Raw genomic sequence first — 221638 nt, 5'->3', positions numbered from 1 at the left:
CGGTCGCGCCCTGCGCCACCGGGAGCCGCACCACTTCCTGCGGGGCTGCCGGGTCGTACTCTGGGCGCCTCACACTGACTCCTCGAACGTTGCTTCTTCTTCACGGGTGACAACAGCGCGGTACTGCGTGTTGCTGTGCAGCAGCTCCTGGTGCGTACCGACAGCGGCCACCCGGCCGTCCGGCACGAACACCACTCGCTCCGCGCGGTCCAGCATCAGCGGGCTGGACGTGAACACCACGGTGGTCCGGCCGGACCGCAGCAGCCGCAGGCCGTCAGCGATCCGCGCCTCGGTGTGCGCGTCGACCGCACTGGTCGGCTCGTCGAGCACCAGCACCTGCGGGTCGACGTACAGCGAACGCGCCAGCGCCACGCGCTGCCGCTGACCACCGGACAGCGACCTGCCACGCTCGGTCAGCACGGCGTTCATGGCGTCGGTCTGACCAGCGGGCAGCGTCTGTCGCAGTACGTCGAGGATGTCCCCGCACTGTGCTGCGTCCAGCGCCGTCTCCGGTGAGACCGCACCGCTGGCCGGCACGTCGAACAGGTCGCGCACCGTCCCGGACAACAGCACCGGGTCCTTGTCCTGCACCAGCGCCACCGTCCGTGCCGAGTCCAGCGGGAGGTCGTCCAGCGCGACACCGTCGAGCAGCACGGAGGCCTCGTCGGTAGCCGACGGGCTGTGACCACCCAACCGGTCGGCCAGCAGACCCCCGGCGTCCGGGTTGCCGCTGACGACCGCGGTGAAGCTCCCGGCCGGGACGTGCAGCCCGGTGACCGGGTCCAGCAGGTCGCCCTCCGGCAGCTGGGCCTCGGCGGTGCCCTTGGTCTCGTCGGTCCGCTGCAGCGCCAGCACCCGCGCGGCCCGGCGTGCGGACACCTTCGAGAAGATGAACGCGCTCGCCGTCTCCTCGAACGTGTGCAGCGGCACGAGCATGAACGTGATGAACCCGTACGTCGTGACGAGCTCACCGACCGAGATGTGGCCGGAGGTCACCAGCCGGATGCCCATCCAGACCACGAGCACCAGGAACAGGCCGAACAGGAGCACCTGCAGGGCCGCGATCAGCGACCACATCCGGGCACTGCGCACCGCACTGCTCCGGTACTCCTGAGAGGCGTCGCGGTAGCGCTCCAGGAACAGCTGCTCACCGCCGATGCCGCGCAGCACGCGCAGACCGGCGACGGTGTCGGCGGCGAGCTCGGTGGCCCGGCCGCCCTTGGCCCGCTGCTCGTCCGCGCGGCGCTCCGCGGGACCCATCAGCGGGACGATCGAGAACGCCAGCACCGGGACGGCGACGGCGACCACGAGACCGAGCCGCGGCTCGTACAGCAGCAGGCCGATGACGACCGCGAAGCAGGTCAGCAGCGCGGCCACGAACCGGCCCAGCACCTCGACGAACCAGCCGATCTTCTCGACGTCGCCGCTGCTCACCTGCACGACCTCACCGGCGGCGATCCGGCGGGTCAGCAGCGAGCCAAGCTCCGCGGCCTTACGGAACAGCAGCTGCTGCAGGCGCGCCGCAGTACTGATCCAGTTGGTCACGACGGCCTGGTGGAAGAACGAGTCGGCGGCGGCCTTGGCCGCACCGAAGGCGAGCAGCAGCGCACCGCTCAGGATGAGCTTGGGCCACGACAGATCGATGGCCGCCTGCACGGCGAGCCCGACCGCGACCGGGGCCGCGGCGATACCGCCGAAGTACACGAGACCCCAGAACACCGCGAGCGCCTGCCCGCGGAGCTGCTGGTGCTCCAGCCAGAGAATGAGTCGGAGGCCGGAACGGGTGTCTGGCACACCCGGATCGGCGAACGGAATGAGGCGCAACGACATGACGTCTCACAAAGAGGCATAGAGGGATTGAAAAGGGAGCCTGACCAGGCGAATACAACAAGCGTAGGCGGCCCCGCCGACAGTCCGTCAAACCGTTTTCCTGGACACCTCGGAAGGGTCGCCGGATCGACTAGTACAGTCTTCAACTGATGGAGGGATCCGGGTGCAGGAGTTGACGCGCAGGCGGCGGCTGCTGGTGCTGGCGATCTGCTGTTCCAGCCTGTTCATCGTCGGCCTGGACTCGACGATCGTGAACCTGGCGCTCCCGACGATCAGGTCCGAGTTCGGGGCCTCGGTCGCGAAGCTGCAGTGGACGATCGACGCGTACACGCTGGTGCTCGCCAGCCTGCTGATGGTGTCCGGATCGACGGCGGACCGGGTCGGCCGGCGGCGGACGTTCCAGGCCGGGCTGGTGCTCTTCGGCATCGGGTCGTTGCTGTGCGGAGTCGCGCCGACCATCGACCTGCTGATCGTGTTCCGGGCGCTGCAGGCGGTCGGCGGCTCGATGCTGAACCCGGTAGCGATGTCGATCATCACCAACACCTTCACGAACCCGCGCGAGCGGGCGCAGGCGATCGGCGTCTGGGGTGGTGTGGTCGGGCTCAGCATGGCGGTCGGCCCGGTCGTCGGCGGCACGCTCGTGGACGCAGCAGGGTGGCGGTTCATCTTCTGGATCAACGTGCCGGTCGCGGTGGCCGCCGTACTGATGACCGCGTTCTTCGTACCGGAGTCGCGGGCGGCCGTGGCGCGGCGGATCGACCCGGTCGGGCAGGTGCTCGTCGTACTGCTGCTCGGAGGGCTGACGTACGGGATCATCGAGGGCCGGTCCGCGGGTTGGGGGTCGCCGCTGATCATCGGGTGCTTCGTCGTGTTCGTCGCGGCGTTGGTGTCGCTCGTGTACTACGAGCGTCGCCGGGAGGAGCCGTTGCTGGACCCGCGGTTCTTCCGGAGCGCACCGTTCTCGGGAGCCACACTGATCGCGGTGTGCGGGTTCTCGGCGTTGTCGGCGTTCCTGTTCCTGAACTCGCTCTATCTGCAGTCGGTACGTGGCTTTACTGCACTGCATGCCGGTCTGCTGACGCTCCCGATGGCTGCGATGACCGTGGTGTTCGCACCGATCTCTGGGTGGCTGGTCGGCCACCGTGGTCCACGTGTACCCCTCGTGGTCGCGGGAGCGATGCTGGCCGTGTCCGGGTTGGTCCTGTCTCAGTTGACCGCCAGTACTGCCACTGTGCACTTGCTGGCCGCCTACCTGGTCTTCGGACTCGGCTTCGGCATGCTGAACGCACCTATTACCAACGCCGCCGTCTCCGGGATGCCACGTGCGCAGGCCGGTGTGGCTGCAGCTATCGCGTCCACCAGCCGCCAGGTTGGTGCGTCACTGGGCGTCGCGGTGGCCGGGACCGTGCTGACCGCCCGTCTGGTCGGTCCGTTCGAGACAGGTTTCGTCAGCGCCGCTCAGCTCTGCTGGTTCATCATCGCGGGCAGTGGGGTGCTGGTGCTCGCCCTGGGTGTCGTGACCACGAGTGCATGGGCACGGCGTACGGCAGAGGACCTCGTCAAGGCCGGATGAGGCCGGCGCGGGTCAAGGCCTTGAGCCGGCCGCGGAGGATCTTCTGGCGGCGCTCCTCTTCGGGGAACAGTTCTAAGTAGGCAGGTCCCTTGGCCGCGAGCAGGTCGTCGTCCAAGCGCCGTACCGTACCGGCCGGGGCACGGTGGGTCATGGCTGCCTGTACTGCGCTGCTGTCGATACCTGTGAGCAGCTCGGTGAGCTCCTCCTCGGTGGTGACGCCGAGCCGGTGCAGGATGCCCAGGATCCACGCGTAGTGCGTCGTCTTCGCATGCGGTGCATCCGGATAGCGGCGGTTCAGGTACGTCGTGAGCGTCGGCGTGGTGAGGTCCAGCGGGGCCTTGTCCTCCGCGGTCGCGGCCAGCTCGCGGTAGAGCCGGTCGATCTCGGTGAACTCGTTGTCGGCCAGCTCCATCAGCGCCGCGGCGAGCAGGAACCGCCGGTCGAACTCCGGCTTGCGGCCCGTCGGGATGTCCAGCTTGTACCGGATGTCGTGCTCGAACTCCGCCCACGCGTGCTGGACCGCGGTCCGGACCTGGATCTCCATCACCAGGTTCTTGAGTACGGCGTACTCGGGCAGCTCGCGACGGTGCTCGTTCAGCCGTACCAGGTAGTGCTTGCTGGCGTACCCGAAGACGCCCTGCGCCCGGGTGTGCGCGCCCATGTCGGTGTGCTCGACGATCTCGAACTCTTCCTCGATCACCTCGCAGACCCGGTCCACCGCCTCGACCAGGAACGTGATCACCCGGGCCGCGACCAGGTCGGTGATCTGGTTCAGCGGGTCGTCGTACTTCGGCCGGGCCGGATCGTCCGGGTGCGGCTTCGACGCCTTCGCCAGGAACGACTCCGGATCCTTGGCCCGGGCCGTCGCGGTCAGGTAATTGATGCCCTCTTCTTCGCCGATCAGCTCGTTGATCAGCGCCTCGAGCTTGCGCGCGCCGCCGACGTACTGCTGATGCACCCGCTCGTACAACGCCCCCGCCTGCGGGGCCCACTCCACCATGGCCGCACCTTAATGGTCTTCCGCTTGATCGTGGTGTCTATCGCTTTCTAGTCATTTCACTAGAGAGTTGTAGACACCGCGAGCGACACGCTCTGCTCGTTGATCGGTCAATCTACGGAAAACGCTAGACGGGCCCATACAGTGAAAGCATGGATCCGATCCGGAATCCCTATGCGCCCGGCGCCGGTCAGCGGCCGCCTGAGCTGGCCGGACGCGACACCGAGGTGCGGCAGTTCGAGGTGGTGCTCGAGCGGGTCGCGGCAGGCAGACCGGAGCGGAGTCTGGTGCTCAGCGGACTCCGGGGCGTGGGCAAGACGGTGCTGCTCAACACACTGCGTTCGCAGGCGATCAAGCGCGCCTGGGGCACCGGGAAAATCGAGGCGCGACCGGACCAGAGCATCCGGCTGCCGATCGCGCAGGCGCTGCACACCGCGATGCGGGAGCTCGGGCACCGGCACCGCGACGACGAGAAGGTCGACCAGTTCAGCGCCGTACTGAAGGCGTTCGCGCTCCGTACGGCGGCGAACGACCGCAAGGGCATCCGCTGGCATCCACCGGTCGACGTGGCCGCGGCGAAGGGGCGGGCCGACTCCGGTGACCTGGAGATGGACCTGATCGAGCTGTTCACCGACGCCGCGGACCTGGCCGGCGACCTGACCGTCGGGGTCGGGCTGTTCATCGACGAGATGCAGGACATCAGCTCGGACGACCTGTCCGCGCTGTGCGCCGCCTGCCACGAGATCTCGCAGCAGAGTGCGCCGCTGGTCGTCGTCGGCGCGGGCCTGCCGCACCTGCCGGCCGTACTGTCCGCAAGCAAGTCCTACTCGGAGCGGTTGTTCCGCTACATCCGCGTCGACCGCCTCGCGCGTGACGCATGCGACCGGGCGCTGATGATCCCCGCGGAGAGCGAAGGCGTGCAGTACGAAGAGGAAGCGCTGGACGAGCTGTACGCGCAGACAGACGGCTACCCGTACTTCGTACAGGCGTTCGCGCACTCCACCTGGGACCACGCACCGACCTCACCGATCACCATCAAGGACGTGGCCGTCGCAGGCCCCGAGGCCTCGGCCGAGCTGACCGTCGGCTTCTTCGGCTCCCGGTACGAGCGCGCCACCCCCGCCGAACGCGAGTACATGCGCGCCATGGCCGAGCTCGGCATCGGCGTCGACGACGGCTCCGTCCCGACCTCCGAGGTCGCCGGCACCCTGAACCGGAAACCCCAGTCCCTCTCCCCGGCCCGCGACGGCCTGATCAAGAAAGGCCTGGTCTTCTCCGCCGAACGCGGCACCGTAGCCTTCACAGTCCCGCACTTCGGCAAATTCCTCCGCACCCGCACGGCTTAACAGAACCGCACTTTCGTGCGTCGGCAGGTATCGGTAGGGTCAAGTGTCATGACTGTGCTTTTGGCCGGGCCTCCGGCGCCGGCGTGGTCATGGGGCCTTTGCTCCCGGTCTTCCCTCGTCACTCCGGTCGCTTCGCTCCCTCCGCTCCTCAGTCCGGACCGGGAGGCCCCATGACCTCCCCGCGGCGTGGCCAGAAGACCGCGATGCGTGGGCGGCACAGTCGGCGGAAGTCTTACAAGGGGCAATGGCTTGTGGTGACTGCGTTGGCGGTGCTGGGGACTGTGGTGGTGGCGCATCCGGATGTGGCGCACCGCAGCAGTCTGGCGGCGCAGGCTGTCGCTGGGGTCGAGAACGTGGCTGAGAAGACCGTCACGACGCCCACGCCCACGCCGGCCCCGGTTGCGACGCCTACGCAGAAGTTCACCACTCCGTTGCGTCCGGCGCCGACTCTGACGCGTAAGCCCAAGGGCGCGAAGCCGAACGTCATGGTGTCGACCGGGAAGCTCGCCGTGGTGCCGGGGTTCAGCAAGGCGAACGGCCTCCGCGACAAGATGACGTACCGCGTCGAGATCGAGCAGGGCGTGACGGTGAACGGCCCTGCTGTGGCCGCGGCGATCCACAAGACGCTGACGGACCCGCGCGGCTGGCAGGCGCTGCACCCGGTCAGCTTCGAGCGGACCGACAAGGCCGACGCCGACCTGCGCATCATCCTGGCGACGCCGACGCTGACCGACAAGCTGTGTCTCCCGCTCGACACCGGCGGTGAGGTCTCCTGCCGCGTCGAGGACCGCGTGGTGCTGAACGCGAAGCGCTGGATCTACGCGATCCCGGAGTTCAACGGCAACGTCGAGCTGTACCGCAGCTACCTGGTCAACCACGAGGTCGGCCACGCGCTCGGCCACGGGCATTCGACCTGCACCAAGCCGAAGACCCCCGCGCCGGTGATGATGCAGCAGACCAAGGGCCTGGCCGGCTGCCTGCCGAACGCCTGGCCGACGATCAAGGCCACCTGACAGACTGGGTACGACGGGAGGAGCAGCAGATGTCGTCACAGGACTTCCCGACGTACGGACGCGGCGGCGACTCCGACAAGCCGTCGGAGGAGTTCCCGTACGCGTCACCGCAGCCCTACGGATCCCAGCCACCACCCCAGGGCAACCCGGCCTATCACCAGCCCCCGGCGTACCGCCCCGGTGCACCGTACGGGGCTCCCGCGGCCCCGGAGCCGCATCAGCTCCCGACCTACGGACGGCAGGATGCACCGCGTGACCTGCGAGCCGCCCGCGTGGTCGGGCTGGCGACGTTCATCGCCACCATCTACGGCCTGCTCGTCCTGACGGTCCAGCGGGTTGCGCTCCGGGAGATCTCCCAGGCGCCGGGGTCGCCGCTCAACCACCCTCTGCGTACGGACGTGCTGGACGCGATCGGCCAGCTGCTGCTCGTGGTCGTCGGAGTCGCCGCGCTGGCGATGTGGCTCCGCGACGTACTGGCCCGCCGCAAGGTCGGGCGCAACCCGGACGCGGTCGAGCTGGTCGGCCTGCTGCTGGTTGCGGTGTCCGCCGTCCCCATCCTGGTCTGGCTGATCATCGTGCTGTCCACAGGTCTCGGCGGCAACGACGGCGCGGTCCACCGGTTGCCCACGGCTTACGGCTGGGGCGGCTTCGGCCTCCTCGTCCTCGCAGTCGGTTTCTTCCTCGGGTACCGCGAGCTGAAGCCGGACGTGGCGAACCCGGTCGTCACCGCTCCCCCTGCCAAGGCTCCGTGGGAGTGAGCGCACCTGTCGTCCTCGTACCGGGTCTGGGCCTCGGCCCCGAGTCATACGCAAGGACAGTCGAGCATCTGGTCTCGTCGTACCACGTGGTCACTCTCCCCGGGTACGGCGAACCGGCAGGCTCCCGTGAGGACCTGCACCCGCGTGCGCTCGCGGTAGCGCTGGCCGGGAAGATCCGCGAGCGGGCCGTGCTGGTCGGCCACTCGGCGAGCTGCCAGATCGTCGTCGAGACAGCGGTCCGCTACCCCGAGTTGGTGCACGCCCTGGTGCTGGTCGCGCCGGCTGGTGACGCCCGGATGTCCAGCTGGGTCGACAGAGCAGTGCGCTGGCTGGGTTCCGCCGTACCGGACTCACCGAAGCTGATCCGAGCCGTGACACCGCAGTACGCCCGTACGACGTTGCCGAGCATCGCCCGCGCCGGTGAGGCGTCCCGGCACCACGACCTCGCCGAGGTCATCTCACAGGTCAGGGCGCCGGTGCTGATCGTCCGCGGCCGGCACGACCTGCTGTCGACGGCGGAGTGGGTCGAGCGGCTCGCGGAGCTCAGTCACGGGGAGGCACGCACCCTCGAGACCGGCGCGCATGTACCGATCGTCACGAACGGCCCGGAGGTCGCCGCGCTCATAGAACGAGCAGCCGCCCTTCCGGAAACTAGCTGACGCGTTAAACTCGCAGCACCAACCTATGCGGGAGCTCGCACCGAGATGCGCGGGCTGAGAGGGCGACAGCTGGGTCGCCGACCGCCTGAACCTGACCGGGTAATGCCGGCGTAGGGAGTGGGGTCACTCATGACCGATACAGCTGTCCGTCCAGCCTCCGGCACCGAGGCGCCGCTCGTTCTGACCACGGATGCGCCGCGGACGCTCGGATTCTTCGACCAGTTCACGCTCTGGGGCAATTTCGGGATCTCGCTGTTCGGCCCGGTGACCGGTGCGCTCGTCGCGGCGTACACCGGGTCGCTGTGGCAGGGGCTGCTCGCGGTCGTCGTCGGCTGTGGCATCGGGGCGCTGGTGCTCGGCGGCGCGGCCGTGTTCGGGTCGCAGACCGGTGCACCCGCGATGGCGAGTCTGCGGGGGCTGTTCGGCCGGCGCGGCTCGATGGCGCCGACGGTACTGAACATCGCACAGAACGTCGGCTGGGCGACGATGGAGATCATCGTGATCTCGCAGGCCGCGGTCGCCGTCACGAGCGAACGCTGGCGCTGGCTGTTCGTCGTACTCGCGGGGATCATCGCGACGACGATGGCGGTACGTCCGCTGGGCAGCGTCAAGCTCTTGCGGAAGTTCATGGTCTGGCTGGTGCTCGCGGCGTCGGTCTTCCTGTTCGTACAGGTGCTCAGCAAGCCGTCGCACGCACTGCCGCAGGACCAGGTGTTCGGCTTCTGGCCGGCCGTCGACCTGGCCGCGGCCGGTGTCGTTTCCTTCGCACCCCTCGCCGCGGACTACACGCGGCACTCGCGGACCAACAAGGCAGCATTCGGTGGATCCGCACTCGGGTACGGGCTCGCCGCGATCGGGTACTACGCACTCGGAGTGGTCGCCGTCGCGACGCTGCAGACCAACAGCGATGACGTCATCACCGCACTGGTCACCCTGCCGGCCGGCGCGATCGCGCTGCTCGTCCTGCTGGTGGACGAGGTCGACGAGGCGTACGCGAACGTCTACTCGACCACCATGGCCGTACACAACCTCGTCGGGCACATCGACCGCCGGTGGATCTCGGTCGCGATCGGGGTTGTTGCCACCGGCATCGCCCTGTTCATTGACCTGGGCAACTACACCCAGTTCCTGTACCTGATCGGCTCGGTCTTCATCCCGTTGTTCGCGGTCGCGATCGCCGACTTCTTCGTGGTCAGCAAGATGAAGTGGGACGTCTCCAGTACATCGAAGTTCCGCTGGCAACCGACCGTCGCGTGGCTGATCGGCTTCATCGCGTACCAGCTGGTCAACCCAGGCACCGTCGCCGGCTGGTCCCCCTTCTGGACCGACATCCAGCAGGCCCTCTTCGCCCACCATCCCGTCCCCGGCTGGCTAGGCGCCACCTACACCTCGATCCTCGTCTCAATCATCGCCGCCATCGTCCTCGGCCGCCTCCGCCGCCCCACCGCCCAGGTTTGATCGGTGCTGGGTGGTGGACAGCTGACCCGGAGTAGCCGGGATACTGGCGGCATGCTGAATTCCGCACTGCGTAGCCGGGCCGAGTATGCGGAGCTGGGGGCCGACGGGCTTGCGGCCCGGACGACGCCTGAGCGGGACGCGGCGATTGTGACGGCGGTCGAGGAACTGCTGGACGGTCGCGAGACGGTCCTCGACCTGTGCTGTGGGTACGGCAGGATCGCGGTGCCGCTGCGCCGGGCCGGGAAGGTCGTGCGCGGCCTGGACATCTCGCCGAACCTGCTCGAGGCGGGCCGCGCGAAGGCCGCCGAGGAGGAGCTCGCGATCGACTGGGCGATCGGCTCGATGACCGACCTGCCGTACAAGTGGGACTCGTTCGACGCGGTGATCTGCCTGTGGACCGCGTTCCACGAACTGTTTGCCGAGGACGAGCAGCTCTCGACGATCTGCGAGATCTCCCGGGTGCTGAAGCCGGGCGGTATCGCGATCATCGAGGGCCCGTACTGGGGACCCGCGACGGCGGCTGAGATCGCCAACGGGATGCGCCAGGGACCGGAGCACCGGATCGTCACCACCGAGCACGACGACGACCGCAGCAGCGTGCACTTCATCCACGACGAGATCAGCTACGGCCGGCTCTGCGCAGCCGCCGGAATCGACGATTTCAAGGTCTACAAACGCGAATGGGGCGGCCGCCGCAGGTTGATCCTGGAGATCCACAGCCCCGCAAACTAGCTGACGTGTAAAGAAGCAGATCCCCACTCCACACTGGGGATCTGCTCCTTTGTCCAGCGAGTCTAAAACCATTCCGGACGATTCCGGAAACGTCAGCTTTTTGCTTCCAGATTCAGCAAAAAACGCTTCGCGTCGAGGCCGCCGGCATATCCGGTGAGCGCCCCGCTCGCGCCGATCACCCGGTGGCACGGCAGCACGACGCACACCGGGTTCGCGCCCAGTGCGGTACCGACCGCGCGCGCCGCCTTCGGCTTGTCGATGCCGACGGCAACGGCGCCGTACGTCGTCGTACGGCCGTAGCTGGTGTGCTCCGGCAGGTCCTCCAGTACGAGCCGCTGGAACGGCGACGCGAGCACCAGGTCGATGTCCAGGTCGAACGTCTGCCGCTGCCCGTCGAGGTACTCGTCGAGCTGCCGCCGTACGTCGTCCAGCGGTCGAGCCTGCCGCAGCACCCGGGGAGAGACCGCGCGGGCAAGCCGGTTGGTCATCGTCTCCTCGTCGTCGAACGAGCTCGCGACGACCCGCCCGTGCGCGATCGCGAGCAGCATCGTGCCGATCGGGGTGTCGTGCAGTGTGTAAGCGACGTCGGCGTCCGGCAGGACGGGTGGTTTGAAGTCAGTGGTGCCGAGCCGGGTCAGCCGGCTCTCGAGATCAGTCATCGTGTACTCCGAGTTTCGTACGCAGGGCCGCCAACGCGTCGCTGACGAGCCGGCGCGACGCGGCGGGCGTGGTGTCCAGGGCGGCGGCCACGCCGTGGTGGTCCAGGTCGCCGACGTACTTCAGCGTGACCGCGAAGCGTTGCCGCTCCGGCAGTTCGTTCACCGCTCGCCAGAGATCCGGGTCCGGCCACTCCGCGGCCTCCGGGCCTTGGACCGCGACCGGCGGCGCGTCCTCCAGTGGGCGCTGCGGTTTCCGTGCCCGGTGGACGTCGGTCGCGCATCGGGCGGTGATGGTGAGCAGCCAGCTGCGCAGGTTCTTCGCCGACTTCAGCGTCGGGTACGCGGCGTACGCCTTCTCCCAGGCGCGCTGCGCCACGTCGTCGCCGTCCTGCCCGGCCATCGCACGCGCGAGCCTGGCGACGTCTCGCCAGTGCGCGTCGACCAGTGCCTGGAACGGCGGCAACCCGATAGTCATCACGCAAGTAGAACGCATCGGCGTTCCGGCGTGTGAGTCCGGATCACGAGATTGTCTAGTTAGCCGATAGACAATGGTGCGAAGATAGCTGACATGACGACGACCCACCTCACCCGCCGTCGCGTCATCGATCTCCTGCGGACGGCAAGCGCCACCTGTCGCTGACGCGCGGCCCCCTCACTCCGGCGAACTCTCGCCGTACACCCCTTCCTCCCCAAGGGAGAGTCATGTCCGTTCCTGCGTTGCATCGTCCTGCCCTGTCCGTGGTGCCCGACCGCCCAGAACTCCGCACTGTGGAGCGGATCGTGGACGCCGACGTCTACAAGTCCGTGTTCCGTCGCCACGCCGCCGGCGTCGTGGTGATCACCGCGGACGCCGGCCACGGCCCGGCCGGCTTCACCGCGACCTCGCTGGTCTCGGTCAGCCTGCTGCCGCCGCTGGTCTCGTTCGCGATCGCCACCAGCGCGTCCAGTTGGCCGACCGTGAGTACGGCCGAAAGCCTGGTGATCAACTTCCTGTCCGCCGACCAGCACCCGATCGCCGGGCGGTTCGCCACCAGCGGCATCGACCGCTTCGCCGAGCCGACCCGCTGGTCGCGGCTGGCTACCGGCGAACCCGTCCTCGACGAGGCGCCGAGCTTCCTGCACGCCCAGGTCGAGCACCGCTTCGCCGTCGGCGACCACTGCCTGGTCGTCGCCCGCCTGGCCACCCACACCGAACGCCGTGAGCACGAGCCGCTGCTCTACCACGACGGCACCTACGCGAAAGCACACCATGTCCAGTAAACTTCTCCTGCCACTCCTCGCCCTGCTCGCCGTCGTCGCGGGCTGCGGCAGTAACGCCACGGCCGACGGCGACAAGGCCGCCAAGCTCTCGCTCGATGCCGCCCTGCCGACGACCGTTCCGGACGGCACCAAGATCGTCGTCGGAGATCCCGCCACCGAGGTAGCGCTGAAGCTGTCCGGCCAGCTCGGCAAGGTGTCGAAGTTCGTCCAGTTCGCGAACCTGAGCGGCGGTCCGCAGACCACCGAGGCGTTCCGGGCGCACGCGCTCGATCTCGGCTCGGTCGCGGAGATCCCGCCGATCCACGCGACCTGGACCGGCCTGCACGTGAAGATCGTCGCCTCGAAGTTCCGCAAGGATCCGTTGGCGCACCCGATCTACCAGCTCGGTGTCGCGCCGGGCGTCTCGGTGAAGACGCTGGGCGACCTGCGCGGCAAGAAGATCGCGTACAGCCCCGGCCAGGCGCAGGGCGCGCTGATCCTGAAGGTCCTGAAGAAGGCCGGTCTGACCAAGGACGACGTCAAGCTGGTCGAGCTGCCGAGCACCGGTGACGTGTACTCGAACGCTCTGTCCGGCAAGCAGGTCGACGTCGCGCCGATCGGCGGCGTCCAGATCAAGCGCTACCTGACGAAGTACGGCAAGGACGGCGCGTCCGCGATCCCGCACGGCATCCGCGACGACGCCGGCCACCTGTACGTCGTCCAGGAGTCGCTGGAGGATCCGGGCAAGGCCGCCGCGATCCGCGCGTACGTCGCCGCCTGGGCCGTCGCGCAGGACTGGATCGACAAGCACCCCAAGGAATGGATCAAGGGGTACTACGTGGACAACCAGGGCCTGACCGAGGCCGACGGGCAGTGGCTCGTGGACAACGCCGGCCACCCGGACATCCCGGCGGACTGGAGCGACGCGATCCAGCGCCAGCAGGAGACGATCGACCTGCTCGCCAAGGAGACCGGCAACAAGGTCATCCAGGCCAAGGACCTGTACGACCTGCGCTTCCAGACGCTTGCCGCGGACGCGATCAAGGGAGGCGCCAAATGAGCGCGACAACCCTGCCCGGCCTGCGCTCCCGGGCCGCTGCGAGTCCCGTCGTACGCCGTCGGCGGCTCGGGCCCGGGAAGCCGATCAGGTTCGGGGCCGCGATCGGACCCGTACTGCTGCTGGTGATCTGGAGCATCGGCTCGGCCACCGGTTGGATCGACCAACGAGTACTGTCCGCGCCCTGGACGGTGGTGAGCACGGCCGGTGACCTGATCGCCGACGGCCGCCTGCAGTCGAACCTCTGGACGTCCGCCCAGCGTGCGCTGCTCGGCCTCGCTCTCGGCATCGTGCTGGGGGTCGGCCTCGCGCTGGTCTCCGGCCTGTCCCGGCTCGGTGAGGCGCTGCTCGACGGGCCGATCCAGATCAAGCGCGCGATCCCGTCGCTGGCGCTGCTGCCGCTGCTGATCCTGTGGCTCGGGATCGGTGAGTCGATGAAGGTCGTCACCATCCTGCTCGGGGTGTTCGTACCGATCTACATCCACACCCACAACGGCCTGCGCACCATCGACAGCCGGTACGTCGAACTCGCGCAGACCGTCGGCCTGTCGCGCTGGGAGTTCATCCGCCGGGTCGTGCTGCCGGGAGCATTGCCCGGCTTCCTGCTCGGGCTGCGGTTCGCGGTCACCGGCGCGTGGCTGTCGCTGGTCGTCGTCGAGCAGATCAACTCCACCAGCGGCATCGGCTACATGATGGAGCTGGCCCGCACGTACGGACAGACCGACATCATCATCGTCGGCCTGGTCGTGTACGGCATCCTCGGCCTGCTCTCCGACGCAGTCGTCCGCCTGATCCAGAGGAGGACGCTCTCATGGCGACGCACACTGGCTGCATAATGGCCGCGCCTCCGGCCCGGCGCGTAACCGTTCAGGTCCGTGATCTCGTCCGCCGGTACGACGACCGCGCCGTTCTGGACGGGCTCGATCTGGACATTGCGCCGGGTGAATTCGTGGCGCTGCTGGGAAAGAGCGGATCCGGGAAGAGCACGCTGTTGCGGGCGTTGGCGGGGCTCGACCACGACGTCGACGGGACCGGTGGACTCGCCGTACCGCAGAACGTCTCGGTCGTCTTCCAGGATTCAAGGTTGTTGCCCTGGGCAAAGGTGCTCGACAATGTCGTCCTCGGTCTCAACGGTTCCGCGGAACGTGGTCTGCGCAGTCTGGAGGAGGTCGGGCTGGCCGGACGTGAGAACGCCTGGCCCAACGAGCTTTCCGGCGGTGAACAGCAACGGGTCGCGCTGGCGCGGTCGTTGGTACGGGAGCCGGAGCTCCTGCTCGCGGACGAGCCGTTCGGTGCTCTCGATGCGCTGACCCGGTTGAAGATGCACGTGCTGCTGCGGAAGTTGTGCGAGGCGCATCAACCCGCCGTACTGCTCGTCACGCACGACGTCGACGAGGCGATCGTGCTGGCCGACCGGGTGATCGTGCTCGACGCCGGCCGGATCGTCACCGAGGAGACGATCACGTTGACCCCGCCGCGGAGTGCGGCCGATCCAGGATTCGCCGCCGTTCGTGCGCGGCTTCTCGACGCCTTGGGAGTATCGGTATGAGTAGGCAGTTGCACCTGAACGTGTTCCTGATGAGCACCGGTCACCACGAGGCGTCCTGGCGGCTGCCGGAGAGCGACCCGTTCGCGAACACCTCGGTCGCGCACTACCAGAAGCTGGCGCAGCTCGCCGAGCGTGGACTGTTCGACTCGATCTTCTTCGCGGACTCGCCGGTGCTGTTCGGGAACGTTGGGCGGCGGCCGGCCGGTTCGCTGGAGCCGACCGTGTTGCTCACTGCGATCGCAGCCGTGACGTCCCGGATCGGGCTGATCGCGACCGCATCCACGACGTACAACGAGCCGTACAACCTGGCCCGGCGGTTCGCCAGCGTCGACCATGTGAGCGGTGGTCGTGCAGGGTGGAACGTCGTCACCACAGCGGGTCCGGAGGCGGCACGCAACTTCAACCTCGCGGATCAGCCGGCGCACGCGGAGCGGTACGAGCGGGCGGCGGAGTTCCTCGAGGTCGCGTACCGGCTCTGGGACTCCTGGCAGGACGATGCGGCGGTGGCAGACAAGGCCGAGGGCGTTTGGGCGGTCCAGGAGCGCGTGGTGCCGATCGACCACGTCGGGCGGCACTTCCAGGTCCGCGGTCCGCTGAACCTGCCGCGATCGCCGCAGGGGCATCCGCTGATCGTGCAGGCCGGGTCGTCGGAGGACGGCAAGGGACTGGCGGCGCGGTACGCCGAGGCGGTGTTCACCGCGCAGCAGACGCTGGAGGACGCGCAGGACTTCTACCAGGACCTGAAGGCGCGGGCCGTGGCGCTCGGGCGGGACCCGTCGACCGTGAAGATCCTGCCCGGGATCGTTCCGGTGATCGGGTCCACGGTCGCGGAGGCGGAGCGGCTGGAGCATCGGCTGGACTCGCTGATCCGGCCCGAGTACGCGCGGCTGCAGCTGGCGCGGACGCTCCGGGTCTCGCCGGAGGACCTGCCGTTCGACCAGCAGTTGCCGGCCGATCTCCCCGACGAGGACGAGATCGAGGGCGCGAAGAGCCGCTACACGCTGATCGTGACGCTCGCCCGGCGCGAGAAGCTGACCGTCCGCGAGCTGATCGGCCGGCTCGGCGGAGGACGCGGGCACCGGACGTTCACCGGTACGCCCGAGCAGGTCGCGGACGCGATCCAGCACTGGTTCGAGGCCGGCGCGGCGGACGGGTTCAACGTGATGCCGCCGGTACTGCCGTCCGGCCTCGCCACGTTCGTCGACGAGGTGATCCCGATCCTGCAGGCGCGCGGCCTGTTCCGTACGGAGTACACCGGCACGACGCTCCGCGACCACTACGGCCTGCCGCGCCCGTCCGGCCGGACCGCCGAGTTGCAGGAGGTCACCGCCTGAGTCTGCTGGGCCCGTCAGGTGGCGGGCCCAGCATCCGCCCCGGGTGTGAAAGAGTTTGGTCATGCGGAAACTCCCGCGCGTCGTCGCCCATCGCGGAGCCAGTGCGGTCGAGCCCGAGCACACCCTCGCGGCGTACCGGCGTGCCATCGAATTCGGTGCGGACGGACTCGAGTGTGACGTCCGGCTGACCGCGGACGGGCACCTGGTCTGTGTCCACGACCGGACCATCGAGCGCACCTCGAACGGTCAGGGCGTGCTCTCCACGATGAGCCTCGCGCAGCTCGAGTCGTACGACTGGGGCTCGTGGAAGCGCCCGTGGGCGGACCTCGACGAGAACGCCGGGCCGACCGGTGCCGACGGACGGCGGGTGCTCACCCTCGAGACGCTGCTAGCGACGGTCCGGGACGCGGGCCGGCCGATCGAGCTGGCGATCGAGACCAAGCACCCCACCCGGTACGCCGGCCGCGTCGAACGCCGCCTGGTCGAGGCCCTCGACCGGTTCGGCTGGGCGCGTCCGCGGCCCGGAACGGAGTCGCCGGTCCGGGTGATGAGCTTCTCCTGGCTGTCGCTGCGCCGGATGCGTACCGCCGCGCCCGGCCTGCGGACGGTCCTGCTGATGGATCGCATCCCGCTGCGCTTCCGGGACGGCTCGCTGCCGGCCGGCGTTTCGTACGCCGGACCGAGCCTGGAGATCGTCACCACGCAGCCGGATTATGTCGACAAGGCGCAGAAACACGGGCATCAGGTCCATGTCTGGACCGTGAACACCGAGAACGACGTCCGGCACTGCCGCGACCTCGGCGTCGACGCCGTCATCAGCGACCGCCCCGACCTGGCCTTGCAAGTTCTGGCCGAAGACGTCTGACGTCCCACCTGACCTGCAGGTTTGTGACACATCCGGGCTGAATTGTGTGGCTTGTGTCACGCGGTGCGGATACGTAACGACGTGAATGCGGCGGGTTATTGCAACGTTCAATTCCGTCGATTTCGTTACGGTTTTCGCCGGTTTAGGCGGGCCATCGCAGAGGCTATGTAACGGAATAAGCGCGGGTGTTTTCCGGGCCGGGATCGTGGGCAGAAGTCCCTGTGGCTGAACCGATGACCGAGGAGCCCTGCTTGTCCTCTGCGACCCTGCCCGCCGACGTCAGCGTCGTCGACGTCGTACTGCCGCACGAAGTGTCCGCGGTAGCGGACGCCCGGCGCCGTCTGGGCGTCTACCTGAAGCGCTACCGGGTCGCCCGCAACGCCTCCGCCGACGCCCAGCTCGTGCTCTCCGAGCTGCTCTCGAACGCGATCCGCTACGCCCCGCCGCTCCCTGGCGGCGAGGTCCGCGCGGCCTGGTGGATCGACAAGGCCGGCATCCACGTCGAGGTCACCGACGGCCGCGGCGACACCGAACCGGTGCGGATCACCGACCCGCACCCGGAGTCGATCGGCGGCCGCGGCCTGGCGATCGTCGACGTACTCACCTCCACCTGGGACGTTCGGACCGCCGCGACCCACCGCACCGTGCACGCCACCGTCCCGAACTGACGGGCGGCCTGGTTGGCCCCCGGGTGGGCTTGGCTGCAAGACTGCAGGGTTATGGGAAAGAAGTCGCGGCAGCGCGCGAAGAACACCACTCCGACCGTCACGCTCGACCCGGCCGACCTGGAAGACGTCGGGCCCCGGGAACCCTGCCCGTGCGGTTCGGGCAAGCGGTTCAAGCAGTGCCACGGCAAGGAGCGGGCGCAGGCGGCTGACGCGTTCGTCGTCCGGCCGTTCGAGGGTCTGCCGGCCGAGTGCGACCTGATCGCGTTCCGCGAGATCGTGCCGTCCGGGACTGTGCAGGTCGAGCTGGCCGGCGAAAAAGTCGACGCACAGTACGCCGGGAAGACCGTCAACCTGGTCACCCTGTTGCCGATGGCGATGCCCGGCCTGGTGCGTGACGACGACTCGATCTGGATCGGCCTGCAGACGCACGCCTCCTCCGGCGACCCGAGCCGCGACCTCGGGCATGCGATCACCGCCGCACTGCACACCGAGCCGGGGAACCCGATCCAGCTCGGTGACCTGATGAAGGACGGCCCGCGCCTGCAGGACCTGATCGACACCACGAAGCCGCTCGAGGTCAAGGTCCACGAGGGCTTCGACTACTGGGTCGGTGAGAACGTCGAGGACCCGACCGGCGAGGTCGCGGCCGGCCTGGAGCGCGCGAACGCCGCGGCGGCTCCGACGGTGCGCCTGGAGTCGGTCGATGCGGCGTACTGGACGCAGATCGGCGACCGCATCTACCTGCGCTGGGTGCTGCCGCACACCGAGGACACCCTGCTCGACGCGCTCGCCCGGCTGCACGCGGCCGGCTCGTCCGCGCTCGTCGACGGCAGCCGCCTGATCGGCTCGTTCCGCGCCCTCGGCGTTCTCGCGCCGGTCTGGGAGCTGCCCGCCGGCACCCAGGCGGCCGATGTCGAGAAGCCGGCCGCCGAGTTCGCCGCCGCGCTCGAGAAGGCGCTGGCGACCGACGCTCCGCTCACGACCGACGAACGAGCCGCCAAGGCCGGGCTCGCCAGCCGGCAGCTGACCATCCGCTGACTCGGTACCCGAACGCGACAACGCCCACCTCGGCAGGTGCCGGGGTGGGCGTCGTACTGCTTACAGTGGTCTAGGCCATGATCGTTAAAATCGGGCCAAGAAACGTGGACGGCCCAAGTCCTGCTGACGGGGGAGCAACAGGGCCTGGGCCTAGGCATGAAGATTACCCACGATGGCGGTCCGCCACAAGCCCCGATTTCACTCCGCGTGTCGCCAGGCTTACATAGTCGTCGGCGCGCGCAGGATCGGGCAGGACATGCAGCGCGGGCCGCCGCGGCCCGAACCGAGCTCGGAGCCGGAGATCCGGATGACGTCGATCCCGGACTCCTCGAGCCGGGCGTTCGTCTCGACGGTGCGCTCGTACGCGATGCAGACCCGGGGCGCGAGGGCGAGCGTGTTGTTCCCGTCGTCCCACTGCTCGCGCTCGGCCGTCACCGGGTCCAGGCCGGTGTCGATCCGCCGGAGGGTGTCGATGCCGAGCGCCTTGGCCGCCGCGACCAGGAACGGCTCGGGCTCCGCGACGTGCAGCTGCTCGCCGTCGGTGGTGACCGCGAGTGCGCGCATCTCCTCGGCCATGTTCGGGTACATCAGCACGGCGTCCGTGTCGACCATCGTGCAGACCGTGTCGAGGTGCATGGTCGCCCGCTGCTGTGCGATCGGTACGGCGAGCACCGTATGAGCCAGGCCCTTCGTAAAGACCCGTCGCGCGAGGCGCTCCACGCCGGCCGGTGTGGTCCGCTCCCCGACCCCGACGGCGAGTACGCCGGGACCGAGCGCAAGGACGTCGCCGCCTTCCACATGCTCCAGCTGGTGGTCGTACACCTTGTCGACGCCGGCGAACCGTGGGTGGAACGTGTAGATCAGCTCGGTCAGCTGCGTCTCACGCATCCGGGCCGGCATCGCCAGCGAGGTGACGGCGACCGAGTCCCGGATCCAGACGCTCGAGTCGCGGGTGAAGAGCAGGTTCGGCAGGGGGTCGATCAGGAAGTCCTCGTGCGCCAGGAGCGACGTGACCAACCCACCTGCGTGCACCTCGTCGTTGCGGACGCCGGCCATCAGAGCCTCGGCCAGCGCGGCCGGATCCAGCTCACCCAGGGACGTCCGCAGGTAGTCGCGGAGGGTGTCGCCGAGCCGCAGGTCCTCGGTGGCCCCGGCCACCGCCTGCGCGCGGGCCTGCGGGTGGTTGAGGGACTCGGTCAGCAGCTCACCGAGGTAGAGCACCTCGACGTCGCGATCGCGGAGCGCCTGGGCGAACGCGTCGTGCTCGTCCTGCGCGCGGCCGACCCACGGGATGCCGTCGAACAACAGCTTGTCGTTGTTCCGCGGGGTGAGTCGGCGGAGCTCGTTGCCCGGCCGGTGCAGCAGCACCGTCCGCAGCGGGCCGACCTCGCTGTCGACGCCGTACGCCGTACCGTCCTGCCGCGTCTCAGTCATCCGTCCGCCCTTCGGTCCCGGTGTCCCACCACGCTACGACAATCGCCCTAATCTGTCTGATTGTCCGACAATGTTGCGGGAAAGGCGAATCAGCGGACGCGGTCGTAGAGCAGGCAGAGCGCGCCGGACTCGGTCGGGGTCGAGTCGGTCAGCTTCCACGAGGTGGCCGGCAGCCCGTCCTCGAAGAGCCGGCTCCCACCACCGACCAGTTCCGGGTCGAGCGTGATGCTCAGCCGGTCGATCTCGTCGGCCGCCAGCAGCGCGCGAATCACGCTCGAACTGGCGAGCACGATGATGTCGCCACCGTCCTGATCACGCAGCTTCTTGACCACATCGGCCGGCTCGCCGTCCGCGATCGTCGAGTTCGCCCACGGCGCCTCGGTCAGCGTCGAGGAGAACACCACCTTGTCGGTCTCGTTCAGCCAGCGGGAGAACGCGCGGTCCTGCGGAGCGGCGGTCTCGTCGTCGGCGACTGCCGGCCAGAAGCCGCCGAAGCCTTCGTAGTTCTTCCGCCCGAGCAGGGCGGTGGTGGCCGGACCGGTGACCCGGAGCATGTGCTCCCGGGCGCCCTCCGTGATCGCGTGCGGCACGATCCAGCTCATGTCGAAGTCGCCGCCCGGTCCGTTCACCCGTCCGTCGAGGGAGAGCGAGATGTTGGCGGTCACTGTGCGAGTCATTCCGGGTACCTCTTCCGTTCGTGGTTGCCGATACCTGAATCCTGCTGCTCCGGAGCCGGCCGAACATCTGCCACCTGGCCGATATCCACAGACACCTGGCCGACCGTCGTACGAAAGAAGGAGATATCCACAGCGGTCGGCTACCGACGCGGTCGATCGGCTCCCGAGCAACTAGGCTGCGGTGCTGTGCCCGGTCTTGATCAACCCCCCGAACCTCTTGAGCGAGCCGTCGCCTGCGTGATCCCGGCCAAGGACGAGGCCGACCGGATCGCGGCGACGGTCGACGCGGTGCACAAGCTGATCGGCGTCGACCTGGTCGTGGTGGTGGACGACGGTTCCACCGACGGTACGTCGGCCGCCGCCGAGCAGGCCGGCGCAGTCGTCGTACGGCACGAGCGGAACCGTGGGAAGGCCGCCGCGATGGAGACCGGCGCAGCGGCTGTCGCCGAGCGCGACGGCGCCCGCCCACGGCACCTGCTGTTCCTGGATGCCGACCTGACCGACACCGCCGCCGGGGCCGGGCCGTTGATCGAGCCCGTGCAGACCGGTCGTGCGGACATGACGATCGGGACCCTGCCGTCGCAGGTGCGGGCCGACGGGTCCAAGGCGGGCGGGCACGGGTTCGTGGTGCGGCTCGCCCGCGCCGGCATCCAGGAGGCGACCGGCTGGGCGCCCGAGCAGCCGTTGTCCGGGCAGCGTTGTCTCACCCGGGCTGCGTTCGACTCCGCGGTGCCGCTCGCGGCCGGGTTCGGTGTCGAGACGGCGCTCACGATCGATCTGGGGCGCAAGGGCTTCCGGATCGTCGAGGTGCCCATCGACGTACGGCACCGCGCCACCGGGACCGATCTACGCGGCCAGCTGCACCGCGCCAAGCAGTACCTGCACGTCCGGCGCGCGCTGGCCGCCCGCAGCGCGCTGCCCGCGGACGGTGGTGGACCGTCGCTGCGGAGCCTGTTCCCGCGGAAGACAGCTCAATGAGTACTGATCTTCAGCTCGGGCAGAAGTACGGTCGCCGCGCTGTCGCTCTCTATCTGGCATGTACGGCGCTGATCGTCGCGGTCGGCCTGCTGGGGCCGTCGGTGGTCGTGCTGACGCTGACGAACCGGCACGCGTGGCTCCCCTCGTACTGGTTCGACACGACGCCGAACGACTGGCTCGTGTCGGTGATGATCTACGTCGCGATCCTGCTCGGCGGGTACGGCGTCTACCTTGCGACGAAGGCCCTCAAGCACGGCTGGGCGCCGCGCATCGACCGACTGGTTGCCCTGGGCATCGGTACGACGGCGGCCGTCACGCTCGTACCGCCGATGGCGTCGGGCGACGTGCTGATCTACGCGGCGTACGGCCGGATCATGGCGCTCGGCGGCGACCCGTACACGGCCTCGCCGGCGGACACCATCCGGCTCGGGTACGACCCGGTGATCACCGCGACCGAGCGGCCGTGGCAGGGCGCCCGCAGTGTGTACGGCCCGATCGCGACCTGGGTGCAGTGGCTGTCCTCGGTGATCGGCGGCGACTCCGCGCAGCTCACGGTGTGGATGCTGCAGTTGTCGGTCGCGATCAGCCTGGTCGTCACCGGGCTGCTGCTGATGAAGCTCGTCGGCAAGGACCTGCCGGCCCGGCGGCGCGTGATCATGCTCAGCCTGGCGAATCCGCTGCTGCTCTGGGCCGTGCTGGCCGGCGCGCACAACGACGCGATCGCGGTGATGTTCGCGGTGATCGCGCTGATGCTGTTCCGCCGGCACGTGTTCCTGGCCGGTCTGCTGATCGGCGTCGCGGGCTGCACCAAGCTGTCGATCGGCCTGGTCGGGGTGGCGATGCTGTGGGCGCTGCGTGCCGACCGTCGCAAGTGCGCGTGGTTCTGCGGTGGCGGCGTGATCGCGATGGGCGGGCTGTACGCGATCGTCGGCCTGCAGGCGTTCCAGCAGGCGCGGTCGCAGACGTCGTTCATCTCCACCGGTACGCCGCACAAGGTGCTGCTGAGCTTCTTCACGCTCTTCCTGCCCAACGGCCTGGTCCGGACGGTCATCGCGATCCTCGCGTGGGTCGGCCTGATCGTCGTCGCGATCCTGCTCACCCAGGTCTTCCCGAAGTCGCTGGTCCCGCAGACGCATCCCGACGACCCGACCCCGGCCGCCATCCGGTACACCGCGATCTACGCGATCGCCTGGGTGCTCACCGCCATGTACTCCCTGCCCTGGTACGACGTGATCGCCTGGGCCGCCCTCGCAGCAGTTGCCGCGTCCAAGGTCGACGGCCTGATGGTCGTCCGTACGACGATGCTCGCGATCGCGTACGTGCCCGGTCGCGACCCGCACGCGCGCCAGGTCGCGGCGAGCCTCTCGGACTCGCTGGAGTTCTTCAGCGCCCGGCTCCGCGACACGATCTGCCCCGCGGTGGAGCTGGCCGTGCTCGTCGGCCTGATCCTCTGGGCCCGCCGCAACGGGGCCCAGTGGTGGCCGTACGAGTGGCCCCGCCGCAAGCAGAAACCGCTCCCCGAGAAGGTCGCTTCCTGACGCTGACGCTGACGCTGACGCTCAGCTCCAGAGGTCGTGGCCGGCGGCAACTGCCTTCGCCAGTACGGTCTTGACCGGCTTCTTGAGTACGGTGGCGGCCGCGGCCACGTCGTCGTACTCGGGCTGAACGTTGATCACCTGGCCGCCGTACCGGGCGATCTTCACGTGGATACTCTGGCCGTCGACCTCGACCGTCGCGAACTCGCGGTCGGCCGCGTGCTTGCGGATGCCGAACTCGCGCAGCCCGATCGCCGACGTCTCGGCCAGGATCACCGAGCGGACCAGCTCGGCGTTCGCGCTGCCGACCAGGACCGAGAGCGTATGGGCCGGGCGGCCCTTCTTCATCAGGATCGGGGTCAGCCAGGCATCGGCCGCGCCGGCTTCCATCAACCGGGACAGCACCTGCGGCCAGATCCGCGGGTCGAGATCGTCGACGTTCGTCTCGTAGACGAGCTCGGTCGACGACTGCCCGAGCGATTCGCCGAGGACCACGCGGAGGACGTTCGGCACCTCGATCGGGTCCCGTCCGCCGGCACCGACACCGGTCTGCTCGATCCGCATCGCCGGCAGCGCCCCGAACTCGTCCGCCAGTGTGGCCAGCAGCGCGGCGCCGGTCGGCGTGGTCATCTCGTACGGCGCTGCGCCGCCGACCACCGGTGCGCCTGCCTCGGAGACGAGATGCAGAACCGCAGGTCCCGGGATCGGGATGCCGCCGTGCTGACCGCGAACCTGTTTCCCGCTGCCGAGGACGATCGTCGACACGACGACCCGCTCCAGCCCGAGGGATTCGGCGGCCGCCGCGACACCGACGATGTCCGCGATCGCGTCCAGCGCCCCGACCTCGTGGAAGTGCACGGTGTCCGGCTCGACGCCGTGCGCCGAAGCCTCGGCCCGCGCCAGCCGGGCGAAGGTGTCCAGCGCCCGCTCCCGTACCGGCTCGTCCAGGGCAGCCTGCTCGAGCAGACTCCGGACGTCGGCCCAGGCCCGAGTGGGCCCGTCCTGCCCGTGGCCATGTCCATGCGCATGTCCGTGGCCGTGCCCATGTCCGTGTCCGGCGGCGTCTTCGTGCTCGTGATCGTGCCCGGCATCGGCGGCGTTGTCGTGCTCGTGGTTGTGGGCGGCGTCTGGGATGTTTTCCGGGTGCGGGGTGCCGTTCACCTCGACGGTGGCCTTGGTGGCGGCGATCTGGTGCCGGGCGGTCTGGGTGACCGTCACCGACAGGGACGGGTCGACCGCGGCGACGGCCCGGTTGATGTACGCCAGGTCGGCGCCGGCCGAGATGAAGGCGCCGAGGAGCATGTCGCCGGACGCACCGGCGGAGCAGTCGAGCCAGGCTGTGCGCATCAGGCGTCCTTGGTTTCGCGAGGAACGGACTGGCGGGCCACCCGGGCCGCGAACACCCCGGCCCCGAACCCGTTGTCGATGTTCACGACCGTGACGCCCGGGGCGCACGAGTTCAGCATCCCGAGCAGCGCGGCCAGCCCGCCGAACGAGGCGCCGTACCCGACCGAGGTCGGCACCGCCACCAGGGGCACGCCGACCAGCCCGCCGACGACGCTGGGCAGTGCGCCCTCCATCCCGGCGACAACGATGAGGCAGTCCGCATCCGCGAGCCGCTCGCGGACCCCGAGGATCCGGTGCAGCCCCGCTACGCCGACGTCCGTGATGACGTCCACCCCGGCTCCGAACACGCGGGCCGTGGTCGCCGCTTCGGCAGCGACCGGCGCATCCGACGTACCGGCAGCCACGACGGCCACCGTCCCGCGTTGCACCGGCGGCTCACCGAGGACTGCAGTACGTCCGACCGGGTCGACGACCGCCTCGGGCAGCGCCGCGGTCACCGCCTCCTGCGCCTCGTCCGTCAACCGGGTCGCCAGGACGGCGTGCCCGGGATGCGTGGCGTGCAGGGTGCGGAGCAGCTCCACGACCTGGGACGGCGTCTTGCCGGCGCCGTACACCACCTCTGCGTCGCCGGTGCGCTCCAGCCGATCGGTGTCGAGGCGGGCGTACCCGAGGTCGTGAACGCCCGGTTGCGGGCCCTGGTCAGGCAAATGTGTCACGCCGCGAATCTACGTTGCCGCGGCCCCAGGTACCGCATCCGTCCCACGCCGCGCACGCTGTGCGATCACCTGAACACTCAGGCACAACAAGGCATGCTTTAGGCTCTAGTCCTGTGTCTTCGACGTTAGCCGGTGCCTTCGGGGTCGCCGCCCTTTTTGTGGCGGTGCTTGCCCTGGTGTTCGCGATCCAGGCCCTCCGGGCCCGGACGGTCTCGTCGGACGCGCCCAGTACGCTCCCCGAGCCCGAACCGCAGGCGCCCCAGCCGGAGGCCAAGCCCGGCACCGTGAAGTCCGAGCTGCGCAAGCTCGGCAAGGACCTCGAGGTCACCCGCGGTGAGCTGAAGGAGACGCTGCAGCACCTCGTCGTCGTCCGGTACGACGCCTTCGGCGATACCGGCGGCAAGCTCTCCTGGTCGATGGCGCTGCTCGACGACCACGGCGACGGCGTCGTCCTGACCTCGATCAACAGCCGCGCCGACGCCCGCACGTACGCCAAGGAGATCAAGGCCTTCACCAGCGAGTCCAAACTCTCCCCCGAAGAAGAAGAAGCCCTGGAAACCCTCAAAAAAGAGGCCGGCCCCACAGTCACCTGAGCTCTACCGGCGTTTGGGGACCCGGGCGGTCAGGGCGCCCGGTTCTATTTCGGCTACCAGGTAGCGGCCGGGGCCGATGGGGTCGCCGTCCAGTTGGCGTTGGACGTCGACGGCGGCGTGGATCTTGACCTTGTGGCCGGTGAAGCGCTCCAGGTACATGTCGCTGCGGTTCGTACGGGTCAGCAGCCGCCAGACGACGATCGGCCACTGGGTGACCCGCCGCGGCGCGATCACCACGACGTCGAGCAGGCCGTCGTCGGGGCGGGCGTCGGGCAGCAGCGGGATGTTCGCCTGCAGCATGCCGACATTCCCGACCACGACCGTACGGACCCGGCGCTCGATCGGCTCGGCCTCGTCGATGGTGAGCTGCACCCGTACGGACGGGTGGTTCACGTTCTTCGCGGCCGAGACCAGGTACGCCGTCCAGCCGATCTGCTTCTTCAGGTGCGGCGGCGCGTCGGACATGATCGCGGCGTCCAGCCCGAGCCCGGCCATCACGGCGTACCGGTCGTTCTCCAGCTCGTCGCCGTGCACGGCGACCAGGTCGATCCGCCGGTCGCGGCCCTCGAGGATCCGCTCCAGCGCGTCGTCCAGGTCGAGCGGGATGTGCAGGTTGCGGGCGAGCAGGTTCCCGGTACCGGCCGGGATCACGCCGACCGGGATCCCGGTGTGCGCGAGCGCGGAGCAGACCACCCGGACCGTACCGTCGCCACCCGCCACGAGTACCAGGTCCGACTCGTACTCGATCGCGGCCTTGGCCATGGCGCTGCCGGCGTCGTCCTGACGGGTCTCCAGCCAGAGCGGGTCGTCGTATCCGCGAACGGCGAGCGCCCGCGTCACCTTCCGGCGGAACGCCACGCCGTCGCCGACCTTGATCGGGTTCACGATCACCGCCGCCCGCGGCGGAGCGGTCGTACCGTCACCGTCCGACGCGGCCCGCCGCCGGCGCCGCCGCAGCCCGGGCCGGAGGCCGAACCCGATCGACGTCGCGGTCAGGATCGCCAGCCCGAGCGCCCAGCCGCCGAGCACGTCGGACACGTAGTGCACGTTCAGCGCGATCCGGTCCGCGGACACGATCCAGACCACGAGGACGACCGGCAGCAGTACGAGCAGCCGGAACCGCCGCCGCCAGCCACGCACCGACGGCAGGACCACACCGAGCGCCCCGGCCAGCACGAAAGCGGCCGCCGCGTGCCCTGAGACGTAGGAGAAGCCGCCCGTCTCGACCAGCATCCCGGCCGGCCGGTCGCGTTCGAAAACCGCCTTCACGACCTGGACCAGCACCAGCTCGGCGACGGCGGTCGTGAGCAACCAGATCGTCAGCAACCGCGCCCGTCGATGCCAGAGGTATGCCGCCACGATCGCGATCACCCCCCGCGTCGCCCAAGGCAGCGCCACCGCGCCGACGACCTGCCAGAAGTCGACGATGCCTTCGTGCCCGGCGCCGTACGCCGCGGCCCGCGCCGCCACCGACTGGTCCCACCGGGCCAGCGGCCCCCAGTGCTCGAACACGAGCACCGTGAGCACCGCGAACGGCAGCACCCCCAGGACGACCGTGAGCGCACGGCCGACCGCTGTACTGGGTGGGTGGTGATTCATCGGCCCGCTCAGATCCCCCTCGATGGTGACGTGTCGCCACCCCATCATCCCGAATAGACTTCGCCCGCCGAGACACGCCCCGATACCCTCAGGGTGTGATTGACGCGAAACTGCTCCGTGAGACCCCTGACGTCGTGCGCGCCGCCCTGACCAAGCGTGGCGAGAGTGTTGACCTGGTCGACCAGATCCTGGTCGCCGACAGTGAGCGTCGATCGTCCATCTCCGCCTTCGAGGCGCTCCGGGCCGAGCAGAAGTCGCTCGGCAAGCAGGTCGCCCAGGCCAAGGGCGACGAGCGCGCCGCGCTGCTGGAGCGCACCAAGGCGCTGGCCGCCGAGGTGAAGGTCAACGAGGCCGCCGCGAACACGGCCGGCAGCCGGTTCGACGAGCTGGCCGCCGCCCTGCCGAACCTTGTCTCCGACGAGGCCCCGGTCGGCGGCGAGGACGACTTCGTCGTGGTCGAAGAGGTCGGCAAGCCGCGGGACTTCGCCGCCGAGGGCTTCGAGCCCCGCGACCACCTCGAGCTCGGTGAGCTGCTCGGCGCGATCGACATGGAGCGCGGCGCCAAGATCTCGGGCAGCAGGTTCTACTTCCTCAAGGGCGCCGGGATGCTGCTCCAGCTCGGCATGCTTCAGCTGGCGATCCAGCAGGCGGTGGAGAACGGCTTCACCCCGATGATCACGCCGACCCTGGTCAAGCCCGAGGTGATGGGCGGCACCGGCTACCTGTCGGCGCACGACGACGTCTACCGCCTCGAGGACCCCGAGCTGTACCTGACCGGTACGTCGGAGGTCGCGCTGGCCGGCTACCACATGGACGAGATCCTCGACCTGTCGAACGGCCCGGCCCGGTACGCCGGCTGGTCGTCCTGCTACCGCAAGGAAGCCGGCTCGCACGGGAAGGACACCCGCGGGATCATCCGCGTCCACCAGTTCGACAAGGTCGAGATGTTCTCCTACTGCAGGCTGGAGGATGCGGCCGCCGAGCACCTGCGGCTGCTGGCCTGGGAGCGGGAGATGCTCGACAAGATGGAGCTGAGCTACCGGGTGATCGACACCGCGACGGGCGATCTGGGCGTCTCGGCGTACCGGAAGTTCGACTGCGAGGCGTGGGTGCCGACCCAGGGCCGGTACCGCGAGCTGACGTCGACGTCGAACTGCACGGACTTCCAGGCCCGCCGGCTGAACATCCGGCACCGGGACGCGGACGGCAAGACGCAGTACGTTGCGACGCTGAACGGCACGCTGGCCACCACACGCTGGATCGTCGCGATCCTCGAGACCCACCAGCTGGCCGACGGTTCGGTCCGGGTGCCGACCGCGCTGCAGCCGTACCTCGGCGGCCGCGAGGTCCTCGAACCGGTCGCCAAATGACAGGGAAGCCAACAGTAGTTGCCCTGGACATCGACGGGACCCTGCTCGACCACGACGACCTGATGTCTGCCGCGGTGGTCGACGCGGTTCGTCGTACGGCCGCGCAGGTGCCCGTCGTACTGGCGACCGGGCGAGCGTGGTCCACAACGCTGCCGATCGGCGAGCGGCTCGGGCTGCCGACCGGCGGATTCGTTGTCTGTAGCAACGGTGCGCGTACGATGCGTTACCCGGACGGTCTGGTGGTCGACGAGCGGACGTTCGATCCGTCGACGGTGATCGCGTCGGTGCGCAAGTACGCGCCGAACGCCCGGATGGCGGTCGAGGACTCCGACGGCAGCTACCTGGTCACCGCGCCGTTCCCGGACGGCGACCTCGGCGCGAACGCGAAGATCCGCGTGGTCGGCGACGAGGAGCTCGCGCCGCAACCCGTGACCAGGTTGATCATCCGCGACCCGGAGCAGTCCGAGAGCGACTTCGTCCACCTGGCGGAACGCCTCGGCCTGCACGGGGTCAGCTACTTCGTCGGCTGGACCGCATGGCTCGACATCGCACCCGAGGGTGTGGACAAGTCGACAGGCCTGAAGGTCGCGCTCGCGCAGCTCGACCTGGACCCGTCCGGACTGCTGGCGATCGGTGACGGACGCAACGACATCGAGATGCTCACGTACGCCGGTCTCGGCATCGCGATGGACTCCGCCCCGGACGAGGTCAAGGCGGCCGCGGACGAGGTCACCAAGTCGGTCCAGGACGACGGCGTCGCGGCGATCCTCAACCGCTGGTTCTGAGTCAAGCCCTTTCGGTCAGCGCCGAAATCTTGACAGTTGACAAGACAAAGGCCCGGAAACCCCCTAGTTGCAGGGTTTCCGGGCCTTGACCCGATAGTCCGCTGGCGGGCCGAGTATCGGGTCAGGCGACGCGGGTGCTGCCGGTACGGCGCGGCTGGTGCTGCTCGACGACAGTGTCGAACGCATCCAGCACGGCGCTCACCTCGGGCCGCGGCCGCGGCGTCTTGGCCGCCGGGCTCTGGCCGCGACGGGCGCGCCGCAGGTGCCGCTTCACCGTCGACAGCGAGCAGCCGAGGCGCATCGCCAGCGACTCCAGGCTGTCGTTCGGGTACTGGGTGCGCAGCCGCAGGACTTCTTCGTGGCTCACCGGCCGGCGCGTCCCCCGTGCGCCGGCAAGCTGGTCGAAGTCGTCGGCCTGCACCTCGACGTCGAGCAGGTTCCGGATCGAACGCCGTTGTGCAGCGGTGGTTCCGGCGACGAAACCGCTCACGTCGTGCTCCGCGACCGCGCTGTACAGACAGTCCGTGAGCAGCGGGCAGGACGCGCACAGCGCCTTGGCCTCACGCACGAGCTGTTCGTACCGCTCCCGCGTACGGCGGGTTGCGGACGCGGGCGGCGGCTCCTCCATCAGGCGGTGCTGAAAGACATCGGTCCTGGTGATGCAGCCGGTCATGACCCCTTCTCTGTTGGAACATGTGTCGACAGCCGCTCGAGAGCTTCTGCCCCCCGGCCCCGCTAGATTGGCGCTGTTGACGGTCATCAAGGCTCCCCAAGTATCAGGAACCGAATGAACGAACGCTGAACGACGTTCGTACGCACGGCTCCACTAGCTGGTGGACCTGCACTTTGTTGCCTGCCCACCGTGTCGTCCCGGGCGTGGGACGCACCGATCCATAACTCTTGACGTCCCTGCTGCGGTTTTGGTTGCAGCCAGTTCCGCAACAGTTCTTCGACGTTTGTGTGTGTTTCCGGGTGTGGGGCGGCATCAGTCGCGCTGATCCAGAACACGCATACGACGCGGCCGAACAGCCCCCGGTTCCCCGGCCAGACCTCCGCATGAAATCACGCACGAACCGTGCGGCGCAGGGGAACTTGCTGCCTTTGCAGCATCCTGCCGTAACGGTCTGATGACGTTGTCAAAAGCTCAATCAGATAAGTCAAAAAGGTCTCAATCCGACCCTTGACCGCTTGCGCCCGGAGTGCTTGGAAGGGTAATGCAGCATCGGGTCTTGCGGCGATACGGTGGCCCGGTGACGGTTCCGCAGTACCCCCGCCTGATTGCCACCGATCTCGACGGAACGCTCGTCCGCAGTGACGGAACGGTGTCCGATCGAACCCGCGCCGCGGTGCTCGCGGCCCAGTCCGCCGGAAGTGTTTTCGTGATGGTCACCGCTCGGCCACCTCGCTGGCTGCACGACCTGTCGTACCTGGTCGGCGACCACGGTGTCGCAATCGTTGCCAACGGCGCCATTCTGTACGACGTCCTGCACCGTAAGGCGATCCGGACCGCGCTGATCGACCCGACGGTCGCCCTCGAGGTTGCGCAGGCGATCCGGGCGGCGATCCCGGACGTGCAGTTCGCGATCGAGCGACCGGACCGCTACGGACAGGAACCGGTCTACCTGAATCGCTGGCCGATGCCCGACGACAGTCTGATCGCCGCCGTCGAGGAACTGCTCGCGGAACCCGCCGCCAAACTGTTGGTGCGGCATCCGAGTCTGCCGTCCGACGACCTGCTCGCGTTGGTGAATCCGTTGGTCGGCCAACGAGTCACCGCCAGCCACAGCGGCGGGCACGGTCTGGTGGAGATTTCCGCGACCGGCGTCTCGAAGGCCGCGATGCTCGCGGACTTCGCCGGTACCCAAGGAATCTCGGCTGCTGAGACGATTGCGTTCGGCGACTCGGTGAACGATCTTCCGATGCTCGCTTGGGCCGGAACGTCGTACGGCGTCGCGAACGCACATCCCGACGTACTCGCCGTGGTGGACAGAATTGCCCCCACAAATGACGAGGACGGCGTCGCCGCCGTCCTCGAGGAGTTCTTCCAGCCTTTGAAATAAATCCTGTTACAGATACATCCCGCCGCTGCCCGGGCCGTCGGTGTTGCCGGCCTGCGGTGCGCCGGGGAATCCCGGGTGCTCCTCGCCGGGCAGTTGCTGGCCGCCGGGGAGCGCGCGGCGCATCTGCTCGAGCTGCTGCCGCGCGGCCATCTGCTGTGCGAACAACGCCGTCTGGATGCCGTGGAACAGGCCCTCGAGCCAACCCACCAGCTGGGCCTGCGCGATCCGCAGCTCCGAGTCGGTGGGCGTGCTGTCGTCGGTGAAGTCGAGGGTGAGACGCTCCAGCTCCTCGACCAGCTCCGGCGCCAGGCCGCTCTCCAGCTCCTTGATCGACGCCTCGTGGATCGACCGCAGGCGTGCGCGGGAGGCTTCGTCGAGCGGCGCCGACTTCACCTCTTCCAGCAGTTGCCGGATCATGTTCGCGACCCGCATCACCTTGGCCGGCTGCTCCACCAGCTCGGTCACCGAGCGCGGCTCGTCGTCGTGCTCGTCGTCGTTGTCGGAGCGCGGCGGTCCCTCGACGGCCATGCCGTCCGGCCCGACGATCAGCACCTTGCCGTCCTCGGTACGCGCCCCGGCCATCGGAACTTCCTGGCCCTCGCTGCTGCTCTCGCTCATCTCCCCATCCTAGTGCGGGCTGTCCGGGGCCGGTTTGGGCGTGCTCCGGCGGGGATGCAACCATCGGCTCCTTGACCGGAGGAGGCCCAACGATGTCTGGCACCACGCTGTTCTTGATGGTCGGTCTTCCCGGTGCAGGCAAGACCACCAGGGCTCAAGAGCTGGCGAAGTCGCACGATGCGCTGCGGTTGACGCCGGACGAGTGGCACCTCTCCTTCTTTGGTACGTCGCTGCGGGCCAACGGCAAACGCGACCTCCTGGAAGGCTGGATGATCACGGTGGCGCTGCGAACCCTGCGGTTGGGGACGAGCGTGGTCCTCGACTTCGGTCTGTGGAGCCGCGACGAACGCTCGGCGCTGCGCCGGCTGGCCGCCGAAGCGGGGGTGCCGTGCCAGGTCGTCTATCTGCCCATTGAGCTCCACGATCAACTCGCCCGGATCGCGCATCGTGAGGCCACCACGCCCGAGACCTTTCCGATGCCTGCAGCGGACGTGGTCACCTGGCGTACCCGGTTCGAAGCACCCGATGCCGCCGAGCTCGCCGGCTCGGACGAACCGTCTCCGCCCGAACCATGGACGACGTGGCTGGCCTGGGCCACCGATCGATGGCCGACGCTCACCACCGACTACAGCTAAGAAGTGCGGGCGCGGTGGCGGCGTACGGCATCGCGATTGGCGCAGGCCGGAGTGCAGTAGCGCTGGCGGCCGGTACGGGAAAGGTCGGCGTACACGTTGTCGCAACCGGCGGCGGCGCAGCGGCCGAGCCGACTGATGCCACGTCCAGCCAGGTGCAACGCCGTGCCGGTGCTGATCAGCGTCGCAACCAGCCGTCCGACAGGCACGTTGTTGGGCCGGTAGTGCATGTGCCAGCCGTCGCCGGCGTGGTTCGTGAGCCGCGGATGCTCGGTGTACTTCGCGAGCATCGCGTTCACCAGGTCGACACGAGACTGCTCGTCCTGCGCGTCCACCACCTGCAGCCACTCGTCGAGCGCCGTCCGTACGGCGGCCAGGTCGGCCGCGGTCACGCGCCGCTCGCGGACCAGACGGCTTTCGACACCGCTCTCCTCACACCGCACAGCCAGCTCCTCGGGCGTGTGCGCGGGCCGAGTCACCAGATTCACGGCGAGCAGTACGGCATCGGCGCCGTAAGGGTTGAGATGCATAATGCCATTACATCACGATGGACCCATGACAGACATCCACCGGCACCGCTGGACCGCGGTCTCCAGCCACCAGGTCAGTGAAGGACTGGTCGTCTACCAGCAATGCGCCTGCGGCCAATGGCGCATCGCCAGCACACCCCCGTATGCCGCCGCGTATCCAGAACTCGCATCAGTTGATCCGGCTGACCATCGGTAGCCGGGAGCGGGTGAGCAGCCAGGCGAGCAGTCCGGCGAAGAGGGGTACGACAAGCACGATGCCGGCGATCTCCGCCCACGGGACGACGAAGTGCGGCGACCCGAACGCGGCGTGCGCGGTGTAGCCGTACAGTGCGCCGACCCCCACGCCCAGCACACAGCCCAGCTGACCGAGCACCCACGCCTGGGCCGCGGCGAGCGACCGCCGGCGCCGTGGCGGGGCACCGATCGCGGCCAGGGTCGCGAGATCGGCCCGGCCCTCGGCCGCGGACAGTGAGACCGAGATCGCGACCCCGAGCAGCGTCACGACCGTGGCCGCGCCGAGGATCCCGATCAGGAACAGCCGCCCGGGATTCTGGTACCCCTTCTCGACCGTCAACTGGTCGTCCGCGCCGAGCAGTCGGGAGACCGCGGCGAGCTCGGCGTCGGTCGGCTCCCGGGTCAACTCGAAGTGCACCTCGTTGATCTGGGTCGTGCCCAGCGCCCGCGCTGTCTCCGGACTGATCAGCGCGGTGTCGCGGAGGAACTGGACCCGCGGTGGCGGGCCGAACGAGACCGCGTCCAGGTTGCGCAGGTACTTGTCTGAGTTGTCATTGTGCATGGCAACCTTTTGTCCCGGCTGCAGCGGGACGTCCGGAAGCACCACTTTGCCGTCCCGCATCCCGGCCGCGACCCGCGCGCCGTAGTCGCCGAACCGCTCGACGAACGCCGGATCGGCGACCTGCAGCGGCATCCCGGTCATGCCGCCTGCGCTCTCGGGCGTCGCGACCGCCAGGACCGGCGAGTACCCGTACTGGTCGGGCTTGGTCCCGGGCAGTTGTACGTACCCGAGCTCGTACTGCTTACCGACCGGCAGTAGCCCAGCGACCTGTGCCGTGAGCCGCGGCGTGTACGTGAGTGCGCCTGGGAAACCCTGCGTGAAATGGATGACGGCATCGCCGCGGCGCGCGGCTGCGACGTAGGTCGCCGCGTCGGCAGCGATCGAGTTGGAGGCCGCGAAGGCGACCGCCGCGGTGCCGGCAACAGCCATCATGATCGCTGCAGCGGCCGGGGCCGTGCGGTGCCGGTGCCGGGAGGCGTCGCGCAACGCCATCCGGCCGCTCAGCGGCAGTCCTCGCGCCAGACCGGCCACCCTGGCGATCAGGCTCGGCAGCAGCCACACCAGCGCAGCGATCACGGCGGTGATGCCGGTGAGAACGAGCACGATCGGCGCCAGCGGCGTTGCGGTCGCCTCGGCGCCGAGGGATGAGTGTTGCGCGGACCTCAGCGCTGCCCCGATCATCGTGCTGCCTGCGAACACGCAGACGAGCCCGCCGGCCAGCAAGACGACGGCGACGATCCGGATCCGCGCGGCCTTCGCCGTCACTGAGAAGCGCCCGGGCAGCGCAGCGATCGGTGCCTGACGGCCGGCTTGGATCGCGGGTACGACGGCCGCCGCGAGCCCGGCGCCGACGCCGAGTGCAGCGGTTGCGACGATCGTTGCCCAGGGGATCTGCCAGGCGGTGAAGATCGCGTCGGTCATCGCCTCCCAGAGCGGTTTCGCGCTGAACACCGCGATGCCCGCAAGCACGAGCCCGCCGACGACGCCGACCAGTCCGGTGACCAGCCCCTGCATCACGACGATCCGTCGTACGTCGCTTGGTGTACCTCCGGCTGCCATCACCAGCCCGAGCTCCCGGGTCTGGCGTCGGGCGCCGACCGCGAACGCCGTACCGGCGAGCAGCACGATCTCCAGGATGCCGAAGCCGATCACGAGGGCCATCGCCGCGTACGGGCCGATCTCGTCCGCGGTGGTGCCGAACGGGGACGGCGGCGGGTCGACGATGATTGCCCTGGGCAAGAGAAATAGGCCCTGGTCGACGAGCTTGGCACTGAGCTGGGCCGGGTCGGCGGAGTCCGGGAGATCGACCAGGTACTGGACGGTGCGCGTGGGGTCGACCTCGTCGAGCCCGGAGCCAGGCGTGGCGAAGATCGCCCGCGTGCTCTGGGTCGTGAGCAACCTGGCGATGCCGACGACGGCGTACGTCTTGCCGTCCGCGCTGACCACGGTCTCTGTCGAACCGAGCTTGTCGGCAAGCGACGGCGAGATCGCCACCTCGCCGGGCTTCGTGGGCAGCCGGCCCTTGTCGAGTTTCACCGTACCGGCCGTCAACGGACTCGAACCGTCGCCGGTGATCAGAGTGGCCGCGGTCTTCGAGTCCGGCGTCCGGAGCTCGGTGAGGCCGGCGTCGACGAACTGACGGGCCACCTTGCTGCCGGGCGGCAGGAGTTGCAACGGGTCGAACGTCGACGGGGTCCGGACGGCCTTGTCGTGCCCTTCGGCCGGCGCGGGCTCGCCGTACATCATTTCCTGCCCGGGCGGTACGGACAGCTTGTCGTACTGCGTGACCTGGAGCTGGGCGTCCGCGTGGCCGAGCGTGTTGTTCGCAAGGGTCTCGCCGCTCGGCCTTGCGGTCTGCAAGACGATGCCCAGCCAGGTCGCGGCCAGTACCGGCAGGCCGATCAGGGCCGCGACGAGGAGCGTACGGCCGATCGATCGACGCGCCGTACGGCGGGCGATCCGCAGCGGCGGACCCCATTTGCTCATCAGTGACTGTCCTGCAGGAGGGCGTCGGCGTCGGGGAGCGGGGTGGTTTGTCCGACCAGTACGCCGTCGCGCAGGTAGACGACGCGATCGGCCCAGGCGGCGTGGCGGGCGTCGTGGGTGACGAGTACGCCGCCGATGCCGTGCTGGTCGCAGCGATCGCGGAGCAGGCGCAGTACGGCTTCACCGGTCTCGGAGTCGAGCGCGCCGGTCGGCTCGTCTGCGAGCAGCAGGCGGCGTTCGCCGACGATTGCCCGGGCGATCGCGACTCGTTGCCGTTGGCCACCGGACATGTCGTCGGGGAAGCGGTCCGCGAGCTCCTCGATCCCGACCTCCTGCAGCGCCGCGATCGCGTACTTGCGGGCGCTCCGGGTCCGCGTGCCGTCCAGCTCCAGCGGGAGCGAGACGTTCTCGGCCGCGGTCAGTGCCGGGATCAGGTTGAAGTCCTGGAACACGTAGCCGATCCGGCGACGGCGCAAGGCCGCGACGGCGTTCGGGCTGAGCTGCGTGAGGTCGTTGCCGTCGACAAGCACTTCGCCGCTGGTCGGACGGTCCAGGCCTCCGGCGCAGGTCAGCAACGTCGACTTGCCGGATCCGGAGGGCCCCATGACGGCCACCAGTTCGCCGGCGTCGACGGTCAGATCGACGCCCCGCAGGGCATGGACGGCCTGATCGCCTTGACCGTGCGTCCTGGTCAGATTGCGGAGGTCGAGGATCATGAGCGGGCCCCCTGCTCGTCCGGTACGTCGTATTTCTGCGGCACGTCCTTTTGCGGTACGTCTTTTTGCGATACCGCGCGCGGTCTGCCGCGGTGCCGTACGAGCATCGCCTCGCAGTGGTCGAGCCAGCGGATCTCCGCCTCGGCGCCGAAGATCATCGACTCGACGACGAGCTGCCAGGAGATCTCGCCGTCGGTACTGTTCCGCTTCAGCCGGGTCAGCTCCTGCAGTGACTGCATCGTCGACATCCGCTGCCGCTGGACCACTGCGCTGACATCGACGCCCGGTACGGCGAGGGCGAGCGCTAGCTTGATCGCGAGCTCGTCGCGCGGACGCGACTCCCGGGTCACTGGGGTCTCGAACCAGGTCGTCAGCTCGGTCCGCCCGGCGTCGGTGATCTCGTACAGGGACCGGCCGTCGCCCTCGCTGCTCGCCGCACGGGCGGCTGCCGCCTGGACCAGACCGTCGCGCTCGAGGCGCGTCAGGGTCGTGTAGACCTGCCCGATGTTCAGCGGCCAGGTCGCTCCGGTTGCGGCCTCGAACTCACCGCGGAGCTGGTAGCCGTACTTCGGCTCGTCCTGCAGCAGCGCCAGCAATCCATGCTTGATCGACATAGATACCGAGTATGCATACCCGGTATGCGTGCGTCAATTCCCTCCGGCCAATCGGCGCACCAAGCGGCCGGTGATCGCCGTGCCGTGTACTGGGAGCTCGCGATCGTGGAGCGCCGGCATCTCCAGCACTCACCAAGTCGGCCTGGGCGCCGCCGGCGGTCCGCTGGGCGTGGGGGTGCGGCGCCGGCGCGGGTTGGTGAGTGCTGTGGGTCCGCGTCAGGTCGTGAGCAGGACCTTGCCTAGTTGCGTGGACTGCTCGAGGGTCTCGTGGGCCTTGGCGACCTCGGCGAGCGGGAGGGTGGCGTGCACGATCGGGCGGACCTTCTTCGCCGCGATCAGCGGCCAGACGTGGCCGACGACCTCGGCGAGGATCCGGCCCTTGTCCTCGACCGACCGGAACCGCAACCCGGTCGCGATCACCGAACCGCGGCGGCTCATCAACCGGCCGAGGTCCAGCTCGCCCTTGGCGCCGCCCTGCATCCCGATCACCACCAGCCGGCCGTCGAACGCGAGCGACTTCACGTTGTCGGTCAGGTACTTCGCGCCCATGATGTCGAGGATCACGTCGGCGCCCGCGCCCTTGGTGGCCTCCTTGACCACGGACGCCCACTCGGCTTCCTTGTAGTTGATCGCGACGTCGGCGCCGAGCGACGTACAGAACTCCATCTTCTCCTTGCTGCCGACCGTGGTCAGCACCCGCGCGCCGTGCGCGACGCCGAGCTGGATCGCCATCGACCCGATGCCCGACGAACCGCCGTGCACCAGCATCGTCTCGCCGTCCTTGAGATGCGCGGTCATGAAGATGTTGGACCACACGGTCGCGACCACCTCGGGGAGCGCGGCCGCGCTGACCAGGTCCAGGCCGTCCGGCACCGGCATCACCTGCGGCGCGGGGACGACGACCTTCTCGGCGTACCCACCGCCGGCCAGGAGCGCGCAGCACTCGTCGCCGACCGACCAGCCCTCGACCTCGGCACCGACCGCCGAGATCCGGCCGGACACCTCGAGCCCGATCGTGCCGGGGGCGCCGGGCGGCGGCGGGTAGAAGCCCTGCCGTTGCAGGAGATCCGCGCGGTTCACACCGGCGGCGACGACGTCGATGACGACCTCGTCGACGGCAGGTTGCGGGTCCGGGATCTCGCCGATGCCGAGAACGTCGATCCCGCCGGCACCATCACACACGACAGCTCGCATGGTCCCCAACTTACCCTCAGGCCGTGACGAGCTTCGCCAGGTCCAGCGCGATGCTGTCCAGGTAAGTGGTCTGGTCTATCGAGCAGAACCAGTCCCATAGCTCGAGCGAGTGGTAGAGCCGGTAGAGGTCGATCCGATCCTGCGGTACGGCGCCGTACCCGTCGGTGAGACCCGCGAGTTTGTCCGGGTGATCGTGCGCCGAGTACTGGATCGTCTTCGCGAGATCGACGAGCGGATCGGCGGCGATCGCGTTCTCCACGTCGATGAATCCGTTCACCTGCCAGGTCGCCGGATCGACCAGGATGTTGCCCTCGTGGAAGTCGTTGTGGCACAGGACGGCGGCGGTGTTGTCCGCGAACAGGTGCGCGTGCTCGTCGACGTACGCCGCGATCTTGGCGTGCAGTTCGCGGTCACCGCCGAGCTGCTCGAACTCCGCGAGCTTCTTTGCGAACTGACGGCGCATGTACTGGTCGTTGTCCGGGAGCGGGTCGAGGATCTGGTCGGTGAGATAGCCGTACGCCGGTTGCTCGATCCGGTGGATCCGCTGCAGCAGCGCACCAAGCTGTGCGTACGTCGTCCGCCAGTCGGGCGGCTCGATCTCGGACAGCGGGACACCGTGGAGCTTCGAGAGGATCGTGACGCCGTCGCCGACGTGCAGGACCTGCGGGATCTGGGCGCCGAGCTCGGGTGAGAGCAGGCCGTACACGTGGACTTCCTTGGCCTGCTTCCATCGCCACTCCGGCGCGTAGACCTTCACGATCACGGACCGGTCGGTGGTCTGCACTTCGTACACCTGGCTTAGCTGGCCGCCGGTGCGCTCCGTTGTCGTGCCGGCCTTGGTGTGGAGGGCATCCTCGACGAGCTGCGCGACATCCATGCTGTTGAACTTATTTGCGGCGTCCAGCGGTTTTGGCTCGGCTGGCTTGGCTTGGCTTGGCTTGGCTTGGCTGGGTTTGGCTGGGCGTCGGGGGTCTTCAGTCGTCGAGGTCTGCCCAGGTGTCGACGTCGTCGCCGGCTCTGGTCGGGTCGGTCCAGGTCAGGTCGAGTGCGGCGAGCGTGCGGCGCACCGACTTGTCGCGGGGGTCGCCGACCTGGGCGATCGCCGCGGCGAGTGCGGTACGCCGGTACGCGGTGGCGAGCTGCTGTTCCTGGCCGGCGGTGTCGCGCAGGCCGAGGCCGTCGTGCTCGCCGACGCCGTCGACGAGGGCCCGTACGTCGGCCGCGGTGATCCACGGCAGGTCGCAGCTCACCACCACGACGACCGGTGCGGTCCCGTTCGCGAGGCCGGCTGCCAGCCCGGCCACCGGTCCGCCCGACGGCGGGTCCTCCACAGTCCAGTCGACCTTGCGGTACGTCGTACGCACCGGACCGACGACCACGGTTGACGCTGCCTCTGCTGTCGCGGTCAGCACCCGGTCGAGCAGCGTCACGCCGTCCAGGACCAGCATCGCCTTGTCCACCCCACCGAACCGGGTCGACCCACCCCCGGCCAGCACCACCGCGTCAAACTCCACCCGCTCAGTCTGGCATCCCGGTGGCCGGACGTACTGCGCCAACCCGGCCGCAGGGGTTCAAGCCGCGCGTTCTGCGGCACCATGGACAGATGAGGATTGCCGTGGTGCAGACCGCCAGCAGTTACGACAAGGCCGCCAACCGGGAGGCAGTCACGCGTCTGGTCGCGGAGGCTGCGGAGGGCCGCCCCGATCTCGTCGTCCTGCCGGAAGCGATGATGTCTGACTTCGCCGTGGCCGGGGAGTCGGTGGCGGAGGCGGCCGAGTCGCTGGACGGTGAGTTCGTGGCGACGTTGCGGAAGGCGGCTGTCGAGCACGGTGTGGCGATCGTGGCCGGCATGTTCGAGCTCAGTCACGACCAGGATCGCCCGTACAACACCCTGCTCGCGGTCGGCGCGGACGGCGTGCTGCTCGGCGCGTACCGCAAGATCCACCTGTACGACGCGTTCGGGTACCGGGAGTCCGACCAGCTGACCGCGGGCGATGTGGCGCCCGTGGCGATCCAGGTCGGCGAGCACACGCTCGGTCTGATGACCTGCTACGACCTGCGGTTCCCGGAGCTGTCCCGTGCTCTGGTCGACGCCGGTGCGGACGTACTGGTCGTACCGGCCGCGTGGGTCCGTGGACCGCTCAAGGAGCACCACTGGTCCACCCTGCTGACTGCACGTGCTGTGGAGAACACCTGCTACGTCGTGGCGGCTGCGCAGAACGGGAAGAAGTACTGCGGCCTCAGCCAGGTGCTGGACCCACAGGGCGTCGCGCTGGCCTCAGTGGGTGAGGCGGACGGACATGCCGTCGCTGAGATCACCACTGAGCGGCTGGCCGACGTACGGAAACGCAACCCGTCTCTGCAGAACCGCCGCTACTCAGTCACCCCCCGCTGAGCTGTCCAGCTGCTCAGGGTGCGGACCGGGCGGTTCCAGAAACTGGCTGACCCGTTAACCTCCAGAGCGTGCTGGATGGGTTTGATCTGGAGCATCACGGCGATCTCGAGGTCGGTGAGGGGTTGGTCGACCTCGCCGTCAATGTCCGCGCGGGCACACCGCCGCACTGGTTGCTCGACGCGATCATGGGGAGCCTGCGTGATCTGGCGGCTTACCCACGCGCGGACGCAGCGGTTGCGGCGGTCGCGGCGCGGCACAGCGTCCCGACAGACCGGGTCCTGCTGACAGCGGGCGCGGCTGAGGCGTTCGTACTGATCGCGCGGGCGTTCCGGCCGCGGCACCCGGTGGTCGTACATCCGCAGTTCACCGAGCCGGAGGCGGCGCTCCGTTCCGCCGGGCACCTGGTCGACCGGGTGCTTCTGCGGCCCGAGAACGGGTTCACGCTGGACCCGGCCGCCGTACCGAACGATGCGGATCTCGTGGTCGTTGGCAATCCCACCAATCCGACATCGGTCCTGCACCGCGCCGACGAACTGCGTGAACTCGCCCGGCCAGATCGGATCCTGGTCGTCGACGAGGCGTTCATGGATGCCGTACCGGGTGAACCCGAGTCGCTCGCCGGAGCGTCGATCCCCGGGCTGGTGGTGGTGCGGAGCCTGACCAAGACGTGGGGGCTTGCCGGGCTGCGGGTCGGGTACGTCCTCGCGAGCGCGAGCCTGATCGAACAATTGGCGGCGGTACAAGCACACTGGCCGGTGTCCACTCCTGCACTTGCCGCTGCAATTGCCTGCAGCAACGAGCATGCCGTCGCCGAGGCCGCTCAAGCCGCCCTCGATATCGAGCGACAACGTGGCCATTTGATTGACAGCCTCGGTACGGTGAATGGACTTCTCACGTACGGCGTGCCACGGGCCCCGTTCGTACTCATTCACGTGCCCGGGGCCGCCCAGGTGCGGGAATCCCTACGTTTACAAGGGTTTGCGGTCCGGCGCGGAGACACCTTTCCGGGGTTGGGACCCGACTGGTTGCGGATTGCCGTCCGGCCCGAGGACGTCACCGACGGATTTGTGAAGGTGCTGTCCGATCTGTTGCGATGAATGGTTTTTCGGCCTGCCGCGTAATCGAGTTGGCGCTGTAACGCGCCAGGGGGTTTAGCTGAGGTCGACTTTGCGCACAAGATGGCCAAGTGCCCGTTCGTATCTCCGGGCAACTATCTGGCCGTTCGCGAAGGGAGCAGCACGATGGGTCTCAATGACGATGACATGAACACCTCGTCCGGAGGTGGCGAAGGCCTGGCCGACGGTGGCGCCAACCAGGGCGGCCACGACGGCGGCGCCGACGGAGGTGCCGACGGCGGTGCGGGTGGAGGCGGCTACGGCGAGGGCTCGGGCGGCTCCGGCGGCGAGACTGCTTCCCCGGGTGGTGGCGACGGCGGCTACGGATCGGGCGGAGACTCGGGCGACTCGGGTTCTGGCGGCGGCGGGTACGGCTCCGGCGGGGACTCTGGTGACTCCGGAGATTCTGGCTCTGGCGGCGGCGGTGGCTACGGGTCCGGCGGCGACTCAGGTGACTCGGGCGACTCAGGTGACTCGGGCGACTCTGGCTCTGGTGGCGGCGGGTACGGCGGTGGCTCCGAGGGCGGTGCAGGCGGCGGCTCCGAAGGGCCCGCTGACGGTGGCGCGTCGCAGGGCTCGCAGGACGGTGGCGCCGATGGCGGTGCAGGCGGCGGTGGCGGGTACGGCTCCGGTGGCGATTCCGGTGACTCGGGCGACTCTGGCTCCGGTGGCGGCGGATACGGCGGCGGCTCCGAAGGTGGATCCGACGGAGGTGCCGATGGTGGCGCGGACGGCGGCGCCGGCGGGAACTCCGGAAACCTGTGAGTCCGGTGCCGGAGGCCTGGCCGTTCCCGCACGACCCGCAGCCCGGTGGCCGCGGGCTGCAGGACGATCGCCCGGCCCTCCGGCGCTGCGTAGCAGGTGACCTGGACGAGTTCGCCAACTCCTACTGGGGTTCTCGGGCCTTGTTGTCGCCTGGCCCCGAGCTCCCCGCGCCGTACGACGACCTGTTCAGTCTCGAAGCCGTCGACGAGCTGCTGTCCCGCCGCGGTCTACGGACTCCGTTCTTGCGGATCGCCAAGAACGGTTCGGTCGTCGGCGACAGTCAGTTCACCGGCCCGGCCGGTGCCGGGGCGGAGATCGCGGACCAGGTGCGCGACGACAAGGTCGCCGCGCTGTTCGCCGACGGTCACACCGTCGTGCTGCAGGCGCTGCATCGGACGTGGCCGGCGCTGGTCGACTTCTCCAGTCAGCTGTCTGCGGAAGCCGGGCATCCGGTGCAGATCAACGCGTACATCACCCCTGCCGAGTCGCAGGGGTTCTCCGCGCATTACGACGTACACGACGTCTTCGTCCTCCAGGTCGCGGGCGAGAAGCACTGGACGGTGCATGAGCCTGTGCACGTCGACCCACTGCGGAACCAGCCGTGGACAGGTCACGCGCGCGCCATCGAGGCAGCCGCCCGCGACAACAAGCCGGTGATCGACGCGGTACTGCGACCCGGCGATGCGCTGTACGTGCCACGCGGGTTCTTACACTCGGCCAAGGCGCTAGGTGGCGTCAGCGCGCACCTGACGGTGGGGCTGCACACGTTGACGCGGTACTTGCTTGTGCAGGAGCTGGCCGCGCTGGCTGCGGATCGGGCGGCGCTGCGTACTGCCCTGCCGCTTGGCTTCGACCCTGGTGATCCAGAGCAGCTTGCTGAGGTGCTGCCGGAGGTGGTCGAGCTCTTTGCGCAGCAGCTCCAGGCCGCGAGCCCAGACGCGTTGGCCGAGCGGCTGCGGCGTCGTACGTGGTCCGGCAACCGGCCGGCTCCACTCGCCCCGCTCGCTCATGCCGCAGCGATCAAGTCGTTGGCCGTCGGCACGACCGTACGGCTGCGCTCCGGTCTGAAGTGCCGGCTGGTGTCCGGGGATCCGCTCGTGCTGCAGCTCCCGGATCGAACAATCACCTTCCCACCCGTCACAGCCGCGGCCATCGCCGAACTCACCTCCGGCGCCGACTGCAAGGTCGGCAACCTTCCCGGCCTCGACGACGCCGACCAACTGGTCCTCGTCCGCCGCCTCCTGACCGAAGCAGTCCTAGTCACCACAACCCACTAACCCGCAGCCAAGGCAACTCCAGTAGTCGAGGTGGATCTCAGTGGTTGAGGTGTGTCCGAGTGGTTGAAGTTGGCGACCGTATCGTGAGGTGGTGTGGACCGCGGTGACGTCAGGTATCGACCGGAGACCGGCTGCGCAGCGCAGGCCGACCTCCGTCACGACTCCCTGACCGCCACAGCTCCACCCGCCGCCCGCTGGCTCCTCATCGAATCCAACGCACCCTGGCCCCGCCAAGCTCTTGCAGGCTTGACACTCGGGGACGTGCTGGCCCGCCGGTGCCGCGAGCTCGGGATCCGTCCGGTACTCATCCGGCGGTACGGACGCGTGGACCGCACTCGGCCACGCCACTGGGGCATGGTCGACTGCCGGCCGGGCCGCGAAGTCGTCCGCTGGGGCCAACTGCCGACGGACGAACATCTGCTCGATGTTCTGGCCGGCAAGGACCACGGCACCGTAAGCGGTGAGCCGGTGTACCTCGTCTGCACCCACGGGCGTCACGACGCGTGCTGCGCCGTCCGCGGACGCCCGGTCGCAGCGGCACTCGCCTCCGCGCACCCCGAACGGACGTGGGAATGCAGCCACATCGGTGGTGACCGGTTCGCCGCGAACGTTGTCGTCCTGCCACACGGGCTGTTCTACGGGCACGTCCCGCCGACCCGCGCCCTCGAACTCGCGCGCCAGTACGACCAGGGTGTCGTCGTACCCGATCTCCTCCGTGGATCAGGTGCGTTCGTCCCGCCCGTCCAGGCAGCACAGCACTTCGCTCGTGCAGCCGGTCATTCACTTGCCGTTGGCAACCTCCTTCCACAGCAGGTCCAAGCGCTCTCCGACGACCGCTGGCGAATCCTCCTCGCATCCACCAACGGCCCGATCACCGTCGAGGTCTCGGCACACCTCGACACCGTCGACGCCCGCCTGACCTGCGCCGGTCCCGCACCCACCCAAGTCCGAGCCTTCAACCTCCATACTCTGACGTCTACACCCTGACCTGCTCAGGGTTCTGGCGGTTCACGCGGGGTCGACTGGACGGTCCTCGCTGTGTGCGCCGTAGTACGCGGACTGGCGGGCCATCAGGTCGCGCATCGAGGTACCGCGCGGAACGCCGTACACCGTGCCGGGAAAGTCCAGCTCACGTTGGACCTGCCACAGCTCCTCGTGCCGGTCCGGTGCGAAGAGCTGGGCCGGGTCGCCGGCGGCGATCCACCCGATCGGGAGAACCGTGCCTGCTTCCAGGCGTGAGTTCACGTGCAGCACGCTGTTGATCCGGAGCTCCGCGCCAGCGCCGGCGACGGAACCGGGGAACAACGCGGCGCCCGTGGCGATGAAGACCTCGTCCTCGACCGTGGCGCCGTTCACGTGTGCATGGGGACCTACCAGGACCGCGTCGCCGAGCACTGCTGGATGGTCCGCCCGGCCGCGCACCAGAGCGTTCTCCATCACCACACTGTTCTCGCCGAGTCGGATCTCGCCGTTCTCCGCTGTCAGCACCGCACCGTGCAGGACCCTGCTGCCTTCGCCAAGGACGACGGCGCCGCAGAGCACGGCCGATGGGGCGACGTACGCGGATGACGGCACGACCGGTCGGCGGCCGCGGTGTTCGATCAGCATTTTGTCGGTGTCCTCTCCTAGCCTGACCTCCTCGATCGAGTACCCGAAAGTGCGTGCGGACTCTCCACTGCCCGGGTCCTCACAACCCGGGCGGCGGTGTCCTCCGGGCCGTCCACGTCGAGGTGGGAGGCTCGGTCCGGGGACAATCCGGGGTGGAGAACCGAACTGAGCCAACATTAGAACAGGTGTTCGATCGAATGCAAAGCATGCTGACGGGTCAGGAAATCGCCCTCAGATCCGCTCCGCGCTCAGCCGCGGCGCGACCCGCGCCAGCACGTAGATCGTCAGGCTCGCCACCAGCGCGAGCACAGCGAGCGCCAACCACGGCAGCTCGTGATGCACCTCGAACAGCTGCGCGAAGAACGCCGGCGCCAGCACGCTCGAGAACGTGAACGAGTACTGCCAGTACGACAGGTACTTGCCGCGCCCGATCTCCGGCGCGATCACGGCTGACAGCGCATTGTTGGTCGCCGCATGCAGTACGTCGGCGAACGCGTAGCAGGCAGTAGCCAGTACGAGGACCGGCACGACCCACCCGGCGGGGATGTGGATCTGCAGCGCCATCAGTAGCGCCCAGGCGGCGTACGTGATGCCCGCAATCACCATGACGCTCGTACGACGCCGCTGCTCGGTGTGACGTACCACGAGCGTCTGACCGGTCGCCAGCACCACAGAGGTCCCTGCAATCAGTACGCCGACCAGCCACTTGGGCACAGTCAGCGCCTCCGTGACGTACACCGGTACGCCCACGCCGAGCATCATCGTGCACAGTGCGAGCAGCGTGTTCGCACCGATCAGCACCAGGAACGGCCTGTCCTTACGCAGCAGCGGCGCGGGGCCGGTGTCCTGCTGGGTGCGCTCGTGGTGTGACGGGTGGAGCCGCAGGAGCAGCAGACCGGCGAGGTAGAAGGACACGGCGTTCACTGCCATAGCTATCAGGAACGGTCCGTTGCCCCCGATCGCCAGCAGCCAGCCGGCCACCAGCGCACCGAGGGCCAGACCGCCGGCCTGCATCATCCCGCCGAGCCCGAACCACTTGTCCCGCTCGCCCTCGTCGGCCACGTCCGCGAGCAGACTGAAGATCGCGGACCAGAACACCCGCTGCCCGGTCGCCATCACGAGCGAGCACAGGAACAGCAGCCACATTGAGCGTCCGAAGAAGAAGCCGGTGAACGCCACCCCCTGCGCGAACTGCGCCGCCACGACGATGTTCCGTGGGCCGACGCGATCGATCACCACCCCGACCGCGGCCGGAGCGGCGATGGAGAACAGGGTCGCGACGGTCAGCATCACCCCGGCGGTTCCGAGGGGGATGTCGGCGACCTTGTTGAAGTAGAGGAGCATGAGCGGCCCTGCACATCCGCCGCCGAACGAGTCGATCGCCAGACCGGCCAGCAGCGGTACCCGGCCGCGGACGTTCGGGAGGCCGAGTGAGGTGGCTGCGGGCATGGCGGAGCGCTCCTATCTTCATCTCGGCGGCTGGCGAACACTAGCAAGCGCTTGCTGGCCGTTCCAGCCGATATCAGTCCGGTGCGGGCACCCGCCGTACCGCAATGTTGCGGAGTGGGCGCCAGACGACCAGCGTCATCACCACCATTGCGACGAAGGCGATCGCGAACGGTGCCGCCAGACCGAACCGTTGCGCCAGTACGCCCCCGAGCGCAGAGCCGACCGCAGCACCGCCAACGGAGGCCAGCAGGTACACGCTGTTGACCCGGCCCATCAGGTTGGCCGGTGTGACCAGCTGCCGCGTTGTGGTCGACACGATGCCCCACACCACCGCGTGTACGCCGAACACGGCCATGGTCGCGCCGGCGACCCACGGGTTCCTGGTGAGCGCCAGGACGAGGTGGACGACTGTCTCGATGATCAGACCGGCCCGCAGCAGCGTCACCGGGCCGACGCGCGGCTCAAGGAAGTGGTACGTCGGCATACCGGCCACACCACCCACAGCACCGACAGCCACGAGCAGACCGAACTGGGTCTCGCTCAGCCCGAGCCGCTCGCGCGCGAACAGCACCCAGGTCGCGAACGCGGCGCAGAACGTGATGTTCATGACCAGAATCGACAGGGCCAACGTCCGTACGCCGGAGTGCTGCCACAGCCATCGCACGCCTTCACGCACGTCGTGCAACAGCGCTGCCCGCGTAGACGGGTCCGGCAACGGCGGACGTACGGCGACACGGGCGACCAGGGTCGCCGCCGCAGCGAACGTGACCGCATCGAAGACGAGAGGTATGCCGGCGCCCGCGGCGAACAGGAGCGCGCCCAGCGGCGGCCCGCCGAGCTGCTGGAGGACGGTGCCGCTGGCAAACAGCCGGGCGTTCGCTTTGCCGAGGTGTTCCTTCGGTACCGCGCTGACGAGCAGTGCGCCGGACGCGTTGTCGGCAAGGGTCTCCGCAGTACCTAGCAAGAAGAGGGCGGTGTAGACGGCCCAGAGCGGTGCGGTGTCGAGCAGTACGGCGACACCCAGGGCGACCAGCACCAGTGCGCGGAAGGTGTCAGCGGCAACGATCATCAGGCGCCGGTCGAGCCGGTCGACAAGTACGCCGCTGAACAGCGCGAACAGCAGCCAGGGCAACTGCTGAATGAACGCGGCCGCACCCACGGCGGCCGGCTGAGTGGTGATCGACGCAACGAGCAGCGGACCGGCGGCGGCCATCGCACCGTCGCCGAGGTTCGAGATGATCGAAGCCGGGAAGATCCGGCGGAAGTCCGGCCCGAGCTCCGGCGGAGCGACGTACGCGCCAAGCGACGGCATCTGAACTCCTGGCATCACGAACGACGGGACACCGCCCACACCCTCGACGGCGATCCGCCGATGCGCAGACCCTACCGGCCAGTCCCCACCACCGCACTCCGTTTCCACCCACCCCGCCTGCGCTATCCTCAACCTTCGGCGGCTACCGCCAGGAGGGTTCGCATAGTGGCCGAGTGCGCTGGTCTTGAAAACCGGTATGGCGGGTGACCGTCATCGTGGGTTCGAATCCCACACCCTCCGCTCACCACACCCTCCGCTCACATCCTGGGTAATGTGGCGCCGAGCTGCAGAAACACAGCGCTGCGGGTTGTTGCTGATGATGTCCGGCTGTGTCCGGGGCCGATCGGTCAGTTTCGGTTCTCCGTGCAGAGTGCGTGCAATGGATTCCCTATGTTCCAGCCCTCGTGACTGCGGCGCGATGGCGCGCTGTCCGGCATGCCGTTGGCGGTTCCTAGAGCCGGGTTCGACCTCCAGTGCCGCAGTGCACACTGCCCGAACTCTCACCCGCGCATCAGTACGGGCGCAGTACGGGCAGAGCTACGGCAGCGGCGAATCTTATCCTCAGCCGCTGAGGTAGAAAGTTTCCGCGGAGAGGAATTTACATGCGCAAGAAGCTCGCTGGCATTCTGCTCGCCACCGCCGTCCTGTTCGGCGGTTCCGTCGTCGCCGGATCGGCGTCGGCCGCCGCCGCGCCCTGCCGGCAGAACGTATACGGTCCGGGCGGCACCGGCACCTGTGTGAAGGCCATCCAGAGTCTCGCCAACGTGCTGTCCATCAGCAACTCCGGCCGCCGCGAGGCAGGCCCGATCGCCATCGACAGTATCTACGGCGACCAGACGAAGAACGCCATCACCAAGATCCAGCGCGCCGCCCGCGCCGCGAACCACCCGAACACCAAGGTCGACGGCTGGGTCGGCGCCCAGACCTGGACGATCCTCTGCTATTACGGCGCCTTCTGGGGCCACGATACCAAGGCCCGAGACGCCTACCACTGGGCCAAGTCCTACGCCTGCTGACGAACCCGCGCACCGCTGCCGGGCTTGGCGGCGGTCGCAATGCGATCTGTCTCGACACGACTGCCGGCGGGGGTCGCTAGGTTGGCGGGTATGGGGCTTGAGATTCCTGAGCAGGTTCGCAGGACGGTTGTGGCTGACGGGGATGAAGCATGGCTGGATGGGTTGCCGGGGGTGGTCGACTCGTTGGCTCGGGAGTGGGGTCTGGTGATTGGGGCCAGCCTTGAGGGCGGGCATGCTGCGTTGGCGGTTGAGGTGACGCGCGTTGACGGGACTCCGGCGGTGCTGAAGGTTGGTGTGCCGAGTCGGGACGTCGGGCCTGAGGCGGTGGCGTTGCGGCTCGCGAACGGTCGGGGATGCGCTGAGTTGTTGGTCGAGGACCTCGGTCGACAGGCGCTTCTGCTGGAGCGTCTTGGGGCTCCTATGTACGAACTCGTGGCTGACCCGGCTAGCCGTCACGGCTTGTTGTGCGACGTGGCTGCTCGGCTGTGGCGTTCGGTCGGGACTGAGGTCGACCTTCCGACCGGTGCGGATTTGGCTGAGCAGTACGCCGATCGGTTGCCGGGGCTCTGGGAGGAGGCAGGGCGACCGTGTTCGCCGGCCACTGTGGCGGACGCGCTGAGCTGTATGAGTCGTCGGCGCGATGCGTACGACGATCGGTCCGCGGTGCTCGTGCACGGCGATATCCACGAGTTGAACGCCCTGCAGGCGAGTGACGGCAGCTACAAGCTCATCGATCCGGCCGGGCTGCGGGCCGAGCCGGCGTGCGATCTCGGCACCATCGTGCGGTGCAATCCGGGCCTCGGCGATGATCTCCGGGCGCGGACCGAGAGGCTGGCGTCCCGTACGGGCGTGGATCCCACCGCCATCTGGGAATGGGGAACCATCCACCGAGTCTTCAGCGGCGTCTACGCCACCAGCATCGGCTTCCAACCCTTCGGCGAACAACTCCTAACCGAAGCCGACCGCCTGTCGCGGGCCCAAGGCTGAGGTCGGGGTTGGCGCCTGTGGTGGGCTTGAACTGGGGCCGCCGCGAGGGGCTTCGTGGGCATACTGGTTGGGTGAATCGCTATCTGTTGGAGAATCGGCGGCCGGAGGCGGGGGAGCGCTTTGCGGCGTTGGCGGAGTTGTTTGATCCGTGGACGTTTCGGCACCTCGAGGGGGTTGGGCTTGGTGAGGGGTGGCGGTGCTGGGAGGTTGGGGCCGGCGGGGTCTCGGTGGTGCGTGGTTTGGCGGAGCGGGTGGGGAGCACCGGGCGCGTGCTGGCTACGGACATCGACGTGTCGTGGGCCGAGGCTGCGGCGGGAGGTGTGCTCGAGGTACGTCGGCACGACGTGATCAGCGATCCACCGCCGGCGGAGACGTTTGATCTGGTCCATGCGCGGCTCGTGCTGGTCCATCTGAAGGATCGCGCGGCGGCGCTGCGAGTCATGATCGATGCGCTCCGGCCGGGCGGATGGCTGGTGATCGAGGACGGGGATCCGGCCCTGCAACCGCTCGCCTGCCCGGACGAACGCGGGCCCGCGGAGGCGCTGGCGAACCGGCTGCGGAGCCGGATGCGAACGCTGATGGTCGAGCGGGGCGCGGATCTCTCGTACGGTCGTACGCTGCCTCGATTGCTGCGTGAGTCGGACCTCACGGATGTTGCTGCCGAGGCGTACTTCCCCGTGGGGGCACCCGCGTGCGCGGTGCTCGAGGCGGCGACGGTCCTGCACGTACGCGACCAACTGCTTGCTGCGGAGCTGGCGACGCCCGAGGAGATCGAGACGCATCTCTCCAACCTCGCGCACAGCGACCTGGACCTCATGCTCGCACCGATGATCACCGCCTGGGGCCGCAAACCCACCTGAGCCTGGCGGGCAGTTGGCTCGTTTGGGGTGGGGAGAAATGGCAGGCGGTGGGGCGTGGGGAGGTGTCAGGATGCTGGCATGGTTGAGCGGGCGTTGAGCTTTGGGGCGGTGGCGGAGGCTTATGAGCAGTACCGGCCGGGGTATCCGGTGGAGTTGCTCGAGTTGGTGATGGCGTACGCCGGTGGATCGATCGGGACTGCCCTTGAGATTGGCGCCGGGACCGGTAAGGCGACGCGTTTGTTCGCGCAGGCCGGGATCGCGGTGACCGCGACCGAGCCTGACCCGGCCATGCTCGCGGAGTTGCGCAAACAGCTGCCGGACGACGACGCAGGCTCTGCTTCGACGGTGGCAGTCAGCACAGTGCAGGCCGCGTTTGAGGATCTGCCGCTGGATTCGTCGTACGACTTGGTGTACTCGGCCGCCGCGCTCCACTGGACCGACCCTGACGGCCGGTGGGACCGCATGGCCGCGCTCGTCCGACCGGGCGGGGTGTTCGCCTCGTTCGGCGTACCGATCCAGCTGGCCGACCCGGAGCTGCAGGAGGTCGCGCGCGTGGCACGCGCGCCGTACCTGGACGACGACGGCGTCCCGTCGCCCGACGGCACGCCCGCGGATCGCCCGATGCAGTGGCCCGGCACGGAGCTCGAGCAGACCGAGTGGTTCACCGATGTCCGGCAGGCGTTGATCCCGCGGCACCTGATGATGAGCGCCCGCGACTTCGTCGGACATCTGTCGACCGTCTCGGCGTACGTCATGCTGGCGCCCGCCGACCGGGAACAGGTGTTCCGCCGGGCCCTCGAGGCGCTCCCGGAAACCGTGGAGATCGACGCCCAGATCGACGTCCACCTCGCCCGCCGCCGCGACTAGTACGGGCCCCGCAGTACGGGCGAGGTACTCGTGGCCGCCGCGGCGGTCACGTTCTCCGTCCGGTCCGCGCCGGCCGCGGACGCGGCGAGCTGCTCCAGCACCTACCTGAGCCTCGGCAGCCGTTTCAGTTCTCCGTCTGGAACAACCTGAGCCCGACCGCGTACTGGCGAGTGTTCTCGACCAAGCACTACCTGGACGGGGATGCCAAGGGCAACAAGGTCGCGGTCCTCGGCACCATCGACGACTCACCGGAGACCGGTGAGTCGTTCTACGTCTGGCACGCCGACCAGCCGAAGCATTCCACCAAGAACGTCCGCGACTACACCCGCAGCACCCTGCCCACTTGCGGCTAGCCGCGGCTGTCAGTCCGCGGTAAGCGGTTTGTAAGTGGGTGTCCCTACCGTCCTGTTCACAAGGTCACGATGACCGGACGGGAGGGACGACCATGCGTGCAGACAGCAAGGACATCTGAGCATCCGACGCCAGCGGCCGCCGCGAACTCAGCCGGGTTCGCCGGCGGCGATGGTGTCCAGGTCGCGGGTGGCGAACCGGAGGTGCTCCCACTCCTCCCCGAGGATCACGTGCAGGCAGGATCGCGTGGTCTCGGGATGCGGGCCGTGCGGGTTCGTCCGCGGAGTGTCCAGCTCGGCCGGGGTGACCGTGGCGAGGAAGTCGCGGACCATGGCGACGCGATCGGCACGGGCCTGAAGAACCTCGTCGTACGGGGGCTTGCCACTCTGCCCCACGTAGTTGCCGCCCGTGTACCCGAGGCCGAGCGGATGCAGCTCCTCGCGCCCGAGGATCGAGCGGCCGAACCACAGATCCGTGGCGTGTACGAGATGCCGCTGAGTGTCCGCGAACGACCACTCGCCGTCGATCGACACGTCGACGGAGCCTTCGGGCATGCTTGCGGCGCGCTCCTGCGTGGCGGTCCAGGCGCGCTCTGCCGCGGCCCAGGCGGCGCGGAGCCCGTCCGGATCCGCTGCGCGCCGGTCCCCGCGGCCGGGGAACTGCCGATTCAGCTCGGCCTGCACGTACGGCGCCACGTTGATGCCGTTGATCTTCAGGCTGGCGCCCTCCTCGGCGAGCCACGGCGCGTCGATGTCCCCCGCCTGGATGTCGATGCCACGCATCACCACCCCGGAGAGGTCGCACTCGACGAACCGAGCGCCCTTCAGATTCGCCTCCGCGAACTCCGCTCCCTGCAGATCGTCGGACTGACCGAACTTCGCCATCACTTCTCCCTTTGCTGGACGTCGCGCCGAGCCTAACCGTGACCTCGGACACAAAAGTCGTGCATTCGGCACCCGGCCCGTGGTGGGCTCGACGGCATGGATGCGATGAGTGCAGCGAAACAGGTCGGATTCTCCGAGCGGGATCAACTGAGGTTCAAGGGGCTAGGTACGGGGCTGGCGCTGCCCGAGGACGCCGAGGGGCTGCTGGCGTACTGCGGTGTGGAGCCGGCCGATCGCCGCGAGATGCTGGCAGCGCGTCCGGATCCGGAGCGAGATCCGGAATGGTGGGCGATCACCTCTGCGCTGGCTGCGGAGGTTGAGCGTGACCTGGGGCTCCCCGTACCGTCCACAGGCTTTAACAGCTGGCCTGCGGTGCCAGAAGATGTCTCGCCAGTGGGGCTGTTTGCTGGGGCGTGGGCGTTGCTGGCGAACCTGATGCGAGTACGTGAGTTGCACGCGCAGCGCGGCGTACCGGAAGAGGTAACTGTTGCCACGGTGGCTGCGCTGGGCGGAGTGATGGGGACGCACCGGCACGTGTTCGGGCGTGCTGGGGTCGGACTGATTCCGCTGTGGAGTCCACCGCTGCGGTTCCGGGGCGCCGACTACGAGATCGGCAGGCACGCGTTCACTCGTACTGAGCTGGGTCTTGGGGACGATGTCTCGGGACATGTGCTGTCGGTGCACATCCCGCCGACAGGTCGTCTGGACGCGCAGGAGTCGGAGGAGTCCGTGGCTGCGGCTGTGCAGTACTTCGGGTGCTGGTATCCGGAGGAGCCACTGGCCGGGCTCGTCTGCCACTCCTGGCTGCTTGACCCGCAGCTGAACGAATACCTCCGTCCTGAGTCCAACATCATCCGGTTCCAGGACCGGTTCGATCTGCTCCCGTACCTGCCATCGGAGGACCCGACCGAGGGCGACCGTGAGCTGATGCGTCTCGGCCTGCACCTCCCAGTACCACCTGTTCCGTTTACTGAGGAGGACCTCGCGGCTGTTCCTCAAGACACCACACTGCAGCGGGCGTTCGTCGCACACCTTCGTGCGGGCCGCCACTGGCAACTGCGAACAGGCATGCTGAAGACATGGAGCTAACGATCCCGGTAGGACAGGACAGCGTCTGGGCCGAGCACCTGGCCGGGGACGGAGTCCCGATCGTGCTGCTGCCCCCGGGCACCGGCGACTCACGGGTCTGGGACCTCCTAGTACCGGGGCTCGACGGTCGCCGTGTCCTTCGGTACGACGTACGCGGGTACGGGCGCTCGCCGCTACCGACGACTGAGTTCTCGCTGCTCGAAGACCTCGAGACCGTACTGGACCAGCTGGCGCTGGAGAAGGTCCTGCTGGTCGGGTGCTCGATGGGTGGAAGTACGGCGCTCTCCGAAGCGCTGGCCCACCCAGACCGGGTGCACGGCTTGGTCCTGTTGTCGCCGGACGTCCCCGGGTTCCCCATGCCACCAGAGCCCGACCTAGTTGCCCACGACGACGTGATGAGCCAGTACCTGAAGGCGGACGCGCCTGTTTACGAGCGGTTGGGGGAGATTCGAGTACCGGCGGTTGTGATGGTGGGCGACAAGGACCGGCCGATCCTGGCCGCCGTGGCCGGCGCGACTGCTGCGCGTATCCCCGGCTGCGAGTTCACCTGGATGCCGGGCGCGGACCATCTCTCCAGCCTGCGTGACCCGCAGTTGGTCACCGAGACCGTCCTGCGATTCGCCAGTTAGGACGCCAACCAGCGGTCGAGCAGGGCTGCTGCTCGACCACTGTCCACGGCCTCCTGACAACGCTCGAAGGAATCAGCCAGTCGCTCCAGCCCGGTGTCGAGCGTCAACGAGGTCAGTGCGGCAGCGGCGTTGAGCAGTACGACGTCTCGTATCGGCCCGCGTTCTCCGGCAACCAACGCACGGAGCAGCCGCGCGTTGTACGCCGCATCACCACCACCTAGTTCGGCCAGCGAGGACGGTCGGAGCCCCAGCGAACGTGGGTCGAACACCACCTCCGACGCAGACCCGCCGTGCACTACCCAGAGCCGCGAGTACCCAGTGGTGGTCAGTTTGTCGAGACCGTCGTCACCTCTCGCGACCAGTGCTGATCTGCCTTGTTTTGCTAGTGCTTCGGCCAGTACGGGGAGCATCCGGGGGTTGGCAACACCTACGAGCTGGTGCTGCGGGTCAGCCGGGTTGAGGAGCGGGGCGAGCACGTTGAAGGCAGTAGGAACGGCCAGCTCCCGTCGTACGACTGCAACGTGCCGGAGCGCCGGGTTGAACCGCGGCGCGAACAGATACGCCAGCCCGACGTCAGCAGCACGCTGGGCCGCGTCGGCAGGAGACAGGTCGAGCGGGACGCCGAGGTGTTCGACCAGGTCGCCAGAGCCAGCGGCCGACGACGAGGCGGCGCGGCCACCGTGTTTGACGACAGTGACACCGGTGGCAGCGACAACCACGGCGGCCATCGTGGAGATGTTCGCTGCGCCGGTCCGGTCACCACCAGTACCGACGATGTCCACAAAAGGTCCCCTGATCCGCACCGGTGTCGCATGGGAACGCAGTACGGTCGCCAGGCCGTTGAGCTCGTCCGCTGTCTCGCCTTTGGCGCGTAGGGCGATCAGGAACCCGGAGATCTGCGCCGGTGACGCGTCGCCCAGTACCAGTTGGTCCATCGCCCAGCCGGTGTCCGCCGCCGTCAGGTCGGAGCCGGCCAGGAGCGCGGAGATCAGACCGGACCACGTCCGGAGCGTTGTTGCCATCGGCATTCCTCAGGGTGCTGGGCCGCCCACGAGGAGAGCATGACAACGGCCGCCTCGCAGGAGACGGCTGGGTGGGTACGCGCGGATTCAGGCCGTCAGGTCGACGGCCCACCACATACTCGCGCGCTGGAACATGCCCCGACTCTACCCCCTGAAGGACAGGCGTGGAGCGGGCTGTCACATCATGGTGGGCTGATCCGTCAGGGCATCGAGGAGGGCAGCAGTGAACGACCACGAGCAGTTGGCGCGCCGGTTCGAACAGAACCGTGCACACCTGCGGGCAGTCGCCTACCGGATGCTCGGTTCCGTGACGGAGGCCGAGGACGCCGTACAGGAGGGCTGGCTGCGACTGAGCCGTACCGACGTGAGTGACGTCGGCAACCTGGGCGGCTGGCTGACCACGGTGGTGTCGCGGGTGTGTCTGGACATGCTCCGTACCCGCAAGTCGCGGCGCGAGGACGCACTGGACACGTACGTTCCAGACCCTGTCATCGGTGCGCCGGGGCCTGAGGACGAGGCTGTGCAGGCGGATGCGATCGGGCTGGCGCTGCTGGTCGTACTGGAAACGCTGGCGCCGGCGGAGCGGCTGGCGTTCGTGTTACACGACATGTTCGGGGTCGGGTTCGACGAGATCGCGTCGATCGTGGACAAGTCGCCGGCCGCGACGCGTCAGTTGGCGAGCCGAGCGCGGCGGCGGGTGCAGGGAGCGCCGGCGAGCGACGGCGATGTGAATCGGCAGCGAGTGATCGTTGAGGCGTTCCTGGCCGCGTCGCGTGGCGGGGACTTCGAGGCGCTGCTCGAGCTGCTCGATCCGGAGGTGCTGCTGCGTGCGGACGCGGGTACGGCGAGCGCGCAGTACGCCGGACCGGCCGTGTCGAAGCTGGTGCGTGGCGCGCGGGAGGTCGTGGAGCAGGCACTCATGTTCAGCCGGATGGGGCCGTACCTCCAGGTGGCGTTGGTCAACGGCATGCCCGGCGTCATCACCGTCGTCAACGGGCGGCTGATGGGCGTGATGGCGGTGACGGTCACGCACGGGCGGATCAGCGAGATCGACATCCTCGCGGACGTCGATCGGCTGGAGGTCATCCCGCTGCCAGCCTGAGTACGCGCCGGGCCTGCGCCTCTGCGGTTCCTGGTGGGTTGCGGTGCGCGCTGGGGCCACCAGGGCCGATCAGCATCAGCCAGAACCCCGCCCAGAGCAGCCGAGCCGCCTGGTACCGCTCGGGCTCAGGAGCGAACCGCCGTACCAGTGTGGTCGGATCTGTTGCCCGCCACGACAGGTGCTCCACCAGGTTGGCCAGCTCGACAGTACGGTCACCCAGACCGGCGTCCTCGAAGTCGATGACCCGCACACGGCTGCCATCCCACAGGTAGTTGCTGAGGTTCGGGTCGCCGTGGGCGACAACAGGGTCCAGTACCTCCATGAGATCGCGCGGTGGGTTGTCCAGCCACGCCGTGGCGGCTTCCGCGATCACACCGTCTGTTTTGCAGAGCACGGCCAGGCCGCCGTGGGTTCGGGAGAGGACTGCGGCGAGGCCGGTCTGCGCTAAGCCTTCCGGCGGGACTGACCACAGGGTCTCGAGCGCGTCGCTCACGGCTGTGAGTTGGGTGGGGGTGAGCGAGCCGTCCAGTGGCTCGCCTGGCGTACGGGTCATCGTGACGACGGTCGTTGACCTGGTGAGCGGGGTGGGGACCAGGTCCGGGACGGCTTTGGACAGCAGGGTGAGGGCCGTCCACTCGCGGGTGGGCTCGTCGCGGGACCAGGACGTGAAGCGCTTGGTGACGGTGCTGCCGGAGATCTCGATCGTGTGGGTCATCGAGAAAAGTTTGCCGGGTCGTGTCGATCAGCGGGCGTCGCCTTCGACGTACAGGCAGAAGCGGCTACGGCGAGGGAGTTGACCGGATGTCTACGCAGGCAGTGGTGGCGGGTGCGCGTGATGTCGTTGCGGGGCTGTTGGGGGCGGGGTTCAACGGCGCCGTACGGCTGCCGGGCGAGGCGGAGTACGACGAGCAGAGGCGGTCCGTGATCCCGTCGGTGGACTCGCGCCCGCTGCTGATCGCGGAGGCGTACGGGCGGACCGACGTCCAGGCGGCGGTCCGAGCCGCTCGCGAGTACGGCGTGCCGCTGGCTGTGCAGGCGACGGGACATGGGACTCGGGTGCCCGCGGACGGCGGGATCCTGCTCAAGACGACTTCGATGACGACTGTCCTGATCGACCCCGAGCGGCGGATCGCGAAGGTCGCGCCGGGTGCTCGCTGGGGTGCGGTGCTGGATGCCGCACGACAGTTCGGGCTCGCGCCGCTGTCCGGTTCGCATCGGGACGTCGGCGTCACCGGGTACACGCTCGGCGGCGGGGTCGGGTGGCTGGCCCGCAAGTACGGGTTCGCGGCCGACAGCGTGATCCGCGCGGAGGTCGTCACCGCCGACGGCCGCTTCGTCACCGCGAGCGCCGAGCAGCACCCGGACCTGTTCTGGGCGATCCGTGGCGGCACCGGCAACTTCGGCGTCGTGACCTCGCTGGAGTTCCGCCTGTACCCGGTCCGCGAGGTGCACGCCGGCATCGTGTACTACGGCATCGACCGCGCCGCCGCGATCCTCCGCCGCTACCGCGACTGGACCGCGACGATCCCGAACGAACTCAGCACCGCCGTCCTCCTGACCCGCGTCCCCGGCACCGAGCAGCGCGCCGTCGCGATCAAGGTCCTCTACACCGGCCCGTCCGAACTAGGCGAGCACCTGCTGAAACCGCTCTTCGAGGCCGGCGGCCCGCGGCTCGCCGGTGAACTCCGGACGATCGAGTACGCAGACGCCGCGATGGGCGGAACGCCCGCGCGCCACCTCGACTTCCTGGACACGCTGACCGACGAGGTGATCGACATCGTCGCGGAGCTCGAGGATGCGACGGTCGAGGTCCGGCACTGGGGCGGCGCAATGGCGCACCCGGGGCCCGGCGCCGGCCCGGTCGGTCACCGGGCGGCGACGTACTCGCTGATCATCGACCGCGAGGTCGCCGACCTGCCGTGCTCGGGCCGTACGTTCGTGAACTTCCTGGGCGACCCGGGTCGTGCGGACACCGCCTACAGCCCGGAAGACCTCCGCCGGCTGCGTGCGGTGAAGCGCGCCTACGACCCGGCGAACCTGTTCCGCCTCAACGCGAACATCCGGCCCTGAGGATCAGACCGTGCCCGTGTTGCCGTAGACCGTCACGTGGACGTGGTCGTAGTGGTTCGCGGTTGTGCCGCCGCGGTCCTCCATCGCACGCCAGCCCTCGCTGCTGCGCTGGACCGTCCAGATGTGCTGCTGCCAGATCAGCTGGCTGACGCCGAGCTTCTTGTAGTTGGCGTGCAGCCAGTCCGCGACCTCTTGGCCCTCGGAACCGCTGACCATGATGTCGAGGGCGTGCCCCGTCGAGTGCTCGGAGCCGCTGTCGCCGGACCGCAGGCCGCCGTACGAGGTGATGTCGGGGAACTTCGCGCAGATCGCCCGGTGCACCCGGATCGCATCCTGCGTCAGGCCGTCCTCGACGCCGGAGCCCGACTTGCAGGCCGACTGGGAGATCGATCCGGAGACGCTCGCGACCGGCTTGGTGCTCGCCAGGTACTGCGCCTTGACCCAGCGGGACTTGCCGTTGCTGACGACCTCGGCGTAGAGCCCGTCGACCTTGCCGGTGATCGAGACCTTGGTGCCCTTCGGCAGCACGTCCAGCAGGATGCCGGTGAGCGGCAGGGACCACAGGTTCACATCGGTGGTCGTGTACTTCGTGCCGGTGATCTTCGGCGGGGTCGCGCCGGCGCTCACGTCCTGCGAGGCGCGGGTCTTCACCGAGGTCGGCTTCGGGATCGGCGCCTGCTTCTTCAGGTGCTTGGCCGTCGGGGTCGCCTTCGGCTTCGGCGTGGCGCTCGGGGTCGCGGTGGTCGGGTTGATCGGCGGACGCAGGGCGTCCCGGCTGATCGTGGTGTCGCGCGACAGCTGCAGGGACGAGCTGGCGATCGGCTGGTCGAGCTGAACGTGGTGCGTGGGCAGTGCTGCGGCCGAACCGGTGGCCACCATCGCCACCGCGGCGCCGGGGATCGCCACCTTCGCGATACCGGGCTTGATCACCTTCGGGCGCGCTTGCCGGTGCCGCGCCTGTCTGTGCCGTCCTTCAGCCACTTGCCCAACCCAATCTGCCGAGACCAAAACGTTATCGACCGGAGGAGTCAAGCACACATCGCCGCGCCGGTTCGAATCGGCCTCGACTCTTAACGCATTACGAACATGCCCAGGCGCCCGCTCACCGTGATCCGACCGCTATCCGGAAGTTACCGTTCCGACATCAAACGCTTGGTGGGCAGATGGCCGTCGTGATGGCGATCGCCAAGTGGTCGCGGTACCGCTCGGGCGACCAGCCGCGGTGCAGGACGAGCAGTTCGTAGAGCTCGATCGAGATGTACGTCCACAGGACGTCGGCGACCTCGGTGAGCGTGATGCCCGCGCGCAGGCCGCCGCTGTCGAGGAGGTGGCGGCCGAGCATCGTCATGCCGGTCAGTCGCTCGTCGAGCAGGGCCTGCCAGGTCGCGCGGAGCGTCGCGTCGCTGTGCCGGCCGTCGCGGATCAGGAGCTGGACCCGCGCGGATCGGGTCTGCCGGACGAGCAGCCCGTCGACGTACAACTGGATCTTCCGCCGTACGTCGGGCTCGTCGCGGATCGCCTGCGCCTCGGGACGCTCGGCGACCGGGACCGGCTCGTCGTCGCCCGCGATCACGAAATCGAAGACAGCCTTCGCGAGCGCGGCCTTGGTGCCGAACCCCTTGTAGATGCTCTCGGCGGAGACGCCGGCCCGACGTGCGACCGCACTGATCGTGGTCTCCTGGAAGCCGTCTCTGCGGGCCGCGTTCGAGGGACTGTCCTACGACATCGACCATGTAATTGCCGACGGCAACTTTGTGGCGGTGAACTCCACGATGAAGGGGCGGCATGTCGCGCCGTTCGTGACCTATGCCGCCGACGGAACGGTGGACACGGTGTTCCCGCCCACCGGCAGGGTCTTCGCGGCCACTCAGTCGCACTGGTTCCGGATCACGGACGGCAAGGTCATCGACCACTGGGCGAACCGGGACGATCTCGGCCAGGCGAAGCAGCTCGGCTGGGTGCCGCCGACACCGGCGTACCTGTTCCGGATGGCGCGCGCGAAGTCCCACGCCAAGCGCTTAACGGTCGTGTGATCCACGGCGCTGCGGCTCGGCTGTAGCTGCGGTTGACTGCGTGGGTGGGATTTCGGATCGAGAGTGGTGTGGTGGCGCGGCTCGTGATCGATCGGGCCGCGAAGCGGAACGCGTTGACGCGGGCGATGTGGCAGGCGCTTCCTGGCCTGCTCGCCGAGTTGGCGGCGGACGACGAGGTGCAGGTCCTGCTGGTCACCGGTGCGGGGCCGACCTTCTCCGCCGGTGCCGACATCCGGGAGTTGATCTCCGGCGACGACCCGGACGATCCGATGGCGGAGCTGCGGGCGTTCAACCTCCGGGCGCAGGCGGCGCTGCGGGAGTTCCCGAAGCCGACCGTCGCGGTCGTCCGCGGGCACTGCATCGGCGGCGGTCTGGAGATCGCGGTGAACTGCGACTTCCGGTTCGCCGCCACGGATGCGAGCTTCGGCGTGACGCCGGCGCGGATCGGCGTCGTCTACCCGCCGGACGCGATCAAGGTGCTGCTCGATCTGGTCGGCCCGGCGACCACGAAGTACCTGCTCTTCAGCGGGGAACTGCTGACCGCGGGCGAGGCCGAGCTCAAGGGGCTGGTCGATCGGGTGGCCGACGACCCGATGGCGGCGGCCGAGGCGTTCGCGCAGACGCTGGTGTCGCGGTCGCAGCTGACGATCCGCTCGGCCAAGGAGTCCGTGAACGCCTTGCTCGCGGGCCAGGACGCGGATGCGGCGGCGGTACGGCGGTATCGCGAGACGATCGCGTCGGGTGAACTCGCGGAAGGGATCGATGCCTTCACACAGAAGCGGTCACCGCAGTTCGTCTGGCGTCCTTAGCGTCTGGCGTCCTTAGATGACTGTGCCGCGCAACTCCACGCGATCGTCGACCGCGGCCGAGACCCGGCCGGCGATCACCTGGGCCTGGTCGTCGTCGGCGGCGTCGATCAGGTAGAACCCGGCGAGCTGTTCCTTCGACTCACCGAACGGACCGTCGGTCACCACCTGCTGCCCGTCCCGGAGCTGCACGATCCGGCCCTGCTCCGGAGGCAGCAGCCCTTCGGAGCTGATCAGCTCGCCGGACTCGGCCAGCTCCTGCTCGAGCCGGATCAGCCGCCGCAGCGCCGCCTCGTCCTCGGCGGTCCACACCCGGTCGGTGTTCCGGAAGATCATCACGACGTACTTCATGCGATCACCGTAACCAGCCGTACCGACAGAACCCCGCGGACCGTCCGCGGGGTTCTGTCGGTCTCCTGATCAGTACCAGTGCCGTCGTCCGCCGATCGCGCGGCCGGTCGCTCCGAGAATCCAGAACACCGCGCCGACGAGCAGCAGGATGATGCCGATCGTCCACAAGATCGAGATGTTGAGGACGAACCCGAGGATCAACAGGATCAGTCCGAGGATGAGCATTGCGCCTCCTTGTGCGGGGGCCGCCTGGCGGAATTGGCGGCCACGGACGTCCTGTGCCCACCGTTCGCGCTGTGAACCTCCAACAGGTGTTTGACCAGCAGGCATCCGGCGAAGCCGATCGCGATGAACACCCACACGGTCGCGAACGCGATCCGGTAGCCGTGGCTCAGTGCGACCGGTGTGCTGCCGGACGTACTCGCCGTGGCCACTGCCGACACCACGGCGACTCCGACTGCGCCGCCGATCTGGAAGCTGGCGTTCTGCAGTCCGGAGGCGACGCCAGCGTCGTCACCCGCCACGTCGCTGAGCGACGCGATCGAGCCGGCGACCGTACCGGCACCGAGCCCGGCGCCGAAGATCGTCAGGCCCCAGAACGCCAACTCGAAGTACCCAGAGGTGACTGTAAGACGGGCCATGAACGTCGTACCGACTCCTGCGACCAGGAGCGACCAGAAAGCCACTGCGCGTGGGCCGACGCGCGTCACGAGGTGTTGGCCGACCATGGAGCCCCCTACTGCAGTTGCGGCGAGTACGGCGGACATGAGGCCGTAGCGAACTGCTGACGCACCTAGTGCGAGCTGGGCGTACTGCGTGTACACGAAGTTGAGCCCGAACGCCGCCAGCCCCCAGCTGATCGTGATGAGGTTCCCGCCGACAAGTGTGCGCGAGTGGAAGATCCTGAGCGGTACGAGCGGCGAGGCCGACCGCTTCTCGACAGCAACGAACAGCGCGAACAGGAGCGCCGACAACACCACCAAGAGAACAGTGCGCGGCGCAGACGACTCAGGTGCCTCGATGACTGCGTACACCAGCACGATGAGCGCGGCCGTGACCGTCACCGCACCAGCAACGTCAAAGCCGCGCCGTCCGGGTCCACGGCTGTCCATAAGCAGTAGGGGTGCCAGTACGACGACCAGTACGCACACGGGTACGTTGATGAAGAAGATCCACTGCCAGCCGAGCCCGTCCGTGACAGGACCTCCGATGAGCGAGCCGGCCGTACCGCCCACACCACTGGTCGCGCCCCAGATCCCCAGAGCCTTGTTGCGGTCAGGGCCCGACGGGAACGTGGTCATCACGATCGACAAGGCACTCGGTGCCAGTACGGCGGCTGCAGCGCCCTGGAGTCCACGGGCCAGCACCAGCGCGTCCCCACTCCATGCGAACCCGCACAGCAGCGAGGAGCCGGCGAACAACACCAGTCCGGTCATGAACACACGCCTCCGCCCCAGCAGGTCGGAGATCCGCCCACCGAGCAGGAGGAGGCCGCCGAACATCAGGGCGTACCCACTCGGCACCCACTGCACGCCGCCCGTCGAGAACGTCAGTTCCCGCTCGATCGACGGGATGGCGACCAGCACGATCGACGCGTCCAGGATGATCATGAAACCGGTCAGGCACAGCAACGCCAGCGCCGGCCAGCGCTTCGAATCCGACACCATCAGCCTTCTCCAGTACGCACCGACGCCCCGGTTGAGCGTCACTCGGCGGAGACGTCGGCGCGACCTGCTGTACTTCGACATACCGGAACTGTCGAAGTACGGCGTGCTTGCTTCGACGTACCTGTTGACTGGAGGTCAGAGCGGCCTCCACCGGGGACAGGATGGTGCCTGTGAAGTACATGCTGCTGATCTACAGCAACGCCGAGAGCTGGGAGGGCCTGTCGGCCGAGCAGCGCGACGGGCTGGTGCAGGCGCACGAGTCGATGTCGCGGGAGCTCACCGACCAGGGGCTGCTGGTCAGTGCGGCCGGGCTGGCGGACCCGATCACCACGCGTACCGTGCGGGTGGTCGACGACACGGCAACCACGACGGACGGGCCGTACGCGGAGGCCAAGGAGCATCTGGCCGGGTTCTACCTGGTCGAGTGTGATGACATCGATCAGGCGATCGGGTACGCCGCCCGGCTGCCTGACGCGGAGTACGTTGCTGTGGAGGTGCGACCGGTGATGGACATGTCCGGGCTGGAGATGTGAGCGACTTCGAGCTCCTGCTGCGCGAGCAGACGCCGCAGGTGCTGAGTGCGCTCGTCCGGCACTACGGCCACTTCGACCTGGCAGAGGAGGCCGTGCAGGAGGCTCTGCTCGCCGCCGCGCAGCAGTGGCCGACCGAGGGCGTACCGGACAATCCCCGAGGGTGGCTGATCCGGGTCGGGTCGCGGCGGCTCACCGACCTGCTGCGGAGCGAGTCGGCGCGCCGGCGGCGCGAGGAGAACGCCGCGCACCTTGCAGCTCCGGAGGAGTTCGTTGCCTCCGGCCCGGAGATCGACGACCCGGGCGGCCGGGACGACACGCTCACCTTGCTCTTCCTGTGCTGCCATCCGGCGGTCTCACCTGCGTCGCAGATCGCGCTGACGCTGCGTGCGGTCGGCGGTCTGACCACGGCCCAGATCGCGGCCGCGTTCCTGGTGCCGGAGGCAACCATGGCGCAGCGGATCAGCCGGGCGAAGCGGAGCATCAAGCAGGCGGGTAGCTCCTTCGAGATGCCGCCCGAGGCGGAGCGGGACGAGCGGATGGGTGCCGTACTGCATGTCCTCTATCTGATCTTCAACGAGGGCTACACCGCGTCGTCCGGTGCGTCGCTGCACAGTGCGGAGCTGACCACGGAGGCGATCCGGCTGGTACGCGGCGTACGGAAGCTGCTGCCGGACGACGGCGAGGTGGCGGGGCTGCTGGCGCTCATGCTCCTGACTGACGCACGGCGCCCGGCACGGACTGGTGCGGAGGGGACGCTGATCCCGCTGGCGGAGCAGGACCGCTCCAGATGGGACCGCGCGGCCATCGTCGAGGGTGAGGCGCTCGTGAGCGATGCGCTGTCGCGGGCGCAGTTGGGGCCGTACCAGGTACAGGCGGCGATCGCTGCGGTGCACGACACCGCGGAGCATGCGGACGCCACCGACTGGCGGCAGATCGTCGCGCTGTACGACGTACTCGAGCAGCTCGTCGACAACCCGATGGTGAAGCTCAACCACGCAGTGGCGGTCGGCATGGCGGTCGGCCCGCGGGAGGGCCTCGCCGTACTCGAGCCACTGGAGTCGGACGACCGCATGAACCACCGGCTGGAGGCGGTGCGCGCGCACCTACTCGAGATGTCCGGCGACCTCGCCGCAGCGCGAGAGAGCTACCTCCTGGCAGCCCGCCGCACGACAAGCGTGCCCGAACGCCACTACCTCCAGTCGAAAGCGGACCGTCTAATCGTCTAGAACCTCGATCGACGACAGGAATTCGGTCCAGGAGCCAGCGAGCCGTTCGCGGACCACTGGGTAGCTCACTCCTGCGTCGTCCTCTTCGAGCTCGCTGCTCTGGTACCAAACGGAACCTGGATCCTCAGCGGCCACGGCCAGCATGAACAGACCCCCGCCGGCGTCTGTGCCCACAGGGATCCAGCCGCTGGGAATTACGTCGCCGTCCTGACCGGCCAGGTATGCGCGGTAGGGCTCAGGAAGTCTGGCGCCGAGGCGGTTCTCCAACTCGACAAGCCTGCTGGCGGGAGCGGCGGGGTAGGTCTCCCGGTAGGTCGGTGACGTCACTGGGAGCGTCCTCTCACCTCGTCGTACGAGGAGTATGCCCTCGCTCTGGCCCGGTGGATGTGCCAGGTTAGGCATGTGGATCTCACCAGGGCCTCGCTTCTTCGGGAGATGCTGAGTGGTACCGAGCTGGGTAGCCGGACCACGGAGTTCGGGTACGCGCTGCGGCGGTTCACGACGAGACGTAGCGGGCTGATGCTGTTCGGACCGGTGGACGACGAGCCGTGGCACCTGACCGCGCACCTGGACGACGAGCTGCACCGCGCCGGTATCAACGACATGCGGCCGTCGCTGGTTCGCTGGGCGCCTCCTGATGACGCTCCACCGCACTTGGCGATCGGCCTGGATCGTCTACGCGACGCAGGTCGTGGTGAGTCGTTGCTGGTGGTTGCCGAGGAGAACCCCGCTGACACTTTGCTGGAGCGGATCAGCGACGTACGGCGCCGCGGTACCACCATCTTCAGCATCGGCAACGGGGACAAGGAGCTGACGTCGCTCAGCCACGAGACCCTCGTACCCGAGCTGCTCGTACCGGACGGCTTCGGGTGGACGACCCGCGAGATCCAGCAGGATCCGCAGACCACCCTGATCGACGAGGGCTTCGAGACCGCCCAGCACCTGGTCACCCTCGCCGCCGCCGACGAAGACGCCGGCCAACCCAACTGGCGCCGCCGCCTCCGCAACGCCATAGAACGCCTCAGCGGCGAACCGGCCTGACACCCCTGCACCACCCGCCAAAGCGCACCGATTCGCACCACCAGGGTGAACCAACCATGCGACCGGTGTGAGGCGTTCGGTGTCAGGCCTCGACCCCGCGCACCCGGAAGGAGGGCTGATGACCGTTCTGTGTGCTGCGTTCGGTGTGCTGCGTTCTGGTGCTTCGTTCTGGGTGCTGGTGCCGCGACCGGGTTGCCCGGCTGGTCAGACCGGCCCAGCACCTGGCTTGACCCGTCAGAGCGAGCTGACACAGTGAATGGTTGGCCCGCTTGCTGAATCGGCCCAGCGACTGGTTGGGCCCGCTCGCTGAACCGGCGCAATGACTGATCGCCCCCGCGGTCGGCTGGCGCGACGTCGGTTGGGCCCGCTCGCTGAATCGGCGCAGCGACTGATCTGCGCTGACCGGTGGACTGGTGTGGCGGCCGGGTTGTCCCGCATGGCGAACTCGCCCGCAGCCGGCTCGGCTCAGGCGGGATAGGCCGCGGCGACGCTCACCGCGACCACGTCGAGCCGGTCGGGCAGGGCGCCGGCGGCAGCCGCTCAGCGCATTGTGGCGAGGGTTGGGTTGCGTATGGCGAGGGTTGTCGGTCGCGTCGTTGGGCGGAGGTGATGCGCACCGCGGTTGGGCGACATCTGGTGGGCGACATCTGGGGGCGCAGCTCGGTCAGAACGGAGGTGGGTCGTTCGGAGGCCTGATGGGCTCGGGCTTGATGGGGCCGCGGGCGGGTGGGACGGTGGTGTAGCGGTGGCCGGTGGGGGTGGTGAGAGTGACGGAGCCGTCGGGGTGGGCAGTGGTCTTCCATCCCCAGGCGGGGGTGTCTTTGATGACGTGGTGGTATTCGCAGTAGGGGACGAGGCCGGTGAGGGTTGTTTGTTTGGTTTGGGTGAACGGGGTGGTGTGGTCGCGGTCGCATTCTCGGGAGGTGCGGTTGCAGCCGGGCCAGGCGCAGGTGGGGTGGCGGGCGAGGAGGGTTTCGGTGACGAGTGTGCCGGGGTCGTGGCGGGTGGTGGAGGCTTCGAGGATGGTGCCGTTGGTGGGGTCGGTGAGGAGTCGGCGCCAGGTGCCGTCGGTGGCGATGCGGCGGGCCATGGTGGCGGGGATGGGGCCGTAGCCGGTGAGTTCGCAGGGGTCGTCGTCTATCCCGGTGAGTGTGGTGATGGGGATGAGGACTTCGATGTGGGGGCGTCTGCGGTGTTGGTCGGGGAGTCGGCGGTCGAGCCAGTCGAGTCCGTTGTGCAGGATGTGCTGGAACAGGTCGACGACGACGTCGGCGCGGCGTTGCGGCGCAGTCCGCCTGCCCTTGCCCTTGCCGGCGTCCGTGCCGGTGTCCTTGCCGGTGCCGGTGTCCGTGCCGTCTTCGTCGCTGGTCTGTCGCGGTGAGCGTCCGGCGTTGGTGACTGCCGACTCAGCCGACTCAGCCGATTCAGCGGACTCAGCAGGTGCAGCAGGCTGAGCGGATGCGGCGGATGCGGCGGATGCGGCAGGTTGAGCGGGCTTTGCGGTGGGTGTGGCGGGTTGGGTGGGTGGGGTGTTGGGGGTTTCGCGTTTGGTGAGGTCGGTGATGGCTTGGATGGCGATCCAGGCTTGCTGGATTTTGTCGGCGGTGTGGACGATCCACAGGCCGGCCATGCCGTTGGGGAGGGGCACGATTTTGCAGGTGCGTTCGCCGGTGGCGGCCTGGTGGTCGTCGGCCTCGGTTTTGGCGGCGTGTTTGGCGACCTGGCGGCGCAGGGAGGCTTGCAGGTTGCGGTGGGTCTGGCCGGGGGCGCGGCGCAGGACGTGGGATTCGACGGCCTGGGCGGCGTCGCGGGGCAGGTCGCGGGTGGCTTCGGAGATGGACAGCGCTTTGGACCAGGTCAGCGCACCACAACGCAAAGCGGTGTGGGTGGCGGTCAGGGTGCCGGTCAGGTGCAGGGCGGTGTCGACGTGCCGGCCGGCGGTGGGCTCGGACAGGTGCAGCGCGGCGCCGATCTCGGCGGTCCAGGACCGTTCGGGGTCGACCGGGCGGCCGGAGGAGTCGAGCCGGGTCGGGCGCGGTATCTCGGCTGCTTGGGTTTTGCGTTGCCGGTAGAACGAGGCCATCGCGGCGGCCTTGATCGCGGCCGCCCAGGCTTCCATCCGCGCTGCGGCCTTCATCGCCTCGATCAACGCGACCGGTGACTCGCACGGCGGACGCAGCAATTCCAGCTCCGCGGCCAGTTCCCCGCCCGGCGGCAGGAACACCCACGCCGGCGCCCTGCGGCGCAGCATCTCACGTTCGGCCTCGTCCTGCTCAACACCTGCCCACAACTCCCACTCCAACGCATCGACCCGCGACATCGACGGCAACTCGTCATACGGATCGAACGGGTCCGGATCGAACAGACCATCAGGACCCAACGCGCCATCGGCGTCATAGACGCCGGGAAGGTCATAGGAATCATCGGGCCGACCCAAGAACGCATCGTCCAGGGCAGACGGCGCACCGGGACCGGGCAGCGCGGGTGCGCCAGGACCGGGTCCAGCTGCCGTCAACGTCATGCGCCGATATTAGAACAAATGTTCGAAGTAGGCAAAATCGCCAGACCCAAGAGGTGCTGTCGTCGCCGTTGCGAGGAGGGCGGCCAGTCACCGCCAAAGGCAATAAACTCAGGCGTCGATGTAGAGCGCCGCGAGACGAGGGAGTCGCGACTCCAGTTCGTCCTCGTCATCGAAGTCGAGTTCTTTGCCGGCCGGTAGGTCGGGGGTGTCGGGGGCTTCGGCGTCGACGGCTTTCCAGTACGCGGCGTCGTCGCCGGTCACGTTCTTGTACGCGTGGCTGCCGACGTGCAGCATCCCCTCGCCATCGAAGCCTTCGAACCCCTCCGGCCGGTCCTCGTCGACCACGTCGGCAAGTGAGTCCGGGTCCGCCATCGCGGCGTCCCAGACCTCCCGCCCCTGGGCGATCAGCCAGCCCCGGAACGAGTCGAACCCGTCCTCCGAGGCGCCGGAGTTGATCAGGTACGCAGCAGCCCACAGGTCCCACCGGTACGACTCGACCTGCAACCGTGCGAGCACCGACCCGAACCCCACGATCTCCTCGGTCCGAGCCGCTCCAAGCACCTTGGTCAGCGCATCCGCAACGCCGTCCGGATCAGCCACCGTGTCATCCACCGAGGCACGCGCATCCTCGACCAGACCCCAGAACCCGTCCTTGTCCACCCCCAAACCATCTCACCGACCCCGGGTCCAACGGGAGCGCTGATCGACATGATTCTCAGATGGACGGCTCCGGTTCCCCAGGCAGGTTCGCGGCCAAAAGCGGTGTTTTCGGCTCGACGTGTTCGGCGTCCGGAGGTTCGTCGCTATCGATCGGCGTCGGCGACGGCTCGGTCTCGTGATCAGGCCGCTTCGGTGTCTCCTCCGCGTCGGCGCCGTCCTGCGACGAGAGCGCAGTCGAGGTCAGAGCTGGGCGTTCGTCCGGCTGCTCCGGGGCGTCGCGCAGCCGTGGTGGGGCTGCTGTCCAGGTCCGCAGGTCCTGGACGATGTCGCCGTAGAAGGCGTCGATCGCGCCTTCCACCGAGTCGATGAACGATCCGCGGCCGCGGCCGCGCTTGCTACCCAGCGGCGATCCGAGAGCGATCCGGAACGAACGCAACTCCTTCTTCGGGTCCTCGATCAGAAGCGTCGGCTCCTCACGGACAGCGCGCAGGAGTTCCGCAGTACCGGCCCCACGGCCGTGCATCACAAACGCCTCGATCCTCGTCGAATCCGGTGCGTGCCGCAGTTGGCGTAGCAGCCAGTTGACGCGAGTCGTTGCACGGCCGTCCCGGGGCGCCGCGATGTCGACATGGCAAGTCACAAGGCCCGCCCGAAGGTCGGCGGTGACGACCATCGGACCGACTGCGTTCGGGATGTTGATCGATCCCTGCAGCGTCCCCGTCGTGCTCATCGACTGAATCAGCGACTGCGACCGCACCTCAGGATCGGCGAGTTCCTTCCGCGAGAGCGCCGGAGTGACGTCGTCGCCGAGCTTCCGGCCGAGCTGCAGGCTGACGTACCTGAGCAATGCGTCGAATCGACCGGCGACTTCGGGAGCGCACTTGTCACCCGGCCGGAGTGTGCCGGAGGCGACGGCCTCCCGGGTCGTCACCCAGGATGGGCCCATGTCGTCGAACTGGAGTGCTCCCGAGCGCGGGTGCTCGAGATAGCGGATCAGTTCGCCGAGGATCCATGCCTGGTCGGGATCGGCGACGCCTCGGTGCTCCTTCTGCAACACGGCTTCGGCCAGCACCATCGACCAGGACCAGTGGTGCAACGCAACCCGCTTCAGTTTGCGTTTGTCGACCTTGGTGGGATGTAACCCTGCGACGGCAGGGATCTCGTTCGATATGGTCACGACCGCGTCGAAGCCCTGCTCCCGTGCGATGTCGAGGTAAGCCTCGAGCTGTTCTGCTTCCAGCGCGTTGACGCCTGTCTTTACCTCGACGAGCGCCGTCCATTCCTTCTGCCCGCGGCGTGCGCGCAGCAGGCCGTCCGGATAAAGGCGCCGCTCGCCAAGGTAGAACGGCACCTCGATGTACGTCTGCAGCTGTCCGGCTGGTGCGCCTAGCGGCTGCGTCAGGACCCGGCCGAACTCGCGCACTGACGACATCACTGCGAGTAGCGCAGACGTCGCCCGACGCTCCTGTTCGTCAGCTCCGTTGATCCCCGAGGTCGGTATCAGGCGTGCCTGATGCCAGCTTTCCTCTGCCATGATCCATCCCCCACGGGCTTCGTCCCGGCAGACCCCCCACAGGCCCGCATCACCGTGATCACCCGTCGAATCCGGAACCTTACGCCCCTCGTCACGCTACGTGAAGAGGCGATCGGGTTCCGGTCTTTACCAGACCTCGTTGAGTTGTTTGTGTTGGGTGGGGGTGAGGGTTAGGCGGGTGCCGTTGAGGGCGGTGGTGAGGTAGGCGGGGGTGCTGATGCCGACGATGGGGGTGATGGCGGGGGCGCCGCTGGCCAGCCAGGCGAGGACTACCTCTGAGCGGGTGACGCCCAGGTCTGCGGCGATGGTGGTGAGGACCTCCAGGCGGCGGCTGGTGCCGGGGTGGTCGAAGGCGGGGTCGATGGGGCGGTCGGCGCGGTTCTCGTAGCCGCCGGACATCAGCGAGTTGTACGCGAACAGCTGCTGCTCGGGGTTGCTCTGGGCGTAGTCCAGGACCTCGTCCGTGATCCAGCCGAAGCGGTGGTCGTGGATGTGGTCGCGTACGAGCGGCCGCGGCTGCAGGTACGAGTACCGCAACTGCAGCGCGGTCGGGCCCATCACACCCAGCGAGGCAGCGATGCCGCTCATCCGCTCCACCCGCCACAGTGCGTAGTTCGACAGGCCGATGCGGCCGATGGAGCCGTTCTGGGCGTGCTTGCCGAACGCGGCGGCGGTCTCCTCGAGTGGTGTGGACAGGTCGTCGCGGTGCGCCCAGTACAGGTCGATGTGGTCGATGCCGAGGCGCCGGAGCGAGGTCTCGAGCGCGGCGTCGATCGCTTTCGCGCTCAGCCCCTCGGAGTGTTCGGGGAAGCTGCCGGGCCACAGCGGCTCGCAGCCGACCTTGGTTGCCAGCTTGATGCGTTCCCGTACGCCGGGACGCTGCGCGAGCCACCGCCCGAGCAGTTCCTCGCTCTGCCCACCGTGCCCGCTCGGGTCCTGCCAGAACGCGTAGCAGTTCGCAGTGTCGATCCACTCCCCGCCGGCGTCCACGTACTCGTCCAGCAACCGGAACGAGGTCTGCTCGTCGATCCGGGTTCCGTACTCCATCGCACCCAGTGCAAGATTCGTCATGCGCCAGATCAAAATGGCTGGAGCGCGCTCCAGGTCAAGCCAGAAAGCTAGAGCGTCCCGCGCGTCGACGTCCGGACCACCAGTTCCGGGGTGAAGGTGACGCGCTGGTGCTCGTGGTCCGGGTTCGAGGACTCGTCGAGCAGCAGTTCGGCGGCGGTGCGGCCGAGCAGCTGCCGCGGTTGCCGTACGGACGTCAGCGGTACGGCGGCGGCCTCGGCGAACTCGATGTCGTCGTACCCAACGATGGCGAGGTCTTCCGGGACGCGCAGCCCAAGACTCACGCACTGCTGCAGCAATCCCAACGCCAGCAGGTCGTTCGCGCAGAAGGCGGCGGTCGGGCGCCGGTCCGCCGGCAGCCCCGCGAGTCGTTGCCCTGCGCCCCTACCCTCGGCGACGGTCAGTGCACCGGTGGTCAACTCGATCAGGTCCGCGGCGGGCTTCCCGGCGGTCCGCAGTGCGCGGCGTGCGCCGTCGCGGCGGTCGATGACCTGACCGATCGTGTTCGGCCCGCCGACGTACGCGATCCGCTCATGACCCAGCTCGAGCAGGTGCGAGATCGCGAGCTCCCCGCCAAGTACGTCGTTCACCGCGACCGAGCAGTGCTCCGCGTCGTCGAGGGTCCGGTCCACGACCACCACCGGCGTACCGCGCGAGGGCAGTTTGAGCAGGCGGGACGAGTGCTGGTCGATCGGCGTGATCAGGATGCCCTGTACGCGCTGTTGCTCGAGCAGATCCAGGTACGCCGCCTCGCGGTCGGCGTCCTCGCTGCTGGTGCAGAGGAACACCGAGAGCCCCGCCTCCTGGGCGGCCTCCTCGACGCCCTTAGCGACGTCGGTGAAGAACGGGTTGCCGGCGTCGAGCATCAGGTACGCGAGGATCCGACTCGATCCGGCCCGCAACTGCCGCGCGGACTCGTTCCGTACGAAGCCGAGCGAGGCCATCGCCGCCTCGACCTTCGCCCGGGTCAACGGACTGACCACCTCGGGACGGTTCAGCACGTTCGAGACGGTCCCCAGCGAGACGCCGGCGGCCGCGGCCACCGCCTTGACGCCGGCGGCGTGCGGCTTCGGGGCGCGGCGCGGCCGGGTGCGCTCAGGCAGGGCCTCCGCATCGTCGACGGACACGAGACCTCCCTGCGTACTTGAAACGTGTTAGCTGACGCAGAATACCCGGTTTCCGCCGAATCCCCGGGAGACAGGTCCAGTTTCGGCCGCGAAAGGTGGGCAGGCTCTTGACGTTCCCAGGGGCTCGCCCGTACGTTCGTGCAATCCTCTTGAAACCTTTCATCATTTCTTCGCCCCGAGGTGGAGGTGACCATGACCGGCAGCTCCACGGCGTTGCGCGTCCGCGCGGTGTCGAAATCGTTCGGTGCGGTCGCCGCCGTCCGGGAGGTCTCCTTCGAGCTGTCCGGCGGTGAGGCGCACGCGCTCGTCGGCGAGAACGGCGCCGGGAAGTCCACGATCGTGAAGATGCTGGCCGGAGTGCACCGCCCGGACGCCGGCACCATCGAGCTCGACGGCACCCCGCTGGAGCTGCACAGCCCGGCCGACGCAAAGGCCGCGGGGATCGCGGTCATCTATCAGGAGCCGACGCTGTTCCCCGACCTGTCGGTGGCGGAGAACATCGCGATGGGCCGGCAGCCGCTGGGTCGTTTCAAAACCATCGACCGGGCCGCGATGGTCCGCCAGGCCGGTCAGCTGTTCGCCCGCCTCGGCGTGTCGATCGACCCGAACCGTCCGGCCCGCGGCCTCTCGATCGCCGACCAGCAGCTGGTCGAGATCGCCAAGGCCCTCTCCGCCGACGCCCGCGTGGTGGTGATGGACGAGCCGACCGCGGCGCTCACCGGCGTCGAGGTCGAGCGACTGTTCGCGGTCGCCCGATCACTGCGCGACGACGGCGCGGCGCTGATGTTCATCTCGCACCGGTTCGAGGAGATCACCGTGCTCTGCGAACGGGTCACGATCATGCGCGACGGGCGGCACGTGTCCACCCACCTGCTGAGCGAGATCACCGTCGACGAGATGGTCCGCAAGATGGTCGGCCGGGACCTCGGCGCGCTCTTCCCCAAGCAGGACGTCCGGGCCGGCGAGATCGCGCTCAGCGTCCGCGACCTCACCCGCGATCCGGTGTACGCCGGCGTCTCGTTCGACGTCCGCGCGGGAGAGATCGTCGCGCTCGCCGGTCTGGTCGGGTCCGGCAGGTCCGAGGTCGTGCAGTCGATCTTCGGCGTCGACCCGCGCGACTCCGGCACGGTCGAGGTCGCCGGCAAGCCGCTCAAGGCCGGAGTCCCGAAGCAGGCGATGGCCGCCGGCGTCGCGCTCGTACCGGAGGACCGTCGCCAGCAGGGCCTGCTGATGGAGCTGTCGATCGAGCGGAACGTGACGCTGCCCAGATCGCGTTCGCTGTCCCAGCTCGGTTTCCTGACCGGCAGCAAGGAACGCCGCTCCGCGAAGGAGTGGACCGAGCGCCTCAAGACGAAGTACGGACGACTGTCCGACCAGGCCGGAACGCTGTCGGGCGGAAACCAGCAGAAGGTGGTGCTGGCCAAGTGGCTGGCAACCGAGCCGAAGGTGCTGATCGTCGACGAGCCGACGCGGGGCATCGACGTTGGCACCAAGGCCGAGGTCCACCGGCTGATGTCCAGCCTGGCGGCCGACGGTGTCGCCGTACTGATGGTCTCGTCCGAGCTGCCCGAGGTGCTGGGCATGGCCGACCGGGTGCTCGTGATGCGCGAGGGCCGGCTGGTCGCCGAGCTGAGTCGCTCCGAGGTGACCGAGGAGTCCGTCATGTTCGCCGCGACCGGCCAGGAGGTCAGCGGATGACGGAATCTGTCGCCCTCTCCGCGCCGCGGCGGTCCTCGCTCGACGTCGTGCTGCGCGCCCGTGAACTCGGCATCGTGCTCGCCCTGGTGGTCCTGGTCGCGGTCACGACCATCTCCAACCCGCGCTTCCTCTCCGGGCAGAGCATCCGGGACATCCTGCTCAACACCGCGATCCTGGCCGTACTGGCGGTCGGCCAGGCCGTGGTGGTGATCACCCGCAACATCGACCTCTCGGTCGGATCGGTGCTCGGCCTGAGCGCCTTCGCTGTCGGGTCGCTGCTGCAGGGCAATCACGGCGTCCCGGTGGGCCTCGCACTCCTTGCCGGTGCGGCCGTCGGAGCGGTCGCGGGTGCGGTCAACGGCGTTCTCGTGCGGTACGGCAACGTCCCGGCGCTCGTCGTCACACTCGGCACCCTGTACGTCGTACGCGGCATCACGTACTTCTGGGCCGGTGGCAGCCAGATCAACGCCGACGAACTGCCGAAGGGCTTCCTGGATTTCGGAAACGCTGCCGTCGCAGGAGTTCCGGTGCTCGTGCTGCTGGCAGCCGTGGTCCTGATCGTCCCGGCTGTTGTCCTGCGCAACTACCGGGTCGGCCGGGAGCTGTACGCGATGGGCTCCAGCCCGCAGGCCGCACGACTGGCCGGGATTCCGGTCGGCCGTCGTACGGTCGGAGCGTTCGTCGTCAGCGGCGGACTGGCTGGTCTGGCCGGAGTGCTGTTCGCAGCACGCTTCGGCACGATCGATGCCGCCGCCGGCACCGGGTACGAGCTGAACGTGGTCGCGGCCGTTGTGGTCGGCGGTGTCGCGGTCTTCGGCGGCAGCGGAACGGTCTGGGGCGCTGCACTCGGAGCGCTCCTGCTCACCACGATCGGGAGCGCCTTGGCCGTGCTGGAGATCAACCAGTTCTGGCAGCAGGCGATCGTCGGTGCGCTCATCCTGCTCTCGATCGGCGCCGACCGCCTGGTCGCCGCCCGGGTCGCTGCGAGCCTGAAGAAGCGGGGCTCCCATGTCGGCTGAGCTCACTGCCAACCGTGGCGCCCGGTTCGCGAACTGGAACGTCGCGATCATCGTCATCACCGTCGTCGTGCTGATCGTTGCGGCCGCGACGATCGACAATTTCGGTACGTCGCAGAACTTCGGCTTCCTGGTCCTCGACGTGCTGCCGATCGCGATCATCGCGCTCCCGATGACGATGGTGATCGTGACCGGCGAGATCGACCTCTCGGTGGCGAGCACGCTCGGCCTGTCGAGCGCGGTGATGGGCTATCTCTGGAACGCGAACCAGCCGATCGAGTCGATCATCCCGTACTGCCTGCTGCTCGGCGCGATCCTCGGCGCGGTCAACGGCTTCTTCGTCACCGTCCTCGGCCTGCCCTCGCTCGCCGTCACGATCGGTACGCTCGCCTTCTACCGCGGCCTCGCCTTCGTGGTCCTCGGAGACGGCGCCGTCGCCGACTTCCCGCCGTCGTACACCGCCTGGGTCACCGGCACGATGGGCAGTACCCCGATCCCGAACGTACTGCTCGTGATCGTCGTTCTCGCGATCGTCTTCGGCGTGATCCTGCACGCGACACCGATCGGGCGCGCCGTGTTCGCGGTCGGCGCGAGCGAGCAGGCGGCGCGGTTCGCCGGCGTCCGGCCGGGCCGGTTGAAGTTCTGGCTGTACGTCGCGAGCGGGCTGATCTCCGGTCTCGCCGGCGTGCTCTGGACCCTGCGGTACTCCAGCGCCCGCGCCGACAACGGTGCCGGACTGGAGCTCGCTGTGGTCGCGGCCGTACTGCTTGGCGGCGTCTCGATCTTCGGAGGCAAGGGCGCGCTCCCCGGTGTTGTCGCGGGCGTGGTCCTGATCGGCTCCCTGCAGAACGCGCTCCGCCTGTCCGATGTGTCCAATGAGGCCCTCAACGTGGTGACCGGCGCCCTGCTGATCGCCTCGGTCCTCGGCCCGAACCTTGCCAACCGACTCCGCCGTACCTGAAGGGACGAACCATGCGTCAACGCAAGAACCTGGCAGTGCTGGCCGTTGTTGCCCTCGCCCTGACCGCGTGCGGTGGGACGACGAAGTCGAGTACGGAGAGCCAGAACACGGCGGCCCCGGCGACGACCGCGGGCAAGGCGGATCCGAACGCGCCGCTGAAGGAAGGCCTGAAGATCGCCTACCTGCCCAAGCAGCTCAACAACCCCTACACCGACGTCGAGGTCGGCGGCGGCAAGGTCGCGGTCGGCGAGCTCAAGGGCGAGTACAAACTCGTCGGACCGAACGACGCCAGCGCCTCGTCGCAGGTCAGCTACATCAACACGCTGATCCAGCAGCAGCAGAACGTGATCGTGGTCGCCGCCAACGACCCGAACGCGGTCTGCCCGTCGCTGAACCAGGCGCGCAAGGCCGGGATCAAGGTGGTCACGTTCGACTCCGACGCGTCCAAGACCTGCCGGGACGCATTCATCAACCAGGCCACCACCCAGGGCATCGGCGAGAGCCTGGTGAAGATGGCCAGCGAACTGGCCGGCGGTGCCGGCGAGATCGCGATCCTGTCCGCGACCCCGAACGCCACCAACCAGAACTCCTGGATCCAGGTGATGAAGACCGAGCTGGCCAAGCCGGAGAACGCCAAGCTCAAGCTCGTCAAGATTGCCTACGGCAACGACGACGACCAGAAGTCGTTCACCGAGGCGCAGGGTCTGCTGCAGTCGTACCCGAACCTGAAGGTGATCGTGTCGCCGACCACGGTCGGGATCGCGGCTGCCTCCCGGTACGTGAGCGCGTCGAGCTACAAGGGCAAGGTCGCGATCACCGGGCTCGGCCTGCCGAACCAGATGCGGCAGTACGTCAAGGACGGCACGGTGAAGAAGTTCGCGCTCTGGAACCCGGCCGACATCGGGTACCTGGCGGCGTACGCCGGTGCTGCGCTGAGCTCGGGGCAGATCACCGGCGCCCAGGGCGACAAGTTCAAGGCCGGGAAGCTCGGCGACTACACGGTCGGCGCGGACGGCGAGATCGTCCTCGGCCCACCGACCGAGTTCACCGCCGCCAACATCGACAAGTTCAACTTCTGAGGACTGCTTCGTGAACCGCTACTGCTTCTGCCTCAAGGTCCGGGCGGACCGCCTGGACGAGTACGTCGACCGGCACCGCAACGTCTGGCCCGACATGCAGGCCGCACTGCGCGAGTCCGGCTGGCACAACTACTCGTTGTTCCTCCGCGACGACGGCCTGCTCGTCGGGTACGTCGAGTCCGATGACCTGGAGGCGGCGCAGCAGGCGATGGCGGCGACCGAGGTCAACACCCGCTGGCAGGCCCAGATGACCGAATTCTTTTCCGGTATCGATGGGCGGCCGCCGGACGAGGCGTTCCGGCTGCTGCCCGAGATCTTCCACCTGACTCCTGAAAGGGACTGAACCATGACGACCGAAGCCGCGAAGGCCGCGCTGAGCCGCCAGGAGATCGAGCTGCCCTCGTGGGCGTTCGGCAACTCGGGGACCCGGTTCAAGGTCTTCACCCAACCTGGCGTGCCGCGGTCGCCGGAGGAGAAGATCGCTGACGCCGCGGTCGTCCACAAGTACACCGGCGTCGCGCCGAGCGTCGCGCTGCACATCCCGTGGGACAAGGTCGACGACTATGCGGCGCTGTCGGCGTACGCGAAGGAACAAGGCGTCCGGCTCGGGGCGATCAACAGCAACGTCTTCCAGGACGACGACTACAAGCTCGGCAGCGTCACCAACCCGGATCCGGCGATCCGCCGGAAGGCGACCGACCACCTGCTCGAGTGCGTCGACATCATGGACCAGACCGGGTCGCGGGACCTGAAGCTGTGGTTCTCCGACGGCACCAACTACCCGGGCCAGGATGACATCCAGGACCGCCAGGACCGGCTCGCCACCGCTCTGAAGGAGGTGTACGACCGGCTCGGTGACGACCAGCGGATGCTGCTCGAGTACAAGTTGTTCGAGCCGGCCTTCTACACCACGGACGTGCCGGACTGGGGTACGTCGTACGCACACTGCCTCGAACTGGGGCCGAAGGCAACGGTCTGTATCGACACCGGGCACCACGCGCCGGGGACGAACATCGAGTTCATCGTGGCGTTCCTGCTGCGCGCGAAGAAGCTCGGCGCGTTCGACTTCAACAGCCGGTTCTACGCCGACGACGACCTGATGGTCGGGGCCGCGGACCCGTTCCAGCTGTTCCGGATCATGAACGAGATCGTCCGCGGCGACGCGCTCGACCCGGACCGCGGGATCGCGTTCATGCTCGACCAGTGCCACAACATCGAGGAGAAGATCCCCGCGATCATCCGCTCGGTGCAGAACGTCCAGGAGGCGACCGCGAAGGCGCTGCTCGTCGATCGCGACGTACTCCGGAAGGCCCAGCAGGAAGGCGACGTCCTGGGTGCGAACGCCGCGCTGATGGACGCCTACAACACCGACGTCCGGCCGCTGCTCGCGGAACTGCGCGAGTCGCAGGGCCTGGACCCCGACCCGGTCGCGGCGTACAAGCGCAGCGGCTACTTCGAGCAGATCACCAAGGACCGCGTAGGCGGCGAGCAAGCAGGATGGGGAGCATAAGTGAACGACACTGCAGCCGAGCTCGTTGCGCGTAGCAACCGACTGGGTGCCGATCCACGCAACACCAACTACGCCGGCGGCAACACGTCGGCGAAGGGCACAGCGACCGACCCGGTCACGCAGCAGCCCGTGGACCTCGTGTGGGTCAAGGGCTCCGGCGGCGACCTCGGGACGCTGACGGCCAAGGGACTCGCCGCGCTGCGGCTCGACCGGCTGAACGCGCTCGTGGACGTCTACCCGGGCGTCGACCGCGAGGACGAGATGGTCGCCGCGTTCGACTACTGCCTGCACGGCAAGGGCGGCGCTGTGCCGTCCATCGACACCGCGATGCACGGGCTGGTCGACGCCCCTCATGTCGACCATCTGCATCCGGACTCGGGGATCGCGCTGGCGACCGCGGCGGACGGCGAGAAGCTCACCGCGGAGTGCTTCGGCGACCGCGTGGTGTGGGTGCCGTGGCGGCGGCCCGGGTTCCAGCTCGGGCTGGACATCGCGGCCGTCAAGCGCGAGAACCCGCAGGCGATCGGCTGCATCCTCGGCGGCCACGGCATCACCGCGTGGGGCGCGACCTCGGAGGAGTGCGAGGCCAACTCGCTGGAGATCATCCGTACGGCGGAACGCTTCCTCGACGAGCGTGGTGTTGCGGAGCCCTTCGGCGGAGTGGTGGACGGCTTTGAGGCGCTGCCCGTCGACGAGCGTCGGGCGCGCGCCGCTGCGCTCGCTCCGGTGATCCGTGGACTCGCGTCAACGGACAAGCCGCAGGTCGGCCATTTCAACGACTCGGACGCGGTGCTCGAGTTCCTCTCGCGGGAGAAGCTGCATCCGCTCGCGCAGCTGGGCACGTCCTGCCCCGACCACTTCCTTCGTACGAAGGTTCGGCCGCTCGTTCTGGACCTCCCACCCTCCGCGTCGGTGGATGAATCCGTTGCGCGCCTGAAGGAGCTGCACACCCAGTACCGCGCGGACTACGAGGCGTACTACCAGGCGTATGCCGACGCTGACAGCCCGGCGATGCGGGGGGCGGATCCGGCGATCGTGCTGGTGCCCGGTGTGGGGATGTTCTCGTTCGGGAAGGACAAGCAGACCGCTCGGGTGGCCGGCGAGTTCTATGTGAACGCTATCAACGTGATGCGCGGCGCCGAGGCGGTCTCGACGTACGCGCCGATCGACGAGCGGGAGAAGTTCCGGATCGAGTACTGGGCGCTTGAGGAGGCGAAGCTGCAGCGGATGCCGAAGCCGAAGCCGCTCGCGACCAGGGTGGCGTTCGTGACCGGTGGCGGGTCCGGCATCGGCAAGGCGATCGCGCATCGGCTCGCGGCCGAGGGCGCCTGCGTCGTGGTCGCGGACCTCGACCAGGCCGCGGCCGAGGCGGCGGCGAAGGAGATCGGCTCGTCCGACGTGGCGGTCGCGGTAGCAGCTGACGTGTCGTCCGCCGAAGCGGTCGAGGCTGCGCTGCGAGAGGCGGTGCTTGCCTACGGAGGCGTCGACCTGATCGTCAACAACGCCGGCCTGTCGATCTCGAAGTCGTTGCTCGAGACAACCGAACGCGACTGGGACCTGCAGCACGACGTGATGGCGAAGGGCTCGTTCCTGGTCTCCCGGGCGGCGGCCCGGATCCTCGTCGACCAGGAGATGGGCGGCGACATCGTCTACATCTCCAGCAAGAACTCGGTGTTCGCCGGCCCGAACAACGTCGCGTACGGTGCCGCGAAGGCCGACCAGGCGCATCAGGTCCGGCTGCTCGCGGCCGAGCTCGGTGAGCACGGCATCCGGGTCAACGGCGTGAATCCGGACGGCGTCGTCCGCGGTTCGGGCATCTTCGCCGGCGGCTGGGGCGCGAAGCGGGCCGCGGTGTACGGCGTACCGGAGGAGGAGCTCGGTGCGTACTACGCGCAGCGGACCCTGCTCAAGCGCGAAGTACTGCCGGAGAACGTCGCGGCCGCGGTCTTCGCACTGGCCGGTGGAGACCTGACGCACACGACCGGTCTGCACGTGCCCGTCGACGCCGGCGTGGCTGCCGCCTTCCTGCGTTAAGGGGTTTCTATCATGTGGAGCACTGAACCGGACCGTTCGGTCGACGGGCACGGCGCGCTGCCCTGGGTCGAGCCGCGGAAGACGCGGATCGGTTTGGTGGCCGGCGGACTGGGTGCGTACTGGCCGCAGTTCCCGGATCTCCTGCCGCAACTGCAGGCGTCCGCGCGCCGGGTCTCCGAGCGGTTCGCGGCACTCGACTGCGAGGTGGTGGACGTCGGGTTCATCTCGGACGCGCAGGAGGGCGCCACGGCCGCGGAGAAGTTGCGGGCCGCCGACTGCGACCTGATCGTCGGGTTCCTCACGACGTACATGACGGCGTCGATGCTGGTGCCGATCGCTCAGCGCTCAGGGGCGCCGGTGTTGTTGCTGAACCTGCAGCCGACCGAGGCGATGGATCACGCGTCGTTCGACACCGGCGCCTGGCTGGCGTACTGCGGGGCGTGCCCGCTGCCCGAGATGGCGAACGCGTTCGAGCGCTGCGGGATCGACTTCCGGTCGGTCTCGGGGTATCTCGAGGACGAGCGCGCCTGGACGCGGATCGACCGGTGGATCCGGGCGGCCGGTGTCCGCGCCGCGCTCCGGCACGGGCGGCACGGCCTGCTCGGGCATCTGTACCCGGGGATGATGGACGTGATCACCGACCCGACGCTGGTCTCTGCCCAGCTCGGTGGGCACGTCGAGATCCTCGAGATCGACGACCTCCGGGTCCGCGTCGAGCAGGTCACGGACGCCGAGACGACCGACCGGATGAAGGTCGCACGGGAGATCTTCACGCTCGACGACTCGGTCAACTCCGACGACTTCCGCTGGGGCGCGACGGTGTCGGTCGCACTGGATCGATTGGTCGAGGACTTCTCGCTCGACTCGCTCGCCTACTACCATCGCGGGCTCGATGGTGAGACCCACGAACGGGTGGCGGCCGGGATGATTCTCGGCGCATCGTTGCTGACGGCAAGGGGTGTGCCGGCCGCGGGGGAGTACGAGCTGCGGACGTCGCTCGCGATGCTCGTGATGGACAAACTCGGCGCCGGCGGATCGTTCACGGAGCTGCAGGCGCTGAACTTCAACGACAATGTCGTCGAGATGGGGCACGACGGGCCGGCGCATCTGGCGATCTCGGCGCGGAAGCCGTTGCTGCGCGGCCTCGGGGTGTATCACGGGAAGCGCGGATGGGGCGTGTCCGTGGAGTTCGACGTACAGCAGGGGCCGGTGACCCTGTGTGGGCTGGGGCAGCGGCGGGACGGATCGTTCAAGCTGATCGCGTCCGAGGGCACCGTCGTACCGGGGCCGCTGCTGCAGATCGGGAACACGACGTCGCGGGTGGACTTCGGGTGCGATCCCGGCGAGTGGACGGACGCCTGGTCGGCGTCCGGCGTTGCGCATCACTGGGCGCTGGGGACCGGTCATCGCGCCGCGGACCTGCGTGCGGTGGCCGATCTGCTCAAGCTCGAGCTGACGGTGGTCGCGCCGTGAAACGAGTCGCGGCGGTGGACCTCGGGGCCTCGAGCGGGCGCGTCATGCTCGCCGAGGTGGGCCCGAACGTCCTCGAGCTGCGCGAGCTGAACCGCTTCTGGAACGGGCCGGTACGCGTCAACGGCACGCTGCACTGGGACGTTCTGCACCTGTACCGGTCGATCCTCGAGGGCCTCCAGCTCGCGGGACGCCTGGACAGCATCGGCATCGATTCGTGGGCCGTCGACTACGGGCTGCTCGACGAGTCGGGGCGGTTGCTCGGCAATCCCGTGCATTATCGGGACGGCCGTACCGACGGTGTGATGGAGCGCATCCTCGCCTCGGTGCCGGCTGCTGAGTTGTACGCCGTGACGGGCCTTCAGCAGTTGCCGTTCAACACCATTTACCAGCTGGCCGCGGAGCAATTGCCTTCGGACGCGGCCACGTTGCTGATGATTCCGGATCTGCTGGCGTACTGGCTGACCGGTCGGATCGGTGTGGAGCGGACGAACGCGTCTACTACGCAGCTGTATGACGTGTCGACCCGGGACTGGAGCGACGAGCTCATCTCTCGGTTGGGGACCGCGCGGGGGATGTTCCCTGCGCTGTGCGAGCCCGGGGACGTGATCGGGAACGTGCTGCCGGACGAGACCGGGTTGGCGCCGGGGATCCCGGTCATTGCGGTGGGGTCGCATGACACGGCATCGGCTGTGGTTGCGGTGCCGGCGGTCGGCGAACGGTTCGCGTACATCTCGTCAGGCACCTGGTCGCTGGTCGGGCTCGAGCTCGACGCGCCGGTGCTGACCGACGAGGCGCGGGAGGCGAACTTCACCAACGAGGGCGGCGTCGACGGGCGGATCCGCTTCCTGCGGAACGTGATGGGCCTGTGGATCCTGCAGGAGTGCCAGCGGGTCTGGGGCGACGACGACCTGCCGAAGCTCCTGCGGGAAGCCGCCGCGGCGCCGCCGTTCAGCGTCCTGATCGATCCGGACGCCCCCGAATTCCTTGCCCCGGGCAACATGCCGGTGCGGATCGACGAGCACTGCCGGGCGACCGGCCAGGAGCCACCCCGATCCCGCGGTACGACGGTGCGCTGCATCCTGGAGAGCCTCGCGCTGGCGTACCGCCGCACCCTCCGCGCCGCGCAGACGATCGCGGCGCGTGAGGTCGACGTACTGCACGTGATCGGCGGTGGTTCGCAGAACGAACTGCTCTGCCAGTTGACCGCCGACGCGTGCGGCGTACCGGTGCTTGCCGGGCCGGTCGAGGCGTCCGCGCTCGGCAACGTACTTGTCCAGGCTCGCGCACTCGGCGAGCCCTTCCCGGACCTGGACGCGATGCGCGCCCTGGTCCGGGCCACCCATTCTCTGCGGCGCTACGACCCGCAGGGCAAACCGGCCGACTGGGACGCCGCCGAGTCCCGGCTCTTCGGATCTAGGTGATCAGCATGACCGTCCTCCCCCAGGAACTTCGACCGGTGGCGCGCCGGGTGCCGCCGCGCGAGATCAGTCACGACGATCTGCAACTGCTCCGGCTGCTCGCCACCGGCCTTCCGGTCGACGGTGTCGCCCGGCGGCTGGAGCTGTCCGAGCGCACCGTCCGCCGCCGTACCCGGCTGATCTGCGACCGCCTGGGCTTCAGCACCGCGATCGAAGCAATCGTCTGGGCCGCCCGCCGCGGCCTCGTCTAGGAGGTGTTAGGCGGCGACGACCGCGGGTACCGGATGTTCTGAGCATCGAGCCGAGGAGGAGCGATGAACGGAATGACCATTGTCTGGATCGTCGTCGCCGTGGCCGTGCTGGTCATCGTGGTAGCACTGATCGCCGGGGCTGCGTCCCGGTCGTCGAAGCGCCGCGCCGAGCAGCAGCGGCAACAGGCGCGGCAGGAAGCGCACGAACACGAGCAGCAGGCTCAGGTGAGTGCGGTCGAGGCCGACAAGCAGCAGGCGGTGGCCGACGAGGTCGATGCCCGGGCCCGCAAGGCGCAGGCGATCGCCGACGAGAAGGCCGCTGAGGCACGGCGGCTCGCGGCAGGTGCGCAGGAGCGCCAGCAGGCCGCCACGGACGCCCGCAACGAGTCCGACGAACACCGCGACCACGCGCAGAACCTGTGGCCGGGCGAAAAGGACGAGATGGGCGAGAAGAACGTCCGGCCGGACTGGGACGACGGCAACCACCCGCACGACCCGCGACGCCCGAAGCACACCAAGGGCTAGATCAGGTACCTGAACTCGGGGGAGTTCGGGTCGATGCGCTCGATGTCCAGTGGGGCGGCCTCCATCCGGGCCAGCAGGCCGGGGAGGTCGTCGCGGGTGCCGATCTCGATACCGACCAGGGCGACGCCGGTCTCACGGTTGTTGCGCTTCACGTACTCGAACAGGGTGATGTCGTCGTCCGGCCCGAGCGTCTCGTCGAGGAACGCGCGCAGGGCGCCGGGCTCCTGCGGGAACGTCACCAGGAAGTAGTGCTTCAGGCCTTCGTACACCAAGGAGCGCTCGAGAATCTCGCCGTACCGGCTGACGTCGTTGTTCCCGCCGGAGAGCAGGCAGACCACGGTCTCGCCGGGCCGTACGTCGAGACCGTTGCCGAGGGCACTTGTCGACAAAGCGCCGGCGGGCTCTGCGATCAGGCCGTCGGTCTGGTAGAGCGCGAGCATCTCCGAGCAGACCAGGCCCTCAGGCACCGACATCAGCTCGACACCGGCCCGCTGCACGAGCGGAAGCGTGACGTCGCCAACCCGGCGTACGGCGGCACCGTCGACGAAACTGTCCAGCTGGGGCAGCCTCACCGGCGCACCGGCTTCGAGCGCTGCCGCCATGCTTGCCGCGCCGGCCGGCTCGACTCCGACGATGCGGACGCCGGGGTGCCGCTCGGTGATCCAGGTTGCAACCCCTGCAACGAGACCGCCGCCGCCGACCGGCACCACGAGCACATCCGGCGCCTGCCCGAGCTGCTCGACCAGCTCGACGGCCACGGTCCCTTGCCCCGCAACGGTTCTGGGGTCGTCGAACGCCGGCACCATGGTTGCGCCACTCGCCGCGCCCTCGGCAACGGCAGCCGCGGCCGCGTCGTCGTACGTGTCGCCGGTGACGATCACCTTGATCTGCTTGCCGCCGAGCGCGGCGATCCGGTCCCGCTTCTGCCGCGGGGTCGTCCGCGGAACGAACACTTTGCCCTGAACGCCGAGGATGTGGCACGAATACGCCAATCCCTGCCCGTGGTTCCCGGCACTTGCGCACACCACGCCGGCGGCCTTCGCGGTGTCGTCGAGCTGTGCGATCAGGTTGTAGGCACCGCGGAGCTTGTAGGAACGCCCGATCTGCAGGTCCTCGCGCTTCAGCCAGACCTGCGCGCCGGTGCGCTCGGACAGGCGCAGGTTGCGCTGCAACGGGGTCCGGACGGCGACCCCGTCCAAGCGCTTGATCGCGGCCTCGACCGCGTCCGCGTCGACCGTCGATCGAGTGTCAGAAGCACTGCCCTGCATGACGTTCCTTCCCGTGCATCTGCACGATCTTCGGCTTTTCGCTCGCTGCCCAAGACGATCCGCGTCCACAGTCCGGACCGGCGGCTTACCTTTGCGTATCAGACTCTTGCACTATGCGTGAAACGGCCCTTCACTGGGCAGTCTAGTTTTCATACGCTCACTCGGTGTAACGACCAGGGTCCTGGTCGGGATGAGCCGGGTAAAGCCGGTCAGTGAGGACTGGAGGGCACAGATGGAACTGATTCCGTTCAGTCTGTGGGGAGACGCTCTGTGGTGTGGTCAGGAAGTCGTGCGGGAGACTCCGCACGAGCAGGCGATCCGTAGCCTGTTCCCCGATCCCATCCCGGCGCGTGGAGCAGATCTGGACATCGAGGCGGACCTCGTCCCGGAACCGCACAACCGTTTCGACCCGCGGTCGATCGCCGTCCGGGTGCAGGGCAAGGTTGTCGGCTATCTGCCGAGGGACGACGCGCACCGGTACCACCCGGTGCTGTCGGAGTTGGTGGCGCAAGGCCTGCAACCGCAGGTGCCGTGCCACCTGTGGGTCAGCGAGTGGGAGCCGGCGGACTGGGACGGCAAGGGCGTCCAGGGCACCGAGTTCCACGCCAGCGTCGCGGTCGCCCTCGGGCAGCCGCACATGCTGGTCCCGGTGAACCTGCCACCACCGGGCAGCTATCACCTGCTGCCGCCCGGGAGCGGCATCGTGGTCCCGGGCAGCGAGCTGCATCCCGACGTACTGGCGCCGTTCTTCCGTGCGGAGGGCGAGTGCTGGGTGTACGCCACCATGCATGCGATCGAGGAGGAGGACGGCATCCAGGACCGGCACCGGATCGTGGTCGAGATCCGGCTCGACGACGAACCCGTCGGCCGGCTCGGTCCGCGGCTGAGCGCCGAGTTCCTGCCGGCCATCCACTACCTGGCCGACATGCGGGCCGAGACCGCCGCCCGGGTGGCGGTGCGCGGCGACCGATGCGCATCGGAGGTGATCTTGTACGCGGCACGGAGTCACGACCTGCCGGCCACCTGGCCGGACGGCCTGGCCCGATCCCCTATCGCTTCTCCGCAATGGCACTACTGGGCAACAAAAGAGGCCAACTAGGCGGCTGCGCTGTACTGACCATGCCTCACCAGGCCGGTACAGCGGAGCTACTTGACCGACAAGTCAGGCCTCGCGTGCGCCCGAGCGGCCGGAGTCCATGCCGTAGGCAATCCGCGGATCAACCCGTGCGGCTGCCGCAGCGTTCTCCGGTCGCCCGGACCCGCCCGCTGGAGTGGTCCCGCCCGCCGGCGTACTGCCGGCCGGCGCGACGCCTGAGGACGCTGCGTCCTGTGCGGCCTTGCCGTCGACGGCTGCCGCCTGCTGCAGTGGCTCGCCGACAGGTGCCGGCGGATGCGCGAGCCGGTCCACTTCCTCGATGCCCGCTCCGGCGATGTCTGCCCCGATGGTCTTGGTCTCGTCGAGCGTCTGGTTGAGGTCGCTCGGCGGCAGGCCCGAGTGGCCGACGAGGTCCTGGGGCGCGGCGTCGAGCCTTCTGGCCTCGTTCTCCATCGCTTGCTGGATGCTGCTGATCGCGTTGGCGTGCTGCTCTGGCGGGATCTGCGCCTGTGCCTCGGCCGAGTCCCTGAAGAGGGCGGTCGCAGCCGTACGCATCGGGGAGTTCTGTCGGCCGGGGCCGTGGGACTCCGCCAGCAGGTTGCGCGCGACGTCCGGCGTCCGGAGGTGGTCGCCGAGCGTCTCCGTGAAGCCCTGCGCCGCGGCCTGGCGCAGCAGGTCCTTGATGTCGGCCGGTGCCGGCTCGCCGGTGGCCCGCTGATCCAGGATCGCCTCCGAACTGCGAGGCACGTCGCTGGCCGCGATCATGTTGTCCACGTCCTGTACGGCGACCTGCCGGGCCAGTCCGCGGACGAGGCCGACGTGCCGGAAGTCGCCCGCGTACGCGTCGGCCATCGCGTCGCAGACGGCCGCCCGCTGCTGGGCCGACCTGAATCCGAAGACCACTTCCTGCTCCTCACCGCTGCGCACCGTCCGACTGCCGATGCGATCGTACGACGATGCAGGGCGAACGCCCGCTTTACCCGAACGCGGCCGCGTTCTCCCGGCACCAGTCGGCGAACGTCCGCGGCTCGTTCCCGGTGATGCGCCGGACGACATCCGTACGGAGGCCGATGGTGTCGGCGCGCATCAGCCGGAGGCCCTCGACGATCGCCGCGGCGAGCTCGGGCGAGGCGCCGTCGGGATAGCGGAAGCGGACCGCCTCCTCCGGCGTCTCGATCGGCCGTACGTCGATGGTGCGCCCGATCGCGGCGCCGAGGATCGCGACCTGCTCGGCGAGGGTGAACGCCTCGGGCCCGGTCACCGTGTACGCCTGCTTCTCGTGGCCGTCCTCGACGAGCGCCGTGGCCGCGACTGCCGCGATGTCGGCCGGGTCGACCGGCGCGGCCCGACCGGGGCCGATCGGGTCGAGAACGTAGCCGCCCGCGCGGATCGTCGGCAGCCAGTCGATGGTGTTGGTCATGAACCCGGTCGGGCGGAGGAACGTCGCCGGGATGCCGGAGTCCTGGATGAGTCGTTCACGTTCGTAGTGCCAGCGGCCCATCGCTGGGACCGGGTCGCCGAGGACGGCGTACGACGAGACGTACACGATCCGGCGGACGCCGGCTGCTCGCGCTGCGGCGACTGCGTTCGTGGTGTGCGCTAGGCCCGTACCGGGGACGAGCAGGAACAGTTTGTCGACGCCGTGCAGGTCGAGCGGCCCGTCGAGGTCGCCGATCAGCTGCTCGGCGGGGAGATCCGGCCGCGGGCCGCGGACCAGTGCGCGGAAGCGGGCGTCGCGGCGGTTGAGCTCGTCGACGAGGGCGCGCCCGATGTGTCCGGTGGCGCCGGTGACCAGCAGCATGAGAGACTCCTTTACCGGTTAACGATCTATTGGGAACGTTAACTGGTAAACGATCTCGTCGTCAAGGCAGGAGTTCGTCGTGCCTGAATTTCTGGAGCTGCACAGCAAGACGTCCAAGTTGCTGCGGGCTGCTGCGGACACCGCCGTCCAGCGGCACGGGCTGCGGCTCGGGCAGGACCATCTGCTCGCCGCGCTGTGGGCGGAGGACGGGCGGACGCCGGGGGAGATCGCCGCGGCGGTGAACGTGACCACGCCCGCCGTCACCAAACTCGCGACCCGGATGGCCGAGTCCGGCCTGCTCGAACGCCGTCCCGACGGCCGCGACAACCGGCTCGTACGACTCTGGCTGACCCCGGCCGGGCGCGCCCTCCAAGGCCCGGTCGAAGCCGAACGGCAAGCGCTCGAGGACCGCATCACCGCAACCCTCACCAGGACCGAACGCGCCCAACTGCTGAAGGCACTGGCCAAGATTCACCAAGCACTACTGGACGCCCCATAACGTACGTTGGACAAATGGCGAACCCACCGAGTTGCCCGATCTGTGGAGAACACGGCGTCCCGATCCTCTACGGCCTGCCCACACCGGCGGCGCACAAGGCAGCCTCAGCCGGCAAGGTCCGCCTCTTCGGCTGCGTAGTACCAGCAAACCCAGACCAATGGACCTGCCCCCAAAACCACACCTGGCCCGCCACCGACGACCAGGAACTGGTGGCCGCCATCGACGCCGCGATCCAGGACAGCTGACCGGATGCGCGAACGCTGGAACCACAACATCCACTACCACCCGAAGATCTTGCAGGCAGTCCCGGACGGCGCCGAGCGCGCGCTGGACATCGGGTGCGGCGAGGGCATGCTTGCGCGTGAGCTCCGCGAGGTCGTACCGGATGTCACCGGGATCGACCTCGACGCACCGAGCCTCGAGCTGGCGCGTGGGTACGGCGACGGCGTCTCGTACGTGCACGGAGACTTCCTGGAATACCCGTTGGAGTCTGCGTCGTACGACATGATCGGGTCCGTCGCGACCTTGCACCATGTGGACGCCCGCGTCGGGCTTCTCCGGATGCGTGAGTTGCTGCGCCCGGGCGGAGCGCTCGTGGTCGTAGGTCTTGCCCGTACGAGGCTGCCGCGCGATCTGCCGTACGAGGTCGCGGGAATGGTTGTCGGGACGGCCCATCGCGCAGTCAAGGGCTACTGGCAGCACTCCGCGCCGCTCGTGTGGCCGCCACCGATGACGTTCCCGGAGATGCGCGATCTGGCAGTTGACGTGCTGCCCGGCGCCACGTACCGGCGGCACCTCCTCTACCGCTACTCCATCACCTGGAAGAAGCCCACATGATCAGCGTTCCGGATGGTGTGTTGCTTGGGCGGGCTGTGCGGCGGTTTATGGGGGGTGAGGCTGGTGCGGATTATCTCGGGATGCCGGGGACCTTGGTGTTTGTGGCTACTGAGGATGCGGAGCTGACTGGGTGGTGCTGGGGGGCTTGGATCGGGCGGCCTGATGGTACGTCGATGGTCTACCTGCATCAGGTCGAGGTTGCTGAATCGCACCGCAGGAAAGGGATTGCGCGGGGACTCGTCACTGCGTTCATGAGTGCGGGGCGCGAGGCGGGTGCTACCAAGATGTTTCTCACCACAGGTGCGCACAACACTCCGGCGCAGAGGCTGTACACCTCTCTGGGCGGCGGGCGAGCCACCCAAGGAGCGACAGAGAATTACTGGTTCCTGTTGTAGTCAGAGGTTGGTGGTTATCAGTTGGTGGATGTCGTCGTGAGCCCCGGGGAGGTCGTCGTGGCCGAAGTCGGGGTAGAGGCGTAGTGCCTTCGGGGACTGGATCTTGTTGTACGCGGCGAACTGGGTGGACGGCGGGCAGATCTGGTCCTCCAGGCCGACGAACAGCGTGACCTCGGCCTGGATTCGTGAAGCCAGGTGCTGCACGTCGATGTAGCCGAGCGTGTTGAACACCTCGTCCTGCCGCAGATGCCGCGGGTCGCGCTTGCGGAACCAGGTGACGATCTCGTCGTACGGCGACGTCTCCAGATTCAGGTCCCAGGTCCGCTGGTAGTCGCACAGGAACGGGTACACGCTCGCGCAGTACTTGATCGTCGGCGTCAGCGCGGCCGCAACCAGCGACAGCCCGCCGCCCTGGCTCCACCCGGTGGACGCGATCCGCGACGCGTCGACCTCCGGCAGGGCGCCGATGATGTCCGCCAGCCGGCGTGTGTCCAGGAAAACGTGCTTGTACAGCAGCCCGTCCGGACCGTCATCCAGGCCGTGCACCAGATGATGATGCAGCGAGAAGCTGTTCGCCGCCTGTGACGGCGTACGGAAACCGACCTGCTCGCGGACATCGAGCGCCGCGACCGTGAACCCGCGGGCCGCGTACGGCAGCAGGTCGACCCATTTCGGCTGCTCGCCGCCGTAGCCGTGGAACAGCAGCACCGCCGGCCCGACGGGATCAGCCGGCCGCACCACCTTCGCGTGCACGCGGTAGCCACCGGTGCCGGTGAAGTACAGGTGCTGGGCGACGGCCCTGGTCAGCGGGAAGTCGTCGGCGTCGACGAACTCCGCGTCGGCCGGCACCTCGTCGAGGGCGAGCAACGCCCGGTCCCAGAACGCATCGAAGTCCGCGGGCCGCGGGTTCGTGCCCTGATAGGTCAGTAGTTCGTCGTACGACAGCTCGAAGGAAAGCACCGGATCATTCTGCGCCGCCGGTGTCCTCCGGAACAGTTCCGTCCCAGATCGTGTACCCGTGGGCGGCGTTCAGCTTGTCGCGCAGCACGGTCTCCAGCGTCGGGAGCTGCTTCGGCACCAGCCACGAGACCGGCAGCAGGATCGGCTGGTCGGCCAGCTTGGTACGCAGCACGATCGCCTCGCCGTGGGTGGTCTCGACCCGGCCGACCTCGGTGATGTCGGTCCATGCCGTCCGTACGCCGCGGACCTCGATCTCCCGGTCGCGCAACTGCGCGACCTTCGGCGGCCGGGCCAGGATCCAGACGCCGGCCAGCGTGATCAGCCCCCCGAGGGTGACGAACACCGACACCGCGACGGCGGGCAGCCCGAACGCCCAGAGCACGGCGGCCACCCCGAGAATGATCAGCCCGGCGGCCAGGATCCCGAGGAATCGGCCCGCCCGCATCCGGTACGTCGTACGCATCAACACAGGATCTCATCCGGCCGGGCCGACCGCCTCAGAAGGCTTCCGTCTCCGAGGTCGGAGCGTTCCCGTACGGGGTCTTCGTCAGGCTGATCGTCCAGTTGTACGAGCCGTCGAACCGGTCGTCGTACTTCGAGTACGAGCAGTCCTCGGTGAACCGGTGGTTCTTCGCGTCCCAGCTCGTCCCGGACTTGAAGTAGACCCAGTAGTCGCCGCGGATCCCGCGCAGCGTCGCCTTGCTGTTCGCCCGGACGTAGATCGATGCCTGCGGTGCCTTCGGGCTGCTCGGCGCCACCACGATCACCACGTCGCTGCCCGCGTTGTTGATCGCGAGCGACGCCGCGCCCCGCGAGCCCGAACGCTGGAACACGTCGCCGTTCTTGCCGCGGCCGCCGATCACGGCCGGAGCGACCGGCTTGGCCGGCACCGACAACGCGCCGAACTTCACGCCCCTCCCGATCGACTTCTGGACACTCTGCGCGAGCCCGGCGAACGCGGTCCGCACGCCGCTCTTGGCCTGGTACAGCCGTACTTCGAGCGACTTCGGGAGACCGCAGCCGGTCTTCGTCGCGCCAGCCTCGGTCAGCTGCGTACTGACCTCCCCGGCATAGGCGTCGAAGGCGTCCAGTACGGCAGGATGCGCGGTCACCAGACCGCGCGGCGGGGTGATCTTCGCGAGCGCGCCGCGTTCGATCAGGACGGCGGCGGCCAGCTGCTTGCGGCTCGCGTCGAAGGCGGCCACCGTCGTCGCGTTCATCACGCGGGCGACGCTCGGCTTCAGGACCTTCTCGACATTCGTCAGCGCGCGCTGGTACATCGGCACCGAGAGCGCGACCGGGGCCGGCGTCGGTTTCGGCTTGGGCGCGGTCGTATTAGGTGGTGGCGCGCTCGTCGCCGTACTGCCGGCAGAGGGCGCGTCAGCACTCTCCGGCTTGCTGCTACTGCATCCCGCACTCGCCAGGATCGCGACCCCGGCGACAACCGCCAACGAACGCCTCACAGTCACCCCCAGATGTGACCGATTTTCACTTTGGGCCAATCCTTCACCCGGAGGGGTTCACGCAGGCGGTTCGGCTCAGTTCCCGGTGCCGGTCTCGCTCGGGTTGTAGGCGCACGCGTCGGCCAGGTTCTCGGCGGTTCCCGGGGTGGTCTTCGTCGGCGTCGGCTTCTTCGTGGTGGCGCCGCTGGTCGGCTTCTTGGTCGGCTTCACCGTCGGCTTGGTGGTCGGCGCCGGCGGGTTCAGCGACTTCTGGACGATCTTCTGCATCGCCTCGTAGTCGGGGTTCTTGCCGCTCGGGAAGTTCTTGTCCTTGTCCAGGTCGATGTTGGTGACCTTGGCGTTCTTCACCTTGAGACCGAGCTGGACGAACGCGCCCAGCAGCTCCCCGGGGATGTCGGTCCGGAGCAGTTCCTTGCCGGCCTTCGCGATCTCCTGGTACTTCGTCACCAGCGCCTGCGGGTTCGCACTGTTCACCAGCGCGTGGATCGTGCAGCGCTGCCGCTCCTGGCGGGACGGGTCGCTGAGGCCGTACCGGCCGCGGGCGAACCACAGCGCGTGATAGCCGTCGAGCTTCTGGTTCGCACCTGGCTCGATGTAGCCGCTCGGGAGCTTGTGCCCGTTCGTCCCCGGGCCCTCGCCGTAGTCGCCGCCGATCGGCACCCGGTAGTTGACGTTCACGGTGATCCCACCGAGCGCGTCGATGATCTGCTTGAAGCCGGCCAGGTTGACCTGCATGTAGTAGTCGATGTCCAGGCCGAGCGCGGCGCTCGCGGCCAGCTTCACCGCGTCCGCGCCCTCGTTGTCGGTCTGGCCGAGGATCCCCGGGTGCTCCTTGGGAATGTTGTCGTACATCGCGTCGAGGTAGTACTCCGGCTGCTCGGTGTTGCCCTTGCTCGGGTCCCAGAACCCGTCCGGGTAGACCTTGTGCAGCGGCGAGTCGGCCGGGAACGGCATCCGCATCCAGTTCCGGCTGAGCGAGATCAGCGAGGTGTTACCGGTTTTGGTGTCGATGCTGGCCACGATCACCGTGTCGGTCCGGACACCGGTCCGGCCGACGCCGTCGTCGGCGCCGAGCAGCAGCAGGTTCAGCCGCGGGATCTTCGCCCACGGGTCGTTCTTGTTGGTCACCTTCGGCCGGGTCGCGCTCTTCGAGTTGCCCTCGGACTTGAAGACGCTGCCGACCAGGTCGCGCTGCGCCATCACGGTCTGCGCCGCGACGGTGGTCGGTACGGCGATCGCGAAACACAGCAGCCCGACGAACATCGAGCCGGCCAGCCGCCCGGTGTAGGTCATGCTGACCGGGCGGATCAGCTTGTGCGAGGCCACCACGACCCAGATCCAGCAGACGCCGAGCACGACGACCGCGCCGGTCGCGATCAGCAGCTGCCGCGGCGAGACCGCCAGGGCCAGTACCGAGTCACGCTTCGCGATCCCGAAATACGCGGCGATCAGCAGCAGGCCGATGCTCAGCGTCAGTACGAACGCACCGAGCTTCTTCCGGCCGCCCATCAGCAGCCCCGACCCCGGGACCAGGGCACTGACCAAGGTCAGGCCGATCGCCTTCGACGCCGAACGGGCGCGGTGCGAGCGGGCCCGGACCCGGGAGGCGCGTGGTGCTGACCTCCGACCGGCAGCGCGAGTACTCCGCGTCATGGCTCCGTTCCCTGATCGACGACGTCACGGCCCCTGCGTCGGCCGCACGCAGCGGCCCACGGTACTTCAGACGCCCACGACAGCAAGTTGGTTGACGTGTTGGCTGACGTGATGCTGGCGACCCCCGTCGATGTCCGCCAGCGTACAGGGGCACCGGGCGACCACCACACGTGCCGTACCACCCACCGAGCGTGCCCACCGCCCCGCCCTGCCCGGCGTCGAGCGTGCCTGGCGCCCCGCTTTGCTCGCGGACCGGTCGAGCAGATAGTCTTGGCCCTCGTCGCGTCTACTCGTTGAGTGGACCGTCGGAGGAGGCGTCGCCTAGTCCGGTCGATGGCGCCCGCCTGCTAAGCGGGTTGAGGGTAATCCCCTCTCGCGAGTTCAAATCTCGCCGCCTCCGCTCTGGGAGCTCTTTGCCTGCAAAAAGCGCAGGCAAAGAGCTCCGGTTATTTCTTCCGGGGGTGCAACCCCCGGGCCCCGCCCGGAGGGGCTTCGCCCCCCGGACCCCCCGCTGGGTGTTCTACGCGGGGATGTGGTGTCGCGGGGATGTGGTTTGGCGGGGTCCTGTGCTGCTCGTGCTCGGGGTGCTAGTCGTGTTGGCGGTATGCGGCTGCTGCCTGTGCTATCTGCTCTATGGAGCGTGGCGTCATTGGTTCTGGGGAGATGATGGCGTGGTTGATGCCTCGTTGCTCGTAGGCCTCTAGTGCTTTGGGCAGGTCTTGTACTGGGATGGCGTTTGGGCTGGATTCCGCTGACGGTTGGTCGGGGTCGCGGACGATCAGGCCTGCGGTACGGGAGATGTCGTCGGCCGGGCGGTTTGCGGTTTTGAGGGCGTCGTCCAGGGTTTGCAGACGGTCGTCCAGTTTTTCTGAGGGGGTGCCGTACCAGGCTGTGTTCCAGGCGTCGGCCCATTGGGTGATCAGGCGGAGCATGCGGGGGCGGTGGCCGGCGACGAGGATCGGGATGCGGTGCGGTGGGGCCGGGTCGAGGGTTGCTTCCTGGACCTTGTAGTAGGTGCCGTTGTAGGTGACTGTCTCGCCTCGGATGAGGCGTGCGACGATCTCGAGCCACTCCTCGAATCGTCCTACCCGGTGATCTGTCGGTAGGCCGAAGGCCTCGTACTCGGGGTCGTGCCAGCCGGCGCCTACGCCGAGGGTCAGGCGTCCGCCGGAGACCTCGTCGAGGGTCGCCGCCATCTTTGCCGTCAGGCCGGGGTCCCGGAACGAGGCGCAGAGCACCATGTTGCCTAGCTCAACCTTTTCGGTGACCGCGGCGACCGCGGTCAGCAAGGTCCAGCTGTCGTGCATGCCGAAGACCTGGCCGTCGGCGTCCCGGTACAAGAAATGGTCCGCGATCCAGACCGAGTCCAGCCCGCCCTGCTCGGCCGCCTCGGCGACCGCCCGTACGTCCTTCCACCCCGGCATCCCGCCGCCCGGTCCGTCGCCGGCACCGAGGGGGAGCATCACACCGATCTTCATTCGCATGCCGTCAACGTACGGCGACCGCACCGGCAAAGGACAGCATCGCGGGCGGGGCTCCGGAAAAGCACAGCGCGGCGCCCCGGCGGATGAGCCGGGGCGCCGCGCTGTTGTCCGGCCACTGGCTTCCGAAACAGCGGCCGGCGTTCGTCAGCCCAGACGGGCCTTCAGGTTGTCCAGCTCGCTCCGCAGCGAGGCCGGGACGGTGTCGCCGAGCTTGGCGAACCACTCCTCGATCAGCGGGAGCTCGGCCTTCCACTCCTCGGCGTCGACGTCGAGGGCGATCTCGAGATCCCGGGCGGTCAGGTCCAGTCCGGTGACGTCCAGAGCGTCCGCCGCCGGCACCCGGCCGATCGGCGTCTCGACCGCGTCCGCCTGGCCCTCGATCCGCTCGATGACCCACTTCAGCACGCGGCTGTTCTCACCGAAGCCCGGCCAGACGAACTTGCCTTCGGCGTCCTTGCGGAACCAGTTCACGTAGAAGATCTTCGGCAGTTGCGCCGCGTCGTGCTGCTTGCCGACGGTCAGCCAGTGGTCGAAGTACTGCCCCGCGTCGTACCCGAGGAACGGCAGCATCGCCATCGGGTCCCGCCGGACGACGCCGACCTGGCCGACGGCCGCGGCGGTCGTCTCCGAGGACAGCGTCGCGCCCATGAAGACACCGTGCGCCCAGTCGCGGGACTCGGTCACCAGCGGGACGGTGGTCGCGCGCCGGCCGCCGAAGATGATCGCGGAGATCGGTACGCCGTTCGGGTCGTCGTACTCGTCGGCGATGATCGGGCACTGCTTGATCGGCGTACAGAACCTGCTGTTCGGGTGGCTGGACAGCTCGCCCGACTCGGGCGTCCACTCGCGGCCCTTCCAGTCGGTCAGGTGGTCCGGCGGGGTCGGCGAGTAGCCCTCCCACCAGACGTCGCCGTCGTCGGTCAGCGCGACGTTGGTGAAGACCGAGTTGCCCTTCTCGATGGTGCGCATCGCGTTCGGGTTCGTCTTCCAGCCGGTGCCGGGGGCAACACCGAACAGGCCGAACTCCGGGTTCACCGCGTACAGCCGGCCGTCCGCGCCGAACCGCATCCAGGCGATGTCGTCGCCGAGCGTCTCGACCTCCCAGCCGTCCAGCGTCGGGTCGAGCATCGCCAGGTTGGTCTTGCCGCAGGCGCTCGGGAACGCCGCCGCGACGTAGTGCACCTTCTTCTCCGGCGAGATCAGCTTCAGGATCAGCATGTGCTCGGCCAGCCAGCCCTCGTCGCGGGCCATCGCGCTCGCGATCCGCAGCGAGTAGCACTTCTTGCCGAGCAGCGAGTTGCCGCCGTACCCGGATCCGTACGACCAGATCGCGCGCTCCTCCGGGAACTGCACGATGTACTTCTCGTCGTTGCACGGCCACGGGACGTCCTGCTGGCCGGCCTCGAGCGGGGCGCCGACGGAGTGCAGGCAGGGGACGTACGGCGCGTCGGCACCCATGGCCGCGAGCACGTCCGCACCGGTGCGCGCCATGATGCGCATCGACGCGACCACGTACGCGGAGTCGGTGATCTCCACGCCGAACATCGGCTTCTCGGCGGTCAGCGGGCCCATGCAGAACGGGACGACGTACATCGTCCGGCCGCGCATCGCGCCGCGGTACAGCCCGGTCAGCGTCGCCTTCATCTCGGCCGGGTCGACCCAGTTGTTGGTCGGACCCGCGTCCTTCTCCGCGGCCGAGCAGATGAACGTACGCTGCTCGACCCGCGCGACGTCGGCTGGATCGGTGCGTACCCAGAACGAGTTCGGCTTCTTCTCGTCGTTCAGCCGGACCATGGTGCCGGCCGCGATCAGTTCGCCGGTGAGCTTCGCGTACTCCGCCTCCGAGCCGTCGACCCAGTGGATCCGGTCGGGCTGGGTGAGTTCGGCGACCTCGGCGACCCAGGCGAGCAGGCCGGTGTGCTGCGTCGGGGCGTTGCTCAGGTCGTACGTCCGGCGGTCCTCGAGGGGGTCCGTGGAGTCGGCTCGGTGGTCGGCTTTGGTACGGGTCGGATTGGCGATGGTCGTCATTCGCAGCTCATTTCCCCTCTCGGCTGCCGGGATCCGGCGGCGTCCGGCCCTTCGACGCTGAAGGCGGTACGGCGTCCGGCCGCCGGGGTCTCCGGCGGGTCGCTGCAGCTGGCTGGCGGTGTGATCTGTCGCATACCAGTCGATCCAGTGGATACATACCAGTTTGCAAGTGGTACTAACCGTACGCGACCGACCCCGGGTCTGAGAACCGCCTGGAAGTGAACCCGGTCACAAAGTTTCCGCGACAATCGCTTTCCCGTGCCGCTTGTGAAAAAGAGAACGGCCCGCGCTGTCTGCGCGGGCCGTTCCGGGAGATTTTGCGGTGCGTCAGCTGGTCTGCCGCCAGATGTCGTTCACGACTCGCTGGACGTCCGGCGCCTCGGCGGGCTGGCCGTAGACCATCGCGCCGACCAGCCACCACTGGCCACCGCTCTGGAACGCGTGCGTCATCGTGATCGTGTACGGCGTCTTGGCCGACACGGTCAGCCAGGTTCGCCCGTCCTTCGCGGTCGCCGGCGCCGTGGCCTTGAACGTCTTCGTCCACTCTTGGTCGAAGGACGGCCGGTCGGCCAAGCACTTGGCAAGGTTCGCGCACGGGTGCAGCGCAATCTGCGCCTGCATCGCGTTCTTCAGGCCGCCCGGCGCGTAGTCGTTCTTGGTCATGATCTTGCGCAGGACCAGCTGCGACGACTCGCCGAGGAAGCTCACCAGCGGCGGCCGCGGCCAGCCGATCGGGAACGGGAGCTCGGCATTGGCGACCACCTGGACGTCGGCGCCGGCCGGGTAGGCCGCGCCGAAGATGCCGGCGGAACCGTCCGGGCGCTTGTACGGCGCGGTGGTCACGAGCTTGGTCGCCGGGATCAGCACGGTCTCCGGGTACGCCTCCGGCGTGACGACCGGCGCCGGGTCGGTGGCCTCGGCCGGATCGTCCTTCACCGCGCTACCGATCGCGGTGCCGATCGAGTACGCGATGGTGAACACGATCAGCACCACGACCGCGACCACGGCGTACACCCAGGCCCCGATCTTCCGCCGGTACTGGCGTGCGATCTCGATCCGGGATGGCTGGTGCTCGGGTGTCGGGGACGCTTGGTTCGGCTCGTCGGCCTGGTCCGCTGCGGCCGGGCGCTCGGCGTACGACGGGATGCTGCTCTGCTGGGACCTGGATTGTGGGGCGCTGTTCGGGGCCGGGTTGTGGTGGGGGTCGGCGCCGGGCGGGGCGGTCGGCTGCATTGCTCCGTACTGGCTGAGCTGGACCCGGACCGCGCTCAGTGCGTCCTCGTCGTTGCCGACGATCCCGTCGAGCGGGTCGATCAGGCGCTCGGCGCCGGTCTGCCCGTGGATCAGTTGGGTGATCGCGTACGGGCGTGCGGAGGTGAAGTTCGCCGCCCACAGCGGGGTCTCCTGCCGGCCGGGGACCAGTGCGGCGTCACGGCTGGATCCGCTGAGCCGGTCGACCACGGTCTGGTTGCGGGCGCCGTCGTCGGTGAGGACGAGAGCGATCACCTCCATGCCGGTGAACGACCGGCCGTGCCACAGCTCCGCGAGCGGGTGCAGCAGGATCCGCTGGTCCAGTTGGTAGCCGGGGATCTCCGGCGCGCTGTCGTTCACTTGCTCTCCCAGATGGCGCGGTCCGCGAGTGCCAGTGCCGCGCTCTGCGCGATGTCGCCGTCGACCGGGTTGGCCGTGTAGTCCACCAGTACGACGACATCCGCGTGCTGCACGAGTGCGCGCACCTTCCACGACTCACCGGCCAGCCCGCTGTGGGTCCGGCTGACCTTGGTCGGATACGGACGGTCGCCCTCGAGGTTCTTGAACGGCGAGCGGGTGAACGTACGGCTCGCCACCTGATGCGGCGTGTACGGCGCGTTTCCGGCGCCGGCGTCCTGCCCGCCGTACGGGGTGATGGTGACCTTCACGTTGGCCGCTGTGTACGCCCGTACTTTCGCGCGCGAACTGGCCGCCTGGCAGGTGATCGCCGACGTACCGCCCCCGGCCATCGTCACCGGACCGCCCGATGCCTCAGGCAACAGCTTCGCGACGTCGCCGAGCCGGGCGCACAGATCGGCTGGTAGCGCCCGCGCCGGCACGATGTCCTTCGGTGTCACCGGCTCCCCGACCGCGAACCCGACCCCACCGCCGATCAGCGCAGCCACACCGCACCCGATCGCCGTACCGCGCCCCAGCCGACTACCCATGCCCGCGACCCTAGCCACGCGAAGGTCCTCTCTGACCCCTCAACCACCGAACGGTGCCCGCGGACAGCCAACGGTGGGTGTGGACAAGCGATAGCGTGTTCACACCCACCGCGGGTTGGACACACCCCCGACAGTTGGCCTCGGGCCGGTCAGCCGAGCAGCGTCTGGACGGACCCGCCGGACTCGGTGAGCTTGGTGCCGAGGCCCTTCAGCGCTTCGCCGACCGTGGCGAGAATGCCGGAGAGGTCCTGCAGATTGCCCGCCAGACTCTCGATCTCAGTGGCGACCCCGCCGATCTGACCACTGCCGTCGTTCAGCTTCTTCGCCGCCGCGTCACCGATCCCCGGGATCTTGTCCAGCTCGCCGGCCAGCCCCGCGAGCATCCCGGCCGCGTCATGCAGTTTGTCCTTCGCCGCGTTCATCGTCCCGGCACTCCCGGTCAACGCCTTCCGCGCCCCACCCTCGCCGTCCTCCCCGACGAGCGCACCGGCCGCCTTCCCCGCCTGCTCCCCAGCGTCCGCCAGCCCCGTGCCGATCGTCTTCAACAGCTCCGGCAGCTTCCCGAGGAACCCGACCGCGTCATCCGGCAGCCCGCGCACCAGCTCCAGCACCTTCTGGAAGTCGTCCGAGTTCTCCATCACGAACCCGACCGCCTTCTTCACATCCCCCAGATCCCGCCCGCCCAGCAAGTCCTCAATTCCCATGCGCGGATCGTAGATCCCCACCACCCCAGCCCCCAGTACGCCGCGCACACCCCCACCCCCAAGCCGATTGGCAATCCACAGCCCCCTCCATGTATCGTTACTCGACGTTGTCCAGCGCTCGTAGCTCAACGGATAGAGCATCTGACTACGGATCAGAAGGTTGGGGGTTCGAATCCCTCCGAGCGCGCAGCAGAAACCCCAGGTCACGAGCTAGATGACCTGGGGTTTTCCTTGTCCGGGCTGCTCTTGCCAACGCGACTTCGGTGGCGGAGCTGGCCCATCCAGCGTCTTGCTTGGGCCGGGCGGGTGAAGTGGATGACATCACCGTCTGACAGGTCGGGGCGGGCGATCAGCGCGAGGCCCTCCTGACGGCGGGTCTCGTGAGATGCCCACGCCCATCGGAGCGGATGCTCGCTGTCGCGCCAAGCACCCAACCCGCCAGGCTGGTGCGCTCCGACAGGGCGGCGGAACAACTCAACGCAGACTGTTCGCCGCAGCACCCGCCACATCACCAGCAGCTTCGGGTAGTCCAGGAAGATCACGGTGTCGGCAGCGCCGTAGATGAGATCGTCTTCGTAGTACGGAGCGCCGTCCAAGATCCATCGCGGTTGGCGGGCCAGCCCGCCGAGGGCTTTTCGATAGTCGCGCGACCCGGGCACGCCGAGAGCATCGCGCTCGGTCAGAGGCAACCCAGTGCGAGTGGCCAACTCCCTGGACAGGGTTGATTTGCCGCTGCCAGCACAGCCAAAGACCACCACCCGCTCCACGCCCACCAGGATGCCACCGGCCTGTTCGCGGGCCGTTACGGTTCGTACCATGTCGCGAGTCAATGACCTCGATTTTGTCGAGCACGTTGTTACCCGCTTGGAGTCCGCCGGCATCAGAACTTGGCTGTTCGGTGGATGGGCGGCAGAACTGCTCGGCCTGAGCCTGCCGAGAGCACACAACGACGTCGACCTGCTGTACCCAGCCGACAGTTTCGAAGCGGTGAACGCGTTTCTTGCGACCGGGGGCGTCGACGAGATCACCGAGAAGCGGCTGCCGCACAAGCGCGGTTTCGAGACCGACGGAATCATGGTCGAACTCTTCCTGGTACAAACCCCAGAAGCCGGTCCGTTCACCGACTTCTGGGGTTTGACCCGCCACGAATGGCCCTCCAACGTGTTCGACATCCAGGCAGGAGGCTTTCGAGTAGCCAGCGCCATGTCAGTGCTTGGCTACCGGTCCGCATGGGACGCCCTACAGCCCACAGTGGACGGCAAACGAGTCACCTCGCAGGAATGGCTCGAGCACCACAACACCTGACCCGGCATCAGCCGGGACTCAGCCGACGAACGCGATCGCGTTGCCGTCCGGGTCGCGCATGATGAAGTCGGTGCCGCCCCACGCCTGTTTGGTCAGCTTCTGCACGATCTCGGCGGCCACGAACACCGGGTTGTCTACGAGCTTCAGGTGCAAGGTTGCGCCGTCGCGTGATATCGATCCGTAGAACGGCGGGTTGCCGTGCAAGAAGTCGATCCGGAATCCGAGCTGGTTCCGGTAGAACGTGGCTGAGACATTGACGTCGGCGACGTAGAGCACCGGTTTGGCACTCGCGACAGCTGTGTCCTGAGCCTTCGGTTGCTCGCTGGGCGGGGCCGTTTCCGTACTCGCCTTGAGCTCGGCCCAGCTGGCGCAGCCCGCTTCCAGGGCGATGATCTCTTGGGCTTCGGTCAGTGGAAACTTCAGCGCGAGTGCTTCGCGGTCGGACAACGTGCGATAGCGCGCGAGTTGTCGGATGCGACCGCCATTCGAGAAGTTCCCGCCGCGGTGCCACCGAACGAGCAGTTTCGCCTGCTTCTTGTACGTTTCGAGCTTGGGCATGCGAATTCGGCGGCCGGCGGCGCAACTGACACACTCGGCCGTGACCCCTAGATGAAGGAAGGTCCAGATATCCGTGAGCGGACGCATGCAGTTGACGTGGCCTGATTGTCTTAATGTTCGTGATCTTGGTGGTCTGCCTGCTGGTGACGGACGGCGGATTGCTGGTGGGGCGTTGATTCGCTCGGACAATCTCAGCCGGTTGACTGAGGCCGGTGTGACGGCGGTACGCGAGGCGTCCGTGAGCCGAATCATCGATGTGCGGACGCCACCGGAGTGCGACGGTGACCCGTCGCCGTTCGCGACGGACCCGGTCTATCGCAACATGCCTCTCTACGACGCCGACGATCCGTACGACCCGACCCTGAGTCTCGAACGGAGCTACATGGCGATGCTCGACCTCCACCCCGAGCTGTTCGCCGCTGCCGTCGGGGCGATCGCGGACGCGCCGGCCGGCGCAGTCGTCGTCCACTGTCATGCCGGGAAGGACCGCTCCGGGAACGTGGTCGCGCTGGCCTTGAGAGTCGCCGGAGTACCGGCCGAATCGGTCGCCGCCGACTACGCCCTCCTGGACGACCGCATGCGTGACCACTTCACCGAACAGCTTGCCCTCATCAACGACCCAGAAGAACGCAGCCAACTGGCCGAGTCCTTCACCGCTCGCCCAGAGACGATGCTCGCCGTACTTCAGCACCTCGAAGACCACTACGGCGGCGCCGAGGCGTACCTCCGTCAGGGCGGACTGGACGACAACCAGCTCACCGCGCTGAGAGCCCGACTGGTCGCATAGCGGTCAATCGGTCTGCCAAGGTGTGATGTCGAGGTTGGGGTACCGCTGCGCGATGCCGGTGAGGGTCTCGTTGGTCCAGTACGGGTGGCCGGGGGCGGGGAAGCCGAATAGTTCTAGCTGGCGTGGTGTGGCACGGTGGACGAACTCGTACCAGGCCGGTTCATGGCTGCGGATCGCCCAGCCGATGCGCTGACCCCAATCCGCTTCGGCCGGCCGAAAGATCAGCTGCATCGAGTACCGCGCGCCGAGGGTCTTCCGCAGTTCCGTGCCGCGGTGGAACGTACGGGTGTTGAACGCGATCACAGTTCCTGCCGGAGCAGATCCGGACTCCTCGGCGTCGTACAGGCGGGCGTTGTCGTCCGGGGATACGAAGTCGCCCGTACCGCCACTGCGCGGATAGAAGTTCGGATTCATCGGCAAGTCAGCGGTGTTTTCGTACGGCACGAGGTGCGGCGGCCCGAGCTCTTCCGGGACGTCGACGAGAAAGACGAACAGCTCGAGGTGTTGGTACCGGTCGTCCGTGGACGGCACCAGGACCGTCTGGTTCAGGTAGTCGCGGTGCAGTCCCTGGTCGTACGACGTGGCACCCGTGTACTTCGCCCAAGCCTCAGCAGACGACAGTCGCAAATCGGTCTGCCCGAGCAGCAACTCCGCGAGTTCCACAATCCTCGGATGTACGGCAAGCATGCTGAACTCGCTGCTGGCGAACGGAAAAGTGTCGATCCCGTCGAACTCGTCCTCGACATACCTCGACCGCCGTTCATCCGTACCGTCGTGGAATCCGTCGGCCGTCGGAAACATCGTCGCCAACTCCCCAAGCGCCGGCGCCAGATCCCCCGCCGACAAGAACCCAGGGATGATCGCAAATCCACGCGTTCTCCACTCGTCCACGACGTTCTCAGGCGACATACGATTACTCTGTCGAAATTCCAGCTCAGCAAGCAATCGGTTTTCGGCCGGCACCGGAGGGTTTCCCGTCCTGGATCGTCCTGCTGTGGCTGCATGTGGTTGGGGGAGCGGCGGTGGGTGGTCAGCTCGACAGGATGTGTCGGTCGGTGCGTGGTCGGTGGGTAGTGCACCTGAGCGTGAAAGTGCTGCGTGCGTACAGTGTCTCGAGGCGCACTACCTGTCGAGCTGCCCGCGGTCACGGTTACCTGCCCCAGCTCTCCGGACGGAACGTACGGATCACGCGGGTCAGTTGGGGCTGGGCGCACGGCCGTTCTCGAGGTACGTGGGAGTGGTTGTAGTGCGGTTGTTGAGGACGGCTGTGACGCGGGCGTACTGCTCGGGGTCGAGGAGGCGTTCGGCTTCCTCGGGGGTGACGAATCTGAAGGAACGTACTTCGGTTGGCTGGAGCACGATCTGGGCGATGTCGGCTGGCGTCAGAACGCCGCCGTCGAAGAGAAGCGCCATGATCTCTGTGAAGTCTCCCGACTGCGGTACCCAGTCCACGGCTAGCAGGTTGCCGGGCTCGACGATGAGGCCGATCTCTTCTCGGACCTCGCGTTGGGCGGCGAGTCGTGGTGATTCGTCACGTTCGACCATGCCTCCTGGAAGGTCCCAGGTCGGCTTGTAGGGAGGTTCGAGCACCAGCAGGCGGTCGGCTTGGTCCGTGAACAAGCAGTCGGCGGCTATCCGTTTGGTGGGCAGCTTCGCGGTGAAGTGAACGTTGTCGGACACGGCGCCAGCCAACCACAGTCTTTTCGGCGCATGCGCGTACTAGGCGAACGTGACGGGCATTGCTAGTGCGGACCGTAGTTGGTCGGCGAAGTTGGCGCGTTCGGATGCTCCGATCCAGCGCGTTTGGTCGTGACGCTGGTACAGGTGGTCGTCGGCGTACCGCGGGAACACATGAACGTGCAGGTGCCAGACGTCCTGGTTGCCTGCGGGCTCGTTGTGCTGCCGCGTCGAGATCCCTTCGCACTCGTACGTGTCGCGCATCGCCACGGCGACACGTTGGGTGAGGTCCCAGACGGCGTGACCATCTTCGGGCGGCATCGCGTACAGGTTCTCGATGTGGCGACGAGGTATCACCAGCGCGGCGCCAGGGTTGCCCGGCCACCACTTCGGAGAGATCCGCGCGTACGCGAGATCAGTGACGGCGATGATGTCGGTGGGTTGATTTCGGTCGTTGGACTCGTCGCGCTGCAGTCGGCAGAACGGGCACGAGTAGCCCGCGGGCTCATGAGAGATCGGACGCACCGGAGGGAGTCTGGCACGGCGGGCGTTGAGTGTATCCCGGCAAGATGGGTGCATGGTTGCTGCGTTGGACGTTCCGCGCTTGGTGGGCGACAGGATTGTGCTTCGCGAGTGGGATCTTGGCGATCTGCCTCTTGTCCGTGAGGCGTCGAGCGACGAGTACATCCCGTTGGTCACGACCGTTCCGTCGACGTACTCGCGGGAGGCGGGTGAGGCGTTCATCCGTCGGCAGTGGGAGCGGGCGTCTGCTGGCAGCGGGTATCCGTTCGTCATCGCGCGGGTTGAGGACGGGCGGGGGCTTGGGATGGTCGGTTTGTGGCTGCGAGAGCTGGAGGAGGGGCGCGCGTCGCTGGGCTATTGGGTGGTCGGGTCGGCTCGTGGCCAGGGGATTGCTGCGGAAGCCGTTCGAACGGTCGTCGCGTGGGCTCTGGATGAGCTGCACATTCCGCGTCTTCACCTGTATGTCGAGCCATGGAACGTCGCGTCACAGCGAACGGCCGAGCGTGCCGGCTTTCAACGAGAGGGCCTCCTGCGCAGTTGGCAGCAGGTCGGCGAGGAACGTCGAGACATGTACGTGTATTCGCTGCTGAGCGCCGACTTGCCGAGGCCGGCCGCAGCGAACTCGCCTATCGCGTAGCCGAACTCCCGTTACATCGCCGTCGCACAGCGGATCATGGCTGCTGGAGTGGTTGGGCGTTGGGCGCTTCCCAGAGCCTGGCGACCGACTCGGCTTGGTTCCGCGGGTCGAGGGTGTCCACCGCGATGCGATGGTCGGAGTCCGGGGGATTCGTCGCGTCGGCCTCGTGGAGCATGCGGAACTCCTCGTCGGTCAGCCAGATCCTGCGGGACGCGGCGCGCCGCAGAGCTTCCGGCAGCTCCACCGTCAGGTGCACGATCAGGCACCCGGGCAGCTCGTGTCTGTACAAGGCGGAGGTCGCCGGCGTCAGTACGTCTGCGATCACGACCTCAATGTCCATGCCCAGGCAGTTGCGAGCGAGGCTACAGGCGTTCCTCACACCAAGCCGTTGCTGTTCCCTACCCTCCAGCCCCTCCCACGGAGCAGCAGCGCCGGCGACAACAAGTTGACGTACGTCATCCACATCGATGACCGCACACCTTGCACGTCGAGCCGCGAGAGCACGAGCGGTCGTACTCTTCCCCGCTGCCGGCCCACCTGTGAGTACCAACGGCGGGAGAATCATCGCACCTCCTGAAACATCCGAAGGACCGTACTGGTTGCCCACGGATGAGGTAAGTGTTGTTGCAGCTCATTCTGAACCGGCGACGGTGTCGTCGCTGGCTCACCGAGCACGGCTATGACCCGTGTCGTCCTGGCGGTGCGGTTGACGTGTTGAGGGCCCAATTGTGAACTCCAGCGGCGTGGCCACTACCTGGTGCGCCGCGGGGAGACAGATTGCTGGGCATGGAGTTAGATGTATTGGTGGATGGCCAAGTCGGCGTGGAGGGGCGCACGCTTCGGTTCTGTTTGTACGGGCCCGCTGATGGGGTGCCGGTGATCGAGCTGTACGGAACTCCGAGCACTCGGTTGCGGCGTCCTGATCAGGTTGCCGCGATGGAGCAGAGCGGCGTACGAGTCCTCATGGCAGACCGTCCTGGGTACGGCGGCTCGACGCGGCAGCCGGGACGTACCGTTGCTGATTTTGTGCGGGATGTCGAGGCGCTCGCGGACAGCCAGGGGTGGGAGAGGTTCGCGATCGCGGGTGGTTCAGGTGGTGGTCCGCATGCGCTGGCGTGTGCGGCGCTCTTGCCGCACCGCGTCACGCGATGCGCGGTGATCTCGGGTGTTCGTCCGCAGGTTGTGGCGCTGCCTCCCGAGGGCGTTCTTCGGGGACAGCTCGCGCAGCTTGGTGCCGACATCCTGGGTCAGGTCGAAGCAGGGGGCCCGGAGTATCCAGGAGCGCCGCCCGGTCCGCCGGCTTGGGACGACCCAGTTGCGCGGGCTCGGTTGGCATTTGGTACGGCACGCACGACGAGAACGTTCCTGAGGCTGACGCGCAATGGCTCCTGGAGAACATCCCTACTGCAGAAGGCCATCAATTCGCGGGCGGTCACATTCCCACCAGCAGCACGTGGACCGATGTTCATAAATGGATCAGCTTGCCAGGCGATACTTCGGTGGTGAACGAGGAGCGACTGTTGCCTGATCCAGGGTGGACTATCCGGCATTTCTCACAGTCGAATCCGGCCGGACTCGGCTCTGGTGATGTTGCGGCTTTGCTTCGCAGGGTCGCTGACACCCTGGACTCGCTCGGCGATGTTCAGGTGCAGGACCTGACGTTCCAGTCGGACGTCACTGCCGACAAGGACGACCTGACGATCACTGTCTACTATCACCCTGAACCTCGACGGAGATAACCAACTCAACGGCCACGGAGTGGTTAGTTGGGTTTGCCTTTGAGGTGGCGGTTGAGGGTGCGTTCTACTTCTCGGGTTGCTTCGCGTTCGGCGAGGGCTTGGCGTTTGTCCCAGGTCTTCTTGCCGCGGGCCAGGGCGATTTCGACCTTTGCGCGGCCGTCTTTGAAGTAAAGGGTCAGCGGGACGATGGTCAGGCCGCTTTCGTTGACCTTGCGTTCGATTTTGTCGATCTCGGCGCGGTGCAGCAGCAGTTTGCGTTTGCGGCGAGAGCCGTCGTTGAACCAGCGCGCTTGCATGTATTGCGGGATGTGTACGCCGTGCAGCCAGATCTCCCCGTTCTCGACAATCGCGAAGCCGCCGACCAAGGACGCTCGCCCGGCCCGGAGGGCCTTCACCTCGAGGCCGAGCAGCACGATCCCCGCCTCCCAGGACTCGCCCAGCTGGTAGTCATGGGCGGCCTTGCGGTTGCGTGCGATCACGGGTTCGGCGTCCGGCTTCTTCACATGGGTGATTCTGCCCCGATTGCGCGCGTCCTTCCTCCTCTTAACGGATTGCGCAGGTTGTGGCGAGGTACTTCAGCGGGATCTCTGCTCGGGTGCGGAGCTCGAGTTCATCGGCGTACGGGATCAGTCGCGACCACGAGACCAGCCGGTGTACGCCGACGAGCGCCTCGGTGACGTCGAGGTCGCGGCGCAGTACGGCGGGGTCCGCGTCGAGGCGTTCTCGCCAGACTGCGAGGTAGATGTCGAGCAGTTCTTCACGGTCTTCGTGAGACAGGGGTGCGCAGTTCCATTCGACGACTGCGTCGAGGAAGCCGTGCAGCGTGACGAACGGATGGGCCCAGAGTGCATTGCCGAAGTCGAAGAAGCGTGGTCTGAGTACGCCGGTGGAGCGGTCGGCGAAGATGTTCGCCGGGTACACGTCGTTGAACTCCACGTCGAGCGGGACGCTGTCGCTGAGGGACGCGGTTCGTTGATCGAGTACGTCGGCGGCGCGCTCAGCCCGTACGAGAACGTCCGGCTCGGTTCGCAGCGGATGGATCGGTTGCAGCGTGGACCATTCGCGGGCAATGGCGCGTACGTGGTTGCCGGCCGACGTCGGTGGGAGCTCGATCATGCCGGGATGGTCCTCGGGCTCGATCCGCCCGAGGACTGCGCATTGGAGACGGGCGAGGGCTTGAACGACGATGCGGCGCGTCGGCTGATCCTCGACGTCCGCGTGCGTGAGCGTCGGTCCGCAATCGTCGGTGAGCATCCGGCCGCGCTCCCGATCCACCGCGAGCGGCACGATCACCCCGTACGACGCCAAGTCGCCCAACCTCGCCGCCGACGACTCCGCCAACTCGGACAACGCCGCAACTAGCCCTGCCTCGAACCGATGCCCGGGATTGTTCTCTTTGAACCACACCAGCCCGTCCGCGGTCGGATAACACCGCACGACCGACCAGAACCGCGCCCGATACGTCACCGGCTCCCCACACACCCGCCGCCCAACCTCAGCCAGCCGACCCTTCACCCAGCCGTCAACGGCGCGCTCCCACTCACCCGACGACCACCACCGAACCCACGACCCCGCAAAATCCGGCCCAACAGGCCGCGCCACAGGCACCCCAACCACCATCCCCGAACGCTAACCCCCACCGCCGACAGTCCTCCGCACCCATCTAGCTGCAGCTCACGGTCAGCTCACAATCCGTCGTTCGCGCGCTGCGTGCTGGGCGTGTGCCATCCGGTTGTTGGTCACGGTCGCCCCGAGGCGAACAGGTGGGGCCAGTTGGTGGGTGGGGTGGTTAGTAGTTGGGTGGCCATGTCGTCGGCGGCTTCGTCGGGGGTGGGGGCGGTGCTGGTGAGGTGGAGTAGTAGCTGGGTGCCGGCGGGTTGCTGGAGTGAGATTTGTACGCCTTCCGCGCGCCAGGCGGGGCTGACCCAGTCGAGGGTGGGAAGTACGGGGCGCAGCTTGTCTTCGAGCAGCCGGGCTGTGCGGCGGCGTGGGGTTTCCCAGGAGCGGTCGGCGGTCGCTCGGCGTACTTCTGACAGGTACTGGGATCGGTCGAAGTGGAGGTCGGGAAGATCCCACGGGCGGCCCTCGTGGTCGGCCGACTCGGGCGCGAGCGGCCTGAAGAAGACGCCGACGTAGTCGCGGAAGTCGACCCACGAGATCCGCGAACGATCCGGCGAGGCGACGATGTACGGCGCGATGACGCCGCAGCCCGCCTCGCCGCAGGAGCAGCGGTACACGGCGACGCGTTGCCCTGCGTCGTCAGGCACCAGCGGTGCATCCGCTCCGAGAATGACGCCGGGAGCAAATCCCCGCCACAGTTTCGCGACGCCCTCGAACGGGTTGCGTCCGTTGACGCGGATCCCGAGCATCGGCCAGTCCGGCCGGTCGTCGACTACTTCGAACACCAGCGTGAGCACATCGTGCATGTGAGCGGCGTTCTTCGGCACGCCGTGAGCCATCATCAGGACCGGCCCGAACAGCCGATCAGGAAAAGCTTAATCGATGCAGAATTCGTTGCCTTCGACATCCTGCATCGAGATACAGGACTCGTTCTCGCCGTCGGCGTACAGCACCTGGACCTGGACCGCGCCGAGCGGGATCAGCCGGTCGCGTTCGGCCTCGAGCGCGGCGAGACGCTCCGCGCCGACGAGGCCGGTGCCGACGCGTACGTCGAGGTGGACGCGGTTCTTGACGACCTTGCCCTCGGGGACGCGCTGGAAGAACAGCCGCGGCCCTTCGCCGTTCGGGTCGGTGCAGGCGAACCACTTGCCGCGTTCCGCCGGCGGCTGGGTGGCGCTGAACTCGTCCCACGACGCGAACCCCGCCGGCGGCTCCGGTACGACGTACCCGAGCACCTCGCACCAGAAGCGCGCGACCCGTTCGGGCTCCGCGCAGTCGAAGGTGATCTGGACCTGCCTGACCGTTGTCACCGCACCACGGTAAGGGCGCCGTTCGCGCCGGTCCACCATAATTGCGTTCCGGTACGGCGATCCGCGCGACATGATGACGGCGTGGATGCCGAGGAGGTACTGACCGGCGGGAACGTCGCGGACCGGGTCGTCCGGATCGGTGCGACCGTACGGAAGCCGGCGCTCGCGCACACGGCCGGAGTCGAGGCCATGCTCGAGCATCTCGCCGGGTTCGACGGCGCCCCGCGGACTCTGGGCCGCGACGACCAGGGACGCCACGTCCTCGAGTACATCCCGGGCGCTCTTGCCGACACGCTGCCGCCCCTGTCCGTCGACGAACTGCGTCGCGTCGCGCGGCTGATCCGCGAACTCCATGACGCGATGGAGTCCTTCGTACCGCCGCCGGACGTCGCATGGAACCCGGTCGTCCCCGATCCAGCCGGCGGTGACCTGATCTGTCACGGCGATCTCGCGCCCTGGAACCTGGTCCGCGACGACGACCGCTGGGTCTTCATCGACTGGGACAACGCCGGACCGTCCACGCGCCTGTGGGATCTCGGGTACGCCGCCCAAACGCTCGTACCGCTCTTGCCCAACGGCGACGTCACGGTCGATGCCCCACGACTGCGCGTCTTCGCGGACGGGTACGGACTGGACCACGAGCAGCGCCTCGCGTTCCCCGCGCAGATGGCCGCCCGTACGCGTGGTTCGTACGACCTGCTCGTCCGCGGCCACGAAACCGGCCAACAACCCTGGGCCACGCACTACGCCGAGGGCCACGCGGACTTCTGGGGACCGGCCGCCGACTACACCGCCGAACACCACGACGAATGGGTCGCGGCACTGATCGCCTGACGCTCGCTCGTTTGACCTGTCCGGACGGGAGTATTGGGACTCCGGTACAGACCAGGAGAGGCGGGTATGGCGAGCACGGGGATGGCCAAGGCGGTGGGGGTGATGCTCGCGACAGGCGCCGCACTGATGGCATACGTTGCCTTCGCCTTCGAAGGGCAGGAGCCGTACCGGATCGACACCACGGCTGACCGGGCGATCATGTGGGCGGTCCTCGGCGTGTGGTTCGCGGTCTATGTCGTCCTCGGCTGCTTCGCCGGGTACGACGCGGTGCGGTTGTCCCGGCGGCGCGACCTCGGCGCCCTGCAAGCGTCCGCGAACCTGGTGAAGCTCGTCGCCGTCCCGTTCTTCATCCTGAACCTCTTCGCGCTCACACAGGTGGTCCTGGTCGTCGGCGCCAACGACAGCGACCGCCTCGGCCTCGACGGGTTCCTCCTGGGGTTGCTGCTCGCCTTCCTCACCTACGTCGTGATGCTGCCGACATCGGCGTACGGCGTGGCGATGCTGGTGCTCCTGCGCAAGGACGACCGGATCGGGCGGGTGTTCTTCGGCGTCACCATGGCCATGCATTTCCTGTTCGTCGTGGACGTGCTGAGCACGATCGTGGTGGTCGAGGTCGCCCGGCGGATCCTCGGAACGGCCCGCCCGCCCGGGCGCTTCTCGAAGCACCTACTGACCGGGGTGCTCGCGGCGGGGTCGGCGATCGCCGTGCCCTGGCTGGTGTTCTTCGCGATCTTGCTGATCGTCCATCACGATGACCATTACTACCTCGATTCGGGCTTCCTGTCGGGGGCGCTCTACCACCTCGCGTACGGCGTGTCCGTCGAGTTCATCCTGCTCGTGGTGGTCCCGGTCGTGCCGCTGGTCGCGTTCCGTACGGCGGTGCGACTGTTCCTGATGGACGACCTGGAGACGCTCGGTCGTACGGCCCGGAACGTCAAGCTCGTGATGATCCCGCTCTTCATCCAGAACTTCGCGGTGTGCACGATCGTCGTCTTCTTCGTATCGCTCATCCCGGTAATCCTCACCAGGGGAGCGCTCCTGTTTGCGGGCCCGGGCGGCTTCGCGCTGATCGGCATCTTCACGCTGACCGGCCTGGTGCCTGCGGCCATCGGCACCTACCTGATGCTGCTTCCGACCTCGATCTACAGCATCGCCTACTTCAGCCTGCTACTCCGCCACCGAGCCATCACACCCGGCGCGTACGTCCTCCACACGCTCCTGCAGTTCGTCTACGTAGCCGACATCATCAGCACGCTCATCATCACCCGCCGGCAAGCCCCCACCCCCGCACTGGTCTGACAGCGGTTCAGGCTTGCGGTACTGGCCTCGCATTCGCCGGAAGCAATGCGTCGAGCGTCAACGTCTCGCTCCGGCCGAGAACCACCTCGGTCGCCAGATTGCCCGGATCGATCTGGCGGATGAACTCCCGGCACCGCCCGCACGGCGGCACCACGTACAGCGGCCCACCGTTCCCGCCGCAGACCGCCACGATCTTCGCGATCCGGTACTCGCGAGCGGTCACCATCGCCGCGATCGCCGCATGCTCGGCGCAGATCCCGGTCCCGCAGGTCGTGTCGATACACACCCCCACGTACACGTTCCCACCCTCGGTGACGAGCGCCGAGGCCACATCCCCGAACACCCGCCCATCAACCTCATGCGGAAACAAAACCCCCGCAGCCGCCTCAATCAACTCATCATTCACCCCGGCAACCTATCGACAAGGGCAGACTGAGGGGATGAGTGAGGCGTACGCCGTGATCAACGGAGTCCGGCACTGGGTGCGTACGGTCGGCGACCTCCGTGCCGCGACGCCTCTTGTCGTGGTGCATGGCGGCCCGGGCGGCTTCATCTACGACTTCGAACGACTGACCGGCCCGGACCTGGAACGGCACAGCCCGGTCGTGTACTACGAACAGCGCGGCTCCGGCCGCAGCGATCCGCCGGACGACGAGCAGTATTCGATACCGCTCCTGGTCGACGATCTAGAGGAGTTGCGTCGTCACCTGGATCTTCCACGGATCGTTCTGCTCGGCATCTCGTTCGGCGGTGATCTGGCCGCCGAGTACACCGTTGCCCATCCTGACCGCGTCGCCGAGCTGATCCTGCAGGGAACGGGGCTGACAGCACGGGGCGCTCCATCACCTTGGGTATCGGGGTTCGAAGCGGTCGCCACCGACAAGGCCCTGCGTACGGCGATCCGTGCGGCCCAGGAGCGTTCAGGGCCCAGCAGTGTCTGGGATGTCGTCGACCGGAAGACCACTGACCGCTTCCTCTTCCACCGGCCTGGCGTCGCGACGCTGGTCCGAGATCTGTGGGAGCGGAGCGGTCTCGTCAACATGGGTGCGATGGACGCGGCCTTGGCCGCCCAACCGCCACGGACGCGGCCACTCGTCGACGAACTGGCGGAGGTGGACGTCGCGGTGCTGGTACTGATCGGGCTGTGGGACCGAAATGCGGGTGTCGACGGTCCGCGCGATCTGGCGACTCGGCTGCCGCGCGCAGAACTTCGCGTCTTTGAGGACAGCGCACACTTCCCGAACGTGGAGGAGACCACCCGTTACGTCGGCGAGGTCGCGCGGTTCCTCGTGGAGCGGCGCATTCCGAGGACGAGGTAAGGAGCGTGGGGTGGGTGATTGAGGACGCGGGTGAGGTGGCGGAGCGGGAGTATTGGGCTCGGTTGTACGGGCGGTGGGAGGCGTTCGATCCGGCTGGGGTTGCTGGGGTGATGGAGGGGTTCGGGCGGCCGTGGTGGGTGGTCGGTGGGTGGGCGATCGATGCGTTCACCGGCGTCCGGCGGGAGCACCAGGATGTCGACGTGTCGATCCTCGCGTGCGATGTTCCGGCGTTGCGGGAGCACGTACGTGGGCGATGGGATCTGTGGAACCTGGCAGGCGGCGACATGCGGCCGTTGACGGACCAGCATCCCGACGTCTTTCACCCCGCCAGCCAGCTCTGGGTACGCGAACACGGTGACGCGCCCTGGGTGATCGACCTGCCGCTGACCCCCGACCGCGACGGCCTCTGGACCAACAAGTTCCTGCCCGAACACACCGCCGAGATCGACCAGGTCACCTGGATCGCCGACAACCAGATCCGATACCTGAACCCAGAGATCGTCCTGTTCTTCAAAGCCCGCAAACAACGTACAAAAGACACCCACGACCTAACCCAAACCTGGCCCACCCTAACCAGCCTCCAACAAACCTGGCTCCACCAAACCCTCAACAAAACCAACCCCCACCACCCCTGGCTACCCCACCTGACCTAGCCCGTCATCCGCGCCGGCCTATTCTTCGCCGGAGTAGCGTTCCCAGGCTGATTGGCGGCTGATGCCTAGGGCTTCGCCGATTCGGGCCCAGGTGACGGAGCGGGAGCGGAGGCGGAGGACGCGGTCCTGGATGGCGGTTTCGACCTGGCCGCGGGAGGCATCGATGCGGGCCATGTCGGCGAGGAGTTCTTCGTCGGTCTTGCCGTCCAGTGGCGGGAAGGACGGTAGCGGCTGGTCGTTGATGACGCGTTCGCACAGCTCGACGCATTCGTTGCAGATGAACACCCCGGGCCCGGCGATGAGTTGCTGCACCTCGTCCGCGAGCTTCCCGCAGAACGAACAGCGCAGCATGTTGTCCGGCATGATGACCTCCAGTCTTGTCAGGTCCACCCTGACACGACTGTCAGGCTAAGCCTGACAACTCCACCGGTCAAGACTTCCGCGCGATCACGTACGCCCGCGGCGCACCATCCCCTTCTCCCGGCTCCCGAACGGCCGTCGCCCAACTCGCGAACCCGGCCTCCCGAAGCAACGCGATCACCTCGTCCGGTTGCTGCCGGTACCAGCTGAGCGAGACCGGCGTCCCGAAGAGTTCCGTACGCCGGCGGTGTTCGTCCCCGACCTGGAACGCCAGCATCAACGTCCCGCCCGGCGCGAGCACCCGATGGAATTCGGCGAACACCCGCGCTCGAAGCTCCCACGGAAGGTGGATGATCGAGTAGAAAGCGAGCAACCCACCGACCTGTGCATCAGGGAGATCCAGCTCCAGCATCGACCCTTCGTCGAACCGCAGGTCCGGGTACGTCTGCCGCGCCAGCGCGATCATCCCGGGTGAGAGATCCACGCCGAACGCATCGAGCCCGAGTCGCGACAGCAAGATCGTCACGCGCCCCGGGCCGCAACCCACATCGACAACCTGTTTGTTGCCTCCAGCAAGCACTAGCTCGGCGAAGGTGGACAGGAGGGCACGCTCCAACGGCAGGTCGTCCAGCCCGGAGCTGATCACGTCGGCGTGGTGCGCGGCCAACGCGTCGTACGAGTCGCGGGTCGCAGCGAGGTCCGTCATGGTCGGCGAGCGTAGACGGCGCCGCCGACAGAAAGCGGGCACAATCAGCGCATGCCGACGTACGTGAGGTACCAGAGTCCCGTGCCGGATCGCCGCGGTCGCCGGATCGGGATCTTCGGGCTCGTCAACATGCTCGGGCACCGTGGTTATCTGAGCGCCGACGAGGAGCAGTTCCGCCGTACGACGAACGCCTGGTACGACGCGACGTACACGAATCCGTCGAACGTCGACCCCACCGTTTACGACGAGAACCCGCATGCCGCGGCCTGGTTCAAGCCGTCGGCCACGGACCTGTTCGAGCCGATCCCGGGGTACCTGGAGATCCTCGCCGCGCACAACGTCCGCTGCGAGCGCTACACGTCGCCCGAGCCCGGCCGCGTGCTGTACGAGGACGAGCACCAGGTCGTTGTCGTACCGGCAGCCGATCTCGAGCCCGTCGACGTCCTGCTGTGGCTCCCACCGAAACGCGAGTCCACCTGATGGGTGTCGTCTACCTCACCGGTGTGTCAGGCGTCGGGAAGACGACGGTCGGCGTCGAGCTGCGGCGGCGCGGATACCTCGTGTACGACGTCGACGCGGACAGGCTGGCGCGCTGGTTCTCGAACACGACGGGTGCCGAGGTCAGCATGCCGGCGGAGCGGGACGGCACCTGGTTCGCGGAGAACACGTACCGCCTGCCACTCGAGACCGTACGACGGATCGCAACCGAGGCCGGCGAGCGTACGGCGTTCATCACCGGCGCCGTCGGCAACGAGAACGAGATCTGGGACTTGTTCGCGAAGGTCGTCTGCCTGACCGTCGACGCGGCGACCCTCGAACACCGCCTCGTCCAACGCGGCGCCTTCGGCTCGACCCCGGCGGAACTGGAGCGAGTACTCCACTGGCACACCCGGGCCGACACCGACAACGCCGGCTACGGGGCCCACCTCATCTCCGCCACCACCCCACCCACCAACCTCGCAGCCCAGGTCCTCAACGCCCTGCACCCTGAGCACTGAATCGAGGGCGATCAGCCCGGGACCCAGCAGAGGCAGAACGGGTGACCGGCTGGGTCCGCGTAGACCTGGACGCCTCGCGGCGCGTCGGGTTCGTCCGCGGGTTTGAGGAGGCGGGCGCCGAGGGCGAGGGCCCGGTCGTGTGCGGCAGCGTGCGCCTCGGTGCCTTCGAAGTAGAGGTCGAGGTGGATCTGCTGCGGCGTACCGTCGGGCCATTCCGGCGGTACGTGGTTGGGGGCGTGCTGGACGCCGAGGGCCCAGCCGCCGTCGACCCAGATCGCCCGCCAGGTGGGACCCCAGTTCTCCACGGTGCCGTCGAGGAGTCCGGCCCAGAACGCGCTCTCCGTTTCGATGTCGGCGGCGTCGAAGACGATCATGCGGTGCTTGATGTCCATCCGCTGATTGTGCTGTACCCGCCGGACGAGGTGTGGTGGGCCGGTGGATCACTTAACGTGATGGGCATGGCGTTTGGTGCGAAGGGGAGCAAGGGAGAGTCGTTCCTTGCGGTGGTCGTAGGTGGTGGGGCGGCGTTCGGGCTGATTGTGCTCACGTCGCGGTCGTGGAAGGCGTGCGGGGTGGACGTCACCGGCAGCGTGCCGAACGGGTTGACGCTGCTGTTCCTCGGCGTACCGATCGCGTTGATCGTCAACCTGGTCCTGTTCACCGTCGTCTTCCGGTACGCGGGGAAGGCGTTCCTGTTCTCGCTGATCGCCGCCGCCATCGCGCTCGCGATCGCTGACCTCGCACTGTTCTCCTGGCAAGGCACGCCAGCCGGTTCCCCCGGCAGCTGCCCCGGCAACGTCCCGCCCTGGTGGCCGACCTGGATCCCGACCTGACGATCCGGATCTCCAGGCCATCACAATTGCGCAGCCTCGGCGCGATCAGGCGGAGGCGCGGGAGACGGTGCCGATTGTGATGGCCTGGGGATCCGGGTCACGCGGTGGCGAGGAGGCGGAGGAGAGCGGCTGCCTGTTCCGGGTCGCCGAGGTGGGCCGCGGTGGGGAAGAGCCGACCCCAGGAGCGGAGCCGGGTGAGTTGGCTCAGGTGGCGCGCGAGCTCGGCCGCCCTCCGCAACTCGGCCAAGGACCCGGGCCAGCGGTCCAGATACGCGTCCTCGAGCCGCGCAACCACCTCCGTACCGTGCAGGTCCGCCGCCCGCTCGAGCGCGATCAGCAGGCTGCAGAACGGATGCCCGACGTTCGCGTCGCCCCAGTCGAAGAACGTGTACCTCTCCGCCACCAGGATCTGCCCGTCGTGCAGGTCCGCATGATCCAGCGAGTCCGGTACGTCGATCGCCCGCAGCTCGTCGCACCACTCGACCAGCCGCGGCCGGAACGCCCGCAATCGCGCCCGCTCCTCCGCGCTCAACGTCCCGTTCTCCGCGACCGCCACGTCGAAGACCGCCGGCAACACCGCAACCCGAGCATCCGGTACGCCGAGACGCAGTAGCTCCTCGACCCGCGGAACGAGCGCCAACTGCAGGTCCGCGTACTGCGTCAACGCCTCCTCCCACTCCTGCGGCCCAGGCGGCAGGCTCCGCAACAGCTCGCCGCCGGACGGGAGCAGCGACCAGCCGCGCGCGGCGTCGACGGCGTACGGCGTGAGCACGTGCTCGGGCGTCCAGCGCGCCAACGCCTCGCCCAGCCCCGCCTCGAACACGCTCCCGGGCGACGCTGCCTTGAACCACACCGGGCTCGCCGCCTCGACGCGGACGATCACCGACCATGGCCGTACCCGGACGCGCCGCGGACCGGTCTCGCGAACCCCCAGCTCCGTGAGCCGCACCTCGAGCCAGTCGAGGGCAGCCGTACGCCACGCCGGATCGTCCCAGGGCGTCTGCGCCTCCGGATAGGCGCCGCGGTCGATCTCCATGGCGGGACCATAATCGAGGGATGACAAGCTGGCCGGACTCCCCGTACCGCGTCGGGATCTCGGGCTGGCGCTACCCGCCCTGGCGCAAGGTGTACTACCCCGACGGGCTGCCGCAGCGCGCCGAGCTCGAGTACGCGTCCGGCCGGCTGAACTCGATCGAGCTGAACGGTTCGTTCTACGCGCTGCAACGCCCGGAGTCGTACCAGCGCTGGTACGACGAGACGCCCGAGGGCTTCGTCTTCGCGGTGAAGGGCCCGCGCTTCGTCACGCACCTCAAACGACTGGCCGACGTGGACGCCCCGTTGGCGAACTTCTTCGCCTCCGGGGTTCTTGCATTGGGCAACAAGCTCGGGCCGGTGCTCTGGCAGTTGCCGCCCAACTTCCAGTACGACCACGACCGCTGCGCAAGCTTCTTCGCACAGTTGCCGCGGACAACGGTCGAGGCGGCTGAGATCGCGAAGCGGCACGACGAGCGGATGGAAGGACGCGCCCTGCTCGAGGCGCGCGTGGAGCAACCGCTCCGGTACGCATTCGAGGTACGCCACGACAGCTTCAAGACCGACGGCTTCCTGGACCTCGCCAGGGAGCACGACATCGCGGTGGTCTGCGCGGATACGGCCGGCAAGTGGCCGATGTTCGACGAGGTGACAGCCGGTTTCGCGTACGCCCGATTGCACGGCGCGGACGAGCTGTACGTCAGCGGGTACGACGACAAGTCACTCGATCGCTGGGCGCGCAAGGTCCGCTCGTGGAAGTGCGACACCTACGTGTACTTCGACAACGACGCCAAGGTGCATTCGCCGTTCGACGCAGAACGCCTCGCGGAGCGTCTCGGGATCAGTTCGGCCGCCACCGAAGTGTGACGGCCGTAGCGTCGCCGGTATGACTCAGAACCCGGGAGAGCTCGTCGCCGAATCGGTCCAGCGCTCATTGAAGTACGTCGTCACCTGGCCCGCGTGGGACGGCGTTCCGCGGACCTCCGACGACGACCGCACCTTCACGCCGCACAAGGCCGTACGCCGGATCGCGGACCACCTGATCGATCACCTCGCGGAGGTCGAGGCGCTGCTGGCCGGCGTACCGACGCAGCCCGACGAGTGGCACGCGAGCGCGCTCACCTCCGCCGCGGACCTCGCTCCGTTCACCGAGGAGGACGTTCGCGAGGCCGAGCAGCGGCTGACCCGGCTGGGGCGGACGTTCGTGCTCCGGTACGCCGCCCTCGACCCCGCCGAGTGGGACAAGGATCGCAGCCCCAACTGGACCCTCCGCCAGATCGCGGAACACCTCACCGACCTCGACTGGTACGCAGCCCAGGTCGGCGACCTGTCGTAGGGCGGACCGCCAGCACTCACCAATTGCGCCGAACCGAGCGGACGCACGCTCAAGAGCGGCGGCGGGCGGACACTGATGAGTGCCTCAGGTCCGCAGCTCAGAACAACCGGGCGCCGACCGGCTGCTCGAGGTCCAGCAGGAGTTGCTTGCGCTCGAGGCCGCCGGCGTAGCCGGTGAGCGATCCGTTCTTCCCGATCACCCGGTGGCACGGGACGACGATCGACACCGGGTTCTGCCCGACCGCCTTCCCGACGGCCTGTGCCATGTACGCGGGCTCCCCGAGCCGCGCAGCGATCTCGCCGTACGTCGTCGTCTCGCCGTACGGGATCTCCTCGAGCACCGCCCACACTCGCCGCTGGAACGCCTCGCCTTCGAGCCGGACCGGCAGGTCGAACGTCACCCGCTGTCCCTCGAGATAGTCATCCAATTGCCCGACGACGAGCGCGATGAGCGGGTCGGTCGACTCGACCCGCTCACCCAGCGTCTCCGCCGTGGGCTTCACCCAGTGATGCGGGAAGTACACGCCGACCAGCGCATCCTCCGACACCACCACCGTGAGCTCACCGATCCGGGTGCTGACCACCGCATGCCTGTTCATACAGATAGAACGCGTCAGAACCCGGACCTGTGAGTACTACGAGCTGATCCGCTCCCGCGTCTGCCGCCGGAACTCGCGCCCGACCTGCGTCGACTCGGCGTGGTGAATCTCGGCCACCGCCATCGCCGGCGCGCCGTCCAGCGGAGCCTGCGCGACCCACTCGCCCCGCGGGTCGACCACGCCTGACGCCAGCCCGCCGTCCGGGTTCGCCGGCACGGAGAGGCTGATCCAGGACGTGTTGTTCACCGCGCACCCGCGCGCGTGCACCGCGATGTGCTCGTGGCCCGACACGCCATGCGTTGAATACGACACCAGTACGCCGTCGGCGCCGAGCTGGTCGTACTCGACGAAGAGCTCCGGGAACAGGACGTCCAGCCCGAGCGCCAGCCCGAACCGGAACCCGTCGACATCGAACGTCACCGGCTGCTTCCCGGCCGTGTACATCCACTTCACCTTGGTGGGCGACAGGGTGCGCTCGTCGTACCGGGCGACGACCTTCCCCTGGTCGGACACCACGTACATGCTGTTGTGCGGGCGTCCCTCCGGCAGTCGGTGCACCGAGGGGATGACCACCCAGATTCCTAGCTCACCGGCGAGCGCGTTGATCTGGTCGAGCTCGGACTGCAGTACGGTCCACTGCGCCTTGGTCCAGTCCGAGGCGCCGACCTCGTCCGGGCCGAGCGACGACATGATCTGCTTGCTCGGGAAGCAGAGCGCGCCCTCCGTGAAGTGCACCACGCGGGCGCCGGCCGCGGCCGCCTGCCTGATGAAGTCGCGGAGTTCGGCGCCGCCCGCGCGCAGCTCGTCGGCGTTGGTCGGATCTTGGTGCATCGTCGACTGGACGACGGCGAACCGCAGTGTGGTTTCTTCCGGCATGTCTGCTCCTGTCGGAGTTGGACGGAAGTGCCGGAGGGCAGTCGTGTAGGACTCGCCGGTCTTGGCGGCTCGGGCTCGCACCCGTTGCTTGAAGTTCCTGTGCGCTGTCATCTGGCCTTCCACGCACTCGTACGCGATCCCCCAGCGATCCGTCCGAGGCGACTGACCAGGACGAGCGGCCCGAGACAGGAAGTCCCTTTGCCTTCTCGTTGTGACCGAGCTGGGGCCGGTCGACGAAGGTGGGGCGCGGGCCGCGCCGGATCCACATCCTCTCCGAACCCCGCCGCCGACGTCAATCGAGACGCGCGGTGCAGCCGACACCTGAACCGGCCCGCCGGACAGCTGGACCGGCGCGCCGGTCAGGTGAACCGCGCCGCTGATCAGCGCCGCAGGACGTCGTCGGCCGCGTCCATCGCGACGCCGATCAGTTCGGGGCTGAGGTCGACGATCGTGTTGCCGTCCTCGTCGAGCTTGCCGCGTTCGGTGATCGACAGCCCGATCAGCGCGAGTGCCCCGGCGCGCTGTCGTTGCAGGCGCGCGAAGGTGTCCTCGGGCTGTGCCGGGGCGGCGGTGTCGTCGTGCTCCCAGGCGGCAACCGCGCGCTGGGCGAGGGCGGCCGGCACTGTCACGCGGATCGCGGGCAGCCCGGCGGCGCGGAACGTCGTACCGATCAGCCCTAGCACGCGTGCGTCGTTGGCGTAGTACACAGCCCGCGATCGTAGCGGTCCGGCGAGGCATAAAGTCGGACCTGGACGCAGTTGTCATCGAAGTACGCGTGGACGACGTTTGGAGCAGAGGGTGAGCATTCGGGTCGGGTACAAGGCATCGGCGGAGCAGTTCGGGCCACGGGAGTTGGTGGAGTACTCCGTTCGGGCCGAGGAGCTCGGGCTCGACAGCGTGACCGTGTCGGACCACTTCCTGCCGTGGCGGCACGAGGGCGGGCACGCCCCGTTCGCGCTCGCCTGGCTGGCGGCGGTCGGGGAGCGGACCTCCCGGGTGCTGCTCGGTACGTCGGTGCTGACGCCGACGTTCCGGTACAACCCGGCGGTGATCGCGCAGGCGTTCGCTACGCTCGGTGAGCTGTATCCCGGGCGTGTCATGCTCGGTGTCGGCACCGGCGAGGCGCTGAACGAGATCGCCGTGTCGGGGATGGAGTGGCCCGAGTTCAAGGAGCGGTTCGCGCGGCTGCGGGAGGCTGTGCAGCTGATCCGCGACCTGTGGACGAAGGACGGGGTCAGCTCCGAGGGGCCGTACTACAAGACCGTCGACGCGTTCATCTACGACCGTCCGGAGACGCCGCTCAAGGTGTACGTCGCCGCGGGTGGACCGCTCGTCGCGAAGTACGCCGGCCGGGTCGGTGACGGGTTCATCGCGACGTCCGGCAAGGGCATGGAGCTGTACACCGACAAGCTGATCCCAGCCGTTCGCGAAGGTGCCGAGAAGGCGGGCAAGAAGTTCGAGGACGTCGACCGGATGCTCGAGGTCAAGGTCTCGTACGACCGTGACCCGGCCGCCGCGCTGGAGAACACGCGGTTCTGGGCGCCGCTGTCGCTGACGCCCGAGCAGAAGCACAGCGTGACGAGCGCGACCGAGATGGAGCGGCTCGCCGACGAGCTGCCGATCGAGCAGGTCGCCAAGCGCTGGATCGTGGCGTCGGATCCGGAGGAGGTCGTGAAGCAGTTCCAGCCGTACCTCGAGGCCGGCTTCAACCACTTCGTCGTCCATGGTCCGGGGAACGATCAGGAGCGGTTCCTGACCCAGTTCACCGAGGATGTCCTTCCGTTGCTGCGCAAGCTTGGCTGACAATCACCAGGTGGCTGATTACGAGATCGTTCAGGAAGGCGACCCGCGGTGCGCCGAGTTGGAGGCAGCTGGGTACCGCGTGGTCGCCGAGTCCTGGGCCGTCCGGCTCCACGACCCCGACCGTGACCTGCTGGAGTCCGCGGTACGGCGGGCGACCGCGGGCGGCCTGACCGTCCGCGAGCTCGGGCCGGAGTCTGCAGCCGCGCTGCACACCCTCGAGAAGACCAACGAGCCCGACTACCCGGACACGCCGGCGACGCACCACGACGTCGGCGATCTCGCGAAGGTCCAGGCGCTCTGGCCGGGGAACCGCGTCTTCGGCGCCTTCGACGGCAATCGCCTGGTCGGCGCCACGGTCATCCGCGAGTACGACGGGCATGGCGACACCGCGTTCACCTCGGTACTGGCGCAGTACCGCAGGCGCGGCGTCGGGCAGGCGGTCAAGGCCGCCTCGATCCTCGCCTTCCTCGACATCGGCATCACCCGCTTCAGCACCGGCGGCGCCGCCGTCAACAAAGCCAGCCTCCAAGCCAACCAGTCCCTCGGCTACCAACTAACCGAACGCTGGCGCACCTACGCCCCATGACCTACTCCCACGGCGAGCTAGCCGTCGTAGTCGACGTAGCAGACCTGGACCGGGCGGCGGCGTTCTGGACAGGCGTGCTGGGTTACGTGCGCCGCGGCGAACCGGACGTCTATCTCAGCCTGGTGCCGCCTGACGGTGCCGGGGTCGAGGTGCTGCTGCAGCAGGTGAGCGACGCGAAGCGCGGCAAGAACCGCGTGCATCTGGATCTCCGGACGGCGGACCTGGACGCGGAGGTTGCGCGGGTGTGTGCGCTCGGGGCGCGGCGGCTGACCGACGTACCGGTGACCGAGGCAGGCTGGACTTGGCACGTGCTGGCTGACCCCGACGGGAACGAGTTTTGCGTGCTTCGGTTGCCGGTTTAGTGGAGGTCTTCGGAGAGGGATTTGGCGGCTTGGGTGAGGAGGGGGATGGCTTGTTCCACGAGGGGTTCGGTCATGCGGCCGGCGGGGCCGGAGATGGAGATGGCCAGGTGGGACGGGGCGTCGGGAACGGCCACGGCGACGCAGCGGACGCCTAGCTCCTGCTCGCCCTCGTCCATGGCGTAGCCCTGCTCGTCCGCCTCATGGAGCTGAGCGGTGAAGGCGTCGGGCGTGGTGATCGTGTTCTCGGTGTGCTGCGGCATGCCAGTACGTCGCAGGAGCTCGCGGACCTCGGCGTCCGGGAATCCCGCCAGGATCGCCTTGCCGACCGCGGTGCAGTGCGGCAGCACGCGGCGCCCGACCTCGGTGAACATCCGCATCGAGTGCCGCGACGGCACCTGCGCGAGGTACACGATCTGATCGCCGTCCAGCATCGCCATGTTCGCGGACTCGCCGAGCTCGTCGACCAGTCGCGCCAGATGCGGCCGCGCGAACACACTGAGCATGTGCGACGAACTCTCGCCCAGCCGGATCAGCTTCGGACCGAGCACGTACTGCCGGGACGGCTCCTGGCGCAGGTACCCGAGGTCGACGAGCGTACGGACCAGCCGGTGGATCGTCGGCAGCGGCAGCCCGGAGGCGGCGGCCAGCTGGGACAGACCCATCATGCCGCCCGCGTCGGCCATCGTCTCGAGCAGCCCGAAGGCCCGCTCGATCGACTGCACGCCGCCGGTGCGGCCCTTGCTGTTCGTCTCCGCCATGTCCTCCACCTTTCCGGATCACGGAAGTTTAGCGCCAGATCCCGGAAGTATGAACGGTTGTATATTCCGCGAAGTAGATAATAGTCTCCGCAATACGGAAATGGAGGCCACTGTGGATGACCTGACCACCGAGCTCGACCGCCGGCTGGCGGCCGCGGACGCGGCGCTGACCGCCGACTACCGCGGTGACCGCGGAGTGCGGCAGCCCGTGCACACCGCCTACGTCCCTGCCGATCGGTACGACGTACGCACGGTCGCGGATTGGGGTGCGGAGGCGCGCGCAGCACTCGACGAGTACCCGGACTTCCCGAAGGTCTTGGACCTGCCGGACGGCGTGTACGACCGGGTGCGGGCCAAGCTCGAGCGGGAGCCGATCGAGGACCTCCGGATCGACTTCGAAGACGGCTACGGCAACCGTCCCGACGACGAGGAGGACGCCGCGGCCATCGCTGCAGCGCAGATCCCCCGACAGACCCCGTACTACGGTCTCCGCATCAAATCGTTGGAGGCACCAACCAGACGCCGCGGGGTCCGTACTCTCGACCTCTTCCTCGAACACCTGCAGACGACCGAGGGCCTCGTCGTCACGCTCCCCAAGGTGACATCGGTCGAGCAGGTCGAGGCGATGGTGTACGTCCTGGAGACCCTCGAACGCAAGCACGGTCTGCCGGAGCTGCAGTTCGAGATCCAGGTCGAGACGCCGCAGGCGATCCTCGGTTCCGACGGTACGGCGCTGATCGCCCGGATGATCAAGGCAGGCGGCCGGCGCGTGACCGGGCTGCACTACGGGACGTACGACTACTCCGCCTCGCTCGGTGTTGCGGCCGCGTACCAGAGCATGGAGCATCCGGTCGCGGACCACGCGAAGGACGTCATGCAGCTCGCCGCGGCCGGCACCGGCGTGTTCGTATCCGATGGTTCGACCAACGTTCTCCCGGTCGGCGACGCGGTCCACGACGCGTGGCAGCTGCATTTCCGGCTGGTACGTCGCTCGCTCGCGCGTGCGATCTATCAGGGCTGGGACATGCATCCTGCGCAGCTCCCGACCCGTTTCGCTGCGACGTACGCCTTCTATCGCGAAGGCTTCGACCAGGCCGCGCTGCGGTTGCGGGCGTACCTCGGCGACGGCGAGTCGGGGTACCTCGACGAGCCGGCCACCGCGACCGCCCTCGCCGCCTTCGTCCTGCGCGGCATGGACTGCGGCGCGATCGACACAACCGAGTTCAACACCACAGGCCTCGCGAAACTGGCGCGGCGAGCCTAGCCTCGCGGTATGCGACTGGTTGCGGAGTTCACCACGGAGCCGTTCGATGTGAAGGGCTCACCGCCCGCACATGCCACCGAGGCGCTCCGGGCGGCGGAGGAGGCTGGGCTCGAGTGTGAGTTCGGTCCGCTCGGGACGCAGGTCAGCGGTGAGCAGCACCTGCTGCTGCCTGCACTGCCGAAGGTGCTCGAGGCGGCGTTTGCCGGCGGCGCCAGTCAGGTGACCCTGCAGGTACGCCGCGATGCCTGAACCACATCCCCTCGCCCAGGCGATCGCCCCATTGGTCGACCGCCTGAACGCCGAACTACTCGACCCCAGCGAAGCCGCCCCAGACGACATCACCCTCGAATGGGAAGGCAAGTCCGTAGTAACCATCCGCCTCCCCACCGAGCAGCCAACTGGCGCCGAGGCGGGCGGTGGTCCCGCGGGGAAAGATGCGGGTAGGGCGGCCGGCGGTCCCGCCGGGAAGGCGGCTGGAAGGGCCGTGGGCGGTTCTGCTCGGCAAGCGGCGGGGACGGCGGCCGGCAATACCGCCGACGGCGGCCCGCGGGTGGGCGAGGGTGGGGTGCAGGGGTTGTTGGCGGAGGTTGCGGGCGAGCTGGGTGGGCCGTTGCGGGAGCTCTCGCGGCACGACAAGCAGCAGGCCGTCCTGCTGCTGGAGGCTCGTGGCGCGTTCGAGTACCGGAAGTCGGCGGAGACCGTCGCCGAGGCGCTCGGCGTCACCCGCTTCACCGTCTACAACTACCTGAACCGCGCCCGCTGACCGCGCCTCCATCCGCGCCCGCTGACCGCGCCCGCTGACCGCGCCCGCCTACCGCGCCCGCCTACCGCGCCCGCCCACCGCGCCCCCACCCGCGCCCCCACCCGCTAACCGCGCCCCCGCTCGGTGATCGCCCGCTAACCGCGCCCCGCTCGTGCCTGGTGATCGCGCTCGCGGTGGCTGGTGGATCTCCATGCAGGCAGAAGTCTGCCTTTCGGGGTGAAAACAGCCTGTTTTGGTGGGTTCTGCCTGCCTGGCGGTCCAGCAACTTCAACAAACTGTTGACGACAGCGGCGCCGGATGTCACCCTCTCGTCATACGGAAAGTTGGTTTCGGGATTCGAGAAGGTGTGATCGTGGACCTGGAGGAGTTCAACTCCACTCCGGCCGACCGGCTGCGGCCGGCGCTGGCGGCCTGCTGCGACGTACCCCGCTGGGTGGACGCGATCCTGGCCAAGCGGCCGTACGGCGATCGTGCCGCACTGACCGCGCTGGCCGACCAGGTGCTGCGGGAGCTCGACGACGACGAGGTCGATCGGGCCCTCCAGGCGCATCCGCGGATCGGCGACCGGCCGCAAGGCGCAAGCACCGAGGCCGCCTGGTCCCGGTCCGAGCAGTCGGGCGTTGACGATCGCCCCGACGTACGCCAGGCACTTGCCGACGGCAACCGTCAGTACGAGGACCGCTTCGGCCGGGTGTTCCTGATCTGCGCCACGGGCTTGTCCGCCGAGCAGATGCTGACCAGCCTGCAGACCCGTCTCACGCACGACGACGCGACCGAGGCGTCCGTCGTCCACGAGGAGCTGCGCAAGATCGCGCTGCTCCGGCTGACCAAGGTGGTGATTGCATGAGCAGCCTCAGTACTCACGTGCTCGACACCGCACTCGGCCTGCCGGCGCAGGGGGTTCCGGTCCGGCTCTATCGGGGCGACGTCCTCGAAGCCTCCGGTACGACCGACCAGGACGGCCGGATCGGCGAGCTTGCGCAAACGTTGGAGCAGGCGACGTACCGGCTCTGGTTCGACGTCGCGGCGTACGCGGAAGCCACCGGCCAGGACATCTTCTTTCCCGAGGTCTCCGTGACCTTCACGGTCGCCGACGAGCGGCACTACCACGTCCCCCTGCTGCTCAGCCCGTTCGCGTTTTCCACCTACCGAGGGAGCTGATCCGAGATGGCCATCCACCTGGGAGCCAACCAGTACGGCAAGGCCGAGAGCCGCGTCGTCCGCATCTACCGCGACACGCCCCGGCACCAGATCCGCGACCTGAACGTGTCGACCGCCCTGCGCGGCAACTTCGAGGCCGCGCACACGACCGGCGACCAGGCCGACGTGCTGCCTACCGACACCCAGAAGAACACCGCGTTCGCGTTCGCGAAGCAGAAGGGCGTCGGCGCGATCGAGGACTACGCGCTGACCCTCGGCGACCGCTTCCTGGAGGCGTCGCCGGCTGCCGCGGGCGCGCGGATCGAGGTCGAGGAGTACGCCTGGGAGCGGATCGTTGCCGACGGCCAGGAGCATGACCACGCCTTCGTACGGACCGGTGGCAGCGTCCGGAACACGGTCGTCAACATCGACGGGCGCGGTGCCGGGCGGAAGGCGTACGTCGTCTCCGGGATCAGCGATCTCGTCGTACTGAAGTCGACCGGCTCGGAGTTCCACGGCTTCCTGAAGGACGAGTACACGACGCTGGCGGAGACGAACGACCGGATCCTCGCGACGTCGCTGATCGCCCGCTGGCGCTACGACCACACCGATGTCGACTGGGACAAGTCGTACGCCGGGATCAAGGCGCTGCTCCTGGAGCAGTTCGCGAAGATCCACAGCCTGGCGCTGCAGCAGACCCTGTACGGCATGGGGCAGGCGGTGCTCGAGCAGCACCCGGAGGTTGCCGAGATCAAGTTCTCGGCGCCGAACAAGCACCACTTCCTGGTCGACCTCGCTCCCTTCGGCGTGGAGAACCCGGGCGAGGTGTTCGTCGCCGCGGACCGTCCGTACGGGCTGATCGAGGCGACCGTGACGCGGGACGACGCGAGCGACGCCGGCAGCGCCTGGACCAACATCGCCGGCTTCTGCTGATGCCCCGGATCGTGATCGAGGGCGCCCACGTGGCGACCCTCGATCCGGACCGGCGCGAGTTCGTCGGCCACGTGGTTGCCGAGGGCAATCGCTTGGTAGCGGTCGATCCCGGGCCTGCGCCGACGTACGCCGATGCTCGCGTGCTGGACGGGCGCGGGTGCGTGGTCACACCGGGGTTCGTCAACACCCACCAGCACCTGTACCAGTGGGTAACCCGCGGCCTCGCCGCGGATGCGACGCTCTTCGAGTGGCTGACGACGCTGTATCCGGTCTGGGCGCGGATCTCCGAGGAGACCGTGTACGTCGCCGCGCGAGCAGCGCTAGCACAACTAGCACTGACCGGCTGTACGACGGTGGCGGACCACCACTACGTCTTCCCGCGATCTGGCGGCGATCTGCTCGCGGCGGAGATCGCTGCCGCGCAGGAGATCGGACTGCGCTTCCACCCGGCGCGTGGGTCGATGGATCGCGGTCAGAAGGACGGCGGGTTGCCGCCGGACTCGGTGGTCGAGGACCGCGACGAGATCCTCGCCGCGACCGAGACCGCGATCGACCGCTGGCACGATCCGTCACCGAACTCGATGCTGCAGATCGTGGTCGCCCCTTGTTCGCCGTTCAGCGTGAGTGGTGAGCTGATGCGCGAGTCGGCCGAGCTCGCGCGGCGTCGCGGCGTACGGATGCACACGCACCTGGCCGAGACGACCGACGAGACTTCATGGTGCCGGGAGACGTACGGCTGCACGCCGCTCGAGTACGCTGACCAGCTCGGGTGGACCGGGCCGGACGTGTGGTTCGCGCACGGCATCCACTTCGACGACGCGGAGATCAAGCATCTGGGCGGTACGGGTACGGGCGTGGCGCACTGCCCGAGCTCGAACGCCCGCCTCGGCGCCGGCATCGCCCGTACGGCAGACCTCCGCGCCGCCGGGTCGCCCGTGGGGCTCGGCGTGGACGGTGCCGCGAGCAACGAATCCGGCAGCCTGATCGAGGAGCTCCGGCACGCCCTCCTCTTCGCCCGCGCCCGCGGCGGCCCGCAAGCACTGACGGTCCGCGACGCCCTCGAAATGGCGACCCTCGACGGCGCCCGCATCCTCGGCCGCTCCGACGACATCGGCTCCCTGGAACCCGGCAAACAAGCCGACCTGGCCCTCTGGGACCTCACCGGCCTCCCGCACGCAGGCATCCCCGACCCGATCGCAGCCCTGGCCCTCTCCACGCCCCCACCCCTAGCACTGCTCCTGGCCAACGGCCGCCCCGTCGTACAACACGACGTACTCCAAACCGCCGACGCACCAGCCCTGGCCGCAGCCACCGCCCGAACCCAAGCCACGCTCTTCAGCTGACTGCAGGGGCGGGTGGTTCACGCGTCAGGCGGAGATCCGGGACGAATCGGGCCGAGTGATCGGCAGGGCCGACTTCTCGCTGGCCGGGACGCTAGTGGTCGAGTTCGACGGCGCACTGAAGTACGGCGCGGGAGCGGACGCACGTACTGGCCGAGAGGGGCCGAGAGGGGCCGAGAGGGGCCGAGAGGGGCCGAGAGGTGGCGTGAGGTGGCGTGAGGTGGCGTGAGGACCGCCTGTGCAAAAGGGGACTGCGATAGGCAATTGCGGTTCTTCTGTTCGATGTGTGGGTGCTGATCACCCCGATCCCGGGCGGTGCGACAGATGGACGTGACTCGGAGCACCCGCCCCTCCCCATTGCGCCGAGTCGTGGCGTTTGGCTGGACCCCGGATCGCCGAGTCGTGGGTCGAGGCTGCAATCGGCCGGATTTCGCCGCCGGGATCCACGACTCGACGACAACGTGAAGCAGCACGCCGGCCGGCGGGTCGAGAACTCCGGGCGGACAGGCGGGCCGGCACGTTGAGGGCCGGCGGGCGTGCGTCCACATCTGCGTCAGCAGGATGGATATCCGCTGCTCTTGAGGGTTCTTCGCTCGCACGCGAGCAGAGAACCCACAACGCGAGCAGAGATCCGTTCGTGGTGGGGGTTCTCCGCGTTCAGGCCGGCGAAGAACCCTCAACGCGAGTGGATAACCGGTTCTCCGGACCCACATGTGCGCCAGGGAAGCGGCAATTGCCTGTCGCCAGTCACCGGCGGGCGGGGGTGGTCAGTGGAGGAGGGTGCCGTTGAGCCAGACGGCTTGGATGTCGGTGGGGGTGCCTAGGGTGAAGATTCGGGCCAGGGCTTCTTCAGTGTCTTCGGCGTGGGTGATGGCTACGGCCAGGGGCGAGCCTTCGGCGGGGCGGAGGAGTTGGGCGTCGAAGTGGTGGCCTACAGAGAGGTGGCCGACCTGGGGGAGGTCCAGGGCGTCGGCGCCGGCGGTGGTGGCCAGGTAGAGGAGGTGCGCCGCGGTGAGGGGCCGGCCTTGGTCGCCTTGGAGTTGCTGGCAGAAGTACGCCTGCAGACCCTCCTTGAGGAGCGAGAAGCCCGTGCCGGCGCCGACGTCGGACCCGAGCGCGACGCGTACGCCGTACTGCAGGTGCCGCGTCAGCGGGAATAGGCCGCTCCCGAGCGCGGCGTTGCTCGTCGGGCAGTGCGCGACCGTGGCGCCGCTGGAGGCGAGCGTCTTGAGCTCCACGTCCGTCGGGTGCACGTTGTGGGCGAGCACGGTACGGCGATCCACCAGGCCATGCCGGTCGTACGTCGTCACGTAGTCGCTGCCCCCGAACAGGTCGGCGACCGTCGCGATCTCGGCCTCGTTCTCGTTCACGTGGGACGTGAAGAGCGCGCCGGGAATCGCGTCCATGAGTTCCCGGCAGGTCGCGAGGAGTTCGTCGGTGCAGGAGAGGGAGAAGCGGGGCGTCACCGCGTACCGGTTGCGGCCGACGCCGTGCCAGCGGTTCGCGAGGGCGAGCGACTCCGCGTACGCGCGGACCGGCGTGGTCAGGAGCTCCGGGCGCAGCAGCCTGTCGCTCAGGACGAGGCCGCTGGTGATGCGCAGGCCGACCTGGGCCGCTGCGCTGAAGAGTGCGTCGACCGCGTCGGCGTAGTGCGCGCCGAAGACGAGCGCGGACGTCGTACCGGCGGCTGCGAGTCCGCGGACGAATTCGTTGGCGACGCTGGTTGCGTACGCGACGTCGGCCATCCGGGCTTCCTCGGGGAGGGCGTACCGGTCGAGCCATTCGAGCAGCGGGAGGCCGAGCCCGCCGACCGCGCGGATCTGCGGGAAGTGCACGTGGGTGTCGACGAATCCCGGGAGTACGACGCCGTCGCGCAGATCCACCACCTGCTCGGCGGGGTGCGCCTGGCGGAGGTCCGCGAAGGGGCCTCGAGCAACGATCAGGCCGTCCTCGACGAGCAGGCCGGTGTCCGTACCGACCCGCAGGCCGGCGCCCGCGAACGGGTTCTCCGGGGTGTCGATGAACGTGCCACGGTAGAGGGTCATGCTTGCGCCTTACTTTGAGCCGGCGCAGGGCGACGCTCGGCAGGACGAGCCGCGACGGGAAGCCGCACGGCAGATACATCAGAAGCCCGCCCAGCAGGGGATGCGGGGGTGGTCGCTTGTTCGGTGAAGCGTTCGAGGAGCCAGGCGGTGACGCTGAGGGCGATCACAGCTGGTTGTTTGCCGCGGATGGTGGGGATGCCGATCGGGGTGGTGATGCGCGCGATCGCTTCGGGGGGGTTGCCGTCCTCGGCGAGTTTGCGTTGGAAGCGGGTCCACTTGGCGCTGGACCCGATCAGGCCGATCGTCGCCAGCTGGTCGTTGCGGATCGCCGCGTCACAAAGGGCGGCGTCCTCCGCGTGGTCGTGGGTCATGATGACGGCGTGCGTACCGGGCGGGAGTTCGCCGACGACGAGCTCTGGGAGTACGGGAACGTTGTGGACGTACACCTGCGCGACCGCGTCGGCGAGCACCGCTAGCCGCTCCGATGTCAGTTGATCCGCGCGGGAGTCGACCAGATGCAGCTCGAGGTCGTGCCGCGCGAGGATCCGCGCCAGCTCGAGCCCGACGTTCCCGACGCCGAAGATCGCGACGGACGGCACCACGGGCAACGGTTCCAGCAAGAGCTCCACCTCACCACCGCAGCACTGAACCCCATGCTGGTACGGCGCCTTGTCGGACAACGCCGCCGTCAACACCTCGGGAGTCGTCGCGTCCTCGGTGATCAGCTCCCGCGCGCGCTCCACCCCCAGAGCCTCCAGGTTGCCGCCGCCGACCGTCCCCCAAACTCTGTCGGCAGCAACAACCATCTTCGCCCCGGCCTCCCGAGGCGCATGCCCACGTACGGACAACACAGTTACGAGTACGCCTGCACGACGCCCCGCCCGCAACCGCTGAACGGCCTTCACCCACTCCATGAGAGACCTCCCCGGGCCTTCTCGATCGCCCAGTAAACGGATTCGGGGGTTGCGGGCGAGGGGAGATCGACGCTGGTGTTAGGTGGCCCGAAAGCTGCGGCTGCTTGGCGCAGGGCCTCGCGGACCGAGAAGGCGAGCATGAGCGGGGGCTCACCAACTGCTTTGGATCCGTAGACAGCACCATCCTCGTGCGCCTTCTCGAGAAGCGTGACGTTGAAGACCTCGGGCATCTCCGAGAAGCTCGGGAGCTTGTAGGTCGACGCCGCCTGCGTGGACAGCCGGCCGCGGCGCTCGCCGGTGCTCGAGTCCCAACGCAGGTCCTCGAGCGTCAACCACCCGGCGCCCTGCACGAACCCGCCCTCGATCTGCCCGATGTCGATCAACGGGCTCAGGCTGTCGCCGACGTCGTGCACGATGTCGACACGCCGCAACGTGTACGCACCGGTGAATCCGTCGACCTCGACCTCCGATGCGGCCACCCCGTACGCGAAGTACTTGAACGGCTCGCCGCGCATCGCGTTCGCGTCCCAGTGCAGACCTTCCGTACGGTAGAACCCGGCCGCCCACAACTGCACCCGCTGCATGTAGGACATCCCAACGAGTTCGTTCCACGGCAGGCCGTCGCCGGAGAGCCCGCGGACGATGCCGTTCACGAACCGCACGTCGGACGGGCTGATCCCGAGCTTCCCGCCGGCCACCTGCGCCAGCCGCTCGCGGATCTGCTCGCAGGCGTTCTTGATCGCCGCCCCGTTCAGGTCGGCGCCCGAGGACGCGGCGGTCGCGGAGGTGTTCGGCACCTTGTCGGTCCGCGTCGGCGCCAGGCGGACCCGCTCCAGCGGTACGCCGAGAGTCGTGGCGGCGACCTGCAGCATCTTCGTGTGCAGGCCTTGGCCCATCTCGGTGCCGCCGTGGTTGATCAGGACCGACCCGTCCTTGTAGACATGCACCAGCGCACCGGCCTGGTTGAACGCCGTCAGGTTGAACGAGATCCCGAACTTCACCGGCGTCAGCGCCAGCCCACGCTTCACGTGCTCGTGCGCGGCGTTGAACTCCGCTACCTCAGCCTGCCGCCGGGCAACGTCCCCGTTGGCGAGGACCTGCGACCAGCACGATTCGAGTCGGTCCGCGTGCCGGACGGGTTGCCCGTACGGAGTGGAATCGCCCGGTTGGTAGAAGTTCCGCCGACGCAGTTCCGCGGCGTCGTACCCGAGCAGCGGGGCGCAGCGCCCGAGGATGTCCTCGATCACGAGCATCCCCTGCGGCCCGCCGAACCCGCGGAACGCGGTCTGCGACGTCTTGTTGGTCTTCGCGATCCGTCCGTCGACGCGCACGTGCGGGATCTCGTACGCGTTGTCGATGTGGCACATCGCCCGCGCGAGCACCGGCTCGGACAGATCGAGGCTCCAGCCACCGTCCGCGGTCAGCGTGGCGTCCAGCGCGACCAGGCGACCGTCGTCGGAGAAGCCGACCCGCCACGTCGAGTGGAACCCGTGCCGCTTGCCCGACATCGTCATGTCCTGCGTCCGGTTCAGCCGCAACCGCACCGGCCGCCCCGTCAGCGTCGCGCCCAGCGCAGCGATCGCGGCGAACCCGTGCGGCTGCATCTCCTTGCCGCCGAAGCCCCCGCCCATCCGCAAGCACTGCACGGTCACCGAGTGACTCGCGAGCCCGAGCACATGCGCGACGATCTCCTGCGTCTCCGAGGGATGCTGCGTACTCGACTGCACGAAGATCTGCCCGTACTCGTCCACCTGGGCCAACGCCGCATGCGTCTCCAGATAGAAATGCTCCTGCCCGGCGAACTCGAACTCACCGGTGAATACGTATGCAGCCGCGGTAAGCGCTCCGTCCACGTCGCCGTGCTCAAGGCGACGCCCAATGCCCTGGAAGCTCCCGGCCTCGATCGCCTCGGGCACGGTCACCAACGACGGCAGCGGCTCGTACTCGACCTCGACCGCCAGCGACCCGAGTCGCGCCGCCTCCAGCGTGTCGGCCAGCACCCAGCACACTGCATGCCCGTTGAACATCACCTCGCCGGGGAACAGCGGCTCGTCGTGCTTCACGCCCGCGTCGTTCACGCCCGGTACGTCGTCCGCGGTCAGCACCCGAACGACTCCGGGCACGTCGTACGCCGGCTTGACGCGCAGCGCTGTCACTCGCGCGTGCGCGTGGGGGGACTGCACCGGCCATGCATGCAGTACGTCGCGGGTACGCATCACCAGATCGTCTGTATATAAGGCCGTTCCGGTGACATGCAGCGCGGCGCTCTCGTGTGGCATCGGTACGCCGACCACGGGCTGCAGCGGCCGCTCCGACAGGTGGCTCATGCTTCGACCTCCTTGAAGTAGAAGCGCAACAACGACTGGCCGAGCATCGCGGCGCGGTACGACGAGCTCGCGCGGTGGTCGTCCATCGGCGTACCCTCCGCGGCCATCAGCGCGGCAGCGGTGCGTACGGTCTGCTCGCTCCAGGGCTTGCCGATCAGGGCTGCTTCGGTACTGCGGGCGCGCAGCGGGGTGGCTGCGACGCCGCCCAGGCCGATCTTCGCGTCCTGAATGGTGCCGTCGGCAACGGTGATGGCGTACCCGATCGCTACGCTCGAGATGTCGTCGAAGCGTCGCTTGGCGATCTTGTGGAAGGCTGTCATTGGTGCCAGGGGCAACGGAAGGATGATCGTCTTGATCAGCTCGTCGGCGGAGCGGACCGTCTGTCGATAGCCGGTGAAGTAGTCGGCCAACGGCACTACCCGCTCACCCCGCTGTGATGCGAGGACCAGGCTCGCATCCAGCGCGAGGAGGGCGGGAGGGGTGTCTCCGATGGGTGATCCGGTGCCGAGGTTTCCGCCGATGGTGGCGCCGTTCCGGATCAGACGCGAGGCGAACTGCGGGAAGAGTTGGGCGAGCAAGGGGACCCGGCCGCTGAGTAGGCGTTCGATCTCGGTCAAGGTCAGTGCCGCGCCCAACCGCACCTCGTCCGGCGCGAAGGTGAACTCGCGCAGCTCCTCCAGCCGGTCGATCGCGATCGTGAGCGGCGGGCGCGAGCCGAAGATGTTCAACTGCACGCCGAGGTCGGTCGAACCGGCGACCACTACTGCGTCGTCTCGCTCACTCAGAACGGCCAGCGCAGCTTGTAGCGTGGGTGGGCGGAGGAACTCACCTTCGCTCGAGACCATGCCGGTCGCCGCGGGCGCAGGTGGGGGCGAGTTGCGGCGTACGGCGAGCGCGTCGTTCTCTGCCGGCTCCTCCAGCGCATAAGCAGCGTCCTTGATCGGCCGATACCCCGTGCACCGGCACAAGTTCCCACTCAACGAGTGCAGATCAAACCCATTCGCCCCACACTCATGGTCCCCAGCGCCGACCGGGTGATGCTCGGTGGGGGTTGAGGTTCGGTGGGGGCGGTAGTACTCGGCGGCCATGCTGCAGATGAAGCCGGGGGTGCAGAAGCCGCATTGGGATCCTCCGCGGACTGCCATTTCCTTCTGGACCGGGTGCAGGACGGCGGCGGTGCCCAGGCCCTCGGCGGTGACTAGTTCCTGGCCGTCCAGGGAGGCGACGGGGAGCAGGCAGGCGTTCACGGCTGTCCACTCGGTTGCCGAGGAGGTGCCAGGACGGGCAACCAGCACGGAACAGGCGCCGCACTCACCTTCGGCGCACCCCTCCTTGGCGCCGGTGAGTCCGCGGTCGCGCAGCCAGTCCAGGACGGTGGTGTGGACGGAGATGTCCCCGATCGGGGTGACCTCGCCGTTCACGGTCAGTGCGGGAGCCCTGAGGGCTTGAGTGGTCATCGGTTGGTGCTCCATCGGGTGCGGGCGCTGTGGATCGGGTTGGCGTCGGAGACGAAGTCGTCGAAGCGGTAGCCGGCGATCTTCGCGATCTCGAGCAGTGCGGCGGCGTGCTCCTGGTTGTCGCAGTTCTCCAGTCGTTCGCGGCCCTGCTCGACGATCCGCTCGTACGACTCGGCGTCCCGCACCGAGATCACCAGCGGGAACCCGAAGCGGTCCTCGTACGCCGACGTGATCGCGGTGAGCTGGTCGCGTTCCGGATCGCCGAGGAACGTCAGCCCCTTGTCGGACTGGTCGCGCAGCGACGCCTCGCCGCTGAGCCCGTCGGCCACGAACTGCGACCCGAGCTGCGGGTACGCCTTGATCAGCTCGAGCTGCTCCTCGCGGGACCCGGAGAACAACGCCTCCTGGAACGAGCGCCTAAGCGCGTGCGTGTCCCCGTACGGCCGCAGGTCCCAGGCGCGCTCGACGGCCCACCGCGGCCCCTGGAACAGGTCGCCGAAGGTCTCGACGAACTCGTCGCGCGTCATCTTGTTCACCTGGTCGAGCCGGATCGAGTCGCCGGGTTGTCCCGCGACCGCCGGGCCGAAGTTCTTGCCGACGTGGTGGAACAGCAGGTTCAGGCCGATCGCGGTCAGGCTGCCGAGCGTGATTCCGCTGCCGAAGATGATCTCGGCCCAGTCCGGCACCGCCTGCGCGACCTGCGGCTGCGCGGTCACGTACATGGCCAGCCCGACGCTGGTCGCGACGATCACCACGTTCCGGTGGTCGTGGAAGTCGACCTTCGCCAGCGTCTGGAACCCGACCACGGCAACCGTGGCGAACATCGCCAGCGCCGCGCCGCCGAGCACCGGATGCGGTACGCCGGCCACGATCGCGCCGGCCTTCGGCAGCAACCCGATCAGGATCATGAACCCGCCCGCGGCCGCGACCACCCAGCGGCTGCGGATGCGGGTGAGCCGGACCAGGCCGACGTTCTCCGCGAAGCAGGTGTACGGGAAAGAGTTGAAGATGCCGCCGATCGTGGTCGCCAGCCCGTCGGCACGTAACGCCCGGGCGATGTCGGCGCGGCCGATCCGCTTCTCGACGATCTCGCCGGTCGCGAACACGTCACCGGTCGTCTCCACCGCGGTGATCAGCATGACCACGACCATCGAGATGATCGCCGCCACCGAGAACTTCGGCCAGCCGAAGTAGAACGGCTGCGTCACGCCGACCCAGGCCGCGTCGTGCACCGCGCCGAAGTGCGCGTCGCCGAACGCCCAGGCGACGAGCGTGCCGGCGACCAGGCCGACCAGTACGGCGATGGTGGCCATGAACCCTTTGAACACGCGCTGGATCAACACGATCAGCGCGAGCGTGCCGAGCGCGTACGCCATGTTCTTGCCGCTCGTCGGCGCAGCGGTCGGCCCCGCGCCGCCGACTGCATCCCCAGCCGCGACCGGTAGCAGTGCTAGCCCGATGATCGTGATCACCGAACCGGTGACGACCGGCGGGAAGAACCGGATCAGCTTGCTGAAGTACGGCGCGATGAAGAAGGTGGCGAGGCCCGCGACCAGCACGGCGCCGTAGATCACCAGCAGACCGTTGGTACCACCACCGGCCGCGAGCCCGATCGCGATCATCGGCGACACCGCCGTGAACGTGACGCCCTGCAGCAGCGGCAGCCGGACGCCGACCTTCCAGAAGCCGACCGACTGGATGATGGACGCGATGCCGCAGGTGAACAGGTCCGCGTTGATCAGGTGGATGAGCTGCTCGGTGCTGAGCCCGATCGAACTGGCGAGCAGGATCGGCACGATCACCGCGCCGGCGTAGAACGCCAGCACGTGCTGCGCTCCGTACACCGCGAGCTTGCCTGGGGGCAGGACCTGATCAACAGGGTGCCGGCTGGGTCGCAGGTTTGCCTTCATCGGGGACACGCTCCTCGGCTGCGCGGTGCTGGCTGGGCGGTGCTGGTTGGGCGAGGGGATTTCGACCTGCCCCTGAGCATCGACTCAGCGCGTCCCGGATTGCACCCGGTGAACCTCCGAAGATGAACGACCGCAGAACGCCCAGTTTTGTGCGATCACACAATCAGAGCGATTTCAGCGCGAGAAACACATCGACCCGGTCCTCGAGGGTCGACAGATCGCGTCCGGTCAGTTGCTCAACGCGTTCGATCCGGTAGCGAACGGTGTTGACGTGCAGATGCAGCGACTCCGCCGTACGGGTCCAGGAACACGAGCACGCGAGGAACGCCTGGAGCGTGGTGAGCAGGTCGGCACGGGTACGGCGGTCGTGGTCCAGTACGGCGCCGAGGACGCGGTTGCTGTACGTACGTCGAACGTCGTCGGGGAGCGTGGCGAGCAGCAGGACGTGCGACGCGACCTCGTCCGACGTCACGACCGAGACCGGTGCGCGAGCTGCACCCGCGGCGCGCTGCGCGAACCGGGCCTCCTCGAGCGCGCCCGCGAGCGCGTCGATCGACGTCTCACCGCTGATCCCGACCGCGAGATGCGCCCGATTGAGGCCCGGTGCGAGCCGTACGAACGCGCGCCGGACGTGCTCGGGAAGCTCGGGGGCGAAGGGCAGGAAGGCGACCAGCAGACCATCCCGCCCGGGCGCGACGACCGCCGGGCCGACGGTGAGCGCGACGTCTTCGAGCAGGGTGAGTGCGACCTCGCTCGGGCCGTCGTCGCGCAGCTCGGCGACCGCGACCACCATCGGGCGTTCGGAGTGCGCGCCCGCCTGGCGAAGGCGCGCGGCGACCTCGGGCTGCGGCGCGCCCGACTCGACCAGCGCGAGCGCGTCCGCGACGAGCGGGCGGAGCGCCCGGCGTCCTTCGTCGCGGCGGGCCCGGTCGAGCGCGGCGATCGCGCACAACTCGTGCACCGCCTCGACGTGATCGCGGGACCAGTCGTTGTGGTCGCCGTCGATGACCAGGAACCACGCGGTCAGCCGGTTGCCGAGCCCGGATCCGACCGGGAACAGGCTGTACGACGCGTCGAGCGTCTGCGCGACCGCCGGCGTTCGATCCGCCGTCAGGAACTTGCGGCTCACCGCGTCGACCGTGTCCGGGTCCAGCTCACCAGGCCCCGGTACGACGTGCCGCCCGGTCGGTGTCAGCACCCGGCAGTCGTGCCCGATCTCGGCCGAGATCCGCGCCGCGAGCTCGTCGAGGCTGCGGCCCGCGGCGATCGACGACAACAGTTGCCGCTGCCGCACCAGACTCGCCGACAACCGCGCGCCCGTCTCGGCCGAGCCGGCCGCGGCGACGTACTCCGTGACGTCCGCGAACGCGATCTCGACCGGAACCTCGATCAGCGTCACCTCGTACTGCCGGCAGGCCGCCACCAGATCCGCGGGTACGTCGCCCAACTGCGCCTTGCCCGCGAGAATCGTGGTCGCACCGCGGGCCGCCATCGACGCGACGAACGCCTCGCTGTCCGCGGGCTGCCGCCGCCAGACGAGGCCGGTCAGCACCACCTCGCCGCCGCTCAGGTACCGCCCCGGCTCGAGCAGGTCGGTCGTCACGAGGCGCCCGATCGGCCGGTCCAGCACACCGCCCGCGGAGTAGAGCAGGCGCAGCCCGAGCTCCGGTGCGTCGAGCAGTTCGGCCAGCAACACGACGTACCTCCGCGATGAATTCTTTAGAGGAAAGTACAACGCGCGCCCCCGCGAGGAACAGCCCGCCCACCTCGCCCTCTCCAACGTTTGAAGGGTTGACCACGCACCTTGCCCGTTCACCACCTGCATGCGGCAACTGAAGGGACAAGGTCGGGGGTGAACCTCTCAGACGAGCGGTTGCGTTGCCTTGACGGTGGATCGGAGTGAGCTTATGGTCGTTCCGCAGAACAGAAATCAAGTTCCACAATGCGGAAGTTGGATCAGCATGAGCCACCAGTTGCGGTACACGGTGAACTGTTCGTTGCTCTTCACCGAGCTGCCCCTGCTCGAGCGGCCGGCGGCCGCCCGGAAGGCCGGGTTCAGCGCGGTCGAGTTCTGGTGGCCGTTCGTCGAGGCGGTCCCGCCGGACCGCCAGGTCGACGCGTTCGTCGCCGCGATCACCGACGCCGGTGTCCGGCTCAGCGGCCTGAACTTCTTCGCCGGCGACATGCCCGGCGGCGACCGTGGCCTGGTGTCCTGGCCGAAACGCTCCGGCGAGTTCCGCGACAACATCGACGTCGCGGTCGGCATCGGCGAGCGCCTCGGCACCCAGGGCTTCAACGCCCTGTACGGAAACCGAGCAGTGCTAGCCAGCGGAGCAGCGCTAGCCGACGGAGCAGCGCTAGCCGACGGAGCAGTGCTAGCCGGTGGAGCGGCGCTAGATCGCCGAGCAGCGCTAGTCGACGACGGGAGCAGCGAGCAGGAACAGGACGAGATCGCGGTCGAGAACCTCGCCCTCGCCGCGAAGGCCGCCGCGCGGATCGGCGCGACCGTGCTCGTCGAGCCGGTCAGCGGCGCTGCGCAGTACCCGCTCAAGCTCGCGGCCGACGCGCTCCGCGTGATCGACCGGGTTCAGGCGGCCTACGACGTTCCGAACATCGGGTTGCTCGCGGACCTGTACCACCTCGCGGTCAACGGCGACGACGTCGACCGGGTGATCGCCGACCACACCGACCGGGTCGCCCACGTACAGATCGCCGACCATCCGGGCCGCAACGAGCCCGGCACCGGCACGCTCCCGCTCGACCGCCAGCTCGAAGCCCTGGAAGCAGGAGGCTACGACGGCTGGGTCGGGCTCGAGTACAAGCCATCCACCACCTCAGACGCGAGCTTCGGCTGGCTGCCGTTCGAGCGCCGCTGAGCCTGATCACCCCAGGAGACGAATCATGACCAACATCGCCTTCATCGGCCTCGGCATCATGGGCAACCCGATGTCCGTCCACCTCGCCAACGCCGGTCACACCGTGGCCGGTCTCGACCGGGCGCCGGAGCGTGCCGAGGCGCTGATCGCGGCCGGCGGCCGCGCGGCGACCTCGATCGCCGACGCGGTCAAGGGCGCCGACGTGATCTGCGTGATGGTGCCCGACTCGCCGGACGTCCAGGACGTCCTCGAGGGTGAGAGCGGCGTGTTCCAGAACGCCGAGACCGGCTCGCTGATCATCGACTTCTCGAGCATCCGGCCGGACGTCACGCAGCAGCTCGCCGAGCAGGCCCGCGCGCTCGGCTTCCGGCTGCTCGACGCGCCGGTCTCCGGTGGCGAGGCCGGTGCGAAGAACGCCGCGCTGTCGATCATGGTCGGCGGCGAGGCGGACGACTTCGCGGTCGCCAAGCCGCTGTTCGACAAGGTCGGCAAGACCGTGGTGCACGTCGGCCCGAGCGGCTCCGGCCAGACCGTCAAGGCGGCCAACCAGCTGATCGTTGCCGCGAACATCCAGGCGGTCTCCGAGGCGGTCGTCTTCCTGGAGGCGTACGGCGTCGACACGAAGGCCGCGCTCGAGGTGCTCGGCGGCGGGCTGGCCGGTTCGACCGTACTGAACCAGAAGAAGGAGAACATGCTGTCGCGCTCCTTCGAGCCCGGGTTCCGGATCGACCTGCACCACAAGGACATGGGCATCGTCACCGCGGCCGCGCGCGAGGCGGGCGTCGTCGTACCGCTCGGTGCGCTGGTGGCGCAGTTGGTCGCATCGGCCCGCGCGAACGGCGACGGCGGCCTCGACCACTCGGCGCTGCTGCGCGGCGTGGAGCGGCTGTCCGGGAAGGACGTCGGCTGATGGCTCGCATGCGGGCGGTCGATGCCGCCGTACTGATCCTGGAGAAGGAAGGGGCGACGCAGGCGTTCGGGCTGCCCGGTGCCGCGATCAACCCGTTCTACAGCGCGATCCGCGCGCACGGCGGCATCAAGCACGTGCTCGCCCGGCACGTCGAGGCCGCGTCGCACATGGCCGAGGGGTACACCCGGGCCCGCGCCGGCAACATCGGCGTCTGCATCGGTACGTCCGGACCGGCCGGCACCGACATGATCACCGGGCTGTACTCCGCCGCCGCGGACTCGATCCCGATCCTCTGCATCACCGGCCAGGCGCCGGTGGCGAAGCTGCACAAGGAGGACTTCCAGGCCGTCGACATCTCCGCGATCGCCAAGCCGGTCGCGAAGTGGGCGGTCACGGTGATGGAGGCCGCGCAGGTCCCGGGCACGTTCCAGAAGGCGTTCCAGGTGATGCGCGAGGCCCGTCCGGGTCCGGTACTGGTGGACCTGCCGCTCGACGTACAGCTCGCCGAGATCGAGTTCGACATCGACACGTACGAGCCGCTGCCGGTCTCGCGTCCTGCCGCTACCCGGGCGCAGGCCGAGAAGGTGCTAGCAATGCTCGCGGAGTCGGAGCATCCGCTGATCGTGGCCGGTGGCGGAATCATCAACGCGGAAGCCGCGGATTTGCTCGTTGAATTCGCCGAGATCACGGGCGTTCCCGTCGTACCGACCCTGATGGGTTGGGGTGCGATCGGTGACGATCACCCGCTGAGCGCGGGCATGGTCGGCCTGCAGACGTCGCACCGGTACGGGAACGCGACGCTGCTCGCCTCGGACCTGGTCCTCGGGATCGGCAACCGGTGGGCGAACCGGCACACCGGCGGGCTGGACGTGTACCGCGGTGAGCGGAAGTTCATCCACGTGGACATCGAGCCGACGCAGATCGGCCGGGTGTTCGCGCCGGACTACGGGGTCGTGTCGGACGCGCGCGCCGCGCTGGAGGTGTTCGTCGAGGTCGCCCGTGAGCAGGCGGGCTCGTTGCCGGACCGTACGGCGTGGGCCGCGGAGTGCCGCGAGCGGAAAACCACCTTGCAGCGCAAGACGCACTTCGACGCGGTGCCGATCAAACCGCAGCGTGTGTACGAGGAGATGAACCGCGCGTTCGGGCCGGACGTCCGGTACGTCAGCACGATCGGGCTGTCGCAGATCCAGGCCGCCCAGATGCTGCACGTGTACAAGCCGCGGCACTGGATCAACGCCGGCCAGGCCGGTCCGCTCGGTTGGACCGTACCGGCGACCCTGGGGGTTGCTGTCGCGGATCCGGAGAGCACGGTCGTGGCGCTGTCGGGCGACTACGACTTCCAGTTCCTGATCGAGGAGCTTGCGGTCGGCGCGCAGTTCAACATCCCGTACATCCACGTGGTGGTGAACAACTCGTACCTCGGCCTGATCCGCCAGTCGCAGCGGAACTTCGACATGGACTACTGCGTGCAGCTGTCGTTCGAGAACATCAACAGCCCGGAGGTCAACGGGTACGGGGTCGACCACGTGAAGGTCGTGGAAGGCCTTGGCTGCAAGGCGCTGCGGGTCTCGGAGCCCGACGGGATCCTGCCGGCCCTGGAGCAGGCGAAGAAGCTGATGGTGGAGCACCAGGTGCCGATCGTCGTCGAGGTCATCCTGGAGCGGGTCACGAACGTGTCGATGGGCGTCGAGATCGACAACGTGGTCGAGTTCGAGGACCTGGCGATCTCGCCGGCGGACGCGCCGACCGCGCTTGCCTTGCTGGACTGACACGTGCGGGTTTTGGTTGCCTCGGACAAGTTCAAGGGGACGCTGACCAGCGCGGAGGTCGCCGAAGCGGTCGGTGCCGGGGTGCGACGAGTCTGCCCCGACGCGACCGTAGTCGGCGTACCGGTGGCCGACGGCGGTGATGGCACGCTCGCCGCCGCCGTCGCCTCCGGGTACACGCTCGTCCCGATGGTCGCCTCCGGCCCGACAGGGGAGCCCGTGCAGAGCGGGTACGCCCGATCGGGCAACACCGCCGTGGTCGAACTCGCGGACGTTTCCGGCCTGGTGCGATTGCCGGGCGGCGTACCCGCTCCGCTCACCGCGACGACGTACGGCACCGGCGAGCTGATCGCCGCAGCCGTGGATGCCGGCTGCACCCGCATCGTCCTCGGCATCGGCGGCAGCGCCTCCACCGACGGCGGCCGCGGCCTGATTCGGGCGCTTTCCGGAACTAATTCGCCGCTCCGTGACAAATTAGTTCCGGAAAGCGAGGTGGACGCGCTCCGCCGGCGCCTGCACGGAGTCGAGGTTGTTGTCGCGTGCGACGTGGACAATCCGCTCACCGGGCCGCGCGGCGCGGCTGCTGTGTACGGACCACAGAAGGGCGCTGATCCGAGGCAGGTCGCGGAGCTCGACGCGGAGCTGGCCGGCTGGGCCGACGCCGTCGCGCGGGCGACCGGGCGCGATCTTCGCGATACGCCTGGTGCGGGCGCGGCCGGCGGCGTCGGGTTCGCGGCGCTCGCCCTGCTGGACGCGGAACTCCGGCCCGGGATCGATCTCGTGCTGGAGATGGTCCGCTTCAGCGAACAACTCGAAGGCGCTGAGCTGGTCATCACGGGCGAGGGCGCCCTGGACGAACAGACCCTCCACGGCAAAGCCGTCGCCGGCGTCGCCGCCTCAGCCCACGCCTCCGGCGTTCCGGTGGTTGCTGTTTGTGGGGTTAATCGGCTGGCGCTCGATCGCCTGCACGGGATCGGTGTGTCGGCGGTCTGCGCGCTGACTGATGTGGAGCCTGACGTGGAGCGGTGCATTGCTGAGCCGCGGCCGTTGCTCGAAGTGCTCGGGGAACGGATCGCGGCGGCGCACCTTACGATGACACGAAGGGAAAGAGGGATCGCATGAGTCTTCTGGATCTCGTCGTCCGGGCCCGCCGCGTGCTGCGGGCCGGGGGCGAACAGGAGTGTGCGATCGGCGTCCGCGACGGGCGGATCGTGGCGATCTCCCCGTACGACGCCGTGCTCGACGCCGCGACGGAGCTCCGGCTCGCCGGCGACGAGGTGCTGCTGCCGGGCCTCGTCGACTCCCACGTACACGTGAACGACCCGGGCCGTACTGACTGGGAGGGCTTCACGTCCGCGACCAAAGCGGCAGCGGCCGGTGGGGTCACGACGATCGTCGACATGCCGCTGAACAGCATCCCGCCGACCTGTGACGTACCGGCGTTGGCGCTCAAGCGCAAGACCGCCGAGACGCAGGCGTACGTCGACGTCGGGTTCTGGGGTGGCGCGATCCCGGGCAACGTCCCGGACCTGCGCCCGCTGCACGACGCGGGCGTCTTCGGCTACAAGTGCTTCCTGCTGCACTCCGGTGTCGACGAGTTCCCGCCGCTCGACGAGCAGGAACTCGCCGCCGCGATGCGCGAGATCGCACCCTTCGACGGCCTGCTGATCGTGCACGCCGAGGACGCCCACCGCATCGACGAGGCCGCTGCTCCGGACGGGGCCAGCTACCGGGCGTTCCTCGAGTCCCGCCCGCGGACCGCGGAGAACGAAGCGGTCGGGCACGTCATCGAGCTGGCCCGCGAGACCGGCTGTCGCGTCCACATCCTGCACGTGTCGAGCGCCGACGTACTCCCACTGATCGCGGAAGCCCGGACAAGCGGCGTACGGATCACGGCCGAGACCTGCCCGCACTACCTCAGCTTCACGGCCGAGGACATCCCCGACGGCGCCACGCAGTACAAGTGCTGCCCGCCGATCCGCGAGGCCGCGAACCGCGAACTGCTCTGGGAAGGCCTCCGCGACGGCACCATCGACCAGATCGTGTCCGACCACTCACCGTCGACGATCGACCTCAAGCACCTCGACACCGGCGACTTCGGTACCGCCTGGGGCGGGATCGCCTCGCTCCAGCTCGGCCTCGCAGCGATCTGGACCGAGGCCCGCCGGCGCGGCTTCACGCTCGCAGACGTGGTCCGCTGGATGGCCGAAGCACCTGCCGATCAGACAGGGCTGCGTACGAAGGGCCGGATCGAGGTCGGGTACGACGCCGACCTGTGCGTCCTCGCCCCCGACGAGACCTTCACCGTCGACGCGCGACAGCTCCACCACAAGAACGCCATCACGCCGTACGACGGCCGTACGCTGACCGGCGCCGTCCGGAGCACCCTGCTCCGTGGCGTCCCCGTCGACCTCGCCGCCGACCCGCGCGGCCGGCTGCTGACCCGAGGAGAACGATGACCTTCTACGCGCCGAAGGGCGGACTGCCCGCGCAGACCGAGCTCACCACCGACCGCGCGGTCTTCACCGAGGCGTACGCCGTGCTGCCGCGCGGCACCATGCGCGACATCGTCACCAGCCGGCTCCCGTTCTGGGACGACACCCGGTTGTGGGTGATCGCGCGGCCGCTGTCCGGGTTCGCGGAGACGTTCTCGCAGTACATCGTCGAGGTCGCACCGGGCGGCGGCAGCGACAAGCCGGAGACCGATCCGGCCGCGGAGGCCGTGCTGTTCGTTGTCTCCGGCAACATTGTGCTGACCGTCGCGGGCGAGAAGCACACGCTGACCGAGGGCGGGTACGCGTACCTGCCGCCGGGCGGCGAATGGACCGTACGGAACACCAGCGACGTGTCCGCGACGTTCCACCTGGTGCGGAAGGCGTACGAGCGGATCGACGGGATCGACGTACCGCCCGCGCTCGTCACGAACGAGGCCGACGTCGCGGGCCGGGAGATGCCGGAGACTGACGGCGCCTGGCAGACGCAGCGGTTCGTAGACCCGGACGACGTCCGGCACGACATGCACGTGAACATCGTGACGTTCGAGCCGGGCGGGGTGATCCCGTTCCCGGAGACGCACGTGATGGAGCACGGCCTGTACGTCCTCGAGGGCAAGGCGGTGTACTTGCTCAACAAGGACTGGGTGGAGGTGCAGGAAGGCGACTTCCTGTGGCTGCGCGCGTTCTGCCCGCAGGCCTGCTACGCGGGTGGGCCGGGCCGGTTCCGCTACCTGCTCTACAAGGACGTCAACCGGCACCCCAAGCTCACCCTGTGACAGTCACCGGCCGTTGCGGGGCGGTGAGCGGGTCCGTGACCAGCCGGGCGTGGCGTTCAACGTCGTACCGCGTGCCGTCGAACGCGAGCCGCTGGCGCTCGATGCCTTCGGAGAGGAAGCCGGCGCCCGCCGCCACCGCACAGGACGCCTGATTGTTCAGGCGGTGACCGAGCTCGAGGCGGTAGAGGCCCGCCTCCTGGTGCGCCCAGCCCGCGAGCGCGCGCAGAGCGTCCCGGGCGACGCCTTGCCCGCGGACGTCAGCGAGTGTCCAGTACCAGGTCCAGCCGACCCGGTGCCGGTCGATGTTCGTCACCGCGACGCACCCGATCGGGTGGTCGTCGGCGTCCGCGACCGCGTACACGTGCCCGTTGTCCAGATCCGCGACCCGGCCGATCCAGTCGACCGCGGACGCCCGGTCCACGATGCCGCCCTGGTTCACCATCTCCGGGTCGTCGTGTGCCGCGGCGAGCCGCAGCGCGTCACCAGTCCGCCACCGCCGGAGCCCGAGCTCCCCGAGCGCGTATCCCATCTGTCGAAAATACTCCTGCGCCGGTCCCGCCATCCCGCCGTCCGGCGCGTTCCGGCCGCGGCCGGGAGAGGATAGCCGCATGGGATATCTGGATTTCAGGGATCAGGTCGTGGTGGTGACCGGGGCCAGCAGCGGGATCGGGGCTGCGGCGGCGGTCGGATTCGCGGAGACCGGCGCCACGGTCGCACTGCACTATCACCGCAATGCCGAGGGCGCGAAGCACACCGTCGGGGCGGTGCAGACCGCCGGCGGTACGGCGTCGCTGCATCAGGCAGACCTCGCCGACCCGAAGGCAGCCGACGCGTTCGTCGACGAGGTGCTCGCCGAGCACGGGCGGATCGACGTCCTGGTGAACAACGCCGGCGACCTGGTACATCGGTCCGCGATCGCCGACGTACCGGACGAGGAGTTCCATCGGATCCTGGACGTCAACCTGACCTCGGTGTTCGCGCTCAGCCGGCGGATCGTGCCGGTGTTCAAGGCGCAGGGCGGCGGATCGATCATCAACGTCACGTCGATCGCCGGGCGGACCGGTGGGGCCGGCGGGTCGGTTGTCTACGCGACGTCGAAGGGCGCGGTCAGTACGTTCACGCGCGGGCTGGCCAAGGAGCTCGCGCCGGACGGGATCCGGGTGAACGCGATCGCGCCCGGCGTGATCAAGACCCCCTTCCACGACCGGCACACCGGCGACGCCCAGATGGAGGCCATGCTCGCCACCATCCCGATGGCCCGTACCGGCACCCCGCACGAGTGCGTCGGCACGATCCTGTTCCTCGCCTCCGAGCGGATGGCGTCCTACGTCACCGGCCAGATCATCGAGATCAACGGCGGCCAGCTGACCCCGTGAGCGAACGCCCGCCACTCACCACCTCGCGCCGCGGCGTCGTTCGACGCTCAGCGCGAGGCCCGGCCGGCCCGGAGCCGGCCGTTGGTGAGTGGTGGGGGTCCGGGTCAGCGCGACAAGGTGCGGAAGCGGTGTGCTGACAGCGGGAGGAAGATCGCCGTCAGCACGATCGGGGCGATGATCGCCGCGATCCCGGCGTGGGTGCCGATCCAGGTCGCCGTGCTCGACGGGTCAGGATTGCCGAACAGGTCCCGTGCCGCGGTCGCGGTCGCCGACAGCGGGTTCCACTGGGCGATCGTGCCGAGCCAGTGAGGCATCGTGGACGTCGCCACGAACGTGCTGGACAGGAACCCGACCGGCCACACCAGAACCTGCACCATCGTCACGCTCTGCGCGTTCTTGACCGACAGACCGATGAAGATCCCGACCCACAAGAGCGCGAACCGCAGCAGCAGCAACAGCCCCAACGCGGCCAGCGCCGACGGCAGCCCCTCGTGCCACCGCCACCCGAGCGCCAGTCCGGTCCCGACCAGCACCAGCAGCGTCACCACCGAGTCGAGCAGGTCCGCGATGCACCGCCCGAGCACCACCGCCGCCGAACTCATCGGCAACGACCGGAACCGATCCGTCACGCCCTTCGACACGTCGGTCGCGACCGCGGTCATGGTGCCCTCCAGCCCGAAGAGCATCGCGAGCGCGAAGATCCCCGGCACGAGCAGCTCGTAGTACGACGCGTCCGACTCCATCGCGCCGCCGAGCAGCCCGCCGAATAGCAGCAGCATCAGAACCGGGAAGAACCAGGTGAACACCACCAGCGCCGGCTGCATCCGCCAGTGCAGGAACGTCCGGCGTGCGATCGTCCAACTGTCCGCGAGCGCCCACATCATGCGGCCACCTCCACTCCGGTCAGATGCAGGAACACCTCGTCGAGCGTCGGCCGCCGCAACGTGATGTCCTCCGCCTCGATCCTTGCCTCGTGCAACGAATTCGCCATCACCACCAGGGCTTTCGTCCGATCCTGCACCGGAATGCTGATCCGTACGTCGGTCACCTGCACCTCCCCGTCCGCGAGCGGCGCGGCCAGCTCCACGACCTGTTGCACCTCGCCCGGATCGGCGAGCACCAGCTCCAGCCGGTCCGATCCCAGCTGTGTCTTCAACTCGTCCGGTGTCCCTTCCGCGACGACCTTCCCCTCCTTGAGCATCGAGATCCGGTTCGCCAGCTGATCCGCCTCCTCCAGGTACTGCGTGGTCAGCAACACCGTCGTACCGCCGTCCACCAATTGGCGTACGGCATTCCACACCTCGATCCGCCCGGCCGGGTCGAGCCCGGTCGTCGGCTCGTCGACGAACAGCACCCGCGGCGCCACGATCAGGTTCGCCGCCAGGTCGAGCCGCCGGCGCATGCCGCCCGAGTACTTGCTCACCGCGATCCCCGCCGCGTCGGTCAGGCTGAACTGCTCCAGCAGTTCGTCCGCGCGGCTGTTCGCCCGCTTCAGATGGTTCAGCCGCCCGAACAGCACCAGGTTCTGCCGCCCGGTGAGGATCTCGTCCACCGCTGCGTACTGCCCGACCAGCCCGATCCGCCGCCGTACCTCCGCTCCTTGCCGCCGTACGTCGTAGCCCGCGATCCGCGCCGTACCGGAATCCAGCTCCAGCAGCGTGGACAGGATCCGCACCGCCGTCGTCTTGCCGGCGCCATTCGGGCCGAGCAGGCCCGTCACCGTGCCGGCCGTGACCTCCAGGTCGAAGCCGTTCAGCCCCGCCCCCTCCGCGCCGCCGCGGTAGTTCTTCCGTACGCCGGCGGCCTCGATCACTCGCTCCGTTGCCACTTCCCACCTCTCGGGTCGTTGAGCCGTAGAGTGTACCGTACATTGTACGGCTCAGGTACGATACGGCCAACGACCAGCGGTGGAGGAAGGTTCCGAGTGGCGGGAAGAAAGGCGGCGGCGCCCGATCCGGCGCGCAGCCTGGCGCTGCTCTGGGGCAGCCACACCAAACCCGGCCGGTCCGGCCTGACGGTGCGCGCGATCGTCGACGCGGCGATCGCGCTCGCGGACTCGTCCGGGCTCGAGGCGCTCTCGATGCGGACGGTCGCCGAGCGGCTGAAGGTCGGCACGATGTCGCTCTACACGCACGTTCCGGGCAAGGGTGAGCTGACCGACCTGATGTTCGACCAGGCGTACGGCGACCTGTACGCCTCCTCGGAGCCGGCCGATCAGCCGGGTGGCTGGCGCGGCGCCCTGGAATTCATCGCCCGCCGGAACTGGGACGTGCTCACCGCGCACCCGTGGATCCACGAGGTCCCGACCATGCGCACGGCCCTGGGTCCGAACATCACCCGCAAGTACGAGATCGAGCTACGGCCGCTGGACGGGCTCGGGCTGACCGACGTCGAGATGGACTCTGCGCTCAGTCTCGTCCTGACCCATGTCCAGGGCACCGCCCGCGCCGGCGCCGAGCAGCTCCGTACGCAGCGCGAATCGGGCCTGTCCGACGAGGAGTGGTGGCGGCAGATCTCGCCGACCCTCACCACGGTGATGACCGGCAGCTACTTCCCGCTCGCGGGTCGCGTAGGCACGGCGGTCGGCGAGCAGTTCCAGTCCGCGTTGGACCCGGCTCACGCCCTCAACTTCGGCCTGGCCCGGATCCTGGACGGCATCGCCCTGCTCGTCGACGAGCGGCGCTAGGGATCCCCAGGCCATCACAATTGCCCACGTACGGGCATCGCACGCTTGCGGGCGGCCCCGGCGACGGATTGTGATGGCCTGGCGATCCGCCTATCCGTTCAGCAGGTCCTCGAACGGGGTCGGGCTCTCGAACGGGTCCGCCTGGGTCGGCGTCTCGTGGTGGAGCGCGGCGACCAGTTCGCCGGCCGCCTGGCTGATGCGGGTGCGCAGGCCGGCGGCGTTGGCGCCCCAGTCGGTCGACGCCGCGTACACGCCGGTCGGGATCGGGAGCGCCTTCAGGTACGCGAACAGTGGTCGCAGCGCGAACTCGAGCACCAGCGAATGACGTTCGGTGCCTCCGGTCGCGGCCAGTAGAACGGGCTTGCCGGCGAGCGCCTGGTCGTCGAGTACGTCGAAGAACATCTTGAACAGGCCCGAGTACGAGGCGCTGAACGTTGGGCTGACCACGATCAGGGCGTCCGCGGCGGTGACTGTGTCCAGGACCTCACGGAGCTTCGCGGGCGGGAAGCCGGTGAGCAGGTTGTCGGTCAGCTCGTGGGCGTGGTCCCGTACCTCGATCAACTCGATCCGGGACCCGATGCCGCGCCCTGACAGTTCGTCGCGGACGGCCGCCGCCAACTGGTCGGCGAGCAGCCGGGACGACGACGGTGTCGTCAGCCCGGCAGTCACGACGGCGATGGTCTTCTCGGTCATTCGATCGTCTCCAGATCCCGTGCCCGCTCGGCCGCGGCCTTCAGGGAAGCGTGTGTCGGGGCGTCCGGTACGTGCGCCGGCTTCAGCGCCGCGAACTCCTTACGCAGTACGGGAACGACCTCTTCACCCAGGATGTCGAGCTGCTCCAGCACCGTCTTCAACGGCAGGCCGGCGTGGTCGATCAGGAACAGCTGCCGCTGGTAGTCGCCGAAGTGCTCGCGGAACGACAGCGTCCGCTCGATCACCTGCTGCGGACTGCCGACAGTCAGCGGCGTCTCGCGGCTGAAGTCCTCGAGCGAGGGGCCGTGCCCGTACACCGGCGCGTTGTCGAAGTACGGACGGAACTCGTTGACCGCGTCCTGCGAGTTCTTGCGCATGAAGATCTGTCCACCGAGGCCGACGATCGCCTGGTCCGCGGCGCCGTGCCCGTAGTGCTCGAAGCGCTGCCGGTACAGCTGGATCATCCGCTCGGTGTGCGAGATCGGCCAGAAGATGTTGTTGTGGAAGAAGCCGTCCCCGTAGTACGCGGCCTGCTCGGCGATCTCGGGCGACCGGATAGAGCCGTGCCAGACGAACGGCGGTACGTCGTCGAGCGGCCGCGGCGTCGACGTGAAGCCCTGCAGCGGCGTACGGAACTTGCCTTCCCAATCCATGACGTCCTCACGCCAGAGGCGACGGAGCAGCGCGTAGTTCTCGACGGCGAGCGCGATCCCGTTCCGGATGTCCTGCCCGAACCACGGGTACACCGGGCCGGTGTTGCCGCGCCCCATCATCAGATCCACGCGACCGTCCGCAAGATGCTGCAGCATCGCGTAGTCCTCCGCGATCTTCACCGGGTCGTTGGTCGTGATCAGCGTTGTCGAGGTGGACAAGATGATCTTCGACGTCTGCGCCGCGACGAACCCGAGCTGAGTGGTCGGCGAGGACGGCACGAACGGCGGATTGTGATGCTCACCCTGCGCGAACACATCCAACCCCACCTCCTCCGCCTTGAGTGCGATCCGCACCATCGCCTTGATCCGCTCACCCTCAGAGAGCGTGGCCCCCGTAGTCGGGTCCTCGGTCACATCCCCAACGCTGAACACCCCGAACTGCATCCATCCTCCTCAGTAGTTGACAATTAAACTACCATCAAGAGAAAGAACACCACCCCAACCCCAGGAATTCCAAGAGTCAGATGCCGGGGTGTTCGATGATCGACTGCGCCGACCTGGCCGCCAGCTGCCAGCTCTGCCGGCGGAAGGCGAGCACGATACCGCCCATCGCAGCACTGCTGAGCAACGCCGCGATGACGAACAGGGTGATGTCACCGCTGAGGCCACCGGCTACAGCCAGCCCGATTCCGGCGAGTACGGCACATGCTGTCAACGTGATAGCCACCGGACGGCTGCGCCAGATCCAGCGACTGCCCTGCGCGATGTCGGCATCGAGGCCCCTCGTGAAGGCAACCAGTTCCTCGTCCCAAGGCGCGAGTTCCATGATCTGTGCGACCGCCTGGCGGCAGAGGTCGCGCTGGCGCTCGCTCGCGATCAAGCGGACCTGGTACACGGTGACGGCGAGCGAAGCCTCGGTCATCCGTCGGATCGCCCAGGCCAGCCGCGTTCGGAGTTCGTTGTCATCTGGCCGTGCGACCAGCTCGTCGTGCAGCCGGGCGACCTCGGCAGCGGGATCCTCAGCCATCGGTGTCACCCTTCATGGCGTCGTGGCGTTGTACGCAGTGGTGTAGATCGTCTTCATCGTCGGCCAGTTGGTGAGCAGCGAAGACGCGTACAGCACGTAGTCGTCGCTGCCAGCCCGCCAGTAGATCGACGCAACGTGCTTGCGGCCGCCTGCGGTGTCGAACTCGAACTCCCAAGTGACAGATTCGTGAGCGTGCCAGTTGCCGGGCTCCAAGGCGATCAGTTGATAGCCGGGATACGTCTCGCTGAAGTCATGCTCGGCGTCGCGCATGACGTCGACGAGCGGCCCTGCCGGCGACGGAGAGCCACCGTATCGAAGGAAGCTGGATGGGGTCTTCGGGTCTGTCGCCTGCGCGTCGGTGCCGCCTTTGCGGACCTTGGCCGGCCAGCCGACCGGGATTCTGGTCGTCAGGCCGCCTGGTCCCGAGACGATCTGAGACGTGGCCACTGGACTCCCGGACGGAGCCGTCGAACTCGGCGTTGTGCTGCTCGGGGTGGCGGGCGCGTGCGAGCTCTCGGTTGGTGTTGGCGAGACGGCCGGTGATCCGGCGCTTGGTGAGCTGGAGGTCGTGACTGCCTCCGGCAGGATGGCTTCGTTGTCGCTCGGCCAACGCAGAATCAGCAGGCTCGTTCCGATCAGGCCGCAGAGAACGAGATTGGCGATGAAGGCGATCAACGCGAGTTTGCGGGAACTCATTCCGGGCCGGTTCATTCTTCTGGCTGGAACTTGATCGCGCCCTGCTCGACATTGACCAGACCAGAGACTCTGAACGAGGTGGGGTCGTTGACCGGATAGCCGCCGTACCCAACACCCGTCAGCGTCGCCTTGCCTTCGGTGCTGCTCTCTGCGACGACCTGGCCGTCGTCGGCGATCCGGAGCGCGATCGTCGGAAAGGCGTCGATTCGCCAGACCGGGTGGCTGACGTCTGAATCGACCGAAAACGGGCAGTTGTTGTTCGGCTTGAGTGCAGCAGTGCGGCAGCCATTCAGATACGCCTTCACCTGCTTGTCCACGGCGGTCTTGGCGTCGGCCTTGATCTGTGGAGTCAGGTCGGCGCTGCTGTCGCCGAAGCCCGCAACGACGGTGACCGGCTCGGCCTCAATCAGTGGGTTGTCGGCGATACCGACGACATACCTGCCAGGAAAGACTTCGACCCGGGCCGCGCCGTCGTCACCCGGGGGCACCACCTGGCCATTCACCTGGACCTTCGCTGGAGACGATGAGTTGACAGTGATAGCGGGACGGTCGCCGCTGAGATCCCAACCGCGGAACAACCCCCAGGACAGTTGGTTGCTTCGGTGCAGGTCGATCCGGCCGGTCAGCTGCTGGTCGCCGATGGTGAAGGAGAGCTGCGCGGTCCTGTCGTCGTCGCTCTTCTTCCCGTCGCTGTCCTGGCCTGTCTCGATCTTGCCGACCTTGAGGTTCGTCGGCGGGACGTACTTGTCGGAGCCGAGCAGGTCAAGAGGCGCACTCCCTCGGCCGAAGCTGAGCGCCTTCTCCGCGTCGCGGTCGGCGAGGGCACGGTAGTAGCCAGTGATGACGGATTCCGGGGTGAACCAGATCCGTTGCACGACTACGGTCACGACGCTGAGAATGACGACCAGAGCGATCACGAGCGCGGTGATCAGCGTCCCGCGCGGCGTGGGTCTCCACGGCTCGACGAACGGGCTGGTGGGTCGGGTCGCTTGCATGGTCTGCACCGTCACTCCTCCTTGGGCGGCTGTACTGCGGTACGGCGTCAGTCGTGCGGCGGTGCCGCGGAATGGGATGGCTCGTCCTGCGGCCTGGGTAGCGTGCGGCGCGCCTCGTCGAGGTACTGATCACGCTTCGCCTTGCGGGCAGCCATGATTTGGTTGTGATGGGCAACAGGTGGCTCGTGCCGGCAGGTCGAGAGTTCGCGCCAGGAGACGGCTGACCGGCGCAGTTCGTTGTGCCAGCGGACGCCGTCGATCGGGTTTACCGCAGCCGACATCAGCCAGCGGTGCCAGTACCGGAACATGGTCAGCTCGGTCCGGAGCCCTTCGTGTACTGGCCAGCAGGGCGGCAACATCACCCAAGGGGCGTACGCCTCTTCAAGCCAGTCCACCCACTTCGCGAGCCCGTACCAGGACTCCTCCCGGATCTCCTCGTTCAATCCATCCCAAACCCAGGGCGGCTTGGACGCCATCCGTCACTCCCTCCCCATGTCTGTGTCACCGGAACTTTCGTAGTCACTGTCGTAGTCGCCGCCGTAATCGCTGTCAGCAGAACTCTCGTACCCGCCACCGGACGACGACTCGCCATACCCGTCGTCCCCCGACTCCATCGCCCCCGCCACCCGCTCGTCATCACCCGCCGACTGCTCCTCATAGCTAGCCGCCGACTCAGCCCCCGCCTCAGCCTCAGCCCCCGCCTCAGCCTCAGCCCCCGCCTCAGCATCCGCATCAGCCTCACCCCCAACCTGCTGCCCACCCGCATCCGCATCCGGATCCGCATCGACATCAGCGTCGGCATCCGCCTCAACGTCAGCCTCGGCGTCCGCGTCAGTGTCCGCCTCGGCGTCCGTCTCAGCATCGACATCAGCGTCAGCATCCGCGTCGGCGTCGGAGCCGGCATCGGCATCGGCGTCCGCGTCGGCGTCGGCGTCGGCGTCCGCGTCCGCGTCGGCGTCGGCGTCGGCATCCGCCTCAGCGTCGGCATCCGCCTCAGCGTCAGCGTCGGCATCCGCCTCAGCGTCGGCATCCGCCTCAGCGTCCGCGTCGGCGTCGGCGTCGGCGTCGGCGTCGGCATCCGCCTCAGCGTCAGCATCCGCATCGGCATCCGCATCGGCATCCGCATCCGCGTCAGCATCCGCATCAGCATCCGCATCAGCGTCAGCATCCGCCTCAGCGTCGGCGTCGGCGTCGGCATCCGCCTCGGCGTCGGCGTCAGCGTCGGCGTCAGCATCCGCCTCAGCGTCCGCGTCGGCGTCAGCATCCGCCTCAGCGTCAGCGTCGGCGTCAGCATCCGCCTCAGCGTCAGCGTCGGCGTCAGCATCCGCCTCAGCGTCGGCATCGGCGTCCGCGTCGGCATCGGGGTCGGATTGCTTGTTTGTGTCGGGGGTGGTGGGTTCGTCTTCTTCGAGTTCTGTGGTGGTTTCGGAGTCGGTGTCTTCGTCGGGGTCGGCGAGTGGGTCTCGTTGTTGAGAGCGCTCTTGGTCCTCGGTCTCGCGGTCGGCTTCCCGCTCAGCCGCTTCCTGCGCCTCGGCGGCCTTCCGCTGCCGGAGTTCCTCCTCCTCTGCCAGGACTTTGTTGATGCTCTCCTGGCTCGCGGGTGGGAGCGTCGTGGACGGCTGGGGCGGACAGATCCGCTCATGGCCCGGCGGCGGCTGCATGTCGCCGTACCGTTCGGCCTGCAACTGGCGTATCGCTTGTTTGCGCGCCTTGTTCTTGGTCTCATCGGCGCGGTCCAGCTCGTACAACAAGTGGTTGTACTTGTCCTTGACCTCAAAGCCCTCGGGCGTATGAAACTGCACCTCGAACAAGTGCTGGGCCTTGCCGTTCGGACCGACGATCGCCCAAGTCGAGTTGATACCGCGGTAGTCCGGTGTGTTCCAGCTGTTGCGGTCCTTGACCTTGACGAACCCCTGAGCCCGCAGGTTCTCGTAGCAGGCAAGCACACCGTCGGTGTACTGCTCGCGAGGAAAGGTGAGTGTGTAGCGATTGAGGTCGTTCGTGGAATTGGCCGTCGCAGGCGCGGTCTCCAAGGCATGGCGGCGGGCAACCTTGCTCCGAAACGACTCCAGGCTCTTCAGCGAGTACCGAAGTCCTTCGAGGTAGCTGTTGTGGCGAGCTGTAGCGCGCCGAGTCGTCTCCAGCGCCTCGTCCAGTTCCAGCCGCCGCTTGACGGCGCGCCGGTGAGCTTCTTCAACGGCCAGGTTCTCGTCGGCGTCGAGACGCAGATCGGCCTCGTGCCCCTTACCCCGCCAAGGGCCAGGACTCACAGCTCCGTGGCCCCGGTGATTCCGCGGGTTTCCTGGATGATGCGTTCGGCGGTTTGGCGGTCGATGGGTTCGAGGTCGGGGTGGTCGTGGGGGCCGGCGGCTTCGAAGTCGCTGATGTCTGGGGTTCGGACCCAGGTGTTGTTGCGGCCGAAGCCCTCTTCGATGTCGCCGTCGGGGCTGATGAGTTGCCTGTACACGAGTGTGTTTTCTTCGAAGTCGCCCTTTTCTGGGCTTCGGTGCCAGACCCAGTAGCGGGCGAATCGTTGGCGGTCGTTGATCAGGATCTGTACTTGTTCGGTGGAGATCGGGACGAAAAGGTCAGGGTGGGGCACGTACGGGCCGCGTGGGTGCCAGGTGAGGTCGGCCGTGGAGAAGAACTCGAGTTCGTCTCCACGACGCCGCCACAGGCCGCTCGGACGATCGATGGTTTCCTTGTCCGCCGTGGAAACCTGGGCGAGATACTGATAGCCCTCGTCGATGGTCATCTGCGTGATCCCTTCGTCTCTATGACTGCATGAGTGGTGTCGGCTGGTGCGTTAGAGCTCGGTGGCTCCAGTGATTCCGCGGGTTTGCTGGATGATGCGTTCGGCGGTTTCGCGGTCGATGGGTTCGAGGTCGGGGTGGTCGTGGGGGCCGGCGGCTCGGAATTCTCTGATGTCCTGGGTTCGGACCCAGGTGTTGCTGCGGCCGAAGCCTTCGTCGATGTCGCCATCGGGGTTGATGAGTTTCCGGTAGACGGTGGTGTTTTCTTCGAAGTCGCCCTTTTCTGGGCTTTGGTGCCAGACCCAGTAGCGGGTGAATCGTTGGCGGTCGTTGATGAGGATCTGTACTTGTTCGGTGGAGATCGGGACGAGAAGGTCGGAGTGGGGCACGTAAGGGCCGCGTGGGTGCCAGGTCAGGTCGACCGTGGAGAAGAACTCGAGTTCGTCTCCGCGACGCCGCCACAGGCCGCTCAGACGATCGATGGTTTCCTTGTCCGCCGTGGAAACCCGGGCGAAGTACTCGTAGCCCTCATCGATGCTCATGTGGTGAAGCCCCTTAGTTGGGCGAACTCTTGGATGGCACCGGCGGGGCGGGCCTCTACCTGGAACGGGGCTTCGCTGCGCCAGAAGAGCCAGGCGTTGAAAGGAGGCAGCATCTGGATGGCGTTGATGGGGAGCGCCGGGCGATAGATGTTGCCGATGGTGTGGTTCTGGGCCGCGCCGATGGAGCCGACGCCGACCGCGCCGGTGGTGGGGGAGGTGCCGTACTGCGGACCCAGTTGCGTGCTCGTCGTGGTTTGGCGTTCCTCGCCGGCCCAGGACGAGATGTTCTGCAGGTCCACGCCGTTCGACATGCCACCGAAGATCAGTTTGGCGGTCGTCGCGGCGAGAATCGCTGCCTGCTGCTCTTCGCCGTACCGCGCACGGAGCTGTGCCAAGCTCTGTGTCGCCCACAGCGTGACGATCCCGCGGCCGCCACCTTCGCTCACGAGCGACGGCAGGCTCTGCAGCGGCGCGATGTTCGCGACCTCGTCCAGCGCCAGCATGAGCGGCGGATCCAGCCGTCCGCCGCGCTTGGCGGCCAGCTCCGAGGCACGCTGGGCGATGCTGTCGACGAGACCGGCCATCAACGGCGCGATTGCCTGTTGCTGGTGTGACGGTCCGATGATGAACAGCGACGACCGGCTGTCGAGGAACTCGTCGATGTCCAGCTCGTTCCGCGAACACGACGCGAGCACGGTGGGTTCGGACGTCGCCTCGAGCGTGTTCCGTGCAACGGAGTAGAAGCTCCCACGCTCGCGATCGCCCAGCAGTTTGACCGCGTCCAGATCATCCGCCCACATCGCGCCCGGGCTCGACGACAGTCGCAGAATCGCTGTTGGGTCCCGGGTCTCCTGCGCCGTCAGCCACCGCCGGACGACGGCCACCGATAGGTTCTCCAACGCCGCCGCATGGAAGTACGCGCGCAGGATCGCCGCCGCGCCGCCCCGCCAATGGTCGCCGTCCTGCACCCCCTGCCCCGCAACGGCCGTCATCGCCGCCACCCGCCGATAGCAGACTGACGGATCTTCGCAGTCGGCGAGTGGCGACCACTTCATCGACAGTTCCGGGTACTCGCTGCCGAACGGGTCGTATACCTTGACCGACCCGTCGTACGGCGCAGCAAGAGCACGCCTGCGGTCACCGGTGAAACTGAGGATGTCGCCACGCGTCGACGTACAGACGAGCGGTCCCTCCCACCACAACACCGACGGCACAATCAGTCCGGAGGTCTTGCCGTAGCGCGGCGGGCCGACGATGCCGACCGAGTCCTCGGGCGCACTCCAGCAGCGCTTGTAACCACCGCGGGCGTCCCAGCCCAGGAACACCTGTCGCCGCGGCTCGACACCGAACGGCGGGATCTGCGGCCATGGTTGGTTCATCTGCGGTCAGTCCCTCATCAGGCCGCCGGCGATGATCACCGGCGTCGGTACGTCGGGCCGGTCGGCGTCCGGCAACGGGTACTGGACGCCAGGTTCCTCGACCAGCTCGAGCCGTAGTTCGTTGGGCGGATGTGACGCCAGGATCGACATGTCCCAGCCGTTGCGGGCGCCGTCGAAACTCTCCCGCAGCTTCGCGAGCACCTTGCGGATGCCCTCGCGGTGGCCGGCGTACACCGCACCCTGGTCGCCCTGGTACTCCGCGGCCTGAATACCCGCCATCTGCAACGGCATCACGAAGTACCGGATGGAGACCAGAATCGGCCAGGTCACGAACCAGACCAGCAGTCTGAGGATGCCTCGTGTCCAACGCAGCAAGAACGTGCAGATGTTGTACGCAATGTAGAGCTGCAGAGCGACTCCGTTGATGAAGTAGTTCGAGAGGCAGTCTGCGTTCCGCCAGTGGGTCAGCTCGTGGCAGAGCACACCGGCCAGCGGCTCGGTTTCGTACTCGAAGATGTCCAGGAAGCCGACGTTCACGATGATGTGCCGGGTGTACGCGGACGCGTTGGGGATGCGATCGTCGACCATCATCAGCACGGGCAACGACGTCAGGCCCATCTTCCGAGCACATTCCTGGAGGATCGGCTCGATCAGTTCGCGCTCGCGCCGGCTCGGGCGCCGGCCGCCGTCGACGATGCGGATCCGCAGATTCTCGACGGCGATGGAGTACGTCGAGAAGAGGAAGCCGCACAGGAAGGCCACCAGAAGCTGGGCGAAGAACCGGCCGGCTCCTTCGGCCGGGCTCGCGGTGAAGACCGCCAGCCAAGGCAGCACCAGGCCGATCAGGAATCCGCCGATCGCACCGATCGCGGCACCTGCCAACAGTCCCAAGATGCCGCCGCTTTGCAGGAATGCGCTGCTGAACAGGCTGTCCAGGATAGGGACTTCGTGGATCCACGAGCCGCCGGTGCGGCTGCCGGTGAACGAGCCGCCGACGTAGCCGGTAGCGCCCCCGGCCACCATGCCGATTCCGCCGAGCATGACGGCCACAGGCAAGTTGAACCAACTCGCGATCAGCGCACCGATCAGGCCGCGTGGGTTCCGAAGCATGCCGGTCATCAGCCAGGAGAAGAAGCTGGGGTACCCGGGCGGCCGGGCGAACAACCGTCGCAGCTTCGTCTCTCGCGGCACAACTACGGCGCTAGGAGTTTGTGTGGGAGATGACTCCCACGACGGTGGTTGCGTGGCGGGGTGAGGTGGCCCGGCCTGCTCCTGGAACGTGGTCTGCGCCGGCCCATGCACCGGTGCCGGTCCTGCCGCGGTCGCACCGCAGTGCGGACAAGTCTGCCCGACCGGGTCGCGCAGACTTCCACACCGAACACAAATCCCCACGTTCCAGGCCCTCCCGAGTCGGCCGTCTCATGCCTGCCCAATGCCACGCCGCGGTTACGGAGTGGCACCGAGCTGACCCTAATGCTCAGGAGGAGTGGGCGGGGGGCCTTTCAGGTGATCTGTGGACAAGTTGCCACTTGTTGCAATCGTGTTGGGGTTCAGGCGGCGTTGAGGGTGGTTACTTGGGCTGGGGTGAGGGTTAGGTCCAGGGCGGCGTAGGAGTCGCGGATGGTTTCTGGGCGGCTGGAGCCTGGGATGGGGATGACGTACGGGGACTTGGCGAGGAGCCAGGCGAGGGTGAGGCGTTGGGGGGAGACGCCGAGCTCGGCGGCGAGGGTGTGGAAGGCGGGGTGCTTGGCGCCGAGGTCACCGGCGCGGGAGATGCCGCCGAGGGGGGACCAGGGGAGGAACGCGATGCCCAGCTCGTCGCACAGTTCGAGCTCCGGTTCGCTGGAGCGGAATGCGGGGGAGAACTGGTTCTGTACGGACACGAGCCGGCCGCCGAGGATCTCCTGGGCCTGGCGGATCTGCGCGGGGTTCGCGTTCGAGATGCCGGCCATCCGGATCTTGCCCGCGTCGAGCAGGTCCCGGATCGCGCCGATGGAGTCCTCGTACGGCGTCTTCGGGTCCGGCCGGTGGAACTGGTACAGCCCGATCGCCTCGACGCCGAGCCGCTTCAGCGACGCCTCGGCCGCCTCCGCGATGTGCTTCGGCGATCCGTCGACCGTCCAGCTGCCGTCGCCGGGGCGCAGGTGGCCGCCCTTGGTCGCGACGAGCACGTTCGACGTGTCGCCGCCGTGCGAGGCCAGCGCCTTGGCGATCAGGGTCTCGTTGTGACCGTCGTCGGTCGCGGTCAGGTGGTACGCGTCGGCGGTGTCGATCAGCGTGATCCCGGCGTCCAGCGCCGCGTGGATGGTCGCGATCGAGCGCGCCTCGTCGGGCCGGCCCTCGATCGACATCGGCATCCCGCCGAGCCCGATCGCGGACACCTCGACGTCGCCGATGGTGCGGGTCTTGTGAGTGTCAGCTGCCATACCTCAAACCTCCCGCGCCCGGACCGCCAAATCCAACACCGATCTCCGCACGGATTCAGCACTCCGAGTCGTAAATCCCGACGATCACCCGGGGAGGTCGAGTCGCTGGGTGCCGATCACCGACAGGAGTTGGAGGGCCTCCTCCGAGGGGGAACCGGGCGTCGCGGTGTAGATGATCACCTGCTGATCCTGGTCCGGGATGGCGAGCGCGTCGCAGTTCACGGTGACCAGGCCGACCTGCGGGTGCTGGAACGACTTGCACAACGTCGGCTCGGCCGCGATCTCGTGCGCCTCCCAGAGCGCAGTGAACTCCGAGCTCTGGGACAGGTCGGCGATCAGCTCGCGCAGCTCAGGATCCTCGGGGTAGCGCGCGGCGACGGCTCGCAGGTGGTTCACCGAGCTCCGGGCGAAGCGTGCGCCGTCCACCACCGAGTACACGTGCTTGTCGCCGCCGAGGAACGCGCGCCGCAGCAAGTTCCGCTCCGGGCGGGTACGGACCGAGAAGTCCTCCATCAGCGCGGTCGCGAGGTGGTTCCAGGCGATCACCTCGCAGTACGCCGAGAGCACGATCGCGGCCGCGTTCGGCAACCGGTCGAGGAGATCGAGGATGCTCTGGCGTACCTCCCGCGGCGGTCCGACCGGTCGGACCTGCGGGACGCCGGCGAGGTGATGCAGATGGTTGCGCTCGGCGTCGTTCAGCCGCAGCGCCCGGGTCAGCCCGGCGAGCACCTCGCTCGACGGATGCGGCGCCCGCGCCTGTTCGAGCCGCGTGTAGTACTCGGTCGAGATGTACGCCAGCTGTGCGACCTCCTCGCGGCGGAGCCCAGGCGTACGGCGTCGACGGCCGGCGGGCAGGCCGACGTCCAGCGGGGTGACCCGCTCCCGCCGGCTGCGGAGGAATGCAGCCAGTCCAGGTTTGTCCACAGCTTCCAGTGTGCCTCGTTGCGCCGGCTCAGCCAGGTACAACCGATGCCTGGTTACCGGTCCGCGCGCCGCCGACGCTCGAAGACATGGACAAACTTCTCGACCACAAGGTCATTCTCATCACCGGCGCCGGGCGCGGGATCGGCGCCGCGGCAGCCAGGCTGTTCGTCGCGGAGGGCGCACAGGTGATGCTCGCCGCCCGTACGGAGTCCGAGCTGGCCGTTCTCGCCAAGGAACTCGACGCGCGGTACGTCGTTTGCGACCTCGCCGACCCGGACGCGATCCGTGCCGCCGTCGACCGGACGGTGGCGGAGTACGGACGCTTGGACGCAGCGTTCAACAACGGCGCGATCGGCCAGCAGCCCGGCCCGATGGACGGTCTCGCCCAGGACGAGCTCGACCGTGTCTATGCGGTGAACTTCCGCGGCGTGTGGTCCGCGATGACCGCCGAGATCGCCGCGATCCGCGCCTCGGCCGGCCACGGGAGCATCGTCAACACCTCCAGCGTCGGCGCCTTCGCGGGCAACCCGGCGCTCCCGGCGTACGGCGCGATGAAGCGGGCCGTGAACAGCCTGACGGAGTCGGCCGCGATCACGTACGCGCCCGAGAACATCCGGGTGAACGCGATCGCCCCGGGCACCACACTCACCGAGATGCTGCAGGACTGGGACCGCGCGACGCCCGGCATCATCGACGCCCTGATCGCGCAGACGCCCCTCGGCCGCGGCGCCCAGCCGATCGAGGTAGCCCAGGCCGCCGCCTGGCTACTCAGCGACCGAGCGTCCTTCGTAACCGGCGCCGTACTTCGCGTGGACGGCGGCCTGGGCGTCTGAGGCACGTCCAGTTCTGGACGCGGCGCTGACCCAGTTGAATGAAACCCTGCTCCTTCCCAGAGTGCTGGTAGCGCTGCCGGTGTCCAGGTCCCCGTTCACCAGTCCCTCGCGGTCCAGGAGGTATCTCGCGGGTTCGTCGACGGTCTCTCGCGGATGCGGGCCGATTCGTCGCAGCCCATTCGGGACCAGATCGACCCTCGCGCGCTGCCGGCAACGCTGGCCACGGGCGACGTCGACCAGACCTTGCAGCGGGCCGCGACCGTCATCGTCGAAGCAGCCGACCGGGCGAACGGCACGACGGATGCAGCGCCGGATCCGGCCACGGTCGCCCAGGTGCGGGGCAGGATGCATTACACGATGGAGCAGGTGCAGCTGGGGCTCCAGCACGCCCCGCCCGGCGAGAACTTCGGTCATCGACTCGGCCTCGCGGCTGCGGACGAAGGCCTGTACGCGGTGGAGCGGGTCGCCCGCGACCAGAGAATGGCCGAGTTCTCGCAGAACCGGACGGCAGGCGCCGCAGCCGGGCAGCAGACGGCGGGCAACTCGACCACCCTGGGTGATGGTGGGGTCCAGCGGCCGGCGACCCCGACGGCCGGTCGGGCCGCTCGGAGTCGCGACGGGCGCTGATCACCCCAGGAGGACTTGGCCCGCGATGATCATCCGGAATGGACGTGCGGGCGGCGGTCTTCGACGACGTACGTGGCGCGCGTGGCGATCGGGGCGTTCGGAGTCTCGACGTACGGCACGACCCGGAAGTCGGACCGCCACTGCTTCTCGTCGACGGTGACCCGGACGTACCCGCGCTGGGAGTTGAAGAACTTCAGGTGCGGGTTCGCCTCCAGAAACTGCTGTCCCTGGTCGGTGGTGTCGGCGCCGTTGCCGCCGCTGGTGATCGACGTACCGACGAACTCGGTGCCGACCGTGGCGGAGTCCGGGTTCGCGAAGTCCCGCTTGAGCTCGAGCGCGTAGTTCTGGTGCCGGTCGCCGGTGATGACGACCAGGTTGCGGACGCCGCTGTCCTGTGCGGCCGCCAGTACCTTGTTGCGCTCGGCAACATAACCGTCCCACGGGTCCAGCCAAACATGGGTTTCCGGACCGGGCGTCCAGTCGGTCTGGCCCATCGGGGTCTGGTTGCCGATCACCTGCCAGCGGGCCTTCGGCCGGCGGAACCCGTCGAGCAGCCACGCGCGCTGCTTGCCGCCGAGCATCGTGTTGTCCGGGTTGAAGCGGTCGTCACAGGTGGACGAGTCGCCGTCGCCGCACGGCTGGTCGGTGCGGTACTGGCGGGTGTCGAGGATCGTGAAGTCCGCGAGCCGCCCGTACGGCAGACGCCGGTGGTAACGGATCTCCGGGCCGCGCGGCATCTGCTCGTGCCGTACGGGCAGGTGCTCGTACATCACCTGGAACGCCTGCGCGCGGCGCTCCCGGAACACGGCCGGGTCCTGGTCCGGCTCCGTGTCGATCTGGGAGATGTCGCCGGCCCAGTTGTTCTCCACCTCGTGGTCGTCGAACGTGTGGATCCACGGATGCGCCGCGTGCGCGGCCTGCAGCGGCGCCTCGGTCTTGTAGAGGCTGTACTGCAGGCGGTATCGCGCCAGGTCGAACGTCTCGGTGTGGAACCGCGGGTCGGTGGTGACGCCGCGCTTGTTGGTCTTCACGCCGGACTCGTAGATGTAGTCGCCGAGGTGCACGACCAGGTCGAGATCCTCCTGGGCCATGTGGTCGTACGCGGTGAAGTACCCGTCCTGCCACGCGTTGCAGGACGCGAACACGAACTTCAGGTTCCGCGGCGTGGCCAGCGGATGCGGCGCGGTCCGGGTCCGGCCGGTCGGAGAGAGTTGGTGGCCGGTGCGGAAGCGGTAGTAGTACACGTGGTCGGGCAGCAGACCGCGGACCTCGGGGTGCACGCTGTGCCCGAGCTCGGGCGTGGCGATGACGCTGCCTCGTCGTACGGGACGCCTGAAGTTCTCGTCGTACGCGACCTCGTACTCGACGCGGACCGGGCGCGCGGGCATGCCGCCCTTCCCGTCCACGGCGTACGGATCGGTGGCGAGACGGGTCCACAGGACGACGCCGTCGTACTGCGGATCGCCCGAGGCGACGCCCAGCGTGAACGGGTTGCCGGTGCCGGTCGGGGCGGCGTACGTGGTCGAGGCGTCCCAGGCCCCGGTGCCGAGCAGTACGGCAGCGCTGCCCGCACCCCCGTACCCGAGAAAGCGACGGCGAGACACGGACATGGTTCCTCCAGATGAAGGGCGGTCAGGTGGGGGAGAACCCGGTCAGTGTTTCGGCGGGGAGTGGCGAGGAGGTTAACGGACTGGTTCGTGAACTTAACGGGAGGCGACGGTATGAATGGTGGCTTCGCTAGGCTGGCCCGAATTGTTCGCTACCGGGGAGTTCACTGATGGCCTACGAACCGTGCCGATACGCCCAGCGCTGGCCGGACCTGTTCGAGGAACTCGACGACGACCAGAAGCAGCGCGTCAGCGACGCGCTGTCGAACAACCCCGTGGAGGGCTGGGAACCAGCACGTGACGACGTCGCCGACCTCGTCGACCGCGAGGCCGGCCGGATCGACACCGCGGAGTACATCCGCCGCACCATGTCCAAGGTCACCGGCGGCGAACCCGCCTGACCGTGCAGGATGGGCGCATGATCGACGAACGGATTCGCCGTGCCCGGCCGGAGGACGTACCGGCGCTCGTGGAGCTGGTGTACGCGCTGGCGGAGTACGAACGTGCTCCCGACGAGTGCCACCTGACCGCTGAACAACTGCAGACCGCGCTCTTCGGTGAGCAGCCGGCCGTCTTCTGCCACGTGGCGGAGCACGACGGCCAGGTCGTCGGCTGCGCGATCTGGTTCCTCAGCTTCTCCACCTGGCGCGGCGTCCACGGCATCTACCTCGAAGACCTCTTCGTCCGCCCCGAAACCCGCGGCACCGGCCTCGGCAAGGCCCTCCTCACCGCCCTCGCCCAGGAATGCGTCCAGCACAACTACGAACGCCTCGAATGGTCCGTCCTCAACTGGAACACCCCCGCGATCAACTTCTACAAGTCCCTAGGCGCCAAACCCCAGGACGACTGGACCATCTACCGCCTGACCGACGCCGCCCTGACAGACCTGGGCTCGTGACAGCCGAGGACTACGCGTGGTTCGAGGGCACCGCTCTGAGCTACGCCTACTGCATGACGCTCGTCCGCGGTGTCGGAGCTGCCGAGGCCCTCAGTCGTATCAACGGAGAAGTCGTTGACCGATCCGCTGGTCTGACGGCGTTCATCAAGTACGCGCAGGACAACTCGCCGTGGTTCGGCCGTGAGGACCAGCGTCTCGTCATCGGTGCAACTGAACTGGACGGCTGGACGCTGTTGCTGGAATCCAATGGCTTCCTCGGCGTCACGACGGAAGTCATCCAGCCGCTCTCTGATGGCACCAGAGTCGTGTCCCACTACTGCAACGTCGACGCCGAGGACCGTTTCTGCTGGATGGAGGACGGTGAGCTGCGGGTGCGCTTCGAGCCGCTGTTCCCGTACCGCCGCGACGGCGCCGAGCCGGACAGTCTGATCGAGCCGATGCTCGACCTCGGTTTCGACCTCCGCGACAACGAAGACCGCAACTACGACAACCACACCGCGGCGACGTTCGCCCTCACGGAGCACCTGACCGGAATCCGAATCACGCAAGAACTCCTCGACGGCGCCAACTACCTCTGCGCCCTTGCACCACTCCCGCGCTGAGCCAGTCGCAGGTTCCGGGCACTCGCTGGTCAGGTGCGGCGGTTTTTGGCGGCGTACATTGCCTGGTCGGCTTGGTGGAGCAGAGCGTCCAGGTCGGTGGTTCCCGGGGTGATGGGGACGGTTCCTACGCTGGTGGTTACGTGGATGGCGATGTTGGGGAGGGGGCGGCTGACGGCGTCCTCGAGGCGGGTGATGAGGGTGGTCAGGTCGTCGCCGACGATGTCTTCGGCGAGTACGGCGAACTCGTCCCCACCGAGGCGCGCGACGGTGTCGCCGTGGCGGACGGCCGTACTGAGCCGGGTGGCGATCTCGCGGAGGGCGTGGTCGCCGGCCTCGTGCCCGTAGCTGTCGTTGACGAGCTTGAAGTGGTTGAGGTCGCAGAACAGCAGCGCGCCGGGGCGGCCGGTGGTGCGGGTCTGCTCGAGCACCTTCGTGAAGCGGTGCTGCAGGAGGCGGCGGTTCGGCAGGCCGGTGAGCGGGTCGTGAGCGGCGTGGTGCCGGAGCTCGCGTTCGGCGTCCTTGCGGGCTGTCACGTCGTCGATCTGTACGAGCAGGATCCGCGGCTGCGTGGCACCCTGCTCGACAAGTGCCGCCGTACCGCCGAGCCAGATCGCGTTGCCGCTCGGCTGCGTGAAGACCCGCTCGAACCGGTACGTACCGTTGCCCTCAGCAAGCGCTTCCAGTTCGTGCCGGGTCTGCTCGGGCTCCTCGTCGCGCAGGAAGCTCACCAGGCGCGTCCCGAGCAGCTGATCCGCGGAGTACCCGGTGATCCGGCAGAAGGCGTCGTTCACGGTCAGGATCCGGCCCAGGTCCGGCCCGTCGAACGCGATCGTCGCCATCCCGTTGCCGGCGCCCTCGAAGACCAGCCGGAACGTCGCCTCGCTCGCCTCCAGGCGGGTCTTCTCGGCGAGCAGCTGATCGGTCAGCCGGGCTTTGTCGATCGCCAGCCCGGCCTGGGTCGCGAAGATCTCCAGCAGCTCCCGATGGATCGGCCCCGGCCGGCGCTGGTCCTCGGGCAGGTCGACCGAGAGCATCCCGACCAGCTCGCCGTCGGAGGAGTACAGCGGCGCGAACAGCGCGTCCAGCGGGTGCCAGGCGTCCGGAGCGTCAGCCACCGGTACGTCGGGCACCCAGCCGGTCACCTCGCCTTCGGGCAGCCGCTCGTGCGGTACGAACCGGAGCTTGCCCCACGCGTCCGCGATCGCGAACTCGCCGTCGAACAGGTCCGCCGCGCTGACCCGGCCGAGGAGCGCCGCCCGGGCCTCCGGGGACCCGGCGACGGCGATCACCTCGAACTTCCCGTCCGGGTGCCGCAGGTTCAGTACGGCGATGCCGAAGCCGAGCCCGTCCACGACACCGTCGACGACCGCCTGCAGCGTTTCGGCAAGGCTGCGCCCGGCGCCCATCCGCGCGCTCACCTCGTACAGGCGGCGGACGGCGGACAGCCGGACCGCGGGCTCGTTCTGCACCCGTTGAGAATAGGCCGATTTCACCGGGCGTGAGCAGCTGTATCCACAGCTGACCCGGTTAAGCGTTTGTTGTCACAGCAAACAGTCGTTTGTTGGTGGCCCAAATCAGTACCGAAGCTCGGTGAGGCCGCGGTAGCTGCGCTCGGCCGACTGCCAGGCGTCGGTGGGCTTGTCGTGCTCCACCAGGTACTGCTGCACGCCGCCGGACTCTGCGTGCTCGAACATCGCGCCGAAGTCGAGTTTCCCGGCGCCGACGTCCTCCCACGACCCGTCCTCGGCCATGTCCTTGACGTGCAGTGCGGGGAACCGGCCGGGGTGCTCCTGGAACAGCTTCGCCGGGTCGTGCCCGCCGTCCACCGCCCAGTACAGGTCGAGCTCGAACCCGAGCAGCTCCGGATCAACACCGAGCAGGATGTCGTACAGCACCTGGCCCTCGAGCTCATCGAAGTCGTGCCCGTGGTTGTGGAACAGCAGCTTCAGCCCGGCGTCCCGCGCAACCTTCCCGGCCTCGGTGAACGCGGCCGCCGCGGTCTTGAACCCCTCCACCGAGTGCAGCTCGGACGGGATCGACGGTACGACGGCCCACTGCGCACCGAGCGTCCGTACGTCGGCCAGCGCGCCGGCCCAGTCGTCGTCCAGCCGCTTGTAGCCGACGTGCTCCAGTACGATCCCGAGCCCCGCGTCGTCGGCGTACCCACGAATCTGCTCGGCGCTGTGCTCGAACCGCCCGCTCACCCCCACGGTCCGGTACCCGATCCCCGCGAGCCGCTTCAGCGTCCCCGGGTAGTCCTCGGCAAGCACGTCGCGCATCGTGTAGAGGTGCATCCCGATACCGTCGGCGGGAATGGTCCGGTCAGTCATACAAGCAACTCCCTAGTAGATGACGTGTTCCTGGTACCTCGCCAGCGCCAGGTCGAAGACCTCCTGCCCCGGCGCGTCCCACAGTTGCTGGTTGAAGATCTCGACCTCGATCGGGCCGTCGTACCCGGCCGCGTCACAGGCCTCGCGCAGCCGGCGCAGCTCGATCGAGCCGTCGCCCATCATCCCGCGCCCGAGCAGCGTGTCCGCGGGTAGCGGTACGACCCAGTCGCTGACCTGGTACGACACGATCCGCTCGCCGGCCCGCTCGATCTGCCGGTACACGTCCGCGTCCCACCACAGGTGGTAGGCGTCGACGACCACGCCGACCTGGTTCGCCGGGAACTGCTCGGCGAGGTCGAGCGCGCCGCCGAGCGACGACACCACGCACCGGTCCGAGCAGAACATCGGGTGCAGGGCCTCGACCGCGAGCGTGACCCCGCGTTCCTCGGCGTACGGTGCCAACTCGGCGAGCCCGTCGCGGACCATCTCGCGAGCACCATCGACGTCGCGGGATCCGGCGGGCAGGCCGCCACTGACCAGGACGAGGACCGACGTATCGATCGTCGCGGCCTCGTCGATCGCGCGGCGGTTGTCCTCGATCTTCGCCTTCCGCTCGGCGGGATCGGTCGCGGTGAAGAACCCGCTGCGGCACAACGACGAGACCTTGAGGCCGGCGTCCGCGACGAGCCGCGCGGTCTTGTCCACGCCGTACTCCTGGATCGGCTCTCGCCACAGCCCGATCCACTCCAACTCGGCCTTGGCGCTGGCCGCGACGACATCCTCGAGCGGCCAGTACTTCGTCGTCGCCTGATTGAGGCTGTAGCGGTTCATGCGTCGATCCCGCTCACGCGCAGGAGTTGCCGGAAGCGGTCGACGGCCAGCTCGGGATTCGTCAGTACGCCTGCCCGGTCCGCGAGCCGGAACGTGTCCGCGAGATGCGGCAACGAGCGCCCCGTCTGCAGCCCACCCACCATCGTGAAGCCTGGCTGGAATCCGTTCAGCCAAGCCAGGAAGGCGATTCCGGTCTTGTAGTAGTACGTCGGCGCCGAGAAGATCTGCCTCGCCAGCGGGACAGTCGGTGCGAACACGCGTTCGTACTCCTCGAGATCGCCGCGGTCCAGGGCGCTCAGCGCGGCTGCTGCTGCGGGCGCGATGGCGGCGAAGATTCCGAGCAGCGCGTGGCTGTGTCGCTCACCGTCGCCGCGGATCAGTTCGGGGTAGTTGAAGTCGTCGCCGGTGTAGAGCCGTACGCCCTCGGGAAGGCGGTTGCGCAAGGCAACTTCCTTCGACGCGTCGAGGAGGGAGATCTTGATGCCGTCGACCTTCGCCACGTTGTCGTTGATCAGGTCGACGACCGTGTCCACGGCGGAGTCGAACGAGCCACTGCCCCAGTAACCTTCCAAGGCCGGGTCGAACATGGGTCCGAGCCAGTGCAGGATCACCGGGCGCGACGACTGGCTCAGCAGCCGGTCGTACACCTTTCGGTAGTCGTCGGGGGACTGAGCCACGGCACAAAGTGCACGGCTGGCCATCATGATCGGCTGTGCGCCGACGCCCTCGGCCACAGCCAACTGCTCCTCATAGGCTGCGATCACTGCGTCGAGCGAGTCGGCACCAGAGGCGGTCGTGGGGGCAGTCAGTTGGTCCGTGCCGACGCCCACGGCGATCCGGCCGTCGGGCGCTTCTGCTGCTGAGCGGCGGATCAGCTCCTGTGTGGCTTGCCAGTCGAGACCCATGCCGCGTTGGGCAGTGTCCATCGCCTCCGCGACGGACAAGCCGAGGGACCACAGGTGGCGGCGGAACTCCAGCGTGTGTTCCCAGTCGATCGCGGCCGGTGCGCCCGGCGAGTTGTCGCCGAGCGGGTCTGCAACAACATGCGCTGCCGCAAATGCCAGCCGCGATTGCGCCGGCTGATAGGTGCCATGAGCAACCGGCGTACCTGACAACCGATAGCTCTGCAACCGCCCACCACTGAACGCCCCGTCGCTCGGAGCCCCACCGACTTCTGCGCCGCCGGCCGAGGAGGGCCCAGCGAGGTCTCCGGCGTTTGTCGGCAGGCGGAGTTCGAGGGTCATCGCTTCGCCTTGAGATCCAGCCCGGGGACCTCTAGCTTGCGACCCTCGTGCCAGGACTTCTGGCCGAGTTCGGCCAGCTGGACGCCCTTGGCCGCCTCGACGAAGTCCCAGGTGAACGGCGCGTCGTCGACCACGTGCCGCAGGAACATCTCCCACTGCACCTTGAACCCGTTGTCCATCGGCTCGTTGTCCGGCACCGTCGCCCACTGGTCGCGGAACTTCTCGGTGGCCGGCAGATCCGGGTTCCAGACCGGCTTCGGCGTCGCGGACCGGTGCTGCGCGCGGCAGTTCCGCAGGCCCGCGACCGCGGACCCCTCGGTCCCGTCGACGTGGAACTCGACCAGCTCGTCGCGGAACACCCGTGTCGCCCAGGACGAGTTCAGCTGCGCGATGATCCCGCCCTCGAGTTCGAACACCCCGTACGCCGCATCGTCCGCGGTCGCGGCGTACTTGTCACCGTTCTCGTCGACGCGCGTCGGGATGTGCGTGGCGCCCTGGCAGTACACGGACTTCACGCTGCCGAACGTCTGGTCGAGCACGTACCGCCAGTGGCAGAACATGTCGAGGATGATGCCGCCGCCCTCTTCGGACTTGTAGTTCCAGGACGGCCGCTGCGCCTCCTGCCAGTCGCCCTCGAACACCCAGTAGCCGAACTCGCCGCGTACCGACAGGATTCGTCCGAAGAACCCGCCGTCGACCAGCCGCTTCAGCTTCCGCAGTCCGGGCAGCGACAGCTTGTCCATCACGACGCCGTTCTTCAGGCCGGAGTCGATCACCGTACGGGCCAGGTCGACCGCGGCGTCCAGCGTCTCGGCGATCGGCTTCTCGCAGTAGATCGCCTTGCCGGCCTCGACCGCGGCGCGGACGCCCTTCTCGCGCAGTTGCGTGAGCTGCGAGTCGAAGTAGATCTCCACGTCCGGCTCGGCGAGCGCCTCGGCCAGGTCGGTGGTCCACCGCTCCAGACCGTACTGCTCGGCGATCCGGCGCAGCTTCAGTTCGTTGCGGCCGACCAGGATCGGTTCGGGGATGATCATCGTGCCGTCCGCGGCGAGCAGCCCGCCCTGCTCGCGGATCGCCACGATGGAACGCTCGAGGTGCTGGCGCAGGCCCATCCGGCCGGTGACGCCGTTCATCACGATGCCGATGCGTCGCTCGTTCACAGTCTTGCCTCTCACGCTCAGTCACACGAACCCGTCGCAGGTGCCGACTCAAACACCGCTCCGGAGCCTTGGAAAGGGCTTTCCGCCCCCGTGACCGCAACCATAAATGCCCAAAAACACCCCGTCAACCCACAACGGAAAGCGATCTCCCACCCCACCCCTCACCCAGCCCCACACTCAACCCACCACAACCCCACCCCCAGCCTCCCGCCCAACTCCACCTCGGCCTGCCGCCCAACCCGCCCCGCGCCTGCCGCCCAACCCCACCCCCAGCCTCCCGCCCAACCCGCCCCGGGCCTGCCGCCCAACTCCATCCCGGCCTGCCGCCCAACTCCACCGCGGCCTGCCGCCCAACCCCCAGTCCCACGCCCTGCCGCCCGCCCGGCTCCTCACCCCAATCCCGCGCCCAGCAGCCTCCCGTCTGGCTCCTCGCCCAGCCACCCCAAGCCCCACCCAGACCCTCGCCGACCCTCACTCCCTCCGCCCGGCCTGACGCCGCCCACCCCGCACACTGCCCACCCAGCCAGCCCGGACCCATCGCTCAGCCTCACGCCCGCCCCGGTCTCTAGCTCACCCCACACCCCACACGACCCCAGGCCCTCGCTCAGCCTCTCGCCTGACTTAGCGCCCAGCCCCTCGTCCGCCCTCTCACTCCAGTCCACCCGCCCCGGCCCGCCGCGCCACTGCGGTCCCGGCCCCAGCCCGCGAACCGGCCCCAGGACCTGACTTTGGTCCACACGCCCCGCCCCGCCCTGCCCCCGCCCCCGGCCCCACACTCGCTCCGCCCCTCCCCTGCCGATCCGGTCTCCCACCTCCCCGCCGAGTCGTGGGTCAAGGCTTGGAGATCGCCGATTTCCAAGCCAAGATCCACGACTCGGCGAACAGGGGTGGAGCCATTTGCCACGACTCGGCGCAGGGGGAGGTTCGCGGCCGAGGCGTGGCGATGGCGGTCGATCAGGCGGTTCGACGCAGAGTTCGACCGGTGGCGGTCTCGTACTCGCGCTTGCCCGCCGGCGTCTCCCCGTCGAGTCGTGGATTGCGGCTCGATTTCCCAGCCAAGATCCACGACTCGGCGAACGGGGGTGGAGCCGTTTGCCACGACTCGGCGCAGGGGGAGGTTCGCGGCCGAGGCGTGGCGATGGCGGTCGATCAGGCGGTTCGATGGAGAGCGAGACCGGTGGCGGTCTCGTACTCGCGCTTGCCCGCCGGGGCTTCCCCGTCGAGTCGTGGATTGCGGCTCGATTTCCCAGCCAAGATCCACGACTCGGCGAACGAGGGGCGAGTCATTTGCCACGACTCGGCGAGGGGAAGGTTGGCGTGGCCCGGGCCGTGGTGGCGGCAGCGGATCAGGGCGCGCTCCCGGACGCAGCCATCACGGTGCCGAAGCAGTTCGGGCCGCTGCCGTCCGCGAACGTGCCGGCCAGCTCGCGGACGCGCGGGAACTGCTTCGGCCACGCGCGCGCGGCTCGACGTCGAGGGAGCCCTGTGGCGGTGGTGGTGGTTGCGGCAGGTGGAACAAGGCCGCGCGCGGTTTGACGCCGAGCGCACCCGGTGGCGGCGGCGGTGGCCGTGGTTGCGGCAGCTGGAACCAGGCCACCCGCGGTTCGACGGCGAGCGCACCTGTGGCCGTCGCGGTGGCGGCGCTGGCGGCGCTGGTGGCGCCGGGGGCGTGATGGTGGCGTCGGCGGGCGTTGTGAGGTCAGGCTGGCGGCCTGGGCGGTGGGGATGCCACTGGGGCATCCAGTGCGACGCGGGGCGCGATCGGTGGCGGTGGAGGTGGCCCCATCGGAGGTGGCCCCATTGGATGTGGCGCCATCGGAGGTGGTGGTGGCGGGGTGGTGGTGTGGGGCGGGGGGACGGCAGGGGTGGAGGTGGCGGGAGCTTAGGTGGCGACCGGGGGTGATGCCGGGCTCGTACGGACCGGGTTGTGGCGATGGGGTCGGGCGGGCCCGCGGTCGGTGCGGTCAGTGCGGTCGGTGGCGGCGTCGGTGGAGGGGAGTTGCTTGCCGTGGTTTGGCGCCGTGTGTGAGTCGGGTTGTGCGGCTGCATGGTGGCGATGGCGGCCGGCCACGCGGGCCCAGGGCGGACGGTGGTCGAGGTGGCGCCGGCGCGTGTGGTGGTGGGCAGGCAGTCCGGGCGGGTGGTGGAGGTGGCGTTGGTTCGCGTGGTGGGGGCGGGCGGCGGGGTCAGGCTTGGGTGGTTCTGGTCTTGGTGATGGCGGCGGTCCAGGCGGCTCGGCGCTGGGCGCGGTGGGTGGGATCGGAGGCGGGGGCTTCGGTGGGGGTTGTGTGGGCGGTGGAGGTCGCGGCTTTGGTGGGGTTTTTTTGGGTGGGGGCGGCGGCGGAGTCTGCGGGGGTGTTGGTGGGGGTGTTCGAGGTGGCGGGGGTGAAGGTTCGGCGGGGTTGAGAGTGGGGTTGAGAGTGAGGGCGGGGCGTGGGGTTGGTGAGGGTGGTCCAGGCTAGGTGGGCGGTGCCTAGGGCTGATAGTTCGGGGAGGTTGGCGGCTTCTACGGGGGCGCCTAGTAGGTCGGCTTGGGTTTGCATGAGGAGGTCGGAGACGGTGGCGCCGCCGTCTGCTCGGAGGCTGGTCAGGGGGCCGGGGATGGTGTCGGTGATGTCGCAGATCTGGTGGGCGACGGCGTCGACTGCGGCCCGGGCGATGTGGGCGCGGGTTGTGGAGCTGCTCATGCCGGTGAGGGTGGCGCGCGCTTCGCGGTCCCAGTGCGGTGCGCCGAGCCCGGTGAAGGCCGGCACGAGTATGACGCCGTCGGCCGACGGGACGGTTGCGGCCAGCGCCATCAGTGCGCCGACGTCGGGCAGGCCGAGCAGGTCCGCGGTCCAGACGAGCGCGGCGCCGGAGGAGACGATGTTGCCTTCGAGTGCGTACATCGGCCGGTCGGTCAGCCAGGCGAGCGTGCACCCAGCCGGTACGAAGTCCGGGACCGGTGTCATCACCGACGATCCGGTCCCGTACGTCGCCTTGACCATCCCCGTCTGCGTACACCCCTGCCCGTACATCGCCGCGTGCGAATCGGCCAGTACGGCGACGATCGGGATCCCGTCGGGCAGCCCCGGAACGCCCTTCGTCGCCCCGAAGCCGGCGTTCGACGGCCGTACGTCACCGAGCGCCGACCGCGGTACGCCGAACGCGTCGAGCAGCTCGTCCGACCAGTCGAGCGCAACCACGTCGTACAGCAAGGTCCGCGACGCGTTCCCGGCCTCGGTCAGGTGCTCTTGGCAACCGGTCAGGCGATGGATCAACCAGGAGTCGACGGTGCCGACGCGAGCGTCCGCCCGGTCGAGGAGCCAGCGCATCTTCGGTGCGGAGAACATCGGGTCGACGCGCAGCCCGGTACGTCGACGGACCAGATCGTCAACCGCGGAAGGCAGATCGGCGCACCACGCGCTCGTACGGACATCCTGCCAACCGAGGACCGGGCCGATCGGGGTGCTTGTGTGGTCCCAGGCAACGACCGACTCGCGCTGAGTGGACAGCGCAAGACCGACGAGTTCCACGTCCGGGCGGAGGCAGGCGGCGATCGCGATCAGCACGCTCTGCCAGAGATCCTCGGCGTCCTGCTCGACCCAGCCGGGGCGCGGGGTCGACAGCGCGACGGGGGAGGAACCGGACGCGAGCACGCGGCCGTCGGCGGCGACCAGGACCGCCTTGGAGTTGGTCGTGCCCTGGTCGATCGCGAGTACCGCCTGGGTCATCGCCCCTCCAAGATTCAACTGAGCCCTTGACGGGACTCTAGCCGCGTGGCGACACTCATGACGACAGGCTATGCAGTACTGAATATATATTCGGGTGCATCGAAGGAGAGTTCACGTGCGAGGTGGCCGGCGGCGGGTGATCATCGATACCGATGCCAAGAACGAGGCGGACGACCAGTTTGCCATTGTGCACGGACTGCTGTCCCCGACGTTCGACGTCCGCGGGCTGATCCCCGCGCACTTCGGCACCTGGCGGTCGGACCGCAGCATGGAGGAGTCCCGCGAGGAGATCGACCTGCTGCTGGACCTGACCGACCTGACCGGGAAGATCACCGTCGCGAACGGCGCGCCGGCGGGTCTCCCGGACGAGCAGACCCCGGTCGATTCCGACGGTGCCCGGCTGATCATCGAGGAGTCCAAGCTCGCGTCCGCGAACGACCCGCTGTTCGTGTCGTTCCTCGGCCCGCTCACCGACCTGGCGTCGGCGATCTTGCTCGACCCTGAGCTCGTACGCCGGGATGTCGTCGTGATCTGGATCGGTGGCCGCGGCTACAACGGCTACGCGGCCGATCACCGGATGGAGTTCAACCTCTCGAACGACATCCACGCCGCGAACGTGGTCTTCGGATCCGGCATGACCGTGTGGCAGGTGCCGAGCGACGTCTACACGAAGGTCTCGGTCGGGTACGCGGAGCTCGAGGAGAAGATCGGCGACGCCGGTCCGCTCGGCCGGTACCTCGTCGACCAGCTGATCGAGTGGAACGACAAGTGGCACGGCGAGCCGATCGAGTCCCGCTCGCTCGGTGACTCGCCGGCGATCTCGCTGATGCTGTACCCGCACAGCGGCAACTTCCGGACCCGTCCGGCGCCGCGGTTCGGCGTCGACGGCTGGTACCTGCCCGGCACCGACAACCCGATCCAGGTCTGCGAAGAGGTCGACGTCCGGTTCCTGCTCGAGGACATGTTCGCCAAGATCCGCCGCTTCGCGCGCCCGCCCAATAGCAGTCCCCACCGCCCCGTACAAGGAGAGACTCATGACTGACCTGCCGGTCTTCGGTGCAGGCATCTGGCATTTCGCCACCTACAAGGACCGCTACGCCACCGACGGGTACGGCGAGCCCGTCGGACTGCTCGAGCAGATCGACCGTGCCGGTGCCGTCGGCGACCTGTCGGTGGTCGATCTGAACTGGCCGTTCGCCGGCTACGACGGGACGCTCGACGAGGTCAAGGATGCGCTGCAACGCAACCACCTGAAGGCGATCGCGATCACGCCCGAGATCTACACCAAGGACTTCGTCAAGGGCTCGCTGACCAACCCCGATCCGGCCAAGCGCAAGCAGGCGCTCGAACTGTTGCATCAGGCAACCGAGCTGGCGAAGGACCTCGGCTGTTCGTACGTGAAGCTGTGGCCGGGCCAGGACGGCTGGGACTACCCGTTCCAGGTGAACTACCACGACATCTGGAACCTCGCGCTGGACGGCCTGAAGGAACTGGTCTCCGCGCATCCGGACATCAACTTCGTGATCGAGTACAAGCCGCGCGAGCCGCGGGTCAAGATCATCTTCCCGAACGTCGCTCGGACGCTGCTCGGCATCGAGAAGATCGGCCTGCCGAACCTGGGCATCCTGCTCGACTTCGGGCATTCGCTGTACGGCCAGGAGACGCCGGCCGACGCGGCGCAGCTGGCGATCGACTACGGCCGGCTTTTCGCGATCGACGTCAACGACAACCTGCGCGGCTGGGACGACGACATGGTGGTCGGCTCGGTGCACCTGGTGGAGACGTTCGAGTTCTTCCACACGCTGCGCAAGAACAACTGGGAGGGCGTCTGGCAGCTCGACCAGTTCCCGTTCCGCGAGGACAGCGTGCAGGCCGCGAAGCAGGCGATCACCTTCCTGAAGGCGGTGCACCACGCCCTCGACGTACTGGACGAAGAGGCGCTCGCCGCCGCGCAGGCGTCGCACGACGCGCTCGCGGCACAGAAGCTGGTCCAGAAGGTCCTGCTGAGTTCCATGGCAGAGATCGCATGACGCTGTGCTTTTGGCCGGGCCTTCGGCGCCGGCGTGGTCATGGGGCCTCCCGGTCTTCCCTCGTCGCTCCGGTCGCTTCGCTCCCTCCGCTCCTCAGTCCAGACCGGGAGGCCCCATGACCCTCACAACTGATCACACGACAATGCCGGTGCCCGGGCGACTGCCCGTGCACGCGGAGCGCGCCGAGCGGGTCGCGCACATCGCCGAGGCCGCCCGGCAGATCCGGATCCAGGACCTCAAGCTGGTGCACCACGCCGGTGCCGGCCACATCGGCGGCGACTTCTCCGCAATCGACATTCTGGCCACGCTGTACGGCGCCGTGCTCGACATCTCGCCGCAGAGCGTGAACGACCCCGAGCGGGATCGCTTCATCCTGAGCAAGGGCCACGTCGCCGGGGCGCTCTACACCACGCTGGCCGCGTTCGGGTACCTGCCGGTCGAGGAACTCGCGACGTTCCTCAAGCCACTGTCCGCGCTCAACGGGCACCCGAACCGGAACAAGGTGACCGGCGTCGAGGCGAACACCGGTCCGCTCGGGCACGGTCTACCGATCGCAGTAGGACACGCGCTGTCCGCGAAGCTCGACGGCTCGTCGCGCCGTACGTACGTCCTGGTCGGAGACGGCGAGCTGCAAGAGGGTTCGAACTGGGAGGCGATGATGGCCGCCTCGCAGTACCGGCTGGACCGGCTGACCGTGATCGTCGACCGGAACCGGCTGCAGCAGGGCGCGACCACCCAGGAGACCAACGAGCTGGACCCGTTGCCGGCGAAGGCGGCCGCGTTCGGGCTCGCCGTCGTCGAGGTGAACGGGCACGACCACGGCGAGCTGCTCGACGTACTGTCCGCGGTGCCCGTCGAGCCGGGCAGGCCGACGTTCGTGATCGCCCATACGCACAAGGGTCACCCGATCTCGTTCATGAGCGACAACGTCGCCTGGCACCACCGGGTCCCGGATGCCGCTGAGTACCAGCAGGCCCTGAAGGAGCTGCAATGACAGTCGTCGAGACCCGCTCGATCGCGGACCAGCCGCGGTACGACTGCCGGGACGCGTACGTCGAGACGCTCGCCGAGCTCGCGCACGCGGACCACCGGATCGTTGGCGTGGTCAACGACTCGGTCGGATCGAGCAAGCTGAACAGCTTCCGCAAGGCGTTCCCGGACCGGCTGATCAACGTCGGGATCGCCGAGCAGGACATGGTCGGCGTCGCGTCCGGCTTGGCGAACGGCGGCCGGATCCCGTTCGTGTCGGCGGCGTCCTGCTTCCTCACCGGCCGCGCGCTGGAGCAGATCAAGGCCGACGTCGCGTACTCGAACACCAACGTCAAGCTCTGCGGGATGAGCCCCGGTGTCGCGTACGGCGAACTCGGCCCGACGCACCACTCGATCGAGGACATCGCCTGGCTGCGCGCGATCGCCGGCCTGACCATCATCGTGCCCGCTGACCCGATCGAGACCGCGGCCGCGTTGCGCTGGGCGGCTGCGTCCGAGGGGCCGGTGTTCATCCGGGTCAGCCGGATGAGCGTGCCGAAGGTGTACGCCGAGGACTACTCGTTCGAGCTCGGCAAGGCGATCACAGTACGGGACGGCGGCGACGTGACGCTGATCAGTAACGGCACCGTGCTGTGGCGGGCGCTGGCCGCCGCGGAACAGCTTGCCGGGGAGGGGATCTCGGCGCGGGTGCTCTCGATGCCGACGGTGAAGCCGTTGGACACCGAGGCCGTGGTCGCGGCCGCGCGGGAGACGGCCGGCATCGTGACCGCCGAGGAGGCGGTGTCCGGTGGCGGTCTCGGCGGTGCGGTCGCCGAGACCGTCGTACAGCAGCATCCGGCCCGGGTGACGATCCTCGGGATTCCCGAGTTCGCCCCCACGGGGTCGGCCGGCTACCTGCTGGACCGGTACGGCCTGTCCGCCGACGGCATCGCCGCAGCCGCCCGCAAACTGGTCACGACAGGTAGCTGACCAGGTCGGCGATCGAGATCATCGCGAAGCCATGAGCGTCGGCGAACGCCCGCAGGTCGGTGCCGGTCATCAGCGTGCCGTCGTCGTTCATCAGCTCGCCGATCACACCGACCGGCGGCAGGCCGGCCAGGCGGACGAGTTCGACGGTGGCCTCGGTATGACCGGGCCGCTGCCGGACTCCGCCGTCGACCGCGCGCAGCGGCAGGATGTGGCCGGGCCGGATCAGGTCCGCGGGTTGCGCCGACGGCTCGGCGAGCACACGGACGGTCCGGGCCCGGTCCGCGGCCGAGATGCCGGTTCCGACGCCGGTCGCCGCGTCCACGGAGATCGTGTACGCCGTTCGCAGGCTGTCCTGGTTGTTCGGGACCATCAACGGCAGCTCGAGCCGGTCCAGGATCTCGGACGCGGCCGGCGCGCAGACGTACCCGCTGGTGTGGCGGACGAGCAGGGCCATCAGCTCGGGCGTTGCGAGGCTCGCGGCGAAGGTCAGGTCGCCCTCGTTCTCGCGGTCCTCGTCGTCGACGACGACTACCGGCCGTCCGGCGGCGAGCTCGGCGACGGCACGTTCGATGGTGTCAAGGCTGGTGAGGGTGTTCACGGTCGCTGTCCTCTCGGCAGTGTGTTCACCAGCACTCCGGGGCAACGACAAGCTTCACGACCCCGTCCGGGGACGTGCAGCTGCCACGTGCGTCTTCCCATCCGGACTTTCACCGTCGGTCCCGGAGTTCCACCAGGTCAACCGCTACTTCTGACGAAGTCGCGGGTCGCGGACTGTCACCGCCGGCTCGGAATTTCACCGACCCCAGAGCACGTGTGTTCTTTCACCGATCAGCTTAGGGCACGTCCGCAGTTCGGGAGTGTCTTGTCCGTCTCATCTGCCTATAGTCCAGTCTGATCATCGTGAGAGGGGACCCGTGAACAGCAACCGTGGTGTGCGCCAGCCGGGGCTGGACGAGCTGCGGCTGCTCGCGAAGGTGGCCCGGATGTACCACGAGAAGGGCATCCGCCAGCCGCAGATCGCCGCCGAGCTGAACCTGTCCCAGGCGCGGGTGTCCCGGATGCTCAAGCAGGCCGTCGAGGTCGGCATCGTGCACACCGTGGTGACCATGCCGAGCGGCGTGCACAGCGACCTCGAGGACGAGTTGCAGGGCCGGTACGGGCTGCGTGACGCGGTCGTCGTCGACACCGCCGGGGCCGGCGACGAGGTGCTGCCCGCGCTCGGGTCGGGCGCCTCTGCGTACCTGGACATGACGCTCACCGGCGGGCACGTGGTCGGGATCTCGTCCTGGAGCGAGACGCTGATCGCGGCCGTCGACCGGATGCCGCGCAAGAGCGTCCCGGTGGTGGACAAGGTGGTGCAGATCGTCGGCGGTCTGGGCGACGCTGCGGTGCAGATGCAGGCGACGCGGCTGACCGCGCGGTTCGCCGAGCTGACCGGTGGGATGCCGGTGTACCTGCCCGCGCCCGGCCTGGTCGGGACGCCTGCGGTACGCCGGGCGATGATGAGCGACGTGTCAGTTCGGGACGTTCTGGGCACGTGGGGACAACTCACCGACGCCCTGGTCGGGATCGGCAGCCTCGAGCCTTCGCCGCTGCTGCAGCGCAGCGGGAACGCGGTCGCCGAGGCCGACCAGGACGAGCTCCGCAGGCTCGGTGCCGTCGGGGACGTGTGTTTCCGGTTCTTCGACGAAGAGGGAAAGCTCGTGCGCTCGACGTTCGACCAGCGGGTCATCGGGGTGACCGCGAAGGAGTTGCTGGCGGTGCCGCGCCGGATCGGTGTGGCCGGCGGCGACCGCAAGTACTCCGCGATCCGCGCCGCCCTGCTCGGCGGCTGGATCAACATCCTGATCACCGACCTCGCCATGGCCCACCGGTTGGTAGATGGAGCCTGAGGAGCAGCGGGAGGTCTACGCCACGATCGACCTGGCGTTGCGGGTCGGTGAGGTGTTGCTGTCCAGCGGCGCGGGTACGGCGGACGCTACCGCCACGATCCTCGGTGTCGCCGCGGCCGGCGGGTTGCGCGGGTGCGAGGTCGACATCACGTTCACATCGATGGCGGTCTCGTACCAGGCGGCGCCGGACGTCGCGCCCGAGACGCACATCCGCCTGGTCCGGTACCGGTCGCAGGACTTCTCCCGGCTGACCGACGTCGACCAGTTGGTACGTCGGCTCGCCCGCGGTGACCTGACCCGCGAGGAGGCCTCTCGCGATCTGGCACGGATCACGTCCGCGGGTCCGCCGTATCCGCGGTGGAGCGCGGTGCTCGCGTGGGGCGTGATGGCCGGCGGCGCCACGTTGCTGCTCGGCGGTGGCTGGCTGATCACGCTGCTGGCGGTCCTGACCGCGATCGTGATCGACCTGAACAACCGCTGGTTCAACCGCCAGCGGCTGCCCGCGTTCTACCAGCAGGTCGCCGGTGCCTTCGTCGCAACCGCGGTCGCCCTGGTGCTGTACGCCGTGCACGCACCGGTCAAACCGTCCCTGGTCGTTGCCGCAGGCATCATTATGCTGCTGGCCGGGATCGCCCTCACCGGTGCCGTACAGGACGCCATCACCGGGTATTACGTGACCGCCGCGGCCCGGAGCCTCGAGGCGATGCTGCTCACCGGCGGAATCATCGCGGGCGTCTCGCTCGGTCTCGCGCTGGGCCTGCGGTTCGGGCTGAACGTCGGCATCGAACCGCAGGCGATCCAACTCGCGAACCTCCCGATCATGGTCATCTCGGGTTCCGTGATGGCAGTCGCCTTCGCGTACGCCTCGTACGCGCCACTGCGCGCGCTGCTGCCGGTCGCGGTGATGGGCGCCCTGGCCTCGCTGGTGTTCACGCTGATGACCAGGGCGTCGTTCGGACCCGCCTGGTCGACCGCGGCGGCCGCGTTCGTGGTCGGCCTCGGCGGATACTCCAGTGGCCGTCGGACCGGCGTACCGCCCCTGGTTGTGGTCGTCGCCGGATCGATCCCGCTGCTGCCCGGCCTGACCATCTACCGCGGCCTGTACGAGTTGATGGCGCGCGGCAACATCTTCGGCATCGTGAGCCTCACCACCGCAGTCGCGATCGGCGTCGCGCTGGCAGCCGGCCTGATCCTCGGTGAGTACGTCGCGCAGCCGATCCGCCGCGAGGCCCGCCGCCTCGAAGACCGCCTGGCCGGCCCCCGCCTGGTAGGCCCTCGCCGCCCCGTCCGGCGCCGCACCACCCGCACCCGCCGACGCCGTCGTGCTGCCTGAACCCGCTCGACGTTCTGTGGAACTGCCCTGTGGTTTACTGCCGATGATCAAGGTTGACGACCTGGAATGGTGGCTGTGAACGGGTCCGAGTTGTACGACGATCCCAACTTCCTGCACGGGTATCGCGAACTCAGGCGTACCGGCCTGGGTATCAACGACGCACTGGAGATCCCGGCCTTGGCCGCTGCACTTCCTCCGGTCGAGGGCGCGCGCGTGGTGGATCTTGGTTGTGGAGAAGGCGGTACGGCGGTCCGGCTGGCGGAGGCGGGTGCTGCCGAGGTGCTGGCGGTCGACGCCTCCGAGCAGATGCTCGCGGCGGCGGTTCCGCACCCTCGCGTCCGGTACGAGCGCGCGGACCTGGCGGTCCTGGACCTTCCGGAGCGATCCGCGGACCTTGTGGTCAGCAGCATGGCTCTGCACTATGTCGAGGACTTCGACGCCCTGGTCGGACGGGTGGCTCGCTGGCTGGCGGCGTCCGGCGCGTTCGTGTTCACGATGGAGCACCCGATCATGACGGCGCCGCTCGTGGCCGCCGACTGTGTCGTGGACGATTACGCCGACGAGGGCCGCCGCGAACGGACCTGGTTCGTCGACGGTGTGGTCAAGTACCACCGGACCATCGGCACGATCGTCGCCGTACTGCGCAGGCACGGCTTCCGGCTCGACCTGATCGACGAACCGCTGCCGACGCCGGAACAGGTCGCCGCGCATCCGCACCTCGCGATCCACCGCCGCCGTCCGCCCGTCCTGCTGGTCGCCGCCACCCTCGGCGAAACTCGCTCCCGGCAACAGTTTTCGGACGCGGAGTGACCGCGGTTCCGGTGAGACGTTAGAGTTACCGACTGGAAACATCGGCGGACCGCCGGGCCCGGCGGGCAGCACGCCGACAGGGCCGACGAGGAGGATCGACGTGGCACTGGGTAGAACGTCCCCGCGGGACCTGCCGCTGTTCGCGGATCTGTCCGGGCGGGACATCAGGGACATCTTCCGCGCCGGCGAGGAGGTGTCGGTACCGGCCGGCTGGTCGCTGATCCTGGAGCAGACCGCACCGGACGCGGCGTACCTGATCCTCAGCGGTACGGCAGCGGTCCGGGAGAAGGGCACCGAGATCGCCGAGCTCGGGCCGGGCGACATTGCAGGCGAGGTCGCGGTCCGGAAGAACACGTTGCGGACGGCAACCGTCACGGCGAAGTCGCGGCTGCAGCTGCTGCACTTCACCCGGGAGAAGTTCGACGACCTGACCCGGCGGCTGCCCGCGTTCCGGGACGCCATCGACGCCACCATTGCCGAGCGCCGCGGTGGCTCCTGACCCTGACCTCGCCGGACTGCAGCGCGACTTCGAGCGCACCCTGCTCGGCGGCGAGCGGAAGTTCACCCGTGTGCAGGTGTCGGAGCGGGCCGGGATCTCGATCGAGCGCGCCGAGCGGATGTGGCACGCGCTCGGCTTCGCGACCGTACCGGACGGCGAGGTGGCGTTCACCGACGGCGACGTCGAGGCGCTGCGGCTGGTCGCGGCGCTCGAGGACGACGGGTTCATCGAGCCCGAGATGGAGTCGTCGCTGGCCCGCAAGTTCGGTCAGACCCAGTCCCGGCTGGCGTCCTGGCAAGCGGCGATGTTCCTGCAGTTCCTCGGCGGTACGAAGCTGTCCGCGGACGAGTCGATCGAGGTCGCGGGGCAGTTGCTGCCGGCGATGGAGCGACTGCAGACGTACGTCTGGCGCCGGCATCTCGCCGCGGCCGCCGGACGGGCGATGGCCGGATCGGACCAGCTCGCCCGCGGTGTGCGGGCGGTCGGGTTCGCGGACATCGTCAGCTACACGCGGCTGACGCGGCGGCTCACCGAGGTTGAGCTGGGACAGCTGATCGAGCGGTTCGAGGGTATGGCCGCGGACGTGGTCGCGCTGAACGGTGGCCGCGTGATCAAGTCGATGGGCGATGAGGTGCTGTTCGTCGCCGACACCGCCGCACAGGGCGCTGCGGTCGCGCTGGCGCTGCAGGACGCGGTGACCGCGGACGCGGAGCTGCCGGAGCTGCGGATCGGGCTCGCGTACGGGACGATCCTGATCCGGCTCGGTGACGTGTACGGCGAGGTGGTCAACCTGGCCGCTCGGCTCACCACGGAGTGCAAGCCCGGTCGGGTGCTCGCGGACCGTGAGCTGGCCGCGGCGCTCGACGGCCACGCCGCGTACGCGATCCATCGGCTCCGCCGGGTCGCGGTGCGCGGGTACCGGCATCTGGTCCCGTACGCGATCCAGCGCGCGGATTGACTACCGTCTGAGCGTGCGTGAGATCAGGACACCGGCCGAGCTGGAGCTGGTGAGTGCGGGCGACTCGATCATCTCGTGGGCGGCGCAGGGGTTCGGCGCGGGCGTACGAGCCTGGATTGCGGGTACGGCGGTGGTCGTCGCGTCACCGGATGTGTCGAAGCACGACCGGCTCGCTGTTGTCGGGTCCGTCGACGATGCGGCTCCGCTGGTGGCCCGCGTACTGGGCGAGGTTGGGCCGTCGTACCGGCCGTTCGGGGACGAGGGGCTGATCCGCGAGCTGGCTGTCCGGGTGCCTGGGCTGACGTTCTCCGCGGCGTTCGGGTGGATGGATGTGGACCGGGTTCCGGACGTGACCACTACGGCGGCCTGGCTGGACGGGGACGGCGGCGTCGAGGCGGTGCTGCGCGAGGCGTCGCCTTCGTCGTACGCGTGGCCTGGGCGGTCCGGCGTACGGCGATGGGCTGCGGTGCGGGGCGATCGTGGTGAGCTGCTCAGCGTCGCTGCGGATGCGTGGAGCGCGCCTGGGGTCGGGTTCCTGGCCGGGGTTGCGACGAATCCTGTTGCTCGAGGCAAGGGATTGTCGCGGCAGGTGTGCGGGTTCGTGACTGCGGAGCTGGTGAAGCGGCACGGGCGGGTCGCGTTGATGGTGGACGGGAACAACGCGGCGGCGATCGCCGTGTATCGGCGGCTCGGGTACAGCTACCGTCAGGTCGCCGCGGCCGGCGCCGAGTCCTAACGGGTCGGCTTCACGGGCAGGGTGGCGGTCGGTGTGCCGTGCGGGATCGACGGCTTCGTCGGTTTCGGCGTCACCGTTGGCGGTGCGGGCGTTGGGGGTGTCTGTGTTGGGGTGGTCGCCGGTACGGGCGGCGGGGTGAACGGGGCCTTCGTGGTGTCCTTGCAGTTTTCCTCGTCGGTGACGACACCGTTCTCGTCGGGCACGATCACGGGCTGCGGGAACAGGTTGCTCGTCCCCTCGCGCCGCGCCTGCCCGTACACGGCCGCGCAGTCCTGAAGTTCCAGGTCGATCGGGTTGCCGTCGTCGTCGTACAGCCGGACCGAGACTTGCTTGCCCTGGGCATCGAACGGGTAGACGTTCGAGATCGGCGTACCGTTCAGCCGCAGACCGTTGTCCGGCGGGTTGTACGCCGAGCCGCCGTGGCGGGTGCCGTAGGTGTCGAGGAAGCCGAACGACGCGCCCATGTACGCCGCCGCGAGGAACGCCGGCACCGCGATCGCGGCGACCACGTTCAGCGGTACGACGTACCACAGCCAGCGCCCGTCCTGCTGGGTGCGCCGCCCGATCCAGATCGACACCACCGCGCCCGCGAGCGCCCCGACCACCGTCACTGCCGGCGCACCGAACAGCGCGAAGAACCCGCCCGCGCCGATCATCCCGCGCGCCACCCACCAGATCGGCTGGCCGATCGTCACCAGCTCGTGCCGGACGTTCGGCGGGATCTGGTCGATCCAGCCGCGGATCGCGGTGGCGGCGCGCGCGCCGTGCGCGGTCTGCAGGACCACGCGCGGATGCTTCCCGTGCAAGGCCAGGACGCCGAAGAACGCCGCCACGAACAGCACGCCGAATCCGAGCAGGCCGAAGAACGACGTCTCCGTCCGCGACCACGCGAAGATCGCGACCGCGACGAAGAACGGTCCGACGGTGGCCGCGATCAGGCCCCAGCGCAGCGCGTTCCAGCCGGCGTCCAGGTCGTCCTTCTGCGGCTGGCGCGGTGGATAGCCCGCCGCGGTCCGCAGTTGGTCGGCGTACTGCTCCGGAGTGCCGAGACGCGCCTGTAGATCCGCGGTGGTGGGCTCGGTGCCGAACTCGGCCGCCACCTCGCTGAGATGACCGCTGACATCCTGCAGTACGTCCTCGAGCTCACCCGGCGGCAGGTCGCTGAGCTGAGCCCGGATCTGCTCGAGGTAGATGGCTGCCGCGCCGGTGCTCACGCTGCCTCCTTCTCCAGCAGGAGCACCGACATGGCGCCGGCGAAGTGGTTCCAGGTCTCGGTGGAGCGGGCCAGCAGCTCACGGCCGGTCTTGTTCAGCCCGTAGTACTTCCGGTGCGGGCCTTCCTCGCTGGGTTGTACGTACGAGGTCAGCGCGCCGGCCTGGAACAGTCGGCGGAGGGTCCCGTACACAGATGCGTCCGCCACGTCTTCCAGCCCGGCGGCGCGCAGTCGGCGGAGTACGTCGTACCCATAACCGTCGCCGTCGCGCAGCACGGCCAGCACCGCGAGATCGAGCACACCTTTGAGCAACTGACTCGTGTCCATTGGGGGCCTCCTCCGCTCGGCACGCTACTACACATTGCGGAGTACTCCGCCAACCAGCGCAATTTCGATCCGACCTCCGAACCCGGCACGCCGATACCCCCGAACCCCCGAGTCGTGGGCATTGGCTGTGAAATCAGCTGATTCTCGACCGAAATCGACGACTCGGCGGTGGGGGTCGAACCAATCGCCACGAGTCGGTGGTGAGTGTCAGGCGGCGAGGCGGCGGTGGCGGAGATGGTGCAGGTCCTCGGCGATGCGGGCTACGACTGTTTGGGGGACTTGAAGAAGGTCGTGGGAGGTGATGACGCGGACCAGCCACCCTTCGCGTTCGAGGTTCTCGCGGCGACGGATGTCCTGGCGCCATTGGCGTGCATCCACGAGATGGTGCTTGCCGTCGTACTCGATCGCGTGCTTGATGTCGGGGTAGGCCAGATCAGGTTTCGCCACCCAGCCGCCGGCGGAATCAGTCACGACGTAGCCGACCACCGGTTCGGGGAGTCCAGCGAGGACCAGGAGAAGGCGCAAGCGGGTCTCCATCGGCGAGTCCACGCCGCTCCTCACCAGTCCGGCTGCCTGACGGGCGCGCCGAACGTGGCGGATGCCGAGCGCGGAGGTCGTCAGGTCGATCAGGTGCGCCGGTTGCGTGTACGTATGACGTACCAAGGAATCGCCCGCGGTGACCAGCTCAGTGAGGTCGCAGTACGGCGCGAGATCCAGGAATGTGCGCTCGGGCGACGTGAGGGGCAAGCCGGCCCGCAGGACGAGGTCGAGGTGCTGCACCTCGTGGACGCGGAGGCCGTCCACTCTGGGCAGGACCTGATGCGGGTCGCGCTGAACGGTCACATGGACGTCGCGGTCACCCGCTCGAACGTCGTCGGTCCACAGGCTCAATGCGGTGTGGTGACTGACGGCCGCACCCGGCGTCAGCAGCAACCCGGCCTCGGCCAGCAACTGTGGTGTGACGGCGGCCTGCGCCTCGGCGTACACCGGTCCCAGCACCCGCTGGTACCGCGGGCCGCGCAACACGCCACGCGAGATCCCCGCCTCGCGCGCCTGCGCCACTGTCAACAACACCCGCTCATTGTCCCAATTTCCCCACCCGCACGATCTGGCTTATCCACAGGCCCGCCCACTCGTGGCGATTGGCTGCAACCCGGATTCGTGAGTCGTGGATTCGGGCTCTCGAAACCGGCGTGTCGTCAGCCGAAATCCACGACTCGGCGGAGAGGGAGCGGGGGCGGAGTGGGGCGGGGGGTTAGTTTTTTGGGTCGTGGAGGTTGGGGCGGTGGGTGGGGGTGGTGATTTGGACTTTGATTTGGGGTTGGGTTTGGGGGGCGGTCAGGTGGCCGCCGGTGACGGGGATGTTCAGGTGGCTTTGGGCGGTGTCGATCGTGATGGTGGCGCCGGTGTCGTTGGGGGTGGTCCACTCGGTGTCGGAGAGGGTGATGGCCAGGCCTACTACGCGGCCCTTGGGGATGATCTGGTCCTGGGCGCGGAGGGGGACGGTGAGGGTGGTCCACTGGCCGGGGGTGAGTGGGGTCGGCTTCGAGAGGGACTTGCTGTGCGCGGCGTCGATCCAGCCGCGGCTGACGATGCCGTGATCGCTTTGCGTGGTGAGCTTCTTGACGGTGTAGTAGCAGCTGTCGTCGTAGTCCGTGCTCGACCCTTCACAGGTGCTTTCGCCGGTACGCTGGACGCCGGAGTACCGCGCCGCGTCGCCGTACTCGACGAGGCGTGCTGTGATCGGGGTCGTCGTCGAGTCGGACTGCAGGCGCAGCGTGACCGACGGCGTACCGCTGATCCGCAGTGGGGCGGTCAGTGGCGCGGACAGGAACATCTGCCGCCCGGCGATCACCTCGGTCGGATCCGCGACGATGTCGTCCTCGCTGAGATCCGGGTCGTCGGTCACCGTGACCGTACCCTTGCCTGCGGCCCCTAGTTTGCCGGCCGCGAGCGGCACCGGCATCGGGCGGTTCACGGCCGGCCAGGTGCGGTAGTTGCGCCACACGTCCGGCGTCGTCTCGACCGACACCATCGGCTGCTTCATCACGCCGTTCTGCAGACCCTGCAGCCAATAGTCGAACCACTGGTGCAGCTCGTCCACCCACTCGTCGCGCCGGAACTCGAACGGATCCACGTGGTCCTCGAGCCCGAGCCACAGCTTGCGCGGCACGTTGTTGCGGGACAGCGCCGACCACCACTGCGAGAAGTGGTTCGTCTGTACGTTGTAGTCGCTCAGCCCGTGCGTCATGAAGACCGACGCCTTCACCTTCGACGCGTTCTTGGTGTAGTCGCGCTCGGCCCAGAACGCCGTGTAGTCGCCGGTCTCGTCGTCGTCGTTGTCACCGAGCTCGCCGCGTACTTCCTCGCAGGCTGGGCTGTCGTGGCCGACGTACCCACCGAGCCAGGGCATGTAGTCGTCCGAGTACGGCACGCCGCCCGAGCGGGTGTAGTCGTACCAGGAGGAGATCGCCGAGATCGGGACGATCGTCTTCAGGCCCTTCACCCCGGTCGCGGCAACGCCGTTCGCGAGCGTTCCGTCGTACGACTTGCCGATCATGCCGACCGCACCGGTGGTCCAGGACGCCGATACCTTCCGCCCGTCGGCGGTGTGGGCGGTGTTACGCCCGTTCAGCCAGTCGATCACATCGACGACGGACTGGATCTCGTCCTTGCCGCCGACGTCACCACAGCCGGTGGAGCGACCGGTGCCGAGAATGTCCACGCCGACCATCGCGTACCCGCGCGGCACGAAGTAGTTGTCGTAGAACAGCGGCATCTTCTGGATCGCGCCGTCGGCGTCGTAGGTCTTCTTCTCGTTCTCGTTGCCGCGGCCGCAGCAGGAGTAGTACGGCGAGGCGTCCATGATGACGGGGATCTTCACGCCGGCGAGGGCGGTCTCGCTCGGGCGGACGATGTCGACCGCGATCACGTCGTCCTGGCCGTCGGAGTCGGTGTCCATCGTGGTGTCGACGTACACCGACTCGCGGACCGCGTTCGCGTAGTCGTAGACCGGCTGGGTGCTCTTGGTGCGCGCGTCGACGTGCTGCGGCACACTGGGAGCTGCCGGGGCCGGCGTTCCGGTTGCGTCCGGAATCGGGGCAGCGACTGCCGGACCGGTGAGGGTCGTCAGGCTGAGCACGGCGGACGAGACCAGGATCGTCACCCTGGCGCGGACGGTCCTCATGGCTGGGAAGGCTAGTCACTCCCGCGCCGCAACGCCAGGTTCTGCCGAGATTGGCAGCGACCTGCCCGATACTCAGCGTGAGACAGCGCGAGGCAGCGTCATATTTCGGGCCGGTTCGGTAGGGTGACCGCCACCGCCCCCGGGGGGACGCAAGGAAGGGCCAGAAAGGGTACGCCATGAATCTGCGAGCACCGGTGACATTGCTGGACGTGGCGCAGCGTGCGGGTGTGTCGGTCGCGACCGCCTCCCGCGTGCTGAACGGCGGGGACCGCGTTCCCCGTCCGGAGCTGCAGGAACGGGTCAAGGCCGCGGCCGACGAGCTCGGCTACACGCCGAACGCGCAGGCCCAGGCGCTGGCCAAGTCGTCGACCAACGTGGTCGGCATCCTGGTGCACGACATCGAGGATCCGTACTTCGCCGCGATCGCGAACGGCGTGATGCGGGCCGCGGACGAGCGGCACCTGCTGGTGATGATGGCCAGTACGTTCCGCGACTCCGACCGCGAGATCGCCTACCTGTCGTCGTTGCGGGCGCAGCGGGCGCGGGCCGCGGTGATGATCGGCAGCCGCCGTACCGACGCCGAGAGTCTCGCGCGGACGGCCACCGAGGTGGACAGTTTCCTGAGTTCTGGCGCAGGTCTCGCGCTCGTCAGCCAGTCCGGGATGCCGGCCCACACCGTGGAGCCGGACAACCGTTCCGGCTCGGCGGACCTGGCCCGTGAGCTCCTCGAGCTCGGCTACCGGAAGTTCGGCGTACTGGGCGGACCGGAGAGCCTTGCGACCGCGCGCGATCGGCGCGACGGGTTCGTCGCCGGGCTTGCGGAGGCAGGGCTGCAGCCGGTCGCGGTCGAGGCCGGTGACTTCACCCGTGACGGTGGGTACGCCGCCGCGGAGCGGCTGCTGGAGCGCCGGACTGACGTCGACTGTGTGTTCGCGGTCAACGACGTGATGGCCGTCGGCGCGATGTCCGCGCTGCGGGCGCGTGGCGTCGACGTACCGGCGGAGCTCGGCGTGGCCGGGTTCGACGACATCGCGACGCTGCGGGACGTCTGGCCGGGGCTGACGACCGTACGGCTGCCGCTGGAGCAGATGGGCCGGCGGGCGCTGGAGCTGGCGATCGAAGGCGGCGCGCCGACGACCGAGACGTTCAAGGCCGAGGTAGTACTGCGGGAGAGCACCGCCCGGCGCTGAAATATGCTCGCGGGGTGACTGTCTCCGAGATCTTCGACCCGTCGGCCTGGAAGCAGGTCGACGGCTTCGAGCTGACCGACATCACCTATCACCGCGCGGTCGACGCCGGTGTGGTGCGGATCGCGTTCAACCGGCCGGAGGTACGCAACGCGTTCCGGCCGCAGACCGTCGACGAGCTGTACCGGGTGCTCGACCATGCGCGGATGTCGTCCGACGTCGGCTGCGTGCTGCTGACCGGCAACGGGCCGTCACCGAAGGACGGCGGCTGGGCGTTCTGCTCGGGCGGCGACCAGCGGATCCGCGGCAAGGACGGTTACAAGTACGCCGAGGGTACGACCGCGGACAGCATCGACCCGGCGCGCGCGGGGCGGCTGCACATCCTCGAGGTCCAGCGGCTGATCCGCTTCATGTCGAAGGTCGTGATCTGCGTCGTCCCTGGGTGGGCCGCGGGTGGTGGGCACAGTCTGCACGTGGTCGCGGACCTTACGCTGGCGTCGGCGGAGCACGCGCGGTTCAAGCAGACCGATGCGGACGTGGCGTCGTTCGACGGCGGGTTCGGCTCGGCGTACCTGGCGCGGCAGGTCGGGCAGAAGTTCGCGCGGGAGATTTTCTTCCTCGGCGACGAGTACTCCGCCGAGGACGCGTACCGGATGGGCATGGTGAACAAGGTCGTCCCGCACGCGGAGCTCGAGGCGACGGCACTCGAGTGGGGCAAGAAGATCTGCGCCAAGTCACCGACCGCGCAGCGGATGCTGAAGTACGCGTTCAACCTGATCGACGACGGTCTGGTCGGGCAGCAGTTGTTCGCGGGCGAAGCGACCCGGCTCGCGTACGGCACCGACGAGGCCGCCGAAGGACGCGACTCGTTCCTCGAGAAGCGCCCCGCCGACTGGTCCCCGTACCCGTACGCCTTCTAGGGCGAGTGCCCACGCTCGTTCTTAACACTCATCTCTGGGGTTTTCTCAAAAAAGTTCGCGGGAAGTGCTGACAGTTCGCGGTAAGTCGCTTACGGTCGGGCGTTATGACCAAGATCTCCCGTCGTGGGTTGCTTGCTGGTGCCGGCGCGATGGCTGTCGCGGGGAGCGTGGGGTGGCCGGCCTCGGCCGACGCCTGTGTGCTGCCGCCGTCGCCGCGGTTCGTGCTGGACGGTCCGGGTGGGGAGGTGTTTCGGAGCAAGCCGTTGGCGAATGTGACGGTGATGCAGTCGATTGCCTTCGACAACTTCAATCAGCGGCTGTTCGCGGGGCAGTTGCGGGCCGGATCGCCCAGCAGCAGTGGGGATCTGACGCTGACCCAGCTGACACCGGCCGGTGACGTCGTCGGGCACATGTACCTGAGCGGCTTCGGGCACGCGGTGTCGATCGGGGCCGAGGCGGTCGGGCGTACGACGTACCTGTGGACCGAGACCGACGTGGACACGACGAACGCCCGCGGCCGGCAGGTGGCACGGTTCCGCTGGCAGGACGGTGCGACGCTGACGAAGGACTCGCCGGGGCTGCGGAGCTGGAAGCCGGTCGCGGACGGGGCCCTGTTCACACCGTCGGTGGACCAGCAGCACGGCCGGATCGGGATCCGGCACACGCAGGCCGACGGGTTCCACATCAACGTGTACTCACTGGCCGCCGCGCGCGCCGGGAACTTCTCGCGGGTGCTCGCCTCGTTCAAACAGCCGGCGATGACGGAGGGCATCGACTTCCAGGGCTGGACGCTGTACGGCTCGTACGTCTACCTCTGGGAGGGGGAGGCGTACGCCGGCGCGTCCGACCCCGCACTCGCCACGTCGAAGCTGTGGACGTACGACCTGAACAAGGGCGAGGTCGTCGAGGCCGTGAAGATCGTGGACGGCGCCGACCTGGTGTACCGGGAGGCCGAGGGCATCGGCGTACAGATCTCTCGCTCCGGGCGGCCGCGGCTCTGCTTCGGCTTCGCGTCGGGCGTCACCGGCGACCGCCGGGCCAACCTGTTCTACCGCGACACCCTGAGCTGACCTGAAGCTATTGGGCGACGCCGTACAGCCGGTCTCCGGCGTCGCCCAGGCCAGGAACGATGTAGCCCTTCTCGTTCAGGTGAGAGTCCATGCCGGCGATGACCAGGTTGCACGGCACGCCGAGGTCGGTCAGCTCGCGCTCCACGCGCTCGACGCCTTCCGGGGCCGCGAGCAAGCAGATCGCGGTGATGTGGTCGGCGCCGCGGTCGACGAGGAACTGGACCGCGGCGGCCAGCGTGCCGCCGGTGGCCAGCATCGGGTCGAGGACGTAGCACTGCCTCCCGGACAGGTCCTCCGGGAGGCGTTCGGCGTACGTCGACGCGGTCAGCGTCTCCTCGTTGCGCACCATGCCGAGGAACCCGACCTCCGCCGTCGGCAGCAGCCGGGTCATGCCCTCGAGCATGCCCAGACCGGCTCGCAGGATCGGTACGACGAGCGGCTTCGGCGCGGCGAGCTTGACGCCCTGCGCCTCCGCGACAGGGGTCTGAACCGTGACCGGACCGGTCCGCACGTCCCGGGTCGCCTCGTAGGCGAGCAGCGTGACGAGCTCCTCGGTCAGCCGGCGGAACGTGGGTGAGTCCGTCTGCTCGTCGCGCAGCGCGGTGAGCTTGTGGGCGACGAGCGGGTGGTCCACGACGAGGATCTGCATAAGGCCGAACGGTACCGTCGGCGATTCGGCGCGGGGAAGCGCGCTCGCTGAGACACTGGGAACTGCACCGGATTCTGCCCTGTTCGCCCGCCGGGGAGTGCCGATGGCCGAGAAGACCCCTGAGCAGCTGGAACGCCTGCGCCGCCGCGCCGCCTTCCTGCGCGAGCGCGACGAGGTCCGGGCCCTCCGCGACCGGATCGCCCCGCGCCGCGCCCGCGTCCGCCAGCTGCGGGAAGCCATGCGCCGCGCCACCTATCACCACTGAGCTTGAACCGCCACGCAGGCAGAACCCCCGAAATTCGCCCGATTTCCCTCGAATTCCGGGGTTCTGCCTGCCTGGGCGACCGTTCTCGGATCTGATACCGCAACGAGATCGCCCGGACGGCACGAGTCTGCGACGATGAGCCGGTGTCCGATACCGCTACCGACCTGGATGTTGCGGTCGCTGCCTACACCGAGGACGGGAACTGGATCGTCACGCCGCTGGTGCTGCGTGGTGAGCTCGATCTGTCCACGCTGGTCTCCGCGCTCCGCCGGTACCCGGGTGAGACGGGCGTGCTCGGGATGGTCGCCGTCGACGAGGACTTCTTCGTCCTGGTCCGGGTGCTCGGCGGTCGGGCCCGGCTGCTGATCTCGGACGTGACCGCGGCGACCGAGTGGCCGCTGGCCCGGCAGGTCGTGGACGAGCTCGACATCCCGCTGGCCGATGACGACGACGAGCAGGTACCGGCCGGTGACCTCGCGATCATCGCCGACCTGGGGATGTCCGCGATGGACCTCGGTGCGCTCTGCGACGACGTCGACCTTTATCCGGAGGAGATGCTCGAGGAGATCGCCGACGCGCTCGGGTTCGGCAACCAGTTCCACGACGCCGTCGAAGCCGTTGGCTAGTCCGCTGCTGCGGCGCGAATGGTCCCGGCTGATGGCGCTCGCCCTCGAGGAGGGTGAACGGGCGCTGCCCGACGTACCGATCGGTGCGCTGGTCGTGGACGAGGACGGCACGATCATCGGGCGCGGTCACAACGAGCGCGAGGCGATCGGCGATCCGACCGCGCACGCCGAGGTGCTGGCGATCCGGGAGGCGGCCAAGCACGTCGGCGAGTGGCGGCTGACCGGATGCACACTCGTGGTGACGCTGGAGCCGTGCACGATGTGCGCCGGGGCGATCGTGCTGTCCCGGCTGGAGCGGCTGATCTTCGCGGCGTACGACGAGAAGGCCGGCGCGGTCGGCTCCCTGTGGGACGTCGTCCGGGACCGCCGGCTGAACCATCGGCCCGAAGTGGTGGGCGGTGTGATGGCCGACGTGGCGGGTGCCCGGCTGCGCGATTTCTTCATCGGCCACAGACCTTGATATTGTCCTCGGCGGTGGCGTGTCCGAGCGGCCGAAGGAGCGCGCCTCGAAAGCGCGTGACGGGCAACCCCCGTCCGAGGGTTCAAATCCCTCCGCCACCGCCAACCACCCTCACCGGTGGCAGAGAAGCCGGAGACCCTGATGCTGTGTGATGCGTCAGGGTTTTCGTTTCTCTGGACCTGACTCGGGACGCTCGACGAGAGGGCCCCTATGGATGTTGCGGAGCTCGACCAGATCCTGCTCGCGGGGGCGGCGATCCTGCTGGTCGCTGTGCTGGCCATCCGGTTGTCGGCCCGGATCGGGCTCCCGTCGCTGCTGATCTACCTCGGCATGGGGCTGCTGCTCGGTGAATCGGGTCCCGGCCACATCCACTTCGAGAACGCCCAACTGGCGCACGCGCTCGGGTTCGCCGCGCTCGTGGTGATTCTGACCGAGGGCGGTCTCACCACCCGCTGGAACGAAGTACGCCCGGTGATGCCGCTCGGGTTGATGCTGGCGACGGTCGGTGTCGCGATCAGCGTCGGCGTGGTCGCCTGCGTGGCCCACTTCGTGCTCGGGCTGAGCTGGCAGCTTTCCGTGCTGCTCGGGGCGGTGACGTCCCCGACGGACGCGGCGGCCGTGTTCTCCGTACTGCGAAAGGTGCCGATCCGGCCGCGCCTGCGGGGCGCGCTGGAGGCCGAGTCCGGTCTGAACGACGCTCCGACCGTGTTGCTGGTCACACTTGTCAGCACCGGCGAGGTCGGCGAGAAGGGCCTGCTGTCGTTCACCGGCCTGGTGCTGTACGAGTTGGTCGTCGGCGCGATCTTCGGGTTGCTCATCGGGTGGGTGAGCGTCGGCCTGATCCGGCGGATGGCGCTCGGGTCGGCGGGCCTCTATCCGCTGGCGGTGCTCTCGGTCGCCTTCATCTCGTACGCCGGGGGCTCCGTGCTGCTGCACGTCTCCGGCTTCGCGGCCGTGTACGTGACGTCGCTGGTGCTCGGGCGGGCGGAGTTGCCGCACCGGATCGCGACGCGCTCGTTCGTCGACGGGATCGCCTGGCTGGCGCAGATCGGGCTGTTCGTGATGCTCGGACTGCTGGCGTCGCCCGGGCAGTTCGAGCTCAACGACGTACTGGTGGCGCTGGTGATCGGGATCGCGGTGACGGTCGTCGGCCGGTTCGCGTCGGTGGCGGTCTCGGCGGCGCCGTTCCGGTTGCCGTGGGCCGAGCGGACGTTCATCTCGTGGGCCGGCCTGCGCGGCGCCGTACCGATCGTGCTGGCAACCATCCCGCTCGCGGAGGGGGTGCCGCAGGCGGACCGGATCTTCGACGTGGTGTTCGTGCTGGTGCTGCTGTTCACGCTGCTGCAGGGGCCGTCGCTGCCCTGGCTCGCCAAGCGGCTGAACGTGCTCGACGAGAACGCGGCGCACGAGGTGGACATCGACGTCGCCCCGCTGGAGTCGCTCGGCGCGGACATGCTGCAGGTGCACGTACCGAGTGAGTCGCGGCTGGCCGGGGTCGAGATCGGCGAGCTCCGGCTGCCGCCGGGGGTGTCGGTCTCGCTGGTGATCCGCGGCGAGCAGGCGTTCGTGCCCGATCGGCGGACCGTCCTGCGGGCCGCCGATTCGCTACTGATCGTCGCGCCGAGCCCGGTTCGCGAGCAGACCGTACGCCGGCTGCGCGCCGTGTCCCGCGCCGGCCGCCTGGCCGGCTGGTTCGGCGAACGCGGCCGCGAACAGACCGACTAGTACTAGTTGGGGTTCTGGCCGGAGGGGACCGGTTGTGGGGTCGGGACGACCGGGAGGCAGGCCGTGGTGCCGGCCGCGACCGCGACCGACGGGATGCCCTTGAGCTTCACCGAGCCGAAGCCGGCGCCGATGACCAGGTCGACGCTGTGGTCGGTGCGGCCGTCGGCGATCATCTGGGCCTTCTGGTTCAGCTGACCGGCGACCAGGAGCATCTCGGGCGCGTTCGCGGCAGCACCTCGGAGCGCGACCACGTCGGTCTTGTCGCCCTTCGGCTCGTTCGCGATCTTGTCGATGTTGAAGCCGCGCTTCTTCAGAGCGTCCGCCACCCGGCCGGCCGAGCCCGCACGGGCGCCACCGTTGTAGACGTTCAGGACGACCTGCTTCGGGACCAGGCGGTTGTTGGTCAGCTTCTGCTCGGTGCAGGTCTGTTCGGCGCTGGAACTCATCAGAGACTTCCAGCCCCACCAGCCGCCCCCGGCCAGGATCGCCAGCAGGATCACCATCGTGATCGGCGTACGCCACCGGATCCGCGAGTGCGGACGCGGTTGCGGATGAATTGCTGTCATTTGCTCCACCCCCCGTGAGCGGCAGCCATCGTCAGTCCACTACCAGTACCCGTGCATGCAGGACCTGACGCTGCTGCAGCGCCGCGCGCAGTGCGCGGTGCAACCCGTCCTCCAGGTAGAGGTCGCCCTTCCACTCCACGACGTGCGCGAACAGGTCGCCGTAGAAGGTCGAGTCCTCGTCCAGCAAAGCGGTCAGATCCAGAGTGCCCTTCGTCGTGACGAGCTCGTCCAGCCGCACCTGCCGTGGAGGCAGCGCAGACCAGTCCTTGGGTCGCAGCCCATGGTCCGGGTACGGCCGATCGTCCCCGACGCGCTTGAAGATCACCCCCCGGAGTCTAGCGGGGACTCAGGTCTCACGAGGAGACCATGAACCGCACCGGAACGGTCCACTGACCGATTTCGATCTTTCGGAGGAGCGGCACGGGCCGATCACGGCCGTATCGGGGTGCCGGGGACTAGCATTCGAGCGGTATTGCACCGCTCGAGTTCAGGTAACCGGGGAAAGGTACGTCGAGATGGCCGAGAAAGCCGACGTCGTGGAGACCGTCAAGCAGGGGTACGCGTTCGAGGGGGCGGCACTCGAACTGGGTGCGCTGCTCGTCGACGGTGAGCCGAAACCGGAGGCGGCGGTCCGGATCCCGATGGGGATGATGAACCGGCACGGCCTGGTCGCGGGTGCCACCGGTACCGGTAAGACGAAGACCCTGCAGCTGATGGCCGAGCAGCTGTCGGCGGCCGGGGTCGCGGTGTTCGCGGCCGACGTGAAGGGCGACCTGTCCGGGATCTCGCAGCCCGGTGCGGGCGGCGACAAGCTGCTGGCCCGGACGAAGGCGATCGGCCAGGAGTGGACGGCGACCGGCTTCCCGACCGAGTTCTACGCGCTCGGCGGCCAGGGTACGGGCATCCCGATCCGCGCCACGATCACGTCGTTCGGACCCGTACTGCTGTCCAAGGTGCTCGGGCTGAACGACGTCCAGGAGTCCTCGCTCGGGCTGATCTTCCACTACGCCGACAAGGCCGGGCTGACGCTGCTCGACCTGAAGGACCTCCGTTCGGTCATCCAGCACCTCACCTCGGACGAGGGCAAGGACGACCTGAAGGAGCTCGGCGGCCTGTCCGCGGCCACCGCGGGCGTGATCCTGCGGGCGTTGATCGGGTTCGCGGACCAGGGGGCCGAGGCGTTCTTCGGCGAGCCCGAGTTCGACACCGCGGACCTGCTGCAGCAGCGCGACGGCAAGGGCGTCATCTCGCTGCTCGAGCTGCCGAACCTGCAGGACCGGCCGGCACTGTTCTCGACGTTCCTGATGTGGCTGCTCGCCGACCTGTTCCACGACCTGCCCGAGGTCGGCGACGTCGACAAGCCGAAGCTGGTGTTCTTCTTCGACGAGGCGCACCTGCTGTTCAACGATGCCTCGAAGGCGTTCCTGGACTCGATCGCGCAGACCGTCCGGCTGATCCGGTCGAAGGGCGTCGGCGTGTTCTTCGTGACCCAGACGCCGAAGGACGTACCGGACGACGTGCTCGCCCAGCTCGGCTCCCGGGTGCAGCACCAGCTGCGCGCCCACACCCCGAACGACGCGAAGGCGCTGAAGGCGACGGTGTCGACGTTCCCGAGCTCGTCGTACGACCTTGGTGAGGTGCTGACCCAGCTCGGGATCGGCGAGGCGATCGTCACCGTGATGAACGAGAAGGGCGCCCCGACCCCGGTCGCGTGGACCCGGCTGCGCGCGCCGCTGTCGCTGATGGCGCCGGCCACCGCCGAGCAGATGACGGCGACGGTGCAGGCCTCGCCGAACAACGCGAAGTACTCGCAGACCGTCGACCGCGAGTCGGCGTACGAGATCCTCGCGGCCAAGGTGCAGGCCGGTGCTCAGCAGGCCGAGGCCGAGCAGCAGCAGGAGGAGCAGGCCAAGCAGCAGCAGGAGGCGCCGCGGCCGCGTTCGCAGAAGCAGGAGAAGTCGATGGTCGAGCAGGTAATGGGGTCGTCGGCGTTCAAGCAGTTCGCCCGGACGGCCGGGCGGGAGATCGTCCGCGGCCTGTTCGGCGCCGCCCGCCGGCGCTGACTTGTCCAAACCTTGACCTCGTGCCGCGCCGTCGCGGATTGGGACCAGACGCTTACTCGTCGTACCGTGTGAGGTGATGGTTGCACAGAGTAGGCAGGCGATGCGGTCCTGGGCGCTCTGGACCCTGACGGTCCCGGCGTTCCTGGTTGTCGTGCTCGTCGACCTCGGCGCCATCGGTTACGGCGTGCACGCGTTCACCGAGCGCCTCGACTGGCGCGGGCTGGACGTCGTCTTCGCGCTCACCGTCTCGGCGCTGATCTCGGTCGAGGGCGCGCGCCGGGTGGAGAGCCGGCGGCGGCGCGGCGGCGCGCTGCACAAGGACCTCGCCCCGGCCTGGATGATCGCCGCGGCCGTCATCCTGCATCCGGCGCTCGCGATCCTGGTCGCCGTACTGTTGCGGATCTGGTGGCGGATCCGGGCCGGCAAGTGCATCCCGTACCGCTGGGCCTTCTCCACCGCGGTCCATGTCCTCGCGGTCGGCGCCGCACACGCGGTCTTCGTCTCGGCGCGGGAGCTGGCCGGTGACGGTGGCCTCGGCCTGGTCGTCTCGATGGCCGGCGGCGCCTTCGCGTACGTCGTCACTGACACCCTGCTCTGCGGGCTCGCGATCTCGCTGATCATCCCGGGCAGCTCCCGCCGGGACACGATCGGCGGCCTGGACGACCTGTGTACCGACGCGACCGCCGCCACCCTCGGGTGCCTGCTCGCGGCGGCCTGCCTGATCACGCCGTGGTTCGCGTTCGTCGCGATCCCGATCACGCTCACCGCACAGCGCGCGCTGCTGCTCGGCCAGTTGGAGACCGAGGCGCAGACCGACCCGAAGACGAGCCTGACCCGGGTCGACTGGTGGCGCCGCCGGACCGAGCAGATGCTCCGTACCGCGCGCAACCAGCACGAATCGGTCGCCGTGCTGCTGATCGACATCGACCACTTCAAGTTGGTCAACGACCGGCACGGCCACCTGGTCGGCGACGAGGCGCTGCGCGCGGTCGCGACGATCCTGCGCAGTGCGATCCGGGCGAAGGACGCGATCGGCCGCTTCGGCGGCGAGGAGTTCGTGATCGCGCTGCCGGACACCGGCATCGACGAGGCGACCGTGACCGCCGACCGGCTCCGGATCGCGGTCGCCAACAGCCCGCTGGCCGCGATGTGCGCCGGCGTACTGGACGACCCCGACCTCGATCCGGACACCTTCCAGCTGACCGTCAGCATCGGCGTCGCCGGGTACCCGAACGACGGGGCGAGCGTCGACGACCTGCTGCTCCGCGCCGACCGCGCGATGTACGCCGCGAAGGCCGCCGGCCGGAACCGGGTCCGCCTGGCCGCCGACACGGTCGAGCTGCACCGGCTGACACAAATTTCCGAACCCGCAGAACCTTTGGCTCCCGCACCGCGTCCTGTGAGGTGAGGACGGCAGGACGGAGCACGCATGGCGGTAGCGGGGAGTCGTGACGACGACTTCACGGCATTCGTGCTGGCCAGATCCGCGCGGTTGGTGCACTTCGCGCGGATGCTGTGCGGTGATGCCGGGCTCGCCGAGGACCTGGTGCAGACCGCCTTGGAGAAGGCGTACCTGCGCTGGGACCGGATCGAGCTGGCAGATCCGTTCGCGTACGTCCGGCAGGCGGTGGTCAACCAGCACCTGTCGTGGCTGCGCCGGCGACTGTGGCGTGAACGTCCGAGCGGCGACGCGGCCGAGATCGACCTGCTCCTCGAGGCGGAGGCCGATCCGAGCAGTGGCGTCCAGCGCCGGGTCGCGATGGGAGCCGCGCTCGCCACGCTGAGCCGGCGCGAGCGAGCCGTCGTCGTACTGCGCTACGTCGAAGACCTCACCGAGCGCGAAACCGCAGCAGTCCTGGGCGTCGCGGTCGGAACAGTAAAGAGCGCCAACGCGCGAGCCCTGGACAAACTCCGGGCTGCGCCGGAGTTGAGTGGTGTGGGGGGAGGGGCATGAGCGACAAGGGTGGGACCTTTGCCGAGGAGGAGCTTCGGGGTGCGTTGGCGGCGGACGACTCGATTGCGCCGCTCGACCCGGCTCGGGTGATCGCGGGAGCACGGCGCCGGCGGAGTCGGGGTCGCGCGGGGATGGCTGCGGCGTCGGTCGCGGTGGCCGGGGTGGTCGTGCTGGCGGGGGTCCTCGGTGGCGCACGCGACGGCGTACCGCAGCCTGCGAATCCGGGACCGGTGGCGCCGGCTGGTCCGGTGAGTCCGACGCCGGTACGCCCGGTGCCAAGCACACCGATGCCGCGCACCCCAACGCCAACCGTGCTACCGACCGCGCCGCCCAGTGTGCCGCGCACGGGACCGCCTACTGGGTCTCCGACAAGCCCGCGTTCGGGGCGGACCTCTGTGCCGCCTTCGGGTTCGCGGACGGTGCCGACCACGGCTCCAATCTCGACACCCACCGCACGGCCGACCGTCGGACCAACCCCTGGCGCAACCCTCGAACCGCCCACCAGCACCCCGAACGCAACCTCCCCGGCGATACCTCCAGCAACCCGCGGCGATCGCCTGACCTCCCGCGCCCCGACCCCCTCGACGTTGACTTCCACGCCGTAGGTGGAGAGCTCGGCACGATTCGGGCAGAACCATTTTGCTGCCCAGGTGCGTCCTTCAGCCCGACCGAACATCGAACAGGTGCGGAGGGCAACAAATGAACGACGTAGGCCGGAAGCGGATGATGCGAGTGCTGCTGGGCGGACTCGCCGCCGCGGCGGTCGTCGGCGTGGCAGTCGCCGGTACGGCGGTGGCACGCAACAGCGGAACAGACGACATCGCAGCAGTCCAGGGCGGTCCCGCCGCGTCCACCCCGTCCCCGGGCAACCCGGCAACCCCAACCCAGGCCGGCACTCCGACTCGGGCCGCCACCCCAACCCCGGCTGACCCCCCGGCACCCACCGCTTCCCCAAGCTCCCGCCCCGTCCCCCCAACCTGCCCGCCCACCCGCACGCCAAGAGTCGCGCCGACAGTTCCGCCCACCAAAACCCCAGGCCCACGGTCAACCCCAACCCAGCCGTCGACCGGCCGCCGCGCCGCGACCCCGGTCCCGAATGAGCCGCCGACCGTCGCGCCGACCCGCAGCCGTGCCGCGACGCCTGTTCCGAGTGAGCCGCCGACTGCGACTCCGACTGCGCGGTCGCCGCGGGCTGTCCCGAGTTCGGACTGTTCGGGGAAGCCAACTGTTCCTTCGCGGCGTACGCCGACTGTCTCGCCGTCAGCGGTGCCGACCCGGACGCCAGGCTCGCGACCCACCCCGGCCCAGGTGCCGACGGCGTTCCCGGCCGGCAAGTAGAACGCGGTACGCCCACGCAGGCAGAACCCCCTGAATCGGAGCCGGAAATCGGTTGCCGAGAGGGTTGTGCCTGCGTGGCGGTACAGCCGGCGCGGATGGTGCGGTTCAGCAGGCGGAGAACGTGCCGGCGTTGACCCAGGCCTTGGCCACGTACATGCCGGCGTTGACCCGGAGCCAGAGGTTGCTGGTGCCCTGGGAGCCGGTGACGTTCTCGCCAGGCGTCTGGCATTCGACGGTGACCTGTGCGGACTTGCCGGCCATCCCGACGACGGCGCCGGTCGAGTTCGGGGCGTTGCGGACGTTCAGGTAGCCGGATGAGATGGAGACGGTGCCGCGGCCGCCGTCGCCGGTCCACAGGTACGTGACGTCGACCCACGAGTTGTCGGCGAGCTTCAGCGCGTCCCAGAAGACGCCGTCCGCCAGGTCGATCCCCGCCGGGTTCGCGACGGTCCGGCCGAACTGGTCCTTCTTGCCGTTGTAGCCGTCCTGGTACGCCGCCTGCGCCTCGGGCTTGCCCTGCGGCAGGTCCTTCCACATCTCGCGGGTCGCGCTCGGGTTCCAGTAGTCGTCCTTGGTGTTCCACGGGCCGACGTCCCACACCGGCTCGAACGCACAGCGCGACGCGGTGCAGACCTTCACGGAGTACGTCCCGGATCCGCTGCCTGACAGTCCGCGTCGCGACGGCAGCGCGACGAAGTGGTCGCGACTGACGATCACGTGGCCGTTGGCGGTCGTGCCGCCGACCAGACCTTCGCGGGTCGCGAAGACGTGCGACTTGAGCGGCGCGGCCTGGATCGCCATCCGTGGCGCGGCCGCCTTGTCGGTCGGCTGTACGGTCACGTCGCCGACCCACGGGCTCGCGCCCGTCGGTGGTGCGAGCACGATGATCCGCACCTGGACCTGGTCGCTCGCAGCCGGCAATGCAGTCGGCGTACCGGCCTTGGCTGCTGTCCATTCGGACCACTTGCCGTTCGTCCAGGACCGTACGTCGACCTCGGCCGACGAACCGTCAGGCGTGCCGGCGGTGTACTCGACCACGACGGCGGACGTGGCCGCGGCGAACCGGACCGGGGTGAGCTCCGCGAGACCGGAGCGCTGCTTGACCTCGGCCGAACCGACCGCGGCCGGGGCATCGCCGAGGACGATCCGGCTGCCGTCGACCTCGACGTTGCTGGATCCGGCGACCGGTTGGGCGGCGACGGCGACCGGGTCCGGTACGGCGGCGGTGCTGGGCAACGTTGCGCTGGGCAAGGTCGCGGTAAAGAACGTTGCGGTCGCGGCCAGACAGGCGGCGAGCGCGCGGGCACGGGTGATACGCATGGGCGGAAACCTCCGGGGCGGTGAAGGTGTGTGCACACCCAATGTGACTCATGAACATCACCTCTGGCTAGATCGTCAATAAATTTCCTCCAAGGAGTTGGTGACGAAACAGAACCCGATCGGTCGGTCACCGGGTTTGGACCGGTGTGACAGAGGCTGAGGAGAATCGATGACCCGGACCGCGGACGCCGACTTCGAGCGCTTCGTTCAGGCGCAGTCGACCGTTTTGCTCCGCTTCGCGGAGATGCTGTGCGGCGATCGGCACAACGCCGAGGACCTGGTGCAGCAGGCGTTGATGCGGTCCTACCCGAAGTGGCACCGGCTGGAGGGCGACCCGATGCGGTACGTCCGGCGGGTGCTCGTCAACCGATTCCTCAGCCAGGCCCGCCGGCGCTGGAACAACGAAGTACCCAGTGATCCGGTGCACAACGATTGGGACCAGCGAGCGGTGGCGGACTTCGCCGGGGCGGTTCAGACCAGGGAGGCCGTGCTCTCGGCCCTCCACGGTCTGACCGTCCGGGAGAGAGCCGTGGTCGCGCTGCGCTACTCGCAGGATCTCTCCGAGGCCGAGACCGCCGACCTGCTCGGCATGGCGCCCGGGACCGTGAAGAGCACGGCCTCCCGCGCGCTGGCCAAGTTGCGGCTGGCACCCGACCTGATCGACAGCGGAGTTGGAGGAAACTGATGAGTGACGAGCAGCGGGTACGAGACGCTCTCACGTACGAGATGGAGCCGTGGCAGCCGGACGCCGGCGACCTGATGCGGCGCGGCAAGCGGCTGAGCTTGCTGCGCCGGGGACTGGCCGCGGCGGGTGTCACCGCGCTGGCCGGAACGGTTGCGACGGTGGCCGCGGCGGTCGGCGGACCGGCTCCGGTGAAGAACCTGATCGCCGGTGGTGGGAAGCCGCCGGTACCGGCGGTGGTTCCGACCGAGACCCCGAAGGTTCCGTCGGTCGACCCGACGTGTCTGCCGGAGAAGCCGCAGCTGCCGAAGGTGACGGTGTCGGTCAACAAGACCGTCGACCCGAACACCCCGCCGTCGCTGCCGGCCAAGCCGAAGCTCCCGACGACCAAGCCGACGCTCCCGAGCAAGCCGACGCTTCCCGGGAAGCCGAACCTCCCGACCACGAAGCCGACGCTGCCTGGAAAGCCGACGGTCCCCACGACCAAGCCCACCTGGCCGACCACCAAGCCGTCCCTGCCGAGCAAGCCGACAGTGCCGGCAGTGCCGACGACCAAGCCGACGCTCCCAAGCAAGCCGACGCTCCCGAGCAAGCCGACGCTGCCGAGCAAGCCGACGCTGCCGAGCAAGCCGACCCTTCCGAACGGGAAGGTGACGCTTCCGGGCAAGCCGACGCTGCCGACCAGCAAGCCGAGCCTGCCGACCACGGTTCCGTCCGCGAAGCCGGCCGTGCCCGCGCTGCCGGACTGCGTGCACGGCGTACCCACCGACAAGCCGTCCGCACCGAACCCGAGCCTGCCGACGCTGCCCGCGGTTCCGGGCAAACCGACCGGCAAGCCCTCGATGCCGACGCCGGCCCTGCCGACGGTCACGGTCTCCGGCAAGGTCGAGGTGACGGTCGACCCCGGCAAACAGTCGACTCCGCAGCTCCCGTCGACGAAGCCCACGCTGCCGGCCAAGCCTCCGCTCCCGACCGGAAAGCCCAGCTTCCCGACGTCGAGCGTGCCGACGGCGTTCCCGACCGGTCACCCCTCCTCAGACCGGTAGGGATCCCCACCACCGGCGAGTAGGTCAACCCTGCAGACCTACTCGCCGGTGGCACCATCTGCGAGCTCGCGGGCCACGTCCAGGTGGCCCGCGTGCCGTGCGTACTCCTGCAGTACGTGGAAGAGGATCCAGTTCAGCGTCGGGCGATCGTCCGGCGCGAACCGTCCGCCGGCCGCGCCGCGGGTCGCCGGATCCACCCCCGGAACGACCTGGTTGGCGAATTCACCACCCGCGTGCAGCTGCGCCAGCAGACCGTCGAGCGTGTCGTCCGGCGTGAGTGTCCAGGGGCCGTCCGGGTTGTCCGCCGAGTCGCCCCACGGGTGCTCGACCTGTTCGGCGGTGAATCCCCAGCGCAGCCAGCGGCGCTCCATGAAGACGAGATGCTTCAGCAGCTCCAGCGGTGTCCACCCCGACGGCAGTCGGCTGGTACGCAGCTCGGCGTCGCTCAGCCCGGTCAGCTTCTTCTCGATGATGCCGCGATAGTGGTCGAGGTACCGCAGCAGCAGTTCGATCGGGTCGCCGACGTCGCGCGGCTCGGTCATCACAGACTCCTCAGGTACGCGGCGGTCGCGTCGTCGGCCGGGTAGAACGACTCGATTATCAGCTCCGACACAGTGACGTCGAGCGGCGTACCGAACGTGGCGATCATCGTGAGCATCGACAGCCGGTGCCCGTCGTGGACGAGTTCGAACGGTACGACTACCTCGGCTTGACCTGGTTGGCTCGGCCGGTCGTTGGCGGCGTACTCGCGGAGCTCGTCGTACAGGTCCTGCAGCTCTGGATCCGCCGTGCTGGCGACCTGGCGCTGCAGGCTCGCGAGCGCGGTGGCGCGGACGTCCGCGAGGTTGCCGATCCGGCGCGCCAGGCCGTCCGGGTGCAGGGTCAGCCGGAGCGCGTTGATCGGTGCCTGGAGCAACTGTTCGTCGATGCCCTCGGTGAAGATGCCGATCCCGGCGTTCGCCTCGACGATGTTCCACCAGCGGTCGACGACGAAGGCCGGGTACGGTTCGTGGGCCTTCAGCAACCGGCGCAGCGTCGTACGGACCGCGAGCATCGCCGGCGAGTGCAGCGACGACTCGCTGTAGATCGGCGCGAACCCGCCGGCGAGCAGCAGCTGGTTGCGATCCCGGAGCGGTACGTCGAGATGCTCGGCCAGCCGCAACACCATCTCGCGACTGGGCTTCGAGCGCCCGGTCTCCACGAAACTCACGTGCCGCGTGGACACCTCGACCCGGTTCGCCAGCTCGAGCTGACTGAGCCGCCGGCGCTCCCGCCAGCCGCGCAGAAGCTCACCCACCGGGCGCTGGAACGTCTCCTCGACCGTCGCTGCCATGCTCCGACCGTAGCGGGTGACCCCGGCGTGACATAGACAGCGCCATTACCTCGGACGTCATCGACGGTACGCCGGCCTCGGCGGCAAGGTTCTGGTCAACACCAACGAACCGAGGAGAACACCATGAACGCCACCGCTCTCGCCGACCAGTACTTCGCGCTGTGGAACGCGGCCGACGCGGACCGCCGAGCCGAGCTGATCTCGGGCAGCTGGACCGCGGACGCCACCTTCCAGGACCCGAGCTTCGAGGCGAACGGCCACGACGAGCTCAACAAGCTGATCGGCGCCGCACAGCAGCTGTTCCCGGGACTGTCGTTCGTCCGGACCGGTGACATCGACGAGCACCACGGCTACCTGCGCTGGACCTGGCACCTGCAGGCCGACGGGCAGGAGCCGGTCGCCGGCGGTACCGACATCGTCGTACTGGACGCCGACGGCAAGATCCAGAAGCTGATCGGCTTCCACGACTTCGCACCGGCGCACTGAGGCATCCGCCCACGGTCTGATCCGCAAACCGCCGATCGGCGGATGTGGGTCGACGCCCGCGCAGCCTACGTTGGCGGGCATGTGGAAATCGTTGACAGCGGCATCGATCGCAGGGGCCGTGCTGGCGGCCGCCGTCCCGGTGGGTACGGCGGCCGCCGCGGGATCCCTGGACTGGAAGGCCTGCAAACCCGGCGCGGTCGAGCAGTGCGCGACGCTGACCGTACCGCTGGACTGGTCGAAGCCGTCCGGTCCGACGACGACCGTCTTCGTCGCGAAGGTGCCGGCGAAGGACCAGAAGCACAAGCTCGGCGCGTTGTTCTTCAACCCCGGTGGGCCGGGCGGCGCCGGCGGATCGATCTTCGCCGCGGGGCTGGCGGACGCGGTGCTCCCGCAGTTCCGCGACCGGTACGACCTGGTCAGCTTCGATCCGCGCGGGACCGGGAGCAGCAGTCAGCTCAACTGCGGCCCGGTGCTGCGTCCGGGCGTACCGGTCTTCCCGAAGTCCAAGGTCCAGTACGACGCGCTGGTGGCGTCGAGCCGCGCGACCGGTGAGCAGTGCCTGAAGCAGCACGGCGACCTGATGCGGAACCTGGACACCAGGACCGTCGCGCACGACATGGACGCGATCCGCGCGGCGCTCGGCGAGCGGAAGTTCAACTACATCGGGCTCTCGTACGGGTCGTACCTCGGCACGCTGTACGCACAGCAGTTCCCGCAGCGCGTCGGCCGGATGGTGCTCGACGGCATCGTCGACCACAAGCAGGGCTCGCTCAAGTTCATGCTCGACGAGGCGAAGGTCATGGAGGAGGGCTTCAACCGCTTCGCCGCGTGGTGCGACCAGACCACGACGTGCGCGTTGCACAGGCAGGACGTCGGAAAGGTCTGGGACGCCACCGTACGCAAGGCCGACAAGACTCCGCTCACTGGACCGAACGGCCCGGTGAACGGCGACGTACTGCGGATGGCGCTGCCCGCTCTGCTGCCGCTGACCTCGATGGTGTCGGACAACTGGCCGGTCCTCGCGTCCGCATTGGCGAAGGCGGCGAAGGGCGACGGGTCCGACTTCGCGAACATCAGCTACGTCGGCGATCTCGAGACGGCGTACGCGGCCGTGTCCTGCATGGACCTGCCGGGCGAGCTGCACGGGTACGCCGACGCGCGGGCACGGATGGCGCTCGCGAAGGCGGTCGCGCCGCGGGTCGGTGCGGCGGTCGAGGGCTGGGCGATCACGGCTGCGTGCGCGGGCTGGCCGATCCCGCCGAGCAACCCGTGGCAGGCGACACCGGTGCACGGTACGGCGCCGATCCTGATCACCTCCACGCTGCACGACCCGTCGACCCCGGTCGCGAACGCGCGCAGTCTGGCGCGGCAGATCGACAACAGCCGGCTGCTGACGGCCGGCACGTACGGGCACACGGCGTACTTCAACTCGGCCTGTGCACGCGACCGGATCACCGACTACCTGCTCGACGGAAAGCTCCCGGCTCAGCGCTGTTAATTCGGTGGAGACGCGGTGGTGGGCGGGCGCAGGATGGAACGCATGCTCACCACCGAGGAGCTGGAAGCCTTCGAACGGGACGGGATCGTGAAGATCCCGTCCGCGTTCTCCGCCGACGATGCCGCCGGGATGCGGGACGTGCTCTGGCGAGAGCTGTCCGAGCGGCACGGGATGGATCGCGACGACCGGTCGACGTGGACCGTACCGAGGCCGACCGGCCTGAAGACCACGAAGTTCGATCGCCGCGCGCACGCGATCCTCGGCCCCCGGGTGCGGTCCGCGCTCGACGGGCTGCTCGGCGAGTGGATCGAGCCGAAGCACGAGGGCCAGGTGCTCGTCACCATGCCGGAAGGTGTTCCGTGGGTGGTGCCGCATCGGCAGTGGCACACCGACGTCGGCTTCGAGCAGCCTCCCAACGCAGTGAAGATCTGGGCGTTCTACGACGAGGTCGGGCCGGGCGGTGGCGGTACGCCGCAGGTCGCCGGCTCGCACCGGGTGTTCGAGCGGTTCCTGACCACGACGGACGAGCGGGAGTTCAAGGCGGTCCGCGACCAGTTGCTGCGGTCCGATCCGTGGTTCCGGAACCTGACGTCGGAGCAGCGTACGGCCGACCCGATGGAGCCGGCCGATCTCGACGGACTACCGGTTCGCGTGGTCGAGCTCACCGGTCAGGCCGGCGACGTCTACCTGACACATCCGTGGATCCTGCACTCGATCGCGCCGAACGCGGCCGACGTACCGCGGATGATGCGCAGCCGGTTCATCTACAAAGCGCAGTGATCAGGCGCGCGCACCGTACCGGATCCTCGGTCAGCCCGACGCCCAGTCCGTACAGCCAGTAGTCGACGGTCCGCCAGAGCACCCAGTCCCGCGCCCGGTCTCGATCGAGCTCCGCCTCCCGGACGGCAAGATCGAAGTACCGGACGATGTCGTCCATCTTGTCCAGGTCCCACCACAGCACCCGGCCGAGGTCGTACTCGATGTCGCCGCGGAACAGTACGGGATCGACGGTCAGCCATTCCTCTCGTTGCCCGGCGAGCACCTGACCGGCGTGGAAGTCGCCGTTGACCGCGAGCGTGGAGGTGGTCTCGGACGGCGCGACGTCGAGCGCCTCGCGCAGGATCGCCGCGTCGAACGGACGGCCGAGGCGTTCCCACTGCGGCTCCAGCTCGACGGATCGGGTCGTGACGATGTCCGCGGTCGAGCGCGCTTCGTCCGGTGCTGGTACGGCGAGGCGGCGCATCAGTCGGCCGAGTACGGCGACGGCCTCGTCGATCGGGCGGCTCGTCAGCGGCGTGGACAACCGTTCCAGCAGCATCGCGCCGGCGTCGACGTCCGCGTCGTACAGCTGGGCCATGCCCCGACCTGCCCACCACTTGAGCGCCCAGACCTGTTCGGCAACCTCCGTACCGGGCGGCGACATTCGCAGTACGAACTCCTCGGCGCCACGCGTTACCGGTACGACAACCGCGTTCGACCCGTGTGAAACCGCTCCCACGATGGTCAGATCCCAGACCCCGCACTGCCGCTCCACCGCCGCCGGTAGCTCCCGCAACCAGTCGCCCCCCTCCGTCCACCACCGCGGCATCCGCAAGAACGACTCCGGCAAACTGATCATCCCGTCAACATAATGGGGCATCCCGGGGCATTCACGGGAATTTCGTCTGGCCTCCCCGGATGTGGGATCGAGGACCATGATGTGGGCATGGGCGGAGATGTTGACGTGGACGAGGTGCGGTACGACGCCGAGGCATCCCAGCAGCTCGAGTCGGTGTACATGACCGAGGATGTCGCGGAGCAGCGCCGGGCGGTGCGGGCGGCGCTCGCGTTGCGGCCAGGCGATCGCGTACTGGACGTCGGTGTCGGACCGGGGCTGCTGGCCGCAGAAATGGCGGCGGAGGTCGGTCCCGACGGGAGGATCTGCGGCATCGACATCAGCGACAGCATGCTGGCGATCGCGCGGACCCGTGCCGACGTACCGAACGGGGCCGGGATCGAGCTCGAGCAGGCGTCGGTCGACCGGATCCCTTATCCGGCGGAGAGTTTCGACGTGGTCGTCTCCACGCAGGTCTTCGAGTACCTCGACGACGTGGCCGGCGCCCTGCGCGAGGTACGGCGCGTGCTCAGGCCGGCGGGTCGCGTCGTGCTGCTCGACACCGACTGGGGTTCGTTGGTGTGGCGGTCGACCGACGACGAGCGGATGACGCGGGTGCTGACCGCGTTCGAGGAGGACCTGGCCGATCCGCATCTGCCGCGCACGCTCGCGGACGTACTGGCGAAGACCGGTTTCACGCCGACCCATCAGCAGGTGGTGCCGATCCTCAACACCGAGTACGACCAGCGCACGTTCAGCGGTGGGCTGATCGACATCGTGTCGGACTTCGTGCCTGGTCACGGCGAGCTGACGGCGGCCGACGCGCGCGCCTGGGCCGACGACCTGCGCAGTCTCGGCGACAGCTATTTCTTCAGCCTGAACAGGTATCTGTTCGTCGCGTCCGCGCTCTGAAGGACCGGAGCTCGGCGGGTGCGTCCTGGGAGTGACACACCCGCCGGGCCGGTCGTTCTCCCGCCCCTCAGTGGGAGAACTCGCGGCTCGGTGAACACCACCCATGCCCGAATGGCACTGACCGAACCGCGGGACCACCTAGAGGTACCCCAGGTTCGGGCCGCGCACACATCGCGGCACGCACTCCGGACAGAAAACTTGACGTTCCTCAAACCTTCGGCGGTCCCTGACCCGGCAACGGCCTACGCTAGGCGGCGATTTTCGCGCCGGGGCGCGAACACCCAGGGGGAAGGAACGGCGATGCCGGAAGCGTACGACGACGAGCTGACCGAAGCGCAGCTGGACGAACTGGAGGCCCTCGGTGCGGCCGAGGACGCCGACCGGATCCTGACCGCCGAAGGTGGCGAGAAAGATGCCTGAGGCAAGGATCTCCTGGCGCGGCTTCACGATGAACAAGCGCACCGTGGCGATGATCGAGGCCGCCGAGCAGCTGTACCACTCGAAGTTCGCGATCCTCCAGGGGTCGTACAACGCGGGCGGCGTGGAGGCCTCGGCCGGGACCCACGACGGCGGCGGTGCGGTCGACATCGACGTACGGACGAAGAGCGCCGCGCAGCGGGTGGCGGTGGTGAAGGCACTTCGGCAGGTCGGGTTCGCCGCCTGGCTGCGGACGCCGGCGCAGGGCAACTGGCCGTACCACGTGCACGGGATCGCGGTCGGCGACAAGGACCTGTCGCGGGGCGCCGCGGTGCAGGTCACGGAGTACCACCGGAAGCTGAACGGGCTGGCCAACCGCGGCAAGGACGACGGGCCGGCCGGGTACTACGGCATGACCTGGGAGTTGTACCTGAAGGCGCACCCGCCGAAGCAGCCGGTGCCGGACTCGACGATCTCGCTGGCCGCGATGGCGTACGCGCGGACGCACGACGCGATGAACGGGGTGTGGGGCGCGGATCGGGCGCGGGTGATCGCTTGGGCGGCGCATCCGCGGGTCGGCGCGATCACGAAGGCGGAGACCGTACCGGCCGCGGGTGTGTCGTGGCATCTGCACTTCCAGCGGGTGATCCGTAAGGTGCAGCTGCACTTCAAGCTCGAGGTCACCGGCATCTTCAACAACGCCGTAGCCGCCGAGATGAAGCGCTACGGCTACAAGATCGTCGCTTAGAACTTCGCAACGACAAAGCCCCACCGGTAGCAGCCGGTGGGGCGCGCTCGTCTCTCTCTTCTTTCCTTCCCTCCACGGCGGCAATGACAAAGCCCCACCGGTAGCAGCCGGTGGGGCCTTGGTGGTCCACTACCGCCCGGGCATTCCCGGTGCAGCTGTGGAGGTGGAGAGCGGAACCGACGCCGATGCAGGGGTCAAGACGTCAGCTCCGCTTGCCTGTGTGGAGTTATCTCGGGTCCGCCGCCCACACCTGGGTGTGGTGGAACTCGAGGTGCTGCCGTAAAGCCGTCGGAGTACTGCCCGGGTTGCCGAGCCCGAGATGGTTCATCGTCGGTACGACCACCGCGCGAACCTCGGACCGCTTCACCTCGTCGAGCAGTGCGTGGAACGCTGCGCTCTCGGCCGCGTCGCGCTCGGTGTAGACGGTCCCGAGGGTGAACCCCTCGGCAGTGGCGAAGGCGACGAGTGAATCCGTCGCCGCGGCCAGCTCCTCCGCGCAGCTCAGCGCGTCGGCCCGTACGTACCCGAGCAGCGTCGGCCGGGTGGTCATCGTTCGGCGCTGTCCGCTGGGTTGTCCTCGCGCACCGGCTCGCTCGTCACCCGGAGGGACGCGAACCGACGGCGCATGGCCTCTTCGTACTGCTCTGCGTGCTCGGCGTCGGTGGTGTGGTCCGCGATCGGATGCGCGCCGAACCAGACCCGCACCCGACGGTGCGTTGCGGGGGCTTCGAGCGTCTCGGTCATCGCGGTTCCTTCAGCAGTCTCGGACTCACCCCGGACGGCTTTGTCCGGCGTTGAGATAAAGAACACCAAACGTCGGGTCCCTTCGGAACACTTCCGAACTGACCTTTACAGAGCCCTAACGCAGAGTAGGGAAACCTTCGAACGTGCAGGTCAACGCGGTCTTCCGAGCGTCTCACAGGGTGGCTGAATCGCTGTCAAGAATGTTTGCAGGAATTTGCAGATCACGATTCGGCGTCGTGGCGGGTATTCGATCCGCGCCGAAATATATGACGTCCTGCTAACCCTTTGTGTGCGGTTGTCTACGGACCGGCAGAAAATGTGCCGGATGCCGCGGTACGACGGCCAGCGTCAGGCCCGCGGCGCCGACCGCGAGGGCCGCGAGCAGGTTCAGCGTCACCGGGAGGCCGATCACGAGAGTGGCCGCCGGAGCGGCGAGACCACCGATCAGCAGGGCGAGCGAGTCTGCCGCGAAGAAGATCGCGCCGACGCTCGCCAGCACCTCGGACGGCGCCGAGCGCTGGATGGTGGTCCCGGCGGTGATCAGCAGGATGCTGCCCGGGAAGCCGATCAGGACGGCGGCGGCGATGGCGAGCGGGATGTTCGGGGAGTTGAACAGCGCGAAGTACGCGACAGCGCTGCCGAGTTGGGTCACGGTCAGGAGTTCGCGGGTGCCCAGTCGGCGGGCGGCGCGCGTGCTGAGCGCCGCGCCCAGTAGGTAGCCGGCTCCGAGGCCGGAGATCAGGTAGCCGACGACATACCCCGGCGCGTGCAGGCGGTTCACGGTGAATGGCACGAGGAGTGCTGTGAGGCCGGCGTTCGCGGTCAGGAAGACGGTTTGGCCGATCAGTACGCCTCGGAGCGCCCGGTGCTCGACGCTGGCGCGGAGTCCTTGGAGGGCGTGCGGTGGTACGGCGGCGGGTGCGTGCCGGCGGGTACGGACGGTCGCGATGGTTGCCGCGGACAACAGATAGCTGACGATGTCGACGGCCAGCACGAACTCGATCCCGGGCCCTGCTAGGAGTAGTGCGCCGAGTGGGGGCGCGGCGAGCCGCAGGACGCTTCCGGTGACGGCGTTCAGGGCGTTGGCGGCCGCCAGTTCGTCGCCGGTGCCGACGACGGCCGGGAGCAAGGCGCGCGCGGCGGGGCGGAAGACGGTGGTCGCGGTGTTCTCGAGCAGGATCGCGAGGTAGATCAGCCAGACGTGGTCGCGGTCGGCGAACAGGATCAGGGCGACCGTGGCCGCGCTGACGAGATCGGCGATCCACATCGCGCGGGCGAGGTCCCAGCGATCGAGCAGTACGCCGGCCCATGGACCGATGATCAGCGCGGGGAGGGCCTCCAGGGCGAGCGTCAGGCCGGTGGCGATCGTCGAGCCGGTCAGTGTGAAGACGTAGAACGGGATCGCGACCACCAGTAGCCACGAGCCGATGCCGGAGACGGCGCCGCTGAGCCACAGCCGGCGGAAGTCACGATTCCTCACGGCTCGAGAATCTATCTTGATGAGATAGACGTGAGCAAGAGTGTTTTGTGAGAATAGGTTTCATGGAGCTGGGTGAAGTACTGCGGGATCGTCGGAAGGCGGCCGGGCGAACGATCGCGTCGGTGGCTGTCGACGCGGGGCTGTCGGTGCCGTACATCGCGAACCTGGAGAACGGGCGCGGCAACCCGACGGTCGCCGCGCTCGACCGGCTCGCGACTGCGCTCGGCGCGCGCCTCGACGTACGGATCGGCGACGAGGAACCGGCACCACCGCCGTCAGCCGGCGCCGAACTGGTGGCCGATTCGGACCGGGTCGAGAAGGTGCTAGCCCTGATCGCAGGCACCCGCTCCCGCGCCACCACCCGCCGCCACCTCATAGAAACCCTCAACGCCCTGGAAACCCTCCTAGGTCACCCCCCAACTCCCACAGACCTCAACCGCCTACTGGACCTCCTTCAACTAGCCTGACCGCTTGTTGTTGGCGAATGTGGTCGCGTTTGATGAGGGGGCGCCGTAGGGTCCGCGGCATGGAGATCGGGGCGCGGATTGCGCGGGCGCAGGTGGACGGGCTGTCGAGGTCGCGGCGGCAGATCATCGCGGGCCCGCTGGCGGGCATGCTGCACGAACGGGACGACTGGTACCTGTCGACGATGGTCGCCGCCGAGCCCGGCGAGCCGTTCGCCGCGGACGAACTTCAGTGGGCGCTTGAGACGATCCGCCAGGCGTTCGGCGCCGAGGGCCGCTGGCTGAGTGCGGAGCTCGTCGACGAGGCGAACCCCGGCCTCGCCGAGGCGCTCGAGTCGCACGGGATGACGATCGTGTCCCGCCTGCCGCTGCTCGTGGTCGAGCCGGCCGAGCTGGTCGTACCAGAGCTCCCGGACGGCGTGACGGTCAAGGTCGTCGCCTCCGAGGCGGACCAGGAGGTCGCGAACGCGGTGTCCGGCGAAGCGTACGAGATGGACGGCTCCGGGTTCGCATTCAAGCCGGATCCTGCCGACGGTGGCGCCGTACTGGTGTTTGCGGACGACGTACCGGTGGCAACCGCGGCCTGGACTGCTGTGGCCGACGAGGTGACCGAGATCGCCGGGGTCGGGACGATCCACAGTCACCGGCGCCGTGGGTTCGGCGGAGTCGCGACGGCGTACGCAACGCAGAAGGCCTTCGAGTTGGCCGGCGCGACACTCGCCTGGCTGACACCGGGCGACGACGGCGCCGACCGCGTCTACCGCCGCCTCGCCTACCAGCCCAAGGCAACCGCCATCCACCTCGGCGACCCCGGAGGCCACCTAGCCGACCTCCGCTGAGTTGCGGGGCTTCAGGTCGGTTGCAGGAGGCGCGTGAGGGTCGTGTGCAGGGTCTTGTTGGCGGTCCGGGCGCTGAGGCCGCCTGCGCCCACGGACTCCCCGGCGGCGTGACCGAGCGCGACGAGGGTCGTGACGAGCCAGTGCGCGGGAAGCTCGCGGGTGATCTCCCCAGCGCGTTGACCGCGGCGGATCAGCCGCTCCAGCCGTTCCGTCACCGG

Annotated in this window: 235 protein-coding genes, 4 tRNA genes, 1 pseudogene and 2 riboswitches (2 of these 242 running past the window's edge); of the genes and pseudogenes, 128 read left to right on the top strand and 112 right to left on the bottom strand. The window is 68.5% G+C overall.

Translation table 11 applies throughout. The annotated features are described in order from the left end of the window. Positions 1–73: the 5' end (the start) of an ABC transporter ATP-binding protein gene (locus tag ACGFI6_RS09415; RefSeq protein ID WP_393116680.1), read on the bottom strand. Its footprint begins 1706 nt before the window's first position; 73 of the gene's 1779 nt are visible here — the first part of the coding sequence; its start codon is at positions 71–73; its stop codon lies off the left edge, out of view. Continuing rightward, entirely contained in the window at positions 70–1830 is a 1761-nt protein-coding gene (locus ACGFI6_RS09410; protein WP_393116679.1) for an ABC transporter transmembrane domain-containing protein, read from the bottom strand. Before ACGFI6_RS09410 ends, ACGFI6_RS09415 begins: the two co-directional genes overlap by 4 nt. 163 nt (positions 1831–1993) lie before the next feature. Between ACGFI6_RS09410 and ACGFI6_RS09405 the strand changes: the two genes are divergently transcribed. Beyond that, positions 1994–3403 (top strand): DHA2 family efflux MFS transporter permease subunit, encoded by a 1410-nt coding sequence (locus tag ACGFI6_RS09405; protein WP_393116677.1) that lies wholly within the window; start codon positions 1994–1996, stop codon positions 3401–3403. Here the strand turns inward: ACGFI6_RS09405 and ACGFI6_RS09400 are convergent. Continuing rightward, on the bottom strand, positions 3390–4403 hold the full coding sequence (locus ACGFI6_RS09400) for a GTP pyrophosphokinase family protein (protein ID WP_393116676.1): 1014 nt from the start codon (positions 4401–4403) through the stop codon (positions 3390–3392). The genes ACGFI6_RS09405 and ACGFI6_RS09400 overlap by 14 nt on opposite strands. 149 nt (positions 4404–4552) lie before the next feature. Here ACGFI6_RS09400 and ACGFI6_RS09395 point away from each other — a divergent pair, with 149 nt between their 5' ends. The 6 genes from ACGFI6_RS09395 to ACGFI6_RS09370 all read left to right on the top strand — a co-directional run bounded on the left by ACGFI6_RS09395 (position 4553) and on the right by ACGFI6_RS09370 (position 10366). Further along, a complete protein-coding gene (locus tag ACGFI6_RS09395; RefSeq protein ID WP_393116674.1) occupies positions 4553–5746 on the top strand; it encodes an ATP-binding protein in 1194 nt (397 codons plus the stop codon). A gap of 170 nt (positions 5747–5916) precedes the next feature. Further along, positions 5917–6759, top strand: a complete 843-nt coding sequence (locus ACGFI6_RS09390) for a DUF3152 domain-containing protein (protein WP_393116672.1) — start codon at positions 5917–5919, stop codon at positions 6757–6759. Between the two features lie 29 nt (positions 6760–6788). After that, positions 6789–7517 (top strand): hypothetical protein, encoded by a 729-nt coding sequence (locus tag ACGFI6_RS09385; protein ID WP_393116670.1) that lies wholly within the window; start codon positions 6789–6791, stop codon positions 7515–7517. Then, positions 7514–8176, top strand: coding sequence for an alpha/beta fold hydrolase (locus ACGFI6_RS09380; RefSeq protein WP_393116669.1), 663 nt, complete (start codon positions 7514–7516; stop codon positions 8174–8176). The genes ACGFI6_RS09385 and ACGFI6_RS09380 overlap by 4 nt, the downstream gene beginning before the upstream one ends. A gap of 17 nt (positions 8177–8193) precedes the next feature. Next, positions 8194–8310, top strand: a riboswitch (TPP riboswitch). Continuing rightward, entirely contained in the window at positions 8306–9634 is a 1329-nt protein-coding gene (locus ACGFI6_RS09375) for a purine-cytosine permease family protein (RefSeq protein ID WP_393116667.1), read from the top strand. Its footprint overlaps the riboswitch before it by 5 nt. Positions 9635–9685: 51 nt before the next feature. Further along, entirely contained in the window at positions 9686–10366 is a 681-nt protein-coding gene (locus ACGFI6_RS09370) for a class I SAM-dependent methyltransferase (RefSeq protein WP_393116665.1), read from the top strand. Positions 10367–10458: 92 nt separating this feature from the next. On the opposite strand, the gene ACGFI6_RS09365 is transcribed toward ACGFI6_RS09370, so the two are convergent. Both ACGFI6_RS09365 and ACGFI6_RS09360 read right to left on the bottom strand, forming a co-directional pair. Continuing rightward, positions 10459–11025, bottom strand: a complete 567-nt coding sequence (locus ACGFI6_RS09365; RefSeq protein WP_393116663.1) for a methylated-DNA--[protein]-cysteine S-methyltransferase — start codon at positions 11023–11025, stop codon at positions 10459–10461. After that, positions 11018–11500 (bottom strand): RNA polymerase sigma factor, encoded by a 483-nt coding sequence (locus ACGFI6_RS09360; protein ID WP_393116661.1) that lies wholly within the window; start codon positions 11498–11500, stop codon positions 11018–11020. The genes ACGFI6_RS09365 and ACGFI6_RS09360 overlap by 8 nt, the downstream gene beginning before the upstream one ends. 93 nt (positions 11501–11593) lie before the next feature. On the opposite strand from ACGFI6_RS09360, the gene ACGFI6_RS09355 reads away from it, so the two are divergent. The 9 genes from ACGFI6_RS09355 to ACGFI6_RS09315 all read left to right on the top strand — a co-directional run bounded on the left by ACGFI6_RS09355 (position 11594) and on the right by ACGFI6_RS09315 (position 18775). Further along, complete coding sequence (locus ACGFI6_RS09355) at positions 11594–11665, top strand: putative leader peptide (RefSeq protein ID WP_350281628.1); 72 nt, start codon at positions 11594–11596, stop codon at positions 11663–11665. Positions 11666–11727: 62 nt separating this feature from the next. Next, positions 11728–12285 (top strand): flavin reductase family protein, encoded by a 558-nt coding sequence (locus ACGFI6_RS09350; RefSeq protein WP_393116659.1) that lies wholly within the window; start codon positions 11728–11730, stop codon positions 12283–12285. Further along, a complete protein-coding gene (locus ACGFI6_RS09345) occupies positions 12275–13324 on the top strand; it encodes an ABC transporter substrate-binding protein (protein ID WP_393116657.1) in 1050 nt (349 codons plus the stop codon). Before ACGFI6_RS09350 ends, ACGFI6_RS09345 begins: the two co-directional genes overlap by 11 nt. Further along, complete coding sequence (locus tag ACGFI6_RS09340) at positions 13321–14157, top strand: ABC transporter permease (protein ID WP_393116655.1); 837 nt, start codon at positions 13321–13323, stop codon at positions 14155–14157. The genes ACGFI6_RS09345 and ACGFI6_RS09340 overlap by 4 nt, the downstream gene beginning before the upstream one ends. Beyond that, positions 14133–14870: an ABC transporter ATP-binding protein gene (locus ACGFI6_RS09335; protein WP_393116653.1), complete on the top strand. Its 738-nt coding sequence runs from the start codon at positions 14133–14135 to the stop codon at positions 14868–14870. Before ACGFI6_RS09340 ends, ACGFI6_RS09335 begins: the two co-directional genes overlap by 25 nt. Next, a complete protein-coding gene (locus tag ACGFI6_RS09330) occupies positions 14867–16204 on the top strand; it encodes an LLM class flavin-dependent oxidoreductase (protein WP_393116651.1) in 1338 nt (445 codons plus the stop codon). The genes ACGFI6_RS09335 and ACGFI6_RS09330 overlap by 4 nt, the downstream gene beginning before the upstream one ends. A 61-nt stretch (positions 16205–16265) precedes the next feature. Continuing rightward, on the top strand, positions 16266–17069 hold the full coding sequence (locus tag ACGFI6_RS09325; protein ID WP_393116649.1) for a glycerophosphodiester phosphodiesterase: 804 nt from the start codon (positions 16266–16268) through the stop codon (positions 17067–17069). 251 nt (positions 17070–17320) lie between these two features. After that, complete coding sequence (locus ACGFI6_RS09320; protein WP_393116648.1) at positions 17321–17737, top strand: ATP-binding protein; 417 nt, start codon at positions 17321–17323, stop codon at positions 17735–17737. Between the two features lie 51 nt (positions 17738–17788). Beyond that, positions 17789–18775, top strand: coding sequence for a DUF5926 family protein (locus tag ACGFI6_RS09315; protein ID WP_393116646.1), 987 nt, complete (start codon positions 17789–17791; stop codon positions 18773–18775). 219 nt (positions 18776–18994) lie between these two features. Here the strand turns inward: ACGFI6_RS09315 and ACGFI6_RS09310 are convergent, their stop codons facing one another. Both ACGFI6_RS09310 and ACGFI6_RS09305 read right to left on the bottom strand, forming a co-directional pair. Beyond that, on the bottom strand, positions 18995–20209 hold the full coding sequence (locus tag ACGFI6_RS09310) for an arginine deiminase (protein ID WP_393116644.1): 1215 nt from the start codon (positions 20207–20209) through the stop codon (positions 18995–18997). Positions 20210–20298: 89 nt separating this feature from the next. Beyond that, complete coding sequence (locus ACGFI6_RS09305; protein WP_393116642.1) at positions 20299–20886, bottom strand: dihydrofolate reductase family protein; 588 nt, start codon at positions 20884–20886, stop codon at positions 20299–20301. 186 nt (positions 20887–21072) lie between these two features. On the opposite strand from ACGFI6_RS09305, the gene ACGFI6_RS09300 reads away from it, so the two are divergent. Together ACGFI6_RS09300 and ACGFI6_RS09295 are read left to right on the top strand one after the other, a co-directional pair. Next, the gene (locus tag ACGFI6_RS09300; RefSeq protein WP_393116640.1) at positions 21073–21864 is read left to right on the top strand and encodes a glycosyltransferase family 2 protein; all 792 of its coding nucleotides are present in this window, start codon (positions 21073–21075) and stop codon (positions 21862–21864) included. Further along, complete coding sequence (locus ACGFI6_RS09295; protein WP_393116638.1) at positions 21861–23402, top strand: DUF2029 domain-containing protein; 1542 nt, start codon at positions 21861–21863, stop codon at positions 23400–23402. The genes ACGFI6_RS09300 and ACGFI6_RS09295 overlap by 4 nt, the downstream gene beginning before the upstream one ends. A 21-nt stretch (positions 23403–23423) precedes the next feature. Here the strand turns inward: ACGFI6_RS09295 and larC are convergent, their stop codons facing one another. Then, positions 23424–24746 carry a nickel pincer cofactor biosynthesis protein LarC gene (larC, locus tag ACGFI6_RS09290; RefSeq protein ID WP_393116636.1) on the bottom strand — a complete coding sequence of 441 codons (1323 nt, stop codon included), beginning with the start codon at positions 24744–24746 and terminating at the stop codon, positions 23424–23426. Further along, a complete protein-coding gene (gene larB, locus ACGFI6_RS09285; RefSeq protein ID WP_393116634.1) occupies positions 24746–25462 on the bottom strand; it encodes a nickel pincer cofactor biosynthesis protein LarB in 717 nt (238 codons plus the stop codon). Before larB ends, larC begins: the two co-directional genes overlap by 1 nt. 113 nt (positions 25463–25575) lie before the next feature. On the opposite strand from larB, the gene ACGFI6_RS09280 reads away from it, so the two are divergent. Then, complete coding sequence (locus tag ACGFI6_RS09280; RefSeq protein ID WP_393116632.1) at positions 25576–26055, top strand: DUF4446 family protein; 480 nt, start codon at positions 25576–25578, stop codon at positions 26053–26055. Between the two features lie 3 nt (positions 26056–26058). Here the strand turns inward: ACGFI6_RS09280 and ACGFI6_RS09275 are convergent, their stop codons facing one another. Then, complete coding sequence (locus ACGFI6_RS09275; RefSeq protein ID WP_393116630.1) at positions 26059–27702, bottom strand: diacylglycerol kinase family protein; 1644 nt, start codon at positions 27700–27702, stop codon at positions 26059–26061. Positions 27703–27749: 47 nt separating this feature from the next. On the opposite strand from ACGFI6_RS09275, the gene serS reads away from it, so the two are divergent. Both serS and ACGFI6_RS09265 read left to right on the top strand, forming a co-directional pair. After that, on the top strand, positions 27750–29024 hold the full coding sequence (serS, locus tag ACGFI6_RS09270) for a serine--tRNA ligase (protein ID WP_393116628.1): 1275 nt from the start codon (positions 27750–27752) through the stop codon (positions 29022–29024). Continuing rightward, complete coding sequence (locus ACGFI6_RS09265; RefSeq protein ID WP_393116626.1) at positions 29021–29809, top strand: HAD family hydrolase; 789 nt, start codon at positions 29021–29023, stop codon at positions 29807–29809. The genes serS and ACGFI6_RS09265 overlap by 4 nt, the downstream gene beginning before the upstream one ends. Before the next feature lie 121 nt (positions 29810–29930). Here the strand turns inward: ACGFI6_RS09265 and ACGFI6_RS09260 are convergent, their stop codons facing one another. Further along, entirely contained in the window at positions 29931–30482 is a 552-nt protein-coding gene (locus ACGFI6_RS09260; protein WP_393116624.1) for a WhiB family transcriptional regulator, read from the bottom strand. Between the two features lie 577 nt (positions 30483–31059). On the opposite strand from ACGFI6_RS09260, the gene ACGFI6_RS09255 reads away from it, so the two are divergent. Beyond that, positions 31060–31869 carry an HAD family hydrolase gene (locus ACGFI6_RS09255; protein ID WP_393116622.1) on the top strand — a complete coding sequence of 270 codons (810 nt, stop codon included), beginning with the start codon at positions 31060–31062 and terminating at the stop codon, positions 31867–31869. Between the two features lie 6 nt (positions 31870–31875). On the opposite strand, the gene ACGFI6_RS09250 is transcribed toward ACGFI6_RS09255, so the two are convergent. After that, a complete protein-coding gene (locus ACGFI6_RS09250) occupies positions 31876–32487 on the bottom strand; it encodes a bacterial proteasome activator family protein (RefSeq protein ID WP_393116620.1) in 612 nt (203 codons plus the stop codon). A 92-nt stretch (positions 32488–32579) separates the two neighbouring features. Between ACGFI6_RS09250 and ACGFI6_RS09245 the strand changes: the two genes are divergently transcribed. Then, positions 32580–33122 carry an AAA family ATPase gene (locus ACGFI6_RS09245; protein ID WP_393116618.1) on the top strand — a complete coding sequence of 181 codons (543 nt, stop codon included), beginning with the start codon at positions 32580–32582 and terminating at the stop codon, positions 33120–33122. Here the strand turns inward: ACGFI6_RS09245 and ACGFI6_RS09240 are convergent. The 7 genes from ACGFI6_RS09240 to ACGFI6_RS09210 all read right to left on the bottom strand — a co-directional run bounded on the left by ACGFI6_RS09240 (position 33119) and on the right by ACGFI6_RS09210 (position 40469). After that, on the bottom strand, positions 33119–33649 hold the full coding sequence (locus ACGFI6_RS09240) for a CGNR zinc finger domain-containing protein (protein ID WP_393116616.1): 531 nt from the start codon (positions 33647–33649) through the stop codon (positions 33119–33121). The genes ACGFI6_RS09245 and ACGFI6_RS09240 overlap by 4 nt on opposite strands. 169 nt (positions 33650–33818) lie before the next feature. After that, positions 33819–36431 (bottom strand): FtsX-like permease family protein, encoded by a 2613-nt coding sequence (locus tag ACGFI6_RS09235; RefSeq protein ID WP_393116615.1) that lies wholly within the window; start codon positions 36429–36431, stop codon positions 33819–33821. Then, positions 36431–37147 carry an ABC transporter ATP-binding protein gene (locus tag ACGFI6_RS09230; protein WP_393116613.1) on the bottom strand — a complete coding sequence of 239 codons (717 nt, stop codon included), beginning with the start codon at positions 37145–37147 and terminating at the stop codon, positions 36431–36433. Before ACGFI6_RS09230 ends, ACGFI6_RS09235 begins: the two co-directional genes overlap by 1 nt. Next, on the bottom strand, positions 37144–37761 hold the full coding sequence (locus ACGFI6_RS09225; RefSeq protein ID WP_393116611.1) for a helix-turn-helix transcriptional regulator: 618 nt from the start codon (positions 37759–37761) through the stop codon (positions 37144–37146). Before ACGFI6_RS09225 ends, ACGFI6_RS09230 begins: the two co-directional genes overlap by 4 nt. A gap of 216 nt (positions 37762–37977) precedes the next feature. Continuing rightward, on the bottom strand, positions 37978–38955 hold the full coding sequence (locus ACGFI6_RS09220) for an NAD(P)H-quinone oxidoreductase (RefSeq protein WP_393116609.1): 978 nt from the start codon (positions 38953–38955) through the stop codon (positions 37978–37980). Positions 38956–38971: 16 nt separating this feature from the next. Next, positions 38972–39832, bottom strand: coding sequence for a phosphotransferase family protein (locus ACGFI6_RS09215; protein ID WP_393116607.1), 861 nt, complete (start codon positions 39830–39832; stop codon positions 38972–38974). Positions 39833–39929: 97 nt separating this feature from the next. Continuing rightward, on the bottom strand, positions 39930–40469 hold the full coding sequence (locus tag ACGFI6_RS09210) for a molybdenum cofactor guanylyltransferase (RefSeq protein WP_393116605.1): 540 nt from the start codon (positions 40467–40469) through the stop codon (positions 39930–39932). An 89-nt stretch (positions 40470–40558) separates the two neighbouring features. Here ACGFI6_RS09210 and ACGFI6_RS09205 point away from each other — a divergent pair, with 89 nt between their 5' ends. The 5 genes from ACGFI6_RS09205 to ACGFI6_RS09185 all read left to right on the top strand — a co-directional run bounded on the left by ACGFI6_RS09205 (position 40559) and on the right by ACGFI6_RS09185 (position 45494). Next, positions 40559–41350: a carbon-nitrogen hydrolase family protein gene (locus ACGFI6_RS09205; protein ID WP_393116603.1), complete on the top strand. Its 792-nt coding sequence runs from the start codon at positions 40559–40561 to the stop codon at positions 41348–41350. A gap of 68 nt (positions 41351–41418) precedes the next feature. After that, positions 41419–42447 carry an Rv2231c family pyridoxal phosphate-dependent protein CobC gene (cobC, locus tag ACGFI6_RS09200; RefSeq protein ID WP_393116601.1) on the top strand — a complete coding sequence of 343 codons (1029 nt, stop codon included), beginning with the start codon at positions 41419–41421 and terminating at the stop codon, positions 42445–42447. A gap of 144 nt (positions 42448–42591) precedes the next feature. Next, positions 42592–43230: a hypothetical protein gene (locus ACGFI6_RS09195; protein ID WP_393116599.1), complete on the top strand. Its 639-nt coding sequence runs from the start codon at positions 42592–42594 to the stop codon at positions 43228–43230. After that, on the top strand, positions 43227–44507 hold the full coding sequence (locus ACGFI6_RS09190; RefSeq protein WP_393116597.1) for a cupin domain-containing protein: 1281 nt from the start codon (positions 43227–43229) through the stop codon (positions 44505–44507). The genes ACGFI6_RS09195 and ACGFI6_RS09190 overlap by 4 nt, the downstream gene beginning before the upstream one ends. A gap of 261 nt (positions 44508–44768) precedes the next feature. Further along, on the top strand, positions 44769–45494 hold the full coding sequence (locus tag ACGFI6_RS09185; protein WP_393116595.1) for a sucrase ferredoxin: 726 nt from the start codon (positions 44769–44771) through the stop codon (positions 45492–45494). A 21-nt stretch (positions 45495–45515) separates the two neighbouring features. Here the strand turns inward: ACGFI6_RS09185 and ACGFI6_RS09180 are convergent, their stop codons facing one another. From ACGFI6_RS09180 to ACGFI6_RS09170, 3 genes are all read right to left on the bottom strand, one after another. Then, positions 45516–46115 carry a gamma carbonic anhydrase family protein gene (locus tag ACGFI6_RS09180; protein WP_393116593.1) on the bottom strand — a complete coding sequence of 200 codons (600 nt, stop codon included), beginning with the start codon at positions 46113–46115 and terminating at the stop codon, positions 45516–45518. A gap of 231 nt (positions 46116–46346) precedes the next feature. Continuing rightward, positions 46347–47564, bottom strand: a complete 1218-nt coding sequence (locus ACGFI6_RS09175; protein ID WP_393116591.1) for an MFS transporter — start codon at positions 47562–47564, stop codon at positions 46347–46349. Positions 47565–47637: 73 nt separating this feature from the next. Beyond that, positions 47638–48876: an MFS transporter gene (locus tag ACGFI6_RS09170; RefSeq protein ID WP_393116589.1), complete on the bottom strand. Its 1239-nt coding sequence runs from the start codon at positions 48874–48876 to the stop codon at positions 47638–47640. A 151-nt stretch (positions 48877–49027) separates the two neighbouring features. On the opposite strand from ACGFI6_RS09170, the gene ACGFI6_RS09165 reads away from it, so the two are divergent. The 6 genes from ACGFI6_RS09165 (at position 49028) to ACGFI6_RS09140 (ending at position 52959) form a co-directional block, all read left to right on the top strand. Further along, positions 49028–49116, top strand: a tRNA-Ser gene (locus ACGFI6_RS09165). A 362-nt stretch (positions 49117–49478) separates the two neighbouring features. Further along, positions 49479–49892, top strand: coding sequence for a peptidoglycan-binding protein (locus ACGFI6_RS09160; protein WP_393116587.1), 414 nt, complete (start codon positions 49479–49481; stop codon positions 49890–49892). A 90-nt stretch (positions 49893–49982) separates the two neighbouring features. Then, entirely contained in the window at positions 49983–50879 is an 897-nt protein-coding gene (locus tag ACGFI6_RS09155; RefSeq protein WP_393116586.1) for an aminoglycoside phosphotransferase family protein, read from the top strand. After that, positions 50765–51739, top strand: a complete 975-nt coding sequence (locus ACGFI6_RS09150) for a methyltransferase domain-containing protein (RefSeq protein WP_393116584.1) — start codon at positions 50765–50767, stop codon at positions 51737–51739. Before ACGFI6_RS09155 ends, ACGFI6_RS09150 begins: the two co-directional genes overlap by 115 nt. Before the next feature lie 108 nt (positions 51740–51847). After that, positions 51848–52606 (top strand): class I SAM-dependent methyltransferase, encoded by a 759-nt coding sequence (locus ACGFI6_RS09145; RefSeq protein WP_393116582.1) that lies wholly within the window; start codon positions 51848–51850, stop codon positions 52604–52606. Between the two features lie 170 nt (positions 52607–52776). Beyond that, positions 52777–52959, top strand: a complete 183-nt coding sequence (locus ACGFI6_RS09140) for a hypothetical protein (RefSeq protein ID WP_393116580.1) — start codon at positions 52777–52779, stop codon at positions 52957–52959. Between the two features lie 147 nt (positions 52960–53106). Here ACGFI6_RS09140 and ACGFI6_RS09135 read toward each other — a convergent pair whose 3' ends face one another. Continuing rightward, positions 53107–53841, bottom strand: a complete 735-nt coding sequence (locus ACGFI6_RS09135) for a DinB family protein (RefSeq protein WP_393116578.1) — start codon at positions 53839–53841, stop codon at positions 53107–53109. Between the two features lie 105 nt (positions 53842–53946). On the opposite strand from ACGFI6_RS09135, the gene ACGFI6_RS09130 reads away from it, so the two are divergent. After that, positions 53947–54930: an acyltransferase domain-containing protein gene (locus tag ACGFI6_RS09130; protein WP_393116576.1), complete on the top strand. Its 984-nt coding sequence runs from the start codon at positions 53947–53949 to the stop codon at positions 54928–54930. Beyond that, on the top strand, positions 54921–55559 hold the full coding sequence (locus tag ACGFI6_RS09125; RefSeq protein WP_393116574.1) for an alpha/beta fold hydrolase: 639 nt from the start codon (positions 54921–54923) through the stop codon (positions 55557–55559). The genes ACGFI6_RS09130 and ACGFI6_RS09125 overlap by 10 nt, the downstream gene beginning before the upstream one ends. Here the strand turns inward: ACGFI6_RS09125 and trpD are convergent. Further along, positions 55556–56581: an anthranilate phosphoribosyltransferase gene (gene trpD / locus ACGFI6_RS09120; RefSeq protein WP_393116572.1), complete on the bottom strand. Its 1026-nt coding sequence runs from the start codon at positions 56579–56581 to the stop codon at positions 55556–55558. The genes ACGFI6_RS09125 and trpD overlap by 4 nt on opposite strands. A gap of 223 nt (positions 56582–56804) precedes the next feature. Between trpD and ACGFI6_RS09115 the strand changes: the two genes are divergently transcribed. Next, positions 56805–57683, top strand: coding sequence for a sigma-70 family RNA polymerase sigma factor (locus tag ACGFI6_RS09115; RefSeq protein WP_393116571.1), 879 nt, complete (start codon positions 56805–56807; stop codon positions 57681–57683). Here ACGFI6_RS09115 and ACGFI6_RS09110 read toward each other — a convergent pair. Continuing rightward, positions 57664–58398 (bottom strand): aminoglycoside phosphotransferase family protein, encoded by a 735-nt coding sequence (locus ACGFI6_RS09110; protein ID WP_393116569.1) that lies wholly within the window; start codon positions 58396–58398, stop codon positions 57664–57666. The two genes, ACGFI6_RS09115 and ACGFI6_RS09110, sit on opposite strands and share 20 nt — an antisense overlap. 86 nt (positions 58399–58484) lie before the next feature. On the opposite strand from ACGFI6_RS09110, the gene ACGFI6_RS09105 reads away from it, so the two are divergent. Continuing rightward, positions 58485–59753: an FAD-binding oxidoreductase gene (locus ACGFI6_RS09105; RefSeq protein WP_393116567.1), complete on the top strand. Its 1269-nt coding sequence runs from the start codon at positions 58485–58487 to the stop codon at positions 59751–59753. Positions 59754–59756: 3 nt separating this feature from the next. Here the strand turns inward: ACGFI6_RS09105 and ACGFI6_RS09100 are convergent, their stop codons facing one another. Beyond that, positions 59757–60734 carry an SH3 domain-containing protein gene (locus ACGFI6_RS09100; protein WP_393116565.1) on the bottom strand — a complete coding sequence of 326 codons (978 nt, stop codon included), beginning with the start codon at positions 60732–60734 and terminating at the stop codon, positions 59757–59759. Between the two features lie 163 nt (positions 60735–60897). Next, the gene (locus ACGFI6_RS09095) at positions 60898–61422 is read right to left on the bottom strand and encodes a TetR/AcrR family transcriptional regulator (RefSeq protein ID WP_393118092.1); all 525 of its coding nucleotides are present in this window, start codon (positions 61420–61422) and stop codon (positions 60898–60900) included. Between ACGFI6_RS09095 and ACGFI6_RS09090 the strand changes: the two genes are divergently transcribed. After that, a complete protein-coding gene (locus ACGFI6_RS09090) occupies positions 61379–61786 on the top strand; it encodes an ester cyclase (RefSeq protein ID WP_393116564.1) in 408 nt (135 codons plus the stop codon). The two genes, ACGFI6_RS09095 and ACGFI6_RS09090, sit on opposite strands and share 44 nt — an antisense overlap. Before the next feature lie 44 nt (positions 61787–61830). Then, complete coding sequence (locus ACGFI6_RS09085; RefSeq protein ID WP_393116562.1) at positions 61831–62595, top strand: enoyl-CoA hydratase/isomerase family protein; 765 nt, start codon at positions 61831–61833, stop codon at positions 62593–62595. 12 nt (positions 62596–62607) lie between these two features. Here ACGFI6_RS09085 and ACGFI6_RS09080 read toward each other — a convergent pair whose 3' ends face one another. From ACGFI6_RS09080 to ACGFI6_RS09070, 3 genes are all read right to left on the bottom strand, one after another. Continuing rightward, positions 62608–62943, bottom strand: coding sequence for a YciI family protein (locus tag ACGFI6_RS09080; protein WP_393116561.1), 336 nt, complete (start codon positions 62941–62943; stop codon positions 62608–62610). Between the two features lie 69 nt (positions 62944–63012). Further along, complete coding sequence (locus ACGFI6_RS09075; RefSeq protein WP_393116559.1) at positions 63013–63168, bottom strand: DUF6131 family protein; 156 nt, start codon at positions 63166–63168, stop codon at positions 63013–63015. After that, a complete protein-coding gene (locus tag ACGFI6_RS09070) occupies positions 63150–64691 on the bottom strand; it encodes an MFS transporter (RefSeq protein WP_393116557.1) in 1542 nt (513 codons plus the stop codon). The genes ACGFI6_RS09075 and ACGFI6_RS09070 overlap by 19 nt, the downstream gene beginning before the upstream one ends. Before the next feature lie 98 nt (positions 64692–64789). On the opposite strand from ACGFI6_RS09070, the gene ACGFI6_RS09065 reads away from it, so the two are divergent. Next, positions 64790–65143, top strand: a complete 354-nt coding sequence (locus ACGFI6_RS09065; protein ID WP_393118090.1) for a YciI family protein — start codon at positions 64790–64792, stop codon at positions 65141–65143. Further along, complete coding sequence (locus tag ACGFI6_RS09060) at positions 65140–66369, top strand: RNA polymerase sigma factor (protein ID WP_393116555.1); 1230 nt, start codon at positions 65140–65142, stop codon at positions 66367–66369. Before ACGFI6_RS09065 ends, ACGFI6_RS09060 begins: the two co-directional genes overlap by 4 nt. Here ACGFI6_RS09060 and ACGFI6_RS09055 read toward each other — a convergent pair. Next, a complete protein-coding gene (locus ACGFI6_RS09055; protein WP_393116553.1) occupies positions 66358–66696 on the bottom strand; it encodes an SMI1/KNR4 family protein in 339 nt (112 codons plus the stop codon). The two genes, ACGFI6_RS09060 and ACGFI6_RS09055, sit on opposite strands and share 12 nt — an antisense overlap. 108 nt (positions 66697–66804) lie before the next feature. Between ACGFI6_RS09055 and ACGFI6_RS09050 the strand changes: the two genes are divergently transcribed. Then, positions 66805–67410, top strand: coding sequence for a hypothetical protein (locus tag ACGFI6_RS09050; RefSeq protein ID WP_393116551.1), 606 nt, complete (start codon positions 66805–66807; stop codon positions 67408–67410). Between the two features lie 664 nt (positions 67411–68074). Here the strand turns inward: ACGFI6_RS09050 and ACGFI6_RS09045 are convergent. The 5 genes from ACGFI6_RS09045 to ACGFI6_RS09025 form a co-directional block, all read right to left on the bottom strand. Next, complete coding sequence (locus ACGFI6_RS09045; RefSeq protein ID WP_393116549.1) at positions 68075–69931, bottom strand: DUF222 domain-containing protein; 1857 nt, start codon at positions 69929–69931, stop codon at positions 68075–68077. 108 nt (positions 69932–70039) lie between these two features. Beyond that, entirely contained in the window at positions 70040–70591 is a 552-nt protein-coding gene (locus ACGFI6_RS09040) for a DUF4240 domain-containing protein (protein ID WP_393116547.1), read from the bottom strand. A gap of 55 nt (positions 70592–70646) precedes the next feature. Beyond that, positions 70647–72125 carry a hypothetical protein gene (locus ACGFI6_RS09035; RefSeq protein WP_393116546.1) on the bottom strand — a complete coding sequence of 493 codons (1479 nt, stop codon included), beginning with the start codon at positions 72123–72125 and terminating at the stop codon, positions 70647–70649. 126 nt (positions 72126–72251) lie between these two features. Continuing rightward, positions 72252–73196 (bottom strand): aldo/keto reductase, encoded by a 945-nt coding sequence (locus tag ACGFI6_RS09030; protein WP_393116544.1) that lies wholly within the window; start codon positions 73194–73196, stop codon positions 72252–72254. Between the two features lie 47 nt (positions 73197–73243). Continuing rightward, on the bottom strand, positions 73244–74320 hold the full coding sequence (locus ACGFI6_RS09025) for a LacI family DNA-binding transcriptional regulator (protein WP_393116542.1): 1077 nt from the start codon (positions 74318–74320) through the stop codon (positions 73244–73246). A 192-nt stretch (positions 74321–74512) separates the two neighbouring features. Between ACGFI6_RS09025 and ACGFI6_RS09020 the strand changes: the two genes are divergently transcribed. From ACGFI6_RS09020 to ACGFI6_RS08970, 11 genes are all read left to right on the top strand, one after another. Beyond that, positions 74513–76018 (top strand): sugar ABC transporter ATP-binding protein, encoded by a 1506-nt coding sequence (locus tag ACGFI6_RS09020; protein WP_393116540.1) that lies wholly within the window; start codon positions 74513–74515, stop codon positions 76016–76018. Continuing rightward, positions 76015–77037: an ABC transporter permease gene (locus ACGFI6_RS09015; RefSeq protein WP_393116539.1), complete on the top strand. Its 1023-nt coding sequence runs from the start codon at positions 76015–76017 to the stop codon at positions 77035–77037. The genes ACGFI6_RS09020 and ACGFI6_RS09015 overlap by 4 nt, the downstream gene beginning before the upstream one ends. Continuing rightward, positions 77027–77995: an ABC transporter permease gene (locus tag ACGFI6_RS09010; protein WP_393116537.1), complete on the top strand. Its 969-nt coding sequence runs from the start codon at positions 77027–77029 to the stop codon at positions 77993–77995. Before ACGFI6_RS09015 ends, ACGFI6_RS09010 begins: the two co-directional genes overlap by 11 nt. Before the next feature lie 11 nt (positions 77996–78006). Beyond that, positions 78007–79074, top strand: coding sequence for a rhamnose ABC transporter substrate-binding protein (gene rhaS / locus ACGFI6_RS09005; RefSeq protein WP_393116535.1), 1068 nt, complete (start codon positions 78007–78009; stop codon positions 79072–79074). A gap of 10 nt (positions 79075–79084) precedes the next feature. Further along, positions 79085–79417 carry an L-rhamnose mutarotase gene (locus tag ACGFI6_RS09000; RefSeq protein ID WP_393116533.1) on the top strand — a complete coding sequence of 111 codons (333 nt, stop codon included), beginning with the start codon at positions 79085–79087 and terminating at the stop codon, positions 79415–79417. Positions 79418–79420: 3 nt separating this feature from the next. Beyond that, positions 79421–80584 (top strand): L-rhamnose isomerase, encoded by a 1164-nt coding sequence (gene rhaI, locus ACGFI6_RS08995; RefSeq protein ID WP_393116531.1) that lies wholly within the window; start codon positions 79421–79423, stop codon positions 80582–80584. Then, on the top strand, positions 80585–82618 hold the full coding sequence (locus ACGFI6_RS08990) for a bifunctional aldolase/short-chain dehydrogenase (protein ID WP_393116529.1): 2034 nt from the start codon (positions 80585–80587) through the stop codon (positions 82616–82618). Positions 82619–82630: 12 nt separating this feature from the next. Then, on the top strand, positions 82631–84091 hold the full coding sequence (locus ACGFI6_RS08985; RefSeq protein ID WP_393116527.1) for an arabinose isomerase: 1461 nt from the start codon (positions 82631–82633) through the stop codon (positions 84089–84091). Next, on the top strand, positions 84088–85512 hold the full coding sequence (locus tag ACGFI6_RS08980) for a rhamnulokinase family protein (RefSeq protein ID WP_393116525.1): 1425 nt from the start codon (positions 84088–84090) through the stop codon (positions 85510–85512). The genes ACGFI6_RS08985 and ACGFI6_RS08980 overlap by 4 nt, the downstream gene beginning before the upstream one ends. 5 nt (positions 85513–85517) lie before the next feature. Next, positions 85518–85760, top strand: a complete 243-nt coding sequence (locus tag ACGFI6_RS08975; protein WP_393116523.1) for a LuxR C-terminal-related transcriptional regulator — start codon at positions 85518–85520, stop codon at positions 85758–85760. A 63-nt stretch (positions 85761–85823) separates the two neighbouring features. Next, entirely contained in the window at positions 85824–86285 is a 462-nt protein-coding gene (locus ACGFI6_RS08970; protein ID WP_393116521.1) for a hypothetical protein, read from the top strand. Here ACGFI6_RS08970 and ilvA read toward each other — a convergent pair. Beyond that, on the bottom strand, positions 86282–87553 hold the full coding sequence (gene ilvA, locus ACGFI6_RS08965; protein ID WP_393116519.1) for a threonine ammonia-lyase IlvA: 1272 nt from the start codon (positions 87551–87553) through the stop codon (positions 86282–86284). The two genes, ACGFI6_RS08970 and ilvA, sit on opposite strands and share 4 nt — an antisense overlap. Positions 87554–87785: 232 nt before the next feature. Between ilvA and ACGFI6_RS08960 the strand changes: the two genes are divergently transcribed. Beyond that, positions 87786–88652, top strand: a complete 867-nt coding sequence (locus tag ACGFI6_RS08960; RefSeq protein WP_393116517.1) for an HIRAN domain-containing protein — start codon at positions 87786–87788, stop codon at positions 88650–88652. 63 nt (positions 88653–88715) lie between these two features. Here the strand turns inward: ACGFI6_RS08960 and ACGFI6_RS08955 are convergent, their stop codons facing one another. Together ACGFI6_RS08955 and ACGFI6_RS08950 are read right to left on the bottom strand one after the other, a co-directional pair. Next, positions 88716–89552 carry a hypothetical protein gene (locus ACGFI6_RS08955; RefSeq protein ID WP_393116515.1) on the bottom strand — a complete coding sequence of 279 codons (837 nt, stop codon included), beginning with the start codon at positions 89550–89552 and terminating at the stop codon, positions 88716–88718. Positions 89553–89625: 73 nt separating this feature from the next. Beyond that, a complete protein-coding gene (locus tag ACGFI6_RS08950; protein ID WP_393116513.1) occupies positions 89626–90450 on the bottom strand; it encodes an NAD(P)H-binding protein in 825 nt (274 codons plus the stop codon). A gap of 79 nt (positions 90451–90529) precedes the next feature. Between ACGFI6_RS08950 and ACGFI6_RS08945 the strand changes: the two genes are divergently transcribed. The 4 genes from ACGFI6_RS08945 to ACGFI6_RS08930 are packed head-to-tail and all read left to right on the top strand — an operon-like array spanning position 90530 to position 92181. Continuing rightward, positions 90530–90949 (top strand): MarR family winged helix-turn-helix transcriptional regulator, encoded by a 420-nt coding sequence (locus ACGFI6_RS08945; RefSeq protein WP_393116511.1) that lies wholly within the window; start codon positions 90530–90532, stop codon positions 90947–90949. Positions 90950–90963: 14 nt separating this feature from the next. After that, complete coding sequence (locus ACGFI6_RS08940) at positions 90964–91194, top strand: hypothetical protein (protein WP_393116509.1); 231 nt, start codon at positions 90964–90966, stop codon at positions 91192–91194. 4 nt (positions 91195–91198) lie between these two features. Beyond that, a complete protein-coding gene (locus ACGFI6_RS08935; RefSeq protein ID WP_393116507.1) occupies positions 91199–91786 on the top strand; it encodes a class I SAM-dependent methyltransferase in 588 nt (195 codons plus the stop codon). After that, entirely contained in the window at positions 91783–92181 is a 399-nt protein-coding gene (locus ACGFI6_RS08930) for a GNAT family N-acetyltransferase (RefSeq protein WP_393116505.1), read from the top strand. The genes ACGFI6_RS08935 and ACGFI6_RS08930 overlap by 4 nt, the downstream gene beginning before the upstream one ends. On the opposite strand, the gene ACGFI6_RS08925 is transcribed toward ACGFI6_RS08930, so the two are convergent. From ACGFI6_RS08925 to ACGFI6_RS08910, 4 genes are all read right to left on the bottom strand, one after another. Beyond that, positions 92182–93141: an acetylxylan esterase gene (locus ACGFI6_RS08925; RefSeq protein ID WP_393116503.1), complete on the bottom strand. Its 960-nt coding sequence runs from the start codon at positions 93139–93141 to the stop codon at positions 92182–92184. 4 nt (positions 93142–93145) lie between these two features. After that, a complete protein-coding gene (locus ACGFI6_RS08920) occupies positions 93146–93604 on the bottom strand; it encodes a hypothetical protein (protein ID WP_393116501.1) in 459 nt (152 codons plus the stop codon). A gap of 34 nt (positions 93605–93638) precedes the next feature. Next, positions 93639–94610, bottom strand: a complete 972-nt coding sequence (locus ACGFI6_RS08915; protein WP_393116500.1) for a hypothetical protein — start codon at positions 94608–94610, stop codon at positions 93639–93641. A 69-nt stretch (positions 94611–94679) separates the two neighbouring features. After that, a complete protein-coding gene (locus ACGFI6_RS08910) occupies positions 94680–96257 on the bottom strand; it encodes an LCP family protein (protein WP_393116498.1) in 1578 nt (525 codons plus the stop codon). 310 nt (positions 96258–96567) lie between these two features. Between ACGFI6_RS08910 and ACGFI6_RS08905 the strand changes: the two genes are divergently transcribed. Continuing rightward, positions 96568–96657 (top strand) — tRNA-Ser (locus ACGFI6_RS08905). A 187-nt stretch (positions 96658–96844) separates the two neighbouring features. On the opposite strand, the gene ACGFI6_RS08900 is transcribed toward ACGFI6_RS08905, so the two are convergent. The 5 genes from ACGFI6_RS08900 to ACGFI6_RS08880 all read right to left on the bottom strand — a co-directional run bounded on the left by ACGFI6_RS08900 (position 96845) and on the right by ACGFI6_RS08880 (position 102671). Continuing rightward, entirely contained in the window at positions 96845–97741 is an 897-nt protein-coding gene (locus tag ACGFI6_RS08900) for an LLM class flavin-dependent oxidoreductase (protein WP_393116496.1), read from the bottom strand. Between the two features lie 144 nt (positions 97742–97885). Beyond that, on the bottom strand, positions 97886–99769 hold the full coding sequence (locus ACGFI6_RS08895) for a phosphoenolpyruvate carboxykinase (GTP) (protein ID WP_393116494.1): 1884 nt from the start codon (positions 99767–99769) through the stop codon (positions 97886–97888). A 327-nt stretch (positions 99770–100096) separates the two neighbouring features. After that, on the bottom strand, positions 100097–101380 hold the full coding sequence (locus tag ACGFI6_RS08890; RefSeq protein WP_393116493.1) for a hypothetical protein: 1284 nt from the start codon (positions 101378–101380) through the stop codon (positions 100097–100099). Beyond that, on the bottom strand, positions 101377–101967 hold the full coding sequence (locus ACGFI6_RS08885) for a hypothetical protein (RefSeq protein ID WP_393116491.1): 591 nt from the start codon (positions 101965–101967) through the stop codon (positions 101377–101379). Before ACGFI6_RS08885 ends, ACGFI6_RS08890 begins: the two co-directional genes overlap by 4 nt. 149 nt (positions 101968–102116) lie before the next feature. Then, entirely contained in the window at positions 102117–102671 is a 555-nt protein-coding gene (locus tag ACGFI6_RS08880) for a hypothetical protein (protein ID WP_393116489.1), read from the bottom strand. 114 nt (positions 102672–102785) lie between these two features. On the opposite strand from ACGFI6_RS08880, the gene ACGFI6_RS08875 reads away from it, so the two are divergent. Next, positions 102786–102858: transfer RNA gene (locus ACGFI6_RS08875), tRNA-Arg, on the top strand. Positions 102859–102874: 16 nt separating this feature from the next. Here the strand turns inward: ACGFI6_RS08875 and ACGFI6_RS08870 are convergent. Further along, positions 102875–103489, bottom strand: a complete 615-nt coding sequence (locus tag ACGFI6_RS08870; protein ID WP_393116487.1) for a hypothetical protein — start codon at positions 103487–103489, stop codon at positions 102875–102877. Between ACGFI6_RS08870 and ACGFI6_RS08865 the strand changes: the two genes are divergently transcribed. Next, positions 103488–103976 (top strand): nucleotidyltransferase domain-containing protein, encoded by a 489-nt coding sequence (locus tag ACGFI6_RS08865; protein ID WP_393116486.1) that lies wholly within the window; start codon positions 103488–103490, stop codon positions 103974–103976. The genes ACGFI6_RS08870 and ACGFI6_RS08865 overlap by 2 nt on opposite strands. A gap of 18 nt (positions 103977–103994) precedes the next feature. Here ACGFI6_RS08865 and ACGFI6_RS08860 read toward each other — a convergent pair whose 3' ends face one another. Beyond that, the gene (locus ACGFI6_RS08860) at positions 103995–104621 is read right to left on the bottom strand and encodes a hypothetical protein (protein WP_393116484.1); all 627 of its coding nucleotides are present in this window, start codon (positions 104619–104621) and stop codon (positions 103995–103997) included. Between ACGFI6_RS08860 and ACGFI6_RS08855 the strand changes: the two genes are divergently transcribed. Continuing rightward, positions 104620–105321, top strand: a complete 702-nt coding sequence (locus tag ACGFI6_RS08855) for a tyrosine-protein phosphatase (RefSeq protein ID WP_393116482.1) — start codon at positions 104620–104622, stop codon at positions 105319–105321. The two genes, ACGFI6_RS08860 and ACGFI6_RS08855, sit on opposite strands and share 2 nt — an antisense overlap. A 3-nt stretch (positions 105322–105324) precedes the next feature. Here the strand turns inward: ACGFI6_RS08855 and ACGFI6_RS08850 are convergent, their stop codons facing one another. From ACGFI6_RS08850 to ACGFI6_RS08840, 3 genes are all read right to left on the bottom strand, one after another. Continuing rightward, positions 105325–106230, bottom strand: coding sequence for a phytanoyl-CoA dioxygenase family protein (locus ACGFI6_RS08850; protein WP_393116480.1), 906 nt, complete (start codon positions 106228–106230; stop codon positions 105325–105327). Between the two features lie 285 nt (positions 106231–106515). Further along, complete coding sequence (locus ACGFI6_RS08845; RefSeq protein WP_393116478.1) at positions 106516–107001, bottom strand: NUDIX domain-containing protein; 486 nt, start codon at positions 106999–107001, stop codon at positions 106516–106518. Positions 107002–107040: 39 nt separating this feature from the next. Next, positions 107041–107523 (bottom strand): HIT family protein, encoded by a 483-nt coding sequence (locus ACGFI6_RS08840; protein WP_393116476.1) that lies wholly within the window; start codon positions 107521–107523, stop codon positions 107041–107043. 52 nt (positions 107524–107575) lie between these two features. Between ACGFI6_RS08840 and ACGFI6_RS08835 the strand changes: the two genes are divergently transcribed. Next, on the top strand, positions 107576–108157 hold the full coding sequence (locus ACGFI6_RS08835; protein ID WP_393116475.1) for a GNAT family N-acetyltransferase: 582 nt from the start codon (positions 107576–107578) through the stop codon (positions 108155–108157). 34 nt (positions 108158–108191) lie between these two features. On the opposite strand, the gene ACGFI6_RS08830 is transcribed toward ACGFI6_RS08835, so the two are convergent. Then, positions 108192–108497, bottom strand: a complete 306-nt coding sequence (locus tag ACGFI6_RS08830) for a hypothetical protein (protein ID WP_393116473.1) — start codon at positions 108495–108497, stop codon at positions 108192–108194. Between the two features lie 446 nt (positions 108498–108943). On the opposite strand from ACGFI6_RS08830, the gene ACGFI6_RS08825 reads away from it, so the two are divergent. Beyond that, a complete protein-coding gene (locus ACGFI6_RS08825) occupies positions 108944–109663 on the top strand; it encodes an alpha/beta fold hydrolase (RefSeq protein WP_393116471.1) in 720 nt (239 codons plus the stop codon). Positions 109664–109919: 256 nt separating this feature from the next. Here ACGFI6_RS08825 and smpB read toward each other — a convergent pair whose 3' ends face one another. From smpB to ACGFI6_RS08805, 4 genes are all read right to left on the bottom strand, one after another. After that, complete coding sequence (smpB, locus tag ACGFI6_RS08820) at positions 109920–110399, bottom strand: SsrA-binding protein SmpB (RefSeq protein WP_393116469.1); 480 nt, start codon at positions 110397–110399, stop codon at positions 109920–109922. A gap of 40 nt (positions 110400–110439) precedes the next feature. Then, a complete protein-coding gene (locus tag ACGFI6_RS08815) occupies positions 110440–111363 on the bottom strand; it encodes a hypothetical protein (protein WP_393116467.1) in 924 nt (307 codons plus the stop codon). A 272-nt stretch (positions 111364–111635) separates the two neighbouring features. Beyond that, the gene (locus tag ACGFI6_RS08810) at positions 111636–112343 is read right to left on the bottom strand and encodes a hypothetical protein (protein WP_393116465.1); all 708 of its coding nucleotides are present in this window, start codon (positions 112341–112343) and stop codon (positions 111636–111638) included. A gap of 48 nt (positions 112344–112391) precedes the next feature. Then, positions 112392–112865, bottom strand: a complete 474-nt coding sequence (locus tag ACGFI6_RS08805; RefSeq protein WP_393118088.1) for a VOC family protein — start codon at positions 112863–112865, stop codon at positions 112392–112394. Positions 112866–112907: 42 nt separating this feature from the next. Between ACGFI6_RS08805 and ACGFI6_RS08800 the strand changes: the two genes are divergently transcribed. Continuing rightward, on the top strand, positions 112908–113660 hold the full coding sequence (locus ACGFI6_RS08800) for a phosphotransferase (protein ID WP_393116463.1): 753 nt from the start codon (positions 112908–112910) through the stop codon (positions 113658–113660). A gap of 66 nt (positions 113661–113726) precedes the next feature. Continuing rightward, positions 113727–114959 (top strand): DUF6652 family protein, encoded by a 1233-nt coding sequence (locus ACGFI6_RS08795; protein WP_393116462.1) that lies wholly within the window; start codon positions 113727–113729, stop codon positions 114957–114959. Positions 114960–114966: 7 nt separating this feature from the next. On the opposite strand, the gene ACGFI6_RS08790 is transcribed toward ACGFI6_RS08795, so the two are convergent. Further along, complete coding sequence (locus ACGFI6_RS08790; protein ID WP_393116460.1) at positions 114967–115302, bottom strand: cytidine deaminase family protein; 336 nt, start codon at positions 115300–115302, stop codon at positions 114967–114969. Between the two features lie 97 nt (positions 115303–115399). Here ACGFI6_RS08790 and ACGFI6_RS08785 point away from each other — a divergent pair, with 97 nt between their 5' ends. Together ACGFI6_RS08785 and ACGFI6_RS08780 are read left to right on the top strand one after the other, a co-directional pair. Further along, positions 115400–116278: an alpha/beta fold hydrolase gene (locus ACGFI6_RS08785; RefSeq protein WP_393116458.1), complete on the top strand. Its 879-nt coding sequence runs from the start codon at positions 115400–115402 to the stop codon at positions 116276–116278. A gap of 14 nt (positions 116279–116292) precedes the next feature. Continuing rightward, on the top strand, positions 116293–116931 hold the full coding sequence (locus ACGFI6_RS08780; protein ID WP_393116456.1) for a nucleotidyltransferase domain-containing protein: 639 nt from the start codon (positions 116293–116295) through the stop codon (positions 116929–116931). Positions 116932–117176: 245 nt separating this feature from the next. On the opposite strand, the pseudogene ACGFI6_RS08775 reads toward ACGFI6_RS08780, so the two are convergent. Beyond that, a pseudogene (locus tag ACGFI6_RS08775) lies at positions 117177–117294 on the bottom strand (ClpX C4-type zinc finger protein); the annotation flags it as partial. A 67-nt stretch (positions 117295–117361) separates the two neighbouring features. Further along, a complete protein-coding gene (locus tag ACGFI6_RS08770) occupies positions 117362–117997 on the bottom strand; it encodes a methyltransferase domain-containing protein (protein ID WP_393116454.1) in 636 nt (211 codons plus the stop codon). A gap of 51 nt (positions 117998–118048) precedes the next feature. Here ACGFI6_RS08770 and ACGFI6_RS08765 point away from each other — a divergent pair, with 51 nt between their 5' ends. Together ACGFI6_RS08765 and ACGFI6_RS08760 are read left to right on the top strand one after the other, a co-directional pair. Next, complete coding sequence (locus ACGFI6_RS08765; protein ID WP_393116453.1) at positions 118049–118477, top strand: hypothetical protein; 429 nt, start codon at positions 118049–118051, stop codon at positions 118475–118477. Beyond that, entirely contained in the window at positions 118477–118995 is a 519-nt protein-coding gene (locus tag ACGFI6_RS08760) for an AAA family ATPase (protein WP_393116451.1), read from the top strand. Before ACGFI6_RS08765 ends, ACGFI6_RS08760 begins: the two co-directional genes overlap by 1 nt. A gap of 11 nt (positions 118996–119006) precedes the next feature. On the opposite strand, the gene ACGFI6_RS08755 is transcribed toward ACGFI6_RS08760, so the two are convergent. Beyond that, positions 119007–119387, bottom strand: a complete 381-nt coding sequence (locus tag ACGFI6_RS08755) for a VOC family protein (protein ID WP_393116449.1) — start codon at positions 119385–119387, stop codon at positions 119007–119009. Positions 119388–119453: 66 nt separating this feature from the next. Between ACGFI6_RS08755 and ACGFI6_RS08750 the strand changes: the two genes are divergently transcribed. After that, on the top strand, positions 119454–119828 hold the full coding sequence (locus tag ACGFI6_RS08750; protein WP_393116447.1) for a hypothetical protein: 375 nt from the start codon (positions 119454–119456) through the stop codon (positions 119826–119828). Positions 119829–119925: 97 nt separating this feature from the next. Here ACGFI6_RS08750 and ACGFI6_RS08745 read toward each other — a convergent pair whose 3' ends face one another. After that, positions 119926–120864: a phosphotransferase gene (locus ACGFI6_RS08745; protein WP_393116445.1), complete on the bottom strand. Its 939-nt coding sequence runs from the start codon at positions 120862–120864 to the stop codon at positions 119926–119928. Between the two features lie 20 nt (positions 120865–120884). On the opposite strand from ACGFI6_RS08745, the gene ACGFI6_RS08740 reads away from it, so the two are divergent. Continuing rightward, the gene (locus tag ACGFI6_RS08740) at positions 120885–121727 is read left to right on the top strand and encodes a DUF72 domain-containing protein (protein ID WP_393116443.1); all 843 of its coding nucleotides are present in this window, start codon (positions 120885–120887) and stop codon (positions 121725–121727) included. A gap of 19 nt (positions 121728–121746) precedes the next feature. Beyond that, positions 121747–122196: a hypothetical protein gene (locus ACGFI6_RS08735; RefSeq protein WP_393116441.1), complete on the top strand. Its 450-nt coding sequence runs from the start codon at positions 121747–121749 to the stop codon at positions 122194–122196. A 97-nt stretch (positions 122197–122293) separates the two neighbouring features. Here the strand turns inward: ACGFI6_RS08735 and ACGFI6_RS08730 are convergent, their stop codons facing one another. The 3 genes from ACGFI6_RS08730 to ACGFI6_RS08720 all read right to left on the bottom strand — a co-directional run bounded on the left by ACGFI6_RS08730 (position 122294) and on the right by ACGFI6_RS08720 (position 124377). After that, positions 122294–122794: a methylated-DNA--[protein]-cysteine S-methyltransferase gene (locus ACGFI6_RS08730; protein WP_393116439.1), complete on the bottom strand. Its 501-nt coding sequence runs from the start codon at positions 122792–122794 to the stop codon at positions 122294–122296. 36 nt (positions 122795–122830) lie between these two features. Continuing rightward, positions 122831–123670 (bottom strand): carbon-nitrogen hydrolase family protein, encoded by an 840-nt coding sequence (locus tag ACGFI6_RS08725; protein ID WP_393116437.1) that lies wholly within the window; start codon positions 123668–123670, stop codon positions 122831–122833. 380 nt (positions 123671–124050) lie between these two features. Next, positions 124051–124377, bottom strand: a complete 327-nt coding sequence (locus tag ACGFI6_RS08720; RefSeq protein WP_393116435.1) for a hypothetical protein — start codon at positions 124375–124377, stop codon at positions 124051–124053. Between the two features lie 91 nt (positions 124378–124468). Here ACGFI6_RS08720 and fgd point away from each other — a divergent pair, with 91 nt between their 5' ends. Genes fgd through ACGFI6_RS08705 form a run of 3 tightly spaced genes read left to right on the top strand, consistent with a single transcriptional unit; the run spans position 124469 to position 126421 of the window. Beyond that, positions 124469–125473 carry a glucose-6-phosphate dehydrogenase (coenzyme-F420) gene (fgd, locus tag ACGFI6_RS08715; RefSeq protein ID WP_393116433.1) on the top strand — a complete coding sequence of 335 codons (1005 nt, stop codon included), beginning with the start codon at positions 124469–124471 and terminating at the stop codon, positions 125471–125473. A 10-nt stretch (positions 125474–125483) separates the two neighbouring features. Further along, the gene (locus ACGFI6_RS08710; protein ID WP_393116431.1) at positions 125484–126059 is read left to right on the top strand and encodes a GNAT family N-acetyltransferase; all 576 of its coding nucleotides are present in this window, start codon (positions 125484–125486) and stop codon (positions 126057–126059) included. Then, positions 126056–126421: a VOC family protein gene (locus ACGFI6_RS08705; RefSeq protein ID WP_393116429.1), complete on the top strand. Its 366-nt coding sequence runs from the start codon at positions 126056–126058 to the stop codon at positions 126419–126421. The genes ACGFI6_RS08710 and ACGFI6_RS08705 overlap by 4 nt, the downstream gene beginning before the upstream one ends. Here the strand turns inward: ACGFI6_RS08705 and ACGFI6_RS08700 are convergent. Then, positions 126418–127179: an IclR family transcriptional regulator gene (locus ACGFI6_RS08700; RefSeq protein WP_393116427.1), complete on the bottom strand. Its 762-nt coding sequence runs from the start codon at positions 127177–127179 to the stop codon at positions 126418–126420. The two genes, ACGFI6_RS08705 and ACGFI6_RS08700, sit on opposite strands and share 4 nt — an antisense overlap. Before the next feature lie 112 nt (positions 127180–127291). Here ACGFI6_RS08700 and ACGFI6_RS08695 point away from each other — a divergent pair, with 112 nt between their 5' ends. The 7 genes from ACGFI6_RS08695 (at position 127292) to ACGFI6_RS08665 (ending at position 132622) form a co-directional block, all read left to right on the top strand. Continuing rightward, positions 127292–128443 (top strand): DUF6986 family protein, encoded by a 1152-nt coding sequence (locus ACGFI6_RS08695; protein WP_393116425.1) that lies wholly within the window; start codon positions 127292–127294, stop codon positions 128441–128443. A 9-nt stretch (positions 128444–128452) separates the two neighbouring features. Next, complete coding sequence (locus ACGFI6_RS08690) at positions 128453–128692, top strand: thiamine-binding protein (RefSeq protein WP_393116423.1); 240 nt, start codon at positions 128453–128455, stop codon at positions 128690–128692. Then, positions 128685–129206: a helix-turn-helix domain-containing protein gene (locus ACGFI6_RS08685; RefSeq protein ID WP_393116421.1), complete on the top strand. Its 522-nt coding sequence runs from the start codon at positions 128685–128687 to the stop codon at positions 129204–129206. The genes ACGFI6_RS08690 and ACGFI6_RS08685 overlap by 8 nt, the downstream gene beginning before the upstream one ends. 352 nt (positions 129207–129558) lie before the next feature. Beyond that, entirely contained in the window at positions 129559–130053 is a 495-nt protein-coding gene (gene uraD, locus ACGFI6_RS08680) for a 2-oxo-4-hydroxy-4-carboxy-5-ureidoimidazoline decarboxylase (RefSeq protein WP_393116419.1), read from the top strand. After that, positions 130050–130367 (top strand): hydroxyisourate hydrolase, encoded by a 318-nt coding sequence (uraH, locus tag ACGFI6_RS08675; RefSeq protein WP_393116418.1) that lies wholly within the window; start codon positions 130050–130052, stop codon positions 130365–130367. Before uraD (ACGFI6_RS08680) ends, uraH begins: the two co-directional genes overlap by 4 nt. A gap of 6 nt (positions 130368–130373) precedes the next feature. Then, positions 130374–131279 (top strand): factor-independent urate hydroxylase, encoded by a 906-nt coding sequence (gene pucL, locus ACGFI6_RS08670; RefSeq protein ID WP_393116416.1) that lies wholly within the window; start codon positions 130374–130376, stop codon positions 131277–131279. After that, the gene (locus ACGFI6_RS08665; protein ID WP_393116414.1) at positions 131279–132622 is read left to right on the top strand and encodes an 8-oxoguanine deaminase; all 1344 of its coding nucleotides are present in this window, start codon (positions 131279–131281) and stop codon (positions 132620–132622) included. Before pucL ends, ACGFI6_RS08665 begins: the two co-directional genes overlap by 1 nt. A 764-nt stretch (positions 132623–133386) precedes the next feature. Here ACGFI6_RS08665 and guaD read toward each other — a convergent pair. From guaD to ACGFI6_RS08635, 6 genes are all read right to left on the bottom strand, one after another. Continuing rightward, positions 133387–134664, bottom strand: a complete 1278-nt coding sequence (guaD, locus tag ACGFI6_RS08660; protein WP_393116413.1) for a guanine deaminase — start codon at positions 134662–134664, stop codon at positions 133387–133389. After that, positions 134661–135578, bottom strand: coding sequence for a xanthine dehydrogenase accessory protein XdhC (xdhC, locus tag ACGFI6_RS08655; protein ID WP_393116411.1), 918 nt, complete (start codon positions 135576–135578; stop codon positions 134661–134663). The genes guaD and xdhC overlap by 4 nt, the downstream gene beginning before the upstream one ends. Continuing rightward, positions 135566–137905 (bottom strand): xanthine dehydrogenase molybdopterin binding subunit, encoded by a 2340-nt coding sequence (xdhB, locus tag ACGFI6_RS08650; RefSeq protein WP_393116409.1) that lies wholly within the window; start codon positions 137903–137905, stop codon positions 135566–135568. The genes xdhC and xdhB overlap by 13 nt, the downstream gene beginning before the upstream one ends. Then, positions 137902–139362 carry a xanthine dehydrogenase small subunit gene (locus tag ACGFI6_RS08645; protein WP_393116407.1) on the bottom strand — a complete coding sequence of 487 codons (1461 nt, stop codon included), beginning with the start codon at positions 139360–139362 and terminating at the stop codon, positions 137902–137904. Before ACGFI6_RS08645 ends, xdhB begins: the two co-directional genes overlap by 4 nt. After that, positions 139359–141272, bottom strand: a complete 1914-nt coding sequence (uraD, locus tag ACGFI6_RS08640) for a 2-oxo-4-hydroxy-4-carboxy-5-ureidoimidazoline decarboxylase (protein ID WP_393116405.1) — start codon at positions 141270–141272, stop codon at positions 139359–139361. The genes ACGFI6_RS08645 and uraD (ACGFI6_RS08640) overlap by 4 nt, the downstream gene beginning before the upstream one ends. A gap of 163 nt (positions 141273–141435) precedes the next feature. Continuing rightward, complete coding sequence (locus tag ACGFI6_RS08635; RefSeq protein ID WP_393116403.1) at positions 141436–142968, bottom strand: PucR family transcriptional regulator; 1533 nt, start codon at positions 142966–142968, stop codon at positions 141436–141438. 265 nt (positions 142969–143233) lie between these two features. Here ACGFI6_RS08635 and ACGFI6_RS08630 point away from each other — a divergent pair, with 265 nt between their 5' ends. Genes ACGFI6_RS08630 through ACGFI6_RS08605 form a run of 6 tightly spaced genes read left to right on the top strand, consistent with a single transcriptional unit; the run spans position 143234 to position 150095 of the window. Then, complete coding sequence (locus tag ACGFI6_RS08630; protein WP_393116401.1) at positions 143234–144148, top strand: hydroxypyruvate isomerase family protein; 915 nt, start codon at positions 143234–143236, stop codon at positions 144146–144148. Between the two features lie 25 nt (positions 144149–144173). Beyond that, on the top strand, positions 144174–145058 hold the full coding sequence (locus ACGFI6_RS08625) for a 2-hydroxy-3-oxopropionate reductase (RefSeq protein WP_393116400.1): 885 nt from the start codon (positions 144174–144176) through the stop codon (positions 145056–145058). Further along, entirely contained in the window at positions 145058–146827 is a 1770-nt protein-coding gene (gcl, locus tag ACGFI6_RS08620) for a glyoxylate carboligase (protein ID WP_393116398.1), read from the top strand. The genes ACGFI6_RS08625 and gcl overlap by 1 nt, the downstream gene beginning before the upstream one ends. Before the next feature lie 3 nt (positions 146828–146830). Beyond that, complete coding sequence (locus tag ACGFI6_RS08615; RefSeq protein ID WP_393116396.1) at positions 146831–147946, top strand: glycerate kinase; 1116 nt, start codon at positions 146831–146833, stop codon at positions 147944–147946. Next, entirely contained in the window at positions 147943–149283 is a 1341-nt protein-coding gene (gene allB, locus ACGFI6_RS08610; protein WP_393116394.1) for an allantoinase AllB, read from the top strand. Before ACGFI6_RS08615 ends, allB begins: the two co-directional genes overlap by 4 nt. Then, positions 149280–150095, top strand: coding sequence for a bifunctional allantoicase/(S)-ureidoglycine aminohydrolase (locus ACGFI6_RS08605; RefSeq protein ID WP_393116392.1), 816 nt, complete (start codon positions 149280–149282; stop codon positions 150093–150095). Before allB ends, ACGFI6_RS08605 begins: the two co-directional genes overlap by 4 nt. On the opposite strand, the gene ACGFI6_RS08600 is transcribed toward ACGFI6_RS08605, so the two are convergent. Beyond that, positions 150085–150624, bottom strand: a complete 540-nt coding sequence (locus ACGFI6_RS08600; RefSeq protein ID WP_393116390.1) for a GNAT family N-acetyltransferase — start codon at positions 150622–150624, stop codon at positions 150085–150087. The genes ACGFI6_RS08605 and ACGFI6_RS08600 overlap by 11 nt on opposite strands. Positions 150625–150703: 79 nt before the next feature. On the opposite strand from ACGFI6_RS08600, the gene ACGFI6_RS08595 reads away from it, so the two are divergent. Next, positions 150704–151471: an SDR family NAD(P)-dependent oxidoreductase gene (locus ACGFI6_RS08595; RefSeq protein ID WP_393116388.1), complete on the top strand. Its 768-nt coding sequence runs from the start codon at positions 150704–150706 to the stop codon at positions 151469–151471. A 104-nt stretch (positions 151472–151575) separates the two neighbouring features. Here the strand turns inward: ACGFI6_RS08595 and ACGFI6_RS08590 are convergent, their stop codons facing one another. Together ACGFI6_RS08590 and ACGFI6_RS08585 are read right to left on the bottom strand one after the other, a co-directional pair. Then, on the bottom strand, positions 151576–152355 hold the full coding sequence (locus tag ACGFI6_RS08590; RefSeq protein ID WP_393116385.1) for an ABC transporter permease: 780 nt from the start codon (positions 152353–152355) through the stop codon (positions 151576–151578). Beyond that, positions 152352–153299 (bottom strand): ATP-binding cassette domain-containing protein, encoded by a 948-nt coding sequence (locus tag ACGFI6_RS08585; protein ID WP_393116383.1) that lies wholly within the window; start codon positions 153297–153299, stop codon positions 152352–152354. Before ACGFI6_RS08585 ends, ACGFI6_RS08590 begins: the two co-directional genes overlap by 4 nt. 96 nt (positions 153300–153395) lie before the next feature. On the opposite strand from ACGFI6_RS08585, the gene ACGFI6_RS08580 reads away from it, so the two are divergent. After that, complete coding sequence (locus ACGFI6_RS08580; protein ID WP_393116381.1) at positions 153396–154157, top strand: TetR/AcrR family transcriptional regulator; 762 nt, start codon at positions 153396–153398, stop codon at positions 154155–154157. Between the two features lie 90 nt (positions 154158–154247). Here ACGFI6_RS08580 and ACGFI6_RS08575 read toward each other — a convergent pair whose 3' ends face one another. The 4 genes from ACGFI6_RS08575 to ACGFI6_RS08560 form a co-directional block, all read right to left on the bottom strand. After that, the gene (locus ACGFI6_RS08575; RefSeq protein WP_393116379.1) at positions 154248–154850 is read right to left on the bottom strand and encodes an FMN reductase; all 603 of its coding nucleotides are present in this window, start codon (positions 154848–154850) and stop codon (positions 154248–154250) included. Continuing rightward, positions 154847–155947 (bottom strand): LLM class flavin-dependent oxidoreductase, encoded by a 1101-nt coding sequence (locus ACGFI6_RS08570; protein WP_393116377.1) that lies wholly within the window; start codon positions 155945–155947, stop codon positions 154847–154849. Before ACGFI6_RS08570 ends, ACGFI6_RS08575 begins: the two co-directional genes overlap by 4 nt. Positions 155948–156023: 76 nt before the next feature. Further along, the gene (locus ACGFI6_RS08565) at positions 156024–156530 is read right to left on the bottom strand and encodes a hypothetical protein (protein ID WP_393116375.1); all 507 of its coding nucleotides are present in this window, start codon (positions 156528–156530) and stop codon (positions 156024–156026) included. Between the two features lie 12 nt (positions 156531–156542). Next, positions 156543–156977, bottom strand: a complete 435-nt coding sequence (locus ACGFI6_RS08560) for a hypothetical protein (RefSeq protein ID WP_393116373.1) — start codon at positions 156975–156977, stop codon at positions 156543–156545. On the opposite strand from ACGFI6_RS08560, the gene ACGFI6_RS08555 reads away from it, so the two are divergent. Beyond that, the gene (locus ACGFI6_RS08555) at positions 156970–157260 is read left to right on the top strand and encodes a hypothetical protein (protein WP_393116371.1); all 291 of its coding nucleotides are present in this window, start codon (positions 156970–156972) and stop codon (positions 157258–157260) included. The genes ACGFI6_RS08560 and ACGFI6_RS08555 overlap by 8 nt on opposite strands. Here ACGFI6_RS08555 and ACGFI6_RS08550 read toward each other — a convergent pair. The 9 genes from ACGFI6_RS08550 to ACGFI6_RS08510 all read right to left on the bottom strand — a co-directional run bounded on the left by ACGFI6_RS08550 (position 157238) and on the right by ACGFI6_RS08510 (position 166245). After that, a complete protein-coding gene (locus tag ACGFI6_RS08550) occupies positions 157238–158236 on the bottom strand; it encodes a hypothetical protein (protein WP_393116369.1) in 999 nt (332 codons plus the stop codon). The two genes, ACGFI6_RS08555 and ACGFI6_RS08550, sit on opposite strands and share 23 nt — an antisense overlap. Before the next feature lie 32 nt (positions 158237–158268). Beyond that, positions 158269–158697 carry a hypothetical protein gene (locus ACGFI6_RS08545; protein WP_393116367.1) on the bottom strand — a complete coding sequence of 143 codons (429 nt, stop codon included), beginning with the start codon at positions 158695–158697 and terminating at the stop codon, positions 158269–158271. Positions 158698–158700: 3 nt separating this feature from the next. Continuing rightward, positions 158701–160491 carry a hypothetical protein gene (locus tag ACGFI6_RS08540; protein ID WP_393116365.1) on the bottom strand — a complete coding sequence of 597 codons (1791 nt, stop codon included), beginning with the start codon at positions 160489–160491 and terminating at the stop codon, positions 158701–158703. Then, positions 160488–160976, bottom strand: coding sequence for a hypothetical protein (locus ACGFI6_RS08535; RefSeq protein WP_393116363.1), 489 nt, complete (start codon positions 160974–160976; stop codon positions 160488–160490). Before ACGFI6_RS08535 ends, ACGFI6_RS08540 begins: the two co-directional genes overlap by 4 nt. Positions 160977–161027: 51 nt before the next feature. Then, positions 161028–161516, bottom strand: a complete 489-nt coding sequence (locus ACGFI6_RS08530) for a hypothetical protein (protein WP_393116361.1) — start codon at positions 161514–161516, stop codon at positions 161028–161030. Further along, the gene (locus tag ACGFI6_RS08525; protein ID WP_393116360.1) at positions 161513–162895 is read right to left on the bottom strand and encodes a type IV secretory system conjugative DNA transfer family protein; all 1383 of its coding nucleotides are present in this window, start codon (positions 162893–162895) and stop codon (positions 161513–161515) included. Before ACGFI6_RS08525 ends, ACGFI6_RS08530 begins: the two co-directional genes overlap by 4 nt. Before the next feature lie 6 nt (positions 162896–162901). Beyond that, positions 162902–164086 (bottom strand): M48 family metalloprotease, encoded by a 1185-nt coding sequence (locus tag ACGFI6_RS08520; RefSeq protein ID WP_393116358.1) that lies wholly within the window; start codon positions 164084–164086, stop codon positions 162902–162904. A 359-nt stretch (positions 164087–164445) separates the two neighbouring features. After that, positions 164446–165321 carry an aldo/keto reductase gene (locus tag ACGFI6_RS08515; protein ID WP_393116356.1) on the bottom strand — a complete coding sequence of 292 codons (876 nt, stop codon included), beginning with the start codon at positions 165319–165321 and terminating at the stop codon, positions 164446–164448. An 84-nt stretch (positions 165322–165405) separates the two neighbouring features. Continuing rightward, complete coding sequence (locus tag ACGFI6_RS08510; RefSeq protein ID WP_393116354.1) at positions 165406–166245, bottom strand: helix-turn-helix transcriptional regulator; 840 nt, start codon at positions 166243–166245, stop codon at positions 165406–165408. A gap of 86 nt (positions 166246–166331) precedes the next feature. On the opposite strand from ACGFI6_RS08510, the gene ACGFI6_RS08505 reads away from it, so the two are divergent. Both ACGFI6_RS08505 and ACGFI6_RS08500 read left to right on the top strand, forming a co-directional pair. Next, a complete protein-coding gene (locus tag ACGFI6_RS08505; RefSeq protein WP_393116352.1) occupies positions 166332–167078 on the top strand; it encodes an SDR family NAD(P)-dependent oxidoreductase in 747 nt (248 codons plus the stop codon). 153 nt (positions 167079–167231) lie between these two features. Beyond that, the gene (locus ACGFI6_RS08500; RefSeq protein WP_393116351.1) at positions 167232–167705 is read left to right on the top strand and encodes a hypothetical protein; all 474 of its coding nucleotides are present in this window, start codon (positions 167232–167234) and stop codon (positions 167703–167705) included. A gap of 29 nt (positions 167706–167734) precedes the next feature. Here ACGFI6_RS08500 and ACGFI6_RS08495 read toward each other — a convergent pair whose 3' ends face one another. Next, on the bottom strand, positions 167735–169315 hold the full coding sequence (locus ACGFI6_RS08495; protein ID WP_393116349.1) for an alkaline phosphatase D family protein: 1581 nt from the start codon (positions 169313–169315) through the stop codon (positions 167735–167737). Between the two features lie 167 nt (positions 169316–169482). On the opposite strand from ACGFI6_RS08495, the gene ACGFI6_RS08490 reads away from it, so the two are divergent. Genes ACGFI6_RS08490 through ACGFI6_RS08480 form a run of 3 tightly spaced genes read left to right on the top strand, consistent with a single transcriptional unit; the run spans position 169483 to position 170812 of the window. Further along, positions 169483–169713 carry a hypothetical protein gene (locus tag ACGFI6_RS08490; protein ID WP_393116347.1) on the top strand — a complete coding sequence of 77 codons (231 nt, stop codon included), beginning with the start codon at positions 169483–169485 and terminating at the stop codon, positions 169711–169713. Between the two features lie 17 nt (positions 169714–169730). Beyond that, entirely contained in the window at positions 169731–170210 is a 480-nt protein-coding gene (locus ACGFI6_RS08485) for a GNAT family N-acetyltransferase (RefSeq protein WP_393116345.1), read from the top strand. After that, the gene (locus tag ACGFI6_RS08480; RefSeq protein WP_393116344.1) at positions 170207–170812 is read left to right on the top strand and encodes a DUF6461 domain-containing protein; all 606 of its coding nucleotides are present in this window, start codon (positions 170207–170209) and stop codon (positions 170810–170812) included. Before ACGFI6_RS08485 ends, ACGFI6_RS08480 begins: the two co-directional genes overlap by 4 nt. A 29-nt stretch (positions 170813–170841) precedes the next feature. Here ACGFI6_RS08480 and ACGFI6_RS08475 read toward each other — a convergent pair whose 3' ends face one another. The 6 genes from ACGFI6_RS08475 to ACGFI6_RS08450 form a co-directional block, all read right to left on the bottom strand. Next, positions 170842–172281, bottom strand: a complete 1440-nt coding sequence (locus tag ACGFI6_RS08475) for a diguanylate cyclase domain-containing protein (protein ID WP_393116342.1) — start codon at positions 172279–172281, stop codon at positions 170842–170844. Positions 172282–172386: 105 nt separating this feature from the next. Continuing rightward, positions 172387–173142 (bottom strand): sugar phosphate isomerase/epimerase family protein, encoded by a 756-nt coding sequence (locus tag ACGFI6_RS08470; protein WP_393116340.1) that lies wholly within the window; start codon positions 173140–173142, stop codon positions 172387–172389. 12 nt (positions 173143–173154) lie between these two features. Further along, a complete protein-coding gene (locus ACGFI6_RS08465; protein ID WP_393116338.1) occupies positions 173155–173973 on the bottom strand; it encodes a sugar phosphate isomerase/epimerase family protein in 819 nt (272 codons plus the stop codon). Beyond that, a complete protein-coding gene (locus ACGFI6_RS08460) occupies positions 173970–175217 on the bottom strand; it encodes a dihydrodipicolinate synthase family protein (RefSeq protein ID WP_393116336.1) in 1248 nt (415 codons plus the stop codon). Before ACGFI6_RS08460 ends, ACGFI6_RS08465 begins: the two co-directional genes overlap by 4 nt. Further along, the gene (locus tag ACGFI6_RS08455) at positions 175214–176377 is read right to left on the bottom strand and encodes a Gfo/Idh/MocA family protein (protein WP_393116334.1); all 1164 of its coding nucleotides are present in this window, start codon (positions 176375–176377) and stop codon (positions 175214–175216) included. Before ACGFI6_RS08455 ends, ACGFI6_RS08460 begins: the two co-directional genes overlap by 4 nt. Positions 176378–178563: 2186 nt before the next feature. Further along, the gene (locus ACGFI6_RS08450) at positions 178564–180090 is read right to left on the bottom strand and encodes an FGGY family carbohydrate kinase (protein WP_393116332.1); all 1527 of its coding nucleotides are present in this window, start codon (positions 180088–180090) and stop codon (positions 178564–178566) included. A gap of 115 nt (positions 180091–180205) precedes the next feature. Here ACGFI6_RS08450 and ACGFI6_RS08445 point away from each other — a divergent pair, with 115 nt between their 5' ends. From ACGFI6_RS08445 to ACGFI6_RS08430, 4 genes are all read left to right on the top strand, one after another. After that, on the top strand, positions 180206–181132 hold the full coding sequence (locus ACGFI6_RS08445; protein ID WP_393116330.1) for a nucleoside hydrolase: 927 nt from the start codon (positions 180206–180208) through the stop codon (positions 181130–181132). After that, the gene (locus ACGFI6_RS08440) at positions 181125–182120 is read left to right on the top strand and encodes a sugar phosphate isomerase/epimerase family protein (RefSeq protein WP_393116328.1); all 996 of its coding nucleotides are present in this window, start codon (positions 181125–181127) and stop codon (positions 182118–182120) included. Before ACGFI6_RS08445 ends, ACGFI6_RS08440 begins: the two co-directional genes overlap by 8 nt. 115 nt (positions 182121–182235) lie before the next feature. Beyond that, a complete protein-coding gene (locus ACGFI6_RS08435; protein WP_393116326.1) occupies positions 182236–183114 on the top strand; it encodes a transketolase in 879 nt (292 codons plus the stop codon). Beyond that, entirely contained in the window at positions 183111–184079 is a 969-nt protein-coding gene (locus tag ACGFI6_RS08430; RefSeq protein ID WP_393116324.1) for a transketolase family protein, read from the top strand. Before ACGFI6_RS08435 ends, ACGFI6_RS08430 begins: the two co-directional genes overlap by 4 nt. Here ACGFI6_RS08430 and ribB read toward each other — a convergent pair. Then, positions 184063–184677: a 3,4-dihydroxy-2-butanone-4-phosphate synthase gene (ribB, locus tag ACGFI6_RS08425; protein WP_393116322.1), complete on the bottom strand. Its 615-nt coding sequence runs from the start codon at positions 184675–184677 to the stop codon at positions 184063–184065. The two genes, ACGFI6_RS08430 and ribB, sit on opposite strands and share 17 nt — an antisense overlap. Before the next feature lie 83 nt (positions 184678–184760). Beyond that, a riboswitch (FMN riboswitch) is annotated at positions 184761–184894 on the bottom strand. Positions 184895–184993: 99 nt separating this feature from the next. Between ribB and ACGFI6_RS08420 the strand changes: the two genes are divergently transcribed. The 6 genes from ACGFI6_RS08420 (at position 184994) to ACGFI6_RS08395 (ending at position 190307) form a co-directional block, all read left to right on the top strand. Further along, a complete protein-coding gene (locus ACGFI6_RS08420; protein WP_393116320.1) occupies positions 184994–185971 on the top strand; it encodes a sugar-binding transcriptional regulator in 978 nt (325 codons plus the stop codon). Beyond that, entirely contained in the window at positions 185961–187304 is a 1344-nt protein-coding gene (locus ACGFI6_RS08415; RefSeq protein ID WP_393116318.1) for a threonine/serine exporter ThrE family protein, read from the top strand. Before ACGFI6_RS08420 ends, ACGFI6_RS08415 begins: the two co-directional genes overlap by 11 nt. 75 nt (positions 187305–187379) lie before the next feature. Continuing rightward, positions 187380–188114, top strand: coding sequence for a class I SAM-dependent methyltransferase (locus tag ACGFI6_RS08410; RefSeq protein WP_393116316.1), 735 nt, complete (start codon positions 187380–187382; stop codon positions 188112–188114). A gap of 100 nt (positions 188115–188214) precedes the next feature. Then, on the top strand, positions 188215–188613 hold the full coding sequence (locus tag ACGFI6_RS08405) for a cyclic nucleotide-binding domain-containing protein (RefSeq protein ID WP_393116315.1): 399 nt from the start codon (positions 188215–188217) through the stop codon (positions 188611–188613). After that, on the top strand, positions 188603–189571 hold the full coding sequence (locus ACGFI6_RS08400; RefSeq protein WP_393116313.1) for an adenylate/guanylate cyclase domain-containing protein: 969 nt from the start codon (positions 188603–188605) through the stop codon (positions 189569–189571). Before ACGFI6_RS08405 ends, ACGFI6_RS08400 begins: the two co-directional genes overlap by 11 nt. A gap of 13 nt (positions 189572–189584) precedes the next feature. Then, the gene (locus ACGFI6_RS08395; protein WP_393116311.1) at positions 189585–190307 is read left to right on the top strand and encodes a GNAT family N-acetyltransferase; all 723 of its coding nucleotides are present in this window, start codon (positions 189585–189587) and stop codon (positions 190305–190307) included. On the opposite strand, the gene ACGFI6_RS08390 is transcribed toward ACGFI6_RS08395, so the two are convergent. The 4 genes from ACGFI6_RS08390 to ACGFI6_RS08375 form a co-directional block, all read right to left on the bottom strand. Continuing rightward, complete coding sequence (locus ACGFI6_RS08390; protein WP_393116310.1) at positions 190304–191521, bottom strand: HAAS signaling domain-containing protein; 1218 nt, start codon at positions 191519–191521, stop codon at positions 190304–190306. The two genes, ACGFI6_RS08395 and ACGFI6_RS08390, sit on opposite strands and share 4 nt — an antisense overlap. Continuing rightward, positions 191518–191847 carry a PadR family transcriptional regulator gene (locus ACGFI6_RS08385; RefSeq protein ID WP_393116308.1) on the bottom strand — a complete coding sequence of 110 codons (330 nt, stop codon included), beginning with the start codon at positions 191845–191847 and terminating at the stop codon, positions 191518–191520. Before ACGFI6_RS08385 ends, ACGFI6_RS08390 begins: the two co-directional genes overlap by 4 nt. Positions 191848–192054: 207 nt before the next feature. Then, on the bottom strand, positions 192055–192921 hold the full coding sequence (locus tag ACGFI6_RS08380) for a hypothetical protein (RefSeq protein ID WP_393116306.1): 867 nt from the start codon (positions 192919–192921) through the stop codon (positions 192055–192057). A gap of 181 nt (positions 192922–193102) precedes the next feature. Further along, a complete protein-coding gene (locus tag ACGFI6_RS08375) occupies positions 193103–195034 on the bottom strand; it encodes a Xaa-Pro dipeptidyl-peptidase (RefSeq protein WP_393116304.1) in 1932 nt (643 codons plus the stop codon). A 176-nt stretch (positions 195035–195210) separates the two neighbouring features. Here ACGFI6_RS08375 and ACGFI6_RS08370 point away from each other — a divergent pair, with 176 nt between their 5' ends. From ACGFI6_RS08370 to ACGFI6_RS08360, 3 genes are all read left to right on the top strand, one after another. After that, entirely contained in the window at positions 195211–196224 is a 1014-nt protein-coding gene (locus ACGFI6_RS08370; RefSeq protein WP_393116303.1) for a LacI family DNA-binding transcriptional regulator, read from the top strand. Positions 196225–196238: 14 nt separating this feature from the next. Further along, positions 196239–197141, top strand: coding sequence for a 1,4-dihydroxy-2-naphthoyl-CoA synthase (locus ACGFI6_RS08365; protein WP_393116301.1), 903 nt, complete (start codon positions 196239–196241; stop codon positions 197139–197141). A 104-nt stretch (positions 197142–197245) separates the two neighbouring features. Further along, positions 197246–198211: a hypothetical protein gene (locus ACGFI6_RS08360; RefSeq protein WP_393116299.1), complete on the top strand. Its 966-nt coding sequence runs from the start codon at positions 197246–197248 to the stop codon at positions 198209–198211. Between the two features lie 7 nt (positions 198212–198218). On the opposite strand, the gene upp is transcribed toward ACGFI6_RS08360, so the two are convergent. Continuing rightward, entirely contained in the window at positions 198219–198860 is a 642-nt protein-coding gene (gene upp / locus ACGFI6_RS08355; RefSeq protein WP_393116297.1) for a uracil phosphoribosyltransferase, read from the bottom strand. Positions 198861–198963: 103 nt separating this feature from the next. On the opposite strand from upp, the gene ACGFI6_RS08350 reads away from it, so the two are divergent. The 5 genes from ACGFI6_RS08350 (at position 198964) to ACGFI6_RS08330 (ending at position 201936) form a co-directional block, all read left to right on the top strand. Continuing rightward, positions 198964–199125, top strand: coding sequence for a hypothetical protein (locus tag ACGFI6_RS08350; protein ID WP_393116295.1), 162 nt, complete (start codon positions 198964–198966; stop codon positions 199123–199125). 143 nt (positions 199126–199268) lie between these two features. After that, a complete protein-coding gene (locus tag ACGFI6_RS08345; protein WP_393116293.1) occupies positions 199269–199751 on the top strand; it encodes a tRNA adenosine deaminase-associated protein in 483 nt (160 codons plus the stop codon). A gap of 31 nt (positions 199752–199782) precedes the next feature. Continuing rightward, positions 199783–200211 (top strand): nucleoside deaminase, encoded by a 429-nt coding sequence (locus ACGFI6_RS08340; RefSeq protein WP_393118086.1) that lies wholly within the window; start codon positions 199783–199785, stop codon positions 200209–200211. Between the two features lie 13 nt (positions 200212–200224). After that, positions 200225–200315, top strand: a tRNA-Ser gene (locus tag ACGFI6_RS08335). Between the two features lie 106 nt (positions 200316–200421). Further along, positions 200422–201936: a potassium/proton antiporter gene (locus ACGFI6_RS08330; protein WP_393116291.1), complete on the top strand. Its 1515-nt coding sequence runs from the start codon at positions 200422–200424 to the stop codon at positions 201934–201936. 2 nt (positions 201937–201938) lie between these two features. Here the strand turns inward: ACGFI6_RS08330 and ACGFI6_RS08325 are convergent, their stop codons facing one another. Both ACGFI6_RS08325 and ACGFI6_RS08320 read right to left on the bottom strand, forming a co-directional pair. Next, positions 201939–202502 carry a LytR C-terminal domain-containing protein gene (locus ACGFI6_RS08325; protein WP_393116289.1) on the bottom strand — a complete coding sequence of 188 codons (564 nt, stop codon included), beginning with the start codon at positions 202500–202502 and terminating at the stop codon, positions 201939–201941. A gap of 31 nt (positions 202503–202533) precedes the next feature. Beyond that, positions 202534–202827 carry a type II toxin-antitoxin system VapB family antitoxin gene (locus ACGFI6_RS08320; RefSeq protein ID WP_325039430.1) on the bottom strand — a complete coding sequence of 98 codons (294 nt, stop codon included), beginning with the start codon at positions 202825–202827 and terminating at the stop codon, positions 202534–202536. Between the two features lie 190 nt (positions 202828–203017). On the opposite strand from ACGFI6_RS08320, the gene ACGFI6_RS08315 reads away from it, so the two are divergent. The 3 genes from ACGFI6_RS08315 (at position 203018) to ACGFI6_RS08305 (ending at position 206519) form a co-directional block, all read left to right on the top strand. Next, complete coding sequence (locus tag ACGFI6_RS08315) at positions 203018–204565, top strand: helicase HerA-like domain-containing protein (RefSeq protein WP_393116287.1); 1548 nt, start codon at positions 203018–203020, stop codon at positions 204563–204565. A 76-nt stretch (positions 204566–204641) separates the two neighbouring features. Then, positions 204642–205973 (top strand): diguanylate cyclase, encoded by a 1332-nt coding sequence (locus ACGFI6_RS08310; RefSeq protein ID WP_393116285.1) that lies wholly within the window; start codon positions 204642–204644, stop codon positions 205971–205973. Positions 205974–205994: 21 nt separating this feature from the next. Then, positions 205995–206519: a SigE family RNA polymerase sigma factor gene (locus tag ACGFI6_RS08305; protein WP_393116283.1), complete on the top strand. Its 525-nt coding sequence runs from the start codon at positions 205995–205997 to the stop codon at positions 206517–206519. Positions 206520–207962: 1443 nt separating this feature from the next. Here the strand turns inward: ACGFI6_RS08305 and ACGFI6_RS08300 are convergent. After that, the gene (locus ACGFI6_RS08300) at positions 207963–209177 is read right to left on the bottom strand and encodes a hypothetical protein (protein ID WP_393116281.1); all 1215 of its coding nucleotides are present in this window, start codon (positions 209175–209177) and stop codon (positions 207963–207965) included. A 169-nt stretch (positions 209178–209346) separates the two neighbouring features. On the opposite strand from ACGFI6_RS08300, the gene ACGFI6_RS08295 reads away from it, so the two are divergent. Both ACGFI6_RS08295 and ACGFI6_RS08290 read left to right on the top strand, forming a co-directional pair. Then, positions 209347–209862, top strand: a complete 516-nt coding sequence (locus ACGFI6_RS08295) for a SigE family RNA polymerase sigma factor (protein WP_393116279.1) — start codon at positions 209347–209349, stop codon at positions 209860–209862. Continuing rightward, on the top strand, positions 209862–210905 hold the full coding sequence (locus ACGFI6_RS08290; protein WP_393116277.1) for a hypothetical protein: 1044 nt from the start codon (positions 209862–209864) through the stop codon (positions 210903–210905). Before ACGFI6_RS08295 ends, ACGFI6_RS08290 begins: the two co-directional genes overlap by 1 nt. A gap of 38 nt (positions 210906–210943) precedes the next feature. Here ACGFI6_RS08290 and ACGFI6_RS08285 read toward each other — a convergent pair whose 3' ends face one another. Both ACGFI6_RS08285 and ACGFI6_RS08280 read right to left on the bottom strand, forming a co-directional pair. Then, positions 210944–211447, bottom strand: coding sequence for a DinB family protein (locus ACGFI6_RS08285; protein ID WP_393116275.1), 504 nt, complete (start codon positions 211445–211447; stop codon positions 210944–210946). After that, on the bottom strand, positions 211447–212238 hold the full coding sequence (locus ACGFI6_RS08280; RefSeq protein WP_393116273.1) for a helix-turn-helix domain-containing protein: 792 nt from the start codon (positions 212236–212238) through the stop codon (positions 211447–211449). The genes ACGFI6_RS08285 and ACGFI6_RS08280 overlap by 1 nt, the downstream gene beginning before the upstream one ends. A 123-nt stretch (positions 212239–212361) precedes the next feature. Between ACGFI6_RS08280 and ACGFI6_RS08275 the strand changes: the two genes are divergently transcribed. The 3 genes from ACGFI6_RS08275 to ACGFI6_RS08265 all read left to right on the top strand — a co-directional run bounded on the left by ACGFI6_RS08275 (position 212362) and on the right by ACGFI6_RS08265 (position 215002). Further along, entirely contained in the window at positions 212362–212724 is a 363-nt protein-coding gene (locus ACGFI6_RS08275) for a nuclear transport factor 2 family protein (RefSeq protein ID WP_393116271.1), read from the top strand. Positions 212725–212803: 79 nt separating this feature from the next. Continuing rightward, positions 212804–214222: an alpha/beta hydrolase gene (locus ACGFI6_RS08270; protein WP_393116269.1), complete on the top strand. Its 1419-nt coding sequence runs from the start codon at positions 212804–212806 to the stop codon at positions 214220–214222. Between the two features lie 42 nt (positions 214223–214264). After that, positions 214265–215002: a phytanoyl-CoA dioxygenase family protein gene (locus ACGFI6_RS08265; protein WP_393116267.1), complete on the top strand. Its 738-nt coding sequence runs from the start codon at positions 214265–214267 to the stop codon at positions 215000–215002. On the opposite strand, the gene ACGFI6_RS08260 is transcribed toward ACGFI6_RS08265, so the two are convergent. Further along, entirely contained in the window at positions 214983–215840 is an 858-nt protein-coding gene (locus ACGFI6_RS08260; RefSeq protein WP_393116265.1) for an aminoglycoside phosphotransferase family protein, read from the bottom strand. The two genes, ACGFI6_RS08265 and ACGFI6_RS08260, sit on opposite strands and share 20 nt — an antisense overlap. Before the next feature lie 87 nt (positions 215841–215927). Here ACGFI6_RS08260 and ACGFI6_RS08255 point away from each other — a divergent pair, with 87 nt between their 5' ends. Both ACGFI6_RS08255 and ACGFI6_RS08250 read left to right on the top strand, forming a co-directional pair. After that, a complete protein-coding gene (locus ACGFI6_RS08255; protein WP_393116263.1) occupies positions 215928–216728 on the top strand; it encodes a methyltransferase domain-containing protein in 801 nt (266 codons plus the stop codon). A gap of 412 nt (positions 216729–217140) precedes the next feature. Next, the gene (locus tag ACGFI6_RS08250) at positions 217141–217893 is read left to right on the top strand and encodes a hypothetical protein (protein WP_393116261.1); all 753 of its coding nucleotides are present in this window, start codon (positions 217141–217143) and stop codon (positions 217891–217893) included. A gap of 226 nt (positions 217894–218119) precedes the next feature. Here ACGFI6_RS08250 and ACGFI6_RS08245 read toward each other — a convergent pair whose 3' ends face one another. The 3 genes from ACGFI6_RS08245 to ACGFI6_RS08235 form a co-directional block, all read right to left on the bottom strand. Then, positions 218120–218443: a hypothetical protein gene (locus tag ACGFI6_RS08245; protein WP_393116259.1), complete on the bottom strand. Its 324-nt coding sequence runs from the start codon at positions 218441–218443 to the stop codon at positions 218120–218122. Beyond that, positions 218440–218637, bottom strand: a complete 198-nt coding sequence (locus ACGFI6_RS08240) for a hypothetical protein (protein WP_393116258.1) — start codon at positions 218635–218637, stop codon at positions 218440–218442. The genes ACGFI6_RS08245 and ACGFI6_RS08240 overlap by 4 nt, the downstream gene beginning before the upstream one ends. 277 nt (positions 218638–218914) lie before the next feature. Further along, complete coding sequence (locus ACGFI6_RS08235) at positions 218915–220117, bottom strand: MFS transporter (protein WP_393116256.1); 1203 nt, start codon at positions 220115–220117, stop codon at positions 218915–218917. Between the two features lie 62 nt (positions 220118–220179). Here ACGFI6_RS08235 and ACGFI6_RS08230 point away from each other — a divergent pair, with 62 nt between their 5' ends. Together ACGFI6_RS08230 and ACGFI6_RS08225 are read left to right on the top strand one after the other, a co-directional pair. After that, positions 220180–220584 (top strand): helix-turn-helix domain-containing protein, encoded by a 405-nt coding sequence (locus ACGFI6_RS08230; protein ID WP_393116254.1) that lies wholly within the window; start codon positions 220180–220182, stop codon positions 220582–220584. 59 nt (positions 220585–220643) lie between these two features. Beyond that, a complete protein-coding gene (locus ACGFI6_RS08225; RefSeq protein ID WP_393116252.1) occupies positions 220644–221420 on the top strand; it encodes a GNAT family N-acetyltransferase in 777 nt (258 codons plus the stop codon). A gap of 11 nt (positions 221421–221431) precedes the next feature. Here the strand turns inward: ACGFI6_RS08225 and ACGFI6_RS08220 are convergent, their stop codons facing one another. Further along, positions 221432–221638, bottom strand: the final stretch of a protein-coding gene (locus ACGFI6_RS08220; RefSeq protein ID WP_393116250.1) for a TetR/AcrR family transcriptional regulator. It continues 369 nt past the right edge of the window; 207 of the gene's 576 nt are visible here — the last part of the coding sequence; its start codon lies off the right edge, out of view — the gene reads right to left on this strand; it ends in the stop codon at positions 221432–221434.

The sequence above is a fragment of the Kribbella sp. NPDC048928 genome, from assembly GCF_043197975.1.
Classification (GTDB): domain Bacteria; phylum Actinomycetota; class Actinomycetes; order Propionibacteriales; family Kribbellaceae; genus Kribbella.
The sequence above is the reverse complement of the archived record's forward strand: the minus strand, read 5'-3'. Positions and strand labels throughout refer to the sequence as shown.

Coding starts and splice junctions, on each gene's coding strand:
- ACGFI6_RS08930 (WP_393116505.1), top strand. CDS start 91,783: ATGATCAGCGTTCCGGATGGTGTGTTGCTTGGGCGGGCTGTGCGGCGG.
- ACGFI6_RS08450 (WP_393116332.1), bottom strand. CDS start 180,090: ATGACCCAGGCGGTACTCGCGATCGACCAGGGCACGACCAACTCCAAG.
- ACGFI6_RS09310 (WP_393116644.1), bottom strand. CDS start 20,209: ATGACTGAGACGCGGCAGGACGGTACGGCGTACGGCGTCGACAGCGAG.
- larC (WP_393116636.1), bottom strand. CDS start 24,746: ATGCGCACAGCCTGGCTCGACTGCTCCGCCGGTGCGTCCGGCGACATG.
- ACGFI6_RS08750 (WP_393116447.1), top strand. CDS start 119,454: ATGGCGTTTGGTGCGAAGGGGAGCAAGGGAGAGTCGTTCCTTGCGGTG.
- ACGFI6_RS09125 (WP_393116574.1), top strand. CDS start 54,921: ATGGAGCTAACGATCCCGGTAGGACAGGACAGCGTCTGGGCCGAGCAC.
- ACGFI6_RS08440 (WP_393116328.1), top strand. CDS start 181,125: ATGACTGACCTGCCGGTCTTCGGTGCAGGCATCTGGCATTTCGCCACC.
- ACGFI6_RS08920 (WP_393116501.1), bottom strand. CDS start 93,604: ATGCGTACGACGTACCGGATGCGGGCGGGCCGATTCCTCGGGATCCTG.
- ACGFI6_RS08240 (WP_393116258.1), bottom strand. CDS start 218,637: ATGACCGAGACGCTCGAAGCCCCCGCAACGCACCGTCGGGTGCGGGTC.
- ACGFI6_RS09305 (WP_393116642.1), bottom strand. CDS start 20,886: ATGACTCGCACAGTGACCGCCAACATCTCGCTCTCCCTCGACGGACGG.
- ACGFI6_RS08730 (WP_393116439.1), bottom strand. CDS start 122,794: ATGAACAGGCATGCGGTGGTCAGCACCCGGATCGGTGAGCTCACGGTG.
- ACGFI6_RS08950 (WP_393116513.1), bottom strand. CDS start 90,450: ATGCTGCTGGTCACCGGCGCCACCGGACACATCGGGCGCGCCCTCGTC.
- ACGFI6_RS08900 (WP_393116496.1), bottom strand. CDS start 97,741: ATGCGAATGAAGATCGGTGTGATGCTCCCCCTCGGTGCCGGCGACGGA.
- ACGFI6_RS08265 (WP_393116267.1), top strand. CDS start 214,265: ATGCTCACCACCGAGGAGCTGGAAGCCTTCGAACGGGACGGGATCGTG.
- ACGFI6_RS08940 (WP_393116509.1), top strand. CDS start 90,964: ATGGCGAACCCACCGAGTTGCCCGATCTGTGGAGAACACGGCGTCCCG.
- ACGFI6_RS08250 (WP_393116261.1), top strand. CDS start 217,141: ATGCCTGAGGCAAGGATCTCCTGGCGCGGCTTCACGATGAACAAGCGC.
- ACGFI6_RS09205 (WP_393116603.1), top strand. CDS start 40,559: ATGAGGATTGCCGTGGTGCAGACCGCCAGCAGTTACGACAAGGCCGCC.
- ACGFI6_RS08665 (WP_393116414.1), top strand. CDS start 131,279: ATGCCCCGGATCGTGATCGAGGGCGCCCACGTGGCGACCCTCGATCCG.
- ACGFI6_RS09325 (WP_393116649.1), top strand. CDS start 16,266: ATGCGGAAACTCCCGCGCGTCGTCGCCCATCGCGGAGCCAGTGCGGTC.
- ACGFI6_RS09015 (WP_393116539.1), top strand. CDS start 76,015: ATGACGGAATCTGTCGCCCTCTCCGCGCCGCGGCGGTCCTCGCTCGAC.
- ACGFI6_RS09340 (WP_393116655.1), top strand. CDS start 13,321: ATGAGCGCGACAACCCTGCCCGGCCTGCGCTCCCGGGCCGCTGCGAGT.
- ACGFI6_RS08275 (WP_393116271.1), top strand. CDS start 212,362: ATGAACGCCACCGCTCTCGCCGACCAGTACTTCGCGCTGTGGAACGCG.
- ACGFI6_RS08300 (WP_393116281.1), bottom strand. CDS start 209,177: ATGCGTATCACCCGTGCCCGCGCGCTCGCCGCCTGTCTGGCCGCGACC.
- ACGFI6_RS08625 (WP_393116400.1), top strand. CDS start 144,174: ATGACCAACATCGCCTTCATCGGCCTCGGCATCATGGGCAACCCGATG.
- ACGFI6_RS09180 (WP_393116593.1), bottom strand. CDS start 46,115: ATGCTGATCGAACACCGCGGCCGCCGACCGGTCGTGCCGTCATCCGCG.
- ACGFI6_RS09195 (WP_393116599.1), top strand. CDS start 42,592: ATGGGTCTCAATGACGATGACATGAACACCTCGTCCGGAGGTGGCGAA.
- ACGFI6_RS09275 (WP_393116630.1), bottom strand. CDS start 27,702: ATGATGGGGTGGCGACACGTCACCATCGAGGGGGATCTGAGCGGGCCG.
- upp (WP_393116297.1), bottom strand. CDS start 198,860: ATGCAGATCCTCGTCGTGGACCACCCGCTCGTCGCCCACAAGCTCACC.
- ACGFI6_RS08765 (WP_393116453.1), top strand. CDS start 118,049: ATGCCGACGTACGTGAGGTACCAGAGTCCCGTGCCGGATCGCCGCGGT.
- ACGFI6_RS09250 (WP_393116620.1), bottom strand. CDS start 32,487: ATGAGCGAGAGCAGCAGCGAGGGCCAGGAAGTTCCGATGGCCGGGGCG.
- ACGFI6_RS08895 (WP_393116494.1), bottom strand. CDS start 99,769: ATGACGACCATCGCCAATCCGACCCGTACCAAAGCCGACCACCGAGCC.
- ACGFI6_RS08850 (WP_393116480.1), bottom strand. CDS start 106,230: ATGTCGCCTGAGAACGTCGTGGACGAGTGGAGAACGCGTGGATTTGCG.
- ACGFI6_RS08285 (WP_393116275.1), bottom strand. CDS start 211,447: ATGACCGAGCCGCGCGACGTCGGCGACCCGATCGAACTGCTGCTGCGG.
- ilvA (WP_393116519.1), bottom strand. CDS start 87,553: ATGCAGGGCAGTGCTTCTGACACTCGATCGACGGTCGACGCGGACGCG.
- ACGFI6_RS09150 (WP_393116584.1), top strand. CDS start 50,765: ATGGGGAACCATCCACCGAGTCTTCAGCGGCGTCTACGCCACCAGCAT.
- ACGFI6_RS08500 (WP_393116351.1), top strand. CDS start 167,232: ATGCGGGCCGATTCGTCGCAGCCCATTCGGGACCAGATCGACCCTCGC.
- ACGFI6_RS08740 (WP_393116443.1), top strand. CDS start 120,885: ATGACAAGCTGGCCGGACTCCCCGTACCGCGTCGGGATCTCGGGCTGG.
- ACGFI6_RS08975 (WP_393116523.1), top strand. CDS start 85,518: ATGACCGTCCTCCCCCAGGAACTTCGACCGGTGGCGCGCCGGGTGCCG.
- ACGFI6_RS08490 (WP_393116347.1), top strand. CDS start 169,483: ATGGCCTACGAACCGTGCCGATACGCCCAGCGCTGGCCGGACCTGTTC.
- ACGFI6_RS09260 (WP_393116624.1), bottom strand. CDS start 30,482: ATGACCGGCTGCATCACCAGGACCGATGTCTTTCAGCACCGCCTGATG.
- ACGFI6_RS08330 (WP_393116291.1), top strand. CDS start 200,422: ATGGATGTTGCGGAGCTCGACCAGATCCTGCTCGCGGGGGCGGCGATC.
- ACGFI6_RS08805 (WP_393118088.1), bottom strand. CDS start 112,865: ATGGTGGACCGGCGCGAACGGCGCCCTTACCGTGGTGCGGTGACAACG.
- ACGFI6_RS09135 (WP_393116578.1), bottom strand. CDS start 53,841: ATGGCGAAGTTCGGTCAGTCCGACGATCTGCAGGGAGCGGAGTTCGCG.
- ACGFI6_RS09080 (WP_393116561.1), bottom strand. CDS start 62,943: ATGAAGTACGTCGTGATGATCTTCCGGAACACCGACCGGGTGTGGACC.
- ACGFI6_RS09130 (WP_393116576.1), top strand. CDS start 53,947: ATGAGTGCAGCGAAACAGGTCGGATTCTCCGAGCGGGATCAACTGAGG.
- ACGFI6_RS08485 (WP_393116345.1), top strand. CDS start 169,731: ATGATCGACGAACGGATTCGCCGTGCCCGGCCGGAGGACGTACCGGCG.
- ACGFI6_RS08935 (WP_393116507.1), top strand. CDS start 91,199: ATGCGCGAACGCTGGAACCACAACATCCACTACCACCCGAAGATCTTG.
- ACGFI6_RS09330 (WP_393116651.1), top strand. CDS start 14,867: ATGAGTAGGCAGTTGCACCTGAACGTGTTCCTGATGAGCACCGGTCAC.
- ACGFI6_RS09225 (WP_393116611.1), bottom strand. CDS start 37,761: ATGTCGATCAAGCATGGATTGCTGGCGCTGCTGCAGGACGAGCCGAAG.
- ACGFI6_RS08460 (WP_393116336.1), bottom strand. CDS start 175,217: ATGACCCTCGAACTCCGCCTGCCGACAAACGCCGGAGACCTCGCTGGG.
- ACGFI6_RS09295 (WP_393116638.1), top strand. CDS start 21,861: ATGAGTACTGATCTTCAGCTCGGGCAGAAGTACGGTCGCCGCGCTGTC.
- rhaS (WP_393116535.1), top strand. CDS start 78,007: ATGCGTCAACGCAAGAACCTGGCAGTGCTGGCCGTTGTTGCCCTCGCC.
- ACGFI6_RS08515 (WP_393116356.1), bottom strand. CDS start 165,321: ATGGCAGCTGACACTCACAAGACCCGCACCATCGGCGACGTCGAGGTG.
- ACGFI6_RS09110 (WP_393116569.1), bottom strand. CDS start 58,398: ATGACCCACACGATCGAGATCTCCGGCAGCACCGTCACCAAGCGCTTC.
- ACGFI6_RS09410 (WP_393116679.1), bottom strand. CDS start 1,830: ATGTCGTTGCGCCTCATTCCGTTCGCCGATCCGGGTGTGCCAGACACC.
- guaD (WP_393116413.1), bottom strand. CDS start 134,664: ATGACCCTCTACCGTGGCACGTTCATCGACACCCCGGAGAACCCGTTC.
- ACGFI6_RS09230 (WP_393116613.1), bottom strand. CDS start 37,147: ATGATCCTCGACCTCCGCAATCTGACCAGGACGCACGGTCAAGGCGAT.
- ACGFI6_RS09170 (WP_393116589.1), bottom strand. CDS start 48,876: ATGCCGTCGCTTGGCGCGTACGTCGCTCCGCCGGAGCTCGGGCCGGAC.
- ACGFI6_RS08375 (WP_393116304.1), bottom strand. CDS start 195,034: ATGAGGACCGTCCGCGCCAGGGTGACGATCCTGGTCTCGTCCGCCGTG.
- ACGFI6_RS09105 (WP_393116567.1), top strand. CDS start 58,485: ATGTCTACGCAGGCAGTGGTGGCGGGTGCGCGTGATGTCGTTGCGGGG.
- ACGFI6_RS08885 (WP_393116491.1), bottom strand. CDS start 101,967: ATGGGTAGTCGGCTGGGGCGCGGTACGGCGATCGGGTGCGGTGTGGCT.
- ACGFI6_RS09400 (WP_393116676.1), bottom strand. CDS start 4,403: ATGGTGGAGTGGGCCCCGCAGGCGGGGGCGTTGTACGAGCGGGTGCAT.
- ACGFI6_RS08830 (WP_393116473.1), bottom strand. CDS start 108,497: ATGGACATTGAGGTCGTGATCGCAGACGTACTGACGCCGGCGACCTCC.
- ACGFI6_RS08470 (WP_393116340.1), bottom strand. CDS start 173,142: ATGACTGACCGGACCATTCCCGCCGACGGTATCGGGATGCACCTCTAC.
- ACGFI6_RS09050 (WP_393116551.1), top strand. CDS start 66,805: ATGCTGAGTGGTACCGAGCTGGGTAGCCGGACCACGGAGTTCGGGTAC.
- ACGFI6_RS08280 (WP_393116273.1), bottom strand. CDS start 212,238: ATGGCAGCGACGGTCGAGGAGACGTTCCAGCGCCCGGTGGGTGAGCTT.
- ACGFI6_RS09365 (WP_393116663.1), bottom strand. CDS start 11,025: ATGACTGATCTCGAGAGCCGGCTGACCCGGCTCGGCACCACTGACTTC.
- gcl (WP_393116398.1), top strand. CDS start 145,058: ATGGCTCGCATGCGGGCGGTCGATGCCGCCGTACTGATCCTGGAGAAG.
- ACGFI6_RS08340 (WP_393118086.1), top strand. CDS start 199,783: ATGGCGCTCGCCCTCGAGGAGGGTGAACGGGCGCTGCCCGACGTACCG.
- ACGFI6_RS08495 (WP_393116349.1), bottom strand. CDS start 169,315: ATGTCCGTGTCTCGCCGTCGCTTTCTCGGGTACGGGGGTGCGGGCAGC.
- ACGFI6_RS09065 (WP_393118090.1), top strand. CDS start 64,790: ATGCTGCTGATCTACAGCAACGCCGAGAGCTGGGAGGGCCTGTCGGCC.
- ACGFI6_RS08530 (WP_393116361.1), bottom strand. CDS start 161,516: ATGAGCATCGATGAGGGCTACGAGTACTTCGCCCGGGTTTCCACGGCG.
- uraD (WP_393116405.1), bottom strand. CDS start 141,272: ATGAAGGCAAACCTGCGACCCAGCCGGCACCCTGTTGATCAGGTCCTG.
- ACGFI6_RS09375 (WP_393116667.1), top strand. CDS start 8,306: ATGACCGATACAGCTGTCCGTCCAGCCTCCGGCACCGAGGCGCCGCTC.
- ACGFI6_RS09215 (WP_393116607.1), bottom strand. CDS start 39,832: ATGGATGTCGCGCAGCTCGTCGAGGATGCCCTCCACACCAAGGCCGGC.
- ACGFI6_RS09175 (WP_393116591.1), bottom strand. CDS start 47,564: ATGCCCGCAGCCACCTCACTCGGCCTCCCGAACGTCCGCGGCCGGGTA.
- ACGFI6_RS08755 (WP_393116449.1), bottom strand. CDS start 119,387: ATGGACATCAAGCACCGCATGATCGTCTTCGACGCCGCCGACATCGAA.
- ACGFI6_RS08230 (WP_393116254.1), top strand. CDS start 220,180: ATGGAGCTGGGTGAAGTACTGCGGGATCGTCGGAAGGCGGCCGGGCGA.
- ACGFI6_RS08795 (WP_393116462.1), top strand. CDS start 113,727: ATGGCGAGCACGGGGATGGCCAAGGCGGTGGGGGTGATGCTCGCGACA.
- ACGFI6_RS08255 (WP_393116263.1), top strand. CDS start 215,928: ATGGGCGGAGATGTTGACGTGGACGAGGTGCGGTACGACGCCGAGGCA.
- ACGFI6_RS08385 (WP_393116308.1), bottom strand. CDS start 191,847: ATGGACACGAGTCAGTTGCTCAAAGGTGTGCTCGATCTCGCGGTGCTG.
- trpD (WP_393116572.1), bottom strand. CDS start 56,581: ATGGCAACAACGCTCCGGACGTGGTCCGGTCTGATCTCCGCGCTCCTG.
- ACGFI6_RS08595 (WP_393116388.1), top strand. CDS start 150,704: ATGGGATATCTGGATTTCAGGGATCAGGTCGTGGTGGTGACCGGGGCC.
- ACGFI6_RS08465 (WP_393116338.1), bottom strand. CDS start 173,973: ATGAACCGCTACAGCCTCAATCAGGCGACGACGAAGTACTGGCCGCTC.
- ACGFI6_RS08880 (WP_393116489.1), bottom strand. CDS start 102,671: ATGGGAATTGAGGACTTGCTGGGCGGGCGGGATCTGGGGGATGTGAAG.
- ACGFI6_RS09030 (WP_393116544.1), bottom strand. CDS start 73,196: ATGACGAATCTTGCACTGGGTGCGATGGAGTACGGAACCCGGATCGAC.
- ACGFI6_RS09350 (WP_393116659.1), top strand. CDS start 11,728: ATGTCCGTTCCTGCGTTGCATCGTCCTGCCCTGTCCGTGGTGCCCGAC.
- xdhC (WP_393116411.1), bottom strand. CDS start 135,578: ATGGAGTGGGTGAAGGCCGTTCAGCGGTTGCGGGCGGGGCGTCGTGCA.
- ACGFI6_RS09335 (WP_393116653.1), top strand. CDS start 14,133: ATGGCGACGCACACTGGCTGCATAATGGCCGCGCCTCCGGCCCGGCGC.
- ACGFI6_RS09235 (WP_393116615.1), bottom strand. CDS start 36,431: ATGAGCAAATGGGGTCCGCCGCTGCGGATCGCCCGCCGTACGGCGCGT.
- ACGFI6_RS08325 (WP_393116289.1), bottom strand. CDS start 202,502: ATGACAGCAATTCATCCGCAACCGCGTCCGCACTCGCGGATCCGGTGG.
- ACGFI6_RS08305 (WP_393116283.1), top strand. CDS start 205,995: ATGGCGGTAGCGGGGAGTCGTGACGACGACTTCACGGCATTCGTGCTG.
- ACGFI6_RS08770 (WP_393116454.1), bottom strand. CDS start 117,997: ATGACGGACCTCGCTGCGACCCGCGACTCGTACGACGCGTTGGCCGCG.
- ACGFI6_RS08600 (WP_393116390.1), bottom strand. CDS start 150,624: ATGGGATACGCGCTCGGGGAGCTCGGGCTCCGGCGGTGGCGGACTGGT.
- ACGFI6_RS09240 (WP_393116616.1), bottom strand. CDS start 33,649: ATGCATCTCAACCCTTACGGCGCCGATGCCGTACTGCTCGCCGTGAAT.
- xdhB (WP_393116409.1), bottom strand. CDS start 137,905: ATGAGCCACCTGTCGGAGCGGCCGCTGCAGCCCGTGGTCGGCGTACCG.
- ACGFI6_RS09020 (WP_393116540.1), top strand. CDS start 74,513: ATGACCGGCAGCTCCACGGCGTTGCGCGTCCGCGCGGTGTCGAAATCG.
- ACGFI6_RS09035 (WP_393116546.1), bottom strand. CDS start 72,125: ATGGCAGAGGAAAGCTGGCATCAGGCACGCCTGATACCGACCTCGGGG.
- ACGFI6_RS08535 (WP_393116363.1), bottom strand. CDS start 160,976: ATGACCATCGACGAGGGCTATCAGTATCTCGCCCAGGTTTCCACGGCG.
- ACGFI6_RS08725 (WP_393116437.1), bottom strand. CDS start 123,670: ATGCCGGAAGAAACCACACTGCGGTTCGCCGTCGTCCAGTCGACGATG.
- ACGFI6_RS08985 (WP_393116527.1), top strand. CDS start 82,631: ATGTGGAGCACTGAACCGGACCGTTCGGTCGACGGGCACGGCGCGCTG.
- ACGFI6_RS09045 (WP_393116549.1), bottom strand. CDS start 69,931: ATGACGTTGACGGCAGCTGGACCCGGTCCTGGCGCACCCGCGCTGCCC.
- ACGFI6_RS09345 (WP_393116657.1), top strand. CDS start 12,275: ATGTCCAGTAAACTTCTCCTGCCACTCCTCGCCCTGCTCGCCGTCGTC.
- ACGFI6_RS09385 (WP_393116670.1), top strand. CDS start 6,789: ATGTCGTCACAGGACTTCCCGACGTACGGACGCGGCGGCGACTCCGAC.
- ACGFI6_RS08570 (WP_393116377.1), bottom strand. CDS start 155,947: ATGCAGTTCGGGGTGTTCAGCGTTGGGGATGTGACCGAGGACCCGACT.
- ACGFI6_RS08435 (WP_393116326.1), top strand. CDS start 182,236: ATGACCCTCACAACTGATCACACGACAATGCCGGTGCCCGGGCGACTG.
- ACGFI6_RS09010 (WP_393116537.1), top strand. CDS start 77,027: ATGTCGGCTGAGCTCACTGCCAACCGTGGCGCCCGGTTCGCGAACTGG.
- ACGFI6_RS08295 (WP_393116279.1), top strand. CDS start 209,347: ATGACCCGGACCGCGGACGCCGACTTCGAGCGCTTCGTTCAGGCGCAG.
- ACGFI6_RS09370 (WP_393116665.1), top strand. CDS start 9,686: ATGCTGAATTCCGCACTGCGTAGCCGGGCCGAGTATGCGGAGCTGGGG.
- ACGFI6_RS08270 (WP_393116269.1), top strand. CDS start 212,804: ATGTGGAAATCGTTGACAGCGGCATCGATCGCAGGGGCCGTGCTGGCG.
- ACGFI6_RS08785 (WP_393116458.1), top strand. CDS start 115,400: ATGAGTGAGGCGTACGCCGTGATCAACGGAGTCCGGCACTGGGTGCGT.
- ACGFI6_RS08685 (WP_393116421.1), top strand. CDS start 128,685: ATGCCTGAACCACATCCCCTCGCCCAGGCGATCGCCCCATTGGTCGAC.
- ACGFI6_RS08690 (WP_393116423.1), top strand. CDS start 128,453: ATGCGACTGGTTGCGGAGTTCACCACGGAGCCGTTCGATGTGAAGGGC.
- ACGFI6_RS09265 (WP_393116626.1), top strand. CDS start 29,021: ATGACAGGGAAGCCAACAGTAGTTGCCCTGGACATCGACGGGACCCTG.
- ACGFI6_RS08370 (WP_393116303.1), top strand. CDS start 195,211: ATGAATCTGCGAGCACCGGTGACATTGCTGGACGTGGCGCAGCGTGCG.
- ACGFI6_RS09155 (WP_393116586.1), top strand. CDS start 49,983: ATGGGGCTTGAGATTCCTGAGCAGGTTCGCAGGACGGTTGTGGCTGAC.
- ACGFI6_RS09160 (WP_393116587.1), top strand. CDS start 49,479: ATGCGCAAGAAGCTCGCTGGCATTCTGCTCGCCACCGCCGTCCTGTTC.
- ACGFI6_RS08970 (WP_393116521.1), top strand. CDS start 85,824: ATGAACGGAATGACCATTGTCTGGATCGTCGTCGCCGTGGCCGTGCTG.
- ACGFI6_RS08865 (WP_393116486.1), top strand. CDS start 103,488: ATGTCGCGAGTCAATGACCTCGATTTTGTCGAGCACGTTGTTACCCGC.
- ACGFI6_RS08315 (WP_393116287.1), top strand. CDS start 203,018: ATGGCCGAGAAAGCCGACGTCGTGGAGACCGTCAAGCAGGGGTACGCG.
- ACGFI6_RS08590 (WP_393116385.1), bottom strand. CDS start 152,355: ATGATGTGGGCGCTCGCGGACAGTTGGACGATCGCACGCCGGACGTTC.
- ACGFI6_RS08525 (WP_393116360.1), bottom strand. CDS start 162,895: ATGAACCAACCATGGCCGCAGATCCCGCCGTTCGGTGTCGAGCCGCGG.
- ACGFI6_RS08605 (WP_393116392.1), top strand. CDS start 149,280: ATGACCTTCTACGCGCCGAAGGGCGGACTGCCCGCGCAGACCGAGCTC.
- uraH (WP_393116418.1), top strand. CDS start 130,050: ATGAGCAGCCTCAGTACTCACGTGCTCGACACCGCACTCGGCCTGCCG.
- ACGFI6_RS09075 (WP_393116559.1), bottom strand. CDS start 63,168: ATGCTCATCCTCGGACTGATCCTGTTGATCCTCGGGTTCGTCCTCAAC.
- ACGFI6_RS09360 (WP_393116661.1), bottom strand. CDS start 11,500: ATGACTATCGGGTTGCCGCCGTTCCAGGCACTGGTCGACGCGCACTGG.
- allB (WP_393116394.1), top strand. CDS start 147,943: ATGAGTCTTCTGGATCTCGTCGTCCGGGCCCGCCGCGTGCTGCGGGCC.
- ACGFI6_RS08360 (WP_393116299.1), top strand. CDS start 197,246: ATGACCAAGATCTCCCGTCGTGGGTTGCTTGCTGGTGCCGGCGCGATG.
- ACGFI6_RS08310 (WP_393116285.1), top strand. CDS start 204,642: ATGGTTGCACAGAGTAGGCAGGCGATGCGGTCCTGGGCGCTCTGGACC.
- ACGFI6_RS08910 (WP_393116498.1), bottom strand. CDS start 96,257: ATGACGCGGAGTACTCGCGCTGCCGGTCGGAGGTCAGCACCACGCGCC.
- ACGFI6_RS08855 (WP_393116482.1), top strand. CDS start 104,620: ATGCAGTTGACGTGGCCTGATTGTCTTAATGTTCGTGATCTTGGTGGT.
- ACGFI6_RS08735 (WP_393116441.1), top strand. CDS start 121,747: ATGACTCAGAACCCGGGAGAGCTCGTCGCCGAATCGGTCCAGCGCTCA.
- ACGFI6_RS09395 (WP_393116674.1), top strand. CDS start 4,553: ATGGATCCGATCCGGAATCCCTATGCGCCCGGCGCCGGTCAGCGGCCG.
- ACGFI6_RS08260 (WP_393116265.1), bottom strand. CDS start 215,840: ATGATCAGTTTGCCGGAGTCGTTCTTGCGGATGCCGCGGTGGTGGACG.
- ACGFI6_RS08415 (WP_393116318.1), top strand. CDS start 185,961: ATGGAGCCTGAGGAGCAGCGGGAGGTCTACGCCACGATCGACCTGGCG.
- ACGFI6_RS08760 (WP_393116451.1), top strand. CDS start 118,477: ATGGGTGTCGTCTACCTCACCGGTGTGTCAGGCGTCGGGAAGACGACG.
- ACGFI6_RS08290 (WP_393116277.1), top strand. CDS start 209,862: ATGAGTGACGAGCAGCGGGTACGAGACGCTCTCACGTACGAGATGGAG.
- ACGFI6_RS08645 (WP_393116407.1), bottom strand. CDS start 139,362: ATGACCACTCAAGCCCTCAGGGCTCCCGCACTGACCGTGAACGGCGAG.
- ACGFI6_RS08505 (WP_393116352.1), top strand. CDS start 166,332: ATGGACAAACTTCTCGACCACAAGGTCATTCTCATCACCGGCGCCGGG.
- ACGFI6_RS09070 (WP_393116557.1), bottom strand. CDS start 64,691: ATGTCGAAGTACAGCAGGTCGCGCCGACGTCTCCGCCGAGTGACGCTC.
- ACGFI6_RS08705 (WP_393116429.1), top strand. CDS start 126,056: ATGACCTACTCCCACGGCGAGCTAGCCGTCGTAGTCGACGTAGCAGAC.
- ACGFI6_RS08565 (WP_393116375.1), bottom strand. CDS start 156,530: ATGGCTGAGGATCCCGCTGCCGAGGTCGCCCGGCTGCACGACGAGCTG.
- ACGFI6_RS08860 (WP_393116484.1), bottom strand. CDS start 104,621: ATGCGTCCGCTCACGGATATCTGGACCTTCCTTCATCTAGGGGTCACG.
- ACGFI6_RS09315 (WP_393116646.1), top strand. CDS start 17,789: ATGGGAAAGAAGTCGCGGCAGCGCGCGAAGAACACCACTCCGACCGTC.
- pucL (WP_393116416.1), top strand. CDS start 130,374: ATGGCCATCCACCTGGGAGCCAACCAGTACGGCAAGGCCGAGAGCCGC.
- ACGFI6_RS08960 (WP_393116517.1), top strand. CDS start 87,786: ATGGAACTGATTCCGTTCAGTCTGTGGGGAGACGCTCTGTGGTGTGGT.
- ACGFI6_RS09220 (WP_393116609.1), bottom strand. CDS start 38,955: ATGCGAGCTGTCGTGTGTGATGGTGCCGGCGGGATCGACGTTCTCGGC.
- ACGFI6_RS08350 (WP_393116295.1), top strand. CDS start 198,964: ATGGCCGAGAAGACCCCTGAGCAGCTGGAACGCCTGCGCCGCCGCGCC.
- ACGFI6_RS08700 (WP_393116427.1), bottom strand. CDS start 127,179: ATGGCGGAGACGAACAGCAAGGGCCGCACCGGCGGCGTGCAGTCGATC.
- ACGFI6_RS08825 (WP_393116471.1), top strand. CDS start 108,944: ATGGAGTTAGATGTATTGGTGGATGGCCAAGTCGGCGTGGAGGGGCGC.
- ACGFI6_RS09090 (WP_393116564.1), top strand. CDS start 61,379: ATGCTCTCGGCGGAGACGCCGGCCCGACGTGCGACCGCACTGATCGTG.
- ACGFI6_RS09390 (WP_393116672.1), top strand. CDS start 5,917: ATGACCTCCCCGCGGCGTGGCCAGAAGACCGCGATGCGTGGGCGGCAC.
- ACGFI6_RS09245 (WP_393116618.1), top strand. CDS start 32,580: ATGTCTGGCACCACGCTGTTCTTGATGGTCGGTCTTCCCGGTGCAGGC.
- rhaI (WP_393116531.1), top strand. CDS start 79,421: ATGACGACCGAAGCCGCGAAGGCCGCGCTGAGCCGCCAGGAGATCGAG.
- ACGFI6_RS08225 (WP_393116252.1), top strand. CDS start 220,644: ATGGAGATCGGGGCGCGGATTGCGCGGGCGCAGGTGGACGGGCTGTCG.
- ACGFI6_RS08630 (WP_393116401.1), top strand. CDS start 143,234: ATGAGCCACCAGTTGCGGTACACGGTGAACTGTTCGTTGCTCTTCACC.
- ACGFI6_RS08745 (WP_393116445.1), bottom strand. CDS start 120,864: ATGGAGATCGACCGCGGCGCCTATCCGGAGGCGCAGACGCCCTGGGAC.
- ACGFI6_RS08545 (WP_393116367.1), bottom strand. CDS start 158,697: ATGGCGTCCAAGCCGCCCTGGGTTTGGGATGGATTGAACGAGGAGATC.
- ACGFI6_RS08245 (WP_393116259.1), bottom strand. CDS start 218,443: ATGACCACCCGGCCGACGCTGCTCGGGTACGTACGGGCCGACGCGCTG.
- ACGFI6_RS08430 (WP_393116324.1), top strand. CDS start 183,111: ATGACAGTCGTCGAGACCCGCTCGATCGCGGACCAGCCGCGGTACGAC.
- ACGFI6_RS08870 (WP_393116487.1), bottom strand. CDS start 103,489: ATGGTACGAACCGTAACGGCCCGCGAACAGGCCGGTGGCATCCTGGTG.
- ACGFI6_RS08575 (WP_393116379.1), bottom strand. CDS start 154,850: ATGACCGAGAAGACCATCGCCGTCGTGACTGCCGGGCTGACGACACCG.
- ACGFI6_RS08835 (WP_393116475.1), top strand. CDS start 107,576: ATGGTTGCTGCGTTGGACGTTCCGCGCTTGGTGGGCGACAGGATTGTG.